At 49.5% G+C, this 230,686-nt stretch carries 198 protein-coding genes, 3 tRNA genes, 1 pseudogene and 1 riboswitch (2 of these 203 cut by a window edge); of the genes and pseudogenes, 73 read left to right on the forward strand and 129 right to left on the reverse strand.

Annotated features, from left to right (window positions below; translation table 11 throughout):
• The 3 genes in view from BFW38_RS08790 to BFW38_RS08800 are tightly spaced (each overlapping or abutting the next) and all read right to left on the reverse strand, a layout consistent with a single transcriptional unit that may run on beyond the window.
• Positions 1–295, reverse strand: partial view of a 5-oxoprolinase subunit C family protein gene (locus tag BFW38_RS08790; RefSeq protein WP_084004551.1) — the 5' end (the start) only. It extends 653 nt beyond the left edge of the window; 295 of the gene's 948 nt are visible here — the first part of the coding sequence; its start codon is at positions 293–295; its stop codon lies beyond the left edge, outside the window.
• Positions 295–1,014: a 5-oxoprolinase subunit PxpB gene (gene pxpB, locus BFW38_RS08795; protein ID WP_068998042.1), complete on the reverse strand. Its 720-nt coding sequence runs from the start codon at positions 1,012–1,014 to the stop codon at positions 295–297. Before pxpB ends, BFW38_RS08790 begins: the two co-directional genes overlap by 1 nt.
• On the reverse strand, positions 1,014–1,790 hold the full coding sequence (locus tag BFW38_RS08800; RefSeq protein WP_068998043.1) for a 5-oxoprolinase subunit PxpA: 777 nt from the start codon (positions 1,788–1,790) through the stop codon (positions 1,014–1,016). The genes pxpB and BFW38_RS08800 overlap by 1 nt, the downstream gene beginning before the upstream one ends.
• A 604-nt stretch (positions 1,791–2,394) precedes the next feature.
• Between BFW38_RS08800 and BFW38_RS08805 the strand changes: the two genes are divergently transcribed.
• The 5 genes from BFW38_RS08805 to BFW38_RS17960 all read left to right on the forward strand — a co-directional run bounded on the left by BFW38_RS08805 (position 2,395) and on the right by BFW38_RS17960 (position 6,580).
• A complete protein-coding gene (locus BFW38_RS08805) occupies positions 2,395–3,444 on the forward strand; it encodes a TRAP transporter substrate-binding protein (RefSeq protein ID WP_068998044.1) in 1,050 nt (349 codons plus the stop codon).
• Between the two features lie 182 nt (positions 3,445–3,626).
• Positions 3,627–4,166, forward strand: coding sequence for a TRAP transporter small permease (locus BFW38_RS08810; protein WP_068998045.1), 540 nt, complete (start codon positions 3,627–3,629; stop codon positions 4,164–4,166).
• Positions 4,167–4,169: 3 nt separating this feature from the next.
• A complete protein-coding gene (locus tag BFW38_RS08815) occupies positions 4,170–5,471 on the forward strand; it encodes a TRAP transporter large permease (protein WP_068998046.1) in 1,302 nt (433 codons plus the stop codon).
• Positions 5,472–5,537: 66 nt separating this feature from the next.
• Complete coding sequence (locus tag BFW38_RS08820) at positions 5,538–6,104, forward strand: winged helix DNA-binding protein (protein WP_068998047.1); 567 nt, start codon at positions 5,538–5,540, stop codon at positions 6,102–6,104.
• 311 nt (positions 6,105–6,415) lie between these two features.
• Entirely contained in the window at positions 6,416–6,580 is a 165-nt protein-coding gene (locus tag BFW38_RS17960; protein ID WP_175400957.1) for a hypothetical protein, read from the forward strand.
• A 1-nt stretch (position 6,581) separates the two neighbouring features.
• On the opposite strand, the gene BFW38_RS08825 is transcribed toward BFW38_RS17960, so the two are convergent.
• Positions 6,582–8,420, reverse strand: coding sequence for a cation:proton antiporter (locus BFW38_RS08825; protein ID WP_068998048.1), 1,839 nt, complete (start codon positions 8,418–8,420; stop codon positions 6,582–6,584).
• A 133-nt stretch (positions 8,421–8,553) separates the two neighbouring features.
• Between BFW38_RS08825 and BFW38_RS08830 the strand changes: the two genes are divergently transcribed.
• On the forward strand, positions 8,554–10,149 hold the full coding sequence (locus BFW38_RS08830) for a sensor domain-containing diguanylate cyclase (RefSeq protein ID WP_068998049.1): 1,596 nt from the start codon (positions 8,554–8,556) through the stop codon (positions 10,147–10,149).
• Positions 10,150–10,187: 38 nt separating this feature from the next.
• On the opposite strand, the gene BFW38_RS08835 is transcribed toward BFW38_RS08830, so the two are convergent.
• From BFW38_RS08835 to BFW38_RS08865, 7 genes are all read right to left on the reverse strand, one after another.
• On the reverse strand, positions 10,188–10,838 hold the full coding sequence (locus tag BFW38_RS08835; protein WP_068998050.1) for a thiamine ABC transporter ATP-binding protein: 651 nt from the start codon (positions 10,836–10,838) through the stop codon (positions 10,188–10,190).
• 79 nt (positions 10,839–10,917) lie between these two features.
• Positions 10,918–12,555, reverse strand: coding sequence for a thiamine/thiamine pyrophosphate ABC transporter permease (thiP, locus tag BFW38_RS08840; RefSeq protein WP_139116584.1), 1,638 nt, complete (start codon positions 12,553–12,555; stop codon positions 10,918–10,920).
• Positions 12,531–13,553 carry a thiamine ABC transporter substrate binding subunit gene (gene thiB, locus BFW38_RS08845; protein ID WP_068998051.1) on the reverse strand — a complete coding sequence of 341 codons (1,023 nt, stop codon included), beginning with the start codon at positions 13,551–13,553 and terminating at the stop codon, positions 12,531–12,533. The genes thiP and thiB overlap by 25 nt, the downstream gene beginning before the upstream one ends.
• Positions 13,554–13,720: 167 nt before the next feature.
• Positions 13,721–13,821: riboswitch (TPP riboswitch) on the reverse strand.
• 63 nt (positions 13,822–13,884) lie between these two features.
• Entirely contained in the window at positions 13,885–15,489 is a 1,605-nt protein-coding gene (locus BFW38_RS08850) for a methyl-accepting chemotaxis protein (protein WP_084004553.1), read from the reverse strand.
• A 301-nt stretch (positions 15,490–15,790) separates the two neighbouring features.
• Positions 15,791–17,452, reverse strand: a complete 1,662-nt coding sequence (gene rpsA, locus BFW38_RS08855; protein ID WP_068998053.1) for a 30S ribosomal protein S1 — start codon at positions 17,450–17,452, stop codon at positions 15,791–15,793.
• A gap of 245 nt (positions 17,453–17,697) precedes the next feature.
• Complete coding sequence (gene cmk, locus BFW38_RS08860) at positions 17,698–18,402, reverse strand: (d)CMP kinase (RefSeq protein ID WP_068998054.1); 705 nt, start codon at positions 18,400–18,402, stop codon at positions 17,698–17,700.
• 184 nt (positions 18,403–18,586) lie between these two features.
• A complete protein-coding gene (locus BFW38_RS08865) occupies positions 18,587–18,997 on the reverse strand; it encodes an acyl-CoA thioesterase (protein WP_068998055.1) in 411 nt (136 codons plus the stop codon).
• Positions 18,998–19,407: 410 nt separating this feature from the next.
• On the opposite strand from BFW38_RS08865, the gene BFW38_RS08870 reads away from it, so the two are divergent.
• Complete coding sequence (locus tag BFW38_RS08870) at positions 19,408–20,910, forward strand: TrkH family potassium uptake protein (protein ID WP_342668850.1); 1,503 nt, start codon at positions 19,408–19,410, stop codon at positions 20,908–20,910.
• A 127-nt stretch (positions 20,911–21,037) separates the two neighbouring features.
• Here BFW38_RS08870 and dinG read toward each other — a convergent pair whose 3' ends face one another.
• Together dinG and BFW38_RS18175 are read right to left on the reverse strand one after the other, a co-directional pair.
• Positions 21,038–23,206: an ATP-dependent DNA helicase DinG gene (gene dinG, locus BFW38_RS08875; protein ID WP_068998056.1), complete on the reverse strand. Its 2,169-nt coding sequence runs from the start codon at positions 23,204–23,206 to the stop codon at positions 21,038–21,040.
• Positions 23,207–24,308: 1,102 nt separating this feature from the next.
• Positions 24,309–25,613 (reverse strand): annotated as a pseudogene (locus BFW38_RS18175) (DEAD/DEAH box helicase); the annotation flags it as partial.
• Between the two features lie 694 nt (positions 25,614–26,307).
• Here BFW38_RS18175 and BFW38_RS08885 point away from each other — a divergent pair.
• The gene (locus BFW38_RS08885; RefSeq protein ID WP_068998058.1) at positions 26,308–26,517 is read left to right on the forward strand and encodes a hypothetical protein; all 210 of its coding nucleotides are present in this window, start codon (positions 26,308–26,310) and stop codon (positions 26,515–26,517) included.
• 185 nt (positions 26,518–26,702) lie between these two features.
• Here BFW38_RS08885 and BFW38_RS08890 read toward each other — a convergent pair whose 3' ends face one another.
• The gene (locus BFW38_RS08890) at positions 26,703–27,827 is read right to left on the reverse strand and encodes a coiled-coil domain-containing protein (protein ID WP_068998059.1); all 1,125 of its coding nucleotides are present in this window, start codon (positions 27,825–27,827) and stop codon (positions 26,703–26,705) included.
• Between the two features lie 567 nt (positions 27,828–28,394).
• Here BFW38_RS08890 and BFW38_RS08895 point away from each other — a divergent pair.
• Positions 28,395–28,976, forward strand: a complete 582-nt coding sequence (locus tag BFW38_RS08895) for a superoxide dismutase (RefSeq protein WP_068998060.1) — start codon at positions 28,395–28,397, stop codon at positions 28,974–28,976.
• Positions 28,977–29,125: 149 nt separating this feature from the next.
• Here BFW38_RS08895 and BFW38_RS08900 read toward each other — a convergent pair whose 3' ends face one another.
• Entirely contained in the window at positions 29,126–30,091 is a 966-nt protein-coding gene (locus BFW38_RS08900; RefSeq protein WP_068998061.1) for a calcium/sodium antiporter, read from the reverse strand.
• 381 nt (positions 30,092–30,472) lie between these two features.
• Here BFW38_RS08900 and BFW38_RS08905 point away from each other — a divergent pair, with 381 nt between their 5' ends.
• The 3 genes from BFW38_RS08905 to BFW38_RS08915 all read left to right on the forward strand — a co-directional run bounded on the left by BFW38_RS08905 (position 30,473) and on the right by BFW38_RS08915 (position 33,931).
• On the forward strand, positions 30,473–31,387 hold the full coding sequence (locus BFW38_RS08905) for a recombination-associated protein RdgC (RefSeq protein ID WP_068998062.1): 915 nt from the start codon (positions 30,473–30,475) through the stop codon (positions 31,385–31,387).
• A 143-nt stretch (positions 31,388–31,530) separates the two neighbouring features.
• A complete protein-coding gene (locus BFW38_RS08910; RefSeq protein WP_068998063.1) occupies positions 31,531–32,694 on the forward strand; it encodes a 1-acyl-sn-glycerol-3-phosphate acyltransferase in 1,164 nt (387 codons plus the stop codon).
• A 76-nt stretch (positions 32,695–32,770) separates the two neighbouring features.
• Positions 32,771–33,931: a cation diffusion facilitator family transporter gene (locus BFW38_RS08915; protein ID WP_068998064.1), complete on the forward strand. Its 1,161-nt coding sequence runs from the start codon at positions 32,771–32,773 to the stop codon at positions 33,929–33,931.
• Positions 33,932–33,952: 21 nt separating this feature from the next.
• Here the strand turns inward: BFW38_RS08915 and BFW38_RS08920 are convergent, their stop codons facing one another.
• The 7 genes from BFW38_RS08920 to BFW38_RS08950 form a co-directional block, all read right to left on the reverse strand.
• Positions 33,953–35,176 (reverse strand): EAL and HDOD domain-containing protein, encoded by a 1,224-nt coding sequence (locus BFW38_RS08920; RefSeq protein WP_068998065.1) that lies wholly within the window; start codon positions 35,174–35,176, stop codon positions 33,953–33,955.
• A gap of 239 nt (positions 35,177–35,415) precedes the next feature.
• Positions 35,416–36,258, reverse strand: coding sequence for an ABC transporter permease subunit (locus BFW38_RS08925; protein WP_068998066.1), 843 nt, complete (start codon positions 36,256–36,258; stop codon positions 35,416–35,418).
• Positions 36,255–37,157: an ABC transporter permease subunit gene (locus BFW38_RS08930; RefSeq protein ID WP_068998067.1), complete on the reverse strand. Its 903-nt coding sequence runs from the start codon at positions 37,155–37,157 to the stop codon at positions 36,255–36,257. Before BFW38_RS08930 ends, BFW38_RS08925 begins: the two co-directional genes overlap by 4 nt.
• Entirely contained in the window at positions 37,154–38,293 is a 1,140-nt protein-coding gene (gene potA / locus BFW38_RS08935) for a polyamine ABC transporter ATP-binding protein (RefSeq protein WP_068998068.1), read from the reverse strand. Before potA ends, BFW38_RS08930 begins: the two co-directional genes overlap by 4 nt.
• Positions 38,294–38,550: 257 nt before the next feature.
• Positions 38,551–39,672 (reverse strand): polyamine ABC transporter substrate-binding protein, encoded by a 1,122-nt coding sequence (locus BFW38_RS08940; protein ID WP_281180390.1) that lies wholly within the window; start codon positions 39,670–39,672, stop codon positions 38,551–38,553.
• A 239-nt stretch (positions 39,673–39,911) separates the two neighbouring features.
• Positions 39,912–41,282 carry an aspartate aminotransferase family protein gene (locus BFW38_RS08945; protein WP_068998069.1) on the reverse strand — a complete coding sequence of 457 codons (1,371 nt, stop codon included), beginning with the start codon at positions 41,280–41,282 and terminating at the stop codon, positions 39,912–39,914.
• 64 nt (positions 41,283–41,346) lie between these two features.
• On the reverse strand, positions 41,347–42,693 hold the full coding sequence (locus tag BFW38_RS08950) for a glutamine synthetase family protein (protein WP_069000339.1): 1,347 nt from the start codon (positions 42,691–42,693) through the stop codon (positions 41,347–41,349).
• A 321-nt stretch (positions 42,694–43,014) separates the two neighbouring features.
• On the opposite strand from BFW38_RS08950, the gene BFW38_RS08955 reads away from it, so the two are divergent.
• From BFW38_RS08955 to BFW38_RS08970, 4 genes are all read left to right on the forward strand, one after another.
• On the forward strand, positions 43,015–44,424 hold the full coding sequence (locus BFW38_RS08955; RefSeq protein ID WP_068998070.1) for a glutamine synthetase family protein: 1,410 nt from the start codon (positions 43,015–43,017) through the stop codon (positions 44,422–44,424).
• A 298-nt stretch (positions 44,425–44,722) separates the two neighbouring features.
• Positions 44,723–46,423: an ABC transporter ATP-binding protein gene (locus BFW38_RS08960; RefSeq protein ID WP_068998071.1), complete on the forward strand. Its 1,701-nt coding sequence runs from the start codon at positions 44,723–44,725 to the stop codon at positions 46,421–46,423.
• A 167-nt stretch (positions 46,424–46,590) separates the two neighbouring features.
• Positions 46,591–48,123 (forward strand): ABC transporter substrate-binding protein, encoded by a 1,533-nt coding sequence (locus tag BFW38_RS08965; RefSeq protein ID WP_068998072.1) that lies wholly within the window; start codon positions 46,591–46,593, stop codon positions 48,121–48,123.
• On the forward strand, positions 48,120–49,883 hold the full coding sequence (locus tag BFW38_RS08970) for an ABC transporter permease subunit (RefSeq protein ID WP_068998073.1): 1,764 nt from the start codon (positions 48,120–48,122) through the stop codon (positions 49,881–49,883). The genes BFW38_RS08965 and BFW38_RS08970 overlap by 4 nt, the downstream gene beginning before the upstream one ends.
• A gap of 79 nt (positions 49,884–49,962) precedes the next feature.
• Here the strand turns inward: BFW38_RS08970 and BFW38_RS08975 are convergent, their stop codons facing one another.
• The 3 genes from BFW38_RS08975 to BFW38_RS08985 are packed head-to-tail and all read right to left on the reverse strand — an operon-like array spanning position 49,963 to position 52,908.
• Positions 49,963–51,471, reverse strand: coding sequence for a tripartite tricarboxylate transporter permease (locus BFW38_RS08975; protein WP_068998074.1), 1,509 nt, complete (start codon positions 51,469–51,471; stop codon positions 49,963–49,965).
• Position 51,472: 1 nt separating this feature from the next.
• The gene (locus tag BFW38_RS08980) at positions 51,473–51,910 is read right to left on the reverse strand and encodes a tripartite tricarboxylate transporter TctB family protein (RefSeq protein WP_068998075.1); all 438 of its coding nucleotides are present in this window, start codon (positions 51,908–51,910) and stop codon (positions 51,473–51,475) included.
• Complete coding sequence (locus BFW38_RS08985; RefSeq protein ID WP_245686123.1) at positions 51,910–52,908, reverse strand: Bug family tripartite tricarboxylate transporter substrate binding protein; 999 nt, start codon at positions 52,906–52,908, stop codon at positions 51,910–51,912. Before BFW38_RS08985 ends, BFW38_RS08980 begins: the two co-directional genes overlap by 1 nt.
• A 444-nt stretch (positions 52,909–53,352) precedes the next feature.
• Here BFW38_RS08985 and BFW38_RS08990 point away from each other — a divergent pair, with 444 nt between their 5' ends.
• The 3 genes from BFW38_RS08990 to BFW38_RS09000 are packed head-to-tail and all read left to right on the forward strand — an operon-like array spanning position 53,353 to position 56,530.
• Positions 53,353–54,030: a response regulator gene (locus tag BFW38_RS08990; RefSeq protein ID WP_068998076.1), complete on the forward strand. Its 678-nt coding sequence runs from the start codon at positions 53,353–53,355 to the stop codon at positions 54,028–54,030.
• A complete protein-coding gene (locus BFW38_RS08995; protein ID WP_068998077.1) occupies positions 54,020–55,429 on the forward strand; it encodes a sensor histidine kinase in 1,410 nt (469 codons plus the stop codon). The genes BFW38_RS08990 and BFW38_RS08995 overlap by 11 nt, the downstream gene beginning before the upstream one ends.
• 9 nt (positions 55,430–55,438) lie before the next feature.
• Complete coding sequence (locus tag BFW38_RS09000) at positions 55,439–56,530, forward strand: ABC transporter substrate-binding protein (RefSeq protein ID WP_084004555.1); 1,092 nt, start codon at positions 55,439–55,441, stop codon at positions 56,528–56,530.
• Positions 56,531–56,723: 193 nt separating this feature from the next.
• Here BFW38_RS09000 and BFW38_RS09005 read toward each other — a convergent pair whose 3' ends face one another.
• The 3 genes from BFW38_RS09005 to exaC all read right to left on the reverse strand — a co-directional run bounded on the left by BFW38_RS09005 (position 56,724) and on the right by exaC (position 60,358).
• The gene (locus tag BFW38_RS09005; protein WP_068998079.1) at positions 56,724–57,098 is read right to left on the reverse strand and encodes a histone-like nucleoid-structuring protein, MvaT/MvaU family; all 375 of its coding nucleotides are present in this window, start codon (positions 57,096–57,098) and stop codon (positions 56,724–56,726) included.
• A 619-nt stretch (positions 57,099–57,717) separates the two neighbouring features.
• Positions 57,718–58,743 carry an alcohol dehydrogenase AdhP gene (gene adhP, locus BFW38_RS09015; RefSeq protein ID WP_175400958.1) on the reverse strand — a complete coding sequence of 342 codons (1,026 nt, stop codon included), beginning with the start codon at positions 58,741–58,743 and terminating at the stop codon, positions 57,718–57,720.
• A gap of 94 nt (positions 58,744–58,837) precedes the next feature.
• Positions 58,838–60,358: an acetaldehyde dehydrogenase ExaC gene (exaC, locus tag BFW38_RS09020; protein ID WP_068998081.1), complete on the reverse strand. Its 1,521-nt coding sequence runs from the start codon at positions 60,356–60,358 to the stop codon at positions 58,838–58,840.
• A gap of 416 nt (positions 60,359–60,774) precedes the next feature.
• Here exaC and BFW38_RS09025 point away from each other — a divergent pair, with 416 nt between their 5' ends.
• From BFW38_RS09025 to BFW38_RS09035, 3 genes are all read left to right on the forward strand, one after another.
• Positions 60,775–61,713, forward strand: a complete 939-nt coding sequence (locus tag BFW38_RS09025; RefSeq protein WP_068998082.1) for an AraC family transcriptional regulator — start codon at positions 60,775–60,777, stop codon at positions 61,711–61,713.
• Positions 61,714–62,031: 318 nt separating this feature from the next.
• Entirely contained in the window at positions 62,032–62,814 is a 783-nt protein-coding gene (gene modA / locus BFW38_RS09030; RefSeq protein ID WP_068998083.1) for a molybdate ABC transporter substrate-binding protein, read from the forward strand.
• A gap of 274 nt (positions 62,815–63,088) precedes the next feature.
• On the forward strand, positions 63,089–63,511 hold the full coding sequence (locus BFW38_RS09035; RefSeq protein ID WP_068998084.1) for a hypothetical protein: 423 nt from the start codon (positions 63,089–63,091) through the stop codon (positions 63,509–63,511).
• Between the two features lie 591 nt (positions 63,512–64,102).
• Here BFW38_RS09035 and BFW38_RS17845 read toward each other — a convergent pair.
• Positions 64,103–64,345, reverse strand: a complete 243-nt coding sequence (locus tag BFW38_RS17845; RefSeq protein ID WP_139116585.1) for a hypothetical protein — start codon at positions 64,343–64,345, stop codon at positions 64,103–64,105.
• A 161-nt stretch (positions 64,346–64,506) separates the two neighbouring features.
• Here BFW38_RS17845 and BFW38_RS09040 point away from each other — a divergent pair, with 161 nt between their 5' ends.
• The 5 genes from BFW38_RS09040 to BFW38_RS09060 all read left to right on the forward strand — a co-directional run bounded on the left by BFW38_RS09040 (position 64,507) and on the right by BFW38_RS09060 (position 70,973).
• Positions 64,507–65,121 (forward strand): YitT family protein, encoded by a 615-nt coding sequence (locus tag BFW38_RS09040; protein ID WP_068998085.1) that lies wholly within the window; start codon positions 64,507–64,509, stop codon positions 65,119–65,121.
• A gap of 413 nt (positions 65,122–65,534) precedes the next feature.
• Positions 65,535–66,725, forward strand: a complete 1,191-nt coding sequence (locus BFW38_RS09045; protein WP_068998086.1) for a thiamine pyrophosphate-dependent dehydrogenase E1 component subunit alpha — start codon at positions 65,535–65,537, stop codon at positions 66,723–66,725.
• Positions 66,718–67,695 carry an alpha-ketoacid dehydrogenase subunit beta gene (locus BFW38_RS09050; protein ID WP_068998087.1) on the forward strand — a complete coding sequence of 326 codons (978 nt, stop codon included), beginning with the start codon at positions 66,718–66,720 and terminating at the stop codon, positions 67,693–67,695. The genes BFW38_RS09045 and BFW38_RS09050 overlap by 8 nt, the downstream gene beginning before the upstream one ends.
• Before the next feature lie 14 nt (positions 67,696–67,709).
• Positions 67,710–69,014 (forward strand): 2-oxo acid dehydrogenase subunit E2, encoded by a 1,305-nt coding sequence (locus BFW38_RS09055; RefSeq protein WP_068998088.1) that lies wholly within the window; start codon positions 67,710–67,712, stop codon positions 69,012–69,014.
• 3 nt (positions 69,015–69,017) lie between these two features.
• Complete coding sequence (locus BFW38_RS09060; protein ID WP_068998089.1) at positions 69,018–70,973, forward strand: protein kinase domain-containing protein; 1,956 nt, start codon at positions 69,018–69,020, stop codon at positions 70,971–70,973.
• Between the two features lie 203 nt (positions 70,974–71,176).
• Here the strand turns inward: BFW38_RS09060 and BFW38_RS09065 are convergent, their stop codons facing one another.
• The 12 genes from BFW38_RS09065 to BFW38_RS09120 form a co-directional block, all read right to left on the reverse strand.
• Entirely contained in the window at positions 71,177–72,190 is a 1,014-nt protein-coding gene (locus tag BFW38_RS09065) for a zinc-dependent alcohol dehydrogenase family protein (protein ID WP_068998090.1), read from the reverse strand.
• Between the two features lie 149 nt (positions 72,191–72,339).
• The gene (gene tehB / locus BFW38_RS09070) at positions 72,340–73,215 is read right to left on the reverse strand and encodes an SAM-dependent methyltransferase TehB (protein WP_069000342.1); all 876 of its coding nucleotides are present in this window, start codon (positions 73,213–73,215) and stop codon (positions 72,340–72,342) included.
• Positions 73,216–73,602: 387 nt separating this feature from the next.
• The gene (locus tag BFW38_RS09075) at positions 73,603–74,901 is read right to left on the reverse strand and encodes a DEAD/DEAH box helicase (protein WP_068998091.1); all 1,299 of its coding nucleotides are present in this window, start codon (positions 74,899–74,901) and stop codon (positions 73,603–73,605) included.
• A gap of 314 nt (positions 74,902–75,215) precedes the next feature.
• Complete coding sequence (locus tag BFW38_RS09080; protein WP_068998092.1) at positions 75,216–77,099, reverse strand: SurA N-terminal domain-containing protein; 1,884 nt, start codon at positions 77,097–77,099, stop codon at positions 75,216–75,218.
• A 419-nt stretch (positions 77,100–77,518) separates the two neighbouring features.
• A complete protein-coding gene (locus BFW38_RS09085; protein WP_068998093.1) occupies positions 77,519–77,791 on the reverse strand; it encodes an HU family DNA-binding protein in 273 nt (90 codons plus the stop codon).
• 213 nt (positions 77,792–78,004) lie between these two features.
• Positions 78,005–80,422 (reverse strand): endopeptidase La, encoded by a 2,418-nt coding sequence (gene lon / locus BFW38_RS09090; protein WP_068998094.1) that lies wholly within the window; start codon positions 80,420–80,422, stop codon positions 78,005–78,007.
• Between the two features lie 224 nt (positions 80,423–80,646).
• Positions 80,647–81,930 carry an ATP-dependent Clp protease ATP-binding subunit ClpX gene (gene clpX / locus BFW38_RS09095; protein WP_068998095.1) on the reverse strand — a complete coding sequence of 428 codons (1,284 nt, stop codon included), beginning with the start codon at positions 81,928–81,930 and terminating at the stop codon, positions 80,647–80,649.
• 239 nt (positions 81,931–82,169) lie between these two features.
• Positions 82,170–82,787, reverse strand: a complete 618-nt coding sequence (gene clpP / locus BFW38_RS09100; RefSeq protein ID WP_068998096.1) for an ATP-dependent Clp endopeptidase proteolytic subunit ClpP — start codon at positions 82,785–82,787, stop codon at positions 82,170–82,172.
• A 90-nt stretch (positions 82,788–82,877) separates the two neighbouring features.
• Positions 82,878–84,179 (reverse strand): trigger factor, encoded by a 1,302-nt coding sequence (tig, locus tag BFW38_RS09105; protein ID WP_068998097.1) that lies wholly within the window; start codon positions 84,177–84,179, stop codon positions 82,878–82,880.
• 194 nt (positions 84,180–84,373) lie between these two features.
• Positions 84,374–84,449, reverse strand: a tRNA-His gene (locus tag BFW38_RS09110).
• Between the two features lie 48 nt (positions 84,450–84,497).
• Positions 84,498–84,574 (reverse strand) — tRNA-Arg (locus BFW38_RS09115).
• 87 nt (positions 84,575–84,661) lie between these two features.
• Positions 84,662–84,738 (reverse strand) — tRNA-Pro (locus BFW38_RS09120).
• Positions 84,739–85,093: 355 nt separating this feature from the next.
• Here BFW38_RS09120 and folD point away from each other — a divergent pair.
• Positions 85,094–85,957: a bifunctional methylenetetrahydrofolate dehydrogenase/methenyltetrahydrofolate cyclohydrolase FolD gene (gene folD / locus BFW38_RS09125; RefSeq protein WP_069000343.1), complete on the forward strand. Its 864-nt coding sequence runs from the start codon at positions 85,094–85,096 to the stop codon at positions 85,955–85,957.
• Between the two features lie 69 nt (positions 85,958–86,026).
• Positions 86,027–86,728 carry a 5'-methylthioadenosine/S-adenosylhomocysteine nucleosidase gene (gene mtnN / locus BFW38_RS09130; RefSeq protein ID WP_068998101.1) on the forward strand — a complete coding sequence of 234 codons (702 nt, stop codon included), beginning with the start codon at positions 86,027–86,029 and terminating at the stop codon, positions 86,726–86,728.
• A gap of 102 nt (positions 86,729–86,830) precedes the next feature.
• Here mtnN and cysS read toward each other — a convergent pair whose 3' ends face one another.
• Positions 86,831–88,219 (reverse strand): cysteine--tRNA ligase, encoded by a 1,389-nt coding sequence (gene cysS, locus BFW38_RS09135; RefSeq protein WP_175401020.1) that lies wholly within the window; start codon positions 88,217–88,219, stop codon positions 86,831–86,833.
• An 18-nt stretch (positions 88,220–88,237) separates the two neighbouring features.
• Positions 88,238–89,920 (reverse strand): glutamine--tRNA ligase/YqeY domain fusion protein, encoded by a 1,683-nt coding sequence (locus BFW38_RS09140; RefSeq protein ID WP_068998104.1) that lies wholly within the window; start codon positions 89,918–89,920, stop codon positions 88,238–88,240.
• 307 nt (positions 89,921–90,227) lie between these two features.
• Here BFW38_RS09140 and BFW38_RS09145 point away from each other — a divergent pair, with 307 nt between their 5' ends.
• Both BFW38_RS09145 and BFW38_RS09150 read left to right on the forward strand, forming a co-directional pair.
• Positions 90,228–90,731 carry a peptidylprolyl isomerase gene (locus tag BFW38_RS09145; protein ID WP_068998107.1) on the forward strand — a complete coding sequence of 168 codons (504 nt, stop codon included), beginning with the start codon at positions 90,228–90,230 and terminating at the stop codon, positions 90,729–90,731.
• A gap of 163 nt (positions 90,732–90,894) precedes the next feature.
• The gene (locus tag BFW38_RS09150) at positions 90,895–91,632 is read left to right on the forward strand and encodes a UDP-2,3-diacylglucosamine diphosphatase (RefSeq protein ID WP_068998108.1); all 738 of its coding nucleotides are present in this window, start codon (positions 90,895–90,897) and stop codon (positions 91,630–91,632) included.
• A 154-nt stretch (positions 91,633–91,786) separates the two neighbouring features.
• Here the strand turns inward: BFW38_RS09150 and sstT are convergent, their stop codons facing one another.
• The 3 genes from sstT to BFW38_RS09165 all read right to left on the reverse strand — a co-directional run bounded on the left by sstT (position 91,787) and on the right by BFW38_RS09165 (position 94,251).
• Entirely contained in the window at positions 91,787–93,016 is a 1,230-nt protein-coding gene (gene sstT, locus BFW38_RS09155; RefSeq protein WP_245686124.1) for a serine/threonine transporter SstT, read from the reverse strand.
• A gap of 160 nt (positions 93,017–93,176) precedes the next feature.
• Positions 93,177–93,803: a MiaE family protein gene (locus BFW38_RS09160; RefSeq protein WP_068998109.1), complete on the reverse strand. Its 627-nt coding sequence runs from the start codon at positions 93,801–93,803 to the stop codon at positions 93,177–93,179.
• A 25-nt stretch (positions 93,804–93,828) separates the two neighbouring features.
• Positions 93,829–94,251, reverse strand: a complete 423-nt coding sequence (locus BFW38_RS09165; RefSeq protein ID WP_068998110.1) for a DUF1289 domain-containing protein — start codon at positions 94,249–94,251, stop codon at positions 93,829–93,831.
• A gap of 319 nt (positions 94,252–94,570) precedes the next feature.
• On the opposite strand from BFW38_RS09165, the gene acnB reads away from it, so the two are divergent.
• Entirely contained in the window at positions 94,571–97,171 is a 2,601-nt protein-coding gene (acnB, locus tag BFW38_RS09170) for a bifunctional aconitate hydratase 2/2-methylisocitrate dehydratase (protein WP_068998112.1), read from the forward strand.
• Between the two features lie 114 nt (positions 97,172–97,285).
• Here the strand turns inward: acnB and BFW38_RS09175 are convergent, their stop codons facing one another.
• Entirely contained in the window at positions 97,286–97,849 is a 564-nt protein-coding gene (locus BFW38_RS09175; protein ID WP_218186397.1) for a DJ-1 family glyoxalase III, read from the reverse strand.
• A gap of 538 nt (positions 97,850–98,387) precedes the next feature.
• Between BFW38_RS09175 and BFW38_RS09180 the strand changes: the two genes are divergently transcribed.
• Positions 98,388–98,687, forward strand: a complete 300-nt coding sequence (locus tag BFW38_RS09180) for an H-NS family histone-like protein (RefSeq protein WP_068998114.1) — start codon at positions 98,388–98,390, stop codon at positions 98,685–98,687.
• A 229-nt stretch (positions 98,688–98,916) separates the two neighbouring features.
• Here BFW38_RS09180 and BFW38_RS09185 read toward each other — a convergent pair whose 3' ends face one another.
• Positions 98,917–99,834 (reverse strand): prenyltransferase, encoded by a 918-nt coding sequence (locus tag BFW38_RS09185; RefSeq protein ID WP_068998116.1) that lies wholly within the window; start codon positions 99,832–99,834, stop codon positions 98,917–98,919.
• A 120-nt stretch (positions 99,835–99,954) separates the two neighbouring features.
• Positions 99,955–101,319, reverse strand: coding sequence for a prephenate-dependent tRNA uridine(34) hydroxylase TrhP (trhP, locus tag BFW38_RS09190; RefSeq protein WP_068998118.1), 1,365 nt, complete (start codon positions 101,317–101,319; stop codon positions 99,955–99,957).
• Between the two features lie 165 nt (positions 101,320–101,484).
• Here trhP and BFW38_RS18180 point away from each other — a divergent pair, with 165 nt between their 5' ends.
• The 9 genes from BFW38_RS18180 (at position 101,485) to BFW38_RS09230 (ending at position 108,929) form a co-directional block, all read left to right on the forward strand.
• Positions 101,485–101,775 (forward strand): YkgJ family cysteine cluster protein, encoded by a 291-nt coding sequence (locus BFW38_RS18180; RefSeq protein WP_084004560.1) that lies wholly within the window; start codon positions 101,485–101,487, stop codon positions 101,773–101,775.
• Between the two features lie 467 nt (positions 101,776–102,242).
• On the forward strand, positions 102,243–103,871 hold the full coding sequence (locus BFW38_RS09195) for a methyl-accepting chemotaxis protein (RefSeq protein WP_068998121.1): 1,629 nt from the start codon (positions 102,243–102,245) through the stop codon (positions 103,869–103,871).
• Between the two features lie 333 nt (positions 103,872–104,204).
• Positions 104,205–104,864 carry a Bax inhibitor-1/YccA family protein gene (locus BFW38_RS09200; protein ID WP_068998123.1) on the forward strand — a complete coding sequence of 220 codons (660 nt, stop codon included), beginning with the start codon at positions 104,205–104,207 and terminating at the stop codon, positions 104,862–104,864.
• Positions 104,865–104,937: 73 nt separating this feature from the next.
• Positions 104,938–105,333 carry a sulfurtransferase complex subunit TusD gene (gene tusD, locus BFW38_RS09205; protein WP_069000346.1) on the forward strand — a complete coding sequence of 132 codons (396 nt, stop codon included), beginning with the start codon at positions 104,938–104,940 and terminating at the stop codon, positions 105,331–105,333.
• 105 nt (positions 105,334–105,438) lie between these two features.
• Positions 105,439–105,813, forward strand: a complete 375-nt coding sequence (tusC, locus tag BFW38_RS09210; protein ID WP_068998125.1) for a sulfurtransferase complex subunit TusC — start codon at positions 105,439–105,441, stop codon at positions 105,811–105,813.
• Between the two features lie 53 nt (positions 105,814–105,866).
• Positions 105,867–106,154 carry a sulfurtransferase complex subunit TusB gene (tusB, locus tag BFW38_RS09215; RefSeq protein ID WP_068998127.1) on the forward strand — a complete coding sequence of 96 codons (288 nt, stop codon included), beginning with the start codon at positions 105,867–105,869 and terminating at the stop codon, positions 106,152–106,154.
• A 3-nt stretch (positions 106,155–106,157) separates the two neighbouring features.
• Positions 106,158–106,481 carry a TusE/DsrC/DsvC family sulfur relay protein gene (locus tag BFW38_RS09220; protein WP_068998129.1) on the forward strand — a complete coding sequence of 108 codons (324 nt, stop codon included), beginning with the start codon at positions 106,158–106,160 and terminating at the stop codon, positions 106,479–106,481.
• A gap of 130 nt (positions 106,482–106,611) precedes the next feature.
• A complete protein-coding gene (locus tag BFW38_RS09225) occupies positions 106,612–107,649 on the forward strand; it encodes an NADP-dependent oxidoreductase (RefSeq protein WP_245686125.1) in 1,038 nt (345 codons plus the stop codon).
• Positions 107,650–107,822: 173 nt separating this feature from the next.
• Entirely contained in the window at positions 107,823–108,929 is a 1,107-nt protein-coding gene (locus BFW38_RS09230; RefSeq protein WP_068998131.1) for a 3-deoxy-7-phosphoheptulonate synthase, read from the forward strand.
• 157 nt (positions 108,930–109,086) lie between these two features.
• Here the strand turns inward: BFW38_RS09230 and BFW38_RS09235 are convergent, their stop codons facing one another.
• From BFW38_RS09235 to BFW38_RS09255, 5 genes are all read right to left on the reverse strand, one after another.
• Positions 109,087–110,010: a 2-hydroxyacid dehydrogenase gene (locus BFW38_RS09235; RefSeq protein ID WP_068998137.1), complete on the reverse strand. Its 924-nt coding sequence runs from the start codon at positions 110,008–110,010 to the stop codon at positions 109,087–109,089.
• Between the two features lie 275 nt (positions 110,011–110,285).
• The gene (locus BFW38_RS09240; protein ID WP_068998139.1) at positions 110,286–110,960 is read right to left on the reverse strand and encodes a glutathione S-transferase; all 675 of its coding nucleotides are present in this window, start codon (positions 110,958–110,960) and stop codon (positions 110,286–110,288) included.
• Between the two features lie 264 nt (positions 110,961–111,224).
• Positions 111,225–112,499 (reverse strand): alpha/beta hydrolase, encoded by a 1,275-nt coding sequence (locus BFW38_RS09245; RefSeq protein WP_084004561.1) that lies wholly within the window; start codon positions 112,497–112,499, stop codon positions 111,225–111,227.
• Positions 112,500–112,584: 85 nt separating this feature from the next.
• Positions 112,585–113,166, reverse strand: coding sequence for a DUF2937 family protein (locus BFW38_RS09250; RefSeq protein ID WP_068998141.1), 582 nt, complete (start codon positions 113,164–113,166; stop codon positions 112,585–112,587).
• The gene (locus BFW38_RS09255; protein WP_068998143.1) at positions 113,166–113,693 is read right to left on the reverse strand and encodes a chemotaxis protein CheX; all 528 of its coding nucleotides are present in this window, start codon (positions 113,691–113,693) and stop codon (positions 113,166–113,168) included. The genes BFW38_RS09250 and BFW38_RS09255 overlap by 1 nt, the downstream gene beginning before the upstream one ends.
• Before the next feature lie 376 nt (positions 113,694–114,069).
• Here BFW38_RS09255 and BFW38_RS09260 point away from each other — a divergent pair, with 376 nt between their 5' ends.
• Positions 114,070–116,034 carry an acetoacetate--CoA ligase gene (locus BFW38_RS09260; RefSeq protein ID WP_084004562.1) on the forward strand — a complete coding sequence of 655 codons (1,965 nt, stop codon included), beginning with the start codon at positions 114,070–114,072 and terminating at the stop codon, positions 116,032–116,034.
• 177 nt (positions 116,035–116,211) lie between these two features.
• The gene (locus tag BFW38_RS09265; protein ID WP_068998145.1) at positions 116,212–118,944 is read left to right on the forward strand and encodes a DUF748 domain-containing protein; all 2,733 of its coding nucleotides are present in this window, start codon (positions 116,212–116,214) and stop codon (positions 118,942–118,944) included.
• A gap of 119 nt (positions 118,945–119,063) precedes the next feature.
• On the opposite strand, the gene gspN is transcribed toward BFW38_RS09265, so the two are convergent.
• From gspN to BFW38_RS09280, 3 genes are all read right to left on the reverse strand, one after another.
• On the reverse strand, positions 119,064–119,819 hold the full coding sequence (gspN, locus tag BFW38_RS09270; protein ID WP_068998147.1) for a type II secretion system protein N: 756 nt from the start codon (positions 119,817–119,819) through the stop codon (positions 119,064–119,066).
• Positions 119,816–120,472, reverse strand: coding sequence for a DsbA family oxidoreductase (locus BFW38_RS09275; protein ID WP_175400959.1), 657 nt, complete (start codon positions 120,470–120,472; stop codon positions 119,816–119,818). Before BFW38_RS09275 ends, gspN begins: the two co-directional genes overlap by 4 nt.
• Positions 120,473–120,641: 169 nt before the next feature.
• Complete coding sequence (locus BFW38_RS09280) at positions 120,642–121,547, reverse strand: LysR family transcriptional regulator (protein ID WP_245686207.1); 906 nt, start codon at positions 121,545–121,547, stop codon at positions 120,642–120,644.
• Positions 121,548–121,654: 107 nt separating this feature from the next.
• Between BFW38_RS09280 and BFW38_RS09285 the strand changes: the two genes are divergently transcribed.
• Positions 121,655–122,851 (forward strand): MFS transporter, encoded by a 1,197-nt coding sequence (locus tag BFW38_RS09285; RefSeq protein ID WP_068998151.1) that lies wholly within the window; start codon positions 121,655–121,657, stop codon positions 122,849–122,851.
• 51 nt (positions 122,852–122,902) lie between these two features.
• On the opposite strand, the gene BFW38_RS09290 is transcribed toward BFW38_RS09285, so the two are convergent.
• From BFW38_RS09290 to rsuA, 4 genes are all read right to left on the reverse strand, one after another.
• Positions 122,903–123,463: a hypothetical protein gene (locus tag BFW38_RS09290; RefSeq protein ID WP_068998153.1), complete on the reverse strand. Its 561-nt coding sequence runs from the start codon at positions 123,461–123,463 to the stop codon at positions 122,903–122,905.
• Positions 123,464–123,532: 69 nt separating this feature from the next.
• Positions 123,533–124,861, reverse strand: coding sequence for a hypothetical protein (locus tag BFW38_RS09295; RefSeq protein ID WP_068998155.1), 1,329 nt, complete (start codon positions 124,859–124,861; stop codon positions 123,533–123,535).
• On the reverse strand, positions 124,861–125,622 hold the full coding sequence (locus tag BFW38_RS09300; protein ID WP_245686126.1) for a TSUP family transporter: 762 nt from the start codon (positions 125,620–125,622) through the stop codon (positions 124,861–124,863). Before BFW38_RS09300 ends, BFW38_RS09295 begins: the two co-directional genes overlap by 1 nt.
• A 130-nt stretch (positions 125,623–125,752) precedes the next feature.
• Positions 125,753–126,469 (reverse strand): 16S rRNA pseudouridine(516) synthase RsuA, encoded by a 717-nt coding sequence (gene rsuA, locus BFW38_RS09305; RefSeq protein ID WP_068998157.1) that lies wholly within the window; start codon positions 126,467–126,469, stop codon positions 125,753–125,755.
• A 284-nt stretch (positions 126,470–126,753) separates the two neighbouring features.
• Between rsuA and BFW38_RS09310 the strand changes: the two genes are divergently transcribed.
• Entirely contained in the window at positions 126,754–127,854 is a 1,101-nt protein-coding gene (locus tag BFW38_RS09310) for a histone deacetylase family protein (protein WP_281180392.1), read from the forward strand.
• Positions 127,855–127,911: 57 nt separating this feature from the next.
• Here BFW38_RS09310 and BFW38_RS09315 read toward each other — a convergent pair whose 3' ends face one another.
• Both BFW38_RS09315 and BFW38_RS09320 read right to left on the reverse strand, forming a co-directional pair.
• A complete protein-coding gene (locus tag BFW38_RS09315) occupies positions 127,912–128,571 on the reverse strand; it encodes a haloacid dehalogenase type II (RefSeq protein WP_069000352.1) in 660 nt (219 codons plus the stop codon).
• Positions 128,572–128,680: 109 nt separating this feature from the next.
• Positions 128,681–129,631 carry a LysR family transcriptional regulator gene (locus BFW38_RS09320; protein ID WP_068998158.1) on the reverse strand — a complete coding sequence of 317 codons (951 nt, stop codon included), beginning with the start codon at positions 129,629–129,631 and terminating at the stop codon, positions 128,681–128,683.
• A 301-nt stretch (positions 129,632–129,932) separates the two neighbouring features.
• Between BFW38_RS09320 and BFW38_RS09325 the strand changes: the two genes are divergently transcribed.
• The gene (locus tag BFW38_RS09325; protein ID WP_068998160.1) at positions 129,933–130,865 is read left to right on the forward strand and encodes a sodium-dependent bicarbonate transport family permease; all 933 of its coding nucleotides are present in this window, start codon (positions 129,933–129,935) and stop codon (positions 130,863–130,865) included.
• Here BFW38_RS09325 and BFW38_RS09330 read toward each other — a convergent pair.
• On the reverse strand, positions 130,819–131,364 hold the full coding sequence (locus tag BFW38_RS09330; RefSeq protein ID WP_068998161.1) for a hypothetical protein: 546 nt from the start codon (positions 131,362–131,364) through the stop codon (positions 130,819–130,821). The two genes, BFW38_RS09325 and BFW38_RS09330, sit on opposite strands and share 47 nt — an antisense overlap.
• A gap of 179 nt (positions 131,365–131,543) precedes the next feature.
• Here BFW38_RS09330 and BFW38_RS09335 point away from each other — a divergent pair, with 179 nt between their 5' ends.
• Positions 131,544–131,984: a universal stress protein gene (locus tag BFW38_RS09335; RefSeq protein WP_068998163.1), complete on the forward strand. Its 441-nt coding sequence runs from the start codon at positions 131,544–131,546 to the stop codon at positions 131,982–131,984.
• Between the two features lie 141 nt (positions 131,985–132,125).
• Complete coding sequence (gene tusA / locus BFW38_RS09340; protein WP_068998164.1) at positions 132,126–132,371, forward strand: sulfurtransferase TusA; 246 nt, start codon at positions 132,126–132,128, stop codon at positions 132,369–132,371.
• A 102-nt stretch (positions 132,372–132,473) separates the two neighbouring features.
• On the opposite strand, the gene BFW38_RS09345 is transcribed toward tusA, so the two are convergent.
• Positions 132,474–133,070: a LysE/ArgO family amino acid transporter gene (locus BFW38_RS09345; protein ID WP_245686127.1), complete on the reverse strand. Its 597-nt coding sequence runs from the start codon at positions 133,068–133,070 to the stop codon at positions 132,474–132,476.
• Positions 133,071–133,248: 178 nt separating this feature from the next.
• Here BFW38_RS09345 and BFW38_RS09350 point away from each other — a divergent pair, with 178 nt between their 5' ends.
• The gene (locus BFW38_RS09350; protein WP_068998168.1) at positions 133,249–134,130 is read left to right on the forward strand and encodes a LysR family transcriptional regulator ArgP; all 882 of its coding nucleotides are present in this window, start codon (positions 133,249–133,251) and stop codon (positions 134,128–134,130) included.
• Between the two features lie 69 nt (positions 134,131–134,199).
• Here the strand turns inward: BFW38_RS09350 and BFW38_RS09355 are convergent, their stop codons facing one another.
• From BFW38_RS09355 to BFW38_RS09370, 4 genes are all read right to left on the reverse strand, one after another.
• The gene (locus BFW38_RS09355; RefSeq protein ID WP_068998169.1) at positions 134,200–135,429 is read right to left on the reverse strand and encodes an EAL and HDOD domain-containing protein; all 1,230 of its coding nucleotides are present in this window, start codon (positions 135,427–135,429) and stop codon (positions 134,200–134,202) included.
• A gap of 341 nt (positions 135,430–135,770) precedes the next feature.
• Positions 135,771–136,715, reverse strand: a complete 945-nt coding sequence (gene yddG, locus BFW38_RS09360) for an aromatic amino acid DMT transporter YddG (protein ID WP_068998171.1) — start codon at positions 136,713–136,715, stop codon at positions 135,771–135,773.
• 200 nt (positions 136,716–136,915) lie between these two features.
• Positions 136,916–137,212 (reverse strand): MTH1187 family thiamine-binding protein, encoded by a 297-nt coding sequence (locus BFW38_RS09365; RefSeq protein ID WP_068998173.1) that lies wholly within the window; start codon positions 137,210–137,212, stop codon positions 136,916–136,918.
• A gap of 114 nt (positions 137,213–137,326) precedes the next feature.
• Positions 137,327–137,905 carry a DUF3237 family protein gene (locus BFW38_RS09370; RefSeq protein ID WP_068998175.1) on the reverse strand — a complete coding sequence of 193 codons (579 nt, stop codon included), beginning with the start codon at positions 137,903–137,905 and terminating at the stop codon, positions 137,327–137,329.
• Between the two features lie 681 nt (positions 137,906–138,586).
• Between BFW38_RS09370 and BFW38_RS09375 the strand changes: the two genes are divergently transcribed.
• The 3 genes from BFW38_RS09375 (at position 138,587) to BFW38_RS09385 (ending at position 140,613) form a co-directional block, all read left to right on the forward strand.
• Positions 138,587–138,982: a winged helix-turn-helix transcriptional regulator gene (locus BFW38_RS09375; protein ID WP_068998177.1), complete on the forward strand. Its 396-nt coding sequence runs from the start codon at positions 138,587–138,589 to the stop codon at positions 138,980–138,982.
• 103 nt (positions 138,983–139,085) lie between these two features.
• Complete coding sequence (locus BFW38_RS09380; protein ID WP_068998179.1) at positions 139,086–139,517, forward strand: DoxX family protein; 432 nt, start codon at positions 139,086–139,088, stop codon at positions 139,515–139,517.
• Between the two features lie 106 nt (positions 139,518–139,623).
• Positions 139,624–140,613 (forward strand): L-lactate dehydrogenase, encoded by a 990-nt coding sequence (locus BFW38_RS09385; RefSeq protein ID WP_245686128.1) that lies wholly within the window; start codon positions 139,624–139,626, stop codon positions 140,611–140,613.
• 130 nt (positions 140,614–140,743) lie between these two features.
• On the opposite strand, the gene pstB is transcribed toward BFW38_RS09385, so the two are convergent.
• The 7 genes from pstB to BFW38_RS09420 all read right to left on the reverse strand — a co-directional run bounded on the left by pstB (position 140,744) and on the right by BFW38_RS09420 (position 152,032).
• Entirely contained in the window at positions 140,744–141,556 is an 813-nt protein-coding gene (gene pstB / locus BFW38_RS09390; RefSeq protein WP_068998182.1) for a phosphate ABC transporter ATP-binding protein PstB, read from the reverse strand.
• Positions 141,553–142,389 carry a phosphate ABC transporter permease PstA gene (gene pstA, locus BFW38_RS09395; RefSeq protein ID WP_068998184.1) on the reverse strand — a complete coding sequence of 279 codons (837 nt, stop codon included), beginning with the start codon at positions 142,387–142,389 and terminating at the stop codon, positions 141,553–141,555. Before pstA ends, pstB begins: the two co-directional genes overlap by 4 nt.
• A complete protein-coding gene (gene pstC / locus BFW38_RS09400) occupies positions 142,386–143,330 on the reverse strand; it encodes a phosphate ABC transporter permease subunit PstC (protein ID WP_084004565.1) in 945 nt (314 codons plus the stop codon). Before pstC ends, pstA begins: the two co-directional genes overlap by 4 nt.
• A gap of 81 nt (positions 143,331–143,411) precedes the next feature.
• On the reverse strand, positions 143,412–144,461 hold the full coding sequence (gene pstS, locus BFW38_RS09405; RefSeq protein ID WP_084004566.1) for a phosphate ABC transporter substrate-binding protein PstS: 1,050 nt from the start codon (positions 144,459–144,461) through the stop codon (positions 143,412–143,414).
• A 339-nt stretch (positions 144,462–144,800) separates the two neighbouring features.
• The gene (locus BFW38_RS09410) at positions 144,801–149,732 is read right to left on the reverse strand and encodes a coiled-coil domain-containing protein (RefSeq protein ID WP_068998186.1); all 4,932 of its coding nucleotides are present in this window, start codon (positions 149,730–149,732) and stop codon (positions 144,801–144,803) included.
• Positions 149,729–150,544: a hypothetical protein gene (locus tag BFW38_RS09415; protein ID WP_068998188.1), complete on the reverse strand. Its 816-nt coding sequence runs from the start codon at positions 150,542–150,544 to the stop codon at positions 149,729–149,731. The genes BFW38_RS09410 and BFW38_RS09415 overlap by 4 nt, the downstream gene beginning before the upstream one ends.
• Positions 150,545–150,658: 114 nt before the next feature.
• Complete coding sequence (locus BFW38_RS09420; protein WP_068998190.1) at positions 150,659–152,032, reverse strand: hypothetical protein; 1,374 nt, start codon at positions 152,030–152,032, stop codon at positions 150,659–150,661.
• A 408-nt stretch (positions 152,033–152,440) separates the two neighbouring features.
• Here BFW38_RS09420 and BFW38_RS09425 point away from each other — a divergent pair, with 408 nt between their 5' ends.
• From BFW38_RS09425 to BFW38_RS09445, 5 genes are all read left to right on the forward strand, one after another.
• Positions 152,441–152,815, forward strand: coding sequence for a 4a-hydroxytetrahydrobiopterin dehydratase (locus BFW38_RS09425; protein ID WP_068998192.1), 375 nt, complete (start codon positions 152,441–152,443; stop codon positions 152,813–152,815).
• Between the two features lie 349 nt (positions 152,816–153,164).
• Positions 153,165–153,833, forward strand: coding sequence for a PAQR family membrane homeostasis protein TrhA (gene trhA, locus BFW38_RS09430; protein ID WP_068998194.1), 669 nt, complete (start codon positions 153,165–153,167; stop codon positions 153,831–153,833).
• Between the two features lie 95 nt (positions 153,834–153,928).
• Positions 153,929–154,483, forward strand: coding sequence for a cob(I)yrinic acid a,c-diamide adenosyltransferase (locus tag BFW38_RS09435; protein ID WP_068998196.1), 555 nt, complete (start codon positions 153,929–153,931; stop codon positions 154,481–154,483).
• 266 nt (positions 154,484–154,749) lie between these two features.
• Complete coding sequence (locus BFW38_RS09440; RefSeq protein WP_068998197.1) at positions 154,750–155,943, forward strand: amino acid aminotransferase; 1,194 nt, start codon at positions 154,750–154,752, stop codon at positions 155,941–155,943.
• A 166-nt stretch (positions 155,944–156,109) separates the two neighbouring features.
• The gene (locus tag BFW38_RS09445) at positions 156,110–157,471 is read left to right on the forward strand and encodes a sodium-dependent transporter (RefSeq protein ID WP_068998199.1); all 1,362 of its coding nucleotides are present in this window, start codon (positions 156,110–156,112) and stop codon (positions 157,469–157,471) included.
• Between the two features lie 107 nt (positions 157,472–157,578).
• Here BFW38_RS09445 and BFW38_RS09450 read toward each other — a convergent pair whose 3' ends face one another.
• The 9 genes from BFW38_RS09450 to BFW38_RS18340 form a co-directional block, all read right to left on the reverse strand.
• Positions 157,579–159,537 (reverse strand): methyl-accepting chemotaxis protein, encoded by a 1,959-nt coding sequence (locus tag BFW38_RS09450; protein WP_068998201.1) that lies wholly within the window; start codon positions 159,535–159,537, stop codon positions 157,579–157,581.
• Between the two features lie 354 nt (positions 159,538–159,891).
• On the reverse strand, positions 159,892–160,200 hold the full coding sequence (locus tag BFW38_RS09455) for an MliC family protein (RefSeq protein WP_068998203.1): 309 nt from the start codon (positions 160,198–160,200) through the stop codon (positions 159,892–159,894).
• Positions 160,201–160,281: 81 nt separating this feature from the next.
• On the reverse strand, positions 160,282–160,743 hold the full coding sequence (gene msrB / locus BFW38_RS09460; protein WP_068998204.1) for a peptide-methionine (R)-S-oxide reductase MsrB: 462 nt from the start codon (positions 160,741–160,743) through the stop codon (positions 160,282–160,284).
• A 101-nt stretch (positions 160,744–160,844) separates the two neighbouring features.
• On the reverse strand, positions 160,845–161,474 hold the full coding sequence (gene msrA / locus BFW38_RS09465) for a peptide-methionine (S)-S-oxide reductase MsrA (RefSeq protein ID WP_068998206.1): 630 nt from the start codon (positions 161,472–161,474) through the stop codon (positions 160,845–160,847).
• A 225-nt stretch (positions 161,475–161,699) separates the two neighbouring features.
• On the reverse strand, positions 161,700–162,494 hold the full coding sequence (locus tag BFW38_RS09470; protein ID WP_068998208.1) for a hypothetical protein: 795 nt from the start codon (positions 162,492–162,494) through the stop codon (positions 161,700–161,702).
• 130 nt (positions 162,495–162,624) lie between these two features.
• The gene (serS, locus tag BFW38_RS09475) at positions 162,625–163,896 is read right to left on the reverse strand and encodes a serine--tRNA ligase (protein WP_068998210.1); all 1,272 of its coding nucleotides are present in this window, start codon (positions 163,894–163,896) and stop codon (positions 162,625–162,627) included.
• Between the two features lie 269 nt (positions 163,897–164,165).
• Positions 164,166–165,452 carry a replication-associated recombination protein A gene (locus BFW38_RS09480; protein ID WP_069000355.1) on the reverse strand — a complete coding sequence of 429 codons (1,287 nt, stop codon included), beginning with the start codon at positions 165,450–165,452 and terminating at the stop codon, positions 164,166–164,168.
• A gap of 53 nt (positions 165,453–165,505) precedes the next feature.
• Positions 165,506–166,153: an outer membrane lipoprotein periplasmic chaperone LolA gene (lolA, locus tag BFW38_RS09485; protein ID WP_069000356.1), complete on the reverse strand. Its 648-nt coding sequence runs from the start codon at positions 166,151–166,153 to the stop codon at positions 165,506–165,508.
• Positions 166,154–166,224: 71 nt separating this feature from the next.
• Positions 166,225–168,888, reverse strand: a complete 2,664-nt coding sequence (locus BFW38_RS18340; protein WP_218186400.1) for a DNA translocase FtsK — start codon at positions 168,886–168,888, stop codon at positions 166,225–166,227.
• Positions 168,889–169,218: 330 nt separating this feature from the next.
• On the opposite strand from BFW38_RS18340, the gene aat reads away from it, so the two are divergent.
• The 3 genes from aat (at position 169,219) to infA (ending at position 171,253) form a co-directional block, all read left to right on the forward strand.
• Positions 169,219–169,953: a leucyl/phenylalanyl-tRNA--protein transferase gene (gene aat / locus BFW38_RS09495; RefSeq protein WP_068998212.1), complete on the forward strand. Its 735-nt coding sequence runs from the start codon at positions 169,219–169,221 to the stop codon at positions 169,951–169,953.
• 154 nt (positions 169,954–170,107) lie between these two features.
• On the forward strand, positions 170,108–170,878 hold the full coding sequence (locus tag BFW38_RS09500) for an arginyltransferase (protein ID WP_068998213.1): 771 nt from the start codon (positions 170,108–170,110) through the stop codon (positions 170,876–170,878).
• A gap of 156 nt (positions 170,879–171,034) precedes the next feature.
• Positions 171,035–171,253: a translation initiation factor IF-1 gene (gene infA / locus BFW38_RS09505; RefSeq protein WP_068998215.1), complete on the forward strand. Its 219-nt coding sequence runs from the start codon at positions 171,035–171,037 to the stop codon at positions 171,251–171,253.
• Positions 171,254–171,371: 118 nt separating this feature from the next.
• On the opposite strand, the gene BFW38_RS09510 is transcribed toward infA, so the two are convergent.
• The 7 genes from BFW38_RS09510 to BFW38_RS09540 all read right to left on the reverse strand — a co-directional run bounded on the left by BFW38_RS09510 (position 171,372) and on the right by BFW38_RS09540 (position 182,281).
• Positions 171,372–172,538, reverse strand: coding sequence for a GGDEF domain-containing protein (locus BFW38_RS09510; RefSeq protein ID WP_068998217.1), 1,167 nt, complete (start codon positions 172,536–172,538; stop codon positions 171,372–171,374).
• Entirely contained in the window at positions 172,538–173,035 is a 498-nt protein-coding gene (locus BFW38_RS17705) for a hypothetical protein (RefSeq protein ID WP_084004567.1), read from the reverse strand. Before BFW38_RS17705 ends, BFW38_RS09510 begins: the two co-directional genes overlap by 1 nt.
• Before the next feature lie 167 nt (positions 173,036–173,202).
• Positions 173,203–175,497 carry a bifunctional prephenate dehydrogenase/3-phosphoshikimate 1-carboxyvinyltransferase gene (locus BFW38_RS09520; protein ID WP_084004568.1) on the reverse strand — a complete coding sequence of 765 codons (2,295 nt, stop codon included), beginning with the start codon at positions 175,495–175,497 and terminating at the stop codon, positions 173,203–173,205.
• A gap of 1 nt (position 175,498) precedes the next feature.
• Positions 175,499–176,602: a prephenate dehydratase gene (pheA, locus tag BFW38_RS09525; protein ID WP_068998219.1), complete on the reverse strand. Its 1,104-nt coding sequence runs from the start codon at positions 176,600–176,602 to the stop codon at positions 175,499–175,501.
• A gap of 60 nt (positions 176,603–176,662) precedes the next feature.
• A complete protein-coding gene (gene serC, locus BFW38_RS09530) occupies positions 176,663–177,751 on the reverse strand; it encodes a 3-phosphoserine/phosphohydroxythreonine transaminase (RefSeq protein ID WP_069000360.1) in 1,089 nt (362 codons plus the stop codon).
• A 125-nt stretch (positions 177,752–177,876) separates the two neighbouring features.
• Complete coding sequence (gene gyrA / locus BFW38_RS09535) at positions 177,877–180,633, reverse strand: DNA gyrase subunit A (RefSeq protein WP_068998221.1); 2,757 nt, start codon at positions 180,631–180,633, stop codon at positions 177,877–177,879.
• A gap of 265 nt (positions 180,634–180,898) precedes the next feature.
• Complete coding sequence (locus tag BFW38_RS09540) at positions 180,899–182,281, reverse strand: uracil-xanthine permease family protein (protein WP_068998223.1); 1,383 nt, start codon at positions 182,279–182,281, stop codon at positions 180,899–180,901.
• A gap of 368 nt (positions 182,282–182,649) precedes the next feature.
• On the opposite strand from BFW38_RS09540, the gene BFW38_RS09545 reads away from it, so the two are divergent.
• A complete protein-coding gene (locus BFW38_RS09545) occupies positions 182,650–182,925 on the forward strand; it encodes a hypothetical protein (RefSeq protein ID WP_068998225.1) in 276 nt (91 codons plus the stop codon).
• Between the two features lie 41 nt (positions 182,926–182,966).
• Here the strand turns inward: BFW38_RS09545 and BFW38_RS09550 are convergent, their stop codons facing one another.
• From BFW38_RS09550 to BFW38_RS09575, 6 genes are all read right to left on the reverse strand, one after another.
• Positions 182,967–184,793: a sensor domain-containing diguanylate cyclase gene (locus BFW38_RS09550; RefSeq protein ID WP_068998227.1), complete on the reverse strand. Its 1,827-nt coding sequence runs from the start codon at positions 184,791–184,793 to the stop codon at positions 182,967–182,969.
• Positions 184,794–184,998: 205 nt separating this feature from the next.
• The gene (locus BFW38_RS09555) at positions 184,999–185,907 is read right to left on the reverse strand and encodes a DMT family transporter (protein ID WP_068998229.1); all 909 of its coding nucleotides are present in this window, start codon (positions 185,905–185,907) and stop codon (positions 184,999–185,001) included.
• Positions 185,908–186,250: 343 nt separating this feature from the next.
• A complete protein-coding gene (gene hemB, locus BFW38_RS09560; protein WP_068998231.1) occupies positions 186,251–187,225 on the reverse strand; it encodes a porphobilinogen synthase in 975 nt (324 codons plus the stop codon).
• Between the two features lie 248 nt (positions 187,226–187,473).
• Entirely contained in the window at positions 187,474–188,121 is a 648-nt protein-coding gene (locus BFW38_RS09565) for a LysE family translocator (RefSeq protein ID WP_068998233.1), read from the reverse strand.
• A gap of 119 nt (positions 188,122–188,240) precedes the next feature.
• Complete coding sequence (locus tag BFW38_RS09570; RefSeq protein WP_068998235.1) at positions 188,241–188,891, reverse strand: NAD(P)H-dependent oxidoreductase; 651 nt, start codon at positions 188,889–188,891, stop codon at positions 188,241–188,243.
• Positions 188,888–189,811, reverse strand: coding sequence for a DMT family transporter (locus BFW38_RS09575; protein ID WP_068998237.1), 924 nt, complete (start codon positions 189,809–189,811; stop codon positions 188,888–188,890). Before BFW38_RS09575 ends, BFW38_RS09570 begins: the two co-directional genes overlap by 4 nt.
• A gap of 93 nt (positions 189,812–189,904) precedes the next feature.
• Between BFW38_RS09575 and BFW38_RS09580 the strand changes: the two genes are divergently transcribed.
• Complete coding sequence (locus BFW38_RS09580; protein ID WP_068998239.1) at positions 189,905–190,411, forward strand: MarR family winged helix-turn-helix transcriptional regulator; 507 nt, start codon at positions 189,905–189,907, stop codon at positions 190,409–190,411.
• A 174-nt stretch (positions 190,412–190,585) separates the two neighbouring features.
• Here the strand turns inward: BFW38_RS09580 and BFW38_RS09585 are convergent, their stop codons facing one another.
• Complete coding sequence (locus tag BFW38_RS09585) at positions 190,586–191,740, reverse strand: alpha-hydroxy acid oxidase (protein WP_068998241.1); 1,155 nt, start codon at positions 191,738–191,740, stop codon at positions 190,586–190,588.
• Between the two features lie 116 nt (positions 191,741–191,856).
• Entirely contained in the window at positions 191,857–192,294 is a 438-nt protein-coding gene (gene soxR, locus BFW38_RS09590) for a redox-sensitive transcriptional activator SoxR (RefSeq protein WP_218186401.1), read from the reverse strand.
• Between the two features lie 142 nt (positions 192,295–192,436).
• On the opposite strand from soxR, the gene BFW38_RS09595 reads away from it, so the two are divergent.
• A complete protein-coding gene (locus BFW38_RS09595; protein WP_245686129.1) occupies positions 192,437–193,669 on the forward strand; it encodes an MFS transporter in 1,233 nt (410 codons plus the stop codon).
• 98 nt (positions 193,670–193,767) lie between these two features.
• Here the strand turns inward: BFW38_RS09595 and BFW38_RS09600 are convergent, their stop codons facing one another.
• The 5 genes from BFW38_RS09600 to BFW38_RS09620 all read right to left on the reverse strand — a co-directional run bounded on the left by BFW38_RS09600 (position 193,768) and on the right by BFW38_RS09620 (position 197,598).
• Positions 193,768–195,162: a 4Fe-4S binding protein gene (locus BFW38_RS09600; RefSeq protein ID WP_068998245.1), complete on the reverse strand. Its 1,395-nt coding sequence runs from the start codon at positions 195,160–195,162 to the stop codon at positions 193,768–193,770.
• Positions 195,159–196,016, reverse strand: a complete 858-nt coding sequence (locus BFW38_RS09605; RefSeq protein WP_139116588.1) for an FTR1 family iron permease — start codon at positions 196,014–196,016, stop codon at positions 195,159–195,161. The genes BFW38_RS09600 and BFW38_RS09605 overlap by 4 nt, the downstream gene beginning before the upstream one ends.
• Before the next feature lie 42 nt (positions 196,017–196,058).
• Entirely contained in the window at positions 196,059–196,394 is a 336-nt protein-coding gene (locus tag BFW38_RS09610; protein ID WP_068998247.1) for a cupredoxin domain-containing protein, read from the reverse strand.
• 98 nt (positions 196,395–196,492) lie between these two features.
• Positions 196,493–197,005: an iron transporter gene (locus BFW38_RS09615; RefSeq protein WP_068998249.1), complete on the reverse strand. Its 513-nt coding sequence runs from the start codon at positions 197,003–197,005 to the stop codon at positions 196,493–196,495.
• Positions 197,006–197,115: 110 nt separating this feature from the next.
• Positions 197,116–197,598 (reverse strand): YajQ family cyclic di-GMP-binding protein, encoded by a 483-nt coding sequence (locus tag BFW38_RS09620; protein ID WP_068998251.1) that lies wholly within the window; start codon positions 197,596–197,598, stop codon positions 197,116–197,118.
• Between the two features lie 246 nt (positions 197,599–197,844).
• On the opposite strand from BFW38_RS09620, the gene rfaH reads away from it, so the two are divergent.
• The gene (rfaH, locus tag BFW38_RS09625) at positions 197,845–198,330 is read left to right on the forward strand and encodes a transcription/translation regulatory transformer protein RfaH (RefSeq protein ID WP_245686130.1); all 486 of its coding nucleotides are present in this window, start codon (positions 197,845–197,847) and stop codon (positions 198,328–198,330) included.
• A gap of 17 nt (positions 198,331–198,347) precedes the next feature.
• Here rfaH and BFW38_RS09630 read toward each other — a convergent pair whose 3' ends face one another.
• From BFW38_RS09630 to rpoE, 14 genes are all read right to left on the reverse strand, one after another.
• On the reverse strand, positions 198,348–199,301 hold the full coding sequence (locus tag BFW38_RS09630; RefSeq protein WP_068998255.1) for a ketopantoate reductase family protein: 954 nt from the start codon (positions 199,299–199,301) through the stop codon (positions 198,348–198,350).
• A gap of 55 nt (positions 199,302–199,356) precedes the next feature.
• Positions 199,357–201,270: a hypothetical protein gene (locus BFW38_RS09635; protein ID WP_068998257.1), complete on the reverse strand. Its 1,914-nt coding sequence runs from the start codon at positions 201,268–201,270 to the stop codon at positions 199,357–199,359.
• A gap of 131 nt (positions 201,271–201,401) precedes the next feature.
• Positions 201,402–202,694, reverse strand: a complete 1,293-nt coding sequence (locus BFW38_RS09640) for an AmpG family muropeptide MFS transporter (RefSeq protein ID WP_068998259.1) — start codon at positions 202,692–202,694, stop codon at positions 201,402–201,404.
• A gap of 7 nt (positions 202,695–202,701) precedes the next feature.
• On the reverse strand, positions 202,702–203,457 hold the full coding sequence (gene pdxJ, locus BFW38_RS09645) for a pyridoxine 5'-phosphate synthase (RefSeq protein WP_068998261.1): 756 nt from the start codon (positions 203,455–203,457) through the stop codon (positions 202,702–202,704).
• Positions 203,450–204,205 carry a DNA repair protein RecO gene (gene recO, locus BFW38_RS09650; RefSeq protein WP_068998263.1) on the reverse strand — a complete coding sequence of 252 codons (756 nt, stop codon included), beginning with the start codon at positions 204,203–204,205 and terminating at the stop codon, positions 203,450–203,452. The genes pdxJ and recO overlap by 8 nt, the downstream gene beginning before the upstream one ends.
• Positions 204,206–204,226: 21 nt before the next feature.
• Positions 204,227–205,144, reverse strand: coding sequence for a GTPase Era (gene era, locus BFW38_RS09655; RefSeq protein ID WP_069000363.1), 918 nt, complete (start codon positions 205,142–205,144; stop codon positions 204,227–204,229).
• A 32-nt stretch (positions 205,145–205,176) separates the two neighbouring features.
• Positions 205,177–205,854: a ribonuclease III gene (gene rnc / locus BFW38_RS09660; protein WP_139116589.1), complete on the reverse strand. Its 678-nt coding sequence runs from the start codon at positions 205,852–205,854 to the stop codon at positions 205,177–205,179.
• Between the two features lie 86 nt (positions 205,855–205,940).
• Positions 205,941–206,777 (reverse strand): signal peptidase I, encoded by an 837-nt coding sequence (gene lepB / locus BFW38_RS09665; protein WP_069000364.1) that lies wholly within the window; start codon positions 206,775–206,777, stop codon positions 205,941–205,943.
• Between the two features lie 9 nt (positions 206,778–206,786).
• Positions 206,787–208,607, reverse strand: coding sequence for a translation elongation factor 4 (gene lepA / locus BFW38_RS09670; protein WP_068998267.1), 1,821 nt, complete (start codon positions 208,605–208,607; stop codon positions 206,787–206,789).
• 277 nt (positions 208,608–208,884) lie between these two features.
• Positions 208,885–210,288 (reverse strand): DegQ family serine endoprotease, encoded by a 1,404-nt coding sequence (locus BFW38_RS09675; protein WP_068998269.1) that lies wholly within the window; start codon positions 210,286–210,288, stop codon positions 208,885–208,887.
• A gap of 456 nt (positions 210,289–210,744) precedes the next feature.
• A complete protein-coding gene (locus tag BFW38_RS09680; RefSeq protein ID WP_084004572.1) occupies positions 210,745–211,209 on the reverse strand; it encodes a SoxR reducing system RseC family protein in 465 nt (154 codons plus the stop codon).
• Between the two features lie 80 nt (positions 211,210–211,289).
• The gene (locus BFW38_RS09685) at positions 211,290–212,345 is read right to left on the reverse strand and encodes a MucB/RseB C-terminal domain-containing protein (RefSeq protein ID WP_175400961.1); all 1,056 of its coding nucleotides are present in this window, start codon (positions 212,343–212,345) and stop codon (positions 211,290–211,292) included.
• Between the two features lie 54 nt (positions 212,346–212,399).
• Positions 212,400–213,122, reverse strand: coding sequence for a sigma-E factor negative regulatory protein (locus BFW38_RS09690; protein WP_068998275.1), 723 nt, complete (start codon positions 213,120–213,122; stop codon positions 212,400–212,402).
• A 229-nt stretch (positions 213,123–213,351) separates the two neighbouring features.
• Complete coding sequence (gene rpoE, locus BFW38_RS09695; protein WP_068998277.1) at positions 213,352–213,954, reverse strand: RNA polymerase sigma factor RpoE; 603 nt, start codon at positions 213,952–213,954, stop codon at positions 213,352–213,354.
• A gap of 539 nt (positions 213,955–214,493) precedes the next feature.
• Between rpoE and nadB the strand changes: the two genes are divergently transcribed.
• The gene (gene nadB, locus BFW38_RS09700) at positions 214,494–216,104 is read left to right on the forward strand and encodes an L-aspartate oxidase (protein ID WP_068998279.1); all 1,611 of its coding nucleotides are present in this window, start codon (positions 214,494–214,496) and stop codon (positions 216,102–216,104) included.
• Positions 216,105–216,146: 42 nt separating this feature from the next.
• On the opposite strand, the gene BFW38_RS09705 is transcribed toward nadB, so the two are convergent.
• Together BFW38_RS09705 and BFW38_RS09710 are read right to left on the reverse strand one after the other, a co-directional pair.
• Positions 216,147–216,575: a hypothetical protein gene (locus tag BFW38_RS09705; protein WP_068998281.1), complete on the reverse strand. Its 429-nt coding sequence runs from the start codon at positions 216,573–216,575 to the stop codon at positions 216,147–216,149.
• Positions 216,535–216,825 (reverse strand): FAD assembly factor SdhE, encoded by a 291-nt coding sequence (locus BFW38_RS09710; RefSeq protein ID WP_068998283.1) that lies wholly within the window; start codon positions 216,823–216,825, stop codon positions 216,535–216,537. Before BFW38_RS09710 ends, BFW38_RS09705 begins: the two co-directional genes overlap by 41 nt.
• 443 nt (positions 216,826–217,268) lie before the next feature.
• Between BFW38_RS09710 and BFW38_RS09715 the strand changes: the two genes are divergently transcribed.
• From BFW38_RS09715 to lapB, 3 genes are all read left to right on the forward strand, one after another.
• A complete protein-coding gene (locus BFW38_RS09715) occupies positions 217,269–217,562 on the forward strand; it encodes an integration host factor subunit beta (RefSeq protein WP_068998285.1) in 294 nt (97 codons plus the stop codon).
• Positions 217,563–217,633: 71 nt separating this feature from the next.
• On the forward strand, positions 217,634–217,996 hold the full coding sequence (locus BFW38_RS09720; RefSeq protein WP_068998287.1) for a lipopolysaccharide assembly protein LapA domain-containing protein: 363 nt from the start codon (positions 217,634–217,636) through the stop codon (positions 217,994–217,996).
• A 9-nt stretch (positions 217,997–218,005) separates the two neighbouring features.
• A complete protein-coding gene (gene lapB / locus BFW38_RS09725; protein WP_068998289.1) occupies positions 218,006–219,178 on the forward strand; it encodes a lipopolysaccharide assembly protein LapB in 1,173 nt (390 codons plus the stop codon).
• A 75-nt stretch (positions 219,179–219,253) separates the two neighbouring features.
• Here lapB and pyrF read toward each other — a convergent pair whose 3' ends face one another.
• Positions 219,254–219,946, reverse strand: coding sequence for an orotidine-5'-phosphate decarboxylase (gene pyrF, locus BFW38_RS09730; RefSeq protein WP_068998291.1), 693 nt, complete (start codon positions 219,944–219,946; stop codon positions 219,254–219,256).
• 278 nt (positions 219,947–220,224) lie between these two features.
• Here pyrF and BFW38_RS09735 point away from each other — a divergent pair, with 278 nt between their 5' ends.
• Entirely contained in the window at positions 220,225–220,602 is a 378-nt protein-coding gene (locus tag BFW38_RS09735) for a ComEA family DNA-binding protein (protein ID WP_084004574.1), read from the forward strand.
• A 76-nt stretch (positions 220,603–220,678) separates the two neighbouring features.
• Here BFW38_RS09735 and BFW38_RS09740 read toward each other — a convergent pair whose 3' ends face one another.
• Positions 220,679–221,440 carry an SDR family oxidoreductase gene (locus tag BFW38_RS09740; RefSeq protein WP_068998293.1) on the reverse strand — a complete coding sequence of 254 codons (762 nt, stop codon included), beginning with the start codon at positions 221,438–221,440 and terminating at the stop codon, positions 220,679–220,681.
• 319 nt (positions 221,441–221,759) lie between these two features.
• Between BFW38_RS09740 and BFW38_RS09745 the strand changes: the two genes are divergently transcribed.
• The 3 genes from BFW38_RS09745 (at position 221,760) to groL (ending at position 224,432) form a co-directional block, all read left to right on the forward strand.
• Positions 221,760–222,209, forward strand: a complete 450-nt coding sequence (locus BFW38_RS09745; protein ID WP_068998295.1) for an FxsA family protein — start codon at positions 221,760–221,762, stop codon at positions 222,207–222,209.
• Between the two features lie 216 nt (positions 222,210–222,425).
• Positions 222,426–222,713, forward strand: coding sequence for a co-chaperone GroES (locus tag BFW38_RS09750; protein WP_068998297.1), 288 nt, complete (start codon positions 222,426–222,428; stop codon positions 222,711–222,713).
• Positions 222,714–222,785: 72 nt separating this feature from the next.
• Positions 222,786–224,432 (forward strand): chaperonin GroEL, encoded by a 1,647-nt coding sequence (gene groL, locus BFW38_RS09755; protein ID WP_068998299.1) that lies wholly within the window; start codon positions 222,786–222,788, stop codon positions 224,430–224,432.
• 196 nt (positions 224,433–224,628) lie between these two features.
• On the opposite strand, the gene BFW38_RS09760 is transcribed toward groL, so the two are convergent.
• The 6 genes from BFW38_RS09760 to BFW38_RS09785 all read right to left on the reverse strand — a co-directional run.
• Complete coding sequence (locus BFW38_RS09760) at positions 224,629–225,654, reverse strand: histone deacetylase family protein (protein ID WP_068998301.1); 1,026 nt, start codon at positions 225,652–225,654, stop codon at positions 224,629–224,631.
• 140 nt (positions 225,655–225,794) lie between these two features.
• The gene (locus tag BFW38_RS09765) at positions 225,795–226,766 is read right to left on the reverse strand and encodes a 2-hydroxyacid dehydrogenase (protein WP_084004575.1); all 972 of its coding nucleotides are present in this window, start codon (positions 226,764–226,766) and stop codon (positions 225,795–225,797) included.
• Between the two features lie 46 nt (positions 226,767–226,812).
• The gene (locus BFW38_RS09770; protein ID WP_068998303.1) at positions 226,813–228,459 is read right to left on the reverse strand and encodes an ABC transporter ATP-binding protein; all 1,647 of its coding nucleotides are present in this window, start codon (positions 228,457–228,459) and stop codon (positions 226,813–226,815) included.
• 21 nt (positions 228,460–228,480) lie between these two features.
• Entirely contained in the window at positions 228,481–229,332 is an 852-nt protein-coding gene (locus BFW38_RS09775; RefSeq protein ID WP_245686131.1) for an ABC transporter permease, read from the reverse strand.
• Positions 229,329–230,306, reverse strand: coding sequence for an ABC transporter permease (locus tag BFW38_RS09780; RefSeq protein WP_068998304.1), 978 nt, complete (start codon positions 230,304–230,306; stop codon positions 229,329–229,331). The genes BFW38_RS09775 and BFW38_RS09780 overlap by 4 nt, the downstream gene beginning before the upstream one ends.
• 92 nt (positions 230,307–230,398) lie before the next feature.
• A protein-coding gene (locus BFW38_RS09785; RefSeq protein ID WP_068998306.1) for an ABC transporter substrate-binding protein crosses the window boundary here: on the reverse strand, positions 230,399–230,686 show its 3' portion. Its footprint extends 1,269 nt past the window's final position; the window shows 288 of its 1,557 coding nt (coding positions 1,270–1,557); the start codon falls outside the window, past its right edge; its stop codon occupies positions 230,399–230,401.

The raw sequence follows: 230,686 nt of genomic DNA on the forward strand, positions 1-230,686 counted from the left end.
CAGGCTCAACCCGATGTACCCGCCATAATGGCAAAGGCTCACCGTTCAACTGAAGCGAAAGATCAGCCCCACATACCGCAATGGCGGTGCAGGCTTTCACTTCTAGAACTAGGCCACCCAGTGCCACCTCAATCGCCGGCGCTCCCCATGAATTGCCCAATAAGTGATTGGCCCAGGCCCAGGCATGCCGATCCATGACCCCGCCATTGGCTAAACCATAATGCATCACACCACGACGACCCGCATCTTGTAGTAGGGCCAGGATGCCTGGACGCTTAACAATCATGCCCATCATTAATGCGCCTCCTGCTGCCATGGTAAATCATCAAGCCGACCACCCATTTCGAGATAACGCTCGCGATTAATCGGGCAAAACTTGACCTGTTGTCCAGCCTGTAATCGACTGGGTGGCGTTTGGTCGGGCCGAAACATGGCCTCAGGTGTACGACCAATCAAATTCCATCCCCCAGGAGAAACCAAGGGATAGATCGCCGTCTGGCTATCGGCAATACCCAATGCGCCCACAGGGACGCGCTTACGCGGTGTCGCCAACCTTGGCGTACGAAGTGTTTCAGCGACCTCCCCTAAATAAGCGAACCCAGGCGCAAAGCCAATCGCAAACACCTGATAAACCAAAGCCGAATGACACTCGATCACCTGATCAATGGTGAGGCCACTGCGCTCAGCCAGCAGCGGTAACTCAGGGCCGACTTCAGGCGCATAGTAAACTGGCAAATCAATCACAGGGGCATCGTGATCAACCTCAAGCACTTCCGGTAAGGCGGCCAATACTGGCGCAATATCGGCCAGTAAATGCGCCAAATCATCTTGTCTTAAGTCATAGCGTAAAAGTAAAGAGGTATACGCAGGGACCATATCAATCACGCGTTCTTTTAATGCGGTCGCCAAAGCGTCCTGCGCGGCTTGAATACGGGCTACCTGGGCGAGTTCAATGTCACGTCCGAAATACAGTGTAATGGCATCCACGGCAGCGATCTCATAATGCCACTGCATCACGCATCCCCTTGGGTCAATGACGAGGTCAATGCAGACGGGTTCAATGCTTCTCGAATAGCCCGTACTGCCGCAATCGATTCAGGATTATCGCCATGTACACAGAGCGTATCCACTTCAAGTGTCAACATGTTTTGACCTGAGTGGCTCTGAATCGGCTGGCCTGTGGCGAATGACTGGGCTTGAGCAACGATCTTTGCCTGATCATGATGCACTGCCCCGACCTCACGACGCGACACTAAAAAACCAGCCTCGTCATAGGCCCTATCCGCAAAAGCTTCCAACCAAAGAGGCACGGAAAATGAAGCGGCCATATCCCGCAAGGCTTGGTTATCAACCGTGGACATTGCCATCAGCGCCAAAGGTTGCGGTAAATCAGCCAACGCTTTCAAGACCGCCTCCAGAATTTCAGGAGCACGCATCATATCGTTATACAGCGCCCCATGGGGTTTCACATAACGGATTTGCCCACCTTCAGCCGCCGCAATCGACATCAAAGCGCCAATTTGATAACGCACCATGGCCGTCACTTCATCAGGCGAACAACTCAATGAGCGACGCCCAAAGCCCACTAAATCAGGATAGGCAGGATGGGCGCCTAAGGTGACATCATGCGTTAATGCCAGACGCACAGTGCGTTGCATCACTAAGGGGTCACCTGCATGAAAACCACACGCAATATTGGCTTGATCAATATAGGGCATAACCTCAGCATCCATGCCCATCGTCCAAGCCCCAAAACTTTCGCCAATATCACAATTCAGCTGTAGTTGCATCCGTTAATCTCCTCGTCCTCAACATATCAGGCACGACAGCATTCAGAAGAGCTGATCTTGCGCTTTTCTGATCATCAGTCAGTTTTAAGGGTGTACCCATCAGCACATTGCTGCCTATCAAAAAATCGACATATCTGTTCATTTATCTTTGCTCACGCCTGAACCCATTCGCCTTTCGTGTGCACACCTTTGCATACCCAGCTAAGCGGGTGCCCTCTCGCCATCCCGATGCAGACCCAGACACTCAAATCAAGTCATATCAAATACGTTTTATAGATAAATTGACAGAATTATACAAACTAAGCACCTATACATTAGGTTAATAATGCAAACAATATGTTTGACAGCCCCCAAGTAGACTCGCTACTTTGAAAAAATGGTATTCGTATGGGCAAATCCTGCGCCAAAACATCATCCCCAGAGACCAGCGTGGCATGCTCATTGCTGGACACATTATTGGGAATAAAAGCGGATGTGATGGCTCGACCCAACGGTTTGCCATCTTGGCCAATACAACACTAACAAGCGATGACAGCACTGATGGCATAACATGCTCATACTAAGAAAAGGCATACCATCCATGACTGTCTCGGAGGACAATCGCATGAGCTTGACCAAGTTTTTCAACACCCGATTTTCCAACACCTGGCGCCTCAATACTGAGCGTCTTCAGCGATCGCGCCCGCTATTAAGAGCCCTGACACTCAGTGTCTCCTTAGTCGGCATCTCGACGGCCTCACATGCAGCCACGTCTTGGGATATGCCCACGCCCTATGGAGATACGAATTTCCATACGCAAAATATCCGCCAGTTTGCTGAGGATGTTCGTCAGGCAACCGATAATGAGCTGGACATCACGGTTCATAGCAATGGCTCTTTGATTAAGCATGCAGAAATTAAAAACGCTGTGCGCCGAGGCTTGGTGCCGATTGGCGAATTGATCATGTCACGTCTGGCGAATGAAGATCCGCTCTTTGAAGTCGACTCTGTCCCTTACTTGGCTAGCAATTACGACGATGCCTGGCACTTATGGCAAGCCTCAAAAGATATCCTCGCTCAACGTTTGGAACGTCAACGCCTAAAACTATTGTTTGCGGTCCCCTGGCCACCTCAAGGCATTTACACCCAATTCAAAGTCAACACTGGCGAGGAGTTACAAGGCGTCAAAATGCGCGCCTACAACAAATCTAGTGAACGTTTAGCAGAGTTGCTAGGCGCCCAACCGACCCAGGTCGAAGTCCCTGACATTCCGACTGCATTTGGTACTGGCCGCGTCGATGCCATGATCACCTCACCCTCCACTGGGGCTAATACTCGAGCCTGGGACTACTTGACGGACTTCAACCACGCTCAGCTCTGGCTGCCCAAAAACATGGTGGTGGTGAATTTGAAGGCCTTCCGCCGTTTGCCGCAAGCCCAACAGCAGGCCATTGAGGCCGCAGCAGAAGAGGCTGAAAAACGAGGGTGGGCCGCGAGTAAAGCCGAAACCGATGCCAAAATCGGCATCATGCAAGAAAACGGTATTCGTGTCAGTGAGCCTTCAGAAGCCTTGAAAGCCAAATTGCAGCAGGTGGGTGACACCATGACTCAAGAATGGCTTGAACGTGCCGGCAGTGAAGGTCAGAAGATTCTGGATGCCTATCACGCCATGTAATGATCTTCACGATCAATCCTTAGATCGCGCCTAAACAACCCATTGCAGTCACAGGCAAGCGGTTATTAGGGCATGCGATGGGCTAGGCTGAAGCCCTCAAACAGCCGGACGAATCCCTCTGCCACGATCGTGGCAGAGGCTCCATTATTCATACAGCCGGAAAAGCCGGAGGATCCAGACCTATGCGTCATGCAATGGACCGATTTTATGGCCTAGGGGGCGCCTTGGCAGCGTTACAGCTGCTGATCATTATGTTGATGATTGTCATCCAAGTGCTGGGCCGCATTATTGATAACACGCTTCTGATGCTGCATCAGCCCCCCTGGGGGCTTAATGTGCCGGGACTAGCAGAAATAGCTGGTTTTTTATTGTTAGGCGCCAGTTTTTTTGGGCTCGCCTATACCTTCAGAGCAGGCGCCCACATTCGAGTCACCTTGATTATCCAGCATTTACCTCGTGCCTTTCGTCAAGTCATGGAAGCGCTGATGATTTTGCTAGCTTTGGGCATTACGCTTTATGCCGCTTGGAATGGTGCCTGGCTCGCCTATGACAGCTACGACTTTGGCGATGTCTCCATTGGCATGGTGCCCGTCCCCTTGTGGATTCCGCAAAGTGCGATGAGTGCCGGCTTGTTATGGCTCGCCATTGCCTTGGTCGATACCTTGTTTGAAGTACTCAAAGGCAATTTCGCCACACTCAATCATAGCGAAGTGCAGGAGTAAGCCATGGATATGATCATGATGAGTATGCTCCTGCTTGTAGGGTTGCTGGTATTGCTTGGCGCCGGCTTATGGGTTGCCTTTGCGTTAATGGGGGTAGGATGGATTGCCCTGTCTGGCTTCACATCTATTCCTGCCGGTGACAGTTTAGCCACAGCACTCTATGGCGCGAGTACGTCATGGGAACTCGCAGCGCTACCGATGTTTATCTGGATGGGCGAAATCCTGTTCCGCTCTCGTTTGTCGGAAGACATGTTTTCAGGCATTGCGCCTTGGGTGGGCCATATTCCGGGTCGCCTTCTGCACACCAATATCTTGGGATGCGGTATTTTTGCTGCGATCTCGGGATCTTCCGCCGCTACTGCCGCGACCATCGGTAAGATGTCGATTCCAGAACTCACTCGTCGCGGCTATAACCGTGAGCAAATTCTGGGCACTTTAGCAGGCTCAGCGACCTTAGGGCTTTTGATTCCACCTTCCATTATCCTCATTGTCTATGGCATCGCCACGGAACAGTCCATCGCCCGTCTCTTTGTGGCCGGCATCCTCCCTGGTTTACTGTTAATCGCCCTATTTACGGGTTACGTGATGATCTGGTCCTGGCTCAACAAAGATGAAGTACCAGAAGAAACACAGCATTTACCTTTTAGGGAAAAACTCAAGCACTCTCGCCGGTTAGTGCCCGTACTCTTACTGATAGTCGGGGTCATTGGTTCTATTTACGGCGGTTTAGCTTCGCCCACTGAATCGGCTGCTATCGGCGTATTACTGGCTCATCTGCTATCCTGGAAGTATGGGGCGTTAAGTTGGTCTACTTTTTCGCAAGCCCTCGCCGGAACAGTCAAAACATCAACGATGATTGCCTTTATTCTGGCGGGTGCAGCGTTTCTAACAACAGCAATGGGGTTTACAGGAATTCCTCGCGAACTGGCGGCATGGATCGGCACATTAGCGCTATCACCGTACATGCTATTATTCGCGTTGACCTTGTTTTTCATCTTACTGGGTTGCTTTTTAGACGGCATTTCAGTGGTAGTTCTGACAACCTCTGTCATATTGCCTATGGTTGAAGCAGCAGGGATTGATCCACTATGGTTTGGCATTTACTTGGTTATTGTGGTTGAAATGAGCCAAATCACGCCGCCCGTTGGCTTCAATCTTTTCGTACTACAAGGGCTTTCCGGCGATAATATTCTGAAAATCGCTCGGGCAGCATTACCTTACTTTTTATTGATTTTGTCTGGGGTGCTGATCATCACAATCTTCCCAGCGGTAGTAACCTACTTACCCAACCAGATGGGTCAGTGACGCCCAGCACCAGCTTCCGTCATGGCGGCCATCTTTTGGATGGCCGTTTTAGTAGAGAGGATCGCTATGCAAGTTAACGACATGGATAGACCGGATGCACAGACCTCAGCAGCCGACGACAACAAAAGATCAGTAGGTCCGATCGTATCATCCGCTCATCTGGCCTCCAGCAAAGCGGCAGAATTGTCTGAATTTGAGTTTGGCTTAATTGTCGCGGGTCATGCATTCAATCGCTGGATGATTCGCTGCATGACCGCATCCGGATTACCTGAACTAGGCGCACTGGATGTGCTAGTGCTTCACAGCGTCAACCATCGAGAAAGAGCCAAAAAAATGGCGGATATTTGCCTAGTCTTGAACATTGAAGATAGCCATACCGTCACTTATGCTTTGAGAAAACTCACAAAATTAGGTGTCGTTGGCTCAGAAAAAAGAGGCAAAGAGACTTTTTATAAAACTACCGAAAAAGGCCAAGAAATCTGCGAACGTTATGGCCAAATCCGAGAAGAATGTCTCGTTGAATCACTGAAGACACTCGGATTTTCACGAGAAGACATTGGCGATACTGCACGTTTTCTGCGAGGTCTTTCGGGCTTATATGATCAAGCAGCTCGTTCTGCGGCCTCACTATAAAACCGCTACAGCATGAGGTCGTGTAACAGCTCAATCGACTGCTCCCGTATTACCATTGCAGGCTTAATGCAGCACAACGCAACGGGGTACACATAGATTATTGTGCACCCCATATTGCAATGCAGTATGATATGAGAAATAGTAGAAAATGGAACAACAGGAAAAGATAGCAGGCGCCCTGCTTGAGGGTTCCTGACTATCTGTACGCTACCCATATCATTGCCAATACAGTCAATAGACGGGTACATGGATAGTACTTGCATATGGATAGCATTGTGGATGTAGAGGCTGACTATTGAATGGACATCACCATGAACCAAAGCCATGCAGATGCACTCTCAAAATGGGATGGCAAAGACATTATCGAAGGTCTTTGCCTATTACTCGAAGTTCAGCCCGCACATAATTTACGGGAGCTGCTCGACCTGACTTGTCTAGTTGAGTTTTATCGGGATCATTATTTTGCCAGCAAGTAGCTCACGATGACGCCATGCGGGCAAGATGCCCACTCCCTGAAAAGGTAAAGTGGCTTTCAGCACTCGGCAGTAAAGCCACCAGACGCCATCCAGGCCCAACATCCCACTGACTGCGCTCACTGAAAACTCGAATACGTCCTTTAGGATCAATGGCTAATAAGGGCAAAACACAGCGTTGATGATGATCCAAGTAGTCATCAAAACTAAAGTTCTCAGTGAGTTTTGTCTCTTTGACTTCCCCGCCTTGCGCCATCATGCTGGCTAACTGAGCATATGTGATCTGACCATCAAATAATCGGGTCAGTCGAGCATGCACCTGTTCAGAATCCTGACGACTATTATTGGCCCCTTCATTCACCATAAACACCTGGCGGGTATCAAACATGTCGCGGAAATGGTAGCCAACCAAGGAGTTCAACTGACGATAAGGTGATATCGCTAATAAATGCCCAATCCCAGTCAAATCAAGATGTTGGGCTGCATGTTCTGATAAGGGATTCCCATAATAAACCTCTAGACCCGCCATCCGAGCTTCTTGTACTAAATCCCAGTTAGGGTCAGCCAGCACGACGCGCACATTATGTGTCTTTAAAATCTGACCAAGCGCCCGGGCCAATGGATTCGCCCCCATAAAGAGAAACCCAGAAGGCGGTGGTGCTTGTACTTTGAGCCAAGCCGCTAAGGTACGAGAAGTCAGGCTTTGCAGTAAAACGCTACCGATAATAACCAGAAAAACCAAAGGCACTAGCATCTCAGCTTGGGGCACATCCAGCGCTTCTAACTTAAGTGCAAACAGTGCAGAGACAGCCGCCGCCACAATGCCACGCGGACCGATCCAGGCGAGTAGCAAGCGCTCACGCCAGGATAAGTCACTGCCTCGGGTTGATATCATGACATTCAATGGCCGTGCAACCCACAGAATCAGCGCCAATAGGGCCAAAGCAGCACCGCCAAGCCCCATCATTGCGGCCAAGTCTAAACGTGCAGCCAGCAAAATGAATAGCCCTGAAATCAACAACACACTCAAGGTTTCCTTAAACTCAAGAATATCCTCAAGATCCACACCACGCATATTGGCGAGCCACATCCCCATGACGGTCACGGTCAGCAACCCAGATTCATGAAGTATGGCATTGGATAACGCAAATAATGCAAGAACAAAGGTCAGCACCCCTAGGTTATGTAAGTAATGAGGTAACCAGTGATGTTTGAGCACCCAGCCCAATAATTGACCGCCCATCGCCCCCAAGATCAATCCCAAACACAGGGTCTCACCAAACACCCACAACGAGTGCCAATGGGAGGCGCCTGTCTGCAGTGCGACGACGTATTCAAATACAAGCACAGCCAATAAAGCCCCAATGGGGTCAATCAAAATACCTTCCCATCGTAAAATACGACTCACCGCAGCAGTAGGGCGCACACTCCGGAGCATGGGCACAATCACGGTAGGTCCTGTCACAACGGTCACAGCCCCCAATAGCGCAGCCATAGGCCAAGAAAAGTCGAGTAGAACAACAGCACCAGCACTGATTACGGCCCCATTCACCAACATCCCGGAAGTCACTAGTCGTCTGACAACACGGCCATGTTCTCTAATTTCACTCAACTTTAACGTTAAGGCGCCCTCAAACAGAATAATCGCAACCGCAAGAGACACGACCGGAAACAACAGATCGCCAAATAAAGCATCCGGCTTAAGCCACTCTAACCAGGGGCCGACAACGATGCCCGATAAGAGCAATAACAAAATAGCCGGTTGTCGTAAGCGCCAAGACAACCACTGGCACGCCAGTGATAACAGACCGATCGCAGCCAACACCAAGGCAGGTTGGGTCATGTCATTCATACTCCGTCAGGCTGAGCTGTCCTAAGAACAGCACGAAAAATTAAAAGCGGGCTATAGTGACAATGAATGTATAAATTGTCATCCAGAAATCCTGTTTTCCGCCCATTAATGCCAGGAGGTCGTTATGCTGCTGCCACAAGCCCCCAAGGATGAAGCAGCTCGACAGACACGCCTTGATGCCATCGGTTTATTAGATACAGACCGCTCAGAACGATTCGACCGCCTGACAAAACTAGTTAGCCAAATTCTAGAAATACCCATCGCGTTGATCTCACTAGTCGATCACAACCGGCAGTGGTTTAAATCCAAGCATGGTATCGATGTTTGTGAAACAGAACGGAGTATTTCTTTCTGTGCACATGTCGTATCCAACCAAGAAACACTGCTCATTACCGACACCCTAAAAGATCCTCGATTTGTCGATAACCCTTTAGTGACTGGCGCACCCTACATCCGATTTTATGCTGGCGTACCTTTGATATTAGACGGTTTTACGCTGGGCACATTATGTGTCATTGATCATAAGCCTCGAACATTACCAGCACACCAACTACAAATCCTTGAGTTAATGGCGCGTATTGTCGTCGATGAATGTCAACTATGGGAGCTGATAAAACAGCATGAACAACAAACCGCATTACAGTTACAACAAGAGCACTATCGGCAGAAAAAGAACTTACAACTACAGTTGATTAACCAAGCCCAAAAGATTTTTTTGCAAAACCAAGATGTAAAATCCGCCTGTAGTGATATCTTTGATGAACTTTTAGAATTAATAGGAAGCCAATTCGGTTTCATTGGTCAAGTCTTTCATCAGTTAGACAAGCCGCCATTTCTACGCATACACCATATTACAGATATCAGCTGGAACGCTCTGAGTCGTGCAATGTACCAGCAGTATCATGAGTCAACGTTAGACTTTCATAATCTGGATAACCTCTTTGGGCAGGCCGTCTTATCGAATACCGAAATCATCACGAATGATCCCGCCCAACATCCATTTAGCCGTGGCGTACCAGAGGGTCATCCCACTCTCCACTGTTTTTTGGGCATTCCCCTACGACACGCAGGCCAAGTCAAAGGCATGATGGGATTTGCCAACAAGCCTGGTGGGTACTCTCAAGCAGATATTGAGTGGCTGACCCCTATCAGCGATACCCTCGGATTGTTGTTCCATGCGAGAAACTCAGAAGAAGCGCGACTGAAGGCAGAGTCCGAGCTTAAAGTATTAGCAACACGTGACCCACTGACCAGCTTATTTAATCGCCGAGCGTTTATCGATCAATGCGAAGAACGTCTAGAAGCGGTCGCCGAAGGCCAGCTTTTGGTCATGTTGGACCTCGATCATTTCAAGCAGATCAACGACAACTATGGGCACGCGGCAGGCGATGCGGTTCTACGCCACATCAGCCAAAGTATGCAAGATCATCTACGTCAGCAGGATCTACTGGGACGCCTAGGCGGAGAAGAATTCGCTATTCTGCTCACCGCGCCGATCAACCATGAAAGTGCCGAGCGGATTCTAGCACGATTACACCAAGTGATCGCTGAATCCCCCATTGCTTTTGGTTCACAAGAGATCAGTGTAACCGCCAGTGCAGGCACCGCATTACAGCACTCAGGGGATCAGCTGGATGACCTCTTATCAAGAGCGGATGCCAGCCTTTATCAGGCCAAGGCTGAAGGGCGTAATCGGATATGCGGGCCACTCGGCCAATGAAATGAATAGCCTAGGGTGCTTCCAGCATTCTCACTGACTCACGAATAGGGCTCCAGCATCACGCCAGCTTCAGTGTCGATAAGCGAACAACAGCGATCAGCCAATGCTTCAACATCACTTACATCATGTGACACCAGCAAGATCGCATATCCTTGCTGCTTCATGGTATTGAACAGTTCATAAAGATACATTCGATTTTGAGAGTCCAGCCCCGTCATGGGCTCGTCAAGCAGCACCAGAGGCTGAGAACGCAATAAAGCTCGAACTAAAGTCACCCGCTGCTGCTGTCCACCAGAAAGGGCTTCAGGTAATCGATGCTCAAAACCTGCTAATCCGACTTGAGCCAGTAAAGTGCTGACTTGCGCAACCTGCTCAGAAGATAGCTTTCCCCGGGGGTTAAGACCAAGGGCAATATTGGTCATCACATCCAGGTGAGCAAACAGATTATGAGATTGAAATACACTGGTGACAGGCCGCTGCCAAGGGGGCAAAGGCAAAAGATCCTGCCCCTGCCAAGTTAAGGTGCCTGCCGTTGGCGTCAAGAACCCTGCAATGGTTTGCAAAAGTGTACTTTTCCCGGCACCGCTGCCCCCTGTAATGGCCATACATTGGCCAGGGAGTAGCTGAAAGCTCCAGTCAAAATGCTGACCTTGGGCGTACTCAAAACATAAGTGATCGACCACTAACACCGTTTACAAACCCCATCCAATCACCAAACACACTTAAATATCGGCCCTATCGAATAATGGCCGAGCAAAAATGTTTTGATCAAAAACGTTTTGATCGAGCAGGTCTCAAGCAGTGGCGCCAGAACATAAACCCCATCGCTTGTACCAACAATAAAGTCACGGCAGTTGCTGCCGCGCCTTCAGTACGATAATGACCTAATTGTTGATGTAATAACTGTGTCAACGTCGGCTCGCTCGGCATCCCCAACAAGGCAATCACGCCAAAATCCCCCAGTGATAGTGCCATCGCGTAACCCAGCGACAAGCCTATAGGCCCCCGCCATTGAGGCCATAGCCACCATCGCCACCGAGCCCAACCGGTAAGGCCCAGAGAGAGCAACAAGCGTATCGGCCCTTGCTCACCGCGAGAGTGCATAGCGGGCAGACTTTGTAATACAAAAGGAACCGCCATGAGCCCATTCAATAGCGCGACCCAAAATAGGCTTTGATTCACCATCAACACCCAGGGTTTGAGTAGTACAAACAAGCCGGTACCCAACACCATGGCAGGCACCATCAGTGTCATGCGCCCACTCACCGCCAGCCATTGGCCTAATCGTTCATGACCATATAAACGCAGCTGCCTGATTCCGGCCTGTAGACTCACCGCCAGCACGACAGCCACAAGGGCGGCACCCAAGGCAATCATCAAACTGCGTCCAAGGGCGGCCCAAATCAGCGATTGCGACCATAGGGCGGGCACACCAGACAATCCTTGTCCGATAACCAAAACCAAAGGCGGCCAAATTAATCCAATCAAAAGCAAGATGGAGAAACCATCGCTCAGCCAAGCAAATCCCCCCTGGTCGGGACGACATGGTCTGTCACCATAAAAAGCGCCCGATACTGATAGCGATTGAACATGACGATGACTCCACAGCCATATCACAGCACATGAAGCCAATTGAAGAAGCGCTAAAAAAGCCGCTTGTCCAGGCGCATCATCAAACCTTAAGGCCTGATAAATCGCAACTTCCAATGTCGTTGCTCCAGGCCCACCTCCGAGCGTGAGCACAATCGCAAAGCTGGTGAAACATAGGGTAAAGACCAATGCCCCTAAGCCGGGTAAGTACTGACGAATAACAGGCCATTCTATCGTCCGCCAAATCGCTGAACGCTGCAGTCCCAACTGACTCACCAACAACCAGTGTTCCCGGGGTTGACGTTCAAGCGCCTGTAACAATAAACGTGCGACCAAAGGTACATTGAAGAATAAGTGCGCGAAGACAATGCCATCTAGCCCATAGGGGCGCCATGACCAAGAAAACCCCATCATGTTGCCAAGCTGTGCGACCACACCCTGACGGCCATACACGCTAATCAACCCCAGCACCGCCACTAGCGCGGGCAATACCAACGTCACTTCCATACTACGCAGTAAAAGGGTTCGCCCCGGAAATTGAGGGCGTCGTAACAAAGCACAGGCCATTGGAATGGCCAACAACACACTCAAGCCAGTCGACAAGGCTGCTTGGCCCAAAGTAAAGCGCCAAACCCGCCATAGATACGCATCATGCCAGAGGGCAACCTCAGCCATATCATCGGCCTGCAAAAAAAGCCCCAAGAAAGCAGCACAGGCCAACCCAGGTAGCAGAACAATCGGTACCAGCAAGCACAGTACGACTTGCCAAGGCGTCATGCGCAACCAGCGATTCAACGCGTATAAGCCTCTAACCACTCATGAATCCAATCGCGTCGATTGGCAGCCACACGATCGGGGGAAATTAAAAGCGATTGGGGCTGAATCAAATCATGAAATGCAGGTGGCAATGCAGATCCGATATCAATGACAGGGTACATATAATTAGTCAGCGGTAACGACTTCTGCGCCTGCTCGCTGATAAGAAACTGCAAGAAATTCTGTGCCAATTGAGGATGAGCACTGTGCTGAGCAACAGCCCCCACTTCAACTTGCAGGTAGTGGCCCTCATCAAATTGAGCGGCACGATAACGATCACTGTGCTCCACCGTCAGATGATAAGCGGGTGAAGTGCTATAGGACATCACCAATGGCGCTTCACCTTTGAGAAATAGAGACTGATAAGCCTCGCTCCAACCCGGTGTGACCGTCAGAATTTTACGGGATAATCGTGCCCATGCCTGCGGCGCTTGATCACCATAGACAGCCTTAACCCACAATAGAAGCCCAAAGCCCGGCGTACTGGTGCGCGGATCTTCAATGATGACTTTCAGGTCATCGGGAGCATCCACCAAAGCTTTCAGGCTAGTCGGAGGTTGTGACAACTGCCGAGCGTCATACACGAACGAAAAGTAGCTCCAGTCATAAGGGACAAAAACAGAACTGGTCCATTCGACAGGCAAGTTTAATTCAGGCAACTCAAATTGATAAGGCGTTAACAACCCCGTCTTTTCAGCCGCTTGCATTAAGTTCATGTCTAAACTCAACACCACATCGGCAGGAGAGGCCTCACCTTCAAGACGGAGGCGCTGAAGAATACTGGCACCACCTGATAACCCTACCCAACGGAGATCGCAATGACAACGCGCTTCAAAGCTCTTTTCTAATTGAGGCCCAGGCCCCCAATCAGACGTAAAAGAATCAGACGCATAAACCGTCAAAACAGGCGTTTTATCAGCCGCAGCAGCCACAGACCCAACAGCAAAGTTCACCCATATCGCAACACATCCCACCCAGAACCACACAGTCTTCATCATTGATCCGACTTCAAGCAAGCTGCACACCACACCCAGCCGGTCAGCCAGTCAATCTCAACCGATCTCACCGCGTAGGAAGCAGCATCGTTAGAAAAATAAACCAGGGTATAAGACGGCAAAGCATCAGACTGAAGTCAGCTTCGCAGCAGGGGGAGGCATCACGTTAGCAGAAGCGCTGATATCATCCCTACGCCGGCATCACCCGGATCAGGTATTGCGGGTTTTTTCTCAGCCTATAACCTATAAACAGGCACCCCGTGATACTGGCATCATACGCATCGCACTCGCCGAAATAAAGTTAACCGCTCTCAATAAAGAAAACTAACGGCTCTCAATCAGGCAAATAGCCAATCCTGAAGCCCCCCCAGTGACGCCCATTGACATAAATGGGAACCGATAAATCATGCATCACTTCACCGGTATCCCGCTTATAAGTTTGTAACAACAACGCATCTTCATGAGCACCACAACGACGCCCCGTTGGGTCATCAAAAATGCGTTTACTACGGCTGAGTTTAAGGTCTCGCTCATAATCACCGGATGGAGGCTGGGCAAACTGAGTATTGTGCGTTGGGACATAACCTTGTTTATCGCAGGTAATCGCAAAAGCGATACCAGAATGTGATAAGAGTGGCTCTTGAATCGTAGGTAAGTGCTGATCCGTAAACTGATCAAATCCAGTGTGATATTGCTGAGGATGAGTGTTGGCGATCGCTTGATATTGCGGTTGAAAAAGCGACTGCTCGGTGAGTTGTCCAGAACGTAAAGCCTCTTCAAAACACTGCCCTACTTCATCAGCCGCTTGACGCGCTAATTCAAAAATACGTTGATGACGACTGGACACACGCTGTATAGCCAAAGTCGCGTTCATTGACTCCGCGGCCCCAACCAGCCCACTGGCTTGAGTCACCAGCTGCTGCATGTCCTGGTTCCCTGAGACCACCTGTTCATTCAGTGCTTCAACAGCCTCAGCCATCTGCGCCACATGCTGGTGGCTATCCGTCACGGCATCCGCAATACCATTCAGTTGAATCCCAACCTCTTCAAAATGATCAGCCATACTATCCAAGCGGTGACCCACTTGCTCCACTTCTTCAGCGCCCTGAGTCACCTGCTGCATCAAATCACCGATGTTATGAACCACTTGAGCCGCACTGTCATGAATCTCAGCCACAATGGATTCAACCTGTCGCGTCGACTCAGAAGTTCGACTGGCCAATAAGCGCACCTCATCTGCGACAACAGCAAAGCCGCGCCCATGCTCTCCCGCTCTAGCGGCTTCAATCGCAGCATTCAATGCCAGTAAATTGGTTTGCTCAGCGATGCCCTCAATCACTTGAGTCACAGCCTGAATGCTCTGGCTCTTTTCACTCAGGGTCTCAATTAAACTAAGCGCCTGCTGGGAGCGCTCTGACAATCGGCGCATATCCTTCATGACAGTCGCCAGGGCATCGCGACTATAAAAGCTTTCATCTCGGGCTTGATCTGCACGTTCACTGACATTGAGCGTATTGGACGACACCTGCTCAATGGCGACAGAGATAGACGTCATCGTCGATGCAACAGTTGTCGTCGCTTTGGCCTGCTCGTCTAACAAGTGCCCCATATGATCGGCATGATGAGAGACTTCAGCCGTTGCGATGGCGGTCAGGCTACTGCGATTCACCATGTCATGAACCATTAATCGCAATGCACGGTAATCCTGCTCAACGGCTGATAGCACCGCCGATGACATCGCTTGAAGTTGATCCCCATCGGCGTCATAAATTCGTTGTAGATCACTAACCGAAGCGGCTTGGGGTCGCCCTCTCCACGTCAAGATCACGCCCCCCACCAATATCATTACCCCGCCACCCCATACCCAGCCTCCTGCCATAGCACCCGTAACTACTCCTCCTGCAATGAGCAAGCTCCAAGCCATTAGGATTTGAGCCATAACGCATCCTCTGCATTTTATATTTTAGCGGCATATCACTCATATTTAGCCATCAATTTAAGCCGCTACTGATTTAGTGTAATCCTAATGCGTCTTTTCGCCGCTTCAACTTTGGGCCAAGAATCATACAAAAATGAGAGGTGCCATTATGGAAGTAATGAAATGATGCGGTATATCAAACAAACTTTAGGATGAATTGATTTGAGGGCAGGCTTTAAACACAAAAACCGCCTTCTTGTGGAAGGCGGTTTTTGACCACGAGCACTAATGCTCAATGGTTTTACAACATAGAGAAGTCAGATTAGTTCTGGCTTTCCATCTGCTGCTTGATCAGGTCACCGATTGTTGTGGCCTGACTGTTCTGGGTGCTCATATCGTCCATTGCTTTACGCTGTTCAACTTGATCTTTTGCTTTAATAGACAAGCTGATAGAACGATTTTTACGATCAACATTGATGATTTTCGCTTCAACCTGATCGCCTTCGTTCAGCGCATTGCGAGCATCTTCAACACGCTCACTGCTGATTTCAGATGCTTTCAGGACAGCTTCAACATCTTCAGCCAGCTTAACAATGGCTTCTTTGGCATCAACAGAGATCACGGTACCGTTGACAACAGAACCCTTGTCATTCACAGCCAGGAATTCGTTCATCGGATCGCTCTCAAGCTGTTTAATGCCCAGAGAGATACGCTCACGTTCCGGATCGATTGACAGGATTACAGTCTCAACTTCTTCACCTTTCTTATAGCGACGAACCGCTTCTTCACCGGCTTCGCTCCAAGAAATATCAGACAGGTGAACCAGACCGTCGATACCGCCATTCAGGCCAACAAAGAGACCGAAATCAGTGATGGACTTAATTGCCCCTGAAACGCGGTCACCTTTATTGTAACCCGCAGAAAATTCTTCCCACGGATTCGGACGGCACTGTTTGATACCCAGAGAAATACGACGACGCTCTTCGTCGATATCCAACACCATCACTTCAACGTCATCACCTACGTTAACAACCGCTTTCGGGTTAACGTTTTTGTTGGTCCAATCCATTTCAGACACGTGAACCAGACCTTCAACACCTTCTTCCAACTCGGCGAAGCAGCCATAGTCAGTCAGATTAGTGACGCGAGCGGTCACTTTGGTGTTTTCCGGGTAACGCGCTTTGATGTTGACCCACGGATCTTCACCCAGCTGCTTCAGCCCCAGGGATACACGGTTACGCTCACGATCAAACTTCAGCACTTTCACGTTGATTTCGTCGCCGACTGCAACGATTTCAGACGGATGCTTAATACGGCGCCATGCCATATCAGTGATGTGCAACAGACCGTCAACACCACCCAGATCAACGAAAGCACCATAGTCAGTCAGGTTCTTAACGATACCTTTAACTTCCTGGCCTTCGCCCAGAGTGGACAGCAGTGCTTCACGCTCAGCACTGTTTTCAGCTTCAAGCACAGCACGACGAGAAACCACAACGTTGTTGCGTTTCGGATCGAGTTTGATCACCTTGAAGTCAAGTTCTTTGGTTTCGAGGTGAGTGGTATCACGTACCGGACGAACATCAACCAGAGAACCGGGCAAGAATGCACGGATAGAGTTGATATCGACAGTAAAGCCACCTTTGACTTTGCCGTTGATCATACCCTTGACGATTTCGTCCTTCTCGAAAGCAGCTTCCAGCTCTTTCCAGGACTCGGCACGACGTGCCTTCTCGCGAGACAGACGCGTTTCACCGAAACCATCTTCAACAGTTTCCAGTGCAACGTAGATTTCGTCACCAATACTCAATTGGCTGGGGTTTTCGAACTGATTCAGCGGAATCACGGCTTCGGATTTCAGACCGGCGTTAACGGTCACTCGATCGCCGTCAATATCAACGATAGAACCGGATACAATAGCACCCGCTTCCATGTTTACATTCTTAAGGCTTTCTTCAAACAGTTCAGCAAAAGATTCGCTCATGTGCGTCCTATATGATCAACGTTTAGCAAGCGGTTAATACCGCCCTCCACGTCACCAGCAAACGTGGGCCTGTAGTCAAATATCACCGAGACATGTTAACGCTGGTTAGAACGGACAGGGCTTTCATAGGGGACCCTGGCAGCTCATGACATGGCACTCAGTGTGTCTTACTGTGTTCGATTTTCAGCTTTAAAGCGTAATCAACGCCTTAAAACTCGTTAAAATCTGGTCAAACCCGCAGGATTTTATACTGCATTTGAAGTGAGACCACGCGCTTTTAACAGCTCATGAATCTTATTCACTACAGCATCTATATCGAGATCGGTACTATCCAAGACAATCGCATCACTAGCCGCCTTAAGTGGCGCGGCGGCACGATTCATATCGCGCTCATCCCGGTCACGAATTTCCTGCTCAAGGGACGAGATATTAGCATCCATCCCCTTTTCCTGCAACTGACGAAAGCGTCGCAACGCCCGTTCTTCAGCGCTGGCAGTCAGATAAATTTTTAATGTGGCGGACGGAAAAACGACAGTCCCCATATCACGCCCATCACAGACAAGCCCTGGCGATTGAGCAAAAACACGCTGACGTTCCAGTAGCGCCTGCCTCACTTGAGGAAAAGCCGCGATTTGAGAAGCGGCCCCTCCCACAGCCTCAGTACGGATGGCTTGGCTCACATCTTCCCCTTCAAGCATGACTTGAACCAAGTCTTCATCGGTAGCGATAAACTCAACGGCTAACGCTGCCGCTGTCTCAGCCAGGTGAGCTTCATCGGCCAAATCAACCTTATGGCGTATCGCGGCCAGAGCAACCAGACGGTACAAGGCGCCAGAGTCCAATAAATGCCAGCCTAATTGACGAGCCAAACGCATACTGACGGTACCTTTGCCTGCACCTCCCGGCCCATCCAGTGTGAGCACCGGGATGCTGTTAACCTCTGAAGTCATGATTGTACAAATCTCCACATGGCAAGCTTTTGCTGTCTACTGAAGCAGTTTTAAATGCCCCGCATTATACTCAGACCAATCAAATTTGCATGGCGGCATTCACCATCAGCTTTAAACGCCATCCCCTTAAAGCCGCCCCATAAAAGTAAGCTGATGTTGAGCAAGCGTTGATCGCATCATGTGTTTACAGCTCTGGCCATTGCGCAAACTGTTTACGCAAGCCCTCATCGAGTTCGACGGTCTGATGGCGTTTCACATCAATCAACACAAAAGTGACATCGGCATCCGCTACAGGTGTCTCATCGTGCGCCAACACCACATCTTGATGTAACACGGCGCTTTTACTGCCCACGCGACGCAACCCCGTACGGATGCTCAACACTTCATTCACCCAGGCCGGGCGACGATAATTGATATTAATATTCACTGCGGCCATGCCTAAGCCTGAGCGTGTCAGTTCTTCTAAGCCCCCTTGCGCCTCAATAAAAGCCCATCGCGCTTCCTCAAGAAACTCTAAATAACGGGCATTATTGACATGCCCATAAATATCTAAGTGATAGCCTCTCACTTTAATTTCTATTGCATGTGAGGACATTCGCCTCTCCTTTTTCATTGTTATGAACGTGTAACGCGCATGCTGATCGGACTGAACAAGCCAATACTTCGGCTTATCAACCAGACGCTTTACCCTCTGACACTGATCATTGACACGCCTTCAGCACCGCTAGCCAGGGCATTCCAAGCCTTACTTTATTTCGAGTCTACGCAGATCACAGACAAAATTAAAACAACCGTTCGACAAAAGTGTAAATTTTGCGCCTGCGAAGGTGGCTTACTGACTGCACACCCCTTATCCTTGTGCCACTTAATCCTGATACCACTGAAGTGACTGCCATTCACCGGTATCATCGGGGCATGCATGCCATATCGGATGTGGCTCAATAGCCACTCAATAACACCTGAATCATTAGCAGTAGTAATGTACGAATGGGAAGGACTACTCACGTGAGTGATACTCGAACCTCACTTCGCCACATGCCCTGGCCTCGAATGGTTTTCATGTGGCTGGCACCGCTATTGCGCCTAATGGGGATGCTGCTCATCCTATTGGGGTGGTTTATGGCCGCGCCGCTTGTGCTGCTGATCCAGGAAAGTCATCCCGATGTCTGGGCCTTCGGACTTTCGATGGGTTTAACCATTGGCCTTGGATTGGTCATGGCATTTCTCGGTGCCCGCGCGCCTTTCATTCTGACCGGTCGGCAAATGTTTATGATCACCACTTTAAGTTGGTTGATGATGAGCGCCTTTGCCTCACTACCGATGATGCTGGGCTCAACCCATCTCTCCATCACTGATGCCTGGTTTGAAACCGTCTCGGGAATCACGACAACAGGTTCTACCGTGATTAGCGGTTTAGACACTTTGTCACACGGCATTTTGCTGTGGCGAGGTATCCTTCAATGGCTTGGCGGGATTGGTATTATCGTGATGGGGATGGCGATCCTCCCCTTCCTGCAAGTCGGTGGGATGAGACTGTTCCAAACCGAGTCATCAGACTGGTCAGAAAAAGCCCTCCCTCGATCAGGCAAAGTCGCCAAGGCCATTGGCAAGGTTTATGTCGGGTTAACGGCAGTGTGTGGCTTTTCATACTGGCTTGCGGGTATGAACCCATTTGATGCACTGGTCCACAGCCTGACGACTGTCGCAACAGGGGGCTTTGCCAACTATGATGCCTCCATGGGACATTTTGCTGATACCCCAATGATTCTCTGGATCAGCAGCTTTTTCATGGTACTCGGCTCGCTTCCATTCCTACTTTATGTCCAACTCATTCAGCGCAACTGGAAGCCTTTCTGGAAAGACAGTCAAGTCAGGGCGCTGCTGAAACTGCTAGCACTGACCATTCTGGCGCTCACCATATATCTTTGCGAGGTCCGTGGCTGGTATTGGTTTGAAGCGCTGACTCACGCGACATTTAACGTCATCTCTGTGGTCAGCACATCAGGTTATGCCTCAAGTGATTACAATGATTGGGGCAGTTTTTCGGTCATGGTGTTCTTTTACATCATGTTCATCGGGGGCTGCTCAGGATCAACCAGCGGTGGATTCAAAATCTTCCGTTTACAGTTGGCCGCTATTCTGATGTCTAATCAATTAAAATCCCTGCTCCACCCTAGAGGGGTTTTTTCACAGCGCTTTAATGGCCGCCCAGTACCGGATGACGTTATCCGTTCAATGGTCGCCTTTGCGTTCTTCTTCTTTTTCACTATCGCCAGCCTAGCACTCGCACTCTCTTTAATGGGGCTGGATTTTCTCACGAGCTTGAGCAGTGCCGTCAGTGCGGTGGCTAACGTTGGTCCAGCATTGGGACACCTGATCGGCCCCGCCGATAACTTCGAACTTCTTCCTGATGCGGCTAAGTGGATGTTGTCTTTCGGCATGATTCTGGGACGCTTAGAAATCGTGACATTTATGATTCTATTCACCCGGGCATTTTGGCGCTCTTAAATATCAACGCACGCCCCAACATCCATGTAAGACCCAACATCAACACGCTTAGGCTTTACGTCGCTCGCTTAACGCGACGTAAAGCCCACTCAGCTTCATAACGACTTAATTTTACAACCACTCAATTTTACAACGACTGAATTTCACGGCGAAAATCAGGTAACGCATCCAGTAACGCCTGGCCATATCGTTTAGTCAGAATACGACGATCCAAGAGCGTGACCCGACCTTCATCTTGCTCCGTTCGAATGAGCCGCCCGCAGGCCTGAACCAAGCGAATACTGGCATCCGGCACAGTGATTTGCATAAAAGGATTCCCCCCTCGGCCTTCAATCCACTCCGCCAAGGTTGCTTCAACAGGATCATCTGGTACCGCAAAAGGGAGACGCGTGATAATCACATGATTCAAATAGCGACCGGGCAAGTCAATTCCTTCGGCAAAACTCGCCAGGCCAAAAATCACACTGCCTTTACCACCGTCAATACGATCTCGATGTCGAGCAATCAAAAACCCTTTGGAAAGGCCGTCTTGCGTTAGCGTCGCTTCACGCCACTTTGAAGGCAATCGTTCATAAACCGCCTGCATTTGCTTACGTGAACTGAATAACACCAGTGCGGCCGACTGGTCACTCAAGCGTTCAGTTAAGTAACGAAAAATCGCCTCATCATGTTGATCAGCGCCTCGCCCAGGCTCCACAGCCAGATCAGGGATTTCCAAAACACCGAGACGAGGATAATCAAACGGACTTTCCACAACACGACAGGCAACATCACCGGGCAATCCCGCACGCTGACGAATACGATCAAAGCGACCCAATGCCGTTAACGTCGCTGACGTCAAGACAGCCCCATGGCATCGGGACCATAAGCGATACGCCAAATCACCCGCAGAACTGACGGGGCTAGACGCTAACTCAATATCTTCATCACCGGTTTGATTAATATGCAACGTCAACCAGCGCGCACGCGGCGAATCCTCAGGCCCTTCAACGTGAGCATAAGCACTGAACAGTTCATGTGCAGCCAGTGAGCGCGTCCACAATAGGCTGAGCATAGGCAGCCAAGCTTCCGCTTCGGCCCGATCTAAGGCCGTATTTTTTTCAGGATCAGCCGCTTCTCGCAATACAGACACCATGCTCTCAAGAGAACGGGTGATCTGTGCAAAACCAGTCAATAGATGGCCGGCAAATTGCTGCAGCGTTTCAGGAACCTGGCCTTGTGGCCATCTAAATTGTGGTGCATGACCATCAGAACGACGTTCAAACTGTGCAATGTCATAGAGCTGACTATTCAGTGCTCCCAAATCTCGCCCAATAGTCGTCAGCGGATCCGTCAGCTGATTCAGTTGGCGTCGAATGCCATCACTTTCGCCTAACGCCGACATTAACTCTGGCAAAGAACGCTCTAATAGTTTCAGCCACTTCAAGGCCCCATTGACTCGCAAACTTGAAGCAAAGTGTTTGATGGCTTTATCAGGCAAATGGTGGCCTTCATCAAACACATAAAAGGTATCTTCAGGCGAGGGAAGGACAACCCCACCCCCTAATGCTAAATCAGCCAACACCAAGTCATGGTTCGCGACGATAACATCTGCATTCTCCAAGTCTCGACGGGCTGCAAAGAAGGGGCAAGCATGGGCAAAATGAGGACAACGTCGATTACCACAACGCTGATGATCCGTTGTTAAACGCTGCCACAGACTCTCCGGCACGGTTTGGTCGAGAGTATCTTTATCACCATCCCAACGACCACTGACAAAAGCCTGCATCAACTCGTCAAGCTGAGCATCATCATCGCCTGATTGACGGCTCAAGAGTTCATTTTCAAACAGGCTCAAGGTACCGTTATCATCTTCCGTCTGGCCTCTGGCATCATTCAAACGCGCCAACTGCGCAGTACATAAATAACGCCCACGCCCTTTCGCTAACGCAAAGCTGAAATCAAGCTCAGCAAAACGTGCGATATCAGGCAAATCCCGCTGCAGGAGCTGCTCCTGCAACGCAACCGTCGCCGTCGAGATCACAAGCCGCTTACCTCGCGCAATCGCGATAGGCAGCGCGGCCAGCAAATAACCTAATGTTTTACCGGTCCCCGTGCCGGCTTCAATCACTAAAATATGATCTTGCCCCAGGCGTCGGCCCTCATCGTCTTGACGAATATTACCGAGCAGCCGTGCAATCTCGGCAATCATCAACTTCTGACCAGCACGAGGCTTCAGCTCACGCCCCTTGAGAAAGCGGCTGTAGGCCTTCTGAATACTCTGACGCAACCCCTCATCAAGGCCTTGAGCTGACATAACACTACCTGTCGATATCATGGAATGAATGCGATATGAGTGGTGGAACCCCCACCCCCATAATACTGAACAAATAAACAGTTCCCAAGCCAATGCAAATAATTAACAGCAGCGGCTCATCAAAACATGGCGTCATAAAACAACAATAGGCCAGCAGATGCTGACCTATTGTCTGTACCACTTATATCCCTACTGCTTATATCTGTACCACTAACCAGCAGTATTATCGAAACAACAACATCACCGAACGATATGATTAAGCACCTGATGAACCTGAAGGCTTCGTCACCGATGAGTCCTCATCTTCAGACCGCTTACTGTCTGACGAGTCGATTTCAGCTGACTGATCTTCTACAGCATCACCGGTAGCTTCCGACACTTTAGACAAATCAGCATCGCGTTCATCGGTATCAGCTTCAACCGGCATGTCACTGCCCTCGATATCAGCTTCGGGCCGAGCCGATGCCACCTCCGCATTGGGGTCACGCTCAACATCAGCTGAGGCGTCAACACCAGGTGAGGCTTCAACACCAGGTGAGACCTCAGTATCTGATGAAGTTTCAGCGCCAGATAAAACCAAGGTACCTGCCGTCTGAGCGTCGCTGTCTGTGTAGTCTTCAGTTTCATCGACCTCAAACTCAACGGTCACTTTAACCCCGGTAATGTCACCGTCTTCATTCACTTCTTGTACCACTTCGCGTATTGCTGAAGTGTCTTCGATAGACGTGGACGGCGTGTCACTTACCATGGCTTCATTGCCCGCTTCAGATTCCACAGAGGCCGCTCGTTCAGCCGAGGTCACAGGATCAGTAGAAGGCGTCACTGCCGCAGGGGCCGTCACTTCGCTTTGAACCTGCTCTTCGCTTTGAGACTGGGTCGTTTCAACGACCACTGTCTCTACCGAAGCACTCTCAACGGGAGCCTCTTGCGCTGACAGCGATGCGGCATCACCTCCTTCAGAGGGCTTATCGGTCAACTCAGCTTGCTCACTCACAGCGCTAGCGTCCAGAGCTTTGCGAGAAGCATCAAGTGCTTTATCAGCTTCATCCTTTGCCAACGCGTCCGTTCGATCCTCAAACTGTCCTTCAGTCATGGCCAGCTCTTCAGGCGGATAGACACAAGGAAGTTTCGCTTTTGTTAGCTGCTCAATGGCGGGCATCGCAAAAGCATCTTCTTCGCCTACAAAGCTAATAGAAGTGCCTTTAGCACCAGCACGCCCCGTACGACCAATCCGGTGCACATAGTCTTCAGGGTCTTCAGGCAAGGTATAGTTGATAACATGGCTAATATCATCAATATGCAGCCCTCGACCGGCCACATCAGTCGCCACCAGAACATCCACTTTGCCTGCACGGAAACGTTCCAACGTCGCGACACGCTTTTTCTGGTCAACTTCGCCAGAAAGCAACGCAACGTTAAAGCCGTCTTGGCGCAGCGCCTGATGTAAATCACGGGTAATATCTCGGCGGTTGGCAAAGATAATCACACGATCTAATGACCAGCGCTTGAGCAAATTCTTCATGAGCTGCAGCTTTTCACTGTCACTGACCAAAAATGCATGCTGCTCAATGTTTTCAGAAGCATTCACTTTAGAGGCAATTTCAATACGCTGAGGCTTAATCGTCCACTGCTCTGCCAAATTCATGATGTCTTGGGTAAAGGTCGCCGAAAACAACATGGTCTGGCGCTCTTCTTTACGTGGTGTCGCCCGAATAATGCGCTTCACATCGGGAATAAAGCCCATATCCAGCATGCGGTCCGCTTCATCGAGCACCAACACTTCCACTTGGCGAAGGTCAAGATCGCGTTTGCTGTGAAAGTCCAGCAGGCGTCCTGGCGTCGCGACCAGCAAGTCAATCTTTTCACCCCGCAGTTGATCACGTTGCTTCTGATAATCCATACCGCCCACAACACTCACCACATTCAGACCTGCAAACTCAGCCATGGCCTTAGCATCTTTGGCAATTTGCATCACCAGTTCGCGGGTTGGCGCGACAATTAACGCTCTTGGGGCACCAATTTTCTGGCCATCCGGCACTTCCTCTTCCAGGAAGTAAGTCATGATACTGATCAAAAACGCTGCAGTCTTACCGGTTCCCGTTTGCGCCTTACCGATGAGATCGACACCGTGCAAGGTGTAATGCAGTGACTGCGCTTGAATAGGTGTGCAGTACTCAAATCCCTGCGCCTGAACGGCCTGCATCAAGGGCAGCGGCAAGTTAAAGTCATGAAAACGAACTTTACCCGCTGCAACAGGCACCTGAAATTGATCCAAGGACCAATTATCAACCGATTGGCGTTGGGTCTGCTGGCGCTGCGGTCCACCACGGCGACGACCGCCACGGCGACGACGACGGCGTTTGGGTTGCGTTGCACTGGAGTTGGAAGCGGTAGTCTGCTCAGTCAAAACACGACCTCGAACAATTGCCTATAGTGGATAAAAAGCCGACCCATAGATAGAAAGACACAAGACCTAAGGGCCTTGTATCCGCTTGGAAATGGGAAGCCTAACGGGATATTGTCTTGACTTGGTATGACCTCACGAATGAATCATCTCCATCATGTCTTCCCCAAAATCACACCCCTCTGGGAAACAGTTCGATACAGTGATGTCAGACTGAAGTCGCAGTCAATGAAGTCTGTCCAAGTCACTCATCAGAGAAGTGGCATGGTACGCCGAAAACCTCTCAGAGGGCGCAATGATACCAACTTCTCATAGCAAATTGCATGATAAACCGCATTTAGATCACAGATTAGTGTCGTCAGGCCTGCGAAAACCCAAGAGCAAGCCATGCAAAAGCGCAGACGCCAACCCAATGAGCTGATAAAATCGCACGTCACGGCTGGACAGCCCTATGCCTTCTATTTTCACCGGCACGGTGATATTGATTGTTGTATTAAGCGTTGTATTGATCATGAGGTTGTCTTATATGACTTATGTGGTAAGTCGACGATGCCTTAAACCAATGCACTAGAACCAATGCACAAGAGTCAATGCACAAAAACCAAGGCACGAGGGGGAATTCGATTGATCATAGGGAATTCCGACAAAAAGTCGCAGCTGCGCCACATTCAGTCAGTCACCCTTTCACGAGAAGATTATGACTCGCAAGAAAAAAACCCGCTCACTGGCAGGCAAATTGAGTATCAAAACGGGAGGTGGTCGCGAAGCCGCTCGAGCCGCTCGCCAAAGCGCCCGCGAGGAAGGTCGTCAAGGCCCACCCTCACGCCACCATCAGAAAAAGCGTCAGCAGCGCAAGTTGCAGGCAGCACGAAAGATGAACCGTGATGAGCAAAATTCAGACGCCTAAGTGCACTCATTTTAAGTACACGAATTTAACATTCATGAGTAGGCACTTAAGCTCATCCATTAAACGTATCAATAACGCCATCAATTAGAACACCAAGACAGACCACCTCACGCATGATGCCTCAGCAAATGCTCAGGCATCGGAGGCGTGGCAGTGATCAACACGTCAAGAGGACATTAAAGTCATTACTGATTAGCGTCTGTTTGCATCTGCCTCAGCTGGTCCATTAACTGAGTGACCCGGCGCGTCAACTGGCGCCGACTGGCCTCCAGAGAACGCAGCTGCTCTTGATGCGTTTTCACATCCTGCTGCATCTGCGCCAAACCATCTGCCGAAAGGGAAGATAATTGATCCGCTTGAGTACTAGAAGCAACCGCCAGCTCAGTTAAACGTTGATCCATGCTCGCCAATGTATTACGCAGACTATCTAACTGTTTCTTTTGATCATCCAAACGGCCAGGCAAGACCGTGATACGGGTATTCAGCTGATCGAGGTGATCTTGTAGAGGCGCTAACTGATCTTGTAAACGGGTCACACGCTGCGCCTGGGCATTCACCTCATCGCGCAATGTACTGACCATCTGGTCAATTCGACCATCCATTTGCTGTAACTGCGCCGTCTGTTTCTCCAAGCGGCCACTCAACCCTTCTTGAGCCGTATCCAAGCGTTCAACCTTGCCTTGCAAAGACTCGATATTAGGTCGGTTACGTTTATTGGATAAATCCCAAAGCTTGCGTATTTCACTGTCAACAGTATCCAGCCGTTCTCGGAACCCCTCTCCAGCACTGGACAGATCCTTACCTGTCGCAGACAGCTGTAACTCTAGCTCTTCAACCCGATCACCTAACGTCAGCAATCCATTTTGAAGTTTCTGAACCTGAAGGTACTGCCAACCACCGAAACCCACGCCACCTAACGCAACGAGTAATGCAAACAAACTAAGCCCTTGCCCTGAGCCCGCTGCCGCATGACGTTTTGATGCCTGGCGCCGGGATGAAGATGAGGCATCACTTTGAGCCCGTTGCGGGGCTTCTGACGCACGCTTAGATGAAGGGCTAGCAGGAGTAGACTTAGACGCTGCTGCATCCGCGTCAGGCTCGCTCACATCATCATCAGAACCTGTCACCGCCTGCTCCGGCATTGGCTGGGCAGCTTGCGGTGGCGCTTGCGTTGCCGATGAAGTTTCAGCATCTTGACGTGTTCTTTTGTCTTGGGCCAAGTCATCCTGTGAGCGTTGTTCATGGCGCTTAGGCGCTGCCGGCTCTTCAGGCGTATCCAGATTCAGCTTCGGTTCTTCGCGATCTTGCATAGTCAGGTTCCTGAAAGTGTCGTAGGCATTGTGCCAAGTCTTCAGCTGCTGGCAAAGGGTTATGTCAAGATCACTATCTCAACACTCGAGTTTGAACTTCACAACAACATAAAATCTCCAGAATAAAAAGCACCCCCTGGGTTTTCGATAGCCTTACCACCTTCGATCAGATAAAGACCTAGTAAAATAATCGGATTCCCAAGATTCATTGACGGTGCTATCCTTTTAACTGTTTGGTCACGGCAAAATTCAGCACCCATGACAGCGTGTAACGATGACAGGTATCGCCATGGCCGTAAGCCTTATGATAATCGACATGATTACCAACAGGATTGCCGCACAACTTGATTGATATCAGCGTCTCAGAAGCGCCATTGAATGCTATTCGCTATGCGGACATCAAGCAGTCATGGCTGTAGCAATATGGCGCTCGCCCCGTGTGTTTAATAGGTGTTGAAAAGAAAAAAACGACCCCCATATGACACACTGAACGATGATAATGAATGGGAACCCTTGGCATCCTGGCACTCAGGGGTTCTTGATGATGAGAAGATAAGGAGACTGATCATGGCATTTGAACTGCCCGCACTACCGTATGAAAAAAACGCCCTGGAACCGCACATCTCTCAGGAAACTTTGGAATATCACTACGGTAAGCACCACCAGACTTATGTGACGAAGCTGAATGGCCTAGTTGAAGGTACTGACAACGCGGGTAAGTCTCTTGAAGAACTGATCAAGACAGCACCTGCAGGCGGCTTATTTAACAATGCGGCCCAAGTGTGGAACCACACTTTCTACTGGAACTGCCTGTCACCGAACGGTGGTGGCGAAGCAAAAGGTGCCATTGCTGATGCGATTAACAGCAAATGGGGTTCTTTCGCCGACTTCCAGAAAGACTTTGATGAAAAAGCAGCGGCTAACTTTGGTTCAGGTTGGACTTGGCTGGTCAAAAACAGCGATGGCAGCATTGAAATTGTCAATACTTCCAATGCAGGCAACCCGCTGACAGACGGTCAAACACCACTGCTAACCGTTGATGTGTGGGAACATGCTTACTACATCGACTATCGTAATTCTCGTCCGAATTACCTGAATGCCTTCTGGTCATTGGTTAATTGGGACTTCGTTAATCAAAACTTTGCTTAATGATGAACACTGATCATCTGGGGTTGATCTTTGAAAACGACCCACGATGATGAGAGTCAAAAAAACCGCCGAGGATATCGGCGGTTTTTTATCTTTAAACAGCAGCGCTTTAAATCACCACATCACAGGCTTCTCGACGAGCCATATGATTAGCTGACTTGCTCATTAAATAAGAGCGCCTGATAACCCACGAACATCAGCAATAAAATAACCCCTTCCCAGCGATTGATCTGGCCCGGCCCTTTTCGACCTAACGCCATAAACAGCATCAAAACTGTCAGCCCCGTCATAATCGGCAGATCACGATGCAAAACCACATGATCAACCGCAAATGGGGCCAGCACTCCAGGAATACCGATCACCCCGAGACTATTAAAGAGGTTAGAACCTACCACATTACCAATCGCCAATTCCGCTTCGCCTTTACGTGCAGCCGCGATACTAGAGGCTAACTCAGGAAGGCTAGTGCCAATCGCCACAATCGTTAAGCCAATCACCAAATCACTGACACCAAACGTCTGGGCCAGAGACACAGCGCCCCAAACCAGAAGTTTAGAGCTCCCCACTAACAGTAAAAGCCCAACGACGGTCCAGATCACCGCGTTTTTCATCGGCATTTCCGGCGGCAACTCTTCTTCGAGTTCATCCAAGTAGGCGTCTGACTCACTATGTTGAGCTTCCCAGAAATTGAAGCCGATGATGCCAAATAACAGCACCAACAGAATGATGCCGTCCACCACACCTAAATGAAAATCCCACATCAAAACAAATAATAAAACAGCAATCCCTAACAACAGCGGGATTTCACGCTTGATCACTCGAGACTGAACGGCAATGGGCATCATCAATGCCGTTGCACCAAGAATCAAAGAGATATTGGCAATATTAGACCCCACGGCATTACCCAAGGCGAGGCCAGGATTCCCTTCCAACGCAGCCTGCAAAGACACAATCAACTCAGGTGCAGACGTTCCGAAACCAATAATCAGCATACCGATCACCAGAGGAGAGACGCCCATCTGCTGCGCAGTTGCCGAAGCGCCCATAACGAACTTATCCGCACTCCAGACCAGCAGGGCCAAACCAGCGATCACGGCCAATATTGCGATGCTCACACATGCCTCCATATTCAGCAGTTTAGTGATGCGAAAGAGAAACTGAGGGTAAAATTAAGTGGCGCCAGTCTAACGGATAAACATGCATGACCCTATCACTCTTTCATGGTTCTATGGCCCTTTCATGGTCTTATAACCCTTTCATGCCCCTAATGACGCCGAGATGTCCTTAAAGCACTTTAACAACACCATAGCGACGCTTTGACAACCGCTTGGGACTCATCACTTACTCAAGCTTTTGCTTTTTTTAGATTCGATCATCTTTTTCTACAATGGACTGCCGACACTTCGACCGTCTTTCAAAACTCAGCCTCATAAGACCATAGTCATTGGGGAACGGATCAGAGATAATAGCGCTCCATTTTTTCAAGGATATCACTCATGTGGTTTAAAGCTCTGCGAGTCTACCAAGCCCGTACCGACGACCAATGGCCCCTGGACTCATTACGCAGCGCACTTGAGGAAAAGCGCTTTCAACACTGTAGCGGCCAAGAAGCTCACCGTTATGGCTGGGTGTCCGTACTGCCCGGTCAAGACCTGCTGGTGCACGAGCAAGCACGCCATTACTTAATGCGACTTCGCATCGAAGAACGCCTCTTGCCCACAGCCGTCCTGAAGGAACAGGTACACGAAAAAGTTGAACAAATCGAAGCGGAAGAAGGCCGTAAGGTTTCACGCAAAGAACAGAAAACATTATTGGAAGATCTTCGTGCAGAGCTGCTCCCACGTGCTTTTACCCGATCCAAATACATTTGGGTTTGGCTGGATAATGAAACACAAAGGGTCATTGTCGATACCAGCAGCGAAAAACAAGCTGAACTGGCCTTAAATGCACTGCGTGAAAGTCTAGGCAGTTTCCCGGTTGTTCCAATGGCGACACAACAATCGCCATCCACATTAATGACCCAATGGATTGAACAGGCGGCGCCAGCCGACCTAACGCCTCAAGAAAGCTGTGAATTGAGAGATGGTGAAGATGAACAAGCCGTCATTCGCTGTCGTGGCCAAGACCTAGCCAGCGATGAGATTCGCCAGCACCTGGAAGCCGGCAAGCGCGTGACACAGCTCGCATTGGACTGGCAAGATCAGATTCAATTCACCCTAACAGATCAATGGGTCATGAAGGGTTTAACATTCGCTGATGCCCTGCAGGAAGAAGCCAGCGATGCCAACCCAGACCAAGATCCGATGACGGCTTTAGATGCTGAATTTATTCTGATGAGCCGCACACTTGCGCCACTCATCACGCGCTTGGTTTCACTGTTAGGCGGCCCTGCAGGGCGAACAACAGCCTAGTCGCGCGGCTGACAAGGCTCACGGTTTAGCCTAGGGTAAAGGTATTCACCTCTAGGCATAATCAAGGCCAAAGACACAAACACATCAATTCGTACGGCAGTTCTACTGCCGTTTCCGTTCGTTAAGACTAACAATAGAGACTCATGGAAACCGCACGCATGCATGCCTCACCAGAGGCTTTTGATGATATCCGCCCTTACGAAGACAGTGAAGTTCGTGAGGTCATTGAGCGATTAGCTCACGATCAAGAACTACTCAATGCACTGGTGCGCTTTCGCTTTCCAACATGGCATGACTCTCTCCTAGCGCCGCTCTTACGCTGGGGAGTACGCCGGGTATTGCAGCGCCGTTTAGGTGACATCAGCGATGTACATACTTTTCAGCTGTATATCGCTGATTTCATGCAGCGCATGATCAGCACAACCACCCATGGATTTGAGGTTAAGGGCTTAGCTCAATTGCCCGAAGATCCACCCTGCCTCTTTGTCAGCAATCATCGCGATATCGCCATGGACCCAGCTTTTATCAATTACGCCTTGTATGAAGCAGGGCGCTCGACCGTCAGAATTGCAATTGGCGATAACCTACTTAAAAAGCCTTATGCCACAGACCTGATGCGCCTGAATAAAAGCTTTATTGTGCGGCGTTCAGCTAAAGGTATCCGTGAGATGATGGCCGCCTTTTCGCTACTGTCTCGCTATATTCACCATACCTTAAAGCAAGACCGCCAACCGATCTGGATCGCACAGCGTGAAGGCCGCGCCAAAGATGGGATAGACCGTACAGATCCAGCCATCATCAAAATGTTTCAAATGGCGGATAAAAAAACCGACACCTCATTCACGGAAACGGTCAACTCACTCAATATTGTGCCCGTTGCGATCAGCTATGAGTATGACCCTTGCGATCTACAGAAAGCCCGTGAGCTGACCATGAAGGCCAGCGAGGGTGACTATGCCAAAACAGAATTTGAAGATATTGAAAGCATTGCACGCGGTATCAGTGGTTACAAAGGCCGTGTTAGCGTCCGCTTTGGCCGCCAACTGTCAGACAAATTTGAGAATGCCGAAGCAGTAGCGAAGGCTATTGATGATCAAATACGAGAGCTATACCACCTCTTTCCCAGCAATTGGTTAGCGTATAAATATCTAGGCGGCGACATGACACAGGCCCCATTAATGACAACAGAAGAAGAAGCTGAGTTTAATGATCGCTTAGGCGCCTGTCCCAAAGCCTTGCAGCCACAATGGTTGGCGATGTATGCCAATCCGGTCAAAAACTGGCTGAATGAGTTATCAGCCAAGTAAGCTATTCACTAGGCAAGTCACCCGCCAAAATGTTGCCAGCGAAGTAAGTAGCGGTTAGCGAAAACAGGAGAACGCAATGAACCAGTCTGACCCCAAGGTAGAGGCACAAACTGCCCGTAATGTCACCTTAGTGGGCGCAGCGCTGGATTCAGTACTCGGCCTCATTAAAATTGTGATTGGGCTCGTCGCTAATTCGCAAGCGTTAATCGCCGATGGCATCCACTCGCTCTCAGACCTACTGACCGACGGCCTAGTACTGGCTGCTAATTATGTTGCACGCCAACGGCCTGATCAAAACCACCCTTACGGTCATGATCGCTTTGAAACCTTGGGCACCATGCTATTAGGCACATTACTGGTCGCCGTCGCGGGGGGATTAATATGGGATAGTATTGGGCGCTTGGGCCAACATCATCAGCTTGAAGCCGGTGCGATAGCCATTAGCGTCGCAATATTTTCAGTGCTCAGTAAAGAATGGATTTACCGGTACACCCTTAAAGTAGCGGAAAAGCTCAATTCCCCTTTACTGAAAGCCAATGCCTGGCACAGCCGTAGCGATGCGTTATCGTCAGTCGTCGTCTTAATTGCACTGGTCGGCAATATGCTGGGATATCCCTGGTTTGATCAAGTCGGCACGCTGGTCATTGGTGGAATGGTCGCCCATATGGGGGCCAGTTTGGTGTGGGGGAGTCTCAGGGAACTGGTGGATACGGCGCTACCAGAAGCCGACACCCAAGCCATTCGAGAGCAGGCGATGCAGATAGAAGGCATTCGAGGCGTTCACCGTTTACGCACCCGGACCATGTCCGGACGCACGCTGTTAGATATCCACCTCCAAGTTGAACCTCATATTAGTGTATCCGAAGGCCACGAAATTGGTGTCTGGGTATCACATCAGCTTCGCTCTCAGTTTGATGATATTACTGATGTCACCTTCCATATTGATCCAGAAGATGATACGGAAACCGATTCGCCCGACCCGACCCGAATGCGCCCATTACGCCCTGAAGTGATGACGCTACTGCAAGCCCGCTGGTCTTCAGATCAGATATGGTCAGGTATTGAACGCACCACATTACACTATATTAATGAGCGCATTGACGTTGATCTATTTTATTCCCGAACCCACCTGACTTGTGAAGAAATTGAAGAGGTACAGCAGCGCCTTCAGCAAGCCGTTCACGATTTGCCCTGGTTAGGGCAAATCAAGGTTTGGGTCGGCGCCCCTAATGCTTAAGCGCCTGATCTCATGGCAATGCTAACCCGCCCCAGTTGAGACAAGTAAGTCCTGGGCCCAAACGCGCGCTTTCAAATAAAGGTGGTTCAGTTTATGCATCGCCGACATCTTAACGTGATGCAAATTCGCCTTTTCAAACTGTATCACCAGTAACAAGATGCGCCCCAGCTCTCCTTGATAGTTCAAAATGGCTTGGCAAGTTGTCTCACTTAGCCCACTGGCTTGAATCACCGCCGGTAAAGGACGGCCGGACAAGATATCCATCATTGAAAATAAACCGACCGTAAAAGCTTCATCTTCATCCAACTCGGCATAGCCACGCGCCAGTGAACGACACATAGCCGCTCGTGTAAGCGCTTGCGGAATCGCCAATTTAGCCACAGGCCGACTACTCGATAAAACCAGTGTCGTTAGCAGCTTTTTCAGCCGTTCATTGCCCATCATCGTCAGCGCATCTTTTACAGCCGTAATGGATTTCTCCCGCCGTAGCGCTGATGAATTCACATATTGCAGTAACTTCAAGCATAAATCGGGCGATTGCAGTAACACGGGTTCCAGGTCAGCAGTGTCCGTATCTTCTCGACATAACAGCGACAACAACTTCAATTCAACACTTCGGTTCCCGGTTTTACTTTGCTGCGTTTCACTATGAATCTCTGGCTGAGCAACGTCCTGTCCTTGAAACCAACTGATGCCTGCGGCCTGACACTGCTCGAAATGCTTAATACTAGCCACATCCGTTGCCATCAAATGCAGCCCAAGCTGCTGCCAGCGAGTCAAATGGGCCTGATCCGGCAGTGCCTCTGCCGAACAGCAGATCATATCAACAGCGCTTTTTAAAACCGCATCATCCTCAAGCTCAGGTGTTTCCAGTACAGTTTCAGCGCTCACCACCAGGTGATAACCGGCTTCTCGGGCCACTTTAAAAGCTTCCAGCGCACGACTATCCAGCACTTCATCGGCCGACACATTTAACCAGATACGTTCGGCAGGCCCTGGTAATAAGTGAGGGCGCACCACCCATTGCAAAGGCGCACTCACGAAAACCAGACGATCACCAACTAATGCATCCAAACCGATATCATAAAACACAGTATTAAGAATACGGGCCGTCGCGATAGTGTCATTATCGAGCTTAGCGTGTGCATCTTCGACAGAATGACGATAATGAATTTCATCGGCAATATGCTGCCGACGCACATCACAAACTGGCTGTAATGCCGCACAGTAATGACTCTCACTCATGATGATCTCCCGACCCAAGCATTTTACAAGCTTAGTCGCACAATCAAGACTTTTAAATACTACTTTATCGCTCTTATCGCCTCTCCAAATTCAGACATGACTCAATAACACTGCTCAATGGCACGACTCAATAACACCCTTCAATATTGTCGAATACGAATGCTTGGCCAACACCATATGCATCAATAAAACAACAGCGAACTCTTGGCTCGCTGTTGTGATCACTCATAGGGCACAAGTCAAATATCCACTCGTAAGCGTTTACGCTCCGCTCTTCGACTGATATACCAAGCCAATAGCACAACAAGAGATACCGTCAAAATAATCACCGTCGCCAATGCGTTGACATCAGGTGATACCCCTAACCGAGCAGATGAGAACACTTTCATCGGTAAGGTCGTGGCATTTGGCCCGGTCACAAAACTGGCGATCACCAAGTCATCCAATGACAATGTAAACGCCAGCAACCAAGCTGAGGCCAGTGCAGGCAAAATGATCGGTACTGTGATTAAAAAGAAAGCACGCAGAGGTGTCGCGCCTAGATCCAATGCGGCCTCTTCAATGGACTGATCCAATTCACGCAGTCTTGACGCCACGACAACGGTGACATAAGCGCTGCAAAAAGTCGTATGTGCAATCCAAATCGTCACCATTCCTCGATCTGCCGGCCAACCAAATGAAGAGGCCATTTGTACAAACAGCAGTAGCAATGACAACCCAATAATGACATCTGGCATCACCAGAGGGGCAGTGATCATGCCGGTAAACAAGGTTCGTCCTTTAAAACCACCGAAGCGTGTCATGATTAAAGCGGCCATAGTCCCAAGCAGTACAGCGGCTGAAGCAGTAAAAAAAGCAATCTGTAAGCTCGTCCAAATCGCATCTAACAGACTGTCATTGTGTAACAACTCGCCATACCACTTAAATGAAAAGCCGCCCCAAACCGTCACCAGTTTGGAGGCATTGAAGGAGTACAGCATCAAAATGACCATAGGGGCATACAAAAAGACCAAGCCACCCCATAAAACAGTATTGGCAAAGCCTCCCTTACGCCACGTCTTATTTTCAGCAGGCTGGGTCATGAGGAGGCCTCCAGACTTTTGGATTGATACCGATGAAACAGCATGATAGGAATCAATAGAATGACCAGCATAATAATCGCCAATGCCGACGCCACAGGCCAATCACGGTTACCGAAAAACTCTGCCCACAAGACGGTGCCAATCATCAACGTATCAGGGCCACCCAGTAACTCGGGAATGACAAACTCGCCCACTACCGGAATAAACACCAACATAGAGCCAGCAATAATGCCGTTTTTAGATAAGGGTAACGTGACACGCCAAAACGCAGTAAAACGCCGCGCCCCAAGATCAGAAGCAGCTTCTAGCAATGTTGAATCCAGCTTCACTAAATTGGCATACAGCGGCAAGATCATAAAAGGAAGATAGGCATACACAATACCCACATAAACCGCAAAATTGGTATTGAGCATCTGAATGGGCTCATCGATTAATCCCATTGCCTGCAACAACCCATTAATAACGCCTTCGTTGCTGAGAATCCCCATCCAGGCATAAATCCGGATCAAAAAAGAAGTCCAAGAAGGCAGCATGACCAAAAGCAACAGCACGGTCTGATTTTTCTGTGGCGCTTGAGCAATGGCATAAGCCATTGGATAACCGAGCAACAACGTCAAGATTGTTGCAAAAAATGCCATTTTGATTGACCCCCAATAAGCCAAGTAATACAGGGGATCATCCAAAAGGAAAGAGTAGTTGCCCAAATTGAGCAAAATTTTCAGTTGCTGGTCGGCGTAGCTGAAAACCGCTTCATAAGGCGGTACGGAAAAGGCGGCGGTGGATACACTGATCATCAACACAATGGCAAATGGCAGTGCAAAGAACAACAATAGCCACGTATAGGGGGCTGCAATCAACCAAAAGCGCCCGGTCATGAGTTGGCGAATCAGACTGATCATAAGCGCAGCACCACAGCAGAATTGGCATCCCAACTGATAAAGACTTGGTCATCCCAGGTTGGACGCTCTCCACGTCGCTCACTATTCACCATGCTCACCTGGACAATACGCCCATTACTGAGCTGAACATAGTAGACAGAAATCCCTCCTAAGTAGGCGATGTCATGCACGACACCTTTGGACCAATTATATTCACCCTCGGGCTGAGTCGTATCCAGAAACGTTTTCTCAGGCCTCACCGCCACCCAAACAAGGGGATCATCCACTGACGTACTAATACCGTGGTCAATATAGATGGATTGATCGAGCTCAGGTGCTTCAATAATGGCATGGTCAGACTCATCCACCACAACCGTCCCTTCAAACACATTGACCGAGCCAACGAACTCAGCCACCATGCGGCTTTTAGGGCTCTCATAAATATCCATAGGCGTGCCAACCTGAGCAATCCAGCCTTCATCCATAATCGCAATACGTTGCGCCATCGTCATGGCCTCTTCCTGATCATGGGTAACCATGATGCAAGTGACGCCAACTCGCTCAAGAATCTCCACCACCTCAAGCTGCATACGTGTACGTAACTTTTTATCCAAAGCGCCCATGGGCTCATCTAACAATAATAATTTAGGGCGCTTAGCCAGGGAGCGCGCCAAAGCAACACGCTGTCGTTGCCCTCCAGATAGCTGATGGGGTTTTCGCTTGGCGTAACGCGCCATATCAACCAGTTTCAGCATCTCCTGAACTCGGACATCAATGTCTACTCGGGGCAAACCATCCTGCTTCAAACCAAAGGCAATATTCTGCGCCACCGTCATATGGGGAAACAGCGCATAAGACTGGAACATCATGTTGATAGGGCGCGCATAGGGCGGCAAATCGGTGATATCCACACCATCAAGCCAAATGCGCCCTTCTGACGGCTTCTCGAATCCCGCCAACATGCGCAATAAAGTGGATTTACCCGAGCCAGAGCCCCCTAATAAGGCAAATATTTCGCCTGGCATCACATCTAATGTAACGTCATCCACTGCACGGGTGTCATCAAAGACCTTACTCACGCGCTGAATCTGAATCAGAGGGGCAGCGGGCGGGGAAGACACTTTTACAGCACGATCAGTCACGGCAGTCTCAGCCATTAACCTTCTCCTCAGACAGGTGCAACAAGTGACTTAAGCAAGGGCAGAAACATCATCACAACAGTGAGTTCAACGCCACGACGTTAAAACACTACAGCGTTAAAACACCACAAAGTTAAAACGCCATGGCCTCACAAAACACCATCAAATCCGAAAGACTCAAAGCACTTGCGTCAACAACACTTGCTGCCATTAAAACAGGCATCCAGAAACGCACAGGAGATGTCCTATGCGCTCGTCTCAATGCGCGCGATCAATTAACGGCCCGTTTTAATCCGGGTCCAAGTCCGGGTAATCAATCGTTGAGCACGCATAGAGCGCGGCTGTTGAATATAGAGCCGCTCTAAAGTCTCTTGAGGAGGATAAACACCAGGGTCAGTTCGAATCTCATCATCAACTAGAGGCTGAGCTTTAATATTGGGGTTGGCATAAGCGACATAATTGGTAATGTTCGCAATGACTTCGGGGCGCAATAGATAATTAATCAACTGATGAGCAAGCTCGGGATGAGCCGCATCGGCAGGAATAGCTAACATATCGAACCATACGTTAGCCCCTTCTTTAGGAATGCGATAAGCCACATTCACCCCATTGCCAGCTTCTTCAGCTCGGGCCTTGGCTTGCAACACATCACCGGAATAACCAACAGCGACACAAACTTCACCGTTAGCCAGATCGGAGATATAACGAGATGAATGGAAATAAGTCACATAGTCACGCACCTTGCTTAAAATAGCCTCGCCCTGAGCAATATCAGCAGGCTTTTCAGAGCTGGGATCAACGCCCGCATAGACCATCGCTTCGGGAATCATTTCATCTCCCGAATCCAGCATGGTGATGCCACAATCCGCTAATTGACTGGCATACTGCGGGTCAAACAGCAGTGCCCAGGAGTCAACCGGTGCATCCTCACCAAGGATCTTTTTCACCTTATCAACGTTATAGCCAATCCCTACAGTTCCCCATAAATAGGGCACGGCATACTGGTTATCTGGATCAACACTATTAAGCTGCTTCAATAAAACAGGATCAAGATTGTCATAGTTTGTTAGCAAACTTTTATCCAGTTTTTGAAAGACACCGGCTTTAATTTGCTTGGCTATAAAATTGTTTGAAGGGACCACAAGGTCATAACCAGAACGACCTGACAATAGTTTGGCTTCTAAGCTTTCATTATTATCAAACACATCATACTGAACTCGGATCCCCGTCTCTTTGCGGAAGTTATCTAAAGTGTCTTCCGCAATATAATCCGACCAGTTATACATATTCACGATATCTTCAGCATGCGCTGAAGATATTGAGCCGATGGATGCCGTCATTAGGCTTGCCGCCAGTAACGCCTGAACTCGGCCACTCATTAAGCCTTGTGATGTCATGGATGCCTCCCGGTTGCTTAGTGGGCTAAAGCGCTTCATCTAAAACGCTTTATTAAGCGTTAGTTATTGGTTATGAACTCAACTCTAGATTGCTTACCCTGATTTATTGTTATCATCACCATGCTGCTTAACAGCATCAGTACATCTTTGACCCACATTCAGCACCTGCTTGGCGATCCACACATGCACGGACCTAAACTGAACCACAGGGCTGAAAACATAGCGTGATGAGCCACCCATCACCGCTCTGAACTTAATGCCTCCCACGTCATATCTAAAGCTTGACGTGCTTTCGTGACCAACTCATCAATTTGCTCAGTGGTAATGACCAATGGCGGCGCAATGATCATCGTGTCGCCAACAGCTCTCATCACCAACCCAGCTTCAACGGCATAATCACGACAACGTTCGCCCACTTTGAGCGATTCAGCAAAACGCTCGCGTGTTTCACGGTGACGAACCAGCTCCAAAGCCCCCATTAGCCCCAGTGACCGAGCCTCTCCCACTAAGGGATGATCTGCCAATGTCAACCAAGCTTGAGCCAAGTATGGCGCCGCAACATCACGAACATACTCAGGAATCTTTTCCTCTTTTAAAATGCGCAAGTTTTCCAATGCGGCGGCAGCCGCAACAGGGTGCCCAGAATAAGTATACCCATGGAAAAACTCACCACCGGCCGCTAAAACCTCAGCGACTTTATCCGCCACAATCACACCACCCATCGGCAAATAACCAGACGTCATGCCTTTAGCAATCGGCATCAGATCCGGTGTCAGATCATAGTATTGGCAACCGAACCATTCGCCGGTGCGACCAAAACCACAAATCACCTCATCCACTACCAGTAAGATGTCGTATTGCGCCAAAATCCGTTTTACCTCGGGCCAATAACTCGCCGGCGGGATAATGACCCCGCCAGCGCCTTGAACCGGCTCGGCCATAAAAGCCGCGACTTTATCGGGGCCAACCGCCTGAATGCGCGCTTCCAGGGCTTGCGCCGCTTTCAAACCAAGCTCATCAGCAGACAAAGCTCCGCCTTCGCCAAACCAATAAGGCTGTGCGATATGCTCAATGCCTGGAATCGGTAACCCTCCTTGGCGGTGCATCGGCTTCATGCCCCCAAGACTGGCAGCCGCTACAGTGGAACCATGATAGGCATTCTCTCGAGTGATCATGACTTGCTTCTCGGGCTGTCCTTTTAGCGCCCAATAGTGACGAACCATCCGCAGTACCGTGTCATTGGATTCTGATCCTGATCCGGTGAAAAACACATGGTTCATCCCTTCAGGTGCCAACGTTGCCAGTTCATGCGCAAGCTCGACAGCCGGTGGGTGAGTACACTGGAAGAAGCTGTTATAGAAAGGCAATGTCTGCATTTGTTCATAGACCGCATCAGCGATGCTCTTGCGGCCGTATCCCACATTCACACACCAAAGACCAGCCATGCCATCAAGAATCTTCTGACCGGCAGTATCTTCGATATAAACGCCATCCGCCCGTTCAATAATCCGTGTACCTTTCGCTCCCAGATCATTGTGATCCGTAAAAGGGTGCATAAAATGCGCATGATCCAGTTGCTGTAATCGGCTGGTTTCAATCTCTGCTGACATTGATCTCTCCTTCTGGGCGCCCAGCCCTCAAATCGACGATATACTCATCTAGTCATGCCGGAACTCATACAGACAGTAATAAGAATTCACGTTCCCAGGAGCTAATCACCTGTTTAAAGTTTTCGTTTTCAACACGCTTCACTGCAACATATCCACTGAGAAAAGACTCGCCCAGATACTGTTTAAGCATTCTGCTTTGTTGCATCTCCTCAAGCGCAGTTTCCAAAGTCACAGGCAACTTCAAATTACGCCGTTCAAAAGCCCGTCCCTGGATCGGCGCCGAAGGATTAACCCCTTCAATCATGCCGACATAGCCACATAACAAACTGCTGGCAATCGCCAGATAAGGATTAGCATCAGCGCCCGGCAAGCGATTCTCAACCCGTCGATTTTGCGGGTCAGAATTAGGCACACGTAAGCCACAAGTACGGTTCTCTTCGCCCCATTCAACATTCACTGGAGCCGAGGTATCGGGAAGAAAACGTCGAAAAGAATTCACATTAGGTGCAATTAGTGGCAAAGCTTCAGACATATATTTTTGTAAGCCGCCAATATGGTGGAGAAATAGCGAACTCATACTGCCATCAGGTTGCGAAAAAACACTCTGCCCACTGCTGATATCAATGACGCTCTGATGCAAATGCATCGCACTGCCGGGTTCATTGGTAATGGGTTTCGCCATAAACGTAGCGGTCACGCCATGCTTTAAAGCCACTTCGCGCAAAGTACGTTTAAATAGGAAGATTTGATCAGCCAATGACAAGGGAGCACCATGACGGAAATTAATTTCCATCTGAGCCGTCCCTTCTTCATGGATCAACGTATCAAGATCCAACTCTTGTGCTTCACACCAGTCATACATGTCTTCGAACAATGGATCGAACTCATTGGCCGCATCAATAGAAAAAGACTGGCGACCCGTTTCCTGGCGCCCCGAACGCCCAACGGGCGGAATTAAAGGCAAATCGGGATCGGTACTGCGTGTGGTCAAGTAGAACTCCATCTCAGGAGCGACCAAAGGACGCCACCCTTGAGATTCATACAAGCTCAATACTTTCTTCAACACATTGCGCGGCGATAATGCAATCGGATTGCCCATACGATCATAGGTGTCATGAATCACTTGCGCAGTGGCTTCCTGCGCCCATGGCACAATATGAGCCGCATCTGGATCAGGGATACAGAGCATGTCTATATCTGCCGGATCTAGCAGCGCATAATAGACATCATCGTCAACGTAATCCCCCGTCACGGTCTGCAACAGCACGCTCTCAGGTAATCGCATACCACGTTCGGCAATAAACTTACTGACCGGGGCAATTTTGCCTCGAGCAATACCGGTGATATCACTGACGACACATTCAACCTCAGTGATCTGGCGTGCTTCTAGCCACTTAGCCAAGCGATCCATCGTATGATCAGCGACTTCTCGATCTAACACTGCCGACCCTTTAGCGGGTTGCCGACTTTGCATAACAGCCTCGATTTTTGTTCGTTTTTTCACACACTACAAGCAAATCCTTATTGGCGCAATGCTTCTTAAAAAAGAGGCTAAATCACATTATTCAACACCGTAAAAAAACATCATCACCACCTATTCAAAAGGATTTAACAGTAGAAACAAGCTTTATTTCGTCGAGATCAACAGCGCTGATGTTTGACTTTATTGCGCGTTTGAATTTCACTGACAGAGCCAACACGGCGATCGATATTTTTTACAAAGGAAATAGCCATGCCTGGGCTCAAAAGCGATCACACGGCCAACACCAGTTCTGATATTGCCTCCAGCCATGAGGCCAGCGCTTTCGTGCACCGGCATCCAGAGCTGCAATTTGTCGATTTATTGATTGCAGATATTAATGGCGTTGTGCGCGGGAAGCGCATTGATAGCGCCAGCCTCGACAAGGTGTATAGTAAAGGGGTCGCCATGCCGGCCTCTTTATTTGCGTTGAATATTCAAGGTTACACCGTCGAAGAAACAGGTTTGGGTCTGGAAATCGGCGAAGCCGATATGATTTGCTATCCGATCAGCGAAACCCTTTGCATGACCCCTTGGCAATCTCGCCCAATCGCTCAACTCTTGATGAGTATGCACGAAGATCGGCAAACCCCTTTTTTTGCTGATCCCCGCCATCAAGTGGTCAAAATGCTCGAGCGATTTAAATCGCTTGGCTTAACGCCTGTCACCGCATTTGAGCTAGAGTTTTATCTGATCGACCAAAAGCAAAAAGACGGTCGCCCTCAACCACCTTGCTCTCCGATGAGTGGTAAGCGTCCTGACACCATTCAGGTATATTCAATTGACGACCTTGATGAATACTCGGACTTCCTGATCGCTTCGATAGAGGCGGCTCACGCCCAAGGGCTCCCTGCCGACACCATCGTCGCTGAATCCGCACCAGGCCAGTTTGAAATCAACCTCAGCCATATCGATGATGCACTCACCGCTTGTGATCAAGCGATTCTTCTCAAACGGGTTATTCGTAATGTGGCTTACGAACATGGGATGGATGCCACATTTATGGCTAAGCCCTATGAGGAGCAGGCAGGAAGTGGTATGCATGTACACATCAGCCTTTTGGATGAACAAGGCCGCAATGTCCTGGCGCCACAGCATGAAGGGGACCTACCTAACGACACCCTGCGTTGGGCGATGGGCGGCTTATTAGAGATGATGGGCGAAAGCTTTGCTTTTTTATGTCCCAACATCAACTCATACCGACGCTTCGGACCCGGCTTTTATGTCCCGTCAGCGCCCACATGGGGAATGGATAATCGCACCACCGCACTGCGAGTGCCCACAGGTGATGACAATGCCACCCGTATTGAGCACCGAGTAGCAGGCGCCGATGCCAACCCCTATCTCGTCATGACCGCATTATTAGCCGGTATCTACTACGGCATTACCCAACAGATCGAACCTGGAGACCCGATTGAAGGGAATGCTTATGATCAAACAGAAGCCAGCCTACCGTGTAGTTTGCGTGATGCACTGCGTTTACTAAGAGACAGTAAACAACTTGAGCAGGATCTTGGTTCAGAGTTCATCGATGTATTCTGTGCCTGCAAAGACAATGAATTAGAAACTTTTGAACAAACGATTTCTGCACTCGAATACCGCTGGTATCTCAATACGCTTTAGTACCCTGCATCAGCTCCGTTCTATCACATCAAACTCCCCTCTTCGTTCAAGGCCCTGTTGTAATTCGGGCCTTGGATAGCCGAATGATGCGCTTCAAAATACTCAGGCGGGCATACCCCAGCCGTGCATGCGGACTGACACCATATAGCCTCTCTCAACGAGGGTCATCTCTCAACGATAACCACCCTCAACGATAACCCCCATCCTCAACCGCAATTAGCACGATAAAGGGTTCCGCTTCAAAAGGTTATGGTATAACATTTCAAGTATTATCAAGCCGACACGGATTCAGATAGTTATGCCCCCTACAGCCCAGCCACCTAGCGCGCTTATTCAAACCCGGCAGTTATCGCTGACTTTTGGGACAAAAACACTGATTTCCTCACTGAATATTACCCTTGAACGCAGTGAAAGGGTTGCTCTGGTCGGGCCTTCGGGGGCCGGAAAAAGCCTCTTAGCTAAAGCATTTTTAGGATTACTCCCCCCCAACGCACAATCCCATGGTGAACTCTGGATCCAGCAGCATCAAGTCAGCCAAATGACGGCAATGCAGCGACCTTTGTCAACGCGGTTAGGGATGATTCTGCAAGATACACTAAGTGCGCTGAATCCGACCATCACTGTAGGGCGCCAGCTTATTGTGCCCTTTCAGTATTTTCATCGGCAGTCCCGCAAGAACGCTTGGGAGTCGGCGTTAACGCTGCTCGCTGATCTCGAATTCAGTCATCCTGAACAGATCATGGCCGCAACACCACTGGCGCTTTCGGGCGGTCAGCGCCAGCGTTTGAGTATAGCGATGGCTTTGGCAGGGAAAACTGACTTTTTAATTGCTGACGAGCCTACTGCTGCGCTAGATGAACATACTCAAGCTCAAGTACTTGAAGTGCTGCGACGACATACAGGCCATGCCGGTCAACCCGGTTGCTTACTGATCACACACGATATTCATCAGGCTCAAGCGTATTGCAATCGCATCTTAGTGCTAAATGATGGTCAGTTGGTTGTCGATCGTCCCGCTCAACAATTTTTCGCAGCACCGCGGTCAGCCTATCTAGAAAATCTGGCCGATGCCTTATCAAAACGCCAATTATTGCGTCGACAACGGGGCTCAAAGAAAGCCCTTAGTGCCACAGCCATCACCCTCAATGCCGAGCCACCTATTCATCAGCCAAACACCGGTGATGCTGACGATATCGTCACACCACCATTACTCGAATTTAAATCGGTTAGCGTCAAAACACGTCGCCAGGACCAAACCATATTAGAGCCGATGACATTAGCCCTTCATGCAGGAGAAAAGGTCGGGCTTATTGGGGCTTCAGGGGCGGGCAAGTCAACATTGCTCAATTTAATGATGGGGCTGATCACGCCTCAAACCCAACCGCTCTACTCAACAGGCCAATATCACCTCAAAGGCGCAAGACTCACGCCCAGTCGCCTGGATGAGTACCGACAGACAGTGCAATATATCCCGCAAGACCCAAGGGCTTCACTCAACCCTTATATGACGGTTGCCGAATTAGTCACAGAACCTTGGCATTGCTTAAAACATGAGCCATTAGCTTTAAAAGCACTGCATCACCAACTGGAACAGGTTGGCCTTACCTCCGCACAGTTATCGCTCTACCCCCATCAATTATCGGGTGGTCAGGCGCAGCGCGTTGCGATCGCTAGAGCACTGGTTGTGAAACCTCAGTTTCTGATTGCAGATGAAGCCACCAGCGGCCTGGATCTTGAGCGCCGCCATCAGATCGAGCAACTGATCGCAAGGCTATGCCAAGAAACAGGAACCGGTCTTTTGTGGGCAACTCATGATCTCGACAGCGTGATCGCATTATGCTCACGCACTTTAATCATTAGAGAAGGCATGATCAGTTATGACGGGCCGACTTGCCCTCATTTATCTGCATTATTGACGCTCCCGACATCGCAATTCAGCCCAGCTAATGGCATCAAAATCAGATCACCAGACCATCAACCGCAAGCCCTATTGTCATGAGAACCAGGACCCTGAAACACCTGATTCTTGAATACCAGGGTCTAATGTTTGACACAAATAGCGATCGCTAAATCGATGTATTGCCCTTTTCGATGCCGCGCAAGATGCACTATATATTCACTCAAGATGCACGATATATTCACCATAGTCTCAACGGAAAAGACTCCATGCCCAAGCTCAAAGGTTTGACTCAATTTATTTTTCAATGGTCACTTAGTGGGATACTTTTGCTGCTTACAGCTTGCAGTGATCATGATGCCTCCCAGCAAGTCACAGAACGACTGGAATCCAATCGTTTGCATTTGGCGATGCTGCAACCTCCTCGCTCAGGACTCAACCCCTTCTCTGACGATGCCTTCAAACTCTCTCGTTGGAGTACCGCAGAAACTTTAATCAAGCTAAACCCTGAAGGGGAACCCCAGCCCTTCTTGGCCACTGAATGGACTCAAATAGATCCACTGACTTGGCGCTTTACCCTGCGTGAAGGCGTTCAATTCCACAACGGCGAAACACTTAACTCAGAACAGGTTGTCACCGCCTTGACGGCAGCCACCCAAGCCATCCCACGCCCGCGGATTCTGGATGGATTTACACTGAGGGTCCGTGCCGAAGGGCCGCATCAAGTGATCGTCAAAACACAAGTGCCAGATCCACTTTTACCCAACCGGTTATCTAGCCCGCAACTGGCCATCTTGGCGTCTGAGGCTTACACCAACACCAAACACGTCAGCCCCGTAGGGACCGGTACAGGGCCTTTTGAGTTAACCCGCATAGAAGGCACTCGAAGTGCTCATCTGGATCGCTTTGATGGTTATTGGGGAACGCCTGCAAAACTGGCAGGTATTGATGCCGACTTTGTCCCTGACGGTACCGCACGTGCAGCCGCATTACGGACAGGCGATGCTGACTTAGTTGAGGCTATTCCCGTATCGCAAGCGGCACTGATTGATGACGAGCTCATTCATGAAGTGCCTATGCCGAGAACCAACACACTTTATTTGAATACCCGAAAACCACCTTTTGACAACCCTGCCCTGCGCGCAGCCGCTCGCGAAGCCATCGAACGTGCTCAAATCATCAAAACAGTTTACGAAAACCGAGCCGACATAGCTGAGGGCTTATTAGGGCCTGCTTTGCCGTGGGCGGCCACATTACGCCAACCCATTCAATACCCCATCGCGGAAAAACCAGCGCCAGGCACTCAGATTACACTGGCCACTTTCACAGACCGGGCCGAGCTCCCTGAAGTGGCGGTCCTCGTTGCCCAACAGCTGACAGAAGCCGGGTTTACTGTCACGCAAGATATTCGCGAATATGCCAATATCGAATCGGATGCTTTAGCCGGTCGTTTCGATGCCTTCATTTTATCCCGCGCCACGGTACTAGATTCAGGCGATCCAGTCGCCTACATGAAAAGTGACTTCAGCTGTTCCGGTTCTTTCAATATTGCACAGTTATGCGATCCAAAAGTCGACCAAGCGCTGGAAAAAGCCGCTCTAATCCCCACTGGGAGCGGTCGCAAAGAAGCCATCATGGAGGCCGAAGCCGCAATATTGTCCACCGATGCCGCGATTCCCATGTTGCATGAACGAGTCATTCAAGGCGAGCAGGCTTATCTAAAAGAGGCTATTCGTGACCCTCGCGAACGACGTCTAATCAATCAAAATACTCAGTTCGTTGACGCCAAAGATTCACTATGAAATCAATCGCTTTGTCATTCCGGGCCTGCTGGCACGGAATGACGCCTTATATATCGCGACTATTATCACTACTGGCAGTATTGAGTTTAATTGGCAGTCTGCCTTGGTGGTCCAATCAAGACCCCGCTGCTCGACTCTATCAGGCCCGCTATGGAGAACCCGGCCACAGCCCTGAGCAATTGGCATCAATTCGAGCAGAGTTAGCCCTAGATCAAGGCCCCGTTCACTATTTACTGAACTGGGCCAATAACCTACTTCAAGGTCAGTGGGGCGAGTCCTGGATTTCAGGCCAACCTATTTTGCCCGGAGTCGTCGATGCTGTGGTGGTATCACTGCACTTGATGGCAATGGCACTTATCGTGGCCTTTATTACTGCCATCGCTTTAAGTGCTCCTAGTATGTTACTCGGGCTCAAAGGGCGTGCTCGCCCTTCATCTGAAGGGCTTTCCATCGCCTGTGTCGCGCTACCCGAGTTTCTACTGGCGACACTTTTACTGCTCATTTTTGCCGTTGGGCTCGGCTGGCTGCCGCCTTATGGTTGGTCAGCCCCCTCGCACTGGATATTACCTGCGCTAGCTTTAGGCTTACCCGCAGGAGGTTTACTGGGGCGCCTACTCAGCGATGGGCTCAGCCACACCTTTCATGAGCCTTGGATTGCAACGTGGCAGGCCAGTGGTTTCTCTCAACGCCGTATTATGATGGCCGTCTTGAATAGAACCATTCCTGCGCTCATTCCTCAAATCAGTTTGGTGATGGTGGGCCTAACCGGCGGTGCCGTCGCCGTCGAGCAAGTCTTTGCGATTCCAGGCATTGGGCGCGCAACGCTTGGAGCAGCAGTCGCTTATGATTTACCTCAGCTACAGGGCGGCATTCTTTGTCTACTCATGATCGCCCTGATACTGGGGTTAGCCAGTCGACTGATCCATTACTTAATGCTGGGGCGATATCTACGCTCAGGCGCATTGCCAACAGCCACACCCATTCAATATGCAGCCAAGCACCCAAGCCGAACCATTTGGCTATTAGGGGTATTACTCATCGGAGGCTGCTGGCTAGTCGGCATTACAGGCGATCCCATTTCATCAGAGTACACTCGACTCGCCCCCCCCTCCTTAAACTTGTGGCTCGGTGCCGATGCCAGTGGGCGTGACCTATTAGCCCGCTTAGCACATGGCGCCCTAATCACCCTCGGCTTAACACTTCTTGCAGGGATCATTGCGTTCACCACAGGCCTACTTCTGGGCTTACTCAGACAAGGCATCGATGGACCCGTCGAAATGGCGAATGCAACGCCACCGGTTTTAGTTGGCATGACCGTCACGGCTTTAAATGGCCCCAGCCAATGGGGAGCCCTACTGGCGGTATCTCTTGTCTCCTGGGCACCACTCGCCGCACATACCAGGGCATTGCTGGAGGAAACCAGAGCACAACCCTTTGTTCGTATGGCCCCCACATTAGGCGTCAGCCCATGGCGTAACTTATGGCGCTACCAACTGCCTGGAATCATGCCAACGATTTTCCGTCATGCGTTAGTTCGGCTTCCTGGCACAGCCTTGGCACTCGCCAGTTTAAGCTTTTTAGGATTAGGCAGTCGGCCACCGACTCCGGAATGGGGACGCTTATTAGCTGAAGGCATGCCTTATATGGAACGCGCCCCCTGGGTCGTAATGGCGCCCACACTCGCTTTAATCCTCTTTGCGATCGTAATCTTCAAACTATCGGCTTACTCATTGTTATTAAAGCGTCAGGCTAGAGCATAACTGATGCGGTTCATTTGAGGAGGTCTAAAACACCAATAGGCGCCCAAGGCGCCTATTGGTTGAACATATATCAATTAGTTCATGCTTCGTTTTTTTTCATCCGCCGACGTAATATAGGCCCAACAACCATGGGTAAGATCAACCCTAATGCTGCAACAGCCCATAAACCAATCGATAAACCACTCGACCAGAGTATCGACCAATCACCATCAGAAATCGTCATCGCATGGCGTAAGTTTTTCTCCATTTCCGGTCCCAGCAATAAACCTAAGATCACCGGCACCAGCGGAATATCCAACTTACGCAGCACATAACCTATGACACCAAAAGCGATCATAAAATAAAGATCAAACAGCGAATGGCTAATCGAGTAAATCCCGACAAAGGCCACCATGGTGACGATCGGCAGCAAGAAGTAGGGCGGCACTGATAACAAACGCACAAAGATGCCAACCAATGGGATATTCAATAGCAATAGCAAGACATTGCCGATCAGCAACGCAGCAATCACGCCCCAAACCACATCAGCATGCTGAGTGAACATCATCGGCCCCGGCGTAATGTTAAGCGAGATCAGCATTGCCAGGAGCACAGCCGTTGTGCCAGACCCTGGCACACCGAGCGTCAACATCGGCACTAAGGCACCATTAGCCGCTCCATTATTCCCGGCCTCGGGCGCAGCAACCCCTCGCGGGTCGCCGGTACCAAAGGCACCTTTATCCCCGACCACCTTCTTTTCCAGGGTATAACTGATAAAGCTGCCTAATGACGCGCCAGCACCGGGTAAAACACCTGAGATAAAACCAATAATCCCGCCACGGAAAGTGGTCGGCAGAATATTCCGAATGTCAGCCCAGCTCAGCTTCAACGGGTTCATATGAATAATTTCATGACCCTTGCCCGCACGATGTTCAATGAACACTAGCAGTTCAGAAATCGCAAACAAGCCCACAATGGCAATAATAAAATCAATACCTTCATACAGCTCCAACACGTTGAAAGTATAACGCTGAACCCCAGTCGACAAATCGATTCCAACCGTCGCGATCATCAGGCCAATCGACGCCGCCATTAACGTTTTCACGGGGTTCTTTCCCGTAATCCCGCCCAAGGTCGCAAACGCCAGCACAAAGAGTGCAAAATACTCAGCCGGCCCAAATGACAAGGCCACCTTAGCTAATACTGGCGCAAGCAGAATCAAGCCAATCGTCGCAATAAAACTCCCCAGACAAGAAGCAATGGCAGAAATAGCCAACGCCTCAGCCGCTTTCCCTTTTTGTGCCATAGGATAACCATCTAGACAGGTCATCATGGCAGGTTCATCGCCAGGGATATTCAATAAAATAGAGGAAATTCGTCCACCATACATGGCGCCGGCATACACCGAAGTCAGCATGATCAAAGCAGTCTCTGGCGGTAATCCTAGAGAAAAAGCCAAAGGAATGAGAATCGCCACACCATTGGCTGGACCCAAGCCAGGCAAAGCACCAATGAGCGTACCTAAAAAAGCCCCCATCAGGGCAAACATCAGGTTTGTTGGCTCAAGCGCCACCGCAAACCCTTGAAGTAAATAATGAAGTGTATCCATGTCAGACGACCTCCAAGAGACCGGCTGGCAAAGGAAGCTCCAGCACGAAATTAAATAGGAGATACACCACAACCCCACCCAGGAAAGCCACCAGGAAGGCAGATTTAAGGCGGGCGCCCATACGCCAGCATAAAATGCCCACAGCCAAGGTTGTCGAGATCACAAAACCCAGCTCCTCCAAAATAGCGGTGTACGCCAGTAACACAATAAGCACCACCACCATCTCAGTCAGTGTCCGGCCTACAGGCCAGCCGTTATCGGGATCGGGGCGGAGCATCATATATAGACTGCAAAATCCCAACAATACCGACAGCAGTATGGGGAAAGTTTCAGGGCCAACAGCCTCGGCCTCACCAAACGGAACAGGGAACTGCTGGGCACCCCAGCCGTATGCCACGGCCAGGGCTAGCATCAGCAGACCGAAAATACGGTCACTCATTAGCGCGTCAGCCCAATTTCTTTAGAGAGTTGACTGATATCGTTAATCTGCTGCTTAACGAAACTTTCAAATTCAGGGCCTGTTTTATGGAAAGGCATCAGGCCATTACTACGCATAACAGATTTCCACTCATCTGACGCATAGAGATCATCCAGATGCTTGATCCACCATTGCTTAGCCTCTGGGCTAATGTCTGCGGGCATGTAAAAACCACGCCAGTTAGGTCCAACCGCATCAATGCCCTGCTCACGGGCAGTAGGAATATCAGCAAACTCACCCGGTAGTCGCTGTTCCGATAACACCGCCAGCACACGAAGATCGCCAGACTCCATAAAGCCTTTTACTTCAGAGATGTCGCCGGTAAAGGCATCAACGTGACCACCGACCACCATCGTCATCGCCTCGCCCCCATTATTCAGAGACAAGTAAGGTATGCGTGGCAAATTTTGTACACCAGCAGCACGCGCTGCGATCAATACTTTCAGGTGATCCCAGCCCCCGTTGGCACTACCACCGGCAAATTTGACTGAACGTGGATCACTTTTAAGTGCATCCATCAAATCATTCAGGTTCTGATAAGGAGAGTCTTGACCGACAGCAATGACGCCATAGTCAGCGCCCAAAGCCCCCACCCAGTTGACCATATCGGCATTCATACCTGGGAACTGGCCTTGGGCCAAACGTGTTGTCGTGGCCGTAGACGCCGCGACAATGACATTCTCATCACCATCTCGCTTAGAGACCGTATGGGCAAATGCCACACCGCCACCCGCTCCCGCCATATTCAGGGTCTGCACATTACCGGGGACATAATCCAACTCGGATAAAAGCTTACCAACGCTACGGCAAGTAAAATCCCAGCCACCGCCAGGATCGGCAGGAGCAATACACTCCACTTTATTCGCAGGCTCGTAAGCCATAGCACTTAATGACAACCCCAAAGCCGTTGCGGCTACGGCGGTGCGCGCCATATTCAGCCAGTTTTTTTTACGCATCATGGTCTTCTCTCTCGTCATTGTTGTCGGACACTCATCATTATGGCGTCACATTATTATTCTGGATTAAATGCCTTTTGATATCGCATAGGGCTTGATATCGCACAGAGCTCAATCTTGCATATTGAACTGATCAAAGGACACATAACCGAATATCCAGATCTCTTGAACGACTTCACTATGGTAGTATGAGACAGTGTTAGCTCGTTCATCTTTTTATTATCATGAGCACTTAGATCAGCATGAGCCCCATCCAGACCTCTCGATTCTGGTGCCCCAACCTTTCACCAACCTTTCACACAGTATGATCACGCATTAGTCTTTAGTCTCAAAGAATCGTAATACCCAGAAAAAAACATCAAACTCAAAGCACACAGAAGTGCTCACACAGTGTAACGACTGCTATTGGTAACGACTGCTATTGAAAACAGGGCTTAGAAAACCGCTATGCGTCTCCTACTCATCGAAGATGATCCTCTACTCGCCAGTACTGTCCGGGACAGCCTAGTCACCCTGAAATACACTGTCGATGTGGCCGACAATGGATTATTAGCTGATCACTTACTGCAACATCATCACTTTGATTTGGTTTTGCTCGACTTATCACTCCCCGACCGAGATGGCCTCGAAGTACTTAAATCATTACGTCATCGTGGTAACCATGTACCGGTACTGATCGTGACCGCGCGGGATCATATTGGTGAAAAGGTCAAAGGACTTGATCTAGGCGCTGACGATTATTTAGCTAAGCCTTTCTCGCTCGATGAATTAGAAGCCCGTATTCGCGCTTTATTGCGCCGCAGCCAAGGTCGTAGTCACTCCACTTTACAACTAGGGCCTTTAGTTTATAACAGCAGCACACAGGAACTTTTACTCGACCACCAACCCTTACAGCTACCCAGGCGTGAATACTCACTACTGGTGGGCTTATTAAATAAAGCCGAACAAATCATCCCGCGCGAACTATTAACAGAACAAGTTTTCAGCTATGAAGACACCGTAGGCAGTAATGCGATTGAAGTTTATATCTCTCGCCTGCGCAAACGGCTAACGCCTTACGGACTCAACATCACAACGATTCGCGGCATCGGCTACCGTTTGAGTTTAGAGCACCATGCGCGCTGAAACTTCTTTAAAACGGCGATTATTGATTTGGCTGTTACTACCACTGACCGGTATTGTCACGTTAGTGCTTATTCAGGCCTATACCAGCGCAGTACGCACCGCTGATCGCACGCATGACACCTTGCTTGCAGCCAGTAGTTTGATTATTGCAGAACGCATACAGTGGCAAGATGGCCAACTGTGGCTGGACTTACCTGAATCAGCACTCAAAATCATTTCCGGCCCCGATCAAGAACGCGTTTTTTATCAAATCACCCAAAGTAACGGAGAACGATTAACGGGCAACGCGACATTGCCGTTGCCTGGTGATAAGGCGCTATCCGAGCCAGGAAATAACGTGTTTTTTTATAACGGACAACTTCATGGCATGCCTTTAAGATTGGCGCTGCGGCATGCTTACATCACCACCTGGGATCAAAGTCGGCCCTATGACATTATCGTGGCGCAAACACGCCATACGAGGAATCAACTCGCGCACACCTTGTTCGAAGGCTCATTACTCCGTACCGTAATTCTTGCTGTGCTCACCTTGCTTGGAATTCGGCTAGCCCTCGGCATTGCTTTGCGGCCATTAACCCGTCTACGGCAGGCTATTCGTCAACGCCAACCCAATGATCTTTCACCACTCACCTTGAACCTGCCCCATGAACTAGACGAGCTGGTGAATACCCTTAATAGCCTACTAAAAGATCAGGCCACGTCACTTAAACGCATGCAACGCTTTATCGCGGATGCCGCGCATCAACTCAGAACACCACTAGCAGGCCTACAGGCTCGCGCAGAATTAGCCTTGAGGAAAACGCAGCCAGAAGATTGGTACGCAGCGCTTCAAATCCTTCAGCACAATGCAATGCGCACCACACGACTATCCAATCAACTACTGGCGCTCAGTCGTGTCGCACCGGATACAGCGACCCCTCATACCCTTTGCGACCTCACACAACTGGCACGTCAAAGTGTTATGGACGACCAAGACCGAGCGCTTGAACAGCACATTGACTTGGGCTTTGAAGGAAATCGCAGCGCTTGCTGGGTCACAGGAAACGAATGGCAACTTGAGGCGCTGCTCAATAATCTACTGGATAATGCCTTAAATTATTGCCCACCTCACAGCCGCATCAATGTTAGCTTGTCATGCGAGGAAGATTATATTCGCCTAAGCGTTGAAGACGATGGACCTGGCGTCCCAGCCGAGTCTTACCCGCATTTATTTGAACGTTTTTACCGGGCAGCCAGTGCAGACACTCAGGGCTGCGGTCTAGGCTTGGCGATTGTGGCCACAATCGCGCAAAGCCATGGTGCTGAATATCAATGCCGACCCGGTATCGACGGTCAAGGATTCGCTGTTGATATCACCTTCCAGCGCTCCTCACCCACTTCTGCCGGCTTTCAAGACTAGGTGTCCACTATGCCACAACCATGGCGAAACACCCCCTGCGTCATCATCACATTAATGCTCACAACAATACTGGGCATGGGCCAAGGGCAGGCGAGTGAACGCTTTCACTATCCCGCACGGGTCGAGCCATCATCGCCATTAGAGATTGATGCCGCTCTAGACCACAATATGGCGGAGCCTTTACTTAAGGCCTTTACCGAAAAGCATCCCAACATTGACTTAACCTATACTAATTACAATACGTTTGAAGTCTTCAACCGCGCGCAACAGTCGCACTCATCTAAGACCGCTGCGGATGTATTAATCAGTTCAGCGATGCCGTGGCAAATGCAACTGGCCAATGCGGGCTATGCCCAACCGATCGATACCCCCAATGCCCGTCAGTGGCCTCAATGGGCTCAATGGAGAAGAGAGCTTTTCGCCTTTACTTTCGAACCCGTGGTCATGGTCTATCGCCAAGATTTAAGCCAACAGATGCCCCCCCCACGCAGTCATGATCAATTATTAACAGCATTAAACTCGCCTCAAACACAACTTAAAGGACAGGTGATTACCTATGATCCCCACGTCAGTGCCTTCGGCTTGATGTTGGGCATGCATGATGCGCGCTTTTCACCACAATTCTGGGCGCTGGCCAATGCATTATCACAGGCCCGATTTCAAGAGGGCGGCACAACGAATGAGATGATCCAAAAAATTATCGAAGGTCAAGCCAGACTGGGATATAACTTACTAGGCTCATATGCCATTCAAGCCGCTAAACAACATCCGGAATTGATCGTTCAAGTCCCTGAGGACTATGCACTGGTCGTCACACGGCTCGCCTTACAGCCACGCAACGCTCCCCACCCGAAAGCGGGCCGATTGTTTATCGATTTTCTATTAAGTGATCAAGGGCAATCACTCATGGCCACCCAAACCCCTTTATTTGCTTTAAAACATTCGATCCAGGGTCCTTGGACCGCACAATCACTTAAATCCAAGGCTGGCACAGCATTACACCCCATTCCCATCGATACGGGGTTACTCACTATCCTGGATCCATTAAAAAGACGTACATTTCTCAGACGCTGGGACCAAACGAGAACCGACTCAAAATAAGTCGCTCGGTGAGAGGCAACCTTTATTTCTGAAGGCAAATAAGTGGTGCCTCATCTAGTGATACGATTCAGCACCGGTGCGCTTACACAGCAACAACAGCTTAAAAATAAAAGCGCACCTACTTGAGGTGCGCTTTTATCACAACAGCTGAGACAGTATTAATCTGTATAACAGCTTACAAAGTGGCGATTGATTAATCGCGCTCTTCTACGACCCAACCTTCAACTGTTTCATTACCAAACTCAGCCTTCCAGGCTTTCAAATCTTTATGATTGCCACCGCGGGTTTCAATCACTTCACCGGTATTTGGATTTTTATAGACTTTCAATTTACGTTTGCGACGGCCTCCAGCTTTAGCTTGAGCCGTACCTGATGAGCTGGTAGATGCCAAACCAAATAGTTGAACCAAATCCTTAGGAGAACGCTCATAGCGATCGAGAACGGCTTCAATATCTTTTTTGAAGTTCAATTCTTCCTGAAGCTGCTTATTCTCTTCCATGCGGCGCAATTCATCCTGCAATTTGCGCATCAATTCTTCTTTTTCACGATAACTTGCCAGCATGGACATTTAGATAGACCTCATATGGATTAGTAACATTGGATAGTTTCGGCTATATTCTAGTTAAAAAAAATCAAGCCGCAACCCTATTTGATGAAAGCTTAACATTTAATTTGCTCACAATAAAAATTATATGCTGTCTAAAGGTTCCGATTTCGAACACCTATATCTGAATCTGAGAATACTCAATATTGCATCTGATGACAGAAACCACTCATATTACCTTCACATCATATGCTATAGCGCACATACATTAATGCCTGCGCAACGCATCGTACCAATGCAACATAGTACCAATTTAACACTGCACGCGCTTGATACTGATTGAGCTTCTGGAGATTGGAGATTGAAATCATTTGAGGGTAAAACAGAAGACCCACAAACCCAAACAGATCGTTTAGGGTAATCACAACCTGAACCGAATAAACGACACCAATCTTTAGTGTAAAAAGCTGCATGGCTATAATTGAGATCATAAAAAAGCAATGCCCCGACGATGCCAGGGCATTGCTATTGAAGCCACGACTTAACGCTATCAATACTCAATCATGAATGACTGCACAGCAATAGGGCATTTAATTCCTAGTCACAGCCCATGACAAGCATAGTGAAAGCACTTGGCTGAGCTCTATTGCATATCCAAAACAATACGCCCTTCAATTTGCCCATTCAGCATTTTATCAAAGATATCGTTGATATTTTCTAGTCGATCACTGGCCACGGTCGCTTTGACTTTACCTTCACCGGCAAAATCCAACGCTTCCTGTAAGTCCTGACGTGTCCCGACAATTGAACCGCGTATGGTAATACCATTCAAGACGGTATCAAAAATAGGGAGCGGGAAATCACCCGGCGGCAGGCCATTTAATGCAATGGTCCCCCCTCGCCGCGTCATTCGTTGAGCTTGATCAAAGGCTTTAGGTGAAACCGCAGTGACCAGTACGCCATGAGCCCCGCCAATTTCTTTCTTCAGGTAAGCCGCTGGATCCGTCTTCATCGCATTCACGGTCACCGTAGCCCCCAGGCGCTCCGCCAATGCCAGCTTAGCATCATCAATATCAACAGCCGCTACATTTAACCCCATCGCCTTCGCATACTGTACCGCCATATGACCCAAACCACCGATACCTGAAATTACCACCCACTGTCCCGGACGGGTGTCGGTCATTTTCAGACCCTTATAAACCGTCACACCAGCACAAAGCACAGGCGCAATTTCAAGAAAGTCGACATTGTCAGGCAAACGGCCGACATAGTCCGCAGCCGCCAACGTATAATCGGCAAAACCACCATTCACAGAATAGCCCGTATTCTGCTGGGACTCGCACAGTGTTTCCCAACCGCCTAGACAATGCTCGCAATGCCCACAAGCAGAATACAACCAAGGTACACCGACTCGATCGCCTTCTTTCAAATGACTCACACCTTCACCGACCGCCACAACATGCCCGACACCTTCATGGCCTGGAATAAAAGGCGGATTCGGCTTAACCGGCCAATCACCATGCGCCGCATGTAAATCGGTATGGCAAACCCCTGAAGCAGCCACTTTAACCAGGACCTCACCTCTTCCAGGGCGAGGGACCTCAACTTCTTCAATTGCTAGCGGCTTGCCAAACTCCCGAACAACAGCAGCTTTCATTGTGCTATCCATAAGGCTGACTCCTAATTATTTTATTGTCATTAATCCAGGATTTGCTGAACAAACGAGAAAAAGCGCCGCACTGGGCGACGCTTTTTCGAATGAACTAGAAGAATCCCAGTGGATTGATGTCATAGCTGACCAAGAGGTTCTTCGTTTGCTGATAATGATCCAGCATCATTTTATGGGTTTCACGACCGATCCCTGATTTCTTATACCCCCCGAAAGCAGCATGTGCGGGATACTGATGGTAACAGTTAGTCCATACTCGACCCGCCTGAATACCACGTCCCATCCGGAAAGCCGTATTAATATCACGACTCCAGACCCCAGCGCCTAAACCAAACTCGGTGTCGTTAGCAATTTCCAAAGCTTCAGCCTCAGTCTTAAATGTGGTTACTGACACCACTGGACCAAAGATTTCCTCTTGGAAAATACGCATTTTATTATGGCCTTTCAGCAACGTTGGCTGAACGTAATAACCATTACCATAAGGGCCATCAAGGCGTTCACGATCCCCACCAGCCAGAACTTCAGCGCCCTCTTCACGCGCAATATCCATATAAGACATAATCTTATCAAACTGCTCTTGAGATGCTTGAGCCCCCACCTGAACATCCGTATCTAGCGGATTACCTCGTTTGATAGTTTTAACTCGCTCAAGAACACGCGCCATAAAGTCATCGTACATATCTTCATGGATCAACGCGCGTGAGGGACAAGTACACACCTCGCCTTGGTTGAAGAAGGCTAGCACCAACCCTTCAACGGCTTTATCAATAAACTCGGGCTCGGCTTGCATAATATCCGGGAAATAAATATTGGGAGATTTACCGCCCAGCTCAACCGTAGAAGGGATAATATTATCTGCAGCACACTTCAGGATATGGGCCCCGACAGGCGTTGAGCCAGTAAAGGCAATTTTAGCAATTCGCTTACTGGTCGCTAGCGCCTGCCCGGCCTCGGCACCATAACCATTGACGATATTAATCACACCTTCTGGCAGCAAGTCTCCGATCAACTCCATGAGTACCAGGATTGAAGCAGGCGTCTGCTCTGCAGGTTTCAGCACGACACAGTTACCCGCAGCCAACGCCGGCGCCAACTTCCAAGTTGCCATCAACAGCGGGAAGTTCCACGGAATAATTTGCCCCACAACCCCGAGCGGCTCATGAAAATGATAAGCCACCGTATTGGCATCAATGTCAGCAGCTGTCCCTTCTTGGGCTCGAATACACCCTGCAAAATAGCGGAAATGATCAACAGCCAAAGGGATATCGGCATTCAATGTTTCGCGAACAGCCTTGCCATTATCCCAAGTTTCAGCAACCGCTAGCGTTTCTAAGTTTTGTTCAATCCGGTCGGCAATTCTCAACAAGATATTAGAGCGCTCAGTCGCGGATGTTTTCCCCCAGGCTGAGAAAGCGGCATGCGCTGCATCCAGTGCTTTTTCAATATCAGCAGCACTCGAGCGCGGAATTTCACAGAACACCTCCCCATTGACAGGAGAAACATTCTCAAAATAACGTCCCTCAACAGGCTCTACCCACTGCCCGCCGATATAATTTCCATAGCGCTTCTTGAATGCCACCTTGGCATCTGACTGACCCGGTTGAGCATATATCATGACGCAACTCCTGGATTATTATGTAAACAAACTGTCCAACATCGTTACCTGCTTAACCCTGCCTTGCTTCTGAACTTACTGCTTGTCTGTGAGTCGCAAGCAGTGTTCCTTAAATCTCATGGCATCATCAGAGAACAGCCTTGAGTGAGTGCAAGTCAGCGTATGTTCAGCATAGTCAATCACGCAACAGCCATCGCGCAAGACAGCAGAAGTAGGGTGCCGAAAGACGATGACTGGAACAGTCGCAAAGTTGACCCCATATAGAACACAGATATGACATTGGCATCGCGATAACATGAGGCAAGTTAGCAAGTGCCCCAGATTCAGCCTAAGACGTTACGCCAATAGTCTCCTTGATCAATATCAGGCAAGCTCGGTGTTTAATGGGCTAATAACGATAAATCAGAGGGTGTCCCATGTTTCAGATCTCTCGATTAAAGGCCGCCAGGGCCAAGCCAACCCAATGGATTGAAAATCGTATCAGCTTTCATAATGGCAACCTGGAATTAAGCCTCTATGACACCTATGAACCCGCCAATAGAGTTCCGTTACATGCTGAAGCACTGCTTTTTTGCGGTATGTTGCAAGGCAAAAAAGTTATGCATCAGGCGGATCAAACGGCCAGCGAGTTCCTACCCTACGAATCATTTGTAATGGCGCCAGGACAAACCGTCCATATTGATTTCCCAGAGGCACAACCGGATCACCCCACGACATGCATGGCATTGCATATTGATCAAGATCGGATAGAGCAAGAACTCACCCGACTCAATCAAAAGCAACCGCGACACGATGAACTACCTGACTGGCAATACTCACCACAAGTCATTCACACAACCCACGGTGCGGCAACCCAGCAACTGCTGGAACGCTTGGTAACTTTATTTTGCGAGCCCGATCCTGATCGCAGCTATCTCATTGATTTAGCAATCAGTGAGCTCATTGTCAGAATGTTACGTCACCAGACGCGAGCATTACTCATCCAGCAGTCGCTATCCCCCAATCCCCCTCATCACAGCCTAGAGGCGGCCCTTAAGTGGCTTGAGCAGCATGCGCATGAACCTTTCGATCCAGTCGCATTAACTCGCGCAGCTTGCATCAGTCGACCTCACTTATATCGGTTATTTCGACAAGAGTTGGGCTGCACACCCCAAGCTTATCAACAACAACTGCGTATTAAAGCGGCATGCCGTGCTTTGATGGAACCTCGACGTAGCATTACTCAAATTGCTTATGACCTAGGCTTCGCCACACCGAGTCACTTTTCACGTCAATTCCGACAAAACACAGGCATCTCCCCCTCAGCCTGGCGTTCCAAGCAACACAAACCTAATGCCATACCATTACCTGCCTGATCGAATAAGCCGCTTGATTTTGATTAATGTCTGACAAGGTCTCACGATGAACCGCTGAAGACTCGCGAGCAGTATTCAGCGGCGAGTTCGCTGTATTAAATTGAAATGCACCGGCCCAAAGCGCATGTCCACCATTTCCGTTCATAGATCAAAATATCGACACCATGCCAAACATCGAAATGACGGGACATTGAGTTAAAATTCAGTCTTCATTAGATGGATCATGTAAAGTACATCGGTCTAACCCAAGGATTAAATGTCGAGCAATATGATAGGGCTCGACCGAAAGTGCTTAACGTCAGAATGAAGGACAGACTAATGAGACGATGTGGACATCAAGTCAATCGCTTAATCAACCCACGACTGATCACCTTGTGTTTAACCGCTCTGCTTCTATTCACATCGGTGACCAGCTGGGCCAATAGTCGTATTCAGGTTGCAGTCTCCCCTGAATTCGAACAACCCATACGCGCCCTTCTACAAGAATATCGCCAACAACAACCCTCCACCATTACCGAAGTATTGGTCATCCCAACCAAGGATTTTCGGAATAACCTACGTTCTGGCACACAAAATGAAGTCGCGTTTTACATTGGCTTTACCCTCAAAGAAGGATTGAAGCTCGTTCAAAGAGGCAATGCAGATGAAGTCCGTCAATTTGTGGATGGCCAACTGGCTTTATGGGCGCCTCAAGAGAGTGCCCGAGACCTTGATGTTCTTTTATTACAAGATCGGTTGATCACATTACCGGATCCGACGGTATCACCCTATGGGCAGGCCGCGCTTGAAGCCTTGAATGCCGCCGGCTTGAAATCCCGTTTAAGTAAACGATTAGTGGAAGCCCCGACCTTAAAAGATAACGCCCTCTTTATTCGATTGGGTGATGTCGGCGCAGGTTTTTTTAATTATCGGGAACTTTTATCCATGCAAGTCGCGCCTGCGCGAGATGTTCTGCGTATTCCACAACGTATGTACCAGCCTATTCATTATTCGATGATTCTGTTGAATCAAAGTAACCGAGACCGTGCGGTCCAAAGGCTAGTGCGCTACCTGACCAGTGAAGATGCACGTCCAGCATTACTCCAGGCGGGTTACCTCTGAAAATAACAATCGTCAATTCAATAGTTCATTGCCACATATCGGCTTTTAAAAGCGCGTCATTTGAAGATTGGTCTTTAAGACTGGATCAGGCTCCTCTTACTATTCGCCCCCTGATATTAAGGCGGCGCCTGAACAGTGCTCATCAATAGCGCCCATCCGCAGCCCCACAGCATAAAGATACAAAGATATAGATCTTGATCATCCCCCCTCTCAAGCCTTATACTTTAGTCTAGATCAAATAACCTAAGACTACTGCACTGACCTGAGTCCAACCATGATTCGTGACGCTTTCCATTATGCTGAAATGATGAACTATGGTGATTTGCGAGGCTTTCAGCTTGCATTGACCCAACCGGCCAAGGACTCGGTCTGGCAAGACATCTACACGCGCTATCCAGAATGGCATTTTTGGATGCTGCAAAACCCTTCCTTCCCAACGGCACTGGCAGATACTCTGGCCAACAGTGATGATGTTCGCCTGCGCCACATGGCCGCTCGCAAAGGCAACCTCAGTCAACAACGACTAGAGCAGCTGATCATTGACAATGAACCAGCCGTTCGTTTAGCCGTCAGTCAACGTGCAGACCTGAATTCACAGCATCGTCAACGCCTCTGTCACGATCAAGATGTTGATGTCGCGGCTTACGCCAGACGCCACTTCAGTTTGGACATGCCACAACAAGTGGCAGGTTTTTAGACCATCACTGAAGCATTGATTATTTCAATGCGCGCTATTGCAGTACCGGCCACCTAAATCATCGCTATTATCAAAAAAGGAAGCGCTGACACCCGCTTCCTTTTTTGTATCTCTTCCTTCTATACCCGCACGTTGTCATGCATGGGTTTCTCAGCCTCTCCCCAATCTAACCTAACCCGCTTACTAGCCCCACCCGCTTAACGCGTTTTTTATCCCGATGTCATAATCAACCGGACAATAATGAGAAAAATTATCGATAACCACTTGCAAGCCGGTTATCCACCGCCAATTTCGGTGACATCGGTTATTCACAAAAGCTGTGCATAACTCAGTGGAAAACAATTGATCAAGTCGCTCAAAAAGCTATCCTATCAGGCTTAGAGACAGGTTGGCTAAAAAGCCACCAGCTCATAAAGAGGATTCTCAAAACATCGTGTCAAGGGGTTGACAAAATGCTTTAAAAGCCCGGCATGGCGCTATGTATGGCTCATCACACCACACACAGAAGGCACGCAGATATCAATAAAAATCAGCTTCGACCAGACAATTTAGGGTTGACAAGTGGAGACCCAGCCATCGCCTCACCAACACTCAAGTACGATGTGGATATCCCTTGACATCCATCATCAAAAAGGCGGCATTGACGTATAAAAAACCCGGCATTTGATGCCGGGAAAAACGACCAGAACAGGATTCACATCCATGTGCTTTAAGTTGGAAAGCAAGCCTCACAATAGGTTCCAGCAAGCTTAAGTTCACGATCGAGTCGTCTTTTTCTATCGTTTTTAAACCCATGAAATCGTTTTTAAGCCCATGAATAAGAGAAACGCCCAAACCTCACCACCAATCCCGCGGCATGCATATAAATCATGCATCAAATAACCCATCATCATTTGAGATCATGCCTGTAAACACCGATAATTCGCAGGCTAGACCCCACATGCGCAATCACGCATCACCCATCGATGATGACTCACAAGAAAGGATCCCCCCCCATGAAGCAGCATTTATCTCATGCCTTAGGCTTATTAGAAGGCTGCTTTTTGATTGCCTTGGGCGTTATATTTTTAAAGTCGACCGGTACCATGACAGGCGGAGCCCCTGGCATGGCCTTGCTGCTCTCTCACCTGAGTGGACTGTCAATTAGTTATAGTCTTGTGATCGTTGCACTGCCCTTCTTTATCATGGCATGGCTCACGATGGGACAGCGCTTTATGACAAAGTCTATCAGCTGTGTCACCTTGGTAGCCGTACTCAGCCATGGCCTAAACGCTCAGCTCTCTCTGAATGTCACGCCCTTGTTAGGTGTACTCGCCGGCTCATGTTTGCTGGGCTTTGGTATGGTCGTGCTGTTTCGGCACAATAGTTCGATGGGCGGTACGAATGTACCTGCACTTTGGTTAGAACATCACTTTGGTTGGAATACCGGGGTCGTGTTATTAGGACTCGATGCCTTAATTCTATTGGCCACGGGCCTGCTACTCGGTTGGCACTTAATCCCCTATGCACTGCTCAGCGTATCCTCAATTGCCTTGATCGTGGGACGCTATCGTAAAGCTCAAACCCAGCGTCATACCGCAGCCCCGATACAAGGCGCGATGTCGTCTTGAGCCGTTATAAGCAGTCGTTTTGACCAAGCCTTTTGGAAACCCAGCCCCTTGGGCAGTCAAACCTTTGGAAAGCCGGCAGAGTTTAATTCAGGACTTTTGAATCCAGAGTTTTTTGGCCCAGCCGATGGCCGCAAATGGATGGCCGGTTTCTGATTCAAGCACTTATTGAGCGTTTACTCGTTCGTCTCATCACCCACCAAAATAGACTTTAGTCTAAAAAATGACGTTTACGTCAACTGCATATATTGTGATTCCCCCCTCACACCGCTACATTGCTTTGAGCAGTGCCGAACACATGAATTGACAATGCCAGATGAAAAGTGATGTCAGATGAAGAGTAGTGATCCTACTCAGCGTGTTCGGCTCATGCGGACACAATCCGCCAGCCAAAAACACAATAAGAAGGTACTGCCATGAGTGACCAACGTCATTGGGCAGAACATCAGGTCAACCAACCGGTGTTCTCAGACAGCTTGCAACAAGCAATACCGACATTCTGTGTACTTCAAACCGACGGTCAGGTTTACCCTGACGCCACCATGCCTGATATCGATCAGTCTCTAGCACAGAAGATTTATCGAACCAGTTGTTTTATTCGTGCTTTAGATGAACGGATGCTGGCCTCCCAGCGCCAGGGACGCATCAGCTTCTACATGACGGAAACCGGGGAAGAAGCCGCCGATATTGGAAGCTGTGCTGCCCTCACCGATGATGATCTGATTATGGGGCAATATCGGGAACAAGGCGCTCTGGCTTTCAGAGGGTTTACCGTTGATCAGTTCATGAACCAGATCTTCTCTAACGAGCAAGATCTAGGTAAGGGTCGCCAGATGCCCGTGCATTACGGCAGCCGCGAGCTTAATTACATGACCATTTCATCCCCGCTGACGACGCAGCTTCCACAAGCGGCAGGCTATGCCTATGGGATGAAGCTTCGCGGACAATCGAGTTGTGTGATCTGCTACTTTGGCGAAGGCGCAGCTTCAGAAGGTGACTTTCACGCCGCATTGAATATGGCTGCAGTCAAACACGCCCCTGTTATTTTCTTTTGCCGCAACAATGGATACGCCATTTCAACCCCAGCACATGAACAATATGCGGGCGATGGTATCGCATCACGAGGGCCGGGGTATGGCATTCGCACAATTCGTGTCGATGGCAACGACATGCTGGCGGTTCTAAAAGCGACACAAGACGCCCGAGCTTATGCCGTTGAATCACAAAAGCCAGTATTAATCGAAGCCATGACTTACCGCCTCGGCGCTCACTCGAGTTCGGATGATCCGACAGGTTACCGAAGTCGCAAAGAAGAACAATTATGGCGCCATAAAGACCCTGTAGAACGCTTTAAGCTGTGGTTGATGGCTCAAGGCTGGTGGGATGAGGCACAAGATCAAGCACTCAAAGAAGAGTATCGGCAGTCAGTCTCTAACGCCATGAAACGCGCTGAGAAAATCCCCGCACCTCACTTAAGAGATCTAGTGACGGATGTTTATCAGCAGGTTCCTGCCCATTTAGAAGCCCAATTTGCCTCGCTGGAAGCGCATATTCAGCGACACCCTGAGGCCTATCCTAAAACAGCAGGGAGGCTACACCATGGCTGAGATGAATTTATTGCAAGCCATTAATAGTGCGCTGGACCTCGCCATGAAAGCGGATGAACAAGTGCTCTGTTTTGGCGAAGATGTGGGTCAATTTGGCGGAGTTTTCCGGGCTTCAAGCCAACTCCAGGAAAAATATGGCAGTGACCGATGCTTTAATACACCTTTGACCGAGCAAGGTATTGTTGGCTTTGCCAATGGCTTAGCCGCTCAAGGTATGCGTCCAGTCGCTGAAGTACAGTTTGCAGATTATATTTTCCCGGCCTTCGATCAGATCGTCAACGAAACGGCCAAGTACCGTTATCGATCAGGTAATCAGTTTGATGTCGGCAGCCTCACCATTCGCACCCCTTATGGCGGTGGCATTCACGGCGGCCTATACCACTCACAATCTCCAGAGGCCTATTTTACGCACACTCCAGGCCTTAAAATTGTGGTCCCTCGTAACCCTTATCAAGCCAAAGGATTGTTGCTGGCCTCGATCCAAGACGATGACCCCGTCTTATTCTTCGAACCCAAACGTCTTTACCGGGCCGCCGTCGGTGATGTCCCTGAAGACGCTTATACCTTACCGCTCAGCAAGGCTGAAATTGTCCGCGAAGGTCAGGATCTCACGCTGGTGGCCTGGGGCGCGCAGGTCGAAGTGGCAGAAGCCGCCGCACAGCAAGCATCAGAATCAGGTATTGAGTGCGAAGTCATTGATTTACGCACGCTACTCCCCTGGGACAGTGACACCATTGCTGAATCGGTGCGCAAAACCGGCCGATTAATTGTGACCCATGAAGCCCCCAGAACCAGTGGCTTTGGTGCTGAAATTTGCGCCACCCTACAAGAGATGTGCTTCCTTTCACTGGAATCACCGATCATGCGAGTCACTGGGCTCGACACGCCCTTCCCCCTGGCATTGGAAAAAGAATACTTACCCAATGCATTGAAGCTAGTGGATGCGATCCACGACAGCCTAAACTATTGATCTCGGAGGATGATATGAAAACTGATTTTATCCTGCCGGATATTGGCGAAGGCATCGTTGAATGTGAGCTGGTCGAGTGGCATGTGCAGCCGGGTCAAGCCATTGAAGAAGACCAGCCCGTCGCCGATGTCATGACAGACAAAGCTCTGGTTGAGATAACCGCCATGCATACTGGCACAATCAGCCAGCTCTATTGGGCTCAAGGCGAGACCGCACGCGTGGGTCAGCCACTTTTTGAAATTGAAGTAGACGCAGACCATGAAGAGACCACCGAAACAGTCACTCAAGGCGATGCTCTCAATGCGGAAAGCTCATCTTCAAACAGTGCAAACCCTTGCTCCGAAAGCACGACATCAGATCACAATACATCAGCAACGACAGTCTCTCGGCCAGGCAAAGCCCTTGCCAGCCCAGCGGTCCGACGCATTGCCCGTGAACGCTCACTGGATTTAAGCCTAATTCAAGGCAGTGGGAAAGATGGCCGAGTGCTAAAAGAAGACCTTTTAAAAGAAGACCTTTTAAATGATCAGTCGAATCATCAAGGCGACGTCTCCTCGTCTTCACACCAAACGGCTGACAATATGCCTGCCGTTGGCACATCGCATCAACCCGGTAGTGATCGCACTGAGCCCATTAAAGGGGTTCGCGCCGCGATGGCTCGACAAATGGAAGAGGCCGTCAAGTGTATTCCCCATTTCACCTATAGTGATGAAGTTGATATCACGACACTTGATCAGCTTCGTCAGCAATTAAAACAAGAGATTGAAGTGGAAGGGATCAAGCTCAGCTTGTTGCCCTTTATGATGAAAGCACTGGCACTCGCCATTCAGGCTTATCCGATCCTCAATAGTCGAGTGAATGATGACTGCACAACGCTGACGTATCTGAATGATGTCAATATTGGCATGGCTGCAGATACTCCCATGGGATTGATGGTGCCTAACATCAAACAAGTTCAGCACAAATCCTTAAGAGAGATTGCCGCTGAAGTGACTCAACTCACCGAACAAGCCAGAGCCGGCCGGCTCCCCCCTGACAGCATGAAACAAGGCACCATCAGTATTTCCAATATCGGGGCACTGGGTGGCACCACAGCAACCCCCATTATCAATAAACCGGAGGTCGCGATTGTGGCATTAGGGCGCATGCAGTCACTGCCGCGATTCAATAACCAAGGCGATGTCGAAGCGCGCAAAATCATCCAGATCAGCTGGTCTGGCGATCACCGTATTATTGATGGCGCCACCATGGCGCGCTTCAGCAATCTATGGAAATCTTATTTGGAACAACCGGTGACCATGCTGACTGAACTGCGTTAACCCATGACAAAGCTGCCCCAGCGCCCTAGCTCAAGCGCAGAAGACCCCTCTAGGGCCTTGCTCCAACAGTTTTATATCAGCGAGGAGCAATCCCTTTATCTGATGCGCCATGAAGATGCTGAGCGTATTCGGCAATGGGTGCAGCTTTGCCAAGATCAACTTCGCACCCTAGGCTTTCGTAATGTGTATTTTATCGGCAAGGGCGCTTATGGCTTTGTTTTCGGTGCACAAGAGGCCGACAATTCAAGGCGTTCTCATCAAGGGACCGCTAACGCAACGGCCCAAGTCTCCACGCTGGCGCCTCATCAAGCTTACGTCTTTAAGTTCTCACGCATTAATCTTCCTCAAGCCGTACAAGACCGCTTAGAAGAGGAAGCTTGGATGCAAGCCCGTATCGAGCATCCGAATATCCCAAAGGTCATTGAGTTCACACGTATTCAACGCCAATCTGTTTTGATTACACAAAAAGCCCAGGGCTTAGACTTGGATCGTTATATCCTGAGGCACGGGCCACTCTCTCCACGACTGGTCGTCAAAATTGCACTCCAGCTGATCGATTTACTGAGAGCCTTACGTCACCATCGCAACGACAATGGGGAACCGACCCCCTTAGTTCATGGCGATATCAAACCCTCTAATATTGTATTTGACTCCGAGCAGGAACAAATACAACTCGTCGACTGGGGATCGAGCGTGTTCGCTCAAGAAGACCACCAAGGTCTGCCAGTCGGCCCCACACAAATGACCCGAGTCAGTGAGCATGCCCATCAGACGAATGCCAAATTAGGTGATGTTTATTTTATTGGGGAAGAGCAGCTCAATGGTTATCCAAGCTCGCCTCGTTTTGATGAACAAGGGTTTGCGGCAACCCTTTATGCCATCGCCTCAGGTCAGACCTGCCGATATGGCTATGAAGCCATACCGGCCACAGCACTCGGCCTACCTCGCCCATTTGCTGAAGGGTTGCAACAACTACTCAGTGGTTCACCCATTGAACGGCAACAGGCCGGGGATCAACTGTTACGCTCAGGCCCCTTAATGGAACACTGGGTCATGCTTGATTTACCCAATCCACCATTAAAACCACAGATTCCGATCTGGCATTACGATGGCGACCCCGAGATAGAAACCGTTGTCTACAGCTCGCGTTTGAGCTTTCTGCGTCAAGGTCAAGCCGATCCCGCTGTCTTAGCTTATGTCGGCGATGTCGAGCTGGAAAAGTATTATAAAAACTTCATGGACGGCATGGGCCCGACCGAACGTGCCCTTATGGCCGCCGTCAGTCGCTTGGGGCGCTATCCTATTGTCGGCGGCCTTGCCATTCGTTGGAGTGAAGAGCAACTGTTAATTGATTCCAGTCTGAACTTACATGATTCAACGCTTAAACTGCCGTTTATTCATGCCGTGAACACACTGGTCACGCTGGCAAGAGCGCTACATCATGAGGGCGTATTTAAATGTTGTATGTTTGACGCCAAAGTCACGCGTCACCTACATCGAGACGATGAGCAATCACCTTTTACCCCCCCCAAAGACTGGCATATTCCCTACACCATGGCGTCCATTGCGCCAGCAGATGATGATCAGAGTCGTCATCACTCTTACTTTGAAGATGGCGATGACCCTGACGAGCTCCTTCAGCTTCCGCACTCAATTTTAAATAAAATCGCTCAGTTAAATGAGATTCGACATACCGGGCTCATTATCTTCGAAGTGCTCCCCACACACCTTAAGCTACATAGTCACTATGTTTTATTGGATGCCAGCCGAGAAACAGCGTTTGCAACGCTACTTAACGATATTGTCCAGGCGATTCCCGATATTCAAGGGCTTGGCGTATCCGGCTTTATGAAAATGCCTTATAAAAACACTCGATACTTTACAAAACAGACCCGGTTGCCCGACCATTTCTACCCGCGCAACCCCAAAGCAATGGAGCCCTCACGCTCACAGGATTGAAGAGTGCAGCCATGACGTAGCACCACTCACGACAAGATCATATCCCGAATAGCGAGGGAGAAAACGGTCATCATCAACGGTTAATCGCGTTTTTTGATCGCCATTTGAAAAATGATCGATAAAAAAAAGCTGAGCGCTTTAAGTGAAGCGCCCAGCCATTATCACAAGAAAACAGAAAAGTGGATTAACATCTGCTGCCCCAATTACAACGTATAATCGACGACAATTTTACCCAAATGCTGACCACTGATCTCATACTCAAAAGCATCGCGCAAATCAGCCAGCGCAAAAGCACGATCAATGTGAGGCTTCACCCCGGTGCTCTCAAGCGCAGCAATAAACGCCTGCTGGTGCTCACGGCTCCCCACAACAATCCCTTTCAAGCGCTGCTGTTTTAGCATGAATTCGCCTGTAGGAATTTGGCCATCAAAGCCTGTCAGTACACCAATGAGTGAAATATGCCCCCCCACACGGCAAGCACGAATGGATTGTCCCAATGTGGCCGGGCCGCCAACTTCCACAACCTGATCAACACCTCGCCCTTGGGTCAACGCCTGAACCTGCTCAGACCATTCCGGGTGTGTCCGATAATTCACAACCTCATCAGCCCCCATGGCTTTGAGGGTCGCCAACTTCTCATCGGAAGACGATGTCGCAATCACCCGAGCGCCCATACTTTTAGCCAGCTGCAACGCAAAAATAGAGACACCCCCGGTCCCCATCGTCAGTACCGTATCCCCCGCTTTAAGACCTCCTTCAACCACGAGCGCCCGCCAAGCCGTCAGGCCTGCAGTGGTCAAAGTCGCCGCTTCAGTATGAGAATAGCCCTTTGGTGCATGCGTAAACCACTGTGCGGGCGTCACCACAACGTCTCTTGCGTATCCATCAATACCATCCCCAGGCGTTCCGGAAAAATCTTGCACGGGTACAGGCCCTGTTTGCCACTGCGGAAAAAAGCAAGACACGACAGCATCGCCTACCTGGAATTCACTGACCCCCTCACCTACCGCATCAATAACACCAGCACCATCAGACATCGGAATCCGGCCCGGCGCAGCGGGCATATTACCGGAGGCCACACCTAAATCATGATAATTCAGTGAACTGGCATAAAGACGTACTTTAATTTCACCAGGCCCTGGCTGGCCGGGCTCAGCGACATCTTCTAGCGTCAGTTGATCAAGGCCTGTCGGCTGTGCAATACGAATTTGTTTCATGGTCATACTCCCCAAACGGATCTAAGCCAATATGGCCCTATGGGGAAACGATGTGGGGGCAAAAGCGAGTGAGACAAGCCCCCACATTAGGTGGAATATTCGAACGCCAATCCAGCCTATCAATCCATCATCCCATTCGAATGGCGCACTTATAACTTAACGCCGGGCTTTTGAGCCACCATCGTCACAAACCGCAATGCAATCCGATTACCCGAGGCATCCCGGCGATGTAGATGCCCGACATCCTCATTATATTTTTTGAAATCCCAGCCCTGGTAATACTCAGCTAATTCATTGGGCTTGAAACCGAAAGACAAAAAGTCATCGGGTAATGGGTAATCCGGGCTATCGACAGCACATACGATCAGGTTATACCCTCCGGGCACGGTACACGTCTGCATCGTTTTAATGGCATGCGCAATTTGGCTTTTTTCCAAGAACATCAACACAACCGTCGACAAAACCCAGTCAAATTGCTCACTAAGATCGACATGACCAATATCATCAACAAAAGCGCGGATATGAGATAAATGCTCATCCTGAATAATCGTTGTTAATGTATCGACCGACTTTTCATTTCGATCAAACGCCGTGACCTCAAAACCTCTTTGTTGCAAATACAATGTATTACGCCCCTGCCCACACCCCATATCCAACACTTTACCTGCGGGAATATACTGAGCGGCTTCAATCACCTCGGAATGAGGCGCGGTTAAGCCATATTTCTTAGCGTAATAGTCTTGAGGCCGACAGAAAAAGGACAATTGGCAACGTAAGTCCCTATCCAGAGGCTCAACACGATGCCATGCCTGAGGCTCTACATAAGGCGTTTCACTATGCTGATCGAAAATAACGCTCTCCTCCACATTTCCATCAGCATCAAGCGCCTCATACTTTAACCGCCCGGATAGAATCTCAAGCTTAGCCCAAGTCCCCGCCCGAGTATTATGCTGCTCACGAAAACTTCTAGGCAAAGTCTCGAACTGCCACTCAGGTAATACTTTATAGCACACTAAATTACTCATTTGATGCACACCTATATCAAGCATTGAAATCAGTTCGATATCACTTTGATGATCATATTGCGCGCAGTCAATTCCACCGGTAAAGGCCTATTTTAAGTCTGCAAAGCATTCTTCATTATGAGGACAGTGGTCTAAGGAACTGAGCATCAAGAGGCTTGATGCTCAGTAGATGACAGATTAGCTGGAGGATCTCTTTCTGAAGGCCTATTTTGGCTTGATCATAATCATTGACCAAGCTCCAAGGGAACCTGATATGAGAGAAGCAAAAGAATGACAAGAAAGGGCTCAACAGCAACAAGAAAACCGCAATAAAAAAACCCGATCAAATCAATGATCGGGTTTTAAATCTCTAGTTACAAACCCGCATTAAAGGGGTTTACGTCGGGATTAACCCGTACGTCGAGATTTTTGCTGCTGGCCACCACCATTACTGTTACCCAGGCGCTGACGACGGCGTTCACCCTGTGCACGCTGACCACCACCACTACCACCAGGGCGCTTACGTCCACGAGTATTGCGTTTATCGCCTTTCGGGCCCGCTTTAGGAATGGCACGTGTCGGCTCAAACCCCTCAACTGGACGACGAGGTAAGGTTTGACGAATCAAGCGCTCAATCGCGGAGAGCTGGCGGAATTCATCAGCACTGACCAGTGACATCGCTTGGCCAGTCGCCCCACCACGACCTGTTCGACCAATACGGTGTACATAGTCTTCAGGCTGATCAGGCAGGTCAAAGTTCACGACCTGAGGCAAGTCTTGAATATCAATGCCTCGAGCAGCGATATCTGTTGCGACCAGAATCCGAACCTTCCCTTTTTTGAAACCATTCAAGGTCCGACGACGCATGCCTTGCGTTTTATTACCATGGATCGCTTCAGCTTTGATGCCTTCATCATCAAGGAACTCAGCTAAACGGTCTGCACCATGACGTGTGCGGGTAAACACAAGGACTTGATCCCACTGATTATCGTTGATCAAACGTGATAACAGTGCAGATTTCTGTTTACGATCAACCGGCGTCACCCACTGCTCAACAGCGTCAGTCGTGACTTGTTTTGGCTCAACCGCAATTTCCAGCGGATCTTTCACCAACGACCGCGCTAACTTACGCACAGCATCAGAGAAAGTTGCTGAGAACATCAGGTTTTGACGAGACTCAGGCAACAACCCAATGATCCGACGAATATCGTGGATAAAGCCCATATCTAACATACGATCCGCTTCATCCATGACCAACACTTCCAGACGGTCAAAACGCATCGCATTTTGCTGGTAAAGATCCAGCAATCGGCCAGGTGTGGCCACCAGAATATCGGTGCCACGACGTAACCGGGTAATTTGCGGACGAATCGGTGTACCGCCAAAGACGACAGCAGAACTTAAGCGTAAATGACGACCACAGCTCACTACACTATCGCTAACTTGTGCCGCCAACTCTCGAGTTGGGGTCAAAATTAAAGCGCGCACATGGCCACTACGCGCCGGCTTACCTTGAGATAACTTTTCCAGCAATGGCAAGGTAAAACCTGCCGTTTTACCTGTCCCAGTCTGAGCAGCAGCCATCACATCACGACCGCTTAGCGCGGCGGGAATAGCTTGTGCTTGAATGGGAGAAGGTGTTTCAAAGCCTTGATCTTGCACGGCTTTCAATAACGGGGCCGACAGGCCCAGGGAGGCAAAGCTCATTCAGTCTACTCTTGTAGGTCACTAAGGCCCCACAGTGTCGGACTGAACGACGCAACATCAGGGCCAGTCCTATAGGGGGGCGTGAAGCTTACAGGAAATACGGGCACGATGCCATCTTTACTTTGATGACCATCATCCCAAATCTACCTGACGGTATCAGACGTGTATTTTTTCAAAAGACACGCTCTTGATGAACTTGATTCAACCTTCAAATGAAGCAGGACATTTAAAGGTCTTATCTTGAAGGCCCTATCGGGCTTAATTCCCATAGAGCGGCACAGGAGGCCTACTGAAGGCCTCCTGTGGGTAGGCATTTACGGCTGACCAGCACCATTACTCATTTCAACATCCGCTTGTTGGCGCAACTGAGATAGCATCATTTGCTGTTGCTGCTGCATCTGGCGCCGTATTAAAGCTTGCTGGAAGTTGCTGACACCATCACTGTCCGGGCTCACTTTGGGGCGGTGTACCGCATTCAACTTCACAAGCGCAACATCACCATCAGATAAATGCACTCGTGCAACATCTTGGGCATCAAGTGTCAGTTTAAATGCCTGTTGATTCACCGCAGCCGGCGCTTCAGAGCGGCCTCGAGCAGCGTTATCTACTGACTGCCAGCTCAAAGAGGGTTGCTTACCTTGCTCTAAAGCATCCAGCATTTGCTCTGCACGCGCCCAGTTCTGATCAGCAACACGTTCTTTGAGCAACTGCTTACGCACATCATCTTTAACCTCAGACAAGGCTTGTTGCTGGCGAGGCTGGTACTCTTCACTTTGGAACGCCACATAGCGCCCATCTTTAAGTGAAACAGGTTCACTAATCCAGTGATCCTCAGTGATCTCTTTAGAAAACAACGCGGCCGCCACCTTATCTTCGGCCCAGAACCCCGTCAACTGACCTTTTACTAGAATAGGGCTTTCGGACAGTTTGAGATTCATCTCATCAGCCACCTGAGTTAACTGATCGCGACTGAAACTCAAGTTCTTCAAAGTTTCAATACGATCACTCATCTTGGCCTTTAGAGGCTGCTGAATAATTTGTTGGCGCAACTGAGACTTGACGTCAGACAAAGGCGGAACTGGTTTGGCATTTAATCCTGTCAGCTCAATCAAATGCAGCCCATAAGGTGTCTCAACAACAGGCGAGATATCGCCTACTTTTTTCAGTTGATCTAATGCCGTTTCAAACTGATCATCCAACGAGCCAGGCTGAATCACCCCAAGTTCACCGCCTTTATCTGCAGTGGCCGGATCTTCTGAATACTGCTGAGCCAAATCAGCAAAATCAGCCTCACCAGAAGCTAACTGCTTACGCATAGTCTCCAAACGAGACATTTGCTTCTCACGCTCAGCCGGGCTGTCAAATGTCAGCAAAATATGAGCGGCCGAACGCTGCTCAGTTTTACTCATTTGTTCACGATAACGCTCATACGCTTGCTGATACTGATCATCGGTCACGTTAATATCATCAGCAAAGTCCTGAGGATCTAACACGACGTATTGAACCTGAATGTGCTCAGGTGCCATATAACGATCCAAATGCGCTTGGTAATAAGTATCCAGATCCTGATCAGAAAGCTCGATCTTATCAGCCAACGCTTTAGCGGAAAGTACCGCATATTGGTAATCACGTGTTTGAGTGACAAGCGCTTGCGTTGCCGCAGCTTCTTCTGGCAGAACGAACTCAGAGGCCGCAACACCTCCGATCAACTGCTGAGCAAGCAACTGCTCATGTAACTGCTGACGGTAAGCAACCGGTGTAAGCCCTTGCTGACGCAAACGTTGCTTGAATAATTCAGCATCAAAACGGCCTTGATCATCAGCGAATGCGGGGTTTTGTACAATCATTCGCTCAACCAACGCATCACTGACCCGCATATCCAACTGATCGGCAGAGTGACGTACAACGGCTTTTTGAATCAGCTCATTCAATGCAAATTGCCGTAGCATATCCTGATTAATATCTTCAGGAGATACTTGATCATTATTCGACAGCACCTGACGCAGCATTTCTTGTGCCCGGCGCTCAACATCAGGCCTAGTGATCGATGTTCCTTCAACCTTCGCCATCGTACTGCCATCGTTACCCATGGCACCCACCAATGACTGTACACCCCAAAGTGCAAAAGTTAAGGCAATAACACCGACCAAGGTATACGCAATGATACCTTGTGACTTCTCTCGAATTCGCTGCAGCATGGAGCCCTCGAACGAAAATAATCCTTTCAGAAGCGTCTTATTATACCGACTTGGGCTTTCGACGCCATGACCGTAACAGAATTGCCCGCACACTTATCGACTCTAAAGTCTGTATCCGGTTCAATCGTGCATCAACGCCACCGGCTAATCAGCCCAATTAGCGTCAACAAACCAGCAGGCCTCATCGAAGTTGCACGATTAATCCTCTGATCCAACCTCATACACTAAGTCGATAATGTGTAGGCCGTTGCATTCAAAAACATTCACTCGACAATAACGGTTCGCAAACTGTTATTCACACATAAGCATTAGCAAAACAAAAACTTTAACACATAACAAAAAGCGCACCCGAAGGTGCGCTTTACGACATACTTAGCAACTCGGAACGCCCGTCCTTTGGGCATTCGTAACCGGTATGACTAGTTGACCGCGTCTTTCAGAGCTTTACCAGGCTTGAAAGAAGGAACTTTGGCCGCAGCGATTTGAATCGGCTGACCCGTTTGGGGGTTACGACCGGTGCGAGCAGCACGATCTTTCACATCAAAAGTGCCAAAGCCTACCAGAACAACAGGCTCGCCCTTTTGCAAAGAACCACTCACAGTTTCAATCAGCGCATCCAACGCACGTCCAGCAGATGCCTTAGGAATATCGGCAGACGCAGCAATGGCATCAATCAGTTCAGATTTATTCACATTTCACCCCTTAAGCAAGGTTATCTGATCCATTGTTCAATCAAACCAGCGCCGGTATTGGTTTGAACCAGCGCTGTCAATAAATACGGTCAGGCTGCTACGAGCTTAACACGAGAGGCATTGACACTCAGTAGCACCCAGCCAGTACACGACCCAGGTCAACATTTACACTTTCATACAAGCCAAATATCGAGTAAAGCAGTCTTTCACATCTCAGTGTGCATTAGCTCGTGATTCATCACTCGACTCATCTCGACCCGAGGCCTCTTCCTGAGGCAGTGGCTGAGGCTGGTAGGCTAGCGCGATTTCAAGGACCTGGTCAATCCATTTCACCGGATGAATCTCTAAAGCATCCTTAATGGCATCCGGAATTTCTTTCAAATCACGCTCATTCTCATGAGGAATGATCACTTTTCGAATACCACCACGACGTGCAGCCAGCAGTTTTTCTTTCAAGCCGCCAATTTGTAAGACTTCACCCCGAAGATTAATCTCCCCTGTCATTGCAACATCCGCTCGTACAGGGATGCCAGAGAAGGCCGAGACCAGCGCTATACACATGGTAATGCCGGCACTGGGGCCATCCTTAGGGGTCGCCCCTTCAGGCACATGAATATGCGTATCTTGCTTTTCAAAAGTCTCAGCAGGAATACCCAGTAAACGCGCACGACTGCGCACCACCGTCAAAGCAGCCTGAATTGACTCCTGCATGACATCTCCGAGCGAGCCGGTCTTCACCAGGCGTCCTTTTCCAGGAACAACAGCGGCCTCGACATTCAACAACTCACCGCCAACACTCGTCCAAGCCAAGCCATTCACGCGGCCGATCTGATCTTCTTGGTCAGCCAGCCCATAACTATATTTACGGACTCCGGCATAATGCTCAATTTCCTGGTCAGACAAAGTGACAGGAGATTCCAGCTTACCTTCACCGAGCTCCCGCACCACTTTCCGACAAACTTTCGTAATTTGACGTTCCAGCTCACGCACACCCGCTTCACGCGTATAGTAACGAATCAATTCAAGCAAACCGGCATCATCTAACTCAAACTCATCGGCCTTTAAGCCATTGCGATCAACTTGCTTCGGCACCAAGTAGCGGCGCGCAATATTTAACTTCTCATCTTCGGTATAACCCGGTAAACGAATTACTTCCATACGGTCTAATAAAGGACCAGGAATATTCATAGAGTTAGCCGTACAGATGAACATGACTTCAGATAAGTCATAATCAACTTCGAGATAATGATCCCCGAATTTATTATTCTGTTCTGGGTCCAATACCTCAAGCAAGGCTGAAGCAGGATCACCGCGATGATCCATCCCCATTTTGTCGATTTCATCGAGCAAAAATAGCGGGTTTTTAACCCCCACCTTACTCATCTTTTGCACCAGTTTACCGGGCATTGAGCCAATATAGGTACGGCGATGGCCGCGAATTTCAGCCTCATCACGTACCCCGCCCAAAGACATACGCACAAACTTACGGTTAACCGCACGTGCAATAGAGGCGCCTAAAGACGTTTTACCAACACCCGGCGGCCCAACCAAGCAGAGCACAGGGCCACGCAATTTTTTAACCCGCTGCTGAACGGCGAGGTAGTCCAATATGCTGTCTTTAACCTCGTCCAACCCATAATGATCAGTATCAAGTACTTCGGTGGCTTTGTGCAGATCAATTTTGGAACGAGAGCGCTTTTTCCAAGGTAACCCCGTTACCCACTCAAGATAACCTCGAACAACAGTCGCCTCGGCCGAGGTTGGCGACATCATTTTCAGCTTATTCAGCTCAGCATGGGCTTTCTCGCGCGCTTCTTTACTCATGCCCGCTTCATCAATTTTTTTCGCAAGCTGCTCTGCTTCACTGCCCGCGCCATCCAGCTCACCCATCTCACTCTGAATGGCTTTCATTTGCTCATTCAGGTAATACTCACGCTGACTTTTCTCCATCTGTTGCTTCACTTTGGCGCGAATACGCTTTTCGACCTGTAATAAGTCTATTTCAGACTCAATAGAGGCCATCAAGTGTTCGAGCCGATCTCTCACACGATCCAGTTCTAGCAACTTCTGTTTTTCACTGACTTCCAGCGAGATATGCGCTGAAATAGTATCGACAAGCCGGGTCGGATCAGCAATGCCTTGAAGCGTATTCAAGACTTCATTGGGAACTTTTTTAGAGAGCTTGACATATTGCTCAAACTGATTCATGAGGGTGCGCGTTAAGACATCTTGCTCGCGATCGTTCAGCCCTTCACTATCAAGCCACTCCACTTGAGCCTGAACAAAGGCTTCTTCACCTTCATCATCATATTCAGAATCAAGCTGTTCGAGACGCGCACGGGCCTCACCTTCAATCAGAACCTTAACTGTACCATCAGGCAAACGTAGGAGCTGAAGGATATTGGCAATCGTCCCAATACTAAATAAATCACTTAATGTGGGATCATCTTGTCCGGCATCTTTTTGTGCCACCAAGAAAACGCGTTTATCGGACTCCATCGCAACTTCTAGCGCCTGGATGGACTTTTCTCTTCCGACAAATAACGGAATCACCATTTGCGGATAAACCACAACATCACGCAGTGGTAATAGCGGTAATGTTAAATGCTGCTCGTGTTCTGTCTGCGTCATCGCAGAAGCTCCTCGTCGCTCAGACCTGCCGAAAAATGAAAATAGCGACAGGTGCATACAATGCAGTCGATATGGGGATCACTCAATGCTTTTCAATAGGCACTTAGCCAAGCAATGGTAGGCGGTAGACAGCCGAATGACGTATAAGCCCACCTTAAGTCGTCAGAGCTTCTAATAAAAAAGGGCCCGCAGGCCCTTTTTGCGGTACCACCGTCAATAAACGATCAATCGTTATTCACGGCTTTGGCTTCTGGCTCGTCATTTTCATACATTAATAGGGGCTTATTATCGCCCTTAATGACGCCTTCATCGACCACGACCGTTGAGACGTTCTCAAGAGAAGGGATTTCATACATGGTATCAAGCAGGATGCCTTCAAGAATAGATCGCAAACCTCGAGCACCGGTTTTACGTTCCAGCGCCTTTTTAGCAACAGCTCGTAAGGCATCTTCTCTAAACTCAAGTTCAACACCTTCCATTTCGAACAAGCGAGCATACTGCTTGGTCAGCGCATTTTTAGGCTCATTCAGAATCTGAACCAAAGCCGCTTCATCTAACTCACCCAAAGTCGCAATCACGGGTAAACGGCCAATAAACTCAGGAATCAAGCCAAACTTCACGAGATCTTCCGGCTCAACATCAACCAGCACATCTCCAACAGCTTTATTGTCTTCCTTGCTTTTCACCGTGGCATTGAACCCTATACCGCCCTTCTCTGAGCGATCTCGGATTACTTTCTCAAGACCAGCAAAAGCGCCCCCACAAATAAATAGAATATTGCGTGTATCGACTTGCAAAAATTCTTGTTGTGGATGCTTACGCCCGCCTTGAGGAGGCACTGAAGCAACAGTGCCTTCAATCAGCTTGAGCAGTGCCTGCTGAACCCCTTCCCCAGAAACATCTCGTGTGATTGAAGGATTATCCGACTTACGAGAAATCTTATCGATCTCATCAATGTAGACGATGCCTCGCTCGGCTTTCTCAACATCATAATCACACTTCTGCAACAGCTTCTGGATGATATTTTCAACATCCTCACCGACATAACCTGCTTCAGTCAGCGTGGTTGCATCAGCCATGGTAAAAGGCACATTCAGCAGTCGCGCCATCGTTTCAGCCAACAGCGTTTTGCCTGACCCCGTTGGGCCGATCAGCAGAATGTTACTTTTACCCAGCTCAACATTGTCATCGCGCTCACTGGCAGGTTGGCGCAAACGCTTGTAGTGATTATAGACCGCTACGGAAAGCACCATTTTGGCGCGATCCTGACCAATCACATAGTCATCCAGAGTCGCACGAATCTCTTTCGGAGTGGGTAAACGCTCACCCTCCCCTTCCTGCAGGTCATCACCGGCCAGCTCATTGTGAATAATGTCAGTACACAGGCTGACGCAATCGTCACAAATATAGACCGAAGGGCCTGCGATCAGCTTTTTCACTTCATCCTGACTTTTACCGCAGAATGAGCAATATAAAAGCTTGTCTTTGTCTTTCTTGCCGTCGGTCATTCAAATACCCCGTCATGCCTCATGGCGCTTCGGCCTGTTTAAGGATCAGCAAGAGAGGGCTGATCCTGTCACTCACTTCAGTGAATTGGAGCGCTATAAAAGAAATGTCGAAAGATATCAAATCTTTTCAATCGACGCTTCCTTCGCCGGACTTTAATTTAAAGTCTCTTCACACCGACTTTGATCCAGACAACAATCACCGGAAAACCATTACCAGAAAACAGTCTCCAGAAAAACATTTATGCCGGACGCTGCTCCAACACTGCATCAATTAGACCATAGTTGACTGCTGCTTCACCGTCCATGAAGTTATCACGATCAGTGTCTTTAGCAATCGTTTCAAGATCCTGCCCCGTATGTTTCGCCAAAACTTTATTCAATTTTTCGCGAATCGTCAGAATTTCACGGGTATGGATTTCAATATCAGAAGCCTGACCCTGATAGCCACCCAACGGCTGATGGATCATCACACGCGAGTGGGGCAGACAATAACGTTTACCCGCAGCGCCTCCAGCCAACAAAAGGGCACCCATACTGGCAGCCTGACCAATACACATCGTCGAGACATCAGGCTTAATAAATTGCATCGTATCGTAAATCGACATACCTGCTGTCACTGAGCCACCGGGAGAGTTGATATAAAGGAAAATATCCTTATCCGGATTTTCTGACTCAAGAAATAGCATTTGGGCGACGACCAAGTTTGCCATCTGATCTTCAACAGGCCCAATCAGAAAAATAACACGTTCTTTCAACAACCTGGAATAGATATCGTAGGCACGCTCTCCGCGAGCACTCTGCTCTACGACCATAGGGACCAGACCGCCGGCGTTCTGGATATCCAGCGCTTTGCTCATGCTTGACTTGCCTCCGAAAGTGGAACCGGCGCCTGGGCGCCGGTTCCGTGGCTTGGGTTACCGCCCAATCAACATATGCCCGTTACGCAATTATTGCGCCGGTGCAGTCAGCTCTTTAAAGGTTTTGGTCACATCAGTAACCTGCGCCTGAGCTAATAACTTGTCAACCACCTGCTGCTCAAGAGCGGCACCTCGCACCTGCTCCATCAGCTCTTTATTGGAGCGGTAATATTCAATCACCTGCTCCGGCTGCTGATAAGACTGAGCCATTTCATTAATCAGTTTATCAACATCCGCATCGTCAGCCTTCATATCATTCACTTTGACGACTTCACTAATCAGCAGGCCAAGCTTAACGTTCTTTTCAGCTTGATCCTTGAACAGGTCGCCTGGAATCTGACGGAAATCAAAGTTATCGCCCAAGTTATACTGCTGAGCGGCCTGACGACGCAGATTATCGATTTCATTATCGACCAGCGCTTTAGGCACTTCAATTTCATTAACGTTCAACAGAGCGTCAAAAGCGGCCTGCTTCACCGCATTGCGCAAAGTCTGCTGAAGCTGGTTTTCCATATTTTTACGCACTTCAGCACGGAAAGCTTCTTCACCACCTTCGCTCACGCCAAAGCCTGCAAAAAACTCATCATTCAGCTCAGGCAGCTTTTGTGCCTCGACTTTATTGATGTGAACTTTGAATGTGGCTTCTTTCCCAGCCAGCGTTTCGGCTTGATAATCTTCAGGGAAAGTGACAACGACGTCTTTATCATCACCCGCTTTCGCGCCAATTAATTGCTCTTCAAAGCCGGGGATAAAGGAACCAGACCCCAAGGTCAGGTTATGGTTTTCACCTTTACCACCCTCAAAAGCTTCATCATCGATAAAGCCTTCAAAGTTGATATTAACGCGATCATTGTCTTCCGCCGCACGATCAGCTTCTTCCCAGTCGGCACGCTGCTGACGAAGATCGTCGATCAAGGCATCAACATCCGCATCAGTCACTTCGGAAGTGGGGCGCTCAACAGTTTCACCCTCAAGCGTTTTTAACTCGACTTCCGGGTAAACTTCAAACGTAGCAACAAACTCGAGCGGCTGGCCTTCAACATTTTGCTTGGGCTCAATATCGGGCATGCCGGCAGGATTAACGGATTCCTGAGTAATGGCTTCCACAAAATGGTTACGCATCAACTCGGAAACGACTTCCTGACGCACCCCCGCCCCAAAACGTTTTTTGACAATGCTCATGGGCACTTTGCCCGGACGGAAACCATCGATACGCACATTATGTGCAGTCTGCTTCAGACGATCCTGAACAGCGGCGTCAACTTTCTCTGCCGGCACCTGAATGGTCATGCGGCGCTCGAGCGTAGAAGTCGTTTCTACAGAAACTTGCATGGACAATCCTCGTAAACACTGTGGACTATGGCTATATGGACTTTTCAGCACAAGCCAGCAATTCTAAGGGGTTGCAATCAAGGCAGCAAGCACAGAACCGCCTAATGATCGCGGTTTACAGGCTTAAACAGAGAAAGGAAGGAATCACAAGATACAAAAAAAGCCCCTGAAGGGCTTATTTTAGCGTGAACGACTGGGGTGGATGATGGGACTTGAACCCACGACCACCGGAGTCACAATCCGGGGCTCTACCAACTGAGCTACACCCACCACTACGTTCTTTTCGTTGCACTCAACCCTGCATCACCGCCAAATAATTGGCGCGCCCAGCAGGACTTGAACCTGCAACCCACGGCTTAGAAGGCCGTTGCTCTATCCGGTTGAGCTATGGGCGCTTATGATATGCCCCATCCTTTATGCTGTCAACCCGAAATTAGCAAAATTTCACGTTTTATCAGCAACTTACCGATCACTGAAATCAGTGGTCGGGGTAGAGGGATTCGAACCCCCGACATCCTGCTCCCAAAGCAGGCGCGCTACCAGACTGCGCTATACCCCGATAATCGACATCAGCCAAGGGCTGTGTGGTTACGTCCTCAACGAGATGCGCATTATATAGATCCTTCTTGCGGCGTCAACCCCCTATTTTAATTTTTTTACTGATGGCTCAGCGTCTTAGCCTGCTAAAGAAGATCACGCAATGGGACTTTGCCGGATTCTACGCGCATGCGACAATAGACAGGTCATTGAAACTGGCAGGGTGATGATTGAAACCTGTCACATTAAATCGAGGCATTGCTAACCTGGTGACACAGGCTCAAACCAGCCTCAAAGCATTGCCCTATGAAATTAATGCATCTCGCATCAGCCAGAAACAAGCCCATACCCGAATTAATGAAGGAAATTTGCCGCCCATGAACGCCCAGCTGATTGATGGCAAGCAAGCTGCCGCGGATATCCGCCAGGATATTACTCAACAGATCGAAGCCCGCAAGGCTGCCGGTCAACGCCTCCCTGGACTGGCCGTCATTCTAGTAGGAGACGATCCCGCCTCCCAAGTCTACGTCAAAGCCAAGCACAATGACTGTGAACAGGTCGGCATTCGCTCTTTCTCTTATACTCCAGAATCTGACATCACTCAGGAAGCACTCGAATCACTGATCGACCAGCTTAATGATGACGACGAGGTGGATGGCATTTTGTTACAACTGCCACTGCCAAAACACCTCGATGCGGCCCCCTTGCTTGAACGCATTCGGGCTGACAAAGATGTCGACGGCTTCCACCCCTACAACATTGGCCGCCTAGCCCAACGGATGCCGCTCCTGCGCCCTTGCACGCCCATGGGCATCATGACACTCCTGCATCAGCTACCAGTGAATTTAAAAGGCCTCAAAGCGACAATCGTTGGCGCATCGAATATTGTCGGCCGACCGATGGCATTAGAACTGCTACTGGCAGGCTGCACGATCACGGTCACTCACCGGTTTACTCAGGATTTACAAGCTGAGGTCGAGCAAGCGGATTTAGTTGTTGTCGGAGTAGGCAAACCCGGACTGGTTCGTGGCGAATGGATCAAACCAGGCGCCATCGTGATTGATGTCGGCATAAATCGCCTTGAAAACGGCACGTTAGTGGGAGATGTCGACTTTTCTACTGCCGCCGAACGTGCCGCCTGGATCACCCCCGTTCCAGGAGGAGTCGGCCCAATGACTCGCGCTTCTCTACTACAAAATACGCTACAAGCCTGCCAGCATCATGAAGCGAGTAAGCGCTGATTGATGCCTGCTTAGACGAATACCCACCAGCCATCAGAGCTAGAAGGCAGGCTGAATAGGATAATCATTATGCGACTTGTTGGAATCATTGGTGCCATGGAAGAAGAAGTGGCACTCATGTTAAAGAAAATGGAAAACCCTCGGACTCAGCGTCACGGAGGTGCTCTATTTCATATCGGCACACTGAACGGACAAGCGATCGTTTTGCTTCAATCAGGCATTGGCAAAGTCAACGCCGCGATGGCAACAGCTTTACTGTTGGAACTTTATCAACCGGACGCCGTTATCAATACAGGCTCAGCAGGTGGCGTAGGCGAGCAGTTAGAGATCGGCGACATCGTCATCTCAACAGAGGTCTGCCATCATGATGCCGATGCCACTGCCTTCGGCTATGTCTATGGCCAAATCCCACAAATGCCAGCCACCTATCCTGCCGATCCATCCCTCTGCAAGGTGGTAGAAAGGGCGATCGCAACACTTGGTGAAGCACGAGTCCACCATGGGCTGATTGCCAGCGGCGACAGCTTTATGGCCGACCCCGAGCGCATCATGGCCGTCAAATCACGCTTCCCCGCCCTACTCGCTTTGGAAATGGAAGCTGCGGCTATTGCACAAATCTGCTACCGCTATCACACACCGTTTGTCGTCACACGAGCGCTATCAGATATTGCAGGCAAGGAATCGCCTATCAGTTTTCCTGAGTTCTTAGAAAAAGCGGCCGTGCAGAGCACCTTAATGGTGGAGGCATTATTAGGCGAGCTGCGAGACTAGCGCCATAAATAGGCCGCTCGCCAAGCTTAAAGTCTTCAAGTGAGCAATAAAAAAACCGCATCAACATTGATGCGGTTTTTTTGCAGATCAATGGCCGTCAAATCAAGCCAAAGACCACCGCGTGCCTTCACGACTATCTTTCAATACCACACCTTCAGCGGCCAGCTGATCTCTAATCTCGTCTGCTCGGGCGAAGTTTTTGGCCTTTTTCGCTTCAGCACGCTCAGCAATCAAAGCCTCAATACGCGCCTCATCGACATCTAAAGACTCTCCCTGCTGCAAGAAAGCCTGGGGCGACTGCTGCAATAACCCTAGGATTTCAGCAAGAGAGACTAATTCAGTCGCAAGCCCTTTAGCCGCGGCCCATTCACTCTGTTTACAGTGAGCATTAAGCTGCCGCACAAGCTCAAACAAGACAGCCAGAGCCTCTGGCGTATTAAAGTCATCATCCATTGCCGCCATAAAGCGATTGCGCCACTTAGGTTCAGCAGGCAAGGACTCACACTCAATACCTTCCAATTGGGCTAAGGCGTTATAAAAACGCTCTAAGGATTTGCGAGCTTCATCCAAAGCGGTTGCGGCATAATTAATCGATGACCGATAGTGACTGGCAACCAATAGATAACGCACGACTTCAGGATCATGCTGCTCAAGCACTTCACGAATGGTAAAGAAGTTGCCTAATGACTTAGACATTTTTTCCTTATCAACCCGAACCGCTCCTGCATGCATCCAGATATTGGCATAAGCCTGGCCCGTCGCCGCTTCACTTTGGGCAATTTCATTTTCATGATGGGGAAAAGGTAAATCAGGCCCACCACCATGAATATCGAAAGTATTACCAAGACAGCAAGTTGACATCGCAGAACATTCAATATGCCACCCAGGGCGCCCTTCCCCCCAGGGAGAGGCCCAGGCCACTTCTCCAGGCTTTGCCCCTTTCCAGAGCACAAAATCCAGCGGGTCTTCCTTTAACTCATCGACTTCAACCCGGGCACCTGCTTGCAGGTCATCCAACTGACGATTTGTGAGCTTGCCATACCCCTCAAAACGACGCACTCGATAATAAACATCGCCATTAGACGCTGGATAGGCATATCCCTTATCCACCAGCGTCTGAACCATCGCAACAATGTCATCGATATGCGCAGTTGCCCGCGGCTCTTGATCTGGGGGTAGCACGCCTAAACGCCGCTCGTCTTCGTGCATAGCCTCAATCATGCGCGAAGTCAGCGCTTCGATAGGCTCACCATTGTCATGAGCGCGGCGAATGATTTTGTCATCAATATCAGTGATATTGCGCACATAAGTGACTTGATAACCGCACTCTCGTAGATAACGGCTAATCACATCAAAGGCCACCATGACTCGAGCGTGGCCGATGTGACAATAATCATAAACCGTCACACCGCAGACATACATTTTAACTTGTCCAGGGGTCAAAGGCTTGAAAGGTGCCTTTTCCCGCGACAAGGTGCTATAAATTTTCAGTGCATGCTCACTCATACCTCAGCTGCCTTTCTTCTGAATTTTAGCCCACGAGTCTTTCAATCCAACCGTGCGGTTAAAGACAAGGCGTTCAGTATCACTGAGGTGACGGTCTGCACAGAAATAACCCACGCGTTCAAACTGATAATGCGCTTCCGGATGAGCTTCCGCTAACGCCGGTTCCCCATAGCCTTGAACCACTTGCAAAGATTCAGGGTTCAGATGCTCCAGAAAATCCTTATCTTTATCCGCATCCGGTGCTTCTTCCAGGAAGAGGTTATCGTAGAGACGAACCTCAACAGGTACCGCATGTTCAGCGCTCACCCAGTGAATCACACCTTTCACCTTGCGCCCTTCTGGGTTTTTACCCAAAGTATCGTGATCGACCGTGCAACGGAGCTCAACGAGCTCTCCCTGGTCATCTTTAATGACCTCTTCACACTTGATCACATAGGCATTACGCAAACGCACTTCTTGGCCTGGCGCCAAACGGAAGAATTTCTTCGGTGGTTCTTCCATAAAGTCATCAGCATCAATCCAAAGCTCTCGGGTAAAAGGCAGCTCGCGTTCACGAAAATCATCGCGCGCAGGATGTCCAGGGGCTCTCAACCCTTCAACACGCCCTTCATCCCAATTGGTCAGTACGATTTTAATGGGCTTCAAAACACACATCGCACGCACAGCATTTTCTTCCAGGTCACGCCGAATCGCCGAATACAGCATGGCAATATCCACGACCCCATTGGCTCGCGTCACCCCAATCATGTCGCAGAAATTGCGAATAGATGCCGGGGTATAACCCCGTCGACGCATACCGGCCAATGTGGGCATGCGCGGATCATCCCACCCCTCCACAATGCCTTGGTCAACCAGCAACTTCAGCTTTCGCTTAGAAGTGACGGTGTAATTAAGGTTCAGCCGCGCAAATTCAATCTGACGAGGCTTAGCCGGTACCGGAAGGTTATTCAAAAACCATTCATACAAAGGCCGGTGGTCTTCAAATTCAAGAGTGCAGACCGAATGGGTGACGCCCTCAATCGCATCTGACTGGCCGTGCGTAAAGTCATAGCTGGGGTACAAACACCACTTATCCCCCGTCTGGTGATGATGCACATGCCGAATACGATATAAGATCGGGTCGCGTAAATTAATATTCGGTGCAGCCATATCAATTTTGGCACGCAACACCTTGGCACCATCAGGAAACTCGCCTTGGCGCATACGCTCGAACTGATCAAGATTTTCTTCAACAGTGCGCTCACGATACGGACTGGGCCGACCGGCTTCCGTTAAGGTGCCGCGGTATTCACGCATTTGTTCGGGATTAAGCTCACACACATAGGCCTTACCCGCTTTAATCAGCTCAACCGCCCAAGCGTGCAACTGATCAAAATAGTCTGAGGCATAACGGATATCACCGGCCCACTCATAACCCAGCCACTGAATGTCTTCTTTGATGGCATCAATATATTGCTGCTCTTCCTTGGCAGGGTTTGTATCATCAAAACGCAAATGGCAGTCACCCCCAAACTGCTCTGCCAGGCCAAAGTTCAAGCAGATACTTTTGGCATGGCCGATATGGAGAAACCCATTCGGCTCTGGCGGAAAACGCGTCACAATTTTCCCTTCCCGCCCCTGTTGCAACTCTTCAGAGATCTGGTTACGGATGAAATTAGGTGCACTGACAGCTTCGGCTTGGCTCATATCACTCGCTTCTTCGCTTGAATTGCTGGGCAAGACGCACTGCCCGAAGAGCACGACACTTAAGTGCCGACAAAGGCTCTAAGGTTGGTCGTGTCCGTCAAAGAGATTATTATACCTAATGCCGCCTACTTGCGGCCATTGGCCAATCTAGATCGGATTGGCCTTTTTCATAGCAACCAGGCCCACATAAAGCCCGGTTATGCTTACAATGATCGCAGCACGCACTCTGATTATTCAGCTTACGCCTAGAACATTAAGCATTGCGTGTCACACGATCACTATTAATCGACATATTCAGGAGTTTCCAGTGGCCACAGTTATCCTGCACACCACTTACGGTCCCATTACCTTAAAGCTCAACGAGGAAAAAGCCCCCAAAACCGTGGCAAACTTTCTTGAATACGCCAAGAATGGCCACTATGACGGCACGTTATTCCATCGCGTGATTGATGGCTTTATGGTTCAAGGCGGCGGATTCGATGCTGAATTCAACCAAAAACCCACACTTGACCCTATTGAAAATGAAGCCGATAACGGCCTGAAGAATACAACAGGTACGGTGGCTATGGCACGTACCCAAGACCCCCATTCCGCAACGGCCCAATTTTTCATCAACGTCAGCGACAATAGCTTCCTGAACCATACCAGCAAAAGCGTACAAGGATGGGGCTATTGTGTCTTTGGAGAAGTCATCGAAGGCATGGATACCGTCAATCAAATCAAAGGGGTCAAAACCACCTCACGCTTTCCCCACCAGGACGTCCCAGCAGAAGACGTACTGATTGAACGTGTCGAAATTGTCGAAGAATAAGCCTGCTTTCGAAAGACTTCAGGCGCTAAAGTATAGCCTATAAGCGCCATCATAAGCATTCGATGTCGAAGCAGTATCGTCCAATGACGCCATCGACAAGCACGCCGCAATAGACAGACCAATCATTAAGGGCTCCCCGTGAGCCCTTTTGGGGACCCCTGGCATGAGTACACTGTTCATATCTGACCTTCATTTACAGGCCCGGCACCCTGCCATGGCCCATGGTTTCATCCATTTTTTACAACACCAGGCGGCCCATGCAGAGGCCCTATATATCTTAGGTGACTTTTTCGAATTCTGGATTGGTGACGATTTTCAGACCGAATTCGAAACCCACATCATGCAAGCGCTGAAGAATCTGACTGAGCAAGGCACACCCGTCTATTTCATGCATGGCAACCGAGACTTTTTAATCGGCAATACCTTCGCGGAAAAAACGGGCATTACATTATTAGCAGATCCCACTGTGATTGACCTTTATGGGACTCGCACCCTGTTGATGCATGGCGACAGCCTCTGCACGGCGGATACAGGCTATATGCAATTTCGCCAAATGGTACGGAATCCCGCTTGGCAACAGCAAATCCTGGCAAAAAGTGTGGAAGAACGCCTTGCCCTAGCTCAGTCGATCCGCAGCGAAAGCCAACAAGGCAATAGCATGAAAGCCGATGACATCATGGATGTCACAGAGGAAGAAGTGGTCCGTGTCATGGAACAGCATGGCGTCCAACAATTGATTCATGGCCATACCCATCGACCAGCAGTCCATGATTTAGTCGTTAATCAAGCGCCAGCCAAACGCTGGGTCTTGGGCGATTGGTCTGAAACACAGGGATGGAAAATCACCGCCACTGAGCACCAGTGGGCACTAGAAGCGTTCCCGCTCTCAACAACGGCCTAAACTCCACCGAACGCCGTAACTGAAGGGAGCGCCAGTCGAACACATCGACAATCGACTCACCAGCTTACTTTGATGCTGATAAAAAACGGCCTGGGAGGTCATCAAAACCATACCCCAGGCCGCTTTTATATTGAATCGCCTAAGTTGATAAGTGCTATTTGCTCAAGGCACGAGAGCGGCTCACCGCAGTGGTGAACACCACATCAGTAGAGCTATTCAATGCGGTTTCGGCTGAATCCTGAATTACGCCGATAATAAATCCAACGCCGACCACCTGCATCGCAATATCATCAGAGATGCCGAAGAGCCCACAAGCCAGTGGGATGAGTAAGAGAGAACCACCGGCCACTCCAGAAGCGCCACAAGCCGACAATGCAGCCACGACGCTCAATAAGACGGCCGTAGGCAAATCAACCGTCACACCAAGGGTGTGAGCCGCGGCCAATGTTAATACCGTAATCGTGATCGCCGCCCCCGACATATTAATCGTCGCCCCAAGCGGAATAGAAACCGAGTACAGGTCTTTATCGACACCGAGCTTATCGCACAGGCTCATATTGACCGGCACATTCGCAGCAGAACTCCGCGTAAAGAAAGCCGTGACACCGCTTTCACGCAAACAAGTCCAAACCAAGGGATAAGGATTAGATCGAGTCTTCCACCACACAATAACGGGATTGATCACCAACGCCATGACCAACATTGCGGCCAACAGTACGCCGAGCAAGTGAGCATAGCCCCATAGCGCCTCAAAACCGGTGGTTGCGACCACATTGGCCACCAACCCCAACACACCAAGCGGCGCAAGGGAAATCACCAATTTCACCACATGAGACACGGCATCAGACAAGTCACTAAAAACCTGTTTGGTGGCATCAGTCGCATGGTGCATTGCCCAACCCAACCCAATCGCCCAGGCCAGGATGCCAATGAAGTTGCCCGTCATCAACGCGTGAACAGGATTATCCACGGCTTGGAATAAAATACCGCTTAAGACCTCACCCACCCCTTTTGGGGGAGCAACAGATACTTCTTGAGTATGCAAAACCAAACTACTGGGGAAGGCAAAACTCAGCACAACGGCAGTTAATGCCGCAGCCAAAGTGCCAACCAAATAAAGGCCAACCACAGGCTGCATGCCTGATCGGCGATCACGGTTTTGATTCGCAATGGAAGCCGCAACCAGAACAAATACAAGCACTGGCGCTACGGCTTTTAACGCTTTAACGAACAGGGAACCCAGGAGGGCAAGATGAGTGGCGACACTGGGTATAAAAGCACCGATCAATATTCCCAAAATCAGTGCAACAATGATTTGACGAACTAGTGTCAATCCAGTTTTTTGATATACCCAATTCCCGGGCATTGCGATGGGCTGTTGCATGGAGCGCCTATCAGTTGCTATTACGGTGAATCATTCAGAGCATTATCAAATAACACCCCGGCGAAAGCATGCTAAAGGCGCAAAATTTTAGCGAAAAAAACAGCAACAAACACCCATTAACGACAAATTATCCTTCTAAATAACCATTAAATTGATTTCTTTATGCGGCAATGGGAACACCTGAGTGAAATCTAAACTGGGAATCAGGCGACTCAATCAATTGCTGCTCCAGCGTTAAAAAACAATCGAGACGCGGCTCAATCGGCTCATGACTATAAAGCCGAGCGAGGGATAAATAATCTTCGAAATGGCGCGCCTCAGACTTCACCAAAGAGCGGTAATATCGGGCCAAAGGTTCATCCAAATGAGGGATTAAGGCCACAAACCGCTCACAAGAGCGCGCCTCGATAATCGCCCCAACAATTAAAATATCGATCAAACGCTCTGGTTCTTGTTGACGTACGGGCTGGCGCAGCTGCTCAGCATAGCGTGCCGCAGTCAAGGGCTCATAAGGAATGGATCGTTCTTCAAGCAAATTGACGACCTGCTCAAAATGCAAAAGCTCTTCCCGAGCCAATTGAGACATTTTTTTAAGCAGTTCCGGCCGATCCACATGCCGATACAACAAACTCATGGCCGTAGAGGCTGCTTTTTTCTCGCACTGCGCATGATCAATCAACAAAATATCGAGTTGAGATAATGCCGCCTCCACCCAGGCTTGAGGTGTAGCACAACGTAAAAACTGTTGTATTTCCGGAATAGCTGGCGGCTGAATATCATGAGACATTAACAAGATTCCTGATGGTTAAGCGTTACAGCCCGAGTTCCCAAGCCTCGACTGCATCAGCATACAAACGTTGATTCATCGCGTTAAATAACTGAACGATACTCAGGCCTTGATGAACAGGCTTCAGCTCTAAGCCATAAGCGGACAAGTCACGCATTTTCTGACACCCTACACGTAACAGATCCATGACTTTAACCTCTAGAGGGGCCATGGCATGCGAACGAACGCTGTGTTTTACCAACTGTTCCTGCAACACTTGAGGTTCACGAATCACTAGATATTCATCAACAATGGCCATCTGCCTCGCCCACAATCTTTGCCACACCGCTTCGCGTGACGCTTCAGACATTAAGTTCCAGCGCAGCACCTCTTCCTGATAGCGTTTACAGCCACGACACACAGGGTCACCAAAAGTCGTCGAACAAAGCCCAACACAAGGCGACTTCACGATCTCACCTCCGGTTAATAATGACTATACTGCCCCTCAAGGTCAGTGATTTGACGATGATCAGGCGGCGTATCTTAGCAGAAAAGAAAAGGGGTGAGCGTCGCCGACTCACGTTTCCTAACCTCAAAAGCCGACCAAAGTTTTAGCGCTCAATCTAAGGCCCAACTTAACATTGTTGACACTTTAAACTAGAATGGCCGCGCTTTCTGAGGATCGACGCATCCATAAAATGCCTTGACTGATGCCCATATTAAGATCTTCTTTGGTCTAAAAACGGGGCAAAAGAATCAAGGCATCAGATACAGATGAGGGTCTTACCGTGCTTGAAGCTTACCGCAAACATGTCGAGGAACGCGCTGCAGAAGGCGTCCCACCCAAACCTCTAGACGCCGACCAGGCTGCGGCGCTGGTGGAACTTTTGAAAAACCCGCCGACAGGTGAGGAAGAGTTCTTGCTCGATCTATTGAGCAATCGAATCCCCCCCGGCGTCGACGAAGCCGCCTATGTCAAAGCAGGCTTTTTGTCTGCAATTGCCAAAGGCGAAACCAGCTCACCGTTGGTCGATGCTAAGCACGCCGTTGAACTGCTGGGCACCATGCAAGGGGGCTACAATATTGCCACTTTGGTTGAGCTGCTGGATCATTCCGAGCTCGCCCCAGTTGCTGCGGAACAACTGAAGCACACGCTGTTAATGTTTGATGCTTTCCATGACGTGGCCGATAAGGCCAAAGAAGGCAATGAACATGCCAAAGGCGTCATGAAATCTTGGGCTGAAGGTGAGTGGTTCCAACACAAGCCCGCAGTCCCAGAAAAAGTCACCGTAGCCGTTTTCAAAGTGCCCGGTGAGACCAATACCGATGATCTATCACCGGCACCCGATGCTTGGTCACGCCCGGATATTCCATTGCATGCTAATGCCATGCTGAAAATGGAACGTGACGGCATTCAGCCAGAAGAGGCTGGCGTTAAGGGCCCGCTGAAACAGATTGAAGACGTTAAAGCTAAAGGCTTCCCGGTTGCTTACGTCGGAGACGTTGTCGGCACAGGCTCTTCTCGAAAATCTGCGACCAACTCAGTGTTGTGGTTCTTTGGTGATGATATCCCGAATGTCCCCAACAAGCGTGCAGGCGGCTTCTGCTTTGGCGGCAAAATTGCTCCGATCTTCTACAACACCATGGAAGATGCCGGCGCACTCCCCATTGAGATGCCGGTCGACAACCTGAATATTGGTGACGTCATTGATGTTTACCCCTATGAAGGCAAAGTCTGCAAGCATGGCACAGATGACGTCATCTCGACGTTCGGTTTGAAAACGCAGGTCTTGTTGGACGAAGTGCGCGCCGGTGGCCGTATTCCATTGATCATTGGCCGCGGGTTGACTGAAAAAGCACGCGCCGAAATGGGTATGGGTCCTTCAGATCTGTTCCGTACACCGGAACAACCGGCCGATAGCGGCAAAGGTTACTCGCTGGCCCAGAAAATGGTCGGTAAAGCCTGCGGTATGGAAGGTGTTCGCCCGGGCATGTACTGCGAACCCAAAATGACCACAGTGGGCTCTCAGGATACCACAGGCCCAATGACTCGAGATGAGCTGAAGGATCTGGCATGCCTGGGCTTCCAAGCTGATCTGGTCATGCAGTCTTTCTGCCATACAGCGGCCTATCCGAAGCCCGTTGACGTACAAACGCACCATACTCTGCCCGATTTCATTATGAACCGTGGCGGCGTTTCTCTACGTCCTGGCGATGGCATTATTCACTCATGGCTGAACCGTATGCTGCTGCCTGATACCGTGGGCACCGGTGGCGATTCTCACACCCGCTTCCCGATGGGAATTTCATTCCCTGCAGGTTCAGGCTTGGTGGCATTTGCTGCCGCGACAGGCGTTATGCCTTTGGATATGCCTGAATCCATCTTAGTACGCTTTAAAGGTAAGCGTCAGCCGGGTATCACATTACGTGACCTAGTACACGCCATTCCTTATCAAGGCATCAAAGATGGCCTGCTCACTGTTGAGAAATCGGGTAAAAAGAATGCGTTCTCTGGCCGCATTCTGGAAATTGAAGGCTTGGAAGATTTGACTGTTGAGCAAGCATTCGAATTATCCGATGCCTCCGCCGAGCGCTCTGCCGCAGGCTGTACCATTACGCTGTCGGAAGACTCGGTTGCCGAATACCTGCGCTCCAACATCACACTGCTTCGCTGGATGATCAGCAATGGCTATGGCGATCCCCGTACACTGGAGCGTCGGGCAAAAGCGATGGAAGACTGGCTGGCCAACCCGAGCCTGATGCGTGCAGATCAAGATGCCGAGTATGCAGAAGTGATCGAAATTGATCTTGACCAGATCAAAGAGCCCATTCTGTGTGCCCCAAATGATCCGGATGATGCCCGACTGCTGTCTGATGTGGCAGGCACCACCATTGATGAGGTCTTTATCGGCTCTTGCATGACCAATATTGGTCACTTCCGCGCGGCAGGCAAACTCCTTGAAAATTACAAAGGCAGTTTACCCACACGCCTCTGGCTGGCTCCGCCAACCAAAATGGATCAGCATCAGTTAACCGAAGAAGGCTACTACGGTATTTACGGCCGAGCCGGAGCACGCATGGAAATGCCTGGCTGTTCACTGTGCATGGGGAACCAGGCTCGAGTGGCCTCTAAATCAACGGTTGTTTCGACTTCAACCCGAAACTTCCCGAACCGCTTGGGCGATGGAGCCAATGTATTCTTGGCCTCTGCTGAACTCGCTGCGGTTGCGGCCATCAAAGGCAAGCTACCCACACCCGCTGAGTACCGAGAAATTGCTGACGGTATCAACACGATGGCGGATGAGGTCTACCGTTATTTGAACTTCGATCAAATCGAAGAGTTTCAGAAGGCTGCTTCTCAGGTCATCCCAGTGGCGCAAGAAGCTTAACAAGCCTATCGATACAGCGACTGCTTAAAAGCAGTGCATGCTTCAAGCCCCGCTTCGGCGGGGCTTTCTACTTTCTATTAATCACTTATCTATTAATCACTTATCTATTCAGCACTAGGGCCAGCTCACCAGCATCTCGCTGGCAATCCGTTCGGCTTCGTAATGATCACGCAATCGGGTCACCAACGTTAATGCAAAGGCCAATGCTGAGCCGGGGCCTTGGGCCGTAATCAAGGCGCCATCTTCAACCACCGCCGCATTTTGCCATGGCACGCCCAAACGCTCAGCAAAGCGGGGATAGCAAGTCGCTGCCTTACCAGATAGAAAGCCTTTCTCACCCAGTACCAGTGCCGGTGCTGCACAAATCGCCGCCAACACTCTCCCCGTCGACACTTGATATTTAACGCGCTGTTGAACCTGAACAGAGGCGGCCAAACGCTCTGCACCCTCAACGCCACCAGGAAGCACTAACATCGGATACTGAGCAGCATCATCAAGTGCATCCAAGCAAATATCAGCCTCTATGCGAGTACCACGAGCACAAGTGACCTGAACATTGTCCTCAATACTGGTCAGCAACAACGGAATATTGGCCCTTCTTAATACATCAATGATTGTCACTGACTCTAAGTCCTCTGACCCATTGGCGATCAGCAGCAAAACTTCAGCCTGCATCATAATGCCTCCTATTTGAATCAATCGAAAACTCAATTATATCAGTGGTGTAATAGCACATTTGATGCGCTTATCACGATACACACCCACTCCATTTTGAACCTGATTAACGATCATTGATCCAATGACTGACAAGAAGGCCAATAAGTACAAGACTTATAGAATACATGGGCACAGTGCTTTGAGCGCAATCAAAGTAGCCAACATGCTGACAAAGAGTGTCTAGATCAATGCTCTGACAAAAGATGTCTTCTGTATTAAAGCCACTACAGAACACATCAAATGACAACATAGCGCTATAGACAACAATACTGACAAAATCCCAGATTCTGTATCAGATTTTCGCTAAAAACTTTGCTACCATCAAAACGTTCATCACAAATGAATTTTTCATTATTAAGCTAATTTGAGTTGATATTGACCATAGACAACCCGATATTATCAAAACAACTCCGTCCATCTAAGCGATAAAAGCGACACTGGACACCACTAATAAAGCAACAGCAAACTATTTCCGCATGATCCCAAATGGAGAAAAACCATGAGCCAGACTGATTCGCTTGATGAAGTTTATGCCGTTTTCGGTAATAAAAATCGACTCAAGGCAGTGCTTCGCCGCCTAACGCTGGATGAGCTCGAAAAAGCGCGTGATGCCATGACACTGGTATTAGACGAGCGTATGGAAGAAGAAAAGCAACGTGAAGAAGAAGAGCTCAAGCGACGAGAAAAGCTTGCAGAGCTCACTAAAATGATGGAAAAAGAAGGCATTGCTGCAGAAGATTTAGTCGAAGCCTTAGGGCAGAAAAAACGCCGCGGGCGCCCACCTAAAAAAGGCAACTAAATCAACATTCCATAGTCAATAACAAGCCGTAGTTAGAGGACTGATAAGCACAAGCTTAATTAGCATAAACAACAGTAAAAGGGTGGCAACAAGCCGCCCTTTTACTATTAAAAATGCCAACGACAGGCTCAAACAGGCTCACCCCTACACCTTAAGTCACACCATGACACCTATCTCAGCCCAATCCGATAACCGATATAACGCCAAAGAATATCATGCTCACCAGCGATTAAATCGTCCACGTAGACAACACAACAGAGCCCATCTGCAGCAGTCCAAAAGAAGCCATTAAACGCCCGGTGCGAGGCGGTAGGCCCTGACGCTGGCCCGCAGGTAATGTTAGATATCCCCAGAGATTAGGGATAAGAAACAATGCAAGACATGTTAGCCATCCATAAGGCGCTTCTCCCAATGCCCAGAGCAAAAGCATGATCACAAAAGGTAACAATGAAAGGGCTTTATAGAGGGTTATGGCTCGCGGGCGGCCAATACGAACAGTCAATGTCTTCTGACCTTCGATCGCATCATACTCACTATCACGCAGCTCATTAGACAACAATAAAAGAGACATCAGACAGCTAATCGGTAAAGACAACCATAAGACATGAAGGGATAAATGTCCTGCCATGACATAGTAAGCCCCCTCCACCATCAAGATACCCGTCAACCAGAAAACGGCGACCAATCCCAGCCCTCGCCCTTTAAGGTCAAGAGGGTCTTGAGCATAACCCAAAGCCCCTAACACACCGCACAATCCGATCCAAACCAGCCATGGACCAGACACCATCACGAGCCCGATACCGAGTAAAGCGCCCACCACAATACAGACTAATCCAATGTAATAATTATATTGGATCGTTTGCGCCAAACGCGTTTTCTCATCATGGGTGACTTGGGGAAAGCGACTATCAAGCTGCTCTCGATCGCCGTAATCATTAATCAAATTAACCCCGGCCTGAAGCAAAAGACTGGCCATCATCGCCACCAAAGCGGGCCAAAAGGGTTCAGGATGAAATGCCCACCCGAGCAGAAGTCCAAGCCCACAACTGATTAAGGCCACAACGAGGGAAAAAGGGCGCAAAGCGCGCTTAAAAGAGTACTTATCAGTTGACCACTGGGGGGCTAACTCGGTGGCGGTCGACGACATGCCGAACTCCTGTCAACTAAATCTAAAAGGATAGGCGAAAAAAAGCCCGCATAATTTGCAGGCTTTATTGTCTCATTTCAGGCGGTTAGACACCACGACAGAACATACCGCGTGACCAAATCACTTCAAGTCACGCATCAGCAAAGCGAACTCAGCCTCATGATCACTTAGTTGGTGTCCCGGACAGGGAATCCGTACCACATGACCTGAACCAGGTGCCACGTCACGAGATTCACCTTGAAGACCTTCCATCGCATCCAACTTAAAGCGACGATTACCCGCAGGTGTCATCAGCTCAACCGTATCACCCAACTCAAACTTATTCTTCACTTCAATTTCGAGCCAGCCATCTTTAGGCATCCCTTTCACGTCACCCACAAACTGCTGATGAACCCCGACAGAGTGCCCACGCTCATAATTCTGATACTCATCATGCACGTGGCGGCGATAAAACCCTTCGGTATAACCCCGATTGGCTAAGTTCTCTAACGCATCCATGAGATCCATATCGAACGGACGCCCGGCAACAGCATCATCAATAGCCTTACGATAAGCTTGAGCCGTTCTGGCCACATAGTAGGGACTTTTGGTTCGGCCCTCGATTTTGAGAGAATCGACACCAATCTCAGCCAACCGTGCCACGTGCTGAACGGCCCTTAAGTCTTTAGAGTTCATAATGTAAGTACCATGCTCATCTTCATAGATCGGCATATACTCACCTGGACGACTGGCTTCTTCGATCAACGCTGACAGTTCTTCCTGACCATCAGTACCCCCTGAAGTTTGACTGCCTTTGCTGCCCGGCGTCCAAACCCCACTACTATCGGCCTGAGCCGTCGGAATCAGATCACCAGTATCATCAGTCGTGGTCTGAATGGTGTTGTAATTCCAACGACAGGCATTTGTACAAGTGCCCTGATTAGGATCACGGTGGTTAAAATAACCTGAGAGCAGACAGCGACCAGAATAGGCGATACACAAGGCGCCGTGAACAAAGGTTTCAAGCTCAATATCGGGGCACTCCTGTCGCACCTCTGCAATCTCATCAATGGAGAGCTCACGCGATAGGATAATGCGGCTTAACCCCATTTTTTCCCAGAATCGCACCGCCGCATAATTCACGACATTGGCCTGCACCGACAAGTGAATGACCTGATCAGGCCAACGTTCACGAACCATCATGATTAACCCTGGATCAGACATAATCAGGGCATCAGGCTTCATCTCAATAATAGGGGCCATATCATCAAGATAGGTACGCACTTTGCGGTTATGAGGTGCGATATTACTGGCCACGTGGAAACTTTTTCCCCGTGCATGGGCATATTCAATGCCTCGCGCCAAGTTCTCCAACTTAAAGTCGTTATTACGAACGCGTAGCGAATAACGCGGTTGTCCGGCATAGACCGCATCAGCCCCATAAGCAAAGGCATAACGCATATTGACAAAAGTACCAGCCGGGGACAGCAGTTCGGGGCTTTTCATTCAGAAAAATCCTGATATCTTGAATACGTCGGTCGACCAATACTTGACTAACTTGGTCGGAATCGATGTATTTTAGCATACCCACATCCCGCTCCAAGGGGTTAATCACTTGTATCCACAACCGATTGCCTGACAACCACTCTTTTAGTGACTCAATTATCGATTATGACTATCTCCGAAAATCGCTCCCAAGAGTCTCATCGTTGTCGCCCAGGCTGCGGCGCCTGCTGCATTGCCCCTTCAATTAACACCCCCTTTATGGGCATGTCTGAAGGGAAACCAGCTGGAACGCCTTGTATTCATCTTACAGTACAGTGGCAATGTGCCATTTTTGGCCAGCCAGAAAGACCGAAGACCTGTCGTGACTTTAATTTTGACCTATCAGTGTGTGGCTCAGACCGTGATCAAGCGCTCGATACCATTCAAGTACTCGAAGTGATGACAATGCCTGGATAAACAACTGATCCGAAGTCTCTATAAGTCCAAGCGCTTTATTATTTATAGCGAGCACTGATCTTTTAAGGCCAACCGATAGAACAAGCTAATTAACCAGCAATGACAATTAATGAGAAAGCAGATCTTTACAGAACAAAGTTTAAAACAAGCAAAGCGTTAAGTAGAACAGAGCACCACTCGCACCCAATTGATCAGTAGTTTTGAATATAAGATCACATTATTGTCAGCAGGTACGCGATAAGGTTATTAATGACAAACAGACACATTTGAACGCGGTATTCAAGCGAAACTAGCAGGTATGAGGCCTCACACTTCAAAAGCGTTGCGCTCAGCATCATAAGACTCACCTGATTCACATCAATAATTTATTCGATATTTTTCAATAACCACAGAAGCCATCAAAACAAACCGTCATAATAACGGAATCATCACTCAGACATTGATTGCACGTGATCAAGGAGCCCGGTATGCAGGCACTAAAGAACATGAAGCTTCGAACTAAATTAATTTTAATGGTGTCTGGGCTTTTTCTGGGCGTCATTTTGATCGAGGCGAGTGCCCTATCCAGCCTACACACCCAACTGTTGGATGCACGTAAAGCAAAAGTCAGAGAGCAGGTTGAAGCGGCTTATACGCTTGTACAACACTATTACGAGCAGCGCCAATCCCTGGGCGAAGACGTTAGCAAGCAAAGAGCACTCGATGCGCTGCGTGTGTTGCGTTATGGCGATAACGGCTATGTCTGGATCAATGATATGCAAGCCAAGTTGGTGCTCCACCCGATGAAGCCAGATCAGGAAGGTCGGGATATGAGCCACGTAAAAGATGGGGCGGGTAAACTGCACTGGCAAGCCATGATCGACACCGTCAAACGCACGGGTAAAGGCTTCGTTGACTACACCTATATCGGACCACAGTTCGATACTCCGCAAGATAAGGTGTCGTATGTTAAAGGGTTCACCCCATGGGGCTGGGTCATTGGTAGCGGTGTATTCCTCAGCGATGTGACCCATCTGTTCTGGCAGAGTGCTCTGAAATCATTAGGCCTAACACTTGTCGTGCTCATTATCAGCATGGGGCTTATTTGGTCATTGACTCGTTCGATCACCTTTTCTGTTAACCGCGTTCTCACCGTGGTACGCCGTGTGGCAGAAGGCGATTTAACCCAAAGAACTCATGCGACTCGTCGTGATGAGATTGGCGAACTTTCTCGTGGCGTTGATCAAATGACCAACCACCTCACCGATCTCATGAATAACATTCAACAGGCTTGCCTCAATTTACAGCAAGAAGCCGATAGCCTGAGTGCTAGCAGTGAACAAACTCGCAGTGCGATGCGCCATCAATTTGAAGAAGTGGATCAAGTCGCTACCGCGATGAATGAGATGAATGCCACGGTACATGAAGTGGCCTCACATGCCAGCGATGCATCTGACGCCGCGAATCATGCCAGCGAACAAGCAGAGCTGGGACACCGCGATGTGGGACGCAGTATTGATGCAATGCAAAACCTGGAAGCCAGCGTCAACCGAGCCGATGCCGCTATGCGAGACCTGGAAAACCAGACCAGTGAAATTGACCAAGTGGTCGAAGTCATTCGGAATATCTCGGAACAAACCAATCTTCTAGCACTGAATGCAGCGATTGAAGCGGCTCGAGCCGGTGAGGCAGGCCGAGGATTTGCCGTTGTCGCCGATGAAGTCAGATCACTGGCTCAGAGAACTCAAAGTTCAACTGGGCAAATTCAAGAAATGATCCAACGTCTCCAAGATCACGCCCGAACAGTCGTGGAAGAAATGCATCAGAGCCAAGAACAGGCCAAAGGAAGCGTCAAAGTCGTTGAGTCCGCTGGCGAAGACTTGCAGCACATTCTCAACGAAGTGCAACGCATTAACGATATGAATGCACAGATTGCCACCGCCTCAGAAGAGCAGTCGGCTGTGGCTGAAGAAATCAATCGTAATTTAACATCAATTCATGGCAACTCAGAAGAAGCATTAGATGCAGCAAGCACGATTACTGAAGCCAGCCATCATTTAAAAGACGCCGCTGGACAGCTTTCAACACAGGTTAAACGATTCAAGCTGACGTCATAATGCGTTAACCTTGATTGAGTCGAACACTCGAAGATTGAGCGGGGGTGTCATCATAATGATTGAAAAAAGGCCCCCTGCCCTCACCGCTCCAACAAAATATTCTTTAAGTGAATCAATCTGCCCCCATATTGTCTCATTAAAGTGGAGTACAAACATCAGCATGGCCAAATGTGGCCAATAGCAGTGAATACTTCCACTGAGAGACTTGGTAAGGGACAATGCGATGGGCGAATGACGCTGGCTGAAAACACTAGACATTAGCCGCAAACACAAGCATTGTGCCCCTAATCATCAGGTTCTCATTTTAGCATTCAATGAATGGAGGTAGACGGGATGCGCTATCAGGTGAACTCACAGACGGATACCCGCTCCAGGGTCATGGACAGTGAGGCCCGCAAGGTCTTGACCAATACTTACTGGTTGCTAGGCATGACACTGGCGTTTAGTGGCTTGGCTGCTTTCTTCGCTATGTCCACAGGGCTAACCATGCATCCGATCATCTTTTTAGTCGGAGCTTATGGTTTGATGTTCCTCACCCATAAACTCTCTAATAGCGGTTGGGGCTTAGTCTCAGTCTTTGCGTTTACTGGCTTTATGGGTCTATCGTTGGGCCCCATTATCAGTGCCTATTTGGGTGCAGGCATGGGAGATGTCGTCACCACGGCGTTATCTATGACCGCACTGGTCTTCTTCGGATTATCGGCAGTCGCACTGATTACCAAGAAAGATTTCAGCTTCTTGGGTAAATTCCTGATGATTGGCTTCTTTGTATTGCTTGGGGGGATGATTGCTAGCTTCTTTATTAGTGGTCTGCACCTCGTCATCAGCGCTGGCTTTGTGATCTTTGCTTCAGCAGCGATTCTGTTTGAGACCAGCCAGATCGTACATGGCGGACAACGTAACTATATTCTGGCCACAATCAGCTTATTTGTGGCAATTTATAACCTCTTCCTGAGCTTGTTAACTTTGTTGGGAATGGGTAGTAACGACTAACGACAACATTGTCGTGAGTGATCAAAAAAACGCCCCTGCGGGGGCGTTTTTGCATGCGACGGACTTCAACGCTATGGCATCTTTTATCATTAATGTAATGGGGGCACCCTATACGAGCCAAGCCCCACACTCTGCACTACGCTTCGCTCGAGCCGCCCTAGCCCAGGGCCATACGATCGTACGCGTTTTTTTCTACGCCGATGGTGTTCACACTGGCTCAGCCCTAGCCTGCCCACCTCAAGATGAGCCCCATATTCCCCAACAATGGCAAACACTGGCTGAATCAGAACATATCGAGCTTGTAATCTGTGTTGCAGCAGCACTGCGTCGCGGAATCATTAATGAAAGTGAAGCCAAAAGATACGGCCTGACGCAATATAATTTACGTTCAGGATTTTCTCTAAGCGGCTTGGGACAATGGGCGGAAGGTATACAAGTCGCCGACCGAACGATCACCTTTCAAGCGTAAGTGATCGATCTGAATCGCCAGACCCAGGCACCATCCCGATATGATGAATGCCCGCAGGTTACGAAAGACACACTTATTTAACTGCTAACGGCTATAACGACGACTATGACGGCTTCAAAGAATCACTTCGATGTGCTGATGATTATGCAGCACCCGCCTTTAGCCAACAGCATGCCCCGCGAAGGCCTCGATATGGCCCTTGTCGCAGCCACTTTCGGACAGCAAGTGGCCTTATTGTTCGCAGGGGAAGGCATCTTCCAGCTTCTGCCAGGACAAGCCCCCGAGCAACTGGCATTAAAAGGAACGCATCGTATGCTAGAAGCGCTTCCTCTTTATGATATTGAAAGTGTCTTTGTTTCTGAACCAGACTTAAGTAACTACCGGTTAGACGCTCAGCAATTACTGCTATCGCCCCAGCCCAAAAGTGCTCTTGAAATACAACATCTGATTGCATCGAGTCGAACAGTCTTCAGCTTCTAATATATCCGAATATTCCAATAACAGATCAAGCGCTAACCCCAAAAGAGAATCTAATGACCACGCTCCATCAAATCCACCGCGCAGATCGCCTGAATCAGAATATCGTTCAATGGTGGCAAGCCGATGATACGTTATTGCTGATTGAGGGCGCTGTGGTCGCATTGACGCATGCTCAATGGCGCCACGGTCTACCTGAGGGCATTCGAGTCGCCGCCCTTAAAGATGACATCATCGCTCGAGGCCTACCGCTCGACAACCTACCCCAGGACGTCACTTTGCTCAGCGACCAAGATTGGGTTGCATTGACCATACAACATGATCGCGTTCTCAGCTGGAGTTGATTGATGACCACACAGCCGACACCTCATCTCGACCCCGAAGGCCACCTCCTTCACCTCGAAGACTGGTCACCCGAAGTGGCCCAATGGCTTGCATCCGAGAGTGGGATTACCCTCACACAAGCCCATTGGGAAATCATTCAAACGCTACGGGACTTTTATCAACGTTATGATATGGCACCCGCTATGCGACCTTTGACCAAAGCGATCAAAGCACAACATGGCCCAGACAAGGCTCGCAGCATTTATCTAATGCAGCTATTTGGCGAAAGTCCCGCACGAATGGCAGCTAAAATTGCCGGCCTTCCCAAACCGGATAATTGCTTATAACGGCTCAACATCCAGAGTAAAAAACCACCACGCCTCAATATGAAATCGCCAAGATTTCAGTTCATTGAACTTTATCCGCTTCATCAGTCCAATGAGGTTATGCAAGCGCCAAGCGCTTGAAGCAAACACCATGGTTAAAATCAGGAGTGATGATGACCACACAAAGACAGCGCATCGTACTGGCCCAAAGACCACAAGGCACACAGGCCCAGAGCATTTCCGCCTGGAAACTCAAGACATTCCCGCATTATCGCCGGGGCAGATTAGAGTCAAAAACCAGTTCCTCTCGCTTGATCCTTATATGAGAGGGCGCATGAGCGATGCCCCCTCTTACGCCGCACCGGTTGAAATCGGCGAAGTCATGGTGGGCGGCACTGTCGGCCTTGTTGAGGAAAGCCAATCGAGCCACTTTAAAGCAGGCGATCAAGTGGTCACTTTTGGCGGCTGGCAAAGTCACAGCGTGGTACCAGAACAGATGGCGCAACGCCTTCCCCCGGCGTTAACACAACCGTCCCTGGCCCTCAGTTCCCTGGGTATGCCCGGCTTTACCGCTTATATGGGGCTGACCGATATCGGTCAGCCCCAACCAGGAGAAACCATCGTCGTCGCCGCAGCCAGTGGCCCCGTCGGATCAGTAGTCGGTCAAGTTGCCAAACTTAAAGGCTGTCGGGTCGTCGGCATTGCAGGTGGTGAGGCTAAATGTCGATATGTTCAAGATGTGCTAGGTTTTGACGCCTGTCTTGACCACAAAATGCCAGACCTAGCAGGACGCTTATCACGCCATTGCCCTGATGGTATTGATATTTACTTTGAAAATGTCGGCGGTCGAGTGTTCGATGCGGTGTTGCCATTATTGAATCCCAAAGCACGTATTCCACTCTGCGGCTTAGTGTCACAATATAATCAATCGGCACTCCCAAAAGGCCCAGACCGTATGGGCCAATTAATGGGGCAACTTCTAGTGAAACGGGTAAAAGTACAAGGCTTTATCATTTTCGATGATTATGGCCACCGCTATGGCGAATTTCTGGACAAAATGCTGCCCTGGGTACAAGAAGGTCGAATCCAAATGCGTGAAGATCATGTACAAGGGCTCGCCCAAGCCCCCGAAGCCTTCATCGGCATGCTCTCAGGACAAAATTTTGGCAAATTAATCGTCGATCTATAAATCCTGGCGCAAATGCAGGGCTCAACCTGCTTTGAGATCAAGAAGCGTAAAAGAAGTATTGAGTAAAATCATGGCGTCCTCTGCGTATAATCCAGAGGACGCATTGATTTTGCGTGAATTTCTTGTCCTAATGGAAGTACCTGAAAGATTTGGATCAACGCACAGGACTCCCCATGACAGATAACAAGCTGGTCGATAATCTCAACGTCATTTCACAAGACCTGCTGATTACCCCTGACCGCCTTAAAGACAAGATTCCTCTCACCGCCAACGCTCAGCAATCAGTGATGGAAGGCCGCCAAACGATTCAACGGATTTTGGATCGGGAAGACCCTCGCTTGTTTGTTGTCATTGGCCCTTGTTCTATCCACGATGCCAAAGCCGCCAAAGACTATGCGGAACGCCTCAAGGCATTGGCAGAAGAAGTCAAAGATACGCTATACATTGTCATGCGGGTCTATTTTGAGAAACCCCGTACAACGGTCGGCTGGAAAGGCTTAATCAACGACCCTTATTTGGATGACTCCTTTGAAATTGAAGAAGGTCTCCAAATCGGCCGACAGCTCTTGGTTGATCTCGCCGATATGGGGCTACCGCTGGCAACTGAAGCATTAGACCCGATTTCTCCACAGTATATGCAAGACTGTATTGCTTGGTCTGCCATTGGCGCCCGCACCACAGAGTCCCAGACTCACCGTGAAATGGCCAGTGGTTTGTCATGCCCAGTAGGCTTTAAAAACGGTACCGATGGCAGCCTGGATGTAGCAATCAACGCGCTCCAATCGGTCGCCCACTCGCATAACTTCCTAGGGATCAATAATGAGGGGCAGGTGGCGATTATCCGCACCAAAGGCAATGCTTACGGCCATGTTGTATTACGGGGAGGCAATGGCAAGCCCAACTATGACTCGGTGAGCGTGGCCCTGTGCGAAAAAGACCTTCACAAAGCCAACACCTGCAATAACATCATGATTGACTGCAGCCATGCGAACTCAAACAAAGACCCAGGCCTACAGCCACTTGTCCTCGACAATATTACCCACCAAATTAACGAGGGCAACCTCTCCATAGTGGGAATGATGATCGAATCCAATATCGGCTGGGGTAACCAGAAAGTACCCGAAGATAAAAGTCAGCTCAAATATGGCGTCTCGATCACAGATGCCTGTATTGATTGGCCCACGACAGAAGAAAGCCTGAGAAAAATGGCCAACAGTCTCCGTGACAAGCTGCCTGAGCGGATGAACCAAGCCAAACAAACCTGTTTACCAAAAGCGTAATCGCACTGATCATTCAATCCATATTGTATGAATTGAATTTGAGCCACCCCATGTCGCGTTAGGTGATGCGCCGTGAGGCGGCTCAAATATTATCGTAATCCTTTAACTTATGAAGAAAAGGCTCTATTGAACAAGAACAAGAAACGAATCCGCCTGATTAATAGCCCCGATCACGATCTACCACCCCATCCATAGGCCTCCCCTGAAGCGTTCGCTGAATATTCGCAGCAACCTGCCGTACGGCTGGCTCAATCAAAGTCGCCGCAGCAATATGAGGCGTTACAACAACACGGGGATGGTGCCAAAATGCATGTGTCTCCGGTAAAGGTTCTTCATGGAACACATCCAGTACTGCACCACGCAGGTGCCCACTATCCAGTAGCGCTAATAGCGCCTCATCTTCAATCTGGGCACCTCGTGCGACATTGATTACCACAGCCCCTTGCGGTAATTGAGCTAAAGTCTGAGCATTCAATACACCTCGCGTTGATGGCGTATCCGGCAGCAAGCTGACGAGCACATCAGAACGCGCTAACAACTGCTCAAGCCCCTGATCACCACTGAACACCTCAATACCCTCAAGGGTGACGGGCTGTCGTTTCCAACCCGCGACATCATAATCCATCTTGGCTAAACGATGCGCGACCGATTGACCTAAAGCGCCTAACCCCAAAATACCCACACGAACTTGCTCTGCCTCTCGTGCATCATGCTCCATCCATTGCGCTAATACTTGTTGCTGAGCATAACGATCAAAATCACGCTGGAACCGCAAAATAGCCCATACAATATACTCAAACATCTGCCGAGCCATTCCGGCATCTTGCAATCGAACCAAGGGCACCTCGGCGGCAAGATCATCACGATTCAAGAAAGCATCAACACCTGCCCCAAGCGCAAAAACAGCCTCAAGATGAGGAAACTGATTAAACAAACAAGACTCAGGCTGCCAAGCCGCCACCCATCGGATCTGCTCAGGTTCAAAGTCGTCACCAGGCCCAACGATGCGTATTTCCGGCAATGCCGATCGAAAAGCCTCGATCCATTGATGACTCTGTGCGTGCGCGTGCAAATACAGCATGAAAGGCTCCTTGAATAATCTCTAGGTTCGGCAGGGCTAACTGCCTTACGACCCCAAGAGAGGCATAAAGTGAGTCAACTTGTCAAACTAGCAGCTTTTATGCATAATGATAAGTTATGAATAACAGAAAATATGATAATTACCCAAAATTAAACTCATCACTGGTTTTTCACATTGCCTTTGCCGGTTTAGCACTGGCGGTCATCGCCATTGGGCTTAACTAACGCAATGCCCCCATGCCCCTCACGGGTCGACCCTCACCCTCTAAAAGTGCATTAGTCACCCAACAATGAAAGCGGCCCAACACGCGCAACCACCCGTTGCCAAGCCGGGTCAGCCTCGACTTTTTGCAGAAAGGCCCTAATTGAGGGGGCATTTGATCGGGAATCACGAGCGGCCATCGCTTGCACAGCAAAACTCATTTGAATGTCTGCCGGTGTTGGCCATTGGGCCGCAAATTGTCCATCAAAACGTGCTAAATGGGATTCAATGAACTCTCCATGGCGTTGGATCTGAGGCTGTAAAAACTGCTGTTGAACGCCTTGGCAAATACCTTTGGCAATAGGCTTGAGCCACCAGGGCATTTTTTTTGGAACGGTTCGAAAAACGAGTGTCATCACGAGTAAAGGCATTAAAGAGCCCTCAGCATAGTGCAACCAGTAGCGCTGATTCAGCCACTCATGACTGCCGACTGTGGGCTCAACCCACCGATGCTCGCCATAACGTGCCATAACATAGTCGACAATCGCCCCGCTCTCAGCAATCACCAAATCCCCATCTTCCAAAACTGGCGACTTGCCTAAGGGGTGAACCTGCCGTAGGGATTCTGGCGCCAGCATTGTCTTGGCATCACGCGGATAAGTGACGACCTCATACTCTAACTCCAGCCACTCGAGTAACCACAACACACGATGTGAACGTGACTGTTCCAGATGATGTACTTTCAACATATAAGGTGTCCTGTCGTTTCGTTGGGCCTAAGCCAGATGGAGGTGCCAACACTGTACTGGCGCCACAGCTCATGACGCCACCCTTAAGTCGATCAAGCAAGCACTAACAAGTAAGCACTCACTTGCGATGACCAATCTTGTGATACCCAATCTGATGGTACCAGAGCAGAATTCAGCCCTTTCATCAAAATCAGTGGCGGTCTCCAGCTTAGCGTTAATCCGGATTAAACGCCTATCCTAATCAAGTGATGCGCTTTTACGCTTCTACCGGGTCTGCTGCACAAAATCGCTGATCACTTCGATCCATGACTCAAAAAAAGGCGTCCAAGTTAAACGACTGGTCGGGGGGCCCGACTCTCCCGATTGCCAAGCACTGAACCATAATTGATCTTTAGAAAGCTGTAAGCATTGCTCTTGACTCATTCCATGAGGCTCAATACACCGTGAAAGCGGGCCTTGCTGACCATAAAGAGGATTATCCTGGCTGAAGTTCAATGACATGTGAGAAATATTTAAAATATGTGAATCCGGAAAATAACCAGCCCAAGCCCACATCTTCGTCTCATCCCACCAGTCAGGCAATACTGAACGCTGATCATAAAACATGATCCAGCGGCTGTTTTTCATGTCAGCACTTCGCTTAAAGTAAGTGGCTAAAACGTCAACATTGATCACCGAGTCTGATTCGGCCGTAAGCATCAGTACCGGGAAAGGCCAAGGCCCTTGAGAAGATAGTCGTGACTGAACCTGGTCAAGTACCACACCCACTTGTGCCGCCGCATTCATCGCAAGGGATTGGTACTTTACTGGGTTTAATTCTTCTTTTGTTTTAACAAAATCGACGAACCAAGCGGCCACAGGAGTTAACCACAAATAACGCTCAACAGCCCCCTTAAGAGCCCAGGCAGGCGCCACCGTGATAAGCCCTGAAACATCATCAGGATGCACCAAAGCCCATGACGTCACTAAAGCGCCGCCCGTAGAAAATCCGCCTAAATAAATAGGATGACCTGTGTCCTCGACCAGCTCACGAGCTTTTATCGAAACACTCCGCTGCCAATCTTTTGCATTAGCCTCAACCATATCGCCCGGCCGGGTACCATGTCCCTGAAGCAAAATAGTACGCACCCAAAGACAATGTCTCTCAGGTAATGCACCAACCAGCTCACGGAACACATAAGGTGAGTCATTCAGGCCATGCACCCACAGCATGCCGCGAATCTCACTTGGCCTACAAAATGCCGCAGGGCGCCGTTCAAACGGTAGGTTCCATTGCAATTGGGCCTCATGATCAAACCCAGCGACAGGAATACGATAGCGTCGCAAATGCGCTTCAACATAAGACACATAATCATCAAAATTAAGATCAGGCTGAGGCGTCAGTTGGACAGGTGCGGGCCGATACCGAAAAGCGGGGTTCACGCTGGGAGAAGAAGCAGCAGGCAAAACGGAATGATCAGAAGATGAAGGGGTAAAAGAACGACAGGCCGACAAACCTAGACAGGAGATCACCACAGCAACCAGAAACCAATAATGCATAAACGCTCCAGGCTCATCCTGAGTAGGCGCATAATTGAGATCAGGGCTCACACCTAACAATCACTCCGAACAGCAATCGCCATATTCAATGAGAAGGCGGCGTTGAACCTGAAGAAGCTTGTTTCCATACCCGTTGCCATAATGTCATCCCGCCTCGGCATCCACCTTTCACGCCCCACCAAAGTAATGCCCAAAAGCCCCATACCAAAACGGCAACAAGTAATGCCCATATCAAAGCATCGATCGTCAAGGGTAATGTCGGGGAATAAATCTCCAAAGTCCGTTTGGCGATATGCACATCCAGCGTTTTGATGAAGTGCCAAGAAGATAAAAACGTCGAGGGATCAGAGAGCCCATTCCAAGCCTGCTCCAAGTGCGCTTCTCGATTCAGCTCTTGTTGCAAAAGCTGTCCCTGAGCGCGTAAGACCGGCATCTGACTGCGTTCTAATGAATCAATAAAACCTGAAAGCCCTTGCTCTGAGAATTGTTCAGTCAATTGCCGATAACTATTCAGCCAACGCCTAGATTCATCCAGATGACCACCAAGACGCTGTCGATAAGCCTCTAAAAAGCCCGGCCATTGCGCTCCGAGAACGGCACCTAAAACAACCAGAACACGATCAATAAACCCTGCTAGCATCAGGCCGACGGCGTTCCCCCATCGCATCAAACTGGATCCTTAGGCTCCTCAACAGGGGCCACGTCATCAGGTAGCTTCTGAGGTGTATCTTCGCGAAAACAGATTTCGACAAAGAACTGTCCCGCTTCAGCTTGGAAAGGCAAAAGGATCGTCGGTCCTCGGTTACTATGCTGGATACGATAGCCATTATTGCCAGATAGAATCACCGGTTGAGACAAATAAAAATTATATCCTCGCTCGGCCAACAGACGCTTAGCCCCGCCTGTCACCATATTGGTGATTTCACCAATTAAATCTTCAACCGTATCGTCGATCTCGGTCAACCGTTCGCCCAACATCCGAGACACTAAATCCAATGCCACGGGTTTGGAAAATGAAATCGCAAGAGAGCCCGCAGTTTGCTCTCCCATCAAATCAATAAAGCCAGTCACCACACCACGTGCCACATCATCCTGTTTGAGTGCGGCACGGCCTAACTGAGGCTGCATATTAGCCATAGTACGCAGTACATTGAGCACAGCATGCAGGAAGGGATTGACGAAGTCAGCACGCATTAGATATTCCTTATTTCATTGTGCACCGAGGTCATCTACAGGATAACCCATCAACACCAGTTTGTTTGCACTGCAATAGCGTATTTTCGTTACAGCATTAACTCAATGCAGCCTGGAGATACACCATTTGACGCTCACCACTGAGGGCTGTCTCACAGACCTCACTCATACACCCGACTTATGAAAAACAATCAACAACATCAATAATACACCTTCGCATCCGAACCCCATTAGACTCCGAACCCAATTAAACATAGAAACACGCAACAGATATGAGTCAATATTAGACTACAACAGGCATGACATCTCCCCAGAGCGACTGGATATCGTCTACCTTGCATGGGAGAGCCAAGAAGAACAAGTCCGGAGGACTATTATGACCACTTCATTGACAGAATACCCACTTTGGCAGCCGAGTCATCAATATATCCAGCATAGCCAAATGCAACGATTTATGGATAAAGCTAATCAGCATTATGGCCTGAACCTAACCCACTACGATGACTTATACCAATGGAGTGTCGAACATCATCAATCTTTTTGGGCTATGGTATGGGAATTTGGCGGCGTAGTGGCTGGCGAACAAGGTGCCAAGGCACTTATTGATGAATCTAAAATGCCAGGAGCTCAATGGTTTCCCGAAGCCCGCCTCAATTTCGCCGCCAATTTATTGCGTCATCACGGCAACAAAAATGCCATTATCAGCCTGCAAGAAGATGGACAGCGAACTTCACTAAGTCGGGATCAACTCTATCAACAAGTGGCCCAGCTCGCACTGGCTCTAGTCAAAGCCGGTGTGAATAAGGGAGACCGGGTGGCGGGCTTTGTGCCCAACTGCCATTATGCCGTCATTGCCATGCTTGCCAGCGCCAGTTTGGGCGCAATCTGGACATCCTGCTCACCAGATTTCGGTTTTAATGGTGTACTGGATCGCTTCGGTCAAACAGCGCCCAAAGTTCTTTTCGCCTGTGATGGCTATCGCTACGGCGGCAAAACAATAGATACCCGCGACCGGATAGCCCAAATTGCGACCTCTTTACCGAGTCTGGAACAGGTGGTCATACTGCCCTACCTCTCCCCGCAGCCCAACATCACTCAAATTCAAAACGCGGTTCACTGGGATGACTTTATCTGTCGAGAAGCTCGCGAGATTGATTTCGCCGAACTCCCTTTTGATCATCCGCTTTACATCATGTACTCATCAGGCACGACTGGCGAGCCTAAATGCATCGTGCATGGTGCAGGGGGCACGCTGCTTCAGCATTTAAAAGAACACCTTCTTCACACCAACCTCTGCGCAGATGATGTCATTTTCTATTACACCACCTGTGGTTGGATGATGTGGAACTGGCTGGTATCAGCGCTGGCCACAGGGGCGACGCTAGTGCTATTTGATGGTTCACCTTTTGAACCTGAGCCAAAACGCTTATGGGATATGGCAGAACAAGAAGGCGTCACTGTGTTTGGCAGCAGTGCCAAATATATCGCCGCCTGCGAGAAAGCCGGGTTAAAACCGATAGCAACCCATGACTTATCAAAACTAAAGGCGCTCTTGTCTACGGGCTCGCCTCTGGCTCACGAGTCATTTGATTATGTGTATCGTGATATCAAAGAAGATGTACTACTCGCCTCGATTTCAGGTGGCACCGATATTGTTTCCTGCTTTGCTCTAGGCTGTCCCATTCGCCCCGTCTACCGCGGAGAGCTGCAGTGCCGTGGTCTAGGAATGGCCGTTGAAGTATACGATGATGAGGGGCACCCAGTATCACAAGAAAAAGGAGAACTGGTTTGCACCAAGCCCTTCCCCAGCATGCCCATTGGTTTTTGGAACGACCCTCATGGCCAACGTTATCATAGTGCCTATTTTGAACGTTTTCCGGGGGTATGGGCCCACGGTGACTATGCCGAAATCACGGCCCATGACGGCATCATTATTCATGGCCGTTCTGATGCGGTATTGAATCCTGGTGGTGTGCGTATCGGTACTGCTGAAATTTATCGACAAGTCGAAAAAGTGGATGAAGTTCTCGAAGCATTATGTATTGGGCAAGAATGGCAAGATGATGTCCGAGTGGTGCTCTTTGTTCGTTTAAAAGAAGGCTACACACTGAACGAAGATCTCAGCCGAAAAATCAAAGACACCATACGCGCAGAAACGACACCACGTCATGTGCCTGCTCGAGTCATTCAAGTCGCCGATATCCCTAGGACATTATCGGGCAAAATTGTCGAATTAGCGGTACGTGAAGTTGTTCATGGCCGACCGGTTAAAAACAAAGAAGCGCTGGCTAACCCTGAGGCACTCAAGCATTTTGAGCAACATCCCAAACTACAGGATTGATCACATCAGATCAGGAAGAATAAGAGGGTTCCGGAAATAAAAAGTGTCGTAAATAAAAACACGGCAATAAAACAACAGGCGTGCCTATATCAGCTGACAAGATCATGCCGGCATGATGAAATGGAACAAGATTGAAATCAAAACGGCTGCAAACAGAACCGCCGACAGGAGAATCTCATGCCCATGCTGCGTCGACGGCGCTGGCTATTAATTGCCTTATTATTGCCACTATTACTGCTGCTACTGGCAATACTCAGCAGTAATTTGTGGATACCACGTTTATTGACCTATCTTGGGCAAGATTGGCAAGTCAAAGTTGAGCAGAGTGATCTACAGCTCTGGAAGGGGCGTTGGCAATTATCAGGCTTACAGGCGGGCCGCAGCGAAACCCCCATCACCTTAAGCCGAATCACACTGGATTGGTCTTGGGCTGATTTGTGGCGCCAACGCTTGAGCATGGGGGTTCAACTGGGCGATATTCATTTACCGCTAGATCCCGATGCACTCACACTAGGTGGCTGGACAATAGCGCAGTGGCAAGCGCCACTACAAGCGGAACAGACAGCCCAAGGCCCAACAGACCAGGGCACAGAAGTTGATACAACACCGTCCAATAAATGGCAGTTCAAGTTAACGGGCTTCGAACTTCAACAGCTCGCCATAGAACTCCCAAAAGAACGATGGCCCGAGGCGCCCCTGTTAACCCCACTCAGCACAGGAGGATGGGTGAGCACCCATCCAAATGATCCAGTGCCCTTCCATTTAACGCTGTTACAGCACCCAGAGGCTTATTTAGATCTCCAAGGTGAAGTTCGCCTCGCCACGTTAAAAGGCTCGGGGGATATCAAATTCCATCACCTTGATCTCGCACCATGGCTGAAGAAATTCACGCTCCCCCTCGAACAAGGCCTTTTGGATGGCAATCTCAATGTACAAACACAATGGTTAGCCCCCTCTCAGCAAGCCTCGGTTCAAATCAAGTCAGACCTGAAGCTAAGCCAACTGTCAGGCCACTTTCCAGCGCCCCTTCAGCAAGCCCATCTAGCCCAACTGAGATGGCAAGGGCAAGCGCAATGGACACCTCAAGACAATGATGTCCTCCAAATACAAGGGCGTCTCAGCACACAGGCTTTTCAAAATGAAATCAGTCAATGGGGAGCCGCTTCTTGGGAAGGTCGCAGCCGTTGGAATGGGCAAACCGAGGCTGGACTAAAAAGCATTGATATTGATGGCGTATTAACCGCTCATGATTTAAAAACACGGTATGTCGTCGATCAGCAGCCGATCACAGGACAGCTCGATACATTGCACTGGGCTCAGCACCATGCATCTGGCACCCAGGAGTTCTCCGGTAGCTTACGTATTACCGGGCTTAAAACAACGGTAACACCAGCCGCATTGAGCTTGAATCAAATACAGATTCCACACTTCCAACTAACCCCGGAATCACTCGATGTGGATCAGATGGCCCTGGAACAACTCAAGGTCTACCCCGAAGATCAAGACTCAGCGTTGCATCAACTTGACCAAGTACAACTTCAGCAGATTCAACTGAATTGGGTCCAGCATGAGGCCAAAGTTGAGGGCATTCTTTTAGGTGCAGCCCATCATGAACTGACTTTAAATGCCCAAAACCAGTTGATTCCCTGGCAACCTTGGGCGACTCAATGGCAATCACAATTCAATAGTGACCGCCAACCACAGCCCGCACCAACTCAGCCACTGCAGTCAGACAGTACAACAGCGGTCACGGCGACTGAAAATGAAGCCACTGATAATCGTACAGAGACAGCGCCATGGCACTGGCAAGTTGGCCGTATTCAAATCACCGCACCGTGGCAAATCAAACTCAATAACCAGGCGCTCAAACGTCCCTGGCAAACGCAACTTAGTATCGATAAAGCCCACATAGGACCACTCGACTCAACGCAATCCCCCGCTAACTTCGATATCGACGCACGCCTGGATCAGGAAGCCCATATTCAACTCACGGGACAATTCCAACCCCGTGACCGTCATACGACGTTGAATGCCGATATTAAAGGGCTCGATGCAGCTTCCATCACACCCTATAGCGAAACCTATGCAGGTCTAGAGATCAATAATGGACGCTTCAATGTCGATGTTTCACTCAAACAACAAGGTGAAGCCATAGAAGGGCGCGCCATTGTAGATCTCTATAGTCTAGACGCAAAACCTATCTCAGAAGCTGACGCGAGCCGTCTAAAGCGCTTGCTCAATATGCCCGTCAGTAGCTTGATTGACGTGCTTGAAGATGACCAACGACATATCCATCTGGAGCTTCCCATTCACAAAACAGCCAACAGCACCAATGTCGGCTTATCCGATGTCATTTTATTGGCCACTCGAAGAGCGGCAGAGCAAGCGACGATGTTTTATTTAGGCCAAATGCTGCAACCTTGGGCGACCGTCTATACCGTGGGTAAGTTTGCTTATAACCAAACGGAGAAAATGCTCCGAGTAGATTTACCCCCACTGGCCTTTACGCCTGCGACAACGGCATTAACCTCTGCCCATCGACAGTACCTCGATCAAGTCACACAGGTGCTGAATGAACGTCATTCTCTCGGGTTACATTTATGCGCGGGTATTGGCCAGCAAGAAGCACTTCTATTAACAGCATTAGCCGACCCGGCTCAGGCAACAGATAAGACAAAAGCACTCATTCAAGCGCTTCAACCGATTGAAGAAGCCCGCCAAAACCTCGACAAAGCACCCAAAATCAAAGCTGAAGCCACAGCCAGCGAATGGTCACGTTTACGGATGCAACACGCTCGAAGCGCGCTGGTTGATCGAGGGATTTCACCAGAGAGGCTGTTCTTTTGCACCCAGCCAGGCCAACAGCAGCCCCAAGAAGAGAGTCACCTCACGATAAAACTTCAGGACTAAAGGGCAGCCGATGCTCATCACATAACAGCGTCATCACATAACAACGCCATCACAACACCATTACCACAACATGCTGATTAACCCTTCGGGGGCCCCCTTCCCCGAGAGGTTAATCAGCACTAACGGCCGACGGTCCTAAAACGCTTATGGAAGTGACCCTGAGCATCGGGTGAGAGCCAAGCTCGCAGAGGTTCAATGAGGGGATGATCATGAGATTGCGCTGAGACCCAACCGTTGAGCGACCATTGCCAGGTGTTCAGCTCAAGCTGCCGTCCAGAAACCGACATCTTCAGCGTATCATCCTCTTGAACCATCGCATCTAGCGACCAACGACTATGCTCGAGACACCCCAACGCAACATCAATACGCGGAAACAATTCCTTATGTTGTCCCGGCCAAACAATCTTCAAGGGAGTCCAAGCGGTCTGGCCCTGCGTAACTTTACGACACTGAACGCCCATCCCAGAGACATCCATTTGGCCTTCTGCGATACCGACCAGCTGCACGCCCCAAGCGCGAGTATCGATCCATCGCATATCACCATTTGAGAATATTAAGCGCCACCGGTCTCCACCTTGCCAATCGAGATGCCCAACCCAGGGCGATGCTTGAGTAGTCCCCAGCTGCCAGTTTAATCGCTGATGCCAGGGATCCAACTGCCACTGCCAAGGACCAATGCGCGTGCCCAAAATCATCAATTGCGACGCCGTACCAGACCACAAAGAACCGGTAACACCATGAATGCGCCAGCCGGGAGGTAATTGTTGATTCAACCAGGGTGTCCACATCTTCAACGGCCAACACAACACCAGCCCTAACAACAACACACTCGCAACAGCGACAGCTAACAGCCATTTAAGATAACGCTTCGTCATACGTTCGCCGCGTCATTTAAGGCCTGAACAAATTCTTCGACTGAAAGCGCACCCTGTAACCAATGATGTTCATTAATAATCCAAGCCGGTACCGAGGTGATGCCCATCTCATGCAGACGTTGATGATTAGCCTGCACCGCATCTCGGCCTATATCACTATCAATAATGGCTAATGCTTCTTCGGTATCCAACCCCGCTTGCACAACCGCCGTCAGTAACACTTCCGGAGAGCAAGGATCATCGCCATCTTCAAAGTAATGTTCAAACAGTGCTTCTTGAAGCGCCGTTTGAGCCTCTGGCCCAGCAGTCGCCCCGGCCCATAACAGTAAACGGTGGGCATCAAAAGTATTATAAACTCGCTTTACCCGCTCATAATCAATCGGAACGCCCACCAGCGCAGCTTGCGCTTCAATTTCTTGTCGTACCGCTTGGCGTAATGAATCATTGTGCGCTAGCACACGATACAAATAATCTTCAAGTAACTCACCGCCCGATGGCATATCAGGGTTTAACTCATAGGCATGCCAATAAATCGTCGCATCAACTTGACCTTCCAGTTGTTTCAATGCCTGCTTAAGCGCGCCATAACCGACATAACACCAAGGACACACAATGTCAGACACAATATCAATACGCAGAGCAACGGCAGCCATGAAACGCTCCATTCATTATCTAAAGAAGGCGGGAAAATTAACCCGTATATGATCCGCCATCACTTGGGGGTTGACCAGTGTCGCGAGTATTTTTTTGCAGATCCCCCATAGTCAGTGCCATGGCCTCTATCTTCGCCCACCCAACGCCGATCCATATCCTTTCAGAATCTCAAAACCTCTTAAGTACACTCGATAAAGCCTGAAAAAAGACCGCAAGCTTGGCAGGTGGTCGTGACAATGCCCGGAGCAGATAAATATCATCTTCACGCGCTGCAGGGTCGGCAAAAACGGTGACAAGCTGGCCACTGGATACCGCATGCCCAGTGACCCAAGTCGGTAAATAGATCAGCCCTATTCCCGCTAAGGCAGCTAAAAGCTGTGCTTCAAAGTCATCACAAGCGAAGACCTGATTGTCTGTTATCTCAGGTATAAAGCCAGCAGCAGCAAGCCCGCGCCAACATTGCTCAGCAGGGTCGTGACGCTTATCGATCAACCGATGCGCAGCCAGCTCAGCCAAAGTCGTGGGATAACCTCGACAATGCAAATAAGAGGGGCTAGCACAAATAGACCAACACTGAGTCCCTAAGCGTTGAGCATAGAGTCGACTGTCACTAAGCGGACCAATGCGAATCACCCCGTCTAGTCGCTCACGCACAGGATCAGTCAACCGTTCACTCAACTCTAACTCAATGCGTAATGCCGGATACTGTTCGAGCAAAGTAGATAACAATGGCAAGACATGATGACGGCCAAAAGTGGGGAGGCAAGCCACCCGGAGCACACCTCTAGGCTCACCACTCAATGCGGTGATTTCAGCACGCAAATCCACCAACTCATCCAGTAAAGAGGGCGCTCGCTCAAGCAATAACTCACCGGCATCAGTCAGTGCTAAACCACGTGTGGAGCGCGCGAAAAGCCGCATGCTGAGCGCGGCTTCCAAGGCATCAATGGATCGCATCACCGACGACGGGGCAATGCCTCGACGAGTGGCCACAGCTGAAAAGCTTCCCGCTCGAGCGACGGCAATAAAAACTGGTAAGTGTTCAGCATAAGCAATAGAGGTCATATTTTGCATTCTACGCAAAAGTATTGCGCCTTGGCGAGACGTTCTATATCGACACCAACGCTCCTAACATTGCTCGAGCGTCAATGTGACCCAGTTAACTGAACGGAGTTTATGCCATGGCTCAGCCTTCGAGTACTGCTGCGACCTTATCCGGGCACGGCATCATCGCATTATCAGCCATCTGCGGTTTTGCGGTAGCCAACCTCTATTATAGTCAGCCGCTACTCCCCCAAATGGCGGCAACCTTTACTTCAGATGTGTCAGCACAAGGCGCCATTGCCATGTTGACTCAAGCCGGATACGCCGTCGGATTACTGTTATGGGGACCGCTAGGTGACCGGCTCGACAGGCGACGGCTAATGACCGTGCTATTGGTGATCAACCTAGCCAGCTTATCACTTTGCGCAACAGCCTCTAGCCTGAGCGGGTTACTGATGGCATGCGTCGCGATCGGTCTGACAGCAGTAAGCGCACAGATCATTATTCCGGCAGTATCCGGCCTAGTGGATGCCCGTCATCGCGGTCAGGTCATAGGCAAACTGATGAGCGGTCTATTCGCTGGCACATTATTAGCGCGAACCCTAAGCGGTTTTGTCGCAGCTCATACCAGCTGGCGGACAGTATTTGAATTGGCCGCCATAATCGATGTTGCCATGATTGGCCTGATCTGGCGTTACTTGCCTGCCACAGAGGCGACTAGCCATTTACCCTATCCCCGGCTGTTATCTTCGCTGTGGCATTTGCTCGTCAAACAACCATTACTGCAAGAAGCATGCTGTATGGGGTTTCTATTATTTGCTGCATTCAATGTAGTGTGGGCGGCACTCGCATTAATGTTAGCCCAGCCACCTTATCACTATGACAGCGAGGCGGTGGGTCTCTTTGGGCTGGTCGGTGCGGTGGGGATACTGGCATCATCAAGCATTGGCAGCCTGACCGATCACTGGGGCGGACGCAGCGTAGTCACATTGGCTGCGGCACTGATTATGTTAGCCTTCATATGCGTCATAGGATCCAGCCTTCACCTCATATTTCTAATGATTAGCCTGATCATCCTCGACCTGGGAAGTCGAGCGAATTTAGTCGCTAATCAGACTCGGCTTTATGCGCTTTTACCTGACGCACGCAGTCGCCTCAACACCGTATTCATGACCAGTTATTTTTTAGGCGGTGCTGCGGGCTCAGCAATGGGCACATCGGCCGCAGAATGCTGGGGCTGGAATGGCATAGCGGCAACAGGTGTTCTGTGTGCATTGTTAGCGCTACTGATTGGACATATTTACCGTAAGAAGGTGAACGCCATGGTTGAATGATGTAGACAGACCCAAGGGCTTAACCGAGTACAAGCGTTATATACGAGGAGATTAGCTAGCCCCTTGCATCAAATGAGCATGCAATAAATCTAGGCCTGGCCGAGACGCGCTATTAAACAAAGGAGTCGGCACTTCGTACAATTGGCCTATTGGGGCTCCCACTCGCTCTCGACCAGACAGCCCCTCTTCTACATCAAAACCAAATCGCCGCCAAAAATTACGCCGTGCCGCTAGTGGTTCAAGATCAACTCGACGAGGCTTGCCCAAACGTCCACCCAAAACCACATCAGGATCAATGACCGGCTGTAACGTTGCAATCAGGCTATTCACCAAAAAAGAGGATACCCCTTGTCCCGACATAGGATTAGGTAAATCATCTTCCGTTAAAGGTGATGTCCCTATTAATCGCTCAATACGTAGCGCCCCTAGCTGGGTCGGGGTCACTTCAATATGGGCATGACAAACCTGACCTTCAGGTTTGGCACTGAATCGCAGTGCCAACATATCACCTTTTTTACAGCCCGATAACATCACAATGCCACCCGGGGTACGAAACTGAGTACGTAACCCATCGACCATTTCTAACAGCCGGACATAATTTTCAGCAGACATTGAGCGTGACCAAGCAGTTTAACGAAGGATTAATAAATTATTATATAACGACGTAACGATATAGCGCACTCAGTTTAAACCCTGTAACAAGCCGTATAACTGCAGTGCCAATAAATTTAAACAAGTCATGACCATCAAAAAGCCTGAGTTATGGCGCACCAATGTCAATGCATTCACACCAAACCGGCCCTGCATGGCTAAATGCGTTCCCGAAAAAGCCGATATATTGACGCCCAGGGACCAACTCATCAGGAATGTCATTCCCAAAAGCTGGGGATCAGGATTAACACTCGCCACCAATCCGCTTAACGTCGCGATGCCAGTAACCGGATGCACCCCTAGCAATGCCATCGCCAACAACAGCAGCAATAAAAGGCACGCTTGATTGGCACCGAAATGCTCAATACCTAAAGAAAACCCAGTCACCTGAACCACCGCACTAATGCCTGCCGCCAGTACGCCTGCCGCCATAAATAGCAGCATTTCGCCCGACATCCCTGGCAATCCTTGCTCCACATGCCGTTTCAACGGTATCAAGAGCATGACCCATCTGCGCGATGTCCAGGCGCGATAACTGAGCGTGAAGATGACCATTAATAATGCCAATCCCGAAATCAGCGCTAGAATCGGCCCTGATGGCCATAACCAATGAAGCAACAGTACTGCTGCAGCCAACCCTCCCGGCATTGATAAGGTTTTCCACTGCATGGGAAAGCCCGACATCTGAGCAATGTCAGGTAACCGTTTGAGCTGCCACGCCGTCAACCATAATCCCATCGCAGCCAATGGCATGCCCGCCAATAATAGCCCCCAGAGAGAAGCCCCAGGGGCATTAGTTAATGCAACCCCCATGGCCACGAAAAAGGGCGACCATTGAGCGGCCAGACTAAAACCCCGTGTTAACGTTAGCGCTTGCCATAAGGTCAGCTTGCCGTCTCGAGCCATACGTTCACCCATAATCATCATGGATGAAAAGTTAATCACGGCACCGAGCAAATGAACGCCTAATAAGGTCCGATATAAAGCACTTGGTCCCGTAGGTTGCTGATCATGCTGATCAATTTGAGCCACCAGCCGTAAAAAGCTTACAGACATCAGCATCATCAATAGTGCTTGATTCGCCAGTAACACTTGAGGCCATGCGGTCGCCCACACATCAGGAGATCGCCATAAAGCCCAAGCCATTAACACGACCCCAACCAGCAGCATCAGCAACACTTGTAGGCGCTGTAACCCGCGTAGCTGACGAAATAAAACCCCAGCAGCCACCCAAGCCAACACCCCACCCAACAAGGGCCAGACCGACTCTCCCATATCGAAGAGTTGTGCCCATAGCGCCAAGACCACCATCCCGGCCTGACATCGCCCAGCCCATGCTAAATGACGCGGCCAGATCATTAAGCCCATTGCTCCCAGAAGTAGCGTCCCAACATCACCAAACAGACACTGACCAAAATAGGCTTAATCAAACGCGTTCCACCCAATACCACCGCATGAGTGCCGAGCCAGGCACCACAGGCTTGTCCCAACATCATGCTAAGCCCAGCCAGCCATACAACATGACCACTGAAAACGAACACCAGCACAGCCGCCAAGTTAGTCGCAAAATTCATCACCTTGGCATTCAGTGTGGCCTTCACCAAAGCCTGACCGCGCAATGCAACACCGGCCGTTGAGAAAAAAGAGCCCGTTCCTGGCCCAAACATACCATCATAAAATCCAATCACGGGAACGACGCAGAAGCGGTAAAACGCTGGGCCCACTCGCGGAACAGTATCCACATCACCGGCCCGAGGTGCTAGCAGGTAATAAAGTGCAATCGCCCCTAAAACGACCGGAATAATGATGTCGAGAGAGTTTGCATCAATAAATTGCACACATAAGGCACCAACGGCAGAACCTAATAGTGCAGAAACAAACAGCGCACGGACCTGAGACCAACGCAACAATCGTCGACGCAACAGAGTCGACGTTGATGTAAAGGTGCCCGCCACTGCTTGAATTTTATTCGTCGCCAGTGCTTGCAAGGGTGGCACGCCGGCCAATAACAATGCAGGAATCGTAATTAATCCACCACCGCCTGCTAACGTATCAATAAATCCTGCGACCAGGGCAACAAACCCCAGCATCACAACAACATCCATCGACAAATCAATCACTTCAAGTCTCCAGACCGAATCACCACCATCCCAATGCGATAATGGCTCAATAAATAACCCGCTCTATCACTAAAATATCCCCCCATAGCCCTCACCCATTAGCCGCGAGGTAGCGCCTATCCATATAAAATCAGGGGGTACCCGCAACAGTGGAGGGCGCCAAAGCGTCGATTTCTTTAACCGTTAACATGCGCCAATGTGCTTTTTTTAAATCAGGATCTAACTTCACCGCACCCACTTGTTCACGATGTAGTGCCACGACACGATTTCCCAATGCAGCCATCATCCGTTTGACTTGATGATGACGCCCTTCTTGAATCGTTAATAACACTTGAGTCTCTGAAATACGCTCAAGATGAGCCGGCCGAGTAGGCGTTGTTTCGCCATGTAGCATCAAGCCATCGCGACAATATTGTTCTGCTTCACTGATCAAAGGTTCGGCCAGATCAATACGATAGACTTTATCGCAAGCGTGATGAGGCGAAGTAATCCGGTGTGACCATTGCCCATCATCGGTAATCAGCACCAGACCTGTCGTATCAGCATCTAAACGACCGGCAACATGCAACTGTGATTTGGCGGGCAACTGAATCAAGTTCATCACCGAAGGATAAAGCTCATCGACATTAGAGCAGATATAACCCTCAGGCTTATATAACATGAGATACCTAAGGCCTTGCGGCGTAATCACCTCGCCCCCCCAGACAACCTCATCATCTGCCGCTAGCTGTAGCGCCCCCTTTTTAACCACAGCACCATTCACCGTCACTTGGCCCTGCTGAAGCTCACGCCTAGCATAAGTTCGGGTTAAATCCGTATTATCACAAAGAAATTTATCTAGGCGCATCAGATGAATGCTTCCCTTAATATGACTTGAGTTATATGACTTGAATTAACTGGCTTCAGTTGATGATCATCAAAGCTTGTGAATACGCCTAAGGCGCGCGATCAATCGCGGGTATTGTACCCTTAGGGCATCACACTGAGAACGATTGGAACATGTGAACGACTACGACACACTAACGAAGGGAGCGCCTTGGCCCTTGCTTTAGCCAATACACTAAAACCCGTTCACCCGCTCGCTGAAAGTCAATGAGTCTTTTTCTGCTGATCAATAGAAAGGATAAAATTGTGAACCCTCATTTAGATCAAGCAACACCGCAGCCGTTGATCACGCTGTACTCCGAAGGTCATCACCAACATCACGGTCAAGCAGAACTCAAAGATGGGCAGCTTGTCCCTTGTTTTGAAAAGCCGGCACGAGCCGACATGATTCTGGCGCAACTTAGAGAGGCCCACTTAGGCGCGATCAAAACACCTGAAGAAGTGTATCCCGAAGTGCAATCGCATTGGCAACAAACACTCGCCAAAGTCCACAGCCAGGACTACATCGATTTTCTAGCCAATGCTTGGCGGGAATGGAGCGCTGCAGGCCATCAACATGACATGCTACCCTTAGCCTGGCCTCCTAGAAGAACAACCTCAATACGAATACCTGACAGTCTCGATGGCCGTCTCGGTTATTACAGCTTCGACGCAGGCGCCCCCATCAATGCCGGTACCTGGCCTGCGATTACCGATACAGTTCAAGTCGCGATTGCGGCGGCAGAATTACTACACCGCCAACAGAGTCATGTCTTCGCACTCACACGTCCTCCAGGCCACCATGCCGGCCGTGACTACATGGGGGGATACTGCTATTTCAATAATGCGGCTGTCGCTGCTCAGCATTTACTTGATCGAGGCGCTCAACGCATCGCGTTACTTGATGTCGATTTTCATCATGGCAACGGCACGCAGGATATCTTCTATGCGCGCGATGATGTTTTGTTTCAATCCATTCATGGCGATCCTCGCGCTTGCTATCCCGGGTTCACAGGTTATGCGGATGAAACAGGCGAAGGTCCGGGCAAAGGATTCAACCAAAATTATCCTCTTTTACCCGGCAGTGATTGGTCCGAATGGTCTCAAGCACTAGCGCTGTCCATCATCAAAATCAACCACTATGCAGCAGATGCCTTAGTGCTATCTCTTGGCGTTGACACTTTTGAGGGCGACCCTATTTCGCACTTCAAACTTAAAAGTGAAGACTACATCAAGATGGGACAACGCATTGCCGAAGCCAACATACCTGTCGTCGTCATTATGGAGGGCGGCTATGCTGTTGAAGAGATCGGGCTGAATACACGCAACCTATTAATAGGCCTCATGACGCCACCGCAAGAGTCATAAAGGGCTGACCAAAACCAACAAACCTCAGGGCCAAAACTCGACCCTGAGGCGTTGTCATTATACGGCAATCACCTGCTGCACTAATTTCAACAGATCAGCAGACTGATAATCGGGCTGAAAGCCTTCATCATCAACCGCTTTTCCTGGCCGAGCAATAAACCCTGTCTGCATACCTGCTTGCGCAGCGCCGATCAGATCCCAGTCATGCGCCGCAATCATTGTGATTTGATCGACAGCTTCACCGACTTGCTCAATGGCATAGGCATACACTGCCGGTGCGGGCTTGTACGCCTTAACCGCTTCAACACTGAGCACACGGTCAAAAAACGGACGTAAACCGGCATGGGATAACTGTTGTTCAACCGCCTCAGCCCCCCCATTGGTTAACGCCACCACTTGCTGCCCATGATCTTTCAGCCACTGTAATGCAGGAATAACATCCCCATGAGCAGGCAATGTCATCAGTCGCTCAACCAACCCATCTTGATGAGTATGGCTGAGCACAATGTCATGTCGGGCAGCAACCTGCCGTAAAGCACCTAACGCTAATGTAATAAACGGGGTAAATTGGCCTGTCAGCGTTTGTGCCATCCATGCCGATTGCAAAGTCAGAAACCACTCGACTCGACCATGCCCACTTTCAAACCGATCACCAAAATAACGATCTAGTGCCCCAAAATCCAAAAGAGTTTCATTCACATCAAAAATGATGGCCATGTAGCGACTCCATTCAACGCCTTGATCAAACAACATTGTTTTGATCAATAACACGCTCAGTATCGGCCAATCTCATAGGGAAAAGCCAGTGAGCGATCTTAATTGTCTGTTAACCTAATGATTTCAGCATGTCTCCAACATGATTCTCAGTCCATTGAGGGTCTAAACATTGATCAAGAGATTGCTCAACGAACTGCAAGAAACCGAAGGCTGCGCGCGGTAAGCGACAATCTCGACGCGCAATAAAGTGCCAGTGGCTTTCTAGCGGAAAACCCTCTACCGGCAAAATCGTCAAACCGACATCTTGTGCCGGTAATACATGCCGGGATAATACCGCCAGCCCCATGCCAGAAGAGACGCCAATACGAATAGCTTCATTACTGGCCATTTGAAGTGTAGCGCCTAAAGTTAAACCTTGGCTTTGAAGCCAGCTTTCAAACAACATTCGTGATGCCGATCCAGGCTCACGCAATAAAAAGCGCTCATCCAATAAATGAGATAAGCTCAAGTGCTCACTCTCGGCCTTAGGGTGACCTTTCGGTGCCACCACCACTAAAGGGTTTCGTAAAAACCGTCCAGCACAGGTCGCTTCAGATGCGGGTGGGTGGCTGAACACATAAAGATCATCTAATTGTCGATCAAAACGCGCTAAAACCTGTTGCCGATTACCAATCTCTACCGTGACCTCCACTTGTGGAAATGCATGGCTGTATGGCCCCAGAATTCTAGGCAGCACATATTGAGCCGTATTGACCAATGCAATACTGAAACGCCCTTTCTTGCCCGCCTCCAACTCACTGAGATAATCATCGAAATCATCAAAGCGTCCAAGCACGTCGACACAGGCTCGATATAACTCTCTCCCGGCATCGGTGAGTTGCCACTGATTCCCCTGAGCAGTAAACAAAGGCACGCCAACAGCCTCAGCTAAACGTTTTAATTGTTGGGACACCGTCGGCTGGGTTAAATGCAAACGCCGTGCCGCTTCGCTATATGAGCCCGTTGTCACAACCGAGACAAAGACTTGCAGCAACCGAAATGTCAGATGTCGAATATTCATAAAGTCCAATACAGCCTTCTACCTAATTGCCATTAAGGCAGCATATAGCCAACCACATACTCACCACATATTCACCACATACTCGCTACATACTGAGTCTAACTTCGGACACCCCAGGTCCCCATCGCGATCCTCTTGCATAGATTATCATCTATGCCAAGTGAGATTAGTTTTAATTAGTCACTATACCCATGACACGCCACAATGCGCACTACTTCAGTTCAGAGCACTCAACCGCATCGCTTAATGCACTGAAATCACGATCAAATACTTTTCATGAACTTCATCGAGAGAATCGATCATGCCTGACATAGTAGTGATGTTTTTTCTTTTAGGTGTCGTCGCAGGGCTTGCCCGCTCCGACCTCAAAATCCCGAAAGCCGCTTACGATACTTTGAGCCTACTGCTGATGCTGACGATTGGTTTAAAAGGTGGGATGGCCCTTCATGGCCATTTACGCTGGTCGATGCTGCCGGAACTATTGATGGTCACCATACTCGGCATCATCATTCCATTAGCGGTTTATCCCATTTTGCGCAGATTAGTACGGCTGCCACAGGCCGACAGCGCCAGCATTGCCGCCCACTATGGTTCAGTCAGTGCCGGCACTTTTGCGGTGACGATTGCTTATGCTGAAAGCCTCAATATGCGCATTGGTCCAGAAGTCACGCTCTATTTAGCACTATTGGAGCTTCCTGCCATTGTCACAGGCATCCTCATCTTCAGACGTGTCAATACTGACCGCTCGGGATCGACAGAAGGCATGTGGCATGAAGCACTGACCAGCCGAGGGGTGATTTTACTGGCAGGCGGTGTTGTCATTGGCTTGCTCTATGGTCCACTGCAAGGTGCTGCCGTTACAGACCTGTTTACCCATGCTTTCAAAGCCGTATTGGCACTCTTCCTGCTGGAAATGGGATTAACCGTATCCGAAACATTACGTCCGATTCCCTGGCATCGCTGGAAAGTTCTATTATTTGCACTGGTCATGCCGACGATTCTGGCTATGCCAGGGTTGTTGACAGGCCTTCTGCTAGGCCTGCCGGATGGCTCAACCCTGGTACTGGCCGCATTAACGGCTAGCGCCTCTTATATTGCCGCGCCTGCAGCCATCCGCAATGCCATTGCAGATGCGGATATTGGCCTTGCCATGATGGCCTCTCTAGGCGTGACCTTTCCTTTTAACGTTATCGTCGGGATTCATCTTTACCATCAGATTCTGTTGGCCCTTTAAGATCACCCAACGCCCACATGAATTCTCTGACCTGGGCATCTAACGATGTCCAGGCTTCCAACCCACCCACTTCTCGCCACCACAACGTCACCGTCGCACTGCCACGTTCGACCGCCAAGACTTCATCAGGAAGAGCCTGCAAAAAATGTTGCAAGGCTTGATATTCCGCTGGATTCAAGCGGCTTTCATCGCCCTGATCGCAATACCAGCCTATTGATGAAGTACACTTGTTTTCAGATGCCGAGTCGTCACACGGCTCATGAGGTTGTCGTAACCAGCGCATATAGCTCAATGGCGCCCCAGTCGACTCTCGTACCCATTGATAGGCCGTTGCAGGATACATTTTATCTTTTATTTTCAAAGGCCCAAGGCGGACCCGGACACCTGACGTCGCAGCTTGCTGGCGCCATTTCATACGTAAGCGTTCGCGGCTAGAAGGCCACAACCAACTGATTGGCGCTAAAACCAACAGTGCAGCTAATAAAAGCCAACCACTCATGCCATCTCCTAGACTGAACTCAATAAACAGCGTCAATTTAAAGTGGCAAAGTGACGCATCACATAGCCGAATGTTATAAAAAGGAGGTAAAGTGTAATGCGTACCGCAACAGGCTGCGAATGTTTATAGGCAGCCTGCTGGCGCCATCAACCAATATCAACCACACAAGGACACTGGCAATGAGTCATTATCATAATATCCTGGTAGCGATCGACCTGAGTGATGAATCTAAAAAGGTATTGGATCGAGCCTGGCAAATTGCCGAGCGTAACCATGCGGAAGTCTCTGTTCTGCATACACTGGAGCCGCTGGGTTTTGCTTACGGTGGGGATATTCCGATGGACTTGTCCAGCATTCAGGATCAGCTGGATGAACATGCGCATAAACGTTTAAAAGAATTGGCTGCTGATTTCAAAATCCCTGAAGAGCGGCAGTATGTCGTTGTCGGGATGCCCGATACTGAAATCCACCGAATGGCCAAAGAGAAAGACTTTGATCTCGTTGTCGTCGGCAGCCATGGTCGGCACGGCCTGCAACTACTACTCGGCTCAGTGTCCAGCGGCGTCCTTCATGGTGCCCCATGTGATGTTTTGGCCGTTCGCGTGGGTGAGAGCCAGTAACGCCCCCAAACCAGCTTCAGCTCAGTGCTCCGTTAATGCGCTGATCCATGAACAGCCCCATTTAGGGGCTGTTTGCTATAGAGTGAACCGCTATAATTAAGCCAAACCGATTCAACGATGAGCCAAGAGAAACACGCTAAGATGACTGCTTCAAGCTTACCCGATGCCGAACATCAGCTCGATACTCGTGGACTCTACTGTCCTGAGCCCGTCATGATGTTACACAACCAAATTCGTGATATGTCTCCAGGAGAAGTCGTCCATGTACTGGCGTCTGACCCTGCCACCGAGCGCGATATCCCCAAATTTTGTAACTTCCTCAAACAATCATTACTGGCTTCAGAAACGACAGAACAAGAGTTTCACTATTGGATCAAGAAGAGCTAATTCCCCCATGTTGCCATCTCCCAAACAACAGATGCCGGCATGAGAATGGCGCCCTTTCATTGCTATCCAGGCGCGCCTGTTTTTGATCAAACCCTAGTAGCATCAAGCCCAAGAGGCGTCGAGCCCAAGCTGAATCGCTAAAGAGGCCATCACAACCGCCACAGTCAGATCAATACAACGCCAAGCCCAAGGCCTTGCCAACCAAGGCGCAAGCCAACTCCCTAACCCCGCAAGCCCCAAAAACCACAGCGCGGACCCGCTGATAGCGCCCAGAATAAAAAGAGAGGGCAACTCACTTCGCGAACCGACGATCCCCACCAGTACCAATGTATCCAAATAGACATGAGGGTTCAGCAAAGTCACCGCCGCCGTTGATGCCAAAACAGCCCATAGCTGACGGTTCGACACTTGCTGAGCGGCAAGCACTTCGGTCGAACACAACGCTCGTTTAAAGGCTAAGAGGGCATAACAGCTTAAAAATATGACAGCTCCCCAACGAATCATATTGAGCCACGAAAGGTGCTGCTCCAAGAAAAAGGCCACGCCCAAGACACCTGCACTCATCATGATGGCATCACAGACTAAACAGAAAAATGCGACGGGCCAGTGATGCTCACGTCGCAAGCTTTGTCCAAGCACAAAGGCATTTTGTGAACCAATGGCAATGATCAGGCCTGCTGACAGCATCAGACCGTTCATATAACTCTCAAACCAGAAGCTGCTTTCCATCTCCACGATCACTATCTCTGTATGTGTATTTCAGCTCATCATGCTCATGGATAGTTAATAAGAAAAGTTAATTATGCTATACAATCATTAGCAAAATTAATAACAATGGACGCAAACGACATCATCAGATCTCATCGGAACCCCATCAATGCTGGACTATAAATTACTCGCGGCTTTAGCCGCCGTCATCGAGCAGGGTACTTTTGAGCGCGCAGGCCAACATCTTGGACTGACTCAATCGGCCATCTCTCAACGAGTCAAATTACTGGAGAGCCGACTAGGTTGCCCAGTACTTAAAAGAACCCACCCGCTGAGCGCAACAGACGTCGGCCAGCGCCTCATGAATCACATTCAACAAGTCAGACTGTTGGAAGGTAACTTAATTGAGCATGTCCCTGCGCTTGGCCCCATTGAACAACGCCTACGCATTGCGCTTAATGCCGATTCATTGGCGACTTGGTGGTGCCCAGCAACAGCCTCATTGGCCACCGAACCAGCCGGGCTCATTGAGCTTGTGATTGAAGATCAGGCCATCGGCCTCAAAAGAATGCAAGAAGGCGATGTCGCCGCTTGCCTATGCAGTAGCGAGATGCCCATACAAGGGGCACGCAGTCATTTCTTAGGTCATATGCGTTATCGTGCTCTGGCCAGTCCTGATTATGTGAATCGCTACTTTCCTAATGGCACAACGTCTGAAGCTCTTAGCCAGGCTCCAGCACTGGTCTTTGGTCCAAACGACAGGCTGCAGCATGACTACCTTGCATCCATCGGCTATCACCACACGTTTCCCTATCATGGCTGCCCAACCGTTGAGGGATATTTAAGAATGGCTCTGAACGGCTGGGGATACGGCATGATCCCTGAGATTCAAGCCCCAGATGCGCTAAAAGAAGGGAGACTCGTCGATATCCAACCAGGGACTTGGCTGGATGTGCCACTTTATTGGCATCACTGGCGTCAAAGCAGTCGTTGGATCGAGACCTTTACTCAGCAGCTCATCAAACAGGCGCCTCAATGGCTTAAGCCGTAAAAGCGCCAATAAATATGAATAAGCAGACGACAAACCAGTGGAAATCAAAAAGACTGCAACTCAATACGTTTATAGGCCAACAAGAGGTCCATCGTCACTGTCAACGACCGAAAGAATAGATTGCGTCCAGCGCTGGGCTTGAATAAAAAACTCATTCATTCTTTGCACCATCTCTGAAGACAGCTCATCTTTTCGCGCCTGCTCAAATAAACGAACACGGTGCAAAATACTACCTAAAGGGCCCGCTTCATCCGTAATAGCAGTACGGACATTTTGCGCAAAGCGTACTTGAGAAAGCACTTGGTCTAAAGGTTGATCCAATAAACGATCCATCATTGAGAAAAAGCCAACCGTAAAGGCGCTTTGAGCACAGACATATGGGCTCATCAGGTGGAGTGCTAAACGTTCACACAGAGCGGCTCTCATCAACGCTAAAGGCAGCAACAAACGACTAGACGGACTATTATCCGCTAAGATAATCGTCATCACCAATCGCTGAACATTACGAATACCCAATAACGTTAATGCTTGGCGAATACTCGAGACCTCGTGACGTCGTCGCAACGCCGATGAATTCACATAGTTAAGCAATTTCAGACATAAGAAAGGATCTTGTATAATCAGCGCCTCGATATCTTCAATCTGAACATTATAATCATTCAGACGCCGCATCAATTTAAGCTCGATCGCCTTATTACTACTGCGCTTTCTCCGCGTTGCCGCATGAACCTGCGGCCGGGCGAAAAAATACCCCTGAAAAAGATTAAATCCCGCCTGGCGGCAGCGCTCAAAATCAGTTTGTGTTTCCACACGTTCAGCAAGCAACTGCAGCGGATATTGCCTTAATAAGGATAAATCGGAAGACGAAAGAGGAAACCTTAAATCAACCTTGATGATATCAGCCAGTGGCAACAAAGCCCGCGTACTATCATTGAGTACAAAATCATCTAGCGCAATACGATATCCGAGTGATCGTATAGACTGCAAAGACCGAATCAGCGACTCATCCGCCACAACATTTTCCAGTACTTCGACCACAACTTGGTGTGCAGGCAGAGGGAGCAATTCAGGCTTTAATAACCACTCACGCGGTGCATTAAAGAAAATATCACGCTGACCAACCAGCGCTTCTGGTCCGGTCTCAAAGAATACCGCATTGAGGACGCGCGCCGTAGCGAGTGTATCATCTTCGATACAAGCTCCGGATGCATCCGGATGGTCACGATATAATAGCTCATCCCCAATATGTCGTAACTGAGCATCGCAGATAGGCTGTAACGCCACACAATATTCAGCCAAGTTGCTTCTCCTCGCCCCTGGTGCTTAATGCTGACATCCCTGAAGCAAGGTCAACTCACGCATAGAAACCACGCATCAATGAGTCATCCCAGGCTGTTGATCCGCCTACCTCCATTCAGGCAAGTTGCCATGATAACATTCTTTTATCTTAAATCTTTATAACATATGCAACAGGCCCCGAAAAAAACCGCATCACCACGAAGCACTAGACTTAATACTCAATATTTGAGAACAATTTTTATGCCACACAACTCAAATCCACCCTCTCATTATATAGGGATATTTCAACACAATCACTTCAAGGCCATTACGCCCTTCAACCCATATCAAGCTTAACTGAATCAGCTCAACGGATCACCAGAAGCTTCATCGATTACAGCACTCACTTGGCGAGGAGGAGCGGCCCGAGTTGCCCACCAGCACATCAACGAGCCTACGACGACCAACCCCGCCCCGATCCAAAACGCATAGCCCAACGCAGTCGAGAGTTGCCATGCCGCCAAAACAGCAGAAAACACAGGCACAAAGTAAGAGAGCGTTGATAATAAGGTCATATTGCCATGCAGAATCCCTAGATTCCAGGCCGCATACCCACCGCCCATAGCCACTGCTGCCATCAATAAAGTAGCGATTGAAGACCAGGAAAACGACGCCAGAGATAATGTCGTGACATCACTGACCGCATATTGACTCCAGAGAGTAATTGCCGTCAGCGAGAAAAAAATCACAATACCGTTATGTCCTTTTGCCATGAGCGTTGTGACATTACAGTATACCGCCCATATCACAGCCCCACAGAACGCCATAACATAGCTCGTCGGTGCTGCGCCCACACGCAATAACATCTGGTTCAGAGACCACTCGCCTTGCCCAGAAAGCACCCAGCTGATTCCAGTAAATGAAACGATCAGCCCAATCAGTAAACCTACTTTAAAACGCTGTATGCCTAATAAAACAGCGACTGCAACAGTCAACCCAGGCCAAAGATAATTCACCATCCCAACTTCAATAGCCTGAACCCGGTGATGTGCTAACCCAATAGAGAGTGACAAACAAAGCTCATAGGCCACAAATAAAATACTGCCGATGATCAAATAGTGTTTTGGCATCAAATGAACCTTGGGCCAACCACACAGAAGTAGTTGTAGAACAGCACCCAAGGTATACACCAGTGCAGCACCGGCAACAGGCCCGAAATCCTCACTCACCAGCCTTAACAAACCAACAATGCTGCTCCAAAGAAAAATAGCCACTAATCCAAGGGCCGTTCCTTGACGAGAGGTCATCAACACATCCTATATGGGGTATCTTCAACGGGGGTCAACGAGTGATCAACATGATGAACTATCAGGCGAGGGTCAAAAGCGCTTACGTCTGAAAGAAACACTCAATTCAATATTTGAGCACATAAACACAAGAACCAAGGACTTTATTCAAGCAGGATCCAAACACTCGACTCCTGACACCGACTCAACATTCATTCAACCTAAAGTAAGGCTTGCACACTCTCTACTTTATCCCGTAAAGATTGTGAGCGATCGGTTCTTGTGCCTAGTCGCATACTCGTTGAGATACGGGGAGCGCCCATATCATGGACAACTTCATGGCAACGTTTGACAGCCGCCATCACCTCGTCCCACTCACCCTCCACATTCGTGCCGTTGGCATGCAAGGAATAAGACAACCCCTCAGCATCTAAGATACGCTGGCAAGCGGCAACATAACGGGCAATCGATCCCTCCACGCCCATAGGCACGACACAAAAATCAATCATTAATTTCATATCACCCCCTTCTCGGTGAGACCAACCAAGGCAATGAAGATTATTCACACTCAATAAACTCACAAGCCATTAGGTTGTTAGCATACGATCAGATCCTTCATAAAGGAAACCGCATTATTGTCGCGATGAGGGATCGTGATCTGAAGGTAACCAGTCCAAGCATGGCTCATTCACCCACTGATCGAGATTCGGCCAAGGCTGAACAGGCTCATGAGAAGAAGCATAACAACTGATCTGTAACCGGAAACGCGTCAGGAAAGTAATTTCACTCAACATCAGACTTTGATCGAACTGATAAAGCCGACTAGGCACATGGGCTAGGCGATGATGCCCGGTACACCGGTACTCACTCTCAGGAGGAGGAAAGACACCTTGCTGGTACAACCATGTCCCCGTTGGCGTTAGCACCATGAGCCCATGAAATTCAACATCAATATGTTCACCGCGATCCGTTTTCAACACATAGCGCATTTCTAGCTCGCCAAGACCGGCATGGAGCTTTTCCAAAAAAAAGCAACCATGCCCTGGCAGTATACAACCTCGAAAACGCTCATCAGTTGATTCAAATGAACCACCGCCAACAGAAGCATCACAGCGGCTAGAAATCGCAGGACAACACGGCGACTCATCCAAATCAAGAGATACCGATAAAAGTCGTTTAGGCGGCACCTGGAGGTCATGCTCAGTATTCATTGGCCTAGAACTCATTGATTTAACCCTATTTATTATAGTACTTAGTCATCGAATAATGCTCATCGGCTTAAGCATAAGCGGCTATTTTTATAGCATTCTGATTATACAATGTGTCACAAAATTGATCAAAATAGTCCACATCGCGCTCAAACAAATTACGAAAACCGCCTCAAAACTTGCATTACCTTATAACACAGAACATTAGGCTTGGAGCAAGAATAGAAAAAAGAGCAATTAATTCAAAATTAAATAAATAAATCACCCAGATAAATTTTATCAACCAGGCAAAAAATCAAAGCAAATCACAACCTACAACACGAATAAAAACCTTATACTTGTTATTCCGAAGCCCCCACCAAGATGGCAGGTGACTCGAGACACCAAGACCCTATCTTTCACATGGAGATGACAGCCTCTAAACGTCTAACCTATCAGAATGAAAGCATCACAGTATTATTGATGCTCTTCCCGGGCGGCCATTATTCAGCTAACCCCATGAAATCATTTAAAATTAAATTGAAATGATATAAAATAGCCATCCTAATATCAAAAATGATCGCCACGCACCTCACATCAGAGACATTTAATCAATACAACATCCAATAAAAAACAACAAGCAACGCAGCTAAAAATAAAGCGCTTATATACAATTAAACATTTTAATCGCCACAAGGCTTGATTATGACCTTCTCCATACCTAGCACTCATCCAACTGACATCCTCGACAATATGCTATCACCGAGCGACATTCTGAAGCATGTTTGTAGCCGATGGGGGGCGCGTATACTGATTACATTGAACCAACATTCAAGCTTACGTTTCAGTGAGTTGAGAAGTGAACTCAAGAATGTCAGTGAAAAAATGCTAGCACAAACCTTACAAACACTCGCGCACGATGGGTTTATTCTGCGAGACGCTTACGCCACAATGCCGCCCATTGTCGAATATCGACTCACATTACTCGGTGAGGAGCTTGCCGGGCATGTGGGACAATTAGTCCAATGGATTGACCTTAATCTGGAGCAGATTCAGCAGGCCAGGAACCAGGAAGTTGCCACTCCAGACATTCCACAATGAGGTCAGGGATCCAAAAATAGACACTCAATATGAGCAAGATCATCCAAGTGAAACTCATAAGTTGAGCCTCACTATGACTATATTTTGAAAAGGAGCTTCCCATATGATGAATGTGCTTAATCGCCTGAATACTTTGTGCGATCAGCCGGATCTTGGCAAACTGATTCTACGCTTAGGCGTCGGAGGATTAATGCTTTTTCACGGCATCCACAAGGTTTTACATGGTATTGGCCATATACAGGGCTTATTAAGCAGTCATGGACTACCCACACTGATTGGCTATGGTGTTTATGTCGGAGAAGTAATTGCACCTATCCTACTGATTGCTGGAGTCCTATGTCGCCCGGCTGCACTCACAATGGTAGGGACAATGCTCTTCGCTTGGATATTGGCCGACCTAGACTCGACCTTTGCCCTCACAGCAGTGGGAAGTTGGGCTCTAGAAAACATCATGTTTTTTGTCTTTGGCAGTCTAGCCATTTTATTTGCAGGATCTGGCCGCTATAGCCTAGCAACGAACCCACGTTGGCAATAACCTCACGAAAACCAGCATCCAAAACCATTTGCCGCTACACTAAAATAAGTAGGCTGCTTACTACAAGCCCGCATCAATCTTTTGGCGCGGGCTATACTTATGCTTAGTGAAAAAGCACTTAACCTCTGAGGCTTCTATGAAAATAGCGGTTATTGGAGCTGGCATGGTCGGTATCAGTATTTGCGATTACTTGTTACTGATGGGGAACTGTGCCGAGCTTGTCCTAGTCGACATCAATCAAGAAAGAGCAGCGGGAGAAATCATGGACTTCTCCCATACGACAGCCCTGTCATTTTCCAAAAATACACGTTTGGTCGCAGGAGATTATAGTGACTGCCGTGGCGCTGATATTGTCATTATCACCGCTGGCGCACAAATACAAAAAGGGCAAACTCGAGATCAACTGGCAAGCACTAATGCCCGAGTGGCCATCGATATTGCTAAAGCATTAGAACCCTATGCGCCCAATGCCACCTTGATTCTCGTATCTAACCCAGTAGATATCACAGCCTATTTCGTTATCGCCCATACAGGCTATCTCCCCCACCAGGTGATCAGTTCAGGCTGCATCATTGATTCTGCTCGGTTAATGACTATTCTAGGCCAAAGCTTAGACATTGACCCTAAAAATGTCGCGGGATATGTCTTGGGAGAGCATGGAAAAACAGCCTTTATCCCTTGGTCACTTTTAAATATTGCGGGGATGTCTCTAGAGGACTACTGCCGACTCCATCAAGTACAACTGCCAAATCATGAGCAAATACTAGAAGACGTTAAGCAAGTAGGCATTGAGATTTTTAATCGCAAGGGTAATACCAATCATGGCATCGCCGCCAGTGTATTCAGAATTGTGCAAGCATTGACGGTCAGCGAGCATTCCATCTTACCTGTTGGCGTGCTCCTTCAAGGAGAGTATGGGCTTGATGATGTCGTGCTCAGCGTACCCACTGTGATTGACAGGCATGGTATCGCCCGAATTATCAAAGCGCCTTTGACTGAGCAAGAAATGCAACAACTACATGCTTCTGGCCAATTTATTCAAGACCTTATTTCAGAAGTCAAAGAACACTTCAGGTATGACAATGAATCAAAATAAGGATAATAAAAAAGCAAGGCCTTAGGGGCCTTGCTTCAGTTCAAGATCACATTTCACTCAAATCGATACAGCTATTAACCTATCAGGCTATAAAACCATTAACCGATAAGACTATCAATCGATAAGACTATCAACCGAAAACACCGCCAACATACTCACGTGTTTTTTCATTATCAGCATGGGTAAAGATTTTTTCAGTTTCCCCAAACTCAACCAGCTTCCCAAGATACATAAAGCCCGTATAGTCAGAGATACGTGAAGCCTGCTGCATGTTATGCGTCACAATAACAATCGTATAATCATCACGTAGCTCTGTAATGAGCTTCTCGATTCCTTGAGTCGCAATTGGATCTAGAGCTGAAGTCGGCTCATCCATCAAAATTACATCGGGCTTCAATGCAATAGTCCGTGCAATACAAAGACGCTGTTGCTGACCACCAGACAAGCCACTTGCTTCCGAGTGTAGCTTATCTTTCACCTCTTCCCACAGCTGAGCCTTTTCGAGTGCCTCTTGAACACGGGCATCAAGATCTCGACGAGATAATCGGTGGTACAACTTTAAACCAAAGGCAATATTGTCATAAATCGTCATCGGAAATGGGGTAGGCTTCTGGAAAACCATGCCCACTTTAGAACGTAAAGTATTCAAATCAATCGGTCCTTTAAGAATCGATTGCTTGCCCAACTTGACGTCACCTTCAGCATATTGACCATGATAAAGGTCATAAATCCGATTCATACAACGCAATAAGGTTGATTTTCCGCAGCCGGAAGGACCAATCAACGCCGTCACACGGTTGTGATAAACGGGCAGATCAATCTCATAAAGGGCCTGTTTATCTTTACCATAATAGAAATTCAAACCCTGAACTTCCATCGAATGTTCCAGTGCAGACTGAGCATACTGAGGCTGATAATCTGATAACACGGCAACTTGGCTCATGAGGCTCTCCGCTTATTCAATCCAGGTAAAATTCGTGAAGCAATATTCAGGGCGAGAATCGCCAGAGTAATGAGCAAAGCGCCTGACCAAGCCAGCTGATTCCACGACTCATAAGGACTCATTGCAAACTTATAAATCGTCACCGGTAGGTTCGCCATGGGCTCATTCGGGTTAATCGTCATAAAACTAGAATTCAAGGCAGTGAAGAGCAACGGCGCTGTCTCACCACTGATACGAGCAATCGCTAATAGAATGCCTGTGACAATGCCTGTCCCCACTGCGCGATAACTTAAAGAAAACGTTACGCGCCAACGTGATGCCCCTAGCCCTGCGCCTGCTTCGCGTAAACTGGTGGGTACGAGCTTGAGCATCTCTTCAGTCGCACTGATAATGACCGGCAATGCAATCACGGCTAAGGCAATAGCGCCAGCCCATCCAGAAAAGTGCCCCATAAAGACGACGACCATCTCGTAGACAAACAGGCCGATCAAAATAGAAGGCGCACTCATCAACATACCGTTAAGGAAACGAATCAAATCAGCAGTTTTTGAGTTGCGACCATATTCAGCCAACCATGTCCCCGCCATCACACCAATAGGCGCAGCAATCACAATCCCCAGAGAAGTCATAATTAAACTACCGACGATGGCATTGGCGAGACCGCCTTCACCTCCAGGACCAGGCGTCACCTCAGAAAATAATGCCCAGTTCATGCCTGCGAACCCTTTCTGAAAAAGCGTCATCAGAATCAACAATAAAATCCCAATGCCTAATGCCGTGGCCGCGACGCATAACCCTTTAAAAACATGGTTTTTGAATTGTCGGCGTGTCATTGCTGAGCGCTCCTACGTAACAGAATTCGGGCTACACCCATCACAATGAAAGTAATCATAAAGAGCACCAAACCCAGACCAATCAATGAGGAAATCTGCAATGCGCCAGTGGCTTCATTGAACTGCTCAGCGATAGTCGCCGCAATGGACGTCGCCGGCATAAACAGACTGGAAGAAATGCTTTGTGCACCACCAATCACAAAGGTGATGGCCATGGTTTCACCTAAGGCTCGCCCTAGCGCCAAAATCAGAGCCCCAAAAATCGGCCCTTTAATCGCCGGTAACAAGACATGAACAATCACTTCAAACTGAGTGGCTCCAATACCATAAGAAGCCTCCCGCAACACATTAGGTAACGTCGACAACGCTTCTTTGATTAAAGATGTCAGGATCGGCAGGATCATAAAGGCCAAGATGATGCCAGCGGTGAGCAGTCCAACACCCATCGGGGGGCCTTGAAACATCCCGCCAATCAGCGGTAGACCGGCGAGATGCTGGCCTGCCCACAACTGAAATCCCTGCGAAAACCAAGGTGCAAAAACAAACAGCCCCCACATTCCGTAAATAATACTGGGAACAGCAGCCAATAATTCGATCCCAATATAGATTGGACGCGACCAGTTCTGCGGACAGAGCTCAGAGAGAAAAACCGCAATGCCAATACTGATCGGTAACGCTAATGCCACGGCAATAACAGATGAAATAATCGTGCCGTAAAGCGCATTGAGCGCTCCAAACTCCTCGGTGACTGGATTCCATTGCGCACTGGTAAAAAATTCAAAACCAAAATGCTGCAAAGCGGGCCAAGCCCCCATGATCAACGACAGCATAATGCCGAGCATTAAAATGCCAATTAAAAAAGCACTGGCCCGGCAAATGCGCTGAAATACAGCATCACCATTTGTGCTTGTCGGTGCAGTTACGATGGTTGCTTTCATCATCCCGCTTATGACTCCTAAAGACGCAAGCTCGAAGCACGTAAACCCCCGCCATGCAGACGGGGGCTACGCTTTATGACATCATCACTTGAACAGCACTTCACCAGAAGTCGACTTAATCTGGTTATGCCAAGTGTTCTCGACCATCTCAACGACCGAGTCAGGCATCGGCACGTATTCCAGCTCTTTCGCTAAGCCATCGCCTTTTTCATAGGCCCAGTCAAAGAACTTCAGCACTTCTTTAGCGGTTTCAGGGTTGGCTTGCTCTTTGTACATTAAGATGAAGGTTGCCGCTGTCATCGGCCATGATTCTGCACCTGGCTGATCATTGAGGATCAGTTTAAAGCCTGGCGCATGAGCCCAATCAGCATTCGCCGCTGCAGCCTGGAAGGATTCCATTGTCGGGGAAACAAACTCACCGGCTTTGTTTTTCATCTGGGTATAAGACAGGTTGTTGGTGTGCGCATAAGCGTACTCAACATAACCAATCGCACCCGGCGTACGTTTCACAAAGTTGGCAATACCGGCATTCCCTTTGCCACCTAACTGGTTGGCGTCCTGCGGCCAAGCCACCTCTTTGCCAACACCGACATTATTTTTCCAGTCGCTGCTCACACGAGAGAGGTAATCAGTGAAGTTATAAGATGTGCCCGAACCATCAGAGCGGTGCACGGTATAGATCGGCATATCGGGTAAATCCAGACTTGGATTCAGCGCTTTCAAAGCAGGATCATTCCAAGTTTTGATTTTACCCAGGTAGATATCAGCAAGGGCTTCACCCGACAGGCGCATCTCGTCAGGACCAATCCCTTGGAGATTCACAACCGGCACGATAGATCCCATCACCGCCGGAAACTGAACCATGCCAAACTCATCGAGCTCAGATTTATCCAATGGCGCATCAGAAGCCCCAAAATCAACGGTCTTGGCTTTAATCTGCTTGATACCACCACCAGAACCAATCGCCTGATAGTTCAGCTCAACCCCAGTTTCCTTGTTGTACTGCTCAGCCCACTTGGCATAAACCGGGTAGGGGAATGACGCCCCAGCACCGTTGATTACAGTTGCAGAGAATGCCGGTGCAGAACACATGACGGCTAAGCCTAGAGCAGCCCCTTTAAACAGCTTGTTCATCAGTAAGCCCTTGTGATTCGTTATGAATAATAAGTTTTGGACGTCGTTTGACCTCCACACGCAGGGCATTCTTACACTGAAAAATGACGCTTATGTGACACCAGAATGACATTTCGGAGTCTGCCAACATCTGTGGTCTATACAGAGGTGAGGCATTTGAAGGGAGATAAAAGAGAGATAATAGGAAGATAACAGAGACCTTAAGATAGAAGAGAAGGCCCAACTCCAAAGAAAATCGATGTGTCGCTGAGCAAGTCCAATGCAATAAGGCTCTTGCAAAAAAGGCTCTTACCCAAAAGCTGCTACACAAAAGCCCCTGCATAACAGGGGCCCAGGGCCTTAATCAGTGGGTAAAGTATTACCCTGCTGCTCAGGCCGCTCAACATGCAAATGGAACAGGCTCGCTTCACCACTATGCTGTTGCATCACACCGGCTATTGGCTGCCCCTGATGCACCAGCACATGCCCTCCTTGACCACCAACACCACCAATGACACTGCCGACCAAATAAGTCGGGAAAATGTCGGCATCATTTTCATAATTAGGATTATGGATCAAACCAATCATCTGAAAACGTCCACGTGTATGCCGTAACGACTCCAGAGAATCCTGAATTAAACGACGATGCGATAGCTTAGAAAACAGACCATCTAGCACAATCACACTCTCTCGGCCCACTTGCTCTCGCTGTCGTGCAGGCGCCGCGTAACCTCGTAGATCTCGCTCTATCGCAAACTCAGAGAGTTTGACTAACCACATCAGCGAAATCGCTTCGCGTTGACCTTCAGACATCTGTTCATTGAGAGAAAACAAGCGCCCATGAGGACGAATCGCAGGATGGCGCACTCGAATAGCCACAGACTTAAACAGCCCGCGATAAATGCGTTGACGCACTTCTTGCTGAAGATCACGTTGCAACTGATCTTCACGCGCCACATCGCCTTCAGCCTGACGCTGTTGCCACTGAGCATGGCGCATTTCAATATCACCGAGAAGTTGCTCAACGAGAGCGGTAATCTCGTCATCCTCAATGACATCGGCTTGAACATCAAACCAGGCCCCTTTTTCTCTATCTGCCGTCGCACGCGCCACCCGTCGTAATAATGCGAGATTACCGGCAGCATCAATAATAATCCGAGATAGACGCTCTTGAAGCCCAGACTCCACTTGTGCACTGCTATTAAGCAACTCATCCACCCGTTGCTGATGAGCCTTCAATTGATCATGCAAAGTCTGCCTTAAACGGGCTAAAGCCTCCGGCATAGGCAACAAGTCACGCTCATTATTCGATTGTTGCCAAACCTCCAGTCGGGCCTTTTCGCTGGCATTAAATAAACTCGATTTTTCCAACATGGTTTGCAGCAACTTCAAGAGGCTCAAGCGACTTTTTCGAGTGTCCTGGTGCAAATGCTGTAGTTGTTGACCTTGTTCAGCCACACGAGTGTCATGTAGCAAGTCTTGTATTTGCTGCTGCAATAACTGCAAGGGCGCTAAATCAACGCAATCCACTTCAACATCCGAAGCCATTTCCGTATACGCCGACAGCCTCGTCAGATAATCCGCCAACAACGGCACCAACGGATGTGCTTCCAATGCACTGAGCGGGAACTGCTGTCGCGCACTCTGACGCAAGTCAACCGTCAGTTCTCGACACTGAGACAACCATTCCACCGCCAGCTCATCAACCCAGCGCGTGGCTTCCCGCGCTTGCTCAATCCGCTTATTCAGCGCTTCTAACTGTTGGCGTTGTGACGTCAACTGTTGCTGGAGTGCTTTCACTTCATTCCGCGCCGTCGCAATAACCTGCTCTCGTCGTCCTTGCTGTCCCCCGTCATCACGAACCGCCAGATACTCTCGAATACGCTGTAGGGGGTAGTTGGCACGCTGCTGTGCCCTGCTCACAGCCTCACTTAACACCGTCTCTTGCGCCTGCGCATTGCGCATAAAGTCAGGTCCGCCATCCGCACAATAAGTGACCAGTTGTTGCAACCGGTCACGCGCTTGAGCGGTAAGCAAATCATCAGCATCATGGTCGAGCTGTACGAGCAACTGCTGCTGCTCATCCAATAACGTGTCCAGTTCGGTCAGCTGCTGCTCCAATATGGCCACTTGCTCAGACCAATGCGTTTGCTCAGCGGCCAGTGATTCTTGCTGTGCGACACCTCCGAGCTGTTCATAACGCTCAGCATCAAAGTAAACGCGCTGAGCTTGCTGAAGAGGTGCGCTCCGTGTCTCGATTTGCTCTGATAACGCTGACAAAGTGAGATCGGCTTCTGCAAGCTGTTCACCCAGTTCCTGATAACGCTGCATCCCGCCTAACGAAAGAAATTGCTGATAATCCTGAATCAGCTGCAACCCGGCATCAGTCGTACGCTCACTTAACCGAGACAAGGCTTCGTCAAGCTCTTCACGGCGCTGCTGCAATGCCACCAGCTGTGCTGGCGCATTATCCCGAATAGCCATTTGGGCCGTCTGGGCTAAACGAAATAACTCGCCATGTGGTTCAACCGTGGCCAACTCAGCCTGCAAACGTCGAAACTCATCTTTCAACGCCGATTGCTTGGCCTCCAATTGCTCACGCAGTTGTACCAAATAGGTAGGGTCAGAGGCCGCTTTGACCGCCAAAGTCGCTTGCCCCACGACAGCTCCAAGCAAAGGCTGGCCCGATTGCCATAAAGCGGTCACGCCTGTGAGCGATAACACCGGCACATTCAAGCCACTTTCAAGCAAACGACCTGCGGCTTGCGCAGCTTGCTCATTGTCGATGAGTACAGGGGCAAATAATAAAGCTGCGGCTTGCGTCATCACCCCTCGGCGCTCAGTCTCACTGGCATTGTGCAGCACCGATTTTAAGCACTGATGTAAAGGGGTGACCTCCAACCCTTCAGCCTGTAACAAGGCAAGTGCTTCCTGCTCTTGAGCAGACGGCATCAATGGATCCTGTTCCAAATGGGCAAGATGCTCATCCAGTCGAGTCAAGCTCTGCTGCAGTTGCTCCAAACGCTGTAACCATTGCGGATAAACCGATTGTGCATGGTCACACCATTGGTCGGGATCCTGATCAGGCACACGTTGCTGAAAGCCTTTCAAGGCATTCACTTGTGCCTGGCATTGTTGCTGTTGAGGTTCAAGTTGGGCACTTTCTGACTGCAACGCACGCACTTCTGTAAGTAAGCGCTCACGAAGGCTAACGGGTTTATCATCACCATGAAGACGCTGATAGTCTGCTTCCACAGAGATCAAACGGCTTAAGGCGTCATAGTCTTGTCGATCCTGTGCCAGCGACTCAGTGAATTGTTGATACTGCGTTTGAAGCGACTGAAGCTCAGTTTGCGCCTGCTGTAAAAAACCACTGGCCGAAGCGCCGGGATGCAACTGTTGGAATGTTCGATGTGCCTCAGCCAACTGCTGCAGCTCATCTCGTTGCGGCTGTAAACGATCGTGCTCACGCTGCGCTTGGGCTACTTGCTGCTGCAATGGGCCCCGTTGACCTTCTAATGACGCCAGCTGAGCTTTAACCGCTTGCACTTGTTTTTGATGCTGCGCTTGACGGTGATCATCATCGGTTAATACATCCTGAGGCTGACGTTCAGGCTCCAAACGTCGAAAATGTTGCCATTCGGCCTCCCAATGACGCCATTGCCCGACCTGTTGATGATGATCCGCCAACGCCTGACGCGCTTGCTCCACCTCGGCCTGAACCTTTTGGGCCGTTTCATCAGGGGCATGCAGCTCGGCCTCGCTAAATAACCCCTGGGCTAAGGCATCTGTATAGTAGGTTTGGTTATCGGTAAATTCCCGATGACGCCGTTCGAGTGACTCAACCTCAAGGCGCTGTGCCTCTAAACGTTGCTCTAATGACTGCACATCCTCTTGCAATTGGTGGCGCCAGATTCGGTCAGCCTCCCATTGTTCACGAAAAGGATTGCTATCGGCATCCAGAAATATTTCCCAGGCCTGATCAAGACGTGCTAAGGCGGCCAAACGATCCACATCAGAGGCAAAACTTTGGTGCATCTCCTGTAACAGCGCTCGAACGCGCGACACACTGTACCAACGCACCTGACGTTGCTGCTCACTGACGCTATCAACGCCCATGACTAAACGTCGGGTGGTCAGCGGATGAACCCCCACTTGGTCAAAATAATCACTTAGAACTTTGGCTTTTAGACCACAGACCTGAGCTAACCCCTGCAACTCAATCAAAGGTTCCCGCTCACCTGGGGCCCAAGCCATTGCCTGAGCCGAAGCAGATGCCTCGGCCATGTCCCCAGCGTCTGCGGCATCAGGCCATTGAGGAATACCTGGGAGAGGCTGGGACTGTACAAAATGCTGTAGCACAGCAGCATCACGCGCCAATTGAGCATTGCCTTCATCCAAAGCCTGCTGCTTATGCAGCCAATCGTTGGCTTGGTGCCCCAACTGATCTAATGCAGTGACTTTACGTTCCGCACGATCGAGATCCTGACGTGCCTCACGCAATCGATGACGTAGTTCGGATACATGACGCCCCGAATTGACCACCACATCTTCAATAAACTCTTCAGCTTCATCAGTCTCGCCCTGTGTCGCACCGGCTAAAACCTGAGGCGCTAACACTTCATAAAAGAAAGCTTGGTCAGCTTTTTCGCCTCGTTTGGGGCGAATCGCATTAAAGATCTGACTCTTATCAGCGCCACCTTCTTTCTGAAAAGTCGCCAGTTGCTCTAATTCTTTACGGCTGATGTGACGACTGATTTGATCCAGCCACTCATCCCGGGTCGCAGGCTTTTGCACATGAGCATCGCGCATCAAGCGTTGAAAATCTTGATTAGGGTGCAACACCCGCTTTTGATCACGACTGATATAGTGCACGGGACAATCTTCTAATTGCCCCGGGTAAAAATAGAACTGGAGTTCGCTGTCACTATGACCATAAAGACCAAACACCCAGGGGTCGCCAGCCACCGCACTCCCTTGGCTGGCCAGCAAGTCATCTTGCCCCGGATCAGTATGACGTAACAAAAACTCCACGCGAAGATGGGAGTAGCTCCCTTTTACCGCAGGACAGCACTTACGCCGTGTATTCGAAAGCAGTTTACGATCGCGGGAAAGAAGCCCAATGAGCGCTTCAGAAAGCGTTGTTTTACCAAAGCCATTCTCCATGCTGACAGCCGTCGACTGCCCTTTCAGATCCAGCATAAGATGGCGCATCTTGGCTTCCCAAGGGGTCTGAATATCGCCATGTTTATTCAGGAGGTTAGCCACCTCGATCCGGTTAATCACACTCATTCAGACTTCTCCGAATCGTCATCCACATCAGTCATGGAATGATCTTCCGTCTGAGTGGTGTCATCAGGTAAAGGGGGCAGCACTTCATCAATTAAATGACGCAGATGATGCAAACCCGTTTCTGCCGTATCTAAAGCGCCTAATAATGTCTGCTGCCATACCTCATCACCATCCGCCGCTTTCTCAATGAGACCTGCACGCTGCATAATGCCGACAAAAGCACGGCAGCGGCGGCTGATATCATCACCTCGCGCATTCACTAAGGTTTCAATCAACTCGCGCTGATCACCTTGATCCGCATGCTGACGTAAATGTTCTAAATGCCGTTGCACACTGTCAACTAACTCATCGATCTGAAAAGTGGCTTCCTGGTAACGGCTGACATCCGAAAGTGCTCGGTTATAGCGGGTATAGAGCAGCGCCAATAACAATAACCACAGTTGCAGATACCAAACGGACAGTAATGCTTGGCTTTCCTGACGCAAACGCAAAGCCTCTAACGCCGGCTGGCGACTCAAAATGTCCGGCAAATGGCCATCAGCATGACGCTGCAATAAATAAAGGCAGTTACCGGGCGAGATACCTGGATATTCACTGTCTTCCAAAATAGTTAAACGCAATCCCAAGCCTGCCAGCAGCTGACGAAGGCGATCTTTTTCAGCGTCAGTGGCCCCGGCCAGCAGCTCCTCCGCATCACGCTCAGCCAATAGCCCCTGGCGCGCCGGTCTGCGCGGTCGACCTTGAGGGTGACGTTCAATCATACGGTAGTGCAACAAATAGGCTTGCACCTGACCAATCTCAGACATATTCATGGCATCAGGGCCTCAACAAACTCAACCATCAAACTCCACCCTCAAATTCACAAGGCACTATAAAAGAACAACAAGCAAGCAATAAAAAAACAACAAGTAGGCAATGATAACGGTTCACTCATCGTTCACACGATAACGTAGACGAGGGTCATCTCCAGTCAGTCGACGGCCATCCGGCATGACATATTCAAATGGGATAGAAGGAGACTCCAACGCAACCTCCAGCGCCGGATCTAATTGACCAGGGTCGACAAACATATTAATCAATTGGGGCAAGCTGTCATCGTCCCCAAGTTGAGCCCAACCACACGCTAAAGCTTCAGAAAGCGGCAAGGGACCTTGCGACAACCGCTCACGCATTGCCGGACCATGAGTCGAAATGAACCGTTGCAAGGCAGTGGCATCCTGCGACAACGCCTCCCCTTCATCAAAGACTAAAGTGCGAGTGGAACGCTCACTACGCTCCACTCGAATCAAACGCGTCAGGGGCTCTATATCGGGAATACACACCGACAGCTGCCAGGGTATAATTTGTCCGATTAAAGCGTCTTGCTGAGACTCACTCGGCGGCGTCAACAGCAGTTGCTGAGCCAATGCCATAAAGTCAGTCACCCCCATACTTTGAACGCGATCTTCAGCAATATCAGCCAAAAGCTCACTCAGTCGCCGACTTAAATTCTCAATCGCATTTAAGACACGATTAAGGCTGACCGAAAGCTGCATTAAATCCCAGGGAGGAACTTGCTGATCAGCCCATTGAATAAACCGCTCGCGCCACTGCGGGACACTCATCTGCTGCCGACAATCCAACAGCGTTTTCTGGAGGCCATTTAAGGCATGGTGATAGTGCTTTTGTTGGGCCCTAAAAGCCTCCAGTTTACCCTCACGTGTCGGGTTCTCGCGCATTTGTCGCAGGGCCTGTGTCATGCCGCGAATAGTCAATAACAAGCGATTGCATAAATCTGGCACTCGCGCATAGTCATCCCGGCGCATCGCCGTTAACACTTTGGCTGCATCGTGTTCAGAATAAAGTAAATCTTCAACCTGCAATGAAAGTTGTGCCGCCTGCCGCCCACTATTACTAAGCCTCACCAACCCTGTCTGACGCTGTTTTTCGAGCAAAGCCGTTTGTTTGGTACTGGCCTGAAGGGCAACCCCATCTTCCATCTGGCGTCGACGGAAAAATAACTCACTCGGAGTGGCCAACATATTAACGAGATACAGCACATCATCGGCCTTGAGGCCAGGTTCAAACTGTCTCAAGTAACTCAAACAACGAGATTGGGGGACAAAAGCACTATTGGTGCGATAATCTTCTTCTAATAAATAATCCAACATCAAACAGGCCAGTTCGAGCCAAAAGCCATCACGTCGCCCTGGGCGCTCCTCGCGACCGACCTGTACCGCAGCAGACCCTGGTGCATGGGCCGAATCATGCAAATCGAGCAGCCGTGTCGTTGCCAGTAAAAGATTAAGCCAAGGGGTCATAGCACACACTGCGTATCAAGAATGCTCTACTCATGAATTACTCTTTGTTCAGTCGTCACTTCTACTTATTCAGTCATCACTTTTGTCAGCAATAACACCCGATGGATTGGGATTTCGCCCATTCGCCATAAAGCAGTCATTATGCCATGAGCCGTTTCAGTGCGCTTTTGTTGGCTCCAACATACAACCGCTCATAGCACGTAACCTCAGCACACGATCCCAATAAACAACCTCAACAAACACCAAACCACGATCACAAGATGCTAGACCATCGATGTCAAGCCACAAAGTACGGTTTACGCCACCCGCGCGAGCATGTCAGAGTGACTCACGGGTACGAATAAACACGGTAAGCACTCGATGACAGACGCATCCGAACGATCCTGCCTCACCGAGAAGGAGATTACGATGACAACCGATACATTATCAGCGTTAAGTCAGCAACATTGCGAAGCTTGTCATAAGGATGCCCCTAAGCTCACGCCAGAAGCCATATCAGCACGACAACATCAGCTTCCTGACTGGCAATTAATTAACCATGAAGGGGTTGACCAACTACAACGTATTTTCTATTTCGATAATTTCCAGCACGCACTGGATTTCACTTGCAGCATTGGCGCTCTGGCAGAAGCGGAAGGTCATCACCCCGCCTTGCTGACGGAATGGGGCCAAGTCACCGTCACATGGTGGAGTCATAAGATCAAAGGATTGCACCATAATGACTTCATTATGGCGGCACAAACCGATCAGGCCGCACAGCAGGCGACAGGACTGCGCCATTAAGTCTGCTGGACATGCCATACCCAAAAATCATTAAATCCATTAAAAACTCGATGATCATGGCGACCCTTTATCATCATCCCTATCTCATCATCAAGCGGAACATGATGATCAGCGGCCATGATCATCGTCTGAATCGCATTAGGCGGTGATTATCCGTTAATCCGAATATGCCTCATCCACGGATTGCAACCCTTTTAAACCTATTGAGCGCTTTCAAATCGATTGCCCTCTTTTTTTAGCGCACAACCAACGCACAATCAGGCGTGCCATTAAAGCATTTGATTTGACTGTGACCTGAGCCTGCCGCAAGCTGAGAATGTGTATTAAACACGCAGGAAGAAAATTCGTCATGAGCCAGCACTGGTACAACGAAGAAGGTTACTCCAAGCTTGAGGAATGGTTACACAGCATCACCCATGGGATCGGTGCTGTTTTATCGTTAACAGGCATGGTGGCATTGCTTGTGATGACAAGCATCACGGCCCATGTTGATGCTTGGAAACTGGTCAGTTTTAGCATTTATGGCCTCAGCTTAATTTTGCTGTATACCGCGTCATCGCTTTATCACGGAGTTCAACATCCGCGCCTTAAAAAGCTTTTCAAACTGTTTGATCACTGTGCAATTTTCTTATTAATTGCAGGCACTTACACGCCTTTTTTGCTCGTCAATATGCGTGGCCCAATCGGCTGGACTTTATTCGTCATAATTTGGTCTCTCGCTATTGGTGGCATCACTTTGAAGCTACTTTGGCCCGAGCGCTTTCGATTTATTCGCGTCATGATTTATTTATTGATGGGCTGGCTGATCGTCTTTGCCTATGGTGATATCGTCGCGAATATCAGTCCGCTCGGCATGAATCTACTGGTGAGCGGCGGTGTTATTTATACTGTTGGCGTTCTATTTTATTTGGTTAGGCAGATTCCGTTTAACCATACCATCTGGCACTTATTCTGCATTGGCGGTAGCGTCTGCCACTACTTTGCGATGGTCTACGGTGTACTGCCACAGTTGGGATAGACAACCACTGGGATAAACAACCACTGAGATAAACCACCACTGGGATAAACTAAACTCACACCCCTATCCTAGAGTTATCGATCACGAGGCCGGCCATGCGTTTAACTCGAATTACAACCCGCACAGGGGATGAAGGCATCACAGGGCTAGCAGATGGGCAACGTCTACCCAAGCACCACCCTCGTATTGCCTTAATGGGCGAACTGGATGAGCTCAATTGTGAACTCGGCATGCTCCAAGCACTGCTTCCTGATCCTGATATACATGAACTCGCCCCATTATTAACCCGGCTCCAGCACCATTTATTTGATCTTGGCGGCGAATTAGCCATGCCTGGCCACCAAGCGTTAGGAGAAGCCGCGCTTGAGCGCCTCGATCAGGCCATTGAAACCCTCAACAGCACATTACCCCCGCTCAAAGATTTTATTTTACCGGGAGGGTCCAAAGTCGCCGCACAATGTCACCTAGCTCGCGCCAAAGCCCGCCGTGTAGAACGTCAATGGACAGGCACCAGCCACGAAATCGAAGGCTTAAACCCTGTGGGACAAGCCTATCTCAATCGTTTATCTGACTTGCTATTTATTATGGCTCGCCGTTTGGCACGTGATACAGGTGAAGAAATATTGTGGCACAGCGGTCAAGATGCATAACGCCCCAACATAGGGCATGCAGGAAAAGCTAGTGTATAGACACAACAGGCGCTTTTAAGGCAGGTAAAGTGTGGTGATTTAAAAGCCCCTTCATCAGTGGCACACCCCGTCATGCACAAAACGCATAACCCTATGCACAATCGTGATTCAGGCTGAGGGGTAAGTTAAACTAGATGACAAGTGGTTTTTATTGGCAGGCCGGATGCTGCGAGCCCAGCATCTGATTTGATCACACTCAGCGCACTAGCGGCGAGGATAAGACACTCATGTTCGCATCGATCGAACGCGTACCCGGAGACGCCATCCTGGGACTGATTGAACTGTTCAATCAAGATAACAACCCCAATAAAATTGACTTAGGGGTTGGCGTATACCGAAACTCTCAAGGGCATACGCCAATTCTTCAGTCTGTTCGAGAAGCCGAGGCCTTATTGCTCACGCGAGAAACCACAAAGGCTTACATTGGCTCTCATGGTGCCCCCGACTTCGCACAGCACATGTTGCCGATGATTCTGGGAGAGCAGTCCCCCGTATTGGCTCAACAGCGTGCTAGCCTGACCCAGTCTCCCGGCGGAACGGGGGCGCTACGTATTGCCCATGACTTTATCAGCCGCTGCTTGGGGACAGATCGCCGAGTCTGGGTCTCCAACCCGACATGGCCGAACCACCATGCCATTATCAAAGCGGCAGGCCTAACCTCAGCGCAATACCGGTATGTGGATGAACACAACCAGCTTGACTTCAGTGGCATGCTGGAAGATTTACAGCAAGCCCAAGCCGGTGATGTGGTGCTACTGCATGCATGCTGCCATAATCCGACTGGCTTTGATCTCAGCCAAGCACAATGGCAACAGCTCCTTGAGCTTATCCGCGAACGACAGCTCCTGCCTTTATTGGACTTTGCATATCAGGGATTCGGTGATGGCTTGGAAGAAGATGCTTATGCGGTTCGTCTGTTTGCCGAGCAATTACCAGAAGTTTTGATCACAGCTTCATGCTCCAAGAACTTTGGTTTGTATCGTGAACGCGTGGGCGCTTTTGTTGCTATAGCAGCAGATGCAACCCAAATGGAGACTATTCGCAGCCAAATCGCTGTCGTGGCACGCGCCAACTATTCGAACCCACCGGCTCATGGCAGTGCGATTGTCGCGACGATTTTAGGCAGTCAAGAGCTGTCCACATTGTGGCATGACGAGGTAAGCCAGATGCGTCAACGCATTAGCCATCTTCGTCACTCGGTTGTCGACGCACTCAAACCTCATGGACTGGATCAGCAGTTTACATGTTTTACTGAACAGCGTGGCATGTTCTCTTATTCGGGATTAACACCTGAACAGGTAACCCACCTCCAAAAAGAGTTTGGTATTTACATGGTCAGTACCGGCCGCATGAACATGGCAGGCCTGACAGAGCACAACCTCACTTATTTCAGCCAAGCGTTGGCGGCCGTCTGCCGCTAAAGCACCCCACAGTTTGATCACCCCCTGATAGGATTGATCATTCAGCCGCCCACACTGGGCGGCTTTTTATTCCTTTCATGCGCCAAAACAAGCAAAAAACTGACTGACCAGTTAAGATGGCGCCCTTTACAAGATCAAGACAGCAATCATCACTGGAAACACAAGCATGGCTCAGACTGATAAACCACATACTCTCTGGCTCGGGCGCTGGGGATTTTTCCTAGCCGCCACCGGCTCTGCCGTAGGTTTAGGCAATATTTGGAAGTTCCCTTATATGACGGGAGAAAACGGAGGTGGCGCCTTCGTTCTTATTTATCTCGTGTGTATTTTATTGGTGGGTATTCCACTGATGATGACAGAAATCATGATGGGGCGACGAGGCCGCAGCAACCCGATTGATGCCGTCCGTAAAGTCGCCATAGAAGGCGGTGCATCCCCTTTATGGCGCATTGTGGGCATGATGTCGATGCTATCAGGCTTTCTGATTCTTACCTTCTATGCTGTGGTCGCTGGCTGGTCGTTTGAATATGTGCTCACGATGGCGTCAGGCCAGCTTTCAGGGGCTAGCCCAGAATTGGTCGGGCAAACCTTTGGGCAATTTTTAGAAAGCCCTGGACGCTTGCTGATTTGGGACACATTGATTGTGGTCATTACGATGACTATCGTCGGTTTAGGGGTTCAAGGCGGTGTAGAGCGCAATGTCGGCTGGATGATGCCCGGCATGGTCGTTTTGCTCATTGCCATGGTGATCTACGCGGGTAATTCTGGTGGCTTTATCGATGGCCTCACTTTCTTATTCGCCTTTGATTTCAGCAAAATCACACCAACGGGCATCCTCTCCGCTTTAGGCCATGCCTTCTTTACGTTGAGTCTAGCGGCTGGGGCCATTATCGCTTATGGCGCTTATCTCCCTCAGGATAAATCAATCGTCAAAACTACGCTGACCGTGGCCTTCGCTGATACCGCCATTGCATTACTGGCCGGCATGGCCATTTTCCCGATTGTTTTTGCCAATGGGTTAGAAACCGGCTCAGGACCAGGCTTACTCTTTGTCACCTTGCCCACAGCATTTGCACAGATGCCTTTTGGCAGCCTATTTGGCACGATATTCTTCGTTATGTTGGTATTGGCCGCGCTCACTTCATCTATTTCGATGGTTGAAGCCTCCATGGCCATGGTCACAGAACGCTTTGGCTGGAGTCGCCCCAAAGCAGCCGTGATTCTTGGCTTGCTTGTCTGGTTGCTGAGCTTGGGGACCATTGTCTCTTTTAATATTGGGGCGGACTGGAAGCTATTTGGTCGCACTATTTTTGAGAATATCGACTACCTCACCGCCAACCTGCTGATGCCCTTGGGTGGCTTATTGATGGCGATTCTAGCAGCCTGGATTCTGCCTAGGAAAATCACCGCCAATGAGCTTAATATGGGTAACACTTATACCATGTGGCTCTGGGTACTCCGTTTAGTGACGCCGACTTGTATTGTGCTGATCTTCGCCCAGCAGTTAGGGCTTATTCAATTCAGCTGATACAACCGTGGGCTCAACGCCCACCAGCAAAAAGGGCCTGCACAAGTGCAGGCCCTTTGGGTTTTTAATGTTTCTATTCTAAATGAGACGATCGCCCTAGCTGACACTCAGCGTGAGGAGGATTTGAAGCGTCCCACCATATCCTGTAGCTGTTCGGAGAGATCATGAATAGATACGGCTGATTGAGCAACACGGTCAGAAAGCTCATTGGACTTCATCGTACTATCATGCACCATTGTCACGTTTTGATTAATCTCTTCAGCAACAGAGTGCTGCTGCTCGGCCGCTGTACTAATCTGAATCATCATCTCGCCAATAGCTTGAATAGACTGCATGATCTGTCCAAACACTTGCTGAGTCTGTGACGCCAGTTCAACGGAGCTGTGTACCACTTCAACGCTGGATGACATTTTCAACGCGACTACATCCGTTTGCTGGTGCAATTGAGTCAACAGTCGCTCAATCTCGTCTGTCGATTCAGCCGTCCGTCCTGCCAGCGTTCTCACTTCATCGGCCACCACCGCGAAGCCTCTGCCCTGCTCACCGGCACGCGCCGCCTCAATCGCTGCGTTCAATGCCAGTAGGTTAGTCTGTTCAGCAATCGCTTTAATCGTGTCCAAAATGGTGACAATGCCTTTGGATTCATTGGATAAGGTCATCATTGAATCATTGGCATCATTCATTTCCGACTGGAGGCGCTCCAGCGCTGACATCGTTCGCTGAATCAACTGGTTCCCTTCATTCACTTGCTGCTCACTTTGTTCAGCGGAAGCCGCAGCAGAGCTACAGTTTGAAGCCACTTCATTGGCCGTCGAGACCATTTCATTAAATGCTGTCGAGACTTGATCCATAAAGTTCATTTGATGGCTCACAACTTCACTGAGTTCATGAGAAAGGCGCTCAGATTCGTGTGAAACCGCCATCATGTCATGACTGGAGGTTTTGGTTTTTCCCACAATGTCATCAATGGAGCTGACAAAAGTATTAAAAGCACCTGCCATTTGTCCAGACTCATCACGACTGTCAGCATTGAGCCGTTGTGTCAGATCACCATCACCCTGACTAATATCAGCCAGACGCGCAGACATCAGTTTAATCGGGCGGATCACCACCAGAGACATGACATAACCTAAAGCACCAAAAATAATCAACATCGCGATCACAAGACCCACAGCCATCATGGCCAGTTGATTTGCGCTGGCCAACACAACACTCTTGGGCACCAACCCAATAAATTTCCAACCTAATTGATCCGATGTATAAACAGTCGCTAACCAAGTGTCATTATTGATTTGCAACTCTTGAATCTCGGTACTATCAGTTAATGAGGCATAGGGCTTGGAAGCTTGATCAAGCGGTTTAAAATTATTTGCAGTATCAGAAGGATCGGCCAAAACAGTTCCCGTCTCTTCCACCATCACGACATAGCCTTCCCCACCAAAACGTACCTTAGATAAGATCTCAGTTAGCTTACCCAGCGTGACATCCATACCCACAGCACCTTTAAAGCCACTATCAGTCGTGAATTGATGGACATAATCAACAATAGGGGCGCCAGTGGTCGCATCAGCATATGCAGGTACGCGTACAGGGCCTGTTTGAGAAAAAGCTTGGCTATACCAAGGCCGTTTTACCGGATCATAGTTGTCAGCATTATTCCCCTTTGGCCACTGAACATAGCCAGAATCTTCAGTACCGACCCAGACATAGGCCAAATCAGGATGGGTATCTCCAAAGCTTTTCATCCAAGAAAAGATCTGCCGTTCAATCCTGGAGTTTTGATCAGGAGTCATCGGTTGTGAGGGCTTATTGACGTATTGAGCCAAATCGTTTGGCTCCAATTTTGCGATTAAATCTGAACGCACAAACGCGGAGACATTTTCGGCTAAATTATTGAGATATTGTGAAAATAAGGTATCAACATAACCGATTTCAACGCGGCTAGACTGATGAAAATCCTCAACAGCACGGCTACGGACATTATTTAGAATAATAAAAGAAATGATCACTACAGGGAGGATCACACTCGCCAGTACTAACGCCATGACTTTTGTTCTGATTGTCATCTAGGTAGACCCCTTCAGCATTATCATCACTTGATCACTACTATTTGATGTGCTTCATGCCGAATTTAAATATGACTCCATTCCGTTGAGCCCCCCTTGGTTAACAACCTGTATCGGGGTTTGATTCGCTTCGACATATAGGCACCATGACCTTTTCAATATAGTGACTTTCCCTCCACATTTCAGAGCTTTGATTGCAAGACGTTGATGACAGTATCAAAAAAGGATTTAATGCTAATAGACCTATCAAACATCGAAATATAACTTCAGCCTCAATTTCAGTCTCTTAGCACACCTCGAGGCGCATATTTCAAGGTATAGGTTCCAAACAACAAGGTCTTATCGGCCGAATATTTATTGCGCTTGGCACTCCAGTGGGACACTCTGACCAATACTCAAGGTTAAAAGATCACCTTTGCCCTGAATCTGAGTGGGACCATTGACATACTTATACCCTGAAGCCGAAGGCACTTCTTGAAGCTCAAGGGTTTCAGTGCCCCGCCACAGCATCGCCCGATCTTGTTGAGGCCAGAATTGTACGGTAATGCTTTCTCCTTCATTACACACGAACATCACATCATTACGCTCGGGGGCAGACGTCTGCCAACTGCACCCTGTTGCCCAAAATAATAGGCTATAAACCATAACAAGTCTTTTCAGCATACGACCTCCTTATACGAATACTAAAAAAGCCTGCATAAGCAGGCCCTTAGACACGAAAACAGTGAATATAGAATGCTTATGTCAAGGTCTCGAATTCGAATCACGCGCAGCAAAATACATAGACACCGAGTTCAAACAAAAACGCAGCCCCGTTGGTGCAGGACCATCGGGAAAGACATGCCCCAAGTGGCCATCACAACGTGCACACCGAATTTCGGTACGCACCATGCCATGACTATGATCCTCTATTTCAACAATATGATCACGATCAACCGGTGAATGAAAGCTTGGCCAACCTGAGCCTGATTCAAATTTATCCTCAGAACGGAATAACGGCAAGTCGCATAGTCGACATAAGTAATCTCCGGCCTGGTGGTTATCCAATAACCCACCACAAAAAGGAGGCTCAGTCCCTTGATTTAAAAGAACACGTCGCTCTTCATCACTCAGGTGAGCGGCTTTTGCCTCACGCTCATCGGGTGTCAGAGGCGTCAAATCATAACCACTATCGGATACGGTCGGTAATAAGGCTCTTGCTGTCATCGCTTGCCTCCCCTCACAACGTCATTAAAGACTTACTACGTTAAAAACTTGATACATTAAAGAAACAACACTGACCCATAACCGATCAATGAAACATGTGCTCAACGGGACTTCAGCTGTTCAGGAAACGCGGCTTTAAGCTTCTCTACTTTGGGCAAAGCCACGGCCTGGATATAGGGCTGATCCGGGTTATAAGCGGCATACTGATGATGGTAAGCCTCGGCTGGATAAAACGTTTCCAATGGTTCCAAACGCGTTTGCAGTGGCGCCTTAAAACACTCAGCATCAATAAGTTGCTGTATGTAGCCTTCAGCCACTTGCTGCTGAATGTCATCACGATAGAAAATGGCCGAACGATATTGACGCCCAATATCATGGCCTTGCCGATTCTCCTGGGTAGGATCATGGGCGATGCCAAAGAATAACTTCAAGAGCTGACCCATTGAAATCACATCAGGATCATAGCTCAACTCAACCACTTCGGCATGATCAGTCTGTCCAGTACAGATGGTTTTATAATCAGCCGTTTCAGAAGTCCCGCCGGCATACCCCGGACGCACCTCAAGCACGCCTTCAACCGACGCAAAAACAGCTTCAACACACCAAAAACACCCCCCCGCTAATACGAGCTTAGCCGGAGATAATGAGGGTTTCGGGTCATAGTGAGCCTCCGGTAGTTGACCTGGCCCCACATTTAAGGCACCAAAAGGCACTTGGCATACATCAGTCATTGGCCCGCTCTCCTCTATTGAACATCATGACACATATTATGGAACATCTTTAATTGAACCGATATCACCACATAACGATCACCGCATTCATGCCGTAACGTAGGCATCAGCCACATGAAAGCACATGGCCAGTCACTCTATTCACTATGGGGCCAACACCAGCAAAACAAACCCTTTAGAGTCAAGCTCGACGATGGCTTAACTCAGAGAAAAGCTGAACGCTGATCAATGAGAAGGTCCCGCTTGAGAGGCGGCGTCTTTTGAAGCATCGGCAAAAGCAGAGCGCGTCACTTCCAACTGACTGTGAATGGGCTCAGGATTAAGCAAAGGCAATAACAAGCGATCGTCAATTCTGCTGTGATCTGTATAGCGTTGGTCAGGATTTTGAGCCGGCGCGCCGGAGACAAAAGCGCCTTGACGCCAATACTCCACCCAAACCGCCTGACCTGAAATAATATCGTGTGAGGTCACTTGTGCTTGCTGGCCCTGAGCATAACGGATGGTTAAACGCGGCTGATTGGTATATTCATCACGATAAATGGCGCGCCCTTGAACATGATCCTGCTGGATCTTGGCAACTGAAGGGGCAATCGGAAGTCGACGCTCAACCCAGCGTTCCCCAGTCGCTTTGGGGCCACAAGACGCTCTCACCTTAGCTAAAGCCGGCACATCACCTCTCAGGTCCATCGGCAGCAAACAGCGCCCTTGATCATCCAACGGCCGGACTGACCCATGGCGCCACCACCAAATAGCCATCATACCATCGGGAAGACCTTGATTTAGCGTGACTTCAATCCGCATTAAGCCATCAGGCGCCTCAAGCTGGAATCGTCCCGAGGCCAGCTCCGAGACAACCCGCTTCCCCTGAGCATTATGGCGCACCCAGTGATAAGCACCTTGATGCCAGCGAACTTGATCAAAATCATGTACGGCTTGCTGGCGCGCATTCACTCCCAGCATGATGGCACCCATAACCAAAAGGCCAATCCCGAGCAATCCCCAAACACCCGCCTGACGCATGTTCACCTCCAGGATTCACGCTGCCATCACACAGCAAGCGCAGCGCCTTAGACAAAACAGGCCCCGAAAAAGGGGCCTGGCACGCTCAACACCACAAGCGTCACAAGATATGGATTAGACTCACAAAGTATTAAACAAATTCAATACCCGCCATATAAGGCTTCAATACTTCCGGCACTTTGATCCGACCATCGGCTTGCTGGTAGTTTTCTAGTACCGCCACCAAACAACGGCCAACGGCTAAACCAGAGCCATTCAAAGTATGCAACAACTCAGGTTTTTTCTGATCCGGAGAGCGGAACCGAGCTTGCATACGGCGTGCTTGAAAGTCTTCGCAATTCGAGACAGAAGAGATTTCGCGATAGGTCTGCTGGCTGGGTACCCAAACCTCCAAATCGTACGTCTTGGCAGCACCGAAGCCCATATCGCCGGTGCAAAGACTCACGACACGGTAAGGCAATTCTAGCTTCTGTAAAATAGCCTCTGCATGTCCGACCATTTCATCGAGTGCCTCATAGGATTTCTCCGGATGCACCAATTGCACCATTTCAACTTTTTCAAACTGATGTTGACGAATCATACCGCGGGTGTCGCGGCCATAAGAACCCGCTTCAGAACGGAAACAAGGAGTTTGAGCCGTGAGCTTAACCGGTAGCTCTTTGGCCTCAAAGATTTCGCCTCGCGCGGTATTTGTGAGCGGTACTTCAGAGGTCGGGATCAAATAATACCCCTGCTCATTGTTCATTTTGAACAGGTCTTCCTCGAACTTGGGTAATTGGCCCGTCCCCATCAAGGAATCAGCATTCACCATATAGGGTACATAGCATTCGGTATAGCCATGTTCGAGCGTTTGTGTATCGAGCATCAATTGCGCCAAAGCACGATGCAAGCGGGCCATACCACCACGCATGACGGCAAAGCGGCTACCCGTGATTTTGGCGGCCAGTTCAAAATCAAGCAAACCCTCACGTTGGCCTAAGTCCACATGATCCTGAATGTCGAAATCAAATTCCCGCGGTGTACCCCAGCGACGCACTTCGACATTATCGTCCTCATCACGCCCCACAGGCACGCTATCGTGAGGCAAATTAGGGATGCCGGCGAGAAAGTCATTTAATTCGTCCTGAACCTGGCTGAGGTTTTGCTTCGCCTCATCCAGCTGGGATCCCAAATCCGCCACTTCATCCAGTAACGGCTGAATATCTTCCCCAGAAGCTTTGGCCTTACCAATCGCTTTCGAACGAGTGTTACGCTCATTTTGCAGCGACTCGGTAGCCGTTTGTAACTCACGACGCTTCTCTTCCAGCGTATTAAAAGCCGTTTTATCTAAGTTAAATCCGCGCTTGGCCAATAGCTCAGCAACACGGTCCAGATCATTACGCAGCAGTTTGGGATCGAGCATGACGACCAGATGTCCTTAATGATAAAGCCCACCAAAGTGGGCCGAAAACAATATAAGCTCAAACAACATAGGCTCAAACAATATCGGTTAAAGCCATATATTGGTAAAAACTATACACGAACAAATTACACATCAGCCGCCATACACTGGCGACTGATGAAAATCATATCAATGTCATGCACACACTGATTTAAGTGCGACATGCTTCGTATGTATTGTAAAGAAAAGCAAGAGAGGGCTCCATGCTTACGGGCATCAAACCGTGCCACTCAAGCATCGGGCTCAGCAGACCGTTGATGGTGACTCGCTTCATCCAACGAGCGCAAGTGCTTGAGCTTATCCATAATTTTCAACTCCAACCCTCTAGGCACAGGCTCATAATAACGCGTCCCGACCAGCATATCGGGAAAGTAAGTCTCTCCCGCCGCATAGGCTTCTGGCTCATCATGGGCATAGCGATATTCAACCCCGTAGCCAAGCTCACTCATCAGGCCTGTCGGCGCATTACGAATATGCAAAGGCACTTCAAGACTAGGCGTTTGACTGACATGCTGTTGAGCCGCTTTAAACGCTTTATAAACAGCATTGGACTTGGGCGCGACCGCTAAATAAACCACCGCATGGGCAATGGCCAACTCCCCTTCGGGGCTGCCTAAACGGGTTTGCACATCCCAGGCATTCAACGCCAACTGAACACCACGAGGGTCAGCATTACCAATGTCTTCACTGGCCATACGCACGACCCGTCTAGCGATATAAAGAGGGTCACACCCCCCATCTAACATCCGGCACATCCAGTACAAAGCGGCATCAGGATCAGACCCTCTCATCGATTTATGCAGTGCCGAGATTTGGTCGTAAAACGCTTCCCCCCCTTTATCGAACCGACGCCAGCGCTCTTGCACCACCTCTTTAACCGTCTCGAGGGTGATCTGGTGTTCATGAGCCAAGTCACTGGCTACTTCCAAAAGATTGAAGGCCTTACGTGCATCACCATCAGCCGCTCGTGCGAGAAAGCTCAAGACCTCTTCACTGGCGTGTAGCTGCCGCTCGCCTAAGCCTCGCACGGCATCATCCAACGCATTTTTCAGTGCTTCGAGTAAAACGGGCTCCGACAAGGGTTTAAGTACATACACCCGAGCTCGCGATAACAGGGCACCGTTGAGTTCAAATGATGGGTTCTCAGTAGTGGCCCCAATAAAAATAAAAGTACCATCTTCGATATAAGGCAAAAAAGCATCTTGTTGTGCTTTATTAAAACGATGCACTTCATCGACAAATAGCAACGTCGGCCGGCCATCACGGATTTGCGCTTCCCGTGCCTGCTCGACCGCCTCTCTGATTTCTTTCACACCACTCATAACTGCGGAGAGGCTCACATAGCGCAGATCGCCTTGCTCGGCGATCAAACGCGCTAACGTCGTTTTTCCAACACCAGGCGGCCCCCATAAAATCATCGAATGGGGCTGACCGGCTTCAAGGGCTTGCCGAAGCGGCTTATCCACCCCCAACAAGTGTGACTGCCCTAAGTATTCGTTCAATGTACGCGGCCGCATGCGAGCGGCCAGCGGCTGCCAGCGCTCAGCACTTAGGCTAAATAGATCACCACTCACACGCCCTCACCTGCCCTTGCTTGTTCACGAATCACATCGACACCATCAGGGATCTCAAAATCAAACCGATGCGCAGGGATATCAATGTTGTATTGCACGTCGTGCAACTCAACAAGTGTCCGTTGCCCCAAGCTATCTTCCATTTGGATAGACACCAAACGATCCTGCTTAAAGCTCATCCGTAACACTTCAAACAAGGTATCTTCCGTCGTGGGTCGCAAGGTATAGCTCACGGTGCCACTTCGCTCATCCCGACTCACTTCGAAATTCTGAGTTAATGCTTTGGCACTACCGGATAGCAAAAGTGCAGGGGTATGCGTCACACGCTCATCCATGGGACGAATCGTCACCTGTTCTAGATCAGGGTCGTACAGCCATAAGGTTTGGCCATCTGAAACCAGCGTTTGTGGAAAGGGTTGCTGCGCTTGCCAGTAAAAACGCCCAGGCTTTTGCAGTGACATTACACCCTGTGTTTCCTGAACCTTTTGACCACTCGGGTCTTGTATCAACTGCACAAAATCAGCGCTTAGGCTACGTAACGATTCTAAACGGTCGGTCAATTCAGCAGCCGGGTCAGCAGCTCGGACCGCAAAGCTCATCAACATCATTACCGTGACCAGCAAGGCACTACTTATTATGCGCATCGATGACACCATGCGATTCCCCTTAACAAAACAATAAAATGAGTGTCTGATCTCCATACTTTGAGATCACACTAACCGGAATCATGACTCCTGGGCACCAGCACTTCACGCTGGCCGTTACTTTGCATCGAAGAGACCAAACCCGCAGATTCCATCCCCTCAACCAAACGCGCCGCCCGGTTATAACCGATCTTGAAACGCCGTTGAATGGCAGAAGCAGAGGCCCGTCCGGAATCGATCACAAAAGCCACGGCCTCGTCATATAGATCATCCTCAGTTTCAGCAGAGCCCTTATTATCGCTGCCTTCCGCTTCAAGGCCCGCTAATGATGCCGCTTCAACATCACCTGACAAAATACTGTCGATATAGTCGGGCTCACCACGCAACTTCCAGTCTTCAACCACTCGATGGACTTCATCATCATCAACAAAAGCCCCATGAACACGAAGCGGCTGTGAAGCCCCCGTCGGTAAATACAACATATCACCGTTACCGAGCAGCTGCTCGGCACCGCCTTGATCAAGAATGGTTCGAGAATCAATCTTGCTAGAGACCTGAAACGCAATCCGAGTAGGCACGTTGGCCTTAATCAACCCCGTAATCACATCAACTGAAGGTCGTTGTGTCGCTAGAATCAAGTGAATCCCTGCCGCACGCGCTTTCTGAGCCAAGCGTGCAATCAACTCTTCGACTTTTTTGCCCACAATCATCATCATGTCGGCAAATTCGTCAATCACCACCACGATATAAGGTAACGCTTCAAGATAAGCGTCATCACCTTCCGCGGCCAGGGGATCAGCCACCTTAGCCCCTGCTTTTTGTGCCTCAGCTAACTTGTCGTTGAAACCATTAATATTTCTGACCCCCATTGCGGCCATCAGCTTATAGCGGCGCTCCATTTCAGCAACACACCACCGCAACGCATTAGCTGCTTCTTTCATATCGGTGACAACAGGCGCCAGCAAGTGAGGGATGCCTTCATAGACCGAGAGCTCCAACATTTTCGGATCGATCATGATTAAGCGCAGTTGCTCAGGATCCAGTCGGTACAAAAGCGATAACAACATCGCGTTCACACCGACCGACTTCCCCGAACCGGTTGTACCTGCCACCAACAAATGAGGCATTTTGGCCAAATTAGCCACTACGGGCTCACCGGCGATATTCTGTCCAAGCGCTAAAGGCAGTGTATCTCGAGCGTGATCAAAAGCGGCTGAAGACAATACCTCGTGAAGCCGAATCATGGCACGTTGGCTATTAGGGATCTCAACTCCGACCGTCGACTTACCCGCAATCACTTCCACAACGCGAACAGCAGGTACTTTCAATGCACGGGCTAAGTCTTTGGCGAGGTTGGTAATCTTACTGGATTTCACACCTGGCGCCAGAGCCAGCTCAAAGCGCGTGACGACAGGTCCGGGCATCACCTCATCCACTTCAGCTTTAATCCCAAACTCGACGAGCCGCTGCTGAAGCAATTCGGCCAAGGCAGTCAATTCATCAGCAGAATACGAGGCTTGACCGCGCTTATTCGGCGTAAGGAGCCCCAGCGCTGGCAACTCCCCTTCACCACTTGCAAGCGTTTTAGGCTTAGCAGGCTGTAAGCGATCCACAGTCCACACCTGTAAATCGCTGGCCGGGGCTTCTGCGGATGTCTCGGTTGTCCAAGGCAGAGCATGCTGCGCTTGAGATTGCGGATCCCCAGTAGCGCTTTGATCGCCAGCATCAGACGTTTCATCAAACATCGTCGCTGCTGAATGAGGCATCAGGGACTCTGAATGAGCTTGTGAAGTCGGAGATTCGGCCGCTGGCTGGCGTTTTTTGGGGGCAGTGTCAGCCATGGGCGCCGGCGCAGCAGTCTCTAACCGAGGCTCCACCTTTTGAGGGTCATCAAAATCAATGACATCATCTTCAGTCTCATCTCGATGTTGAAAAGGCAACTTCAAACGAGAGAGCCAACCCGCACTTGAGGAGGTGGGTTCATCGACGTCCTCAACAACTTCTTCCTCGACAACCTCCTCTTTGACAGGAGCACTCAACGCTCTCCTTGACGACGCTAAATGAGCCGTTGAGCCCGCTTCCTCATAAGGCTCGTCATCCACTTCAACAGGCTGCACGCGATCCCATAACCAGTACCCCGCCTCGACTAAAGCATGACCCAGCTCGTCCATGATGGAGAGCCATGACCACCCCGTCACCAGTGAAACAGCCGCTAAAAAGCCCGTCAAAAACAGTAAAGTGGAACCCACTTGACCTAATTGCAAATGCATCAAGCTGGAAAGGCTCTCGCCTAAAATCCCCCCAGCCCCGTACGGCAAAGCATCCACATCAAAATGTAAAGCCCCTAACGTACTGGTACAAATCAACAGCAACAGCAGTCCCAAAGCGCGCAGACTAGGAATCAAAGGGTCCCAATCCTCCGCCAACCAGGGCTTACGTATAATCTGAATGCCAAGATGAGCCAACCATAAAGGTAAAACATAGGCGGCATACCCGAGCAGTGATAGCGCCACATCGGCTAACCAAGCACCGCTCAGACCAATCAAGTTATGTGCTTCTTGCCGGCCAGTGCTATTCCACCCAGGATCATCGGCATCAAAACTCACCAATGCCAAAAATCCAATAATCGCGACCAACCAAACCAGCAAGGCAATACCCTCAAAGGCCGCCCGCCGCAAGCGATCTACAAGTAAAGGTGGAGATGATTGCTTCAAACGTTTTGAGTTCTGATGCACGTCGGATAAATTCCGTGGTAAGCCGAGCCGCAAAAGCGGTCACAATATTGAGGGTATAGCCTAACATGTTAGCCCTGCGCCTTGGTGCGTCGCGATTAAAAGACACCTCTATCTAGACGCCCTCGCTTATTTAGAGCACTCACTAATTCACTAAGACCGACATGTTACAACGGCATATTACACCGATCTTTTAACGACCAAGCAGGTCACTTACCTTATTATATGATTTAACAATGCCTATGACAGAGCATGATTTAGGCGGATCCTTCTGACCCTCAGCAATATGCGGTTTGAATAAGTACAGCATTGATTATTGGTACGGGAGTATACATGCGCAGTATCTGGCAGCTTGATGACCCATTATGGTTTCCCCCTGCTGACGAAGCTCTTGATGAACCTAATGGCCTACTAGCCGTTGGTGGAGATCTCAGTGCTCCTCGCCTAATCAAAGCTTACCGGCAAGGTATCTTTCCATGGTTCAGTGAAGAAGATCCGATTCTATGGTGGTCTCCTGCACCACGCATGGTATTAATACCACGTCAAATACGCATTCATCGAAGTTTACGTAAAGTATTACGAGGCCGAAGTTTTCATGTCACGTTTGATCAAGCGTTCGAGGCGGTTATCCATCAATGTGGCGCACTGCGCCAACACCGTGAAGGCACTTGGATCACAAGCCAAATGAAAACGGCCTACTCCGAGCTCCATCAACAAGGCTATGCGCATTCCGTTGAGTGCTGGCGAGATGGCGAATTGGTCGGGGGGCTATATGGTATTGCACTAGGTCGCGTATTTTTTGGTGAATCGATGTTTAGCAAAGCCACCGACGCTTCTAAAGTCGCGCTAGCATCGCTCTGCTATCATCTGGATCAATGCGGTTATCAGCTGATCGACTGTCAGGTGCATAGCGAACACCTTGAACGACTCGGCGCTCAAGAAATCGACCGCGCCCTATTTCTTGACTATCTTAGTCAGGAAGCAAATGAAGACACTCAAAATGCATGGACCACACCTTCAGCGTTTGCCGGGGTGCCTGATCAATTTCCGTCATCATCACGACACTGAGATCATAACGCTAACTAAGGACAAGCAGGTCAAATTACGACAAGTGGTCCAAGGGTTGCGTCACTACCGATATCACCATCAACCGCGACCATCCCATACATTGACTTCGAGGTGCCTCAGGAAGAAGAGCCTCAAACATGAGTAGGAGGGGCCTGTGACCAGTCATACTCCCCACGACCAGGATAAAGGGCTAGCGTTACGCTTCTATCAAACGCTGCCACACCCTTGCAGCTATCTGGCGGAGCAGGAAGCCACAACATTATTTCTAGACCCGCAACATCCGCCAACCCCGGAAATTTATGATGCGTTGAGTTTGGCGGGCTTTCGCCGAAGCGGTCAAAATTTGTATCGCCCACACTGCCAGCAATGTCAGGCCTGTCGGTCGGTCCGAATACCCGTCACCGAATTTGAACCCAACCGACAACAGCGCAAGATTGCCAACCGCAATCGCGATTTAATCATAGAGTGCAGCCCCGCCACATTTAATGCTGAGCACTATGCACTTTACCAACATTATATCGAAACTCGTCATGCCGATGGCGACATGTATCCGCCTAGTGAAGAACAATATCGGAGCTTTCTAAATCTCGATCAAGACTATGCCATGCTCACGTCATTCCGCGCCCCCAATTCAGGCGAATTGCTGGCCGTCGCCGCAATAGATCAACTGAACCATGGGCTCTCAGCCATTTATACCTTTTTTGCTCCGAAAGAGCGTCGCCGAAGCCTTGGCGTTTTTGCAGTGCTATGGCAAATCGAACGGGCGAAACAATTGAAACTCCCCTATTTATATTTGGGGTATTGGATTTCAGAATGTCGTAAGATGCGTTATAAATCGCAGTATCAGCCGATGGAAGTGCTACAAGGGCAGCGATGGATCAAAATGACACCCAGAAAGGACGATCAGGTGATTGCCAGAGGTTAATCAGACCTTCATAATACACTTGATTTCTACGCCTGTTTTTGCACTTCGACCTGTTTTCGGGCAAAATACCGTAATCCCGTAGAAAAGAACGCCAATAATTACGGATGGCTCAACAGCCATCCGTTTTCAATTGCATATATCAGAGGTAATAACTGAATGGCGAAGGAAGATCATTTTGAAATGGAAGGGGTTGTCGTTGATACCCTGCCCAACACAATGTTTCGTGTTGAACTGGAAAATGGGCACGTCGTGACGGCTCACATTTCCGGAAAAATGCGCAAGAACTATATTCGTATCCTGACTGGCGATAAAGTCAAAGTTGAATTGACGCCTTACGACCTGAGCAAAGGGCGTATTGTTTATCGATCTCGCTAAGCCGTATCCGCTATATAGATGTTATGGGGAGTTTAGTACTCCCCCTAATCAATAAGTCTGCATCAACACTTGGTCAGACATGCACGCCATCAATAAAATTTTAGCTGACACCAAGTCGCTAGTGCTCAATATCTGAAAATTCAGAGATATATTCATCCTTGGCAAGACGGTCTGGTGATGCGGAAACATCCGCAAGCTGCCAACCATTGCGCCCTTCACGCTTCACCACATACAGAGCATTATCGGCAGCACTATAACCTTCAGCAAAAGCCTCTCTCGCGACCATCGAAGCCCCTATACTGAGCGTCACATAACGATGCCCAGGATGGCCAGGGTGAGGAATCGCCGCAAGCCTCATCGCTTCTTGCAGTTCTTGGCATAGCTTACCCAACGCCTCGACATCCTTAACATCAACCAATAAAGCAAATTCATCCCCCCCCAACCGATAAACCCTTGTCGGCACTGAAGACCACAAAGGGAGAGACTCTGCCAGCTGGCAGAGTAATTGATCACCTGATGGGTGGCCTAACTGGTCGTTATATTGCTTGAAATAATCAATATCCATCAAGATGACGGCAGAATGCGTATAAACCTGATGATGCACATCTCGTTGCAGCGCATGTCGATTGCCAGCCCCAGTCAAAGGGTCACGCATTGCCTTTTGCATCCAGTCACGCCGCTCACGTAATGCCCAACGGCTCTCGCGGTGTTGCCACTCATGCATGGCCCAGAACACAATCCCTAAAATATAGATGGCCAAACTCCCCAGCAGCATCATATTTTGGCGGTGTCGCATCTGCTGTGCCAACTTGGCGGCGCTTGTGGCGCGACGTACAAACTGCCCTTCCTCTACCGTGGTCATACACTCAATAATGGGCAGTACCCGCTGTGTCGCTTGATGCGCCATAGGTGCCCGTCGCTTCTGAACAGCATCAATCAATTGATCCAATTGTCTCACGGCGCCTTCTGTACACCGATACTGTTGATGATAAAAACCAATATCAAACAGCACATAAGCACGCACCAAATCAAACTCCACAACAGGCCAGTCAACATATGCGCCTTCTGCAACGGCCATTTTACCCAAAGCTTGCTGTAGATAATGTCGGGAACGAGACACCATTTGATGCTCTTCAGGATAATCCTGCTGGGAAAAATAATGTTCTAAATCAGGATCAACCCAAAGTGTTTCCAAAGCCACGACAATCATCAACGCCGTAAAACTGACCAAGGTTAGCCAACGCCAACGAAAAAACCAACGGCCCAAGCCTCGGCGCCAGCGCATTATTCTTGCACCACCTGAATCTGTCTAACCATCCAGATCCATTCTTTAAAGTCACGAAGACGAAGGGGAGGCTCAATCTGAAGGTCAGCCCGGACTAACCGTAAAGGCCCACGGTCACGCAGTGTTAAATATTGATCATCTTGTGCCGTCACTAACACCCAATGCTCAAACTGCCAATCAGATAACACCACTGAATAATCATCCCAAGCCTTAATCCGCAGCTGTCGAGGTAAAGGGTCGAAATATTGAGTGAGTAATGTTTTTAAATCGACCCCTTGCATATGAGTTTTTTGTAACGCAAAGGGGTCGTAGACAACAAAAGATCGGTGCGCTTGGTGTCGCACTTGGGCAATAGGAATGAGGATATGTCGCTCTCCCTGAACCAACTCTAATTGCTGGTTAGGAAGTGTCATTGCATTAAGCGGCAAACAAACGCCCAGTAACAGCCAAGCCCATAATCCAATGACGAATGGCTTAATATGAATGCAGGTCATCATTTGGAATCCCTATGACATCAGCAGCGCTCCAAAGCGCTCACTGCAGCCCAGCCAATCCCTATTAGCCAGGAATATCTAAGATGCTATTAGGTTACTTCATAAGGTACACATAAGCATCATAGACTAAAGAGGGCCTAAGCCCTCTTTAAAATAAAAAAAACATGAGATCAGTCTAATTTAGCTTCTAGTTTAAGCCCCAGATGAGTCGCTAACTCAACGAATCCCGGGAAAGAAGTCGCAACATTGGCACAATCTTCAATCTTGATGGCACCCTGAGCGCGCAACCCGGCTACGGCAAAACTCATGGCAATCCGGTGATCTTCGTGGCTATGAACACACCCTTGGGTAAATACCGCACCGGTCACTTCAGATGTACCGACAATATCAATGCCATCTTCATAGACTGTGCAGGCTACTCCTAACGCTTGCAGCCCTTCAGCCATCACCTGAATTCGATCAGACTCTTTGACGCGCAACTCTTCAGCACCGCGTAAACGCGTCACACCTTGAGCACATGCAGCAGCCACAAAGAGTGCGGGAAATTCATCAATCGCTAAAGGCACTTGATCGAGGGGAATATCCACACCTTTCATGGGGGTATAGCGTACACGAATATCTGCTACGGGTTCGCCACCAACCACCGTTTCATTGCTCAAAGTCAAATCCGCCCCCATCAAACGCAAGATATGGATCACGCCATCACGGGTTGGATTAACGCCAACATGCTCTAGGACTAAATCACTCCCTGGCGTAATGGCTGCAGCCACCATAAAAAAGGTCGCGGAAGAAATATCTGCAGGAATATCAATATCACACGCCTCGAGCTGGCCGCCACCTTGTAAGCGTACAGTGCTCCCCTCTCGACTCACCTGATAGCCAAAGCCTTGTAGCATGCGCTCTGTATGGTCACGGGTTGGTGCAGGCTCTGTCACCGACGTTTCACCCTCAGCCCACAACCCAGCCAACAACAAGCAAGATTTCACCTGGGCAGAGGCCATCGGTAAATCATAGTGCATCCCTTTGAGAGGTGTTCCACCTTTCAACTTAAGCGGTGGCCGACCATCCTCTGCCGTTTCCAATTGCGCTCCCATCAAACGTAAAGGCTCTGCAACACGTCCCATGGGGCGCTTGGATAAGGAGGTATCGCCAGTCAATTCACAGTCAAAAGGCTGAGCCGAAAGCAGCCCCGCTAGCAAGCGCATCGAAGTACCTGAGTTGCCCAGGTAAAGAGGCTTAGAAGGCGCTTTTAAACCGTTGATGCCGACACCATGCACGGTGACTCGGCCGGCATTGGGGCCCTCAATCTGAACGCCTAGATCACGAAAAGTCTGCAGTGTTGCCAGTGCATCTTCGCCTTCCAGAAAACCCTGTATATGGGTTGTACCATTCGCTAGGGCGCCCAACATAATCGAGCGATGTGAAATCGACTTATCGCCAGGCACTCTTGCGCGGCCTTGCACTCGGCCACCAGGCGTTGTGATAAAAACCAAATCCTGTTTATTCATAGGTTGATATGCCGTTTTATTGAGTAACGCCGTAAAGTAATCTCGTGCGCTTTTAGCGCGCGTAAAGGTCGTCATCATGGCATCGCCGTCCCCTGTGGCGACAGCCTCTCGAACACGGTAAACGCCTTCCAAGAACTGATCCAAGGCATCCAGCGTTGCCGATCGATTTGCCAAAAAGATATCCCGCCACATGGTGGGGTCACTGGCCGCAATTCGAGTAAAGTCACGAAACCCGCCAGCCGCGTAGCGAAAAATTTCACAGCGTTCATCCTGACGCGCCAGCGTATCCACAAGAGAAAAGGCCAATAGATGGGGTAGATGACTGGTTTGGGCCAGCACTTGATCATGACGCTCCAACGCCATGCTCAAAACCTCCGCATCCATTGAGGCCCAAAAGGCCGATACCTGATCCACTGCTTGCGGATCTGTTTCAGCGGTTGGCGTGACAATCACTTTATGCTGACAAAATAAATCAGCTTTGGCCGCACGAACTCCTGAACGCTCAGCTCCGGCAATAGGATGACCCGGCACCAACCACGGCGGCATTGAGCCTAAAGCATCAACTGCCGCATCTCTCAATACCGCCTTACAAGACCCCACATCCGTAACAACCGTCGAAGGACCCCGGTGCTGTGCGACTTGAGCCAACACTTTGACCATCGCCAATACCGGCACAGCTAATACAATCAGGTCAACATCACGCGCATCCACATGATGAGCCAGGTCTGGAAATGACGAAAAACCTTGATCGATCACACCCAAAGAGCGCGCCACCTCTAGCTCTTCGGTATTCACGTCAACACCGAAAACCTGCCTCACGCCGGTAAAACGCCTGGCCGCCAAGGCAACAGACCCCCCGATCAATCCCAATCCAACAATAACCAGTGTTTGAGGCCAGCGCTGGTTTGTTTGAACATGAGATTCGGTGCTCACAGGCGTTTCATCTACTGAAGCCATATCACAGAACGCCGCGCGGGTATGCACCCAGAATTTTTAGATCAGCGGCTTTTTCGCCAATGTCTTGCAGTACTTGCTGCACATTCGAAGAGGCCGTATGCCCTTTAAAATCAATAAAGAAGACATAGTTCCAGACCCCCGTATGACTGGGACGACTTTCTATACGCGTCATATCCACGCCATGTCGATGGAAAGGATCCAACACTTCAAACAAGGCGCCAGGCTGGTTGCGCATTGACACCATTAAAGAGGTTTTATCATCACCAGAAGGCGGTACTTCCTGACGACCAATAATGAGAAAGCGCGTCGAATTATCCGGGGTATCTTCAATTTTTTCGGCCAAGCGTGTCAGCCCATAAAGTTCAGCCGCCATGTCGCCCGCAATTGCGGCAGAATGCCACTCCCCTTTAACTTTACGCGCAGCTTCAGCATTAGAAGGCATCGCGACACGCTCAGCATGAGGATAATGCGCATCCAACCATTTGCGGCACTGAGCCAAAGACGACGCATGAGAATAGATCGTCGAGATTTTATCCGGACGGGAGTTCTCGCCAACCATCAAATGCTGATGGATACGCAACACGACTTCACCACAAATCTGCAATGAAGAATCCATGAAACTATCCAACGTATGACTGATGACGCCTTCCGTAGAGTTTTCTACCGGCACGACACCGTAATCCACAGCGCCCGCTTCAACCTCACGAAAGACCTCATCAATCGCTGTCATAGGGACACTAATCGCACCATGGCCAAAATGCTTCAGTGCCGCCTGTTGAGTAAAGGTTCCCTCAGGTCCTAAATAGGCCACTTTAATCGGTCGCTCCAATGCCAAGCATGACGACATAATTTCGCGGAACAGTCGCGCAATCTCTTCACTGGATAAAGGCCCTTGATTACGCTCCATAATTTGGCGCAATACCTGAGCCTCTCTTTCCGGGCGATAGAAGTGGGTATCATCCCCTTCAGCAGCCATTTTGCTTTGTGCCACTTGTTGAGCACATTCAGCGCGCTGGTTGATCAACACCTGTAACTGGCGATCAATATCATCAATTCGATCACGCAAAGTGGCCAAATCAGGCCAAGAAGAGGGTGAATCACTCATTGGGGCATCCTTCATCAATACTTAGCCATATCAAATACTTCGCTATATCAACATCAGCACTTAGCCGTGGCGACGTTCAAAATCATTCATAAAGCTCACTAAGGCATCGACTGCAGCCTCTGGAACAGCGTTATAAATACTGGCACGCATTCCGCCTACGCTACGATGCCCCTTGAGATTTAATAATCCTGCTTCTTCGGCTTCAGCTAAAAAGCACTGATCCAAGCGATCATCGGCTAAACGGAACGGCACATTCATGATAGAACGATAAGCCGGCTGAATCGGATTGGTATAAAAATCGCTGTCATCAATCGCCGCATATAACTTAAGTGCTTTACGCTGATTCAAAGCGCCCATGGCCTCTAAACCACCGATATCCTCTTTCAGCCATTTAAATACCAGACCAGAAAGGTACCATGCAAAGGTCGGCGGGGTGTTATACATAGAATCATTTTCAGCAAACACCTTGTACTGCATCATCGTCGGCGTTTCAGGCTTAAAGCGATCGAGCAAATCATCACGAATAATGGCGAGCGTAATCCCGGCAGGGCCGATATTTTTTTGCGCGCCTGCATAAATAACACCATAACGGCTTACATCCAAAGGAGCACTTAAGATATCAGAGGACATATCGCACACCAGCGGCACTGAAGTCGGAACCTCAGGGGTCGGAGCATAACGCAGGCCACCAATCGTTTCATTACTGGTAAAGTGCAGATACGCCGCATGGTCTGAGAGATGGATCTCACTGGATAAGGGCACTGCCGTCAAGCCATTATCTTCAGCACTGGCCGCAATGTGCACATCACCGTATCGGCGACCTTCGGCAATGGCTTTTTTCGCCCAAATACCCGTATGAATATAATTAGCGGTCCCGCCTTGACCTAATAGATTCAACGGCACCATCGCAAACTGGCTGGAAGCACCACCCTGCATGAATAAAACCTTGTAACCCTCCGGCACCTGCAGCAACTCACGTAAATCAGCCTCGGCAGTACGAGCGATATCCGTAAATTCAGGGCTACGATGAGACATCTCCATCACCGACAGGCCTTTACCCTGCCAATCAAGCATTTCATCTCGGGCGCGTTGTAAAACAGATTCAGGCAGCGCGGCCGGTCCAGCACAGAAATTATATTTGCGCGTCATAATCATCCCGATGAACCAGTAGCCATCAGGCACATAATGCCCAAGAGCCAGAACATGACCAATAAGGTCGAAAAGCGACCCCCGGCAAGCCGGGGGTCAGTGATTACGTCAATAAAGGCGAGAAATTAAGGCTGCTCATCCGGAGCGTCCACCTCATCCTCCCCAGCATCAGAGCGCGGTTGCTCGCTCTCAGCGCCATCGATGACCTCCCCCTCCGGCACCTCGACTTCCAGCACCTCAAGCTCTTCGTCATCAACATCTTGAACACGCACCATACCGACTAGTTTTTCACCTTCAATAAGGCGAATCAGCATGACACCTTGAGTATTCCGGGAAGAAATAGAGACTTCATCGACTCGAGTACGGACTAAAGTGCCTTTATCGGTAATCAACATCATTTCTTCGCCTTCTTGTACCTGAATGGCAGAAACGAGTTGACCATTGCGCTCGCTGGTTTGCATCGAAATCACGCCTTGCCCACCTCGGTTCCGCAATGGGAACTGCTCCAGGCGAGTACGTTTACCAAAACCATTTTCAGATGCTGTGAGAATATAAATGCCCTCATGCACCGCCTCATCATCCACAAGGGCGTCAGCGGAGACGGCAACAGCGTTATCATCCTGCTCTTGGTCTGACGCTTCAGCCGCATCATCAACCGTCTTCGAGCGTGGAATAATCAAGCTAATCACTTCAGCCTCATCAGGCATTTTCAGGCCTCGCACACCACCGGCCGTGCGTCCCATCGCCCGAACATTCTCTTCATTGAAGCGAATGGCTTTCCCTGCACTGGTCAGCAACATGACATGATCTTCGCCATGGGTAATGGCAGCACCGACCAAGCGATCACCTTCTTTAAGATCCAATGCAATCAGCCCCACAGAACGCGGACGAGAGAACTGGTCTAAAGAAGTCTTTTTCACGGTGCCTTTAGCCGTCGCCATAAAGATAAAGCGATCTTCAGAATATTCACGCACTGGCAAAATCGTCGTGACCCACTCACCTTCAGACAAAGGCAGGAGATTGACCAAAGGCCGCCCACGAGAACCACGCCCACCGGCAGGAATCTCATAAACTTTCAGCCAGTAAACTTTACCGAGGTTAGAGAACAACAACACGGTATCATGACTGGAAGTCACGAGAAGATGTTCAATCACGTCTTCATCTTTCATTGACGTGGCAGACTTACCTCGACCACCTCGACGCTGAGCTCGGTAATCCGACAGCGGCTGGGTTTTGGCATAACCCGTACGCGAAATGGTGACCACCATATCTTCTTCAGCGATCAAGTCCGCAATAGAGAAGTCCTGGCGACTGGCGATAATTTGGGTTTTGCGTTCATCTGAATAGCTTTGACGAATCAGCGCTAGCTCTTCACGAATCACCTGCATCAAACGCTCAGGGTCGGCTAAAATCGCCAATAACTCAGCAATTTTGATGAGTAGCTCACGGTACTCATTAACCAACTTATCCTGTTCCAAACCCGTCAAACGGTGCAAACGCAGCTCAAGAATTGCTTGCGCCTGGGCCGGAGATAAGCGGTACTCCGTTTTGGCTTCATTGAGACCAAAAACAGGGTCCAATTCATCGGGGCGACAAGAGGTGCTACCGGCCCGATCCAACATATCCACCACTTGCCCTGGCGCCCAAGTTTTTTGAACCAGCGCTTCGCGGGCTTCTGTTGCTGACGGAGAAGCCTTGATCAGCTCAATGACCTCATCAATATTAGAAAGCGCGACCGTCAGACCTTCCAGCACATGCCCTCTTTCACGTGCTTTACGTAGTTCATACACCGTCCGCCGTGTAACCACTTCCTGACGATGGCGAATAAAGGCTTCGAGTAATTCTTTCAGGTTCAGAACTTGTGGCTGGCCATCCTGCAGCGCCACAATGTTAATCCCGAACACCGTCTGCAATTGGGTATGAGTAAAGAGGTTATTGACAACCACCTCTGGCGACTCACCACGCTTAAGCTCTACGACAACCCGCAAACCATCTTTGTCGGATTCATCACGCAGCTCGGCAATGCCTTCTAGTTTCTTATCCTTAACCAGCTCCGCAATCTTTTCGATTAAGCGTGCTTTATTCAGCTGGTAAGGAATTTCAGTAAAGACAATAGCATCGCGCTGACCAATCGTTTCAAAGTGATGCTTAGCGCGAATATAAATGCGGCCACGACCGGTTCGATACGCTTCCACGATACCAGCACGACCATTGATCAGCGCCCCAGTCGGAAAATCCGGCCCGGGAATATACTGCATCAAATCATCAACACTTAGGTGCTCGTTATCAATTAGGGCTAGGCATCCATCGATCACTTCACCCAAGTTGTGTGGCGGAATATTGGTCGCCATCCCAACAGCAATACCCGATGACCCATTCACTAGCAGATTAGGCACTCGGGTTGGCAACACTTCAGGAATTTTTTCCGAGCCGTCATAGTTATCGACGAAATCGACGGTTTCCTTATCCAGATCGGCCAACAGCTCATGGGCAATTTTTGCCATGCGCACTTCGGTATAACGCATGGCCGCTGCATTATCGCCATCAATGGAACCGAAGTTCCCCTGACCGTCGACCAGGGTATAACGCAGCGAAAAAGGCTGGGCCATACGGACAATGGTGTCATAGACAGCGGAATCACCATGCGGGTGATATTTACCGATGACATCCCCGACGACACGGGCAGACTTCTTATAAGGTTTATTCCAGTCATTGCTGAGTTCGTGCATCGCAAACAATACACGGCGATGAACAGGCTTAAGACCATCACGGACATCAGGTAATGCTCGCCCGACGATGACACTCATAGCGTAATCAAGGTACGACTGTTTCAGCTCGTCCTCGATATTGACAGGATGGATCTCTCTGGCGATTTCGGCCATGAATCGGCGTCCTTCTTCGGCTGAGGGCGGGACCGGCACATATCGGTAGGACCCGGCCTATAGGCGTGCCAACGAGCACGCAAGACTCAACGGTTTCAGTTTTTTACTTAAGCCGGTGATTATACGCTTTAAGCGCACTAAGTTCAGCAGTGATAACGCTTTTCCCTATGCGCCAAGACAGTTTTGACGCACTTGAGTGCCCACACGCCTGTTGAACGCGTCGTGAGCAAGAGCCTGGTCCCTTGATAACCCCCAGCGATCATCATCAAGCATCAGATGTTTCAATCATCGATGTGGGAGATTCGGGTAACAGCACATTAAGCAACATGGCCGTAAAGCCCCCTGTAGCCACACCTGACTGCAAAATAGATTTAACGCCCTCGGGTAAATGCTGGAGAATGTCGGGAACCTGGGTCACACCGAGCCCGACAGCCAAAGAGACTGCAAGAATTAACAGCGCTCGGCGATCGAGATGAACACTGGCTAAGATATTGATACCGGCTGCCGCCACTGAACCAAACATAATCAAAGCAGCCGCCCCTAAAACAGGTTCAGGAATCATCTGCATCATGGCTGCCACCATCGGAAACAGTCCCATTAAGACCAAAAGCCCTGCAATCCAAAAACCAATATAACGACTGGCCACCCCGGTAAGTTGAATAATGCCGTTATTCTGACTAAACGTAGAATTCGGAAACGTATTCAAAAGCCCTGCAACCATCGAGTTAAAACCGTCGGCCAACACGCCCCCTTTCAAGCGGGCCAAATAAACAGGTCCTTTGACGGGCTCACGAGACACCGCAGAGGTTGCCGTAATATCACCAATCGACTCCAGGGCAGTCACCAGATAAATAATCACCATCGGCACCAGTAAATCCCAGGGCACACTGAATCCATAACGGAAGGGGTCAGGCCAAGCAATCAAAGGCCACTCGGGTACCGTATTTCCCTTCAATTTACCCATCGCCCATGCAACGGTTAACCCGACCAAAAGGCCAATCACGATAGACCCCATCCGAATCCAAGGAGTATGGGCCCGGTTTAAGATAATAATGACGGCCAATACAATGCCAGACAGCAGCAAATTACTCAGGCTGGCAAAATGTCCACTTTCCATCGCCTCATAGCCACCGCCCATACTGACAAGCCCCACCTTGATCAAGGTCAGCCCAATCAGTAACACCACGGTACCGGTGACCAGAGGCGTAATCACACGACGCAACGCCCCTAAAAAGCGGGAGACCAACATTTCAGCAATGGCCGCCACCATGACGACACCAAAGATGCCCCCCAAAACGGTTTCATAGGATTGCCCAGCCGCCAGCATCGCAGTGCCGCCAGAGATGATAGGCGGAAGAAAGTTAAAACTGGTGCCCTGAACTGTCAGCAGGCCATTCCCCAAAGGCCCAATACGCCGTGCTTGAATAAATGTCGCGACCCCCGACACCAGCAAGGACATACTGACAATATAATTCGTTTCTTCTGCGGGCAGCCCCAGCGCATTGCAGATAATTAGAGGCGGCGTAACGATAGGCACAATAATGGCCAACAAATGCTGCAAAGCAACAAAGAACGCTTGAATCGGTGCAGGCCGAGCATCTAAAGGATACAAAAGCTCGCTTTGCTGCGATGAAGGGGCGTCAGACATGTCATACCTCAAGGGATCAGGAAGGGAAGCCGCGCATTTTAGCTTGATTTTAAAATAAGGTCATAACCCTCAACGCATGCGCGATCTAGTGATGCTCCTTCCGCGCCGATCATGCTCGCTGAGTCATCATAATTAGCTTATGATGTGGGCGATGTGTCGATGCTTTAGCCGCACCTCCAACATTGATGCTTCCGACAAATTGATGCTTCCGAAAAAGTGACTGCAGCGACCCATCAGCAGCGATCATCAAACGGTACATCGAATCAACGCCATATCTGAACACCATCTTCAGACATTGATGTATCAGGTGAGCGCATCATGCGTTAGGAGACAGCAGATCGACAGATGTTTTCATGAAGGAGAGATCCATGAGCAGCCCGAACGAATTTAACCAAGCCCGCGTGATCAGTGAACTGCGTCAATTCATTAAAAAATTACTGTTATCGCCAGGCACCCTCGAACAAACAATCGACATCATGCGCCGACATACGGGAGAGGCTGACATGATGCAGAAGACCGCACACGACATTAGCGCAGAAACTATGGTCAAGATCCCAGATGAGGCCAGTGAATGGTCAGATGCCGATCGCTTGTATCTGGAACTGTTAAAAGAAGTCGTGGAAGAAGAGCAGGCTTTATACTGATTCCGCCCGTTACTGATTTAACCCGTTACGAATTCAACCCGTTATTGGCACCGGGGTCTGGTACTTTCATCCAGGTCCTGTGTGACCACCACGCCATCTTTACCACTACGCTTCACTTGATACATCGCCTGATCAGCACAGCGCAACCCTTCTTTAAGAGAAGCGGTTTGCACAAACCTCGTCAGCCAAACCCCCATACTGGCTTTCACTTCAACGGTGTGGCCCGTTGATAACAATGCCTCTTCCCCAATAACTCTCAATAAGTGTTGGCCCCATTGCTGCAAATCATCAGCATCCGTAAATACCGTACTTATCACCACAAACTCATCCCCGCCTAGGCGAGCCACAATGCCCTTATCATCGATACACTGGGATAACCGCTGAGCCGTCAAACAAAGCAATTCATCCCCCGTCTCATGGCCATAACGATCATTGATCGGTTTAAAACCATCTAAATCAATAAGCACAATCGCCAAGAAACTCGGCGCCCGAGCCTTCAATTGGGCAAACTTTAGCTGAAGGCCATGTCGGTTCATCACACCGGTCAGAGAATCCTCAACCACCCGCTGCTCTAATTGCTGGCGGACCTTTTCCAAAGCCGAAGTACGTTCCGAAACCCGCCGCTCTAAAATGGCTTCTTGCAGCCTTAGCATATTCACCAGTTTTTCCTGGGCCAGAGATCTTTGACGCTTTAGCGTATTAAACCGGGAAGCCAAACCAAAAGACAGTAATAGCATTTCTATCGCAGAGCCCATCTGCATGCTAAACACCGTAAAGAAATTCGATGGAATCCAACCTAAATTACGAATAGACACCAGCGTTGTACCAATAAATAAGCACAGCCAAGCCACCATAAAATAACCGGCAGCAGGCACCTTTTTATAAATCCCAATGCCACCCATAGAAAACATGAGAATTGCGGTTGAAACCCCCATCAACGACATGATCTTTAAAGCATCCTGCACGGGCACCCAAAGGGATAATGCCAACATGGCCCACCAAACCCAAATCAACCCCTTCAAGAGCCGATCCAGCCACGGGACATAGTCGTGAAGATTCAAGAAATGGCGAGCGAAGACCACGGCCCAAAGCGTCGCCATGATAAAACCACTCGGAATGATACGCGAAATCCCAGAGCCCCATTCAGGCCAAAGATACAATGGCGCTAGCCCATTGGTAGAAAATACCGCCACCCCAAAACTTAATGCAAAGCAGGCGTAAAATAAAAAAGCTTTTTCTTGTAAAACCACAAACATAAATAAATTATAAAGCCCCAATGCCAGCAGCATCCCGTAATAGATCGCCAAGATGAGTAGCATGTCATAACTGAACTGGTAAAACGTTTGCACTGGAGAGAGCCAAGCATCCAGCGTCATGCTGCCATTGGTGACGACACGAATATAAAGTGTCACATCATGATCAGGTGGTATCACAAGAGGAAAGGCAGGACGACGATGGTGCATGGCACGCTCAGCCACAGGCACCTCATAGCCACTGCGCATGACTGACACACCTGAATCCGAAACCTGATAGAGCTTCAGATCATCTAAATAAGCATATTCAAAATTGAGAATTCGATGCGCAGGAAAAGGCTCACCCGAACGAACCTCAAACTTCAGCCATATAGCATCAGAGGTATAGCCTAGATGCAGACTGGAACGACCTTTTGAGGGACGAAAACCTTCAAAATGAGCCCGCACATCAGCCAAGGTCATAGTACGAGAAGGATCACGAAGTATCTGGAAATGGTTATCCAGCACCTGTGTATCCGAGCTCAAGATCAAAGGTGAGTCTGCTGCCTGAGTAGAAAAAGCCGATAAGCAAGCACCAGCCCAGATCAGCAACAATGCACATCGGAACAGGCTCAATGCAAACTCCCGATAAGAATACAGACCTAGTCTTCAAAAGCAGCGCAATCTAGGCATGAAAAGGAAAACAACTATACATGTGCACCACCATTATACCTGCCTAGCCCAACCTTAACACAAAGCTACATAAACAAAACATCAAAACAAATCAGTTACATCTCCTCACTGCATAGTCAATCACCAGTGCTCTATCCACATACAGCCCCTATAGTTGAAGAATACCTAATATACTCAGCATAATCGCTACCATGCCAACCCACTCACGCCAAGCAAAACGTTCCTTAAATATGCGCATGGCAATAATCAGAGTGAAAAAGAACTCAACTTGACCCAAAGTTTTCACCAAAGCGGGGTTCTCCAGCGTCATCGCAGTAAACCACCCCATAGATCCTAATAAACTGGTCACACCCACACCCAACGCCAGAGGCCATTGCTGCCATAAAGGTTTAAGTTGTGAAGGAGATTGGTAGAGTTGGTGGCCGACCATAATGGCCCACTGAATCGTGATCATTACGGCCAGCGTCGTTGCTGCACTAAAAAATGCATCTTCATTTAATGAAAGGCTCGCCTGCCTTAACCACAAAGAGGCCAACGCAAAACACAAACCACTCGCCACACCAATAGCGGCTGAAGGCGATAATAAAAATGCCCATAACCGAGCCTTCATCGGTGCGGAGGTCACATTAATACGTGGGCTCAACAACCACACCCCAATACTGCCAACGAGGACACTGCACCAGCCCCACCCTGATAAGTGGTCGCCAAAAAAAACAATCCCTAACACGGCGACCAAGATTGCCTCTGTCTTGGCATAGGCCACACCAATCGCAAAATTACGCTGCTGAAAAAGCCGAACCATGAGTAATGTCGCCAAAATTTGAGCCAATGCCGCCAACACCGCATAAAGCCAAAAGCGGCTGGTCCAGTGTAACGTTATCTCAGTTTGATTCATGGCAAGAATTGCCCAGTATCCCCACACCAGAGGGAGCGCATAAAAGTATCGGGCCAAGGTCGTGGTCGTGGCTGAAGTGAGTGTCGACAGGTGCTTTTGTAAACTTGTTCTAAGTGCCTGCATCAAAGCAGCACCAATCGTGATCCATATCCAAGCAGACATTGAGAAGGGCCTCACTGAAAGAAGTAAAGCCAAGAGTTTATGAGGCGCGCGTCACAATGAATAATGGTAAAAATTGATTCATGGAATTCCATTTAGGAATCAATATAAAAAAATAGATTCTATTAGATAATAAGAATAGTCACAGCACGCCCAAAGGCTCATACGAAAAAAGGGCCCGAAGGCCCTTTTTAATCAGCATATATTCACTTAATCAGCACACATTAACCGGCTCAATTTCACAGACCTGGATAACCTTCTCATCACAAACCCCTGACCGATGAACCCCGTAACCGGAAAACCAACGACCAATATCACTGATGATACCAAGGCAACCTAAAAGCCTTTAAATGCCCTCTTCCAGCAATTGAGCCGCAAAATAAGTCAAGATTAAATCCGCCCCCGCGCGCCGAATAGAGCCCAAAGTCTCACGCACAACAGCCGCCTCATCAATCACACCATGCTGGGCCGCAAATTTAATCATGGCGTACTCTCCACTGACCTGATAGGCCGCCAGAGGCAATAAACTATTTCGACGAATATCGGACAAGACATCCAGATAAGCCAATGCAGGCTTGACCATCAACATATCGGCGCCTTCAGCCTCATCAAGCAAAGATTCATGCAGTGCCTCGCGACGATTCATCGGGTCCATCTGGTAAGTTTTTCGATCGCCTTTGAGCTCAGTACCCGCGGCTTCCCGGAACGGTCCATAGAGTGCAGATGCCAGCTTGGTGGAATACGCCATAATAGGAATATCAGCCAAGCCCGAAGTATCCAATGCACTACGAATAGCCGCAATTTGACCATCCATCGCCGCAGACGGTGCAATCACATCAGCACCCGCTTCAGCCGCAATAACCGCTTGGCGGCCTAAGTTTTCAATGGTGCGATCATTATCGACTGTATCACCGTGCATGATGCCGCAATGCCCGTGATCCGTATATTCGCAGAAGCAAATATCAGGGATCACCACCATTTCAGGGGCAGCCTCTTTAATCGTCCGAACCATTCTCGCGACTAAACCATCAGCTTTAAGTGCGTCACTGCCGGACGCATCTTTATGATGCGAAATCCCAAAAGGCATTATACTCTTCAGGCCTAATGCACTCAGGCGACGAGCCTCTTCTGCCAACTTTTTCTCGGGAATACGGTACTGCCCAGGCATCCCTTCAATAGGTAAAAAGTCATCAGCCCCTTCTTCAACAAACACAGGATAAATTAAATGCTCAGGGCGTAACGTCGTTTCACGCATTAAATCACGCAACGCGGAAGTTCGACGCAAACGGCGCAAGCGGGTTTGAGGAAATTGGGCAGACATTTCAGCCTCCTAGGATCATTAAGAAAAACACTGATAACCTCAGCCATCAGCATGTAAACATTATAACGCTGGTGAGAAGACACACACCTTGATCACATCAATCTTGATGCCAACAATAAGATGAGATTTATAGAACCATGAGATTTATAGAACCATGAGATCTATAGAACTATGAGATCTATAGAACTATGAGGTTTATAGAACCTTGACTGTCAGGTGAAACAAAAGCTTACTCGGCCCGCGACATATCACCGTTGAGTCGAATCGGATTCAAACATCGCTAACTTGACACCGAGCCCTATCAACAAAGCCCCTAAGCCACGATCCATCCAGCAGGAGATCTGAGAATGACGCTGCAAATACTGCCGAATAGACGCCGCTCCAAACACGACCAGAGGCTCGACCAAGGCAGCCACAGCAATAATCAAGAGCCCATGCACGAGCAATTGCAATGACACCGCTCCCGCCCCTGGCACAACAAACTGCGGCAAAAATGCCATAAAGAAAATGGCCACTTTGGGGTTCAATACCGAAACAAGAAAGCCTTGACGCCATACCGCAAGATTAGAAGGTAAATGAGCCCCCTCACCCGAGAGTCGACTCCCCTGAGAACATAACGACTGAATCCCCAACCAGATGAGATAAGCCGCTCCCAGCCATTTCACGACACTGAATAACGTCGCCGAAGCCATGAGCACCGCCGAAAGCCCAAACGCAGCGGCCAAGACATGCACTAAAGCGCCAGACCAAATCCCACCTAAGGCGCACAAGCCACCCCGGGTACCGCGCTTTAGCGTTTGCCCAACAATAAACGCCATATCAGGGCCCGGCGACATATTGAGTAAAAAAGCGGCGATAAAGAAACTGCTCCAATGGATCCAGCTATAATCCAACACAATAAAAGCCTCTTAATATCAGCGAGAATCTCTATACCACTATTGATCGAAAGCGCATACCCAGGGACACGAAGCACAGCCAAAATCAGATTCACAGCCGGATAAACATCACCGCTGTTTTACACATCTTGCTGCGTCAATAACCGCATGACGTCATGATAAGGCCAACGGACTTTCTTCATTGGCGCCAGCCAATCTTCTGCCTCATCCCGATACCCCAAACACACCACAAGCGTGCTACGCAGATTCCGCTCAGCCAAATTCAATACCTGATCCAAGGCTTGAGGATCAAACCCTTCCATTGGCGTCGCGTCAACCTGCGCCATAGCCGCTGCCGATAATGTGACCCCTGCCGCCAAGTACGCCTGCTGAGCCGCCCATTGGAAACGAGCCTCGTCAGAACCCAGCCCAGCGACCTTCTGTTTAATGGTCTTGGCCATACCTGCCAACCGCTCCAGTGGCATATTCCGTTCACTGGCCACACGCTCGATCCAAAGATCAACAGCACTTTCATCAAACTGCCGCCATGGCGCGAAAACCAGCATATGGGAAGATTCTACCACTTGTGGCTGATTCATAATGGCGGGCTGACATAATGCTTTCAGTTCGGGGTCATCAATCACAAGAACCTGATAAGGCTGAAGCCCAAACGAAGAAGGGGCTAAATGGCACGCTTGTAAAATGCCAGATAAGGTCTCGTCAGGGATTCTTTGACCATTCATCCGTTTGGCGGCATAGCGCCACTGCATGGCCTGAATAAATTCACTCATACTTCACTTCCTCGCTCAATCGGCTTTTTCACACTAGAAGACTGGGCTGATTGCTGAAATATCACAACCCCTAGTAAAACGAGCAAAGCGGCGACCGCAAAATGGTCAGGAGCAACTTCGCCCAGCCCAAACACCGCCACCAAAGACCCTGATAGCGCTGCCACACTGCCAATCTGACTCAAATAAACGGGGCCGGCTAACCGCTGCAATACAAAAAATAAAACATACATCACCACAAAGACGAGGACCTCCAATAAGAGTAACCCCCACGCTTCAGGTAAGAAGACCGTCTGTAATGTGGATGATTCCCATATCAAAGCGGGCGGTATAAGCCACAATGCTGCAGCCACTAACATACTGCCAGAAAGTTGCATCACTGAAACCTGTTTGGGCCAGGCGCGTGTTCGGTAAATATTCCCAACCGCCAAGGTCAGCGGCATGAATAAAACCCAAATTGCCCAAATAGCATCTGCGCCTAGGGTTTGCTGCTTGCCCCAGGCCAAGATTAAAGCCCCAGACAACCCCGTTAAGACACCGATCAAACGCACAGGGCGCATCTTCTCCATGCCTAGCAAAACAGCAATCCCCCAAGTCATTAAAGGAGGGAAAGCCATATTCATCGCAAGGTATCCGGCACCCACATGACCGACGGCGACGAATCCCAACGCATTCGGGAACGCCATCAAGCCTCCAGAAAAAACGGCATAACGCCAAACGTCGGCACGCCAGACCCAAGTATGCCCCATCATACGTCCGCCGATTAGCAGCAGCACACCGGCTACACCCATCGCGAGCATAAGAAAGCTCAATTGGGGTAACCCCATCTGATGGGCCCATTTAGCCACAATCAGCGATAGACACAGCAATCCACCGACGACCAATAAACACAACACTGCCTGAAAAGATTGACGTCTCGACATCAAGTTGCTCATGCTCAGCCTCAAAGGGTGATTTAGTTCGACAAGAACATTCTCGATAAAAAGATTCTTAACGTCAAGATAAATGGTGATTACATGAACCGCGTAGATACAGCGCTAGCACAATGGCAAAAAGAAATGCCTTCTCTTCACTTAGAAACGATGGGCTTGATTGCTCGGATTGGCCATATCAGCCGCTATATTTCGCACGACATTCTGACGCCGTTCTTCCAATCCTACCAATTACAACATGGCGAATTTGATGTTTTGGCCAGTTTACGTCGCTCAGGCGAGCCTTATACATTGTCGCCCACACAGCTGTTTGAGTTATTAATGATCTCATCAGGCGGCATGACGAATCGGCTTGATCGTTTAGAAAAAGCGGGATATATCGAGCGGCTCCCAAACCCTGAAGATCGCCGCAGCAAGTTGGTCAGGCTCAGCCCAGAAGGCAAGACATTGATTGATGAGATGATGCCGGCTCATGTGATTAACGAAGAAAAAGCACTGGAGGGACTCAGCCATGAGGAGCGTCAACAACTTAATCAGCTCATGAGTCGATGGGTCGCGCATTTAGAAGCGCGCCAACAAGACCACGCATAAGCTTCTCCGGCGACCACGCTACGCATCCAACATTATGAATTAAGCCCCACGAATTAAACTAAACGAATGAAACTAAAAGTCCCCAAAGGGACTTTTAGTGGGCTCATCGAGTGAGTTCACCCAACACTCACCCGCTCAAAGCATCACAAAACGAAGGCATCAAGAAGTCGAAAATCAAGAAACCGTGGGGTAACTGCCAGGAACTAAAATATCACGGGTCACATCCTGAATATCACGCAAGCCACACAGCGCCAAAGAGGTATCCAGTTCTTTGCGAATAATCTCAAGGCACTCGGTAACACCAGCCTCGCCCTTGGCACCCAAACCGTACAAATAAGCACGCCCGATATAAACACCCTTAGCGCCAAGCGCCACCGCTTTTAATACATCTTGTCCTGAGCGAATGCCGCCATCCATGTGAACTTCAACTTGATCCCCCACTGCGGCGACAATCGCGGGTAACGCCTGAATAGATGACAAGGCACCATCGAGTTGTCGCCCTCCATGGTTGGAAACGATAATCGCATCAGCACCCGCATCAACCGCCGATTGAGCATCTTCCGGTTCCATAATGCCTTTGATAATCAGCTTGCCGCCCCAGCGCTCTTTAATCCATTTCACATCATCCCAGCTTAAAGACGTATCAAACTGAGAAGCGGTCCAAGCTGACAAGGAGTTCAAATTGGTGGCATCTTTCACATGCCCGGCAATATTACCGAACGTCCGACGCTTGGTCCGTAACATATCCAACCCCCAACGCCATTTAGTCGCCAGGTTGGCGACTGTCGCTAACGTCGGTTTAGGGGGGACAGACAATCCATTGATCACGTCTTTATGACGCTGACCCAGAATCTGCAGATCAGCTGTCAACACTAGTGCAGAACACCCCGCAGCTTTAGCCCGATCGATCAATCGCGCAATGTAATCTCGGTCCTTCATCACATAGAGCTGGAACCAGAAAGGCCGTGTCGTATGGGCGGCCACGTCTTCAATTGAGCAGATACTCATGGTCGATAGCGTATAGGGAATGCCAAACCGCTCTGCCGCGCGTGCCGCCAGAATTTCACCATCGGCATGTTGCATACCTGCAAGCCCGGTCGGCGCTATCGCCACAGGCATAGATAACGACTCCCCGAGTAAAGTCGTCGCAAGCTGCCGATCGGACATATCCACCATCACTTTCTGACGAAAACGAATGGCCGCCAGATCAGATTCATTGGCTCGATAAGTCGTTTCAGTCCAAGAGCCCGAATCCGCATAATCGTAAAACATTTTCGGCACACGTCGTCGGGCCAACCGCTGTAAATCAGCTACACATGTCACGGTCATATCTCACCAACTCCTTCTGTATAAAAAATAGAAGCTCACATATAAAAAATTGAAACTCAGGCCTAGCCTTAAGGATGACAACATAGTTCAAGACTCATCGCTTAAGCACGATAAACTCATATCTCGGCATCCGCCTGCCAATCATCAGCATTACGCAAAGGACACTGCTGTAATGACAAACAACCACAGCCGATGCAGTCATCCATCTGATCACGCAAAGCTTTCAGCGATGCGATGCGCTTATTTAACACCTCGCGCCAGTGTCGTGACAGGGATCGCCAATCCGCAGAAGTGAGTTTCTTCTCCACAGGGAAATGCGCTAAAGCCTGCTTAATCTCGTTAAGGGACAACCCTGTATTTTGTGCAATTCGAATCATCGCAATGCGCCGCAGTACATCACGTGAAAAACAGCGCTGATTGCCTGCATCACGCCAGCTTTTAATTAATCCTTTTTGCTCATAAAAGTGGACCGTAGCCACACTAATCGCACTTCGACGAGCCACATCGCCGACTTTAAGCACTTGTTTTTTCGGTGATAACTTTGAAAAAGCCACAATATCTTGACCTCAAGTTAACTTAAGGATTTATCGTGCTCCTGTTCAATACGGAACGCAAGATAACCGCTTCAAAATATTGTCCGCCATTATTGTTCGCGATCGCTCAAAACCATTGATGGCCCATCACGAGACTTGATCCATGCTCAAACGTAATATGCTATTAGCGATATTAGTTGGCCTTAACCTCAGACCTTCCATGGCCGTCATTGGCCCACTCGCGCACCGCATCCAGCAAGATATCAGCGCAAGCTTTAGCCAAATTGCACTATTGACCAGCTTACCGGTACTCGCAATGGGCCTAGGGTGTTTTATTACCCTCAGACTCACTCGATATTGGGACATGTCCAAAATGGTGGCGATGTCTCTATTACTGATCGCCCTGGCCGATGCTTTACGCCTACAGGTTTCAACAAACCACGGCTTATTACTGACCGCATTAACGGCAGGGGTGGGCATTGCCTGCATTCAAGTCTTACTCCCCATCCTGATCAAACAGCAACATCGCCATCAGGCCCCCTTAGTCATGGGATGGTATGTCGCCGCCATCATGGCTGGAGCAGCAGTATCGGCAGCAACAGCTTCATGGCTAACCACTCAATTGGGGCATTGGCAAGCCAGCCTTGCTTTTTGGGGATTGCTCGCCTTATTCGCATGGGGCGTATGGCAAAAGCGCTGGGCCGCTTTAAGCCAAACAGGTTGCACTCAATCGCACCCAACCGAAGATCAAAAAAGCATCGAGGATCACAACTCAAGAGCCATACCGAAACCGTCAAGACCCCTGACAAAACAGGCACGGCCCTGGCTATTAGCGCTATTTTTTGGCTTAGGCACTTCAGGCTATACTTGCGTGCTCGCTTGGCTGCCCCCTTACTTTGTTAGCCTAGGATTCAGTGAGGCACAGGCGGGATTCACATTAGGTTATTTAACAGCAGTCGAAGTGATTGCAGGGCTCGCTTTGCCCACCCTTGCCAGCTACCGCCTTGATCGACGACGCATCATGCTGCCAACATTGATTGCCGGAGCATTAGGTTTTGTTCTTTTGGCCTACACCCCACTGAGCTTCACCTGGATCAGCTTGACCCTCTTGGGTATTGGCATCGGTGGTATTTTTCCATTAAGTCTCATTGTCTGTATGGACCACCATGCCGACCCTAAAACAGCAGGCGCCATTACCGGATTGGCTCAGGGCATTGGCTATATGATGGCCGCCACCGCCCCCTGGCTTGCAGGCATCATTCGTGATCAACTCGATCAGTGGACTTATAGCTGGATCGCTTTGGCCATTCTTTATGGTGTCATGATGCTGATCGCTTTGCGCTTTAATCCGCAACATTATGCACGCCATATCACGCCACCACCTCAGGCAGCCTAACCGAGTACGATCTCATTGTGACCGAGCTCCATTGACTGATCTCATCGAGATGGGTCAATGGAGCTCGTTATCCACTGATTTTACCAACCCCAAAACATTCACCAACCCCAAAACATCAGCCACCACGCCCCATTAATCATCGCCATCGCCGCCAGGATAGCGGCTAAACTCAACAGCCGCCGCCCGCCCTGGCCATAATGTCCAAGGACTTTCCAGGCCAGCCGGATGCACCAGAGCGTAGCCAAAGTCAGCAATGCGACACGGACATCATTCGCCCAAAGCACTCTGAAGCCATCCCCCCGCAATAAAGTGACCGTGGTAGCGGACAGACCGAGAAAAACACCGACGCCGCCCAGAGGAATCAGCACATAAGATAAATGCCACAAGCGTGACCATGACCATTGACCTAATAGCCGGTTACTGAACGCCAGCATCAGTGCAACCCCAGACCCTAAGACAAGGCCTGTTCCGAGGATATAGGCCACCAGCATGGCGCCATCTAAGAGGTTAAAGACATCATTTTGATTAGGATAATTGGTCAAAATCCAAGCGGGTGCAGTGGTTGTCAACATCCAAAGCCCATCATGCTCTACCAGCCATGTAGCCACCATTTGCTTAGCCTGCACAAACCAAGGGCTAACAGTCCATTGGAAGGCACCAATGGCCACACCTAACAGCCCATAAACCAACACCAGGAATTCACTCAAGGTGGCTTCACGAGGGGGTGAGACCACTTCGCTGCCAGGCCGTCGAGGCGACAGCTGGATCGCCGACTTATAGCCATCACAACGAGCACACATATGGCACTCGCTCCCGCTATCTAATTGCTTTAAAGGGATCAAAGGCGCGCAGTCAGGCGCATGGGTACGCACAACTTCACCTCGTCGAGACGCTTCGTTAAAAGCCTCCCATGCTTGAGGATCCGCTTTGAAATGCACAGGGGCAAGCTTCGATAAAAGCCCGAAAACCCCACTGACAGGACATAAATGGCGACACCACACACGTTTGCCTTTACCGTAAATCAAGCCGATCACAATGGCCGCTGCAGTAGAGCCACCGAGTACCACTAGTGCGCCTAATGGATATTGGTAAACACTCGCCATCTGGCCATACACCGTTGTCCCTAGAAAAGCGACGAATGGCCAACCTTGCCAGCGCATCCAACCTGGGATCGGCAGCCCCAACCCCCGGCGACTAGCCGCTTCAGTTAAGGCCCCCTCGGGACAAAAAACACCACACCACACACGCCCCATCAACACCATGCTCACCAGCACAAAAGGCCACCAAATCCCCCAAAAGACAAACTCAGCAAAAACCGTCAAATGGGTCAGGATATGGTCCTGGTAACTCGGTAAAGGTAATAGGGCTGGCACAATCAGCAAAAAAGCATAAACGCCCACTACACTCCATTGCACAGCCTGAATCAGCCCACGGTGACGATGCATCCAATGCCCAAACTGCATCACCGAATCACGTAGGGCTAACGATTTCATGCAGACGCCTCCTCCGTTGAAGTGGTCTGCCGATGCGTCAAGCGTTGACGTTGCCAGCGCATCGTCGATAACACCAATATCCAATAAGCGACAAAAGCCACGACAACCGTCAAAGGCGGCCAAGCGCGATAACCGGCAAAAGTGGCTAATAAGCCACCAATACCATGACTGTCATCCAACCACATGCTGGTATCCCAAAGAGGGTCAGGCCCAGCAGGTAACCACTCCAACCCAATCATACGCTCCACACCACTGACGAGAAGAGACGCCGCCAGACACAGCAACATGATTTCAGACACTCGAAAAAACCAACGCCAGGACAAAAAACGAGAGCCAAGTTGCAGTAATCCGAAGGTCGCCAGAGCCAAGGCAAAACCAACCAAGGCCGCCAATACAAAGCCTCCGATAGCGCCACTTTGAAGCTGGGCCATTCCCATGCCATAAAGAAAGACGACCGTTTCAGAACCTTCACGAGCCACGGCAATCGCCACTAACACTGCGATCCCCCAGTAATTAGCGCTCTCGACCTGACTGGCCAATCCTTGCTCTAACTCCGACTTCAGTGAGCGCGCATGAATACGCATCCACATCACCATTTGCACAATCAGACCTGCAGCCACGAGCACCATGATGGTTTGAAAAATATCCTGTGCCGGGCCCTGTAGCCAGCTCCCCGCGGACATTAAAGCGGCCCCCATCAAACAGGCCACCAAAAGACCGGCTAAAACACCAAGCCCCAAATAGCGCATACCTTGACGAGCCTGGGATTGTTTAAGCCAAGCATAAGCAATCCCCACGACCAAAATCGCCTCGACACTTTCGCGCCAGACGATAAAAAGTACCTGTTCCAACATGACAAACCCCTGGTTGGCGATCAAAGATGATCCCACTCACTTTTATTCGGCGATCACCCACCCTTGTGCGTCGGGTAGATGGAATTCGTCAAAAAAATCATATTGACCAGGCCGTAAAGGATGAACAACCACAAAAGATCGAACCCCCGGCCCCATCACTTTTTCTTTACGCAAGGAACGACTTTCGAACTCAACAGGCGTATTACCAGAATTATAAAGATTGATCTTAAAGCGCTCACCAGCTTTCACTCGCAGCACTTTAGGATCAAGCTCTCCGTTATGTAATGTCAGGTCATAGCTAGGCAAGCCAGCAGCCTGTACCACCGATGCTCCCACTAAACACACCATGCCTAACATCAGCGTACGCCAGTATTTCATTCGTCACCTCTTGCTGTATTCGCTCAACAACAGAGCCCCTTGGCTTAAAGGGGCTCATCATAAAACGATCAAGATTACTGCAATCAGAATTGCTGGAATCAGTAACCGCCACGTTTACCAATACCGGCATACACAAAGTCATATTCCACTTCAAAGGGCTCAAACCATGCCCCTACACCCGTTTCTTTATCGACATGACGCGGCATATCAGGGTGCGACAACGTAAAGGTCAGATGATATTTGCCAGGTCCTTGTAGCTTCACATTTTCACCATAATGCGGACCATCATTGGCGACCATCGGCATCAAGTGCCCTTTGACAGTGTCACCCCCCTCTTTGGTCAAGGTGTAATCGACACCGAGGTAAGGCATCCAGGCACCAGGCGCAAATCCATTGGGGTTGTCTTCAAGCGCATGAATATCGGCTTCCAAATGCACATCGGCATCAGCCGCAGCCACCTGGCCAGCAGGTTCCATCACAACAGGCTGCAAATAGACCGCTGCGACTTCCATGCCGTGCTCTAGTTTGGGCTCTCCAATAGGATACTCAAGCGCTAGCGCTGAGTTAGCCAATAAAGCCAAGGGCAGTGCAACCATCAGCTGACGCTTCATAATAAACAGTCTCCAAATGAGAAGTTAATGATTAGACTTCTCATTTATAATCCTGCATTACCGATATTGCAATCACTGCCTTTGCACAATGGGCTTGGCCCTGATGTAAATCAGTCTCGGAAGTTATTGAACTGAAGGGGCAAGTCTAGATCAGACTGACGTAGAAGCGAGATGACTTGCTGCAAGTCATCTCGCTTCTTGCCCGTTACACGCACTTGTTCGCCTTGAATTTGCGTTTGAACCTTCAATTTTGCATCTTTCACGATGCGCACAATTTTCTTGGCTAGATCAGAATCAATGCCCTCTCGCAATGTCACTTTCATTCGTGCACTACGATTAGCCTCATCAATGTCGCCCTCTTCCAAACAACCGACGTCGATATCCTTGCGAGTCAGCTCGTTACGCAAAATATCGAGCATCTGCCGGACTTGGAACTCAGCTTCAGCTGTCAGCGTGACCACATGATCATTACGTTCATATTGGGCATCCACGCCTTTAAAATCGAAACGATTTCCAACAACACGATTGGCCTGATCAACGGCATTAGTGACTTGATGTTGGTCCAGCTCAGACACGATATCAAAAGAGGGCATTCGGTACTCCGAAGTCAAAATCATTGGGATGGTACAATCAATCCAATTAGATCAATCAAAATAGGATCAACCTAAATAGACCGACCTACACTGAGCCATCGCATTATACGTGATTGGCGCGATTGACCCGATAGACGATAGATTGGAGCATGCCGATCACGACACCAACAACACCAGCTTGATCCAACTTGCGTCTATTTAGGGGACACGCTATGGTGCGCGGCGTCAAAAATGAGGTCAAACGCAATGGCAGCACATTGGTACGCCGTCCAGTGCAAAGGAGGAGAGTCCTTTCGCGCTGAAGATCATCTCAAAGCACAAGGCTTCGAAGTCTTTCACCCGACATGGACCGTTGAAAAACGCTACCGCGGGCAATTGCGTGAGATCAAAGAACCCTTGTTTCCCTTTTATCTATTTATTCAACTCGATGAGCATAGAGACAATTGGGCGCCGATCAGATCAACGCGAGGTGTTCTTCAACTGGTTCGGTTTGGCACCTACCCTCTGAAGGTCGATGCCGACCTCATTGAAGCGTTGAAGCAACGCAGTGAAAAGGCACAACATCATAAGCTCAAAACCGGTGACAAGGTCTTAATCACTCGCGGGCCCTTCAAAGACTTAGAGGCCATCTTTCAAACCCGAAAAGGCGAGGACCGGGTCATTATCCTACTCAACTTATTACAACATCAGCAACGTTTATCCATATCCCGCAAAGACTTACAACGAAGCTGAGCGGGTCTTAAACTCATTCAAACTGGGGCTGCATAGGCCCGTTGAGAGGCCGCCGGACTGCTCAACTTTTTAGCCAGAGCACGATACACCTGCTCATGCTGGGGCAAGCGTACTTTCAAAGCCTTCGCTGCACGTAACAAGGCCCCTGTGATATAACGTAACTCTGTCGGGCGTCCCGCTTGAACGTCTTGCAACATCGACGACTGGTTACGAGCTGTGGCATAAATTACATTTTCGACCATCTCCTGAAGACCTCCAGCAGGTAGGGGAATCCCCAGTCGCTTGAATAATGCTGTGGTTTCGAGATTTAAAGCCTCCACTTTAGGCTTTAAGTCAACCGAAGCTAAGCCACCGTTATTGCATTCATACAGTGCCGTCAACGGGTTAATCGCTGCATTCACGGCCAGCTTATGCCACAGAATAGGACGAATCTCCGCCACATTGCTCACTTCCAGACCGGCCACCATCAACAAACTCTGCCACTGGGCGACAGCCCTGATATCGGGGCCACTCCAATGCCCCAATACGGTTTCACCGACTCCAGCATGAACCACATGTCCAGGCCCTTCCAAATAAGCCCCTTCAGTCACGCTCCCCGCCACCAACGTCTGCTGAGGACTCAAACATTCAGCCACTTCGGCCTGGCATCCCATGCCATTTTGCAACATCAATACGTTGGCCTGATCCGCTAACGCCGGCCGCCAAGCTTCAATCGCCGCAGCCGCATCCTGGGCTTTAGTGGCCAGAATCAGGTGATGAATCGAAGCCGGTGCAACCTGGTCAGCGATACTCATAAAAATGCGCTTAGCCGACGCTTGCTCCGCTTCCCGGTAATAAATACCTGCCGCAAGAGTCTCCAAACGATCAGGCCTCACCAACATGGTTAACGGACGACCGGTACGTGATAGCCGACAGGCATACAAGGTGCCCAGAGCTCCCGCCCCTAAAATATGAATACTACTATCCGACATGCTGACTCCGAAAAGACCCAATCGCGATGTATGTAAGATCAACCCGTATGTAAGATCAACCCAGCTGCTGGCGGGCACGCACCAAGGCACGGTACCACTCCTGCCTAGGCTTAGGTACCAAAGGTGGGCGTAAGCTAAGGAAACTGACGGCCCGGGCTTCACCCGGTGAGTAGTTACCAATCACTTCAAGCACTTTGCGCCGAGCACCATAAGTACTATGCAAAAATTCTTGAGCCCCTTCGCTCAGCGCCACTTGGTAATGGCGAACCAAGACAACGGCAAGGTGTTCGGCGGGCGGCCCCAAATCCTGCTCGACTTCTTTAGCCATGGACATGCCTAAAGCGACTTTTTCAGAGGCACTCATATCAGGCTCCAGCCCCCCTAGATAAGTCGCATTCGTTGATTCAAACCCCCGTTGAACCATCGGTCGACTCAGATGAATATAAGGCTCCATGACCACAGCGATTTCAATCGCCAGACGCTTAGCACTTTCAATCGTCAGTGCACGCACAGAACCATTACGCCGAGTAAACAAACGCCGACCTCGGCGTTCCACCTGTTCACCCCGCATGTAGTGAGCCAGCTGAGCACTGATTTCAAGTCGCTGCTCATTATCCAGGCGCGTCACCCGCTCAATAATTCTCAGCCCTCGTCGACCCGGCCCTAAATGCAATCTCGATGAATCAATCGCAAGATCCTGACTGAGTCGATTCCATTCCTCAGAAGCTTCAAGCAAAGCAGCATGGGCTTTACCTACTTGCTGGTAAGCCGTTCGGGCAGATTTATAAAGCTTCGCTGAGGCCCCCAGGATATCAGAAAGGCGTCTTAGCTCAGGCAGCTCCTGCAGCCAGCCTCGCCGTACCTGAGAAGCAAGATGATGCACCCGTGCAGCCAATTCAGTAAGCACTTCATCGAGTCGCTCACACAAAGTTTCGGCAGCCAGCCCAGAAGGCAACCTCTCGGTCGATGCAATATCCTGATCAACCAAATAAGATGCAAGGGCTCTAATACGGTTACTCCCACGCGCTTGTGCAATACGATAACGACTACGACGATCCTCCAAGGTATCTAACGCCTTAGCTAAACGCCAACGACCAGAGTAATGGAAAGTCAGCATCGGAATCTCACGCCCACACAACATTTCAAACGCCAGGATGAGCATTTCTTCAACATCCTGCAGCGTCATAATCAGATCGTTATCTTCTTCAATGGCAGCAAGCGTACGCTCAATAAAATGCTCATCACGAGGCACCCCGCGCTCAAGGTGAGGTGCCTTGCCTTGAAAACGTTCACGGAGTACCGATGCGGCTTCAGGTGATGACTCTTGAAGATACACCAGCGCCGTTTCAATCCGCTCACGATAACTGGTTTCCAGATCTTTGACTCGGCTATAGAGACCCGCTCGACGATAAGTATCAATCCGTGATAAAAGCCTGGCCAGCTCAGCATCACCGGTCAATTCTTGACAGGCAAATGCCACCCCCTCTGCCGAGAGGTTAACTTTACGCAACAACTGCAATGCGGCTTCACGTTGTCGAGCCTCGCCATCTTGAGAATCAACAATCAGATCACGAACGCCTAGAATCAAATCAGCCAGTTTATCGATGGTCTCCCGAAAGTTCTCTTCGGCATCCTCACGCTCTTGGCCACGGGTCATGTTATAAATCACTTTCGCCAGTAGACCGAGGACCCCCGAGAGCACAGTAAAACTGGTGAAATAAATTAAAGTCTGAGCTGGCGGCGCTTTGCCATAACCGACATAGTAGCCCCCATAGAGACCGATCACCGTGACCGGTCCAGCTGTCCAGATCAACTGAAGGAAATTAATGGACCAAGGTTCTTTCTCAACCGCCTCAGACAGCCGTTGAATCTGCTCATTACCTTCACGCGCGAGCGAAACACCAGGCGAGCCATCGCCTCCTTTCTGATCACGATGTTGAGGCTTGCGTCGAAAAATATTCCAGCGCATGGCTACTCCTGCTCCAGCAGCCCAGCGACTGGACTCGTGCGGTGAATACTGATTGTCATTAACTTCGCCATGGCACTCTCATTCAGGCCAAGTATTGAGCATGTTGATCGATACATCGATTGATACCCAAATTAATCTATATGATGCGCTGGCCTAGACCACAACCCTAAGGGTGCCAGACATGGTTTAAGTACAAACAACAACAACAACCCCGGCACCGCTAGCCCAGTACACGCCACGAAAAAGCCCCACCAGCCTAAATGTTCAACCATAGACCCGGTCATGGCCGAAAAAACAACACGGGGCAGGCTCATCAAACTCGACAAGAGTGCAAACTGCGTTGCCGTAAAGCGACGATCAGTCAATCTTGCCATAAAGGCTAAGTAAGCGGCAGTCCCCATACCCGACGCTAAGTTCTCAAAGGCAATGACGACTGCTAATGCCCACAACTGATCCCCCATCACCGACAACCAAGCAAAGCCAAGGGTTGACAGCATTTGTAATAGACCAAAGTAAAAAAGCGCGGTCCACAGGGATAGCCGCAGCATGATGACGCCACCCAACAGCGCACCAGCGAGAAGGGCACCCAAACCAAAAAGCTTGACCGTGCTACCAATTTCAACATCGGTGAATCCTTGATCCACATAAAATGCATTGGTCATATTGGCAGCCATGGCATCGCCAATTTTATACATGAGGATAAACAACAAGACCCAGACGGCAGCCCATCCCATCCGATTAAAAAACTCACGTAAAGGGTCAACAAAAATGGCAGCGACCCCATGCCGACGGGCCACATACATCACTTCTGGCTCGGGGGATAACCAAGTGGCAATCATCCCCACAACCATGCAAAGCGCCATTAATTGATAGGCCACCGCATAGGAATACTCGCCTGCCACAATTAAGCCACCGCCAGAGGCCACAAGCATCCCGAGTCGATAACCATTAACATTCATGGCAGCGCCCAAGCCTTGCTCCTCCTCAAGCAAAATCTCACGGCGCCAAGCATCAATCAGAATATCTTGGGTTGCACTAAAAAAAGTCACCACAATCGCCAGCAAAAACATCTGCTCGACATGAGCGGCAGGATTCCCTTGTCCCAGGAACCCAATAGCCCCCATCAACGCCAACTGGAACAGCAATAGCCAACCTCTTCGTCGCCCCCAAAAAGGTGGACGAACCGAATCTAATAATGGTGCCCAGAGAAACTTAAAGGAATAAGGCAAACCCACCAGTGCCACCAGACCAATACTGGTGAGATCGACGCCCTCTCGACGCATCCAGGTCTGTAACACACTACCGGTTAATAACAGGGGGAGACCCGAGCTGAATCCCAGGGCAAACACTAAGAGTTGTCGACGCCCAAGACCAATCAGTCTATGCCGCTGCAACCAACGTTTCACCGTCATTAAAAACGCCATCAACAACTCAAGGCGCCATCATGAGGGCATGTAAACGCGCTTCTCGCATCACACGCTTCATTTCACTTACCGCTTCAGATAGGCCCGTCATGGCCGCCCGAGCAATCAAAGCATGTCCAATATTCAATTCATGCAGCCCCAAGATTCGAGCAATAGGCTCGACATTGTGATAATTAAGCCCATGCCCTGCGTTGACCACCAAACCAGCACCAGTCCCCAGCGCAACGCCCTCAATCACTCGGGTCAATTCCGCAGCTTGCTCTTTTGAATCAGCAGCATCGGCATACCGTCCAGTATGCAGCTCAATAGTGGGAGCACCGACTTCAGCGGCTGCTTGGATCTGGCGAGGGTCGGGGTCAATAAACAATGAGACATCGATACCAGCCTTGGCCAAGCGTTCGCACGCCTCTTTCATTCGAGGCATCTGTCCCGCAACATCCAAGCCGCCTTCCGTCGTTAACTCCTCACGACGCTCAGGTACCAGACAGCAATGAGCAGGTCGGACCTGTTCAGCAATGGTCAGCATTTCATCAGTCACTGCCATTTCCAGGTTCATACGTGTCTGTAATACCTGAGCCAACAGCTCAACATCACGATCTTGAATATGCCGACGATCTTCTCTCAAGTGCAGCGTAATCCCATCAGCCCCCGCTTCTTCTGCCACTAAAGCCGCCTGAACGGGATCAGGATAACGCGTGCCCCGAGCCTGTCGCAGGGTCGCGATATGGTCAATATTAACGCCTAAAAGCAAGGACTCACTCACTTGATATCTCCTCATTCATTGGATGACGACCTGTACGCTTAAACAAACCCTGCAACAGCTGGCGACTCTGCAAAGGCTTATTGCCCAGTAACGGGGTCAGCAACTGTCGTGTCAACTGTTTCGCTTCACGCCTTATCTGCGGATCCCGCCAGTCATCCCGCCCAATATGATACAGAAGACGTCCATTCACATGGGGCCATACAAGCTCCTGGGAGAAAGCGGTGTGCGGCATCATTGGCGTAAAACCCAGCCCCTCCTGCCACAGATAATCGGATTCAGGATCATATTGAACAAAGTCATCAGGCATCGGCACGACACCCAAGGTGGCCAATAAAGTTAATTCAAATCGACGTAAGGCAGGCTCCCGCTGCTCAACATCCATTAACAAAGGCAGCAGGAGGGCATATTCACGAAACAGGAGGGCTTCTGACAAGAAAGGTTTTAACAATCGAACCAACAATTCATTGGCATACCAACCACAGGCCAAGGCCTCTCCGGATAGCCAAACGGGCGTACCGGCGTGCTCAAAACGCTGTGCTGTTTTGAGTTCACCCCGACCACGCCAACCCAACAGCAAAGGCGTAAATGGCTGTAAAAAAGCACGATGACGACTTCTTCGGCCACGCACTCCTCGCACGAGCGCATCAACCCTTCCATCGGAAAGTGTTAAAAAATGGCCTATGGCACTGGTGTCCCGATAGGGCCTGGCATGCAGCAAAAAAGCAGGCTGCAGTGGCTCATCAACCATCACAGTGCCTCAACAGGGTGATTACCCCAAGTCGTCAAACCCCAGGCTTTTTAACGCTCGGTCATCATCAGACCAACCACGTTTAACTTTTACCCAGAGATTCAGCATCACTTTGCTCTCAAAGGCGTCTTGCATATCCACACGCGCATCACGGCCGATTTGGCGTATCCGTTCGCCTTTTTCGCCAATGATGATTTTCTTTTGACCTTCCCGCTCGACCAAAATCAGGGCATGAATATGGAGCGTCTTTCCTTGATATTTAAACTGCTCAATCTCAACGGTTGTTTGATATGGCAGCTCATTGCCAAGCGAACGCATAATCTTTTCCCGCACCAACTCTGCGGCAAGAAAACGTTGGGAACGGTCAGTCACTTGATCGTCAGGAAAGTAATGGATACTCTCAGGCAAACGTTGGGCGACCGCCTGCTCCAGAACGGAGACCTGATCCCCTTGAATGGCTGAAATCGGAATCACTTCAGCAAAATCTCGGCGTGCGGCCAACTTCTGAATAAAAGGTAAAAGCTCAGCCTTATCGTCCAGCCAGTCCACTTTATTCAGCGCAAGAATCACCGGTACTTTCAGATGCTCGATTCGCTGAAAAACCAGCTCATCTTCTTCTGTCCACTTGGTTCGATCCACAATAAAAACCACCAGATCCACATCCCGCAGTGCACTGGTGGCCGCATCATTCATGTAGCGGTTAATCGCCTTATTGCGATCCCCTTGCGCCAAGTGAATACCCGGAGTATCCACATAAATCGCTTGGGTCGCGCCTTCGGTATGAATACCCAAAACCTGGTGACGGGTCGTTTGTGGCTTTTTGGACGTAATACTGATTTTTTGCCCTAAAATACGATTCAAGAGCGTCGATTTGCCCACATTAGGCCGCCCAACAATGGCCACATATCCGCAACGGCTGACCTGATCATTCCCGTTCATCACATCATGTCCACTCATAACGCCATGCTCGCTCATGTTTGCTCCAGGGCATGGAGTGCTTTTTCAGCGGATTGTTGCTCAGCCAAACGACGGCTTGAACCCACCCCAAGGGGTCGAAAATCTAGCATATCGACCACACACTCCACAGTAAACGTTTGAGCATGGGCCTCACCTTCAACCGAAATCACATCATAACGCGGTAAGGGTTGATGGCGAGATTGCAAAAATTCTTGTAACCGGGTTTTAGGGTCTTTTTGGGTATCGCTCAATGAGAGTTGATTCAAGCGAGCTTCAAACCAAGACAAAATACGGGCACGTACGTGATCCATTGAGCTATCAAGATACATGGCGCCAATAATCGCCTCCATCGCATCGGCTAAAATGGACTCTCGACGGAAGCCACCACTTTTCAGTTCACCACTGCCTAGACGCAAATACTGACCCACTTCAAACTCACGGGCCAACTCCGCTAAGGTGACGCCTTTCACCATACGCGCACGCAATCGAGAAAGCTGTCCTTCGCGCGCTTGAGGAAAGCGTTTAAAAAGATCCTCAGCGATCACAAAGTTCACAATTGAATCACCCAAAAACTCGAGGCGCTCATTATTCCGATTGCCATAACTGCGGTGAGTCAATGCTAACTGCAGCAGCTCGGGATCATTAAAGGTATAACCTAACTGACGTATTAATTCGTTATATCGTGTTTTCACGGTCAAAACTTATTGGTCAACAACGCTTATCAAAAGCGCCGGACAAGTGAGTAAAGCCTTACCCTGGAGGGGGTAATGGCCATTAATTAATGAATCAAGCGAACATCACTAAAGCTGGGCAAACTAGTCAATTTTGGCCAGTGCATCCAAACAGCGACAGCCTGCCCCACAATGTTCTGCTCGGGTACAAACCCAATGACCAGAGGAACGCCATTAGCAAAGAAACGTCCTTCAACGGGAATACATCCAATCTCCGGCATAGGCTGGTGCCGACACCAGAATCGACTATCGTTACTGTGATCACGATTGTCGCCCATGACCATATAATAGCCATCAGGTACTGTAATTTCTTTAAGATTCAAGGTTGGACCTGACGTGTTGTACACTTGGTGAACAGCTTTTGGCAGCGTCTCTTGATACAACGTTTCCCCAGGTGCTTCGGTCGGCGAGCGCATCAGCAGTTGTTTATCGACAGGCTGGCCGTTGACCACCAACTGTTTTCCCATATAGCTAATTTGATCCCCAGGAACACCAATCACGCGCTTAATATAATTGATACTCGGGTTCAGCGGGAAACGAAACACCATGACATCGCCGCGCTCAGGCTCACCTAAGTCGATAATTTTCTGATTACCCACCGGTAAACGCAAACCGTAGGTAAACTTATTCACTAAAATAAAGTCGCCAATTTTTAGTGTCGGTAACATGGAGCCCGAAGGAATCTGGAAAGGCTCAAACACAAATGAGCGCAAGACCAATACAAATAACAAAACGGGGAAAAAAGAGTTGCCATATTCAACAATAGCCCCAGGTGCGGGGCTAGGAACACGTTGCTGACGGCGCTTTCTCAGCCAAAACTTATCCAGAGCCCAGACGACACCAGTCACCCCGGTGGCAATCACCAGTAACAGGGAAAAATCCAGATCCATGCTTTAGTTGTCCACTTTCAGAACAGCCAGGAAAGCATCCTGAGGCACTTCAACTTTACCCAGCTGTTTCATTCGTTTTTTGCCCGCTTTTTGCTTCTCGAGCAGTTTCTTTTTACGTGACGCATCACCGCCATAACACTTGGCAGTTACATTCTTACGCAGGGCTTTCACCGTTGAGCGTGCAATGATCTGGCCACCCAATGCGGCCTGAATGGCCACATCAAACATCTGTCGTGGGATCAATTCACGCATTTTCTCAACTAAAGCACGACCCCGGAAAGGCGCAGTATCTCGGTGCACAATCAACGCTAGCGCATCCACTTTATCGCCATTAATCAGAATATCCAGGCGTGCCAGATTGGCAGGTTCAAAACGATCAAAGCTATATTCTAAAGATGCAAAACCACGTGAGACGGATTTCAAACGGTCAAACAAGTCCAGCACCACTTCGGCCATCGGCATATCATAAATGATCTGTACCTGCTGGCCGAGATACTGCATATCTCGCTGAATCCCTCGCTTATCAACGCATAAGCTGATCACAGGCCCCACCATGTCTTGGGGGACAAGAATCGTACAACGCGCGATAGGCTCACGCATCTCATCAATACCACCAGGATCAGGCAAGCTCGTCGGATTATCGACATACAAGGTTTCCCCATTACGCATGAGGACCTCATAAACAACGGTCGGCGCAGTGGTGATCAAATCCAGATCATACTCACGCTCAAGCCGCTCTTGGATAATCTCCATATGGAGCATCCCCAAGAAACCACAACGGAAGCCAAACCCAAGCGCTTCGGAGCTTTCAGGCTCAAAAAACAATGAGGAATCATTCAATGAGAGCTTATCCAAGGCCTCACGAAAATCTTCAAAATCATCCGAGCTGACTGGGAACAAGCCCGCATAAACCTGAGGCTTGACCTTCTGAAAGCCTGGCAACTGGGGCACGGCTTCGGCACCTTTGGCATGTACGATGGTATCGCCAACAGGCGCACCATGAATATCCTTGATGCCCGCAATCACATAACCCACTTCACCAGCCCGCAACATCCCCGTCGCATGCTGCTTGGGGTTAAAAATACCAATTTCAGTAAGTTCCCAGGTTTTTCCGGTGGACTTCATGACCACCTTATCACCCTTTTTCAGCACACCATTACGAATGCGGACGAGTGACACCACCCCTTGGTAGTTATCAAACCAGGAATCCACAATCAGTGCTTGCAAAGGATCATCACGCCGACCTTCAGGCGAAGGAATTTTATTGACTAGCTCCTCAAGCAGGGCATCAATACCCAAGCCACTCTTCGCGGAAACCTTGACGGCATCTTGAGCTTCAATCCCAATAATCTCTTCAATCTGCTGGATAACCGTTTCAGGATCGGCTTGAGGCAAGTCCATTTTATTCAGAACGGGTACCACCTCTAGCCCTTGTTCAATCGCGGTATAGCAGTTAGCGACTGACTGAGCCTCAACACCTTGCCCTGCATCAACAACGAGCAGAGCGCCCTCACAAGCCGCTAAGGAGCGAGAAACTTCATAAGAGAAATCAACGTGTCCAGGCGTATCAATAAAGTTCAGCTGATAAGTCTCACCATCGGCCGCGGTATAGTTGAGGGTGACACTTTGCGCCTTGATGGTAATACCGCGCTCACGCTCGAGATCCATAGAGTCGAGCACTTGCTCTTTCATTTCACGATCAGTCAACCCCCCACAAACCTGAATCAACCGGTCTGACAGAGTCGATTTGCCATGATCAATATGTGCGATGATGGAGAAGTTTCGAATCTTGCTTAATTCTGAGGACGTTACGCTAGAACTCATTCAGTCAAAGCTCGCTGTCAGGTAAGCGCTCGAAGCTGACATTCAGTCTCTCGAGCCAGAAAAAACAGTTGAATGCACGCATTGTACAGGGTGCCACCTCTAGGTGATAGCCCGTAAATGATTGCTCGCCCTCTTAATGGTCATTACGCTTAAGCTAAATCTCTCAAACCACCATTTAAACCTCCCCATTTGACAACAACCCCGCGTCAAAGCGGGGTTGTTGTCAATCACATCAGCGTCACACCACCTTCAATCGAGATACGGTGATTCCGCTGCTCTAAAAGTGCACGGCGACAAACAAAGGGTTTCCCTTACGAATGATACGCATCGGCTGAGACTCGTCATGAGGCAAGTGATCAACGATATTGGTTAAGTCATCAACACTGCTCACTTCTTTTCCAGCCAACATCACAATCACATCACCTCGACGCAGACCCGCCTTGGCCGCAGCGCCGTCTGGGCTAACCCCCGCAATTAACACACCACCATCAAGCTCCCAACGCGCACGCATTTCAGCAGGCAACGCTGCCACTTGAATGCCTAACCGTCCGGCCTTGCCATGATGCTGAGGGTTCGCACTGGCCAAATCTCGTTGAGAAGGACGCTGCCCAATTTCTACCGTGACCGTTTTCTCCTCACGGTTACGCATCAATGTAATTTCAGCATCATCACCCGGCGCTAAACGTCCAATCGTAGGCGGCAAATCAGAGGCTTGATTAATCTCATGACCATTAACGGATAAAACAACATCACCGGATTTAATACCCGCGTCACCTGCAGGGCCATCAGGATCCACATTCGCAATCAATGCACCGCGAGGGCGATCCAACCCAAATGAATCGGCTAGATCTCGATCAACCTGCTGAATCACAACCCCCAACCAACCGCGGGTGACACTGCCGCTATCTTTAATTTGATCAGCAACACGCATAGCTACATTGATGGGGATGGCAAATGACAGCCCCATAAAGCCACCGGAACGCGTATAAATCTGAGAGTTAATCCCGACAACTTTTCCATCGAGATTAAACAAAGGACCGCCCGAGTTACCCGGATTAATAGCAACATCCGTCTGGATAAAAGGCACATAAGTTTCATTGGGTAAAGCGCGACCAATGGCACTCACAATCCCGGCGGTCACACTATGATCAAAACCAAAGGGAGAACCAATGGCCAGGACCCATTCACCGACTTGCATGTCATCAGAGTCACCCAATTCAACGACGGGAAGGTCATCTTCATCAATCTTCAAAAGCGCCACATCTGTCAGCGGATCACTACCCACCAGTTTGGCCTCGACTTCACGTCGATCATTCAGCCGAACCACAATCTCATCAGCGCCATCCACGACATGATTATTCGTCAAAATGTAGCCATCATGACTGATAATAAAACCAGAACCGAGCGACTTACGCTCAGCCGTCCCGCCTCCACGCTGACCTGGAACATCGCCAAAAAAGTGCCTAAAAATATCGGGGACTTCGCCATTTGGCCCTGCAAAAGGGGTCATTTGGCGGCCACGTTCAACGGTTTTCGTGGTACTGATATTGACGACGGCTGGCGAAGCTTCTTTCACCAAGCCAGTGAAGTCAGGCAGTTCACGAGCCTGAGCCGTCAGTGCGCTAAAGCACAGTGCAATAGCCGCTAACCATAAAGACCAGCGTTGCTTTTTAATCAACATGAAGGACTCCTACTCATGTTCGAATATGTCATTTCTGCAGCCGAGAAGGCTAAAGTTTAGGCTCACGTTCTGTCACGGATTCACATACATTTTTGAAACCGGCTTTTTATAAAACCGACTTCAAAACCGACGCAAGTCACAGACAGGATATTCGAGCATAAAAAAACAAGTTGGTTCAGTCTCACAGTTGATTTCAATCGCAATAGCGATTGAGGGCGTCACGAATACTTTTAATCGCCATACAAGAGACAAACGTGCAGCCATGTCTTCTCTTTACGTTAAGCAGCCAAAAACATTCGAGGCTCAAAAAAGCCATCAATACGACAAAAGCAGGAGAAGAAAGAAGGAGAGGGAGAAAAAGACTCGCTAGAAAGCGCTTAAAGCAGAAAGCAGAAAGCAGAAAGCAGAAAGCAGAAACACAAAAGTCACTTATGGGGAGACACAGGACAATGCCCCTTAATGGGCACGAGGGAAAACACGATGGATATAGGGAGACTTCAGGACCGGTCGACGCCACCAAGAAATCATCCACAAAGCCACAGCCAGTCCAACAAAAGCCAATAAGGCAACAAGAGAATCTGCCGCACCACAATACTCTGCAAGCATTGCAAAGAACACCATACTCAGCAATGGCAACACAAACTGCAACGCAGAAGCTTGCACAAAGTGACTGCCGGACACACCCAGCTCGACCATATCCCCAGGCATGAGTTGATCAAAGAGAAGATGATCAACAGATTCATTTCGCACTAACGCAATTTCAGCACGCTGTCGACCAGCCCAACGGGCTAAAACACCCTGCCCACAGGTACTCGACAACTGGCACTGTGCGCATCCTGTTGCCAAGCAAGGCTTAACCCAAACGGTATCGCCACTCATACGAACGACTTCCGCACGCTGCCATAAGGTCCCGTCCATCATGCCCTCCCTACACGATCCACATCATCAACCGTCTGTCATGATGGGATAATCGCATCGATCAATATCAAGGACCACCAACCTCAAGGCTGAGCCGACTCGTGGGGCGCTTCACGACCAGCCTCCCAACTTTGCAAAATACGATGAGCACTCGTTGCCGGCAATTCACCGACCAAGGTCATCGCTAAAGCACCATCGGCATTCACAATAGTACGCACCAAGGCCACGCTCGCCCCAACCTGATGCACGCCCTTAATTAAAGGCGCTTGACGTGCGGGTTCAAAAAAGACACTAAAAGCCCCTAAACCATCCGAGTAAAATGCACGCAACGCACGCCGCCGGGCATCCAGCTGAACAGGCTCCAGATGTTGTAGATAAAACCCATCAGGCAGCCAACCAAAATGACCATGCAATGACTCAGGCAACACTCGTTTAGTCGTTCGATGAGTGGTTAACGATTCACTTGATGACCCACCAGGCGCACTTGATGGTCCTGAAGACTGCAAAGGCTCGACAGGCGGGTGTCGGTCTCGATTAGCCGCGGCGGTCATCGTCACTTCAGCAAATTCATAAGATTCTAAAGCGTGTTGCAGAGAGTCCGTAATCGCTTTGCGAAGAATGACTCCAGTCTCACGATCCGCACACATTTCGCGTCCCCAGCGCCAGGTATCTAGCGGCTGAATCGACACACAACGAGTCAAGCGGCCGGCAATACGCCGATCATTGATCGGCATGACACGGTAGTCATCTTGCCATTGACGAATCGCAGTTTGACGTAACCCCGCAGCCAATTGCCGATCCAAGTCCAACGCTGGCAAGGGTTCACCTTCCACCAGGCCAGAAACATGAGCCTCATCCGCAATACGCCAACCTCGAGGACGCCCGCTTAAAAAATCAAGCGCATCATGCCAGCCATCATGTGATTGACGATGAGAAACTTGGACAGTTTCAACGACAGTTCCCCGCTGATAAACCAAAACACCTTCTAACTCATAACGACGTGTTGAAGCCGCCGATTGCGACAACCAGTCAGGCACTGCCGCAATAGATTCAGAAGAAGCGGCTAAAGCTGAAGATTGAGTCGTATCAGCAAATACTCCGCCACTCACTCCAGCCGCCACACATGAGGTCATCAGCATGAGCGCATGATACACAAAGCGAAAAGACCTGCCCTGCCCATGGCGGCCCATAGATTAACGCTCCAATGCAGAAGTTTGATGCAGGCTAGAAACCCGTAACAATGGCAATAATCCCTGACGCGTACCGACAGCAGACATTTCAGCGTGATGCAACAGGTACGGATTCAGTAACCCTTGATTGACCAAGGGTTGCATCGGTGTTTGAGCAGGCTGGCTCACGCGTAAAATATTCCCCGACGACACAGCGGCAGGATAAGCTGCTACTGGCGAACTATAGCGAGAGCTCAAAGACATCGCCGGGGAAGGCACTGCGATAGACTCAGATACGGGCTGAATATCAGCAGTACGCCGGCCTGCCGTGGACGGTACCACTGCAGCGACACCGTCGCCAACATTCTCTTCACCCGGAAAAGCATTATAAAGCTGCACACCACTGACAACAGCAACCGCAACGGAGGCGGCCAAAGCCCCACTACGCATCCACTGTCGCCACTCAGGGTGCCGAGCAGCACTGCGCTTAGCCGCCTCAGAGAGGGCTGCAGATTGGCCATAAGTGTCTTCGTCTTCTAATGCCGCCATGACACCAGCAGAAATATCACAACCCCAATCAATAGAAGACGTCTCTCGACGCAATACGGCTTGCGCCAGATGATAACGTCGCCATGTTTGCGCCACTTCTGGCGATGCTTCAACCGCACGCATCAAACGTGGCAAATCCAGATCATCGGCCTCATCATCCATCAAACTTGACAGTGACTGACGCACTTGCTCTGACATACCCCTGACCTCTCACACTTAGGCTTTCTTATCACGAGAAATCGTGACCCAAGAAAACACTGCTCGCTCAAATTCGACTTCTGCCCGCCCTATCCGAAACTCCAGATATCCTCTGGCATCACTGATATGACAGCCCTACTGAGAAATGGTTTTATGATAGCCCTGTATTTTTTAATGATTTTGCTCAAGAACAAAAGCCAAAACATCATCAAGGCATTTCGCATTTCACTTAATCTTCTATCACCGCTGATTGCTCAGACATCGCGGGCATCACTACCTTATCGATCGCTTCTCGCGCCCTAAAAATACGCGAGCGCACAGTCCCCACCGGACAATCCATCACCTGAGCAATATCCTCATAACTCATACCATCGAATTCTCGCAAACTAATGGCTGTTCGTAAGTCATCAGGCAGCTGTTCAATCACGTTATAAATGGCTGACTCCAGCTCATCACGCATCAAGTTAGCTTCAGGTGTATCACCATCTTTCATCGCCAGGGCGTAGCTATAGTTTTCGGCATCATCCACATCAATATCTGACCCTGGCGGACGCCGGCCGCGTGCCACCAAGTGATTTTTTGCCGTATTAATCGCAATACGATACATCCAAGTATAAAAAGCACTTTCTGCCCGGAAGCGCGGAAGTGCTCGATACGCCTTAATAAACGCTTCTTGCGCTACATCTTGCACCTCAGAGTGGTCCTGTATGTAGCGGCTGATCAATGCAATGATTTTGTGCTGGTATTTTTTCACCAGCAAATCAAAAGCACGTTTATCTCCCTGCTGGACACGTTCGACCAGGCGTTGGTCGGTCTCCTTCGCAGTCGTCATCTGGGACTCCCGTCAACATGCGGGGTTCCGCATGGGGTTGGCGTGGTTTACCAGGTGTCACAACCTCTTGTGGGTCGTTTCCCGAAGTGGCCACATGATTTCTGATGATAGATTACCATGTCATAGGAAGATCATGACACTTTGACAGTGGCTCTTTTTTATCCAGCATTCACATCATACGACAGCGCCATCGTGGTGTATCGCCCCCCAGTAACACACGAAAAACAATCAATAAAGGCATGTCCAATAGTCGAGAGCATGACCCACAAATGTGCATGACCAATCAGGCGTGCATAGACACATCAAGATCAATAAAGTTCCCACCTGATAGCAAACTGATTCCGGCCTCTCCGTTTGAAACAACGCTTTTGTGTTAAATGGTCGTGTTGCCAACAACAATATTCGCCATATTAAAGATTCATATTCTGGCGCCATGACATAAGAGTAGCGCCACGCATTGGAGATAGTTTTGTCAGAAAGCCAACAGCGGAATAGAATCGGTAACACAGCATAAATCATAGGCCAACGGCAGGAATCCCATGAGCCAACACTTTCAACATGATGTTCTGGTTATTGGCGGCGGCGCAGCGGGTATGACCGTCGCCTTGGAACTAGCAGAAACAGGACGCATCGCCCTACTCTGCAAGGGCAAGTTAGGAGAAGGCTCGACACGTTGGGCCCAAGGTGGCATAGCCGCAGTACTGGACGATCAGGACACGGTTGCCGCCCATGTTGCTGATACGCTAGTCACAGGCGCAGGTCTTTGCCATGAAGACACCACAGAGTTTGTGGTCAAAAATAGTCGCGAAAGCATTGAATGGCTGATCGAGCAAGGGGTGCCGTTTACTCCGAACGATGAAGCTCAAACACAAGAACGGCTACCCTACCACCTCACGCGTGAGGGCGGACATAGCCACCGAAGGATCATTCATGCCGATGATGCGACAGGTTTGGCGGTTGCCACCACATTAACCGATAAAGTCCGCAAGCACCCCAATATCGATATTTTTGAATCCAGAATGGCGATTGACCTCATCACCCGCCATAAGCTCCGACTGGCAGAACAGGCCTGCGTAGGAGCTTACGTCTTAAATGTCGAAGATGGTCATATTGAAGTGTTCGGCGCCCCTCAAGTGGTTCTCGCCACAGGAGGCGCCAGCAAGGTCTATCTTTACACATCGAATCCTGATGGCAGCTCTGGTGATGGCATTGCAATGGCCTGGCGCGCAGGTTGCCGGGTGGCTAATCTGGAGTTCAACCAGTTCCACCCCACTTGCTTATTCCACTCCAAAGCTAAAACTTTCTTAATCAGTGAAGCACTGCGTGGTGAAGGGGCTTATTTAACATTGCCTAATGGCCAACGCTTTATGCATCGCTTTGATGACCGTGCAGAGCTGGCACCACGCGATATAGTGGCACGCGCAATCGACCATGAAATGAAACGCCTGGGCTGTGACCATCTTTTCCTCGACATCAGCCATAAGCCGGCGGATTTTATCAAGCAACACTTCCCCACCATCCATGAACGCTGCCTAAAATACGGCATTGATATCACTCAAGAAGCTATTCCGATCGTGCCCGCAGCTCACTATACCTGTGGCGGTATCATGGTCGATGGAGAAACAGCGCAAACGGATATTCACGGTCTTTATGCTATCGGAGAATGTGCGTTTACTGGACTCCATGGCGCCAACCGCATGGCCAGCAACTCCCTATTGGAATGTATCGTGTATGGTCGCGCAGCTGCCGCCAATATTCGCAGTCAACGCCTAGCAACACTTCCAGTACCCACACTGCCAGATTGGGATGAGAGCCAAGTCACCAACTCTGATGAAGATATTGTGATCAGCCATAACTGGGACGAGATCAGGCGATTCATGTGGGATTACGTGGGCATCGTCCGCACCCAAAAACGCCTGGAACGGGCACAGCACCGAATTGACTTATTGCAGCGAGAAATACAAGAGTACTACAGCAACTATAAAGTCAGCGGAGACTTGATTGAATTACGCAATCTCGCCACTGTTGCAGAACTCATTATTCGTTCAGCGCAGCTTCGCCAAGAAAGCCGAGGACTCCATTACATTCTGGACTACCCAGAGACAGCACCCGAGGCCCGGGATACCATATTAACTCCAGCCCGCTGGTAGTCCCCACCCGACACAAGCGACCGCGCCTTTGATGACTCAGGATCAGTTGGGCTGACCCTGAGTCATCAAACGGCATAATGCCGCACGCTCTGCAGGCGCGATCATATCAGGCCAAATCAACACTGTACGCTGACTGAAACCAGCACCAGAGCGGCTCAAATTGAGCCCCAACCAGACAGGACCACGCCAACACACGCGCTTAACACGCACACGCTGACCATTCACGAGCCATAGATGCCACTCACCATCAACCGCACAGTGCAATGCAACCCACTGCTTCTGGGCACCAAGCCCCAAATGATCAACAGTCAACAGAAGACCCCAAACAGCACCACAGACAAAGCCTAAAGTGATGTCCAGCTGGCAAGCCAAATAGGCACTTCCCAGCAGCCCCGCCAATAAGGCGAGAGCATAAGCCTGACGAGCCTGCTTAGAGGCCTTTATACTGATCCAAAGAGCCGCCTTCAGCATGTTCAATAATCATCAGTAAAATACGGCGCCGACCGGGCTCATCGGGCAGGTTGCGGCGCATGAGCCAAGAAAATAAATCCTGGTCCTCCTCTTCCAAAAGATCGCGATAGAGCCCCTGATCTTCTTCTGAAAGACCGTCATAGCGATCACGTAGAAAAGGCACCAACAGCAAATCCAATTCCCACATACCCCGGCGGCTATGCCAATAAAGTCGTTTACGCTGTGGATCCTGTGCTTGTTCTGTTGTCATGTTGAGTCTGGCCTTACGTTCAATGTCAATTACGTTCAGTGCCAAGGGAGCGAAATGTCACACCTCACCTTGATCTTAAACACCTAAAACCTCTAACCTTTTGATATGAAAGAGGCTTTATCCACATATGAGGGTTACCATTATAGCGCCATCATGGCATAAATGATGCCTAGTATAACGACAGGAAGGGAAACCGGTATATGACTCAGACCATAAGGTCATCGTAAAGCATTGTTAAAGTCACGAAATTTTTACACTAACCGCTTGTTTAATGGCGAATTATTGTGTATTCAGGAAAGTCAGTATAAGTTTGACCAGCATTCCTTGAAACAGTTACTTGAAAGCCAGCAGGCACGTTACTCCTTAAGATGCAGTTTGACGTAGTGTGCCACCAAGCCATAGGCCAATATAGGCCCGTTTGATTCAAGTCGTGGAGCCAGGGCATGACCAAGTCGGAACTCATCGAACAGATTGCAATGAAGCAGCCCGAACTAAGTGCCAAGCAAGTCGAGGCCGCCGTAAAGCTGATACTGGAACAGATTACAGACACACTCTCAGAAAAAGGCCGAGTGGAAATCCGTGGGTTTGGTAGTTTTTCCCTTCACTACAGAGAGGCTCGCCAAGGCCGCAACCCCAAAACGGGTGATCCGGTATCACTGGATGGTAAGTTTGTGCCACACTTTAAACCCGGGAAAGAGCTAAGAGAGCAGGTCAATGTCAGCAAAGATGATGAGTAAGAGCACCTGACAAGCGCCGGTTCAATCCGCTACTATCGCATAACCCTTGTCGGTTAATGGCCTTTTGTCTCATGCGAACATTAAAATCATTATTCACACTGCTGCTACTGAGCCTAGTGCTAGTAGCAGGTCTTTGGTTTTCTATTCGAAACCCACAAAGTGTGTCACTGGATCTGATTGCCTTTCAATTACCCCCTATAAGTTTGGCATTGCTACTGATTGTCATGTTGCTGCTGGGGACCTTGTTAGGCGCTATTTTGATGCTACCTTGGATCGCAAGGCTGAAAAAGCGATCGCATAAAATTGAACGTGCTCAAAAGCGTCAGCATGAAGAACTTCATCAATTGAGAACGTTGAACCTCAAAGACTCGACAGCCTTTAAAGATCATTCAACCACTCAAAAAAGCCACTTCCTCAAAGACACCTCAGGCTAGACGAAACGAATGGACGTAATGCTGTACGGACTGCTGCTGATTGCCCTGGCATTAGGCTGGTGGCTCGGTCGCAGAGAACGTTTGCGCCAGCTTCCAGCCGTGCCTGGCAGCGAGCTCAGTCGCGATTATTTTATTGGTTTAAATTACCTGCTGAATGAACAGCCAGACGAAGCGATAGAAACCTTCGTGCGTGCACTTGAGGTCAACTCAGAAACCGTTGATACCCATATCGCACTTGGCAACTTATTTCGAACTCGTGGTGAATCAGATAAAGCTGTCCGAGTCCATCAAAACCTCTTTGCTCGCCCGGCACTCTCGGCAGAACAATCCCGTCGAGTTCAACTAGAGCTGGCACGAGATTTTATGGCCGCCGGGTTACTCGATCGCGCCGAACGCTTACTCCGCGAATTAATTGAACAAAACGGTCCACACACAACGGACAGTCGCGAACTGCTGATGGGCCTTTATGAGCGTGAACGCGAGTGGCAAAGAGCCTTAGCCACCCTATCTCCAAGCATGCTCAAAAATAATCCGCACTTAAGACGGGTTGCCGCCCATTATTGTTGTGAGCTGGGTAGTGAGCTGATGCGTCAACAAGAATTTGCACAGGCAAGAAAACAACTCAAACAAGCCAATGCCTATGACCCACAATGTGTTCGCGCCACGCTTTTAATGAGCCAGCTGGAACTACAAAGTGGTAGCCCACGAGCAGCTTTAAGGATACTTCAGCGCATACCCGAACAAGATCCTGGCATGGTGCCTTTGATGTTGCCGCCATTACGCGATGCCTATGATCTAATGGAGCAACCCGAAGCATTACTGAATCACCTACGACAGCTGTTGCACAAAACACCTTATGCTTCTGTTGCCCTGATGATTGCAGATCGCCTCAGCCAAACCGGTCACTTATCTCAAGCCACGGAAGAATTAGCGAATCAAATGCGTCACCATGTCTCCCTCAAGGGGGTCGATCATCTGATTGAGCTTTATATGCAACAAAGCCGAGGTGAGGAACGAGCTCATTTACTGACACTGCGTCACTTGACCCAGCAACTGTTATCAGGTCGACCAGAACATCAGTGCACAGAATGCGGATTCCAAAGTAAGCAGATGTTCTGGCAATGCCCTAAATGTCGTCACTGGGGAACGGTTCGTCCGATCACCGGGGTAGAAGGTGAATAAAATGGACACTTGCGAGCCATCAAGCCCAAAAAGGATGAGCCCATTCAAAATTCACCTCACACCACCTTTAGTGCTCTACGCCACTTGGAGCTCAGCAATCACTTGCTCAAGCGCCTGTTGGGGGTTGTCAGCACGCGTAATGGGCCGTCCCATCACCAAGTGCGTACTCCCTGCCGTCATCGCCATTGTCGGCGTCATCACCCGTCGCTGATCATCGGCGACCGATTGAGCAGGACGAATACCAGGCGTCACCTTGAGAAACTCAGCCCCAAGTAAATCTGTCAGCATGGAGGCTTCCTGAGCCGAACACACCACACCATCCAAGCCACATTCCTGTGTCAGCATGGCCAACCGCTTCACTTGTTCTTGAGGTGGAATATCCAACCCCACTTCAGCCAAGTCAGCTTGCTCCATACTGGTTAATACCGTGACAGCAATTAATCGTGTATTTAAACGGTGCTGCTGTAAGCGCTCACGAGCGGCTTCCATCATGCGGCGACCACCACTGGCATGCACGTTCACCATCCAGACCCCTTGGTCTGCCGCAGCCAACACCGCTTGTGCACACGTATTTGGAATATCGTGAAATTTTAAATCAAGAAAAACGTCTAGCCCCAGGCGATGAAGGTCCTTCAAAATCTGCGGCCCACTGCGAGTAAACAGCTCTTTGCCCACTTTCACCCGACACAAAGTAGGATCAAGTTGCTCAGCCAAGGCCAAAGCCTCACTGCAGGAAGGAAAATCTAATGCAACAATGACTGGGGACACACCGAACTCCTATTCAAAAGAGACCCAATAAGTGTAACTGACATGTCGCTGCACGAACCCCAATACAGGTAATTCTTCAGATACAGGGAGTGAACATAAGTCACCCTACGATCAATATCATAGGATTACGTTACCTGCACAGATTCCCACAAAAAGTATCTCAAGAGTACTTCCTCAAAGGCATTCAATCCCCGAATAATAGGATCACGACATCGTTATTTTAACGAATTGTCGTCAAAAAGCGTGTTTTTAAATTGAATAGAATGGAAGGGATCGTTATGTCAGGACGACATTGCTTTTTCAAAACACAACACCACCGCTTTGCTCAATTCACCAAAACCTTGTTAACGAGCGTCAGTACAGCGTTGGTTTTATTCATACTCATCGCGCCAGCACAAGCAGCAGAAGTGGCCGATCCATCAACACCAGTCACACAGCCCTCTCTCACACAGCCCTCTACCGAGGCATTGATTAGCCTCAATCAAGCCACATTGGAACAACTGCAACAGATCAAAGGGATTGGCCCGGCCAAGGCTGAAGCCATTGTGCGCTACCGTGAGGGCCAAGGTGCTTTCACAAGCCTAGAGACGTTACAACAAGTCCCTGGCATTGGGCCGGCCTTGCTGGAACGCATGCGACCCTATATCACGCTATAAAATAAATATTCAGATCATCACTTAGTGATGATAAAAAACACCCGGCATTTTAGCCGGGTGTTTTGAGTGGAACTCATTAAATTCTCAGGCCACCGTCACACTCAATGACGCGCCCGGTGAAATAATCATTTTCAATGATAAATCGCACAGATTGCGCAATATGCGTCGGCTGCCCCATATGTCGCAATGGAATGCCAGCACAAATCTTATCCAAAACTTCATCAGGCATCGCGGCCGTCATATCGGTTTCAATAAAACCGGGGGCAACGGCACCCGTTCGAATGCCGTAGCGAGCCAGCTCTTTAGCCCAGGCGACCGCCATCGCCACAACACCGGACTTGGCCGCAGAATAATTCGTTTGCCCCATGTTACCAGCACGCGAGATCGAAGAAATATTAATAATGACGCCGCCTTTACCCGCCGCAGCCATTTTCGCGGCAGCTTCACGCCCACATAAGAAGACACCGGTCAGGTTCACATCGATCACTTGCTGCCAATGCGATAACGACATTTTCTTCTCGACTTGGCCATTTTTAGCCTTCACCAAAAGGCCGTCGCGTGTAATACCCGCGTTATTCACCAAGCCATCTAGCTGACCAAAATCTTCTACAATCTGATCAAAAGTAGACTCAACTTCAGCTTCTTGGGACACATTAGCTAAATAATAGTGACCTTCCGCTCCCTGCTCCTTCAGTAGGTTCAAGGTTTCTTGAAGCTTATCTTCATTAAGATCAATAAGCGCCAAACGAGCACCATGTCCACCCAGCTCCAGCGCCATCGCGCGCCCAAGCCCTTGGCCAGCCCCGGTTATTGCAATCACTGCATCACGTAGTTCCATCAGAGCACCTCGTCTTGTCGATATTGCAACACCCGTTGATTTCAGAAACCCTCGATTCAAGAAACCTCTGGTTCAAGACACTCTTGAGGTTCAAGAAACCCTTGATTCCAGAAATCCGATGTCGCAACCAGGTTAGGTCGACTTCCGATTATGATTGGAAGGAAACATCGATTTGTGCAGTGCAATATAGCGCAGATCAACCTAAACATAAATGAGAAAACGCGAGCGCCAAGAGAATCTGTCAAGTTTTAGGCGTTCCGTGTCTTGAACTCCTTACCAGGAGCCTCCATGTTGGTGAAGACCTCGAAAGGAGACTTGTATGCCTTTGTTGATTTTATTGGTGTGGGCGTTTGCTGAGATCTGGCTACTCATCAAAGTCGGCACCTTAATTGGTTCTTTTAATACGGTACTGCTGTTGATTGCGACGGCAGTGCTAGGTTTGCTGCTGGTCCAACGCGAGTGGCGCAAGCTAGCTGAAGCTATGCAGGGGCAAATGCAGGCGGGTCGCCTACCCTTAGCGCTCTTGTTGGAAAGTGCCACTGTTGGTTTATCCGGGGTATTACTACTTATGCCCGGCTTTATTACTGACTTTTTGGGGTTAGCACTCTTACTGCCTTTAACACGAAAATTACTGACAGGCCCCTTGAAAAAACGTGAGAACTCCCCCAATTACCAGAACACCCAAACAGGTTGGCGAGACTCAAACGAAAAGGGTGCGGGCCGGGGTAATGTCATCGAAGGTGAATATGAGCGAAAAGATGATGAATAACCCCTTGAAAAATATCACAGTGCCCTTATCACTCTGTCACTGGGCCTAATCAGCCTAACTTGATTTCAGAGGGCAGTGCATAGCGCTGCCTTCTTACTGGCAAAGTTTCACAGATGACTGTGAGACTGTTAATAAAAAGTGGCAGGTCAATGACTTGCTCATCAACATAGTACTGAAGATACGAGTACTGAAGACCAAACTGGGAGAGATGCAGCGATGAAGATCCGTCCTCTGCACGATCGCGTTGTCGTTCGTCGTATGGAAGAAGAAACCACCACTCCGGGCGGCATCGTCCTACCGGGCAATGCGCAAGAGAAACCGCAGCAGGGTGAAGTTATCGCAGTGGGTGAAGGCCGCTACGTCGATGGCCAACTGCGCCCCCTGTCGGTTAAGACGGGTGACAAAGTGGTATTTGGTAGCTTTGCAGGCAATACCGTCAAAGTTGACGGGGAAGAGCTGCTAATCATGACCGAAAACGAAATCTTCGGTGTGCTGGAAGGCTAATATCCAACGCCTTTCTCACACTTTGTGATTCCAATCTTCATTTTGCATTAATTGTTAAGACAGGAAACGAACATGGCAGCTAAAGACGTACGTTTCGGTGATTCTGCTCGCAAACGCATGGTCGCCGGTGTGAATACTCTGGCCGACGCCGTTAAAACAACTCTGGGCCCGAAAGGCCGTAACGTTGTACTAGAAAAATCTTTCGGTGCGCCGACAGTCACTAAAGACGGTGTTTCTGTCGCCAAAGAAATCGAACTGCAAGACAAGTTCGAAAACATGGGCGCGCAGATGGTTAAGGAAGTAGCTTCCAAGACTTCTGACGCCGCCGGTGACGGTACGACAACCGCCACAGTTCTGGCTCAAGCCATCGTTAACGAAGGCGTTAAAGGTGTCACTGCGGGCATGAACCCGATGGATCTCAAACGTGGGATTGATCAAGCAGTTGTCGCAGCCGTCGCAAAAGTTAAAGCACTGTCCAAGCCCTGCACCGACAGTAAATCTATCGCTCAGGTCGGCACAATTTCCGCTAATGGCGATAAGCGCATTGGTGAAATTATTGCTGAGGCGATGGAAAAAGTCGGCAAAGAAGGCGTCATCACCGTTGATGAAGGCCGTGGCTTTGAAGATGAGCTGGAAGTCGTTGAAGGCATGCAATTTGATCGCGGCTACCTGTCTCCGTACTTCGTTACTAACCAGGATAATATGTCTGCCGAACTGGAAGACCCCTACATCCTGTTAGTTGACAAGAAGATCTCCAACATCCGTGAGCTGCTGCCGACTCTGGAAGCCGTTGCTAAAAGCAGCAAACCGCTGCTGATCATTGCTGAAGACATCGAAGGCGAAGCCCTGGCGACGTTGGTTGTCAACAGCATGCGCGGTATTGTCAAAGTGGCTGCGGCTAAAGCACCTGGCTTCGGTGATCGTCGTAAAGCCATGATGCAAGACATCGCCATCCTGACTCAGGGTACCGTGATTTCTGAAGAAGTGGGTCTGACCCTAGAGCAAGCGACACTGGATCACCTGGGTACAGCCAAACGTGTTGTGCTGACGAAAGAAAGCACTACCATCATTGATGGCTCAGGTAGCGAAGCTGATATCGAAGCCCGCGTTAAGCAGATCCGCGCTCAAATGGAAGATACTTCTTCTGATTATGACCGTGAAAAACTGCAAGAGCGTCTGGCTAAACTGGCCGGTGGTGTTGCTGTGATCCGAGTCGGTGCAGCTACCGAAGTTGAAATGAAAGAGAAAAAAGCCCGCGTTGAAGATGCACTGCACTCAACACGTGCAGCCGTAGAAGAAGGCGTTGTGCCTGGCGGTGGTACTGCTTTGATCCGTGTCCTGACGATGTTGGGTGAGCTGAGAGGCGAAAACGAAGATCAAAATCACGGTATTACTATCGCACTGCGCGCAATGGAAGCTCCTCTGCGTCAGATCGTCACCAATGCCGGTGAAGAAGCCTCTGTGATCGTAAACAAGATCAAAGATGGTGAAGGTAACTTCGGCTATAACGCTCAGACGGGTGAATACGGCGACCTAGTTGAAATGGGTGTACTGGATCCCGCTAAGGTCACACGTACTGCACTGCAGTCTGCAGCCTCTGTTGGCGCCCTGATGATCACCACCGAGTGCATGGTGGCTGAGCATCCTGAGGAAGATAAAGGTGCTGGTGGTGCTGATATGGGCGGCATGGGTGGAATGGGCGGTATGGGCATGATGTAATGCCTGGCTGCTGATGATGAGCTGAGCATTTAACGCTCATCATCACACCCGATAGATCAAAAGGGGCCTTGATGAATCAAGGCCCCTTTCTTATGTATTTAAGTTCATCAGTATTTAATTTCCAGTATTCGGAACTCAAACGCCTATTCAACGCTTTCTTTTTATGCCCTTACGCCCCTAGCCTATATTACGTGTCTTAATTCCCACGACCTCGCTCAAACCCCGTAAAGAAGCTCACCAAGTTATCGGCTAAACCTTCTAAATAGTAACCGCCTTCCTGCACGACTAAGGTCGGTAAATCAAGCGCCGCGACTTGTTCACCCAAGCGTCCCAGGCCTTCTGTTGTGACAGCCACCTGACTTTGAGGATCCTTTTCATAGATATCAAAGCCCAAGGCCAATACCACAACATCCGCATCAAACAGCTCAATGGCTTTCAAAGCTTCATCCAAGCGTTCAAAAAAAGTCGATTCAGGGGAGCTATGCGGCATGGGTAAGTTCAGGTTATAACCCAGGCCCTCACCTTCACCACGTTCGTCTTCAAACCCACTCACACCTGGGTAGAAGTTCGTCGTATCCCCATGAATAGACACATAGAGCACATCACTGCGGTCATAAAAAATATTCTGCACCCCTTGCCCATGGTGCATATCGGTATCCAACACCACAACTCTCGGAAAACATTGGGTCAAGTGCTGAGCCGCGATCGCCGCATTATTTAAAAAGCAAAAGCCTCCAGCAGTATCTCGAGTGGCATGATGGCCAGGCGGCCGAGCCAACACATAAGCCTCACGATCACCATCCATCAATGCATCAGCACCTGCGATTGCACTTTGTGCCGACCAGTAAGACGCCTGCCAGGTCTGAGCGCCAATCGGTGCACTCCCGTCGGCTAAATAAAATGCAGCCTCAGCCAAAATGCCTTTAAGGGCATTCGGTGAACGCACAAAAATATTGGAAATCACTTCATCACCCCAGTCATCCAGGGCTGCCCAACGCCGATGGGCACTTTCAAAAAAACGGAGATACGGCTGGGTATGGACTGCATTAATCGCCGCCATTCCCGCATCAGGCGGAGAAACCAGTTCAAACTTAAGACGCTTGACCCCCTCCAACAAGCAATCAATACGCGTCGGGATCTCTTGCGGAGTACGCATTTTGCCACGGGAAAAATAAATCTGTGGATGATGTAAACGCTGATCATCATGAAAAAACGTTTTCATAAAGCTCTCCTGATCATTCTTCAGTTGCGTCCGTCACAGTGCACCTAGGCACGGGGGTCACTTTTTGTAATGAATCAAGCCAATCAAATTAAGCGTAGCCGTCACAGCACGCCTTAGGCACAGGCTTACATCACACGGTGTTAATATCCCCGCTGATAATCGACCAGCCCTGGAGGTTGCTCTCCTTGATTCACTCGTATCAATGCTTCATCGACCTGCTTCATGACTTGGGACGCCGTCGGTTCACAAGCGTCATGAGGGGTCACCACGATCCGAGGATGAGCCCAAAACGGATGATCCGAGGGCAGTGGCTCTTGCATAAAAACATCCAGAGAAGCGCCAGATAAGTGCTCTTGATCTAACGCTTTTAGCAGATCGTCTTCCACCAATTGCTCTCCTCGGCCCATGTGAATCAATACTGAGTGTTGAGGCATTTGAGAAAATAAAGCATCGTTCAACATACCCTCAGTCTGCGGCGTCAGAGGTAATAAATTCACCAGAATGTCACTTCTCCGAGTGATCTCATCAAGCCCTTTGTCACCGACTAAACTGAGCGCCCCTTGACTCACATCCTGCCCCGTACGACTCAATACCGCCACGTCATACCCCAACCCCACCAGAGTGTCACTGACCGCACGCCCCATGCAACCCTGGCCCATCACCCCAACACGAACCTCTTGAGGAGCCTGCTTGTCACGTCGATACCACTCATGATCTTGCTGCTGTTGCAAATACTGGCCAAATCCACGGTGATGCCACAGCACATGCCAAGTGACAAAACCCGCCATCATTTGCGCCTGCAGCGCACTAGTGATGCGGATTAAAGGTACCGAATGGGGTAAACTCGGGCAGGCCAAAATCGCATTCACACCGGCCGCAATCGACGACACGAGCTTTAGGTTGGGGTAGGGTTCGAAAGCCTGATCGCTCGGATCCCAAGCCAATGCAAAAGTGACTTTCTTCGGATCCTCAATAGCCTCGGGCAGGCATAACTTAAGCTGAGGGGCCGCCGCTTGTAGAGGCTCAATCAGCATCGTCATAATGGCACGGCTACCAAGTAACACGCCTAACTCGGTATCGGCGCCATGGCGAGTCAAATCCACGGTGCTCATGTCGGCACATACTCCTCGTCAATGACACGTTTTCAATGGCATGTATTCAATAACAGGTATTCAATAACGCCTTATCCATAACATGAGGCGATGATGCTTGCCGCCCAGGAATCGCTTCTAATAATTTGCGGGTATAATCATGCTGTGGGTCGAGAAAAATCTGTTCTACCGGCCCTTGCTCAACAATACGTCCCTTTTGCATCACAATCAGACGATCACAAATTTGCGCAGCCACTCTTAAGTCATGCGTAATAAAAAGCAGCGATAAAGAAAGGGATTGTTTGAGCTCTTCTAATAAAGCGAGCACCTGAGCCTGAATCGACACATCCAAAGCCGACACAGCCTCATCCGCCACAATGAGCTCTGGATTCATCGCCAACGCCCGGGCAATACCAATACGTTGTCGCTGCCCACCTGAAAACTCATGCGGAAAACGATCAGCGGCACAGGCATCAAGCCCGACAGTCTCCAATAGTCGTCGAGCCTGCATGAGCGCTTCGGCCTTATCCGCACCATGAGCAATGGGCCCTTGCGCAATCGCCATCCCAATTCGAATCCGTGGATTGAGTGAGGCATAAGGGTCTTGAAACACCATCTGAATACGCTGACGATGTTCACGCAATGCCTGGCCAGAAAGCTGTTGCAAATCCTCACCTTCCAAGCACATTTGGCCGGAATCAGGGGTATTCAGTCCGACAATGCAGCGTCCCAATGATGACTTACCCGAGCCCGATTCCCCCACAATCCCTAACGTCTCCCCTTTCCCAACATCGAAACTAACCTCATTTAATGCCACAACTTCACGTACCGGTTTAAACCATCCCCCCTTAGAACGGTAGACCTTATTCAATGACTTGACTGACAATAAAGGGGCATGATCTTGCTCATCACGAGATGGCGGTACGGCTTCCCCAGGAATCGCTTCAATCAGTGCTCGGGTATAGTCATGGTGAGGGTGGGCCAAAATATCATCAGTGGGCCCCATTTCGACAATACGTCCTTGGCGCATCACACACACGCGATCGGCAATTTCTGCCACGACACCAAAGTCGTGAGTAATCAACATCACGCCCATACCGCGACGCTGTTGAATATCGTGAATCAATTGAAGGATCTGAGCCTGCGTCGTAACATCCAAGGCGGTTGTGGGCTCATCAGCAATTAACAGTTCGGGCTCCAATGCCAACGCCATCGCAATCATCACCCGCTGTCGCTGCCCTCCAGATAACTCAAAAGGATAAGCGCGAAGACTACTTTGAGGATCGGGGAGTCCAACCTCTTCCAGCAATGAGAGCGCTTTTTGTTGGCGTTCAAGCGGCGTCAATAGACCATGAGCCTCAAACACTTCGGCAATTTGGGCGCCGACTCGCATTAGCGGATTTAATGCCGTCATGGGTTCTTGGAAAATCATCCCAATCCGGCGTCCTCGAATAGCGCGGTGTGCCTGCGGCGTCAGCCTCAAAATGTCATCACTCTGAAATAACGCCCGACCACCTGCTACGCGAATCCCTGGCGGTAGCAATCCCATCACTGCATTGGCCGTCATGGATTTCCCTGAACCTGATTCCCCGACAACGCAGAGGATTTCCCCGGCCCTTAATTCGTAACTGACATTTTCAACCGCATATAACCGGTCGCCCCCTTCAGGTAATGCCAGCGTTAGACGCTCAATCTTAAGTAGAGGCTGTGTCATCACAAAACTCCTGGCGAACGGTTACTGACGTGGACGAGCTAACTGAGGGTTCAATGCATCATCAAGCCCCTCCCCGACCAAATTAAGCGCAAGGACGGTGAGCAAAATGGCCACCCCAGGAATAACGCTCAACCACCAGGCTTGTCGCATCACGGTACGAGCCGCCCCGATCATATAGCCCCAGGACATGGTGTCAGGATCGCCCAACCCGAGAAAGGACAGTGAAGATTCCAGTAAGATCGCGGTTGCGACCATCAAAGAAGCCAGCACGATGATGGGCGACAACGCATTGGGCAGGATTTGTTTAATGATGATATCCCGATGACGCTGGCCGACGAGCAAAGCGGCTTCGACATATTCCCGGCGTTTTAGAGATAAAAACTCACCACGCACTAAGCGCGCCACCGGTGGCCAACTGACGACCGCAATCGCCAACACGATCGACGAGGTACTGGGCTCTAATATCGCCACCAAGACAATGGCCAAAGCAAAATTAGGGATCGTCTGGAAAAACTCAGTTAAACGCATCAACACATCATCAACACGTCCACCAAAATACCCCGCTAAAGCCCCCAGAGGGACACCTATCGACAACGCCACTGCCGTTGAAACAAGGCCAATCAGCAAGGAAACCCAGGCACCATGAGCCAGTCCAGCGGCGACATCACGCCCCATGGTATCGGTTCCGAGAGGAAAGCCTGCAACTTCACCCGGTGCTAAGAACGGGCGTTGCACCATGCGCCAGGGTGATTCGGGATAGAGTAGTGGTGCACAAACCGCCAATAAGAGCACTAATGCTAAAATCAGCAAGCCCACCATCGCACCACGATTCTGAGCAAAACGCGCCATAAAACTGGTCGTCATCGGATTCATGCGGCCTCCTTGATCCGGGGATCGGCCAGCCGATAGACCAGATCAGTTAACAGGTTGAAGATAATCACCAAGAGGGCGCAAAAAAAGAAAATGCCTAATAGAAGGTTATAGTCACGTTGCATCAAAGATTCATACATCAAACGACCAATACCGGGCCAAGCAAAAACGGTTTCGGTCAACACCGCTCCACCCACCATTTGCCCCGCCTGTAACCCCGCAAGGGTGATAATCGGTAATAGCGCATTACGTAGAATATGACGACGCTGAATCACCCCAGGCGCTAATCCTTTAGCATGTGCAGTTTTAACAAAATCCTGCTGAGAGACACTCAACATGGAGGCTCGCGTCATCCGCGTATACACCGCCATGAAAAATAACCCCAACGTCGTGGCCGGCAAAATTAAGTGCTGAGCGACATCCCAGAGATAAGCCAACCCGGTATATTGAGCCCCCACAGTGGTATAGCCATAAGCGGGTAACCAACCCAGAAAAACAGAAAAGACCAACACCGCCATCATGGCCACCCAATACAAGGGCGTGGCATAAAACAATAAAGATAATCCCATGATGATCGAGCCTGATGGCCGCTTAGCCCGCATTGCCGCCATCGTACCGGCCAAAATACCGAACAACAGCGATACCGCGAATGCCGACCCTGTCAGTAACAAAGTGGCGGGCAATCGATCCATCACTAAGTCTAGAACCGGCATTTGCTGACGGTAGGAATAACCAAAATCCAGTGTCAGCACGCCGCCGAGGTAATGCATTAACTGAATAGGCAACGGCTTATCCAGACCAAAACGCTCTCGAAGATCCTCGAGAAACTGCTCATCCGTAGCCCCCGCTTCACCCGCCATCACCGTCGCCGGATCGCCAGGTGCCATATGAATCAAGAAAAAATTTAAAACCAGGATGGCCAGGAGCACGAGCACTGACTTCGCCAGACGAGCCCCAATCAAAGAGAGATATCGCATTACTGTCACTCCACTAGGCGCGTATTCATTCGGTGCGCACTGGGTTCAGTGTGACTGAGTTCAGTGCGCACACTTATGGGCTTATACTCGCGCTATTGCTCGATCCAGGCATTTTTGAAACCATCACTCAAACCAATGCCGGTCGAAATCAAGTCATGTACATTGCAGCGATAAATCGTGGGAAACCCTAATTCCATTAACCAAGCAACAGGCACATCGTCATACAGCTTGTGTTGAATCTGGTGATACAATGCCTGACGCTTATCAGGGTCATTCATACCGGCCGCTTCGGTGAACAATTGGTCCACCTCAGGGTTGCGATAACCTTCAACATTATTCCAGGGCGAACCTTTGGCAATATTGCTGGAGATGTAGGTCCG

This window comes from Terasakiispira papahanaumokuakeensis, assembly GCF_001709345.1.
In the GTDB taxonomy this organism is placed as follows: Bacteria; Pseudomonadota; Gammaproteobacteria; order Pseudomonadales; family Halomonadaceae; genus Terasakiispira; species Terasakiispira papahanaumokuakeensis.

Bases quoted from the DNA above. Each gene is read 5' to 3' on its own strand.
- BFW38_RS08830 (WP_068998049.1), top strand. From the start codon at position 8,554: ATGCTGCTGCCACAAGCCCCCAAGGATGAAGCAGCTCGACAGACACGC.
- BFW38_RS09545 (WP_068998225.1), top strand. From the start codon at position 182,650: ATGAGCAGCCCGAACGAATTTAACCAAGCCCGCGTGATCAGTGAACTG.
- lon (WP_068998094.1), bottom strand. From the start codon at position 80,422: ATGACGCAGACAGAACACGAGCAGCATTTAACATTACCGCTATTACCA.
- BFW38_RS09365 (WP_068998173.1), bottom strand. From the start codon at position 137,212: ATGAAATTAATGATTGATTTTTGTGTCGTGCCTATGGGCGTGGAGGGA.
- lolA (WP_069000356.1), bottom strand. From the start codon at position 166,153: ATGCGCATAATAAGTAGTGCCTTGCTGGTCACGGTAATGATGTTGATG.
- tehB (WP_069000342.1), bottom strand. From the start codon at position 73,215: ATGAGTAATTTAGTGTGCTATAAAGTATTACCTGAGTGGCAGTTCGAG.
- lapB (WP_068998289.1), top strand. From the start codon at position 218,006: ATGGACGTAATGCTGTACGGACTGCTGCTGATTGCCCTGGCATTAGGC.
- BFW38_RS08820 (WP_068998047.1), top strand. From the start codon at position 5,538: ATGCAAGTTAACGACATGGATAGACCGGATGCACAGACCTCAGCAGCC.
- BFW38_RS18180 (WP_084004560.1), top strand. From the start codon at position 101,485: ATGACTATCTCCGAAAATCGCTCCCAAGAGTCTCATCGTTGTCGCCCA.
- BFW38_RS09770 (WP_068998303.1), bottom strand. From the start codon at position 228,459: ATGACACAGCCTCTACTTAAGATTGAGCGTCTAACGCTGGCATTACCT.
- trhP (WP_068998118.1), bottom strand. From the start codon at position 101,319: ATGAAAAGCCCCGAACTGCTGTCCCCGGCTGGTACTTTTGTCAATATG.
- BFW38_RS09520 (WP_084004568.1), bottom strand. From the start codon at position 175,497: ATGGCTTCAGTAGATGAAACGCCTGTGAGCACCGAATCTCATGTTCAA.
- BFW38_RS09350 (WP_068998168.1), top strand. From the start codon at position 133,249: ATGCTGGACTATAAATTACTCGCGGCTTTAGCCGCCGTCATCGAGCAG.
- BFW38_RS08950 (WP_069000339.1), bottom strand. From the start codon at position 42,693: ATGGATCGCTTGGCTAAGTGGCTAGAAGCACGCCAGATCACTGAGGTT.
- BFW38_RS09685 (WP_175400961.1), bottom strand. From the start codon at position 212,345: ATGCTGATGACCTCATGTGTGGCGGCTGGAGTGAGTGGCGGAGTATTT.
- BFW38_RS17960 (WP_175400957.1), top strand. From the start codon at position 6,416: ATGAACCAAAGCCATGCAGATGCACTCTCAAAATGGGATGGCAAAGAC.
- BFW38_RS08955 (WP_068998070.1), top strand. From the start codon at position 43,015: ATGCCTGGGCTCAAAAGCGATCACACGGCCAACACCAGTTCTGATATT.
- BFW38_RS09600 (WP_068998245.1), bottom strand. From the start codon at position 195,162: ATGAAATCGTTAGCCCTACGTGATTCGGTGATGCAGTTTGGGCATTGG.
- BFW38_RS08925 (WP_068998066.1), bottom strand. From the start codon at position 36,258: ATGACCCAGCCTGCTGAAAATAAGACGTGGCGTAAGGGAGGCTTTGCC.
- thiB (WP_068998051.1), bottom strand. From the start codon at position 13,553: ATGATGAAGACTGTGTGGTTCTGGGTGGGATGTGTTGCGATATGGGTG.
- tusC (WP_068998125.1), top strand. From the start codon at position 105,439: ATGACGGCTTCAAAGAATCACTTCGATGTGCTGATGATTATGCAGCAC.
- gyrA (WP_068998221.1), bottom strand. From the start codon at position 180,633: ATGGCCGAAATCGCCAGAGAGATCCATCCTGTCAATATCGAGGACGAG.
- BFW38_RS09320 (WP_068998158.1), bottom strand. From the start codon at position 129,631: ATGAATATTCGACATCTGACATTTCGGTTGCTGCAAGTCTTTGTCTCG.
- BFW38_RS08895 (WP_068998060.1), top strand. From the start codon at position 28,395: ATGGCATTTGAACTGCCCGCACTACCGTATGAAAAAAACGCCCTGGAA.
- infA (WP_068998215.1), top strand. From the start codon at position 171,035: ATGGCGAAGGAAGATCATTTTGAAATGGAAGGGGTTGTCGTTGATACC.
- BFW38_RS08985 (WP_245686123.1), bottom strand. From the start codon at position 52,908: ATGATGCGTAAAAAAAACTGGCTGAATATGGCGCGCACCGCCGTAGCC.
- BFW38_RS09735 (WP_084004574.1), top strand. From the start codon at position 220,225: ATGTCAGGACGACATTGCTTTTTCAAAACACAACACCACCGCTTTGCT.
- BFW38_RS08805 (WP_068998044.1), top strand. From the start codon at position 2,395: ATGAGCTTGACCAAGTTTTTCAACACCCGATTTTCCAACACCTGGCGC.
- rpoE (WP_068998277.1), bottom strand. From the start codon at position 213,954: ATGACGACTGCGAAGGAGACCGACCAACGCCTGGTCGAACGTGTCCAG.
- BFW38_RS09255 (WP_068998143.1), bottom strand. From the start codon at position 113,693: ATGCGTGCTGACTTCGTCAATCCCTTCCTGCATGCTGTGCTCAATGTA.
- hemB (WP_068998231.1), bottom strand. From the start codon at position 187,225: ATGTCTGCCCAATTTCCTCAAACCCGCTTGCGCCGTTTGCGTCGAACT.
- BFW38_RS08965 (WP_068998072.1), top strand. From the start codon at position 46,591: ATGCCCAAGCTCAAAGGTTTGACTCAATTTATTTTTCAATGGTCACTT.
- BFW38_RS08910 (WP_068998063.1), top strand. From the start codon at position 31,531: ATGGAAACCGCACGCATGCATGCCTCACCAGAGGCTTTTGATGATATC.
- BFW38_RS09005 (WP_068998079.1), bottom strand. From the start codon at position 57,098: ATGTCCATGCTGGCAAGTTATCGTGAAAAAGAAGAATTGATGCGCAAA.
- BFW38_RS09250 (WP_068998141.1), bottom strand. From the start codon at position 113,166: ATGCGATGGGGGAACGCCGTCGGCCTGATGCTAGCAGGGTTTATTGAT.
- BFW38_RS09680 (WP_084004572.1), bottom strand. From the start codon at position 211,209: ATGATGGACGGGACCTTATGGCAGCGTGCGGAAGTCGTTCGTATGAGT.
- BFW38_RS08980 (WP_068998075.1), bottom strand. From the start codon at position 51,910: ATGAGTGACCGTATTTTCGGTCTGCTGATGCTAGCCCTGGCCGTGGCA.
- BFW38_RS09235 (WP_068998137.1), bottom strand. From the start codon at position 110,010: ATGCTGTATTTGCACGCGCACGCACAGAGTCATCAATGGATCGAGGCT.
- BFW38_RS09690 (WP_068998275.1), bottom strand. From the start codon at position 213,122: ATGTCAGAGCAAGTGCGTCAGTCACTGTCAAGTTTGATGGATGATGAG.
- BFW38_RS08940 (WP_281180390.1), bottom strand. From the start codon at position 39,672: ATGACATCACAAGGCTTAATGAGTGGCCGAGTTCAGGCGTTACTGGCG.
- BFW38_RS09540 (WP_068998223.1), bottom strand. From the start codon at position 182,281: ATGTCTGACGCCCCTTCATCGCAGCAAAGCGAGCTTTTGTATCCTTTA.
- BFW38_RS09450 (WP_068998201.1), bottom strand. From the start codon at position 159,537: ATGACAATCAGAACAAAAGTCATGGCGTTAGTACTGGCGAGTGTGATC.
- BFW38_RS09510 (WP_068998217.1), bottom strand. From the start codon at position 172,538: ATGCGCTGGCGCCGAGGCTTGGGCCGTTGGTTTTTTCGTTGGCGTTGG.
- yddG (WP_068998171.1), bottom strand. From the start codon at position 136,715: ATGACCTCTCGTCAAGGAACGGCCCTTGGATTAGTGGCTATTTTTCTT.
- rfaH (WP_245686130.1), top strand. From the start codon at position 197,845: ATGGCAGCACATTGGTACGCCGTCCAGTGCAAAGGAGGAGAGTCCTTT.
- potA (WP_068998068.1), bottom strand. From the start codon at position 38,293: ATGGCTGAGACTGCCGTGACTGATCGTGCTGTAAAAGTGTCTTCCCCG.
- rsuA (WP_068998157.1), bottom strand. From the start codon at position 126,469: ATGCGCCTAGATAAATTTCTTTGTGATAATACGGATTTAACCCGAACT.
- BFW38_RS09080 (WP_068998092.1), bottom strand. From the start codon at position 77,099: ATGCTGCAGCGAATTCGAGAGAAGTCACAAGGTATCATTGCGTATACC.
- BFW38_RS09595 (WP_245686129.1), top strand. From the start codon at position 192,437: ATGCTCAAACGTAATATGCTATTAGCGATATTAGTTGGCCTTAACCTC.
- BFW38_RS08905 (WP_068998062.1), top strand. From the start codon at position 30,473: ATGTGGTTTAAAGCTCTGCGAGTCTACCAAGCCCGTACCGACGACCAA.
- BFW38_RS08930 (WP_068998067.1), bottom strand. From the start codon at position 37,157: ATGATCAGTCTGATTCGCCAACTCATGACCGGGCGCTTTTGGTTGATT.
- groL (WP_068998299.1), top strand. From the start codon at position 222,786: ATGGCAGCTAAAGACGTACGTTTCGGTGATTCTGCTCGCAAACGCATG.
- BFW38_RS09220 (WP_068998129.1), top strand. From the start codon at position 106,158: ATGACCACACAGCCGACACCTCATCTCGACCCCGAAGGCCACCTCCTT.
- BFW38_RS09570 (WP_068998235.1), bottom strand. From the start codon at position 188,891: ATGAGTGAATTTATTCAGGCCATGCAGTGGCGCTATGCCGCCAAACGG.
- BFW38_RS09715 (WP_068998285.1), top strand. From the start codon at position 217,269: ATGACCAAGTCGGAACTCATCGAACAGATTGCAATGAAGCAGCCCGAA.
- BFW38_RS09065 (WP_068998090.1), bottom strand. From the start codon at position 72,190: ATGAAACAAATTCGTATTGCACAGCCGACAGGCCTTGATCAACTGACG.
- BFW38_RS08810 (WP_068998045.1), top strand. From the start codon at position 3,627: ATGCGTCATGCAATGGACCGATTTTATGGCCTAGGGGGCGCCTTGGCA.
- dinG (WP_068998056.1), bottom strand. From the start codon at position 23,206: ATGTCAGCTCAAGGCCTTGATGAGGGGTTGCGTCAGAGTATTCAGAAG.
- nadB (WP_068998279.1), top strand. From the start codon at position 214,494: ATGAGCCAACACTTTCAACATGATGTTCTGGTTATTGGCGGCGGCGCA.
- BFW38_RS09640 (WP_068998259.1), bottom strand. From the start codon at position 202,694: ATGGCGTTTTTAATGACGGTGAAACGTTGGTTGCAGCGGCATAGACTG.
- BFW38_RS08815 (WP_068998046.1), top strand. From the start codon at position 4,170: ATGGATATGATCATGATGAGTATGCTCCTGCTTGTAGGGTTGCTGGTA.
- pxpB (WP_068998042.1), bottom strand. From the start codon at position 1,014: ATGCAGTGGCATTATGAGATCGCTGCCGTGGATGCCATTACACTGTAT.
- BFW38_RS09240 (WP_068998139.1), bottom strand. From the start codon at position 110,960: ATGTTGAAAGTACATCATCTGGAACAGTCACGTTCACATCGTGTGTTG.
- pstC (WP_084004565.1), bottom strand. From the start codon at position 143,330: ATGATGAAAGCAACCATCGTAACTGCACCGACAAGCACAAATGGTGAT.
- tig (WP_068998097.1), bottom strand. From the start codon at position 84,179: ATGCAAGTTTCTGTAGAAACGACTTCTACGCTCGAGCGCCGCATGACC.
- gspN (WP_068998147.1), bottom strand. From the start codon at position 119,819: ATGACGAAGCGTTATCTTAAATGGCTGTTAGCTGTCGCTGTTGCGAGT.
- BFW38_RS17705 (WP_084004567.1), bottom strand. From the start codon at position 173,035: ATGATGACCTGCATTCATATTAAGCCATTCGTCATTGGATTATGGGCT.
- BFW38_RS09290 (WP_068998153.1), bottom strand. From the start codon at position 123,463: ATGTCTGCTGAAAATTATGTCCGGCTGTTAGAAATGGTCGATGGGTTA.
- BFW38_RS08970 (WP_068998073.1), top strand. From the start codon at position 48,120: ATGAAATCAATCGCTTTGTCATTCCGGGCCTGCTGGCACGGAATGACG.
- BFW38_RS09420 (WP_068998190.1), bottom strand. From the start codon at position 152,032: ATGACCCCTTGGCTTAATCTTTTACTGGCAACGACACGGCTGCTCGAT.
- BFW38_RS09285 (WP_068998151.1), top strand. From the start codon at position 121,655: ATGGCTCAGCCTTCGAGTACTGCTGCGACCTTATCCGGGCACGGCATC.
- BFW38_RS08890 (WP_068998059.1), bottom strand. From the start codon at position 27,827: ATGCAAGATCGCGAAGAACCGAAGCTGAATCTGGATACGCCTGAAGAG.
- BFW38_RS09330 (WP_068998161.1), bottom strand. From the start codon at position 131,364: ATGAGTGGTTGGCTTTTATTAGCTGCACTGTTGGTTTTAGCGCCAATC.
- BFW38_RS09455 (WP_068998203.1), bottom strand. From the start codon at position 160,200: ATGCTGAAAAGACTTGTTATGGTTTATAGCCTATTATTTTGGGCAACA.
- BFW38_RS09675 (WP_068998269.1), bottom strand. From the start codon at position 210,288: ATGTTGATTAAAAAGCAACGCTGGTCTTTATGGTTAGCGGCTATTGCA.
- BFW38_RS08850 (WP_084004553.1), bottom strand. From the start codon at position 15,489: ATGGCTCAAATCCTAATGGCTTGGAGCTTGCTCATTGCAGGAGGAGTA.
- BFW38_RS08885 (WP_068998058.1), top strand. From the start codon at position 26,308: ATGACTCGCAAGAAAAAAACCCGCTCACTGGCAGGCAAATTGAGTATC.
- tusB (WP_068998127.1), top strand. From the start codon at position 105,867: ATGACCACGCTCCATCAAATCCACCGCGCAGATCGCCTGAATCAGAAT.
- mtnN (WP_068998101.1), top strand. From the start codon at position 86,027: ATGCGACTTGTTGGAATCATTGGTGCCATGGAAGAAGAAGTGGCACTC.
- BFW38_RS09740 (WP_068998293.1), bottom strand. From the start codon at position 221,440: ATGGAACTACGTGATGCAGTGATTGCAATAACCGGGGCTGGCCAAGGG.
- BFW38_RS09380 (WP_068998179.1), top strand. From the start codon at position 139,086: ATGATGAATGTGCTTAATCGCCTGAATACTTTGTGCGATCAGCCGGAT.
- BFW38_RS09620 (WP_068998251.1), bottom strand. From the start codon at position 197,598: ATGCCCTCTTTTGATATCGTGTCTGAGCTGGACCAACATCAAGTCACT.
- serS (WP_068998210.1), bottom strand. From the start codon at position 163,896: ATGCTCGATCCCAAACTGCTGCGTAATGATCTGGACCGTGTTGCTGAG.
- BFW38_RS09185 (WP_068998116.1), bottom strand. From the start codon at position 99,834: ATGTCGTCGACCGCCACCGAGTTAGCCCCCCAGTGGTCAACTGATAAG.
- BFW38_RS09200 (WP_068998123.1), top strand. From the start codon at position 104,205: ATGCGCTATCAGGTGAACTCACAGACGGATACCCGCTCCAGGGTCATG.
- BFW38_RS09000 (WP_084004555.1), top strand. From the start codon at position 55,439: ATGCCACAACCATGGCGAAACACCCCCTGCGTCATCATCACATTAATG.
- BFW38_RS09150 (WP_068998108.1), top strand. From the start codon at position 90,895: ATGAGTACACTGTTCATATCTGACCTTCATTTACAGGCCCGGCACCCT.
- BFW38_RS09050 (WP_068998087.1), top strand. From the start codon at position 66,718: ATGGCTGAGATGAATTTATTGCAAGCCATTAATAGTGCGCTGGACCTC.
- msrA (WP_068998206.1), bottom strand. From the start codon at position 161,474: ATGACTGATGTATGCCAAGTGCCTTTTGGTGCCTTAAATGTGGGGCCA.
- BFW38_RS08945 (WP_068998069.1), bottom strand. From the start codon at position 41,282: ATGTCAGCAGAGATTGAAACCAGCCGATTACAGCAACTGGATCATGCG.
- BFW38_RS09315 (WP_069000352.1), bottom strand. From the start codon at position 128,571: ATGGCCATCATTTTTGATGTGAATGAAACTCTTTTGGATTTTGGGGCA.
- BFW38_RS09040 (WP_068998085.1), top strand. From the start codon at position 64,507: ATGAAGCAGCATTTATCTCATGCCTTAGGCTTATTAGAAGGCTGCTTT.
- BFW38_RS09780 (WP_068998304.1), bottom strand. From the start codon at position 230,306: ATGCGATATCTCTCTTTGATTGGGGCTCGTCTGGCGAAGTCAGTGCTC.
- BFW38_RS09480 (WP_069000355.1), bottom strand. From the start codon at position 165,452: ATGCGGCCGCGTACATTGAACGAATACTTAGGGCAGTCACACTTGTTG.
- BFW38_RS09375 (WP_068998177.1), top strand. From the start codon at position 138,587: ATGACCTTCTCCATACCTAGCACTCATCCAACTGACATCCTCGACAAT.
- BFW38_RS09760 (WP_068998301.1), bottom strand. From the start codon at position 225,654: ATGAAAACGTTTTTTCATGATGATCAGCGTTTACATCATCCACAGATT.
- BFW38_RS09720 (WP_068998287.1), top strand. From the start codon at position 217,634: ATGCGAACATTAAAATCATTATTCACACTGCTGCTACTGAGCCTAGTG.
- BFW38_RS09705 (WP_068998281.1), bottom strand. From the start codon at position 216,575: ATGCTGAAGGCGGCTCTTTGGATCAGTATAAAGGCCTCTAAGCAGGCT.
- BFW38_RS09745 (WP_068998295.1), top strand. From the start codon at position 221,760: ATGCCTTTGTTGATTTTATTGGTGTGGGCGTTTGCTGAGATCTGGCTA.
- pstB (WP_068998182.1), bottom strand. From the start codon at position 141,556: ATGAGCCAAGTTGCCGTGTTATCAGATTATCAGCCTCAGTATGCTCAG.
- BFW38_RS08920 (WP_068998065.1), bottom strand. From the start codon at position 35,176: ATGAGTGAGAGTCATTACTGTGCGGCATTACAGCCAGTTTGTGATGTG.
- BFW38_RS09075 (WP_068998091.1), bottom strand. From the start codon at position 74,901: ATGAGCTTTGCCTCCCTGGGCCTGTCGGCCCCGTTATTGAAAGCCGTG.
- BFW38_RS09025 (WP_068998082.1), top strand. From the start codon at position 60,775: ATGTTTCAGATCTCTCGATTAAAGGCCGCCAGGGCCAAGCCAACCCAA.
- recO (WP_068998263.1), bottom strand. From the start codon at position 204,205: ATGGTTGATGAGCCACTGCAGCCTGCTTTTTTGCTGCATGCCAGGCCC.
- tusA (WP_068998164.1), top strand. From the start codon at position 132,126: ATGACTGCTTCAAGCTTACCCGATGCCGAACATCAGCTCGATACTCGT.
- clpP (WP_068998096.1), bottom strand. From the start codon at position 82,787: ATGAGCAAAGCGCTGGATATCCAGAACGCCGGCGGTCTGGTCCCTATG.
- BFW38_RS09060 (WP_068998089.1), top strand. From the start codon at position 69,018: ATGACAAAGCTGCCCCAGCGCCCTAGCTCAAGCGCAGAAGACCCCTCT.
- BFW38_RS09175 (WP_218186397.1), bottom strand. From the start codon at position 97,849: ATGATGCAGGCTGAAGTTTTGCTGCTGATCGCCAATGGGTCAGAGGAC.
- BFW38_RS08960 (WP_068998071.1), top strand. From the start codon at position 44,723: ATGCCCCCTACAGCCCAGCCACCTAGCGCGCTTATTCAAACCCGGCAG.
- rpsA (WP_068998053.1), bottom strand. From the start codon at position 17,452: ATGAGCGAATCTTTTGCTGAACTGTTTGAAGAAAGCCTTAAGAATGTA.
- BFW38_RS08990 (WP_068998076.1), top strand. From the start codon at position 53,353: ATGCGTCTCCTACTCATCGAAGATGATCCTCTACTCGCCAGTACTGTC.
- BFW38_RS09555 (WP_068998229.1), bottom strand. From the start codon at position 185,907: ATGTCTGCTTGGATATGGATCACGATTGGTGCTGCTTTGATGCAGGCA.
- BFW38_RS09440 (WP_068998197.1), top strand. From the start codon at position 154,750: ATGTTCGCATCGATCGAACGCGTACCCGGAGACGCCATCCTGGGACTG.
- BFW38_RS09765 (WP_084004575.1), bottom strand. From the start codon at position 226,766: ATGAGCACCGTGGATTTGACTCGCCATGGCGCCGATACCGAGTTAGGC.
- BFW38_RS09045 (WP_068998086.1), top strand. From the start codon at position 65,535: ATGAGTGACCAACGTCATTGGGCAGAACATCAGGTCAACCAACCGGTG.
- BFW38_RS09335 (WP_068998163.1), top strand. From the start codon at position 131,544: ATGAGTCATTATCATAATATCCTGGTAGCGATCGACCTGAGTGATGAA.
- BFW38_RS09415 (WP_068998188.1), bottom strand. From the start codon at position 150,544: ATGAATATGTCTGAGATTGGTCAGGTGCAAGCCTATTTGTTGCACTAC.
- BFW38_RS08975 (WP_068998074.1), bottom strand. From the start codon at position 51,471: ATGGATACACTTCATTATTTACTTCAAGGGTTTGCGGTGGCGCTTGAG.
- BFW38_RS09470 (WP_068998208.1), bottom strand. From the start codon at position 162,494: ATGCGTCAGGCGGGTGTTTGGGGATTGCTCGGGATTGGCCTTTTGGTT.
- BFW38_RS09035 (WP_068998084.1), top strand. From the start codon at position 63,089: ATGATTCGTGACGCTTTCCATTATGCTGAAATGATGAACTATGGTGAT.
- BFW38_RS09775 (WP_245686131.1), bottom strand. From the start codon at position 229,332: ATGAATCCGATGACGACCAGTTTTATGGCGCGTTTTGCTCAGAATCGT.
- BFW38_RS09195 (WP_068998121.1), top strand. From the start codon at position 102,243: ATGCAGGCACTAAAGAACATGAAGCTTCGAACTAAATTAATTTTAATG.
- folD (WP_069000343.1), top strand. From the start codon at position 85,094: ATGAACGCCCAGCTGATTGATGGCAAGCAAGCTGCCGCGGATATCCGC.
- tusD (WP_069000346.1), top strand. From the start codon at position 104,938: ATGGCATCTTTTATCATTAATGTAATGGGGGCACCCTATACGAGCCAA.
- BFW38_RS08825 (WP_068998048.1), bottom strand. From the start codon at position 8,420: ATGACCCAACCTGCCTTGGTGTTGGCTGCGATCGGTCTGTTATCACTG.
- BFW38_RS09580 (WP_068998239.1), top strand. From the start codon at position 189,905: ATGAACCGCGTAGATACAGCGCTAGCACAATGGCAAAAAGAAATGCCT.
- BFW38_RS09710 (WP_068998283.1), bottom strand. From the start codon at position 216,825: ATGACAACAGAACAAGCACAGGATCCACAGCGTAAACGACTTTATTGG.
- BFW38_RS09245 (WP_084004561.1), bottom strand. From the start codon at position 112,499: ATGCATTATTGGTTTCTGGTTGCTGTGGTGATCTCCTGTCTAGGTTTG.
- BFW38_RS08995 (WP_068998077.1), top strand. From the start codon at position 54,020: ATGCGCGCTGAAACTTCTTTAAAACGGCGATTATTGATTTGGCTGTTA.
- BFW38_RS09585 (WP_068998241.1), bottom strand. From the start codon at position 191,740: ATGACCGTGACATGTGTAGCTGATTTACAGCGGTTGGCCCGACGACGT.
- BFW38_RS09295 (WP_068998155.1), bottom strand. From the start codon at position 124,861: ATGATCTGGCCGCGTCATTTAGCATGGGCTGGGCGATGTCAGGCCGGG.
- BFW38_RS08865 (WP_068998055.1), bottom strand. From the start codon at position 18,997: ATGTCCTCACATGCAATAGAAATTAAAGTGAGAGGCTATCACTTAGAT.
- BFW38_RS08915 (WP_068998064.1), top strand. From the start codon at position 32,771: ATGAACCAGTCTGACCCCAAGGTAGAGGCACAAACTGCCCGTAATGTC.
- BFW38_RS09605 (WP_139116588.1), bottom strand. From the start codon at position 196,016: ATGTTGGAACAGGTACTTTTTATCGTCTGGCGCGAAAGTGTCGAGGCG.
- cmk (WP_068998054.1), bottom strand. From the start codon at position 18,402: ATGACTTCAGAGGTTAACAGCATCCCGGTGCTCACACTGGATGGGCCG.
- BFW38_RS09180 (WP_068998114.1), top strand. From the start codon at position 98,388: ATGAGCCAGACTGATTCGCTTGATGAAGTTTATGCCGTTTTCGGTAAT.
- BFW38_RS09635 (WP_068998257.1), bottom strand. From the start codon at position 201,270: ATGCGCTGGAATATTTTTCGACGCAAGCCTCAACATCGTGATCAGAAA.
- pheA (WP_068998219.1), bottom strand. From the start codon at position 176,602: ATGAGTGATTCACCCTCTTCTTGGCCTGATTTGGCCACTTTGCGTGAT.
- exaC (WP_068998081.1), bottom strand. From the start codon at position 60,358: ATGATATATGCTCAACCGGGTCAGTCAGATGCCAAGGTGGCATTCAAG.
- lepA (WP_068998267.1), bottom strand. From the start codon at position 208,607: ATGAGTTCTAGCGTAACGTCCTCAGAATTAAGCAAGATTCGAAACTTC.
- clpX (WP_068998095.1), bottom strand. From the start codon at position 81,930: ATGACCGACGGCAAGAAAGACAAAGACAAGCTTTTATATTGCTCATTC.
- BFW38_RS09615 (WP_068998249.1), bottom strand. From the start codon at position 197,005: ATGAAGCGTCAGCTGATGGTTGCACTGCCCTTGGCTTTATTGGCTAAC.
- BFW38_RS09370 (WP_068998175.1), bottom strand. From the start codon at position 137,905: ATGAATACTGAGCATGACCTCCAGGTGCCGCCTAAACGACTTTTATCG.
- BFW38_RS09445 (WP_068998199.1), top strand. From the start codon at position 156,110: ATGGCTCAGACTGATAAACCACATACTCTCTGGCTCGGGCGCTGGGGA.
- msrB (WP_068998204.1), bottom strand. From the start codon at position 160,743: ATGACAGCAAGAGCCTTATTACCGACCGTATCCGATAGTGGTTATGAT.
- BFW38_RS09425 (WP_068998192.1), top strand. From the start codon at position 152,441: ATGACAACCGATACATTATCAGCGTTAAGTCAGCAACATTGCGAAGCT.
- BFW38_RS09280 (WP_245686207.1), bottom strand. From the start codon at position 121,547: ATGCAAAATATGACCTCTATTGCTTATGCTGAACACTTACCAGTTTTT.
- adhP (WP_175400958.1), bottom strand. From the start codon at position 58,743: ATGGATAGCACAATGAAAGCTGCTGTTGTTCGGGAGTTTGGCAAGCCG.
- serC (WP_069000360.1), bottom strand. From the start codon at position 177,751: ATGACGCGCAAATATAATTTCTGTGCTGGACCGGCCGCGCTGCCTGAA.
- BFW38_RS09225 (WP_245686125.1), top strand. From the start codon at position 106,612: ATGGTTAAAATCAGGAGTGATGATGACCACACAAAGACAGCGCATCGT.
- trhA (WP_068998194.1), top strand. From the start codon at position 153,165: ATGAGCCAGCACTGGTACAACGAAGAAGGTTACTCCAAGCTTGAGGAA.
- BFW38_RS09160 (WP_068998109.1), bottom strand. From the start codon at position 93,803: ATGTCTCATGATATTCAGCCGCCAGCTATTCCGGAAATACAACAGTTT.
- BFW38_RS09275 (WP_175400959.1), bottom strand. From the start codon at position 120,472: ATGGCTGCCGTTGCTCTGCGTATTGATATTGTGTCTGACATTGTGTGT.
- BFW38_RS09410 (WP_068998186.1), bottom strand. From the start codon at position 149,732: ATGAGTGTGATTAACCGGATCGAGGTGGCTAACCTCCTGAATAAACAT.
- BFW38_RS09140 (WP_068998104.1), bottom strand. From the start codon at position 89,920: ATGAGCCAAGCCGAAGCTGTCAGTGCACCTAATTTCATCCGTAACCAG.
- BFW38_RS08800 (WP_068998043.1), bottom strand. From the start codon at position 1,790: ATGCAACTACAGCTGAATTGTGATATTGGCGAAAGTTTTGGGGCTTGG.
- BFW38_RS09325 (WP_068998160.1), top strand. From the start codon at position 129,933: ATGCCTGACATAGTAGTGATGTTTTTTCTTTTAGGTGTCGTCGCAGGG.
- BFW38_RS09230 (WP_068998131.1), top strand. From the start codon at position 107,823: ATGACAGATAACAAGCTGGTCGATAATCTCAACGTCATTTCACAAGAC.
- pstA (WP_068998184.1), bottom strand. From the start codon at position 142,389: ATGACACGCCGACAATTCAAAAACCATGTTTTTAAAGGGTTATGCGTC.
- BFW38_RS09345 (WP_245686127.1), bottom strand. From the start codon at position 133,070: ATGAACGGTCTGATGCTGTCAGCAGGCCTGATCATTGCCATTGGTTCA.
- BFW38_RS09265 (WP_068998145.1), top strand. From the start codon at position 116,212: ATGCCCATGCTGCGTCGACGGCGCTGGCTATTAATTGCCTTATTATTG.
- BFW38_RS09630 (WP_068998255.1), bottom strand. From the start codon at position 199,301: ATGTCGGATAGTAGTATTCATATTTTAGGGGCGGGAGCTCTGGGCACC.
- BFW38_RS09750 (WP_068998297.1), top strand. From the start codon at position 222,426: ATGAAGATCCGTCCTCTGCACGATCGCGTTGTCGTTCGTCGTATGGAA.
- BFW38_RS09610 (WP_068998247.1), bottom strand. From the start codon at position 196,394: ATGAAATACTGGCGTACGCTGATGTTAGGCATGGTGTGTTTAGTGGGA.
- BFW38_RS09435 (WP_068998196.1), top strand. From the start codon at position 153,929: ATGCGTTTAACTCGAATTACAACCCGCACAGGGGATGAAGGCATCACA.
- era (WP_069000363.1), bottom strand. From the start codon at position 205,144: ATGAACGGGAATGATCAGGTCAGCCGTTGCGGATATGTGGCCATTGTT.
- BFW38_RS09575 (WP_068998237.1), bottom strand. From the start codon at position 189,811: ATGTCGAGACGTCAATCTTTTCAGGCAGTGTTGTGTTTATTGGTCGTC.
- BFW38_RS09055 (WP_068998088.1), top strand. From the start codon at position 67,710: ATGAAAACTGATTTTATCCTGCCGGATATTGGCGAAGGCATCGTTGAA.
- aat (WP_068998212.1), top strand. From the start codon at position 169,219: ATGCGCAGTATCTGGCAGCTTGATGACCCATTATGGTTTCCCCCTGCT.
- modA (WP_068998083.1), top strand. From the start codon at position 62,032: ATGAGACGATGTGGACATCAAGTCAATCGCTTAATCAACCCACGACTG.
- BFW38_RS09260 (WP_084004562.1), top strand. From the start codon at position 114,070: ATGACCACTTCATTGACAGAATACCCACTTTGGCAGCCGAGTCATCAA.
- sstT (WP_245686124.1), bottom strand. From the start codon at position 93,016: ATGCAACAGCCCATCGCAATGCCCGGGAATTGGGTATATCAAAAAACT.
- pstS (WP_084004566.1), bottom strand. From the start codon at position 144,461: ATGAACAAGCTGTTTAAAGGGGCTGCTCTAGGCTTAGCCGTCATGTGT.